This window comes from Gordonia sp. LUNF6, from assembly GCF_047041125.1.
Classification (GTDB): Bacteria; Actinomycetota; Actinomycetes; order Mycobacteriales; family Mycobacteriaceae; genus Gordonia; species Gordonia sihwensis.
This window is the reverse complement of record NZ_CP178181.1, coordinates 3,713,126-3,942,215: the sequence shown is the minus strand read 5'-3', so window position 1 is coordinate 3,942,215 and position 229,090 is coordinate 3,713,126. Positions and strand designations below refer to the sequence as shown.

Here is a 229,090-nt window from a genome sequence, read left to right as displayed (position 1 = left end):
CACGATGCCGAACACCGCGAACAGCAGGCCCCAGCCGCCGAAGGCGAGTCCGAGACCGCCGGTGACGGCGAGGATCAGAGCAGCCCCGAGGAAGCCGGGCGCCGCGACCTTGTTGGCGACGGCGAAGGTCTCCTCCGACCGCAGCGTCTCCGGAGAACGCACACCGAGCCAGCGGTTGCGGCGGAGCGCACCGGTCAGGCCGGCGACGCCGACTCCGAGCCATCCGGCCGCAAGCACCAGCGCGAGAACTGAGACGACGGTGGACGCGATAGACACACGGTCACTGTACGACGGGCTCGTCGTCCGGGCGAAATGGATAACGGCGAGCGGGCCGCGGCGGGTTCACCTCGCGGTGGGCACTGGTCGCTTTTGGGCACCGGGACGCGAGGATTTACGCTGGTCGGGTGACTTCTGCTGATTCGACGAATCGTCCGGCCGACAGCGCCGCCCACCGGTACACCGCGCAGACCGCCGGCGAGATCGAGGCGCGCTGGCAGGAGTTCTGGACGCGGAACCAGACCTTCGCCGCCCCGAACCCGGTCGGCCCGCTGGCGGGCGACTTCTCGCACTTCTCCGGCGACTCCCCCGATGCCGAGGACAAGCTGTTCGTTCAGGACATGTTCCCGTACCCGTCGGGCGCCGGTCTGCACGTCGGCCATCCGCTCGGCTTCATCGCCAGCGACGTCTTCGCCCGCTACCAGCGGATGACCGGCAAGAACGTCCTGCACACCATGGGCTTCGACTCGTTCGGCCTGCCGGCCGAGCAGTACGCCGTCCAGACGGGCACTCATCCGCGCACCACCACCGAGGCGAACATCGAGCGGTACCTGCAGCAGATCCGCCGCCTCGGTCTCGGGCACGACGAGCGCCGCCGCGTCGCCACCACCGACATCGACTTCTACCGGTGGACGCAGTGGATCTTCCTGCAGATCTACAACGCCTGGTTCGATCCGGAGGCGAAGAAGGCGCGTCACATCTCGGAGCTGATCGAGGAGTTCGAGAACGGTTCGCGCGAGCTCGAGGACGGACGCGACTGGGTGGCGCTCAGCGCCGCCGAGCGTCGCGAGGTGCTCGACGAGTACCGCCTGGTGTACCTCAGTGACTCATTGGTGAACTGGTGCCCCGGCCTGGGCACGGTGCTGGCGAACGAAGAGGTCACCGCCGACGGTCGCAGCGAACGCGGCAACTTCCCGGTGTTCCGGAAGAACCTGCGTCAGTGGATGATGCGGATCACCGCATACTCCGACCGCCTGCTCGACGATCTCGAGCTGCTGGACTGGCCGGAGAAGGTCAAGACGATGCAGCGGAACTGGATCGGCCGCTCGCGCGGTGCGCAGGTTCAGTTCCCGGTCCCGGGGACGGACGCCTCAATCGAGGTCTTCACCACCCGGCCCGACACCCTCTTCGGTGCCAGCTACATGGTCCTGGCGCCCGAACACGAGCTGGTCGACGAGATCGTCGCCGACCAGTGGCCCGACGAGGTGGACGAGCGATGGACCGGCGGCGCGGCAACGCCCGCCGAGGCCGTCGCGGCCTACCGCGCGTCGATCGCCGCCAAGAGCGATCTGGAGCGTCAGGAGAACAAGGAGAAGACCGGCGTCTTCACCGGTGCGTTCGCGACCAACCCCGTCAACGGTCGTCCGGTGCCGGTCTTCATCGCCGACTACGTGCTCATCGGGTACGGAACCGGCGCCATCATGGCCGTTCCGGCGCACGACACCCGCGACTACGAATTCGCGCGCACCTTCGGGCTGCCGCTGCTCGAGGTGATCGGTTCGGAGCAGGGCATCGAGGAGTCGGCGTTCACCGGCGACGGTCCGCTGATCAACTCCGGCTTCCTCGACGGGCTCGGTGTGGACGAGGCCAAGGCCGCGATGATCGAGCGGCTGGAGACCGACGGCACCGGCACCGGCACCGTGCAGTACAAACTGCGCGACTGGCTGTTCGCCCGGCAGCGGTACTGGGGCGAGCCCTTCCCGATCGTGTACGACGCCCAGGGCGCCCCGCACGCGCTGCCAGAGTCGATGCTGCCGATCGCGCTGCCTGAGGTGGCCGACTACCAGCCCGTCTCCTTCGATCCCGACGATGCGGACAGCGAGCCGTCTCCCCCGCTGGCCAAGGCCACCGACTGGGTCACCGTGGAACTCGATCTCGGCAACGGTCTGCAGACCTACACCCGCGACACCAACGTGATGCCGCAGTGGGCGGGCAGCTCGTGGTACCAGCTGCGCTACATCGACCCGACCAACGACGAGACCCTGTGCGCCAAGGAGAACGAGGCATACTGGATGGGTCCGCGACCGGCGATCCACGGGCCGGACGATCCCGGCGGCCTCGACCTGTACATCGGCGGCGTCGAGCACGCGGTCCTGCACCTGCTGTACTCGCGCTTCTGGCACAAGGTCCTGTTCGACCTCGGCTACGTCACCAGCAGCGAGCCCTACCGCCGGCTGTTCAACCAGGGCATGATCCAGGCCTACGCGTACACCGATTCGCGCGGCGTCTACGTTCCGGCGGAGGAGGTCTCCGAGCGGGACGGCAAGTACTTCTACCAGGGCCAGGAGGTCACGCAGGAGTACGGGAAGATGGGCAAGTCGCTCAAGAACTCCGTCGCTCCCGACGACATCTGCCGTGACTACGGCGCCGACACCCTGCGCGTCTACGAGATGTCGATGGGTCCGCTGGACCAGTCGCGCCCGTGGGCCACCAAGGACGTGGTCGGTGCGCAGCGCTTCCTGCAGCGCGTCTGGCGCCTGGTGGTGGACGAGGAGACCGGCGGAGTCCACGTCGTCGACGAGGCGCCGTCCGACGAGGCCAACAAGGCGCTGCACCGGACGATCGAGGGCGTGCGCGACGACTTCGCGAACCTGCGGACCAACACCGCCGGTGCGAAGCTGATCGAGCTGACCAACTTCCTCACCAAGAACTACCCCGGCGGCGCGCCGCGGGAGACGGTGGAGTCGCTGGTCCTGATGCTCGCTCCCCTCGCTCCCCATCTCGCCGAGGAACTGTGGAGCCGCTTGGGCCACGACGGTTCGCTGGCGCGGGGACCCTTCCCCGAGGTCGACGAGCAGTGGCTGGTGGAGGAGAGCATCGAGATCCCGGTGCAGGTCAAGGGCAAGGTCCGCAGCCGTATCCAGGTGGCCGCGGACGCCGACGAGCCGACGGTCGTCGGCGCCGCGCTGGCCGACCCGAAGATCGCCGCGCTGCTCGACGGCGAGCCGCGCAAGGTGATCTATGTGCCCGGCAAGATGGTGAACGTGGTTCCCTGACCGCGCTCGACGGTCACACCGAGATGCGCTTGGACTCCCCCACGCCGAACATGCCGTCGACCCTCAGCGTCGCATGCTGCGCGTGGATGGTGCCCTCGTACCACCCGTACGGCGCGTAGTATTCGGCGAGGATCTTGCGTGGTCCGACGTGCATCGTCGACTGCACGGTGGGTGTGAACGTCACGTCCACCGCGCCCCCCGAGTCGCGGATGTACCAGGTGCCCCATGGGCCGTCGGGGCGGTCGACGGTGACCGCGGGCAGGCGGTGCACCTGATCGCCGATCCAGATGGCGTTCTCGTTGTAGACACCCGGATTGCGGACCTGATTGTCGGTGAGGTTGAAGCCCTCGACCACGCCGGCGGGCGTGCGCCGGACACCGGTGACCCAGTCGTACTTCATCGGCCGGGGGTAGTCGCCGTGGTGGTCGTCGAGGATCAGGAAGCCGCGACCGTCGGCGAGACCCACGTCGGCTCCGCCGATCAGCAGCGAGCCCGACGCGGGCATCATCGCCTTGTGCGAGTACAGGGCCCGGTTCTCGTCGAAGGGATGCACGATCACCAGATGACCGGCCGCACCGGGCTCGCAGTCGCCCGTGATGTGCAGGTCGAGTTCGGGTGTCAGCGCGGTGCCGTGGTGCGTCGCGTCGACGGTGACCCGGCCGCCGGGGAGCTGGTTGCCGATCTCGATCTCCAGTCCCGCGAACTCCCCCTCGGAGACGGTGCCGTCGAGTCCGCGCGCGACCGTCAGCAGCGGCGACGGGAGTTTGGTCTCCCAGCGCCGGATGGTCGCCGCGTGCTTGTCCACCACCAGGACCTGGAGCAGACCGAGGGTCTTCGCGTTGTAGACCGCACCCAGGACGAAGAGGTCGTCGTCCCCCAGTTGAAAGGCCTCCCACTCCTTCAACCCGAGGTTGCGCACGGCGCGCCGGGTGCCGGCGAGCGGACCGGAGCCGGCGGCGTCGAGCGGGTTGATGTCGGCGATCGGGCCGTCGTAGGTGCCGAAGTTGTATCGGCCGCGGGTCACCAGGGACGCGGGCGGCTCGGTGGCGACGGGCGGAAACAGTGTCATGGTCACCGATGATCGCGCAGTCGCCGATTCGTGGCAAAAGCCGCGACCCGATGATGCGGCCGAGGCGTCAGTCGCGCTCCCGCAGTCGTTCGATGTTCGCCATGGTGATGCTCAGATTCGACAGCGCCAGCATGGCCCGATACTGCGGGGTGTGCGGTCGGCACGGAACCCGACGGACGGCGTCGAAGGTCTCGGACGCCTCGCTCTTGGCCGGATTGTCGCGTCTGCGGTGCAGCAACGAGCGGCATGCGGCGTCCGACTGGGCGACCACTGCGTCGATGCCGCGCCGCACCGCGTCGGCGGCGTCGCCGTGGAAGGCCGCGGTACCGCCCTCCTTTCCGAGGATCACCGATTCCTGGGCCAGCCGGTCGGCGTGAACACCGGCGTTCTTGAGCAGCGCGGTGGCCGATCGGCGGAGGGTGCGGCGTTGACCGCCTGCGAAGGAGACCGCCATCGACGAGACGAAGGTCTCCAGTTCGCGGTGATCGGTGTCGAGCCGATGCGCCGCGTCGAGCACCGCCGTGGTCGGCCCGTGGTCGATGAGGACGTCGCCGGATCGGGTGAGGACCTCCTCGAGCGAGGCGAAGTACGCGCGGATGCGGGTGATCAGCTCGGGACGGGAACTGCTGGAGAAGATCAGGAAGGCGCACGCGACGCCGATCACCGCTCCGGTGAGGGTCTCCTCGAGCCGCAGTTCGAGGATGTGCCGGTTGAGAATCCCGAGGAGGCCGTACATGGACGACAGCAGGACGGTGACGAAGAAGGCCATCACCGCGTAGTTGAGGGGCCCCAGGTACACCATGCAGAAGACGCTGACCGCGCACAGCAGCATGAGGGGCAGCTCCGCGCCGTCGACCGCGATGCCGAAGCCGAAGCCGACGAAGACTCCGCAGACGGTGCCGATCACTCGGCGGTAGGCCCTGGTCAGGATCGCGGCACGGGTGTTGACGCCCACGAACACCAGAAACGCCGTCAGCACCGACCAGTACCAGCGTGATGCCGAGATGGCCTCGCCGGCGACGGTGGCGAGGGTGGCCGCGAGCATCACCTGCACGGCCATCCGCGTGGTCGGAGTCCACTCGCGCCAGAAACGATGCGGACCGCCTCCGGCGTCTGGGGCCTCAGCGATCTCGGCATCGCGCGCGACCGCCGGTTCGGCGTCCGTCGGCTCGTCGCTCGAGACGTCCGTGTCGGGTTCGGCAGTCGCCGCCGGATGCGGTGACTCGAGCGCCTCGCGCAGAGCGACCTGCGATTCGACCGCGCGGGCGAGGAGCGCGACCGCGAATCGCCCGGGGACGTCGGGATCGACGGCCTCCAGCGTCCGGCGAGCGCGGGCGGACGCGGCCGACCGCTCGGACGCCGGCAGGTCCGTGTCCAGCACGCGATGCATGGCGTCCAGCAGTGCGGTCAGTTCCCGGTCGGCGTTCGGCTCTGGGACCTGCGCCAGATGCAGACACGCCTGCACCAGATCGGTGCGGGCGTCGAAGACCAACCGGGTCAGTTCGTGTGCTGTCAATCCGGTACGGGCGGCGGTGTCGTATCGGCTCTGCCAGTCGGTGATCGCCATGGCGACGTCGCCGAGGCGGTCGAGCCGGGCCTGCAGTGTCGCGCGGGGCCGGCCGACGGAGCCTTCCGCCGCGCGCACGGCCGCGTCCCCGGCGCCGCGGAACTGGCGCATCAGCAGTCGCAGCGACCGGTCTGGTGCGTGCAGCAGCATGGTCGACTTGACGATCAGACTCGCCGCCACAGCGCCGACGCCGATGAGCAGCAGCGGGCCGAGATCGTCGACCGTCGGCCGCAGGAACAACGCGAAGAAGCTGGAGAAGAACGCGATCATTCCCACCGCCGACCAGCGCGGACCGAAGCGTCGCATCCAGGTGGCGACGCCGCCGATCACGACGAAGGCGGCGATCTCGACGTACCTGTTGTGTGCGAGCAATGTGGTGCCGGCGAGGCCGCCGACCACGGGAATCACCAACAGGGCCGTGGTGACGACCCGGGCCGGCGCGGTGGCGTCGCGCACGCTCAGACCCGCTTGCATCGCGAGAAACGCTCCGACCGCCAGGTAGCCGCCGTCCGCGTGGGTCGCGTTCACGATCAGCCAGGCGCACCCGGTGCTGATCAGCACAGCCACCGCTACCCCGCTCGCGTTGAGCAGCCGGGTACGGCCGGGATCGGTCCCGGCGAGTGCACGCACGGGATTCGCCGTGAATCGGACCATTTCACGATTGTGCCGAAACGGGGAGCCTGCAGACGCTTGGCAACGAACTTACTCAGTAGTAAGGTAGCGCCATGGCTATCAACCTTGAGCTCCCGGAGAAGCTGAACTCCACGGTCGAGCGCGCCCGTCTCGCTGCCGAGCACATCTTCCGGCCGATCTCCCGCAAGTACGACAAGGCCGAGCACGAGTACCCCGTCGAACTCGACGAGCTCGGGAAGATCGCCAAACAGGCCCGCGGGGGCGATAAGGACGCCGACAAGGCGGACGAGTCCGCGGAGGAGACCGTCAACGGCGCCAACCTCCGGTCAGTGCTCAACGCCCGCGAACTCGGTTGGGGCGACGTCGGTCTGATGCTGTCGATTCCGTACCAGGGCCTCGGAAACGCGGCGATCGCCGCGGTGGCGAACGACGAGCAGCTCGAGCGTTTCGCCGATGTCTGGGCCGCCATGGCCATCACCGAGCCGGGCTTCGGATCGGATTCGGCCGCCGTCTCCACCACCGCCGTCCTGGACGGCGACGAGTACGTGATCAACGGCGAGAAGATCTTCGTGACCGCCGGAAGCCGCGCCGACCACGTCGTGGTGTGGGCGACGCTCGACAAGAGCGTCGGCCGCGCCGCCATCAAGAGCTTCGTGGTGCCGATGAACGCCGACGGCGTCACCGTCGCGCGGCTCGAGCACAAGCTCGGCATCAAGTCATCCGATACCGCGGTGGTCCGGTTCGAGGACGTTCGAGTGCCGGCCGAGAACCTGCTCGGCACGCCGGAGATCCAGGTGAAGACGGGTTTCGGTGGCGTCATGCAGACGTTCGACAACACCAGGCCGGTGGTGGCCGCGATGGCCGTCGGCCTCGGGCGGGCCGCTCTCGAGGAGTTGCGCCGGATGCTCGAAGAGTCCGGTCACCAGGTCGACTACGACCGTCCGGTCGCCGCTCAGCACGCTGCCGTCGCCGAGTTCATCCGGCTCGAGTCCGACTGGGAGTCGTCGTGGATGCTCACGCTGCGCGCGGCGTGGATGGCCGACAACAAGCAGCCCAACTCCACCGAGGCGTCGATGTCGAAGGCGAAGGCCGGCCGCACCGTCACCGAACTCACCAACAAGGCCGTCGAGATCGGTGCCACGGCCGCGTTCTCCGAGACCGAACTGCTCGAGAAGTGGGCTCGCGACTCCAAGATCCTCGACATCTTCGAGGGCACACAGCAGATTCAGCAGCTGATCATCGCCCGTCGGGTGCTCGGAAAGACCAGTGCCGAGCTGAAGTAGACCTGTTCCGGCTGTGCCCGGGGCTAACCGTCCACCGCGCGCGGCATGTACATGATCACGGCGACGCCCACGAGACAGATGAGCGCGCCGATGACGTCCCAGCGGTCGGGCCGGTAGCCGTCGGCAACCATCCCCCACAGCAGGGAGCCCGCGATGAAGACGCCGCCGTAGGCTGCGAGGATGCGGCCGAACTCGGCGTCGGGCTGCAATGTGGCGACGAATCCGTACACGCCGAGTGCGGCGACTCCGGCACCGATCCACAGCCAACCGCGGTGTTCGCGCACGCCCTGCCATACGAGCCAGGCCCCGCCGATCTCGGCGACGGCCGCTAGCGCGAACAGAATGAGCGAACGGGCGACGGTCATGGCAGTCGATCATGCCAGCGGACCGGAATCGGGGCTCGCGGACGCGGTCGCGGCAATCTTTCGCGGACCCTCGCGCCAGTGGGGCGCTCCTGTTAGCCTTCCCACTAGAACATGTTTCAATTCAGGGAGTGGAAATGACTGCTGAGCAGCAGGAAACCGGACTTTCCGACAAGATCGCGGCCACCGTCGAGGCCTACATCGACGGCCTCAACTCGGGGTCGGCGGAGGACATCGTGAACCTGTACGCCGACGGCGCGACGGTGGAGGACCCGATCGGCGCACCCGTGCGCAGCACGCGTGACGAGCTCGTCGAGTTCTACAGCATCATCACCGGCCTCGAGAGCCGCGAAGCGACGCTGAAGTGGACCAAGATCGCCGGCGACACCGCGGTCTTCGAGTTCACGCTCGTGACCGGCACCGCGGGGATGAAGTTCGAGATCACCCCGGTCGACATCATGGTCTTCGACGACGACGGCAAGATCGCCGGCATGCGGGCCGTGTGGGAGCAGTCGGACCTCAAGCAGCTGTAGGTCGGACGGTCGGCCGACGCCCGCTATCGGTTGCGTGAGCCGCGCGGCCGGAGCACCACTTCGGTGGGGTGGGCGTCGGCCGGTGCGTTCACCGCTGACGCCACCGCCGCGGCGACGGTCTCCGCGCGCAGGTACTTCGACGGGTCGTACTCGGCGCCCTCGAAGGCGACGATGTCGCGCTGCATATCGGTGTCTATGCGTCCGGGGAAGATGGACGTGACCCGGAGTGCGGGTTCTTCGGCGCGCAGCCCGTCGGCCAGGGCCCGGAGCGCGAATTTGCTTGCGGCATAGGGCGTCCAATTGGCCCGCACGTTCATTCCCGCGCCGGAGTTGAGGAAGACGACGTGCCCGTCGGCGGCCCGCAACGCCGGGAGCAGCAGTCGAGTGACCTCGGCGGCCGCGATCACGTTGACATCCATCACCTGCCGCCATTCCTCGACGGGCGTGTCGGCGACGGCCTCGAGGCTGCTCGCGACTCCCGCGCTGTGAATGAGCACATCGAGACGGGCGACGGTCTCCAGAGCGGTTTCCAGGGCGGCGTAATCGGTGAGGTCCACCGGAAGAGTCACGGCGCCGTCCAATTCCGTTGCTACACGGTCGAGTTCGGCCGACCCGCGGCCGCCCAGAATCAAGTCGTGGGTCGGTGCGAGCGCTTTCGCGATCTGCGCACCGACCCCACGACTGGCACCGGTGATCAAAGCGGTAGGCATACCGTCGATCCTATTGAATGCCGGCTCTGCATGACGTCTCTCGGCTCAGTACTCCTCGGCGCCGACCAGGACGGCCTCCGGGTCCACCGTGTGCTCGTCGGGCTTGCTGCCTCCCGCGAGCACCAGGGCGGCCACGGCCACCGCGCAGTAGCCTGCGGCGAACCAGAACGGGGCGGCCATGCCGAACCACTCGGCGAGGTAGGCGACCATCACCGCAGAGGCGGCGGCGCCCATCCAGCGCAGGAAGCTGTATCCGGCGCTGGCCACCGACCGCGGGGTGGAGTCGTCGGCGGCCGACATCGCGACGCCGGTGAACAGCGTGTTCAGCACACCGGAGGGAATGCCCGAGAGCACCACGGCCAGACCGATCAGCCACACGTGATGATCGACGACGCCGATCGCGGCGAGCACCATCGTCACCAGGTAGGCGCCGATGGCGGAGAGGACGCCGCCGCGAGCACCGATGGCCGAGGCGATGCGCGGCCCGACGAAGACGCCGGAGAGCGCGGTCAGCAGACCCCATCCGAAGAAGACCATTCCGGCGTAGATGGGGCGCAGGCCCATCGCGATCGGTGCCCAGGCGATGACGGTGAACAGTGCGCCGGTGTAGAAGGCCGAGCCGATCGAGTTGATGAGCAGGCTGCGGTTCTTCAGCGCCTTGATCGGATCGAGTAGTTTGACCGGTTGCCGCTGTTCACGAGGTCCGTCGGCGGGGAGCATGACGGCGCACAGGACGGCGCCCGCGAGCATGAGCAGTGCGGTGCCGGCGAACGGTGCGCGCCACGTCCACTCGCCGAGGACGGCGCCGAGCAGCGGACCGACGGCCAGTCCCGCTCCCAGTGCGGCCTCGTACAGCAGGATCGCTCCCTGCTGGCCGCCTGTGGCCTGTCCGACGATGAAGGCGAGCGCGGTGGCGATGAACAGTGCGTTGCCCAGACCCCAGATGACGCGCAGGGCGATGAGTTGGTCGATGTTTCCGGCGAAGGTCGACAGGCCGGCCGCGATGACGATGCACACCAGTCCGGTGGTCAGGGTCCGCTTGGGGCCGAACCGGTACGCGGACCATCCGGTCAGCAGCATGGCCACCACCTGGACGCCCATGTAGACGCCGAACAGCAGCGTGAGCTTGGTCTCGGGCGCGCCGAGCGCCTCGCGGATGGTGTTGAGGATGGGGTCGACGAGGCCGATCCCCATGAACGCGATGACCGCGGCGAACGCGGTCACCCAGACGGTCCGCGGTTGCCCTTTGAAGGCCGCGGTGAGGGAGTGGGAGTCAGTGCTCATGAAAGCTCCATTCGAGTCTGCAGTTCACGCAGGGCGGGCAGGGCGGCTGCCAGGGCTGCGCGGTGATCGTCGGACAGGGTCTGCAGTGCGCGCGTGACACTGTCGTCTCGACGGGTCCGGATGTCGCTGACGATCTCGGAGCCGGTGTCGGTGGCTGCGATGATCACTGCCCGGCGGTCGTCGGGATCGGGTTCGCGGGATACGTATCCGCCCCGGTGCAGGCCGTCGATCAGTGCGGTCGCGGTCGGCATCCGGATCGATTCGCGTTCGGCGAACTCGCCCATCCTCATCGGCCCGTAGTCCACGAGTGAGGCCAGTCCCGAGGCCTGGGCGGCGCTGAGCTCACTGATGGGCGAGTTGCGTCGCAGGGTCAGGTACAACCGCGTCACCGTGTGCCGCAGTCCTGAGGCGAGGTCGGGGGCGTTCTCATCGGTCATACTTCGTAAGCCTAATATTTCGTAAGCCTAAATAAAAGACCGCGGAGCCATCGATCGCCGTGTGAACAGGGAGTTCACGTCAGGAAAATGGGGAACGTCACACGTCCGGGATACCTCGACCACCGGAGTGAGACGGACCGACGCCGGTCAGAAGCGACCGCCGGTCCCGATGCGGCCCGAACTCGACGACCCGCCGTAGGAACCGGGACTGCGTCCGCCGGAGCTGTAGCCGCCGAACGATCCCGGACGCATCGTGCCGCGCAGAACGCTGTCGACGAGGATGCCGGTGAGGACGGCACCGGCGATCGGAGGACCGGTCCGGTCGGCCGCGCCGGCAGCCCGTTGCTGGTCCTGCCAGGCGACGACGTCGTTCTGTGCCGCCATCAGCGCCTCGTCGGCGTTCCGGGACGCCTGCCGCGCCTGCTCCAGAGCCCGGTCGGGGTCGGTGTCGGAGAGCCGAACCGCTTCGGCGCCGAGTTGCTGCGCCCTCGACAGGCGGGTCCGGGCGACGGAGCCGACGGCTCCGCGCCGGGTCTCGATGAAGTCGGCCGCGGCCTGCGTCTTGGCTTCGGCCGTCTCGAGCGCATTGGTTACCAGCTGGGTGCGCCGCGACGTCTCGTCGGCGGTCCGATGTGCGGCGGCCAGTGCGGCGTCGAGATCCGCGTCGGCCTCCGAGAGGGCAGCGAAGGCGCCCAGCGGGTCGGTGTCGGCCTCCGAGTCCGCGGTGGCGAGCGCAGTCTTCGCCTTCCCGATCGCAGCCGTGAGATCGGATGGGGGAGCCGGCAGTCCCTCGGCCTGCGCCACCGCGGCCGTGACATCGGCCGTCAGCGGCGACAGGCCGTGACGAGCGCGGGCCAGGGTCGCGTCGGCCGAGTCGATCGCGTCGAGCAGTTTGGCGGCGGTCTCCAGCGCTCCCTCGGCCGACCGGATGTCGGCCACGACGGGTCCTTGCTGTCCGGCGGGCAGGGCGATCGCCTCGCGGCCCTGATCGGTGCTGTCCTCGGCGAACCGGAGTTGCTCACGCGCCAGGGCGACGTTCTGGCTGATCGAGGAGACCACGGTTCCGCCGTGCCGCTCGGTCAGCTCGGCCAGGGTGGCTTCGGATCGGGGCAGGCGGGCCGTGGTCTCCACGATCCGCCGTGTCAGCTCGTCGAGCCGTTCCTCGGCGTTGATCAGCAGGTTGCGCATGGCGTCGAATTTCTCCACCTGCTCGTCCAGCAGCGCATCCGCGTCCGAGCACGAGGTGATGATCTGAACCAGCATCGACCGCTGCTCGTCGGCGGTCTCCGGGATGTGATCGTCCAATCTCTGACGGAGCGCGAACGACGACGCCAGCGCGCGCTGGGCGGCGCCGAGCGCCGCGGTGAACGGCGCGGCGTCCGCCTCACCGAACTCGTCGATCGCGAGGACGAGTTCGTCGGCGCTGGTCTTGACGGCATTGTCGGTGTCGGTGAGCACCTCCCGCGACCATGCATGGAGTACTTCGAGGGGCTGCTCGGACAACTGGTCGACGGTCAACGAGTCGCCGGCTTCACGCAGATCGTCCACGTGCGCGGCGTGAGCCCGGCGTCGCCGCCTGCGGAGGTAGAGGAAGCCGCCGCCCGCGACCACGGCCGCGCCGCCGACCACCCCCGCGGTGATCGCTCCGGCGTGGGACTCATCGCCGGCCGCCGCCGCGTCGATCTCGTCGACGGTGTCGAGCGCCGACGCCGCCCACCGTCCCCGCTTCAGATCCGGGACCAACGTGTCGGTGGCGATGCTGTTGATCTCGTCCTGGGTGAGACCGTCGATCGCGGCCGGCGCGGTGAGCCGGTAGCCGCGGTCCCCGGTGGCCACCGCCAGCAGTACGTCGCGGTCGCCGAAATCACTGAGGTCTTCGGTCTGGCGGGCCCAGTCGGCCGCCTTCATGCCGTCGAAGGAGTCGACGTAGACCACCCACATCTGGATCTTGTGGTCGTTATAGAGAGCGTCGATCGCGGAGGCGATCTTGTCGTGGTCGGCCTCACTGAAGACGCCGGCGGTGTCGACCACCTGATCGGCCATGCGCAGCGGCGCCTGAGCCCGAGCGCTGCCGGCCCCGGTGAAGAGCAGTGCCGCGAGGACCGCGAGAGCCGAGACCGTCACCATGAGTAGGCGGGCCCGGATCAGACGCTGGATGCTCGCGAAAACCATGGACTCAATCTAGCTTGTGAGTCTGACGGTTCTGGGTCGGTGAGCGGGGCACGGTGGGTAACGAATGGGACGCGATCGTGATCGGTTCCGGTCCGAACGGATTGACCGCGGGAGCGGTGATGGCGCGTGCGGGCCGATCGGTGCTGGTCATCGAATCGGAGGACACGATCGGCGGCGGTTCGCGGACTGACGAGGCGTTCGGAACCGGAATTCGGCGCGACGTCTGCGCGGCCGTCCATCCGACCGGGTACGCGTCGCCGGCGTTCGCCGAACTCGGCCTGGCGGACCGGGTCGAGTGGCTGGTGCCGGAAGTCTCTTTCGCCCACGTCTTCTCGCGAGGTGATGCCCTGGGCGTGTACCGCGATCCGGTGCGACGGGCGAGTGAGCTGGGCGACGATGCCCGGGCGTGGCGTCGGACGGTCGCGCTCGGCACCGGGGCGGCGCATGACGCGTTACGGATGCCCGCGTTTCCCCGGCATCTGCCGCGAATGGCGCGTTTCGGTCCGCAGGCCCTGATGCCCGTCGACGCGTTGGTCCGGTGGGCTTTCCGTACCGAACGGGTGCGCACCGCGTTCGCGGCGGTGGCCGCGCACGCCATCCGGCCCTCGGACGCGCTCGGTTCGGCCGCCCCCGGACTTCTGCTGGGAACGCTGACCGAGGCGGGTTGGCCCGTTGCCGCCGGCGGATCCCAGTCCGTCGTCGACGCGCTGGCCGCGATCATCCTCGGCAACGGCGGGCGGATCGAGACCGGCCGGCGAGTGCGCTCGGCTCGCGAATTGCCGACCGCCGGGCAGGTCTTCTTCGACGTCTCGCCCCGCGCGCTGGTGCAGATCATGGGGGAGCGGCTGCCGTCCCGGTATGTCCGGCGTCTCGAGCGTTTCGAGTACGGCGGCGGTGTCTGCAAGGTCGACTTCCTGCTGCGCGAGCCGATTCCCTGGTCGGGGGCGGGCGCCGAGGAATTGTTGTCGACGGCTACCTTTCACATCGCGCGCGACCGCGCGCAGATCAGCGGCGCGGAGGCCGACGTCGCGGCCGGCCGGGTGCCCGACCGACCGTGGGTGCTCGGCGGCGAACCCACGCGGGTCGATCCCTCGCGTGCGCCGGCGGGAACTCACCTGGCATGGGCGTACTGCCACGTCCCCGCGGGCTGCGGGAGCGACGTCTCCGACCGGATCGTCGCCGAGATCGAACGGTGCGCACCGGGTTTCACCGACACGATCGAGGGTCGGATCGTCACGACCGCGTCCGGCTACGAGGACTACAACGCCAACTGCGTCGGAGGCGACATCAATTGCGGCGCAGCCAATCTGCGGCAGCTGTTGGCACGACCGGTGCTGTCGGCGCGGCCGCATCGGACTCCGGTACCCGGCGTGTACCTGTGCTCGTCGGCGACGGCCCCGGGTGGCGGTGTCCACGGTATGTCCGGCTACCGCGCGGCGAAGACGGCGCTCCGGGACGGCTGATCCGGCGTCGCGGACCCGTGCGATGCCTCAGCGCACCACCAGGTCGGTGGTGGTGGCGCTCAGCGTGATCGGGGCGATCGACTTGCCTCGCATCCACGTGTCGACGAAGCGGCGCAGCTCCGGGTCCCGGTCGCGATTCGCGAAGGCCTCGCGGGGGATCTCCACGGCGCCGACCAGATGGCGCGGGGTGCGGGTGAGGCCGACGTGCCCGGGCGTCATCCGCATACCGTCGGCGGTGTGCAGGAGCACCGGAATCCGATGGCCGTCGGGAGTGGTGACGGTGGCCGGCCGAGTGGTGACCGCGGGATCGAAACTCGACACCGACAGTCGGTAGCCGGACGGCGCCGCGGTGAGTCCCACCTCGTCGAGCATCCGCGGGTCGATGACGCTGTACGGGATACCGATATCGATGAGTGTCTGCCCGTCGACGAGCGCGGAGCGGGAGGGGAGGGACGCCGACAGATTCCACGGCTTCTCGGGGGCGAGCGTCTCCGCGGACCGATCGCCGGGCGAGTTCTCCAGGAGCCGGCCCTGCAGCGTGCTGCCGGTCGGGGTGAACGTCCATGTCGAGGCGTGAAGGTCCTTGTGCCAGAAGCCCGTTCGGCCATTGCTCCGGCCTTCCACCCGGAGCTCGCGCTTCTCGGGGCCAGGACCGGTGGAGATCACGGTGATCGCGGAGGTGATCTCGCCGGGAATCTTGGGCTGGCGTGTCCAGTCGGGTGCGGGGAGCTGGACCGCGGCGGTCGACCGATCGAAGGCCTCGACCGTCAGGTTGGTGGCGCTGGGCTTCCCGGTCTGCGGGTCCCAGCTGTAGCGGAAGAACACCGAATCCGATCCGGAAGAGTCGAAATCAAAAGTGCGCGTGAACATGTCGCCGTACCGGTTGACGACGAAGGTGGTGGATCCGGCGGCCGAGAGGGCCACGGACTGAAACCGGCCGCCGAGCGGGCTGCCGATCTCGTAGCTGTCGTCGTTGGGCAGCCACGGATCGGCGTAGGTGATCCGGCTGCCGTCGCCGGTGAGCGCCGGGATCATCGTCATCTTCGCCTGACCGGAGGGGTGGACGCGGCCGGCGATATCCAGGTACGCCCGGTTGTCCGAAGGCGAGGTCACGCTGAGCGCCCAGCCGCCGCGGCGGTCGTCCGGCAGCTTGCGGCCGGGCCCCGTCCACAGCATGGCGCCCCACGCGGAGGTCCAGTTCCACAGCAGAGGGGACTGGGTCACGTTGTCCATGGTGTAGATCCAGCCTTCTCGATCCACGCCGACCAGTTCGTCGTCGTCCAGTGAGATCGCGACGAGCCGTCCGCGCAGGCAGGACGGCAGGGGGACCGTCCGCCAGCGGCTGTCCGCTGCTGACCGCGGGGGACGCGGCCGGGTCACCAGCGTGCCGGCGTCGGTGAGTGCGAACTCCCAGAATCGATTGAACTGAGTCTTCTCGGTCCGCAGGTCCACGCGTGACGGCGCCTGCTTGCCCGTGTACTCGGCGAAGGTCGTCAGTCCGGTGCGATCACCGGTGGACGGAACGCCCGGCGGAATCTGTGCGGTGCCGAAGGGAACACACGACGCCGGTCCGGCGTGCGCGGCCGGGGCGCCGGACAGTGGCAGAACGATCGTCATGACGATGCCGGAGAGCGCCGTCGCCAGACGGATTCGGGAGAGCCGGTTCCGGGGTCGGGTCATGAATCCGGACTATATCGGGCGCGTCCCGGGCGGTGTCCGCTTCGGCCCATCGGGCCGGCACCGATTATGCGGTGCGCGAATCCCGCCAGCGCACCAGTTCCCGGACCGCCGTCAGGTCGTAGTCGGGTCCGCCGGTGGCGACCGTGAGGAGGGTGACGCCCTCGGCCGTGATGTCGTCGGCGAACCGAAGCATGGCGCCGACGTCGCCGTCGAAGCGGACCTCCGCCGACCGCTCGATCTCGGCCGGATCGCGTCCCACGTCGGCGCAGTGCCGAGCCAGGACACCAGACTTGTGGCGATAGGACTCGACGTCGACGAACCCGTGCCAGAGATCGGCGTGTTCGGCGATGAGCCGCAGTGTCTTCTTCTCGCCGCTGCCGCCGATCAGCAGCGGAATATGGCGCGTGGGTGCGGGATTCAGCTTCGCGAGCCGTTCGGTGAGTCGCGGCAGGGAGGCACCGAGGGCGTCGAGTCGGCTGCCCTTGGTGCCGAAGTCGTATCCGTACTCGGTGTAGTCGCGCTGGAACCAGCCGCTGCCGATGCCGAGGATGAGACGACCGCCGCTGATGTGGTCGACGGTGCGCGCCATGTCGGCCAGCAGCTCCGGATTCCGGTAGCTGTTACAGGTGACGAGAGCGCCGAGCTCGACGCGGGAGGTCTGCTCGGCCCAGGCGCCGAGCATGGTCCAGCATTCGAAGTGGGCGCCGTCGGGGTCGCCCGACAGCGGGAAGAAGTGGTCCCAGTTGAAGACGATGTCGACTCCCGCGTCTTCGGCACGCATCACTGCGTCCCGGATGAGGGAGTACTCCGGTGAGTGCTGGGGCTGGAGCTGGACGCCGATTCGGATGGGGTGACTCATGGCTCCAGTGTGCCGTGCGGTCCGCCGCGGCGCCGGTTCTTGCCGCGCGCGCAAGCCGCGTCGCGGCGTGGCCGGTGATTGTGGGAGCGTCGAGGAGTGAGTGAACATCAGCACGACCACGATCAGCAGCAGGCTCCCCGTCATCCCGTCTCCGCGGCCGAGTGGGACGAACTCTACGAGTCGTCGGACCGGCTGTGGACCACCAACGTGAACCCCGCGCTCATCGCGGAAGTCGGTGATCTGCCTGCCGGTTCGGCATTCGACCTCGGGTGCGGCGAAGGCGCCGACGCCCGGTGGCTCGCCGACCACGGCTGGACGGTGGTGGGAGCAGACATCTCCACCGTGGCTCTCAAGCGTGCGGCCGCGACTGATTCACGTGAAACAATCACCTGGCTGCCGTTCGACGTCACCGCAGATCAGTTCGACCGCACGTACGACCTGGTGGCCCTGAGCTATTTCCACATCGCGAGCGACGACGTCGCGGTCCTGCAGAAGATCGCCGATGCCGTGGGGCCCGGCGGCACGCTGCTCGTGGTGATGCACGACCCCGAGGGGATACGCGCGCACGGGCGGAGCCCGGACGGGTTCCTCTGGCCCCGCGACATGGTACGTCTGCTGGGCGAGGGCTGGGAAGTGGTGACCGACGAGGCGCGCGACCGCGGCATCCCGGCGGGCGGCGGCCATCATGTGCGGGATGTGGTCCTCCGTATGCGCCGGGTCTGAGCTTTCCGCCGGTCGGTGGTGCCGCGGCTGGGAGATGTCGGACCCCGGTGAGACCCTCGCGGTATGAGAGTGGACGCGGGCACACGCAAGCAGGCATCGATCCTGCACGCCGACCTCGACTCCTTCTACGCGTCCGTGGAGCAGCGCGACGACCCGTCACTGCGCGGCCGTCCGGTGCTGGTCGGTGGCGGGGTGGTGGTGGCGGCGAGCTACGAGGCCAAGGCGATGGGTGTCCGCTCGCCGATGGCCGGTCGTGAAGCCCGAGCGCTCTGTCCTCGCGCGGTGATGGTGCACCCTCGGTTCGAGGCGTACACCGAGGCCAGCCGCGCGGTCTTCGCTATCTTCTCCGACTTCTCGCCGTTTATCGAGGGCATCTCCGTGGACGAGGCCTTCCTCGACGTCGGCGGCATGCACGCGATCGCCGGATCGCCCGTTCAGCTCGCGGCACGGCTGCGGGAGCGGGTGCGCCGCGAGGTGGGCCTGCCCATCACTGTCGGGGTCGCGAGCACCAAGTTCGTGGCCAAGGTGGCGAGCGCGGTGGGCAAGCCGGACGGTCTGCTCGAGGTCCCCGCGGGAGGCGAACTCGACTTCCTTCACCCGTTGCCCGTGCGACGGCTGTGGGGCGTGGGCGCCAAGACCGAGCAACGCCTGGCCGAGGCCGGGATCGAGACCGTGGGCCAGATCGCGTCGCTGGGCGAGGAACGGCTGTCGATGCTCCTGGGTCGCGGCCCGGGCAGGCACCTGTACGCACTGTCGATGGCTCGCGATCCACGGCGCGTTCAGACAGGCAGACGCAGACGTTCCATCGGGGCTCAACGGGCGCTGGGTCGTCGGTGGCGGTCGGAGGCGGATATAGAAGCAACACTCGTCGCGATCGTCGACGGCCTGGGCCGCCGTCTCCGGTCGGCGCAGCGGCTCGTGCGAACGGTGGTGCTGCGTCTGCGCTTCCACGACTTCGAGCGAGTGACGCGGTCGCGGACGCTATCCGAACCGACCGACCGCACCGATATCGTACTCGCGGTGGCGCGGGGTCTGCTCGACGAGGCGATGCCGCTGATTCGTGAGCGCGGCTGCACGCTGATCGGGCTGTCGCTGACCAACCTCGCCGATCACGGCGCCGTTCAGCTCGCGTTACCGCTCGACGGCGCCGACCACGCCGGCGACCTCGACCTGGCCATCGACTCGCTGCGGTCGAGATTCGGGAAGGGTGCGGTGACGCGGGGAGTGCTAGTGGGTCGTCCACATCTGCCCGAGAGCCCGATGCTGCCGGATTGACGGCGCCCCGGTCTGGGGGTCACGGTCTGATGGGTTCACGGAATCAAGACCACTTTGCCGCCGGCGTGCCCGGCGGCCACCAGCCGCAGCGCCTCGACCGCACGATCGAGCGGGAAGGTGCGCGCGATCGGCACCGTCAGCTCGCCGGCCGCGAGCAGATCGAGGAGTTCGCCGCGCACACCGTCCCGGAACGCCGCGCTGGCGGGGTCGGCGCCCGAGAGCGCGTCGAAGCCGTACTCGCGCGCGGCTTCGCGGTCGACGACGGTGAGGATCCGATCGCGATCGGCCACCAGTTCCAGTGACGCGGCCGTCGCCTCTGGGCCTCCGGCCGCGTCGAGCGCTGCGACCACCGGACCGGGTGCGGCGTCGCGGACGCGCCGAGGCAGTTCGGGACCGTAGGTCACCGGAATACCGCCGAACCGTGCGACCGCGTCCGACCGACCGGGACCGGCCGTGCCGACGACGGTGACCCCGGCTCGACGCGCCAATTGCAGGAAGACGGCGCCGACTGCGCCCGAGGCGCCGTGCAGGAGCACCGTCTCGCCGGACACCGCACCGGACCGCGACAGCAGCTCGGCCGCCGTGCACCCCGCGAGAAGCAGCCCCGCGGCCTGGTCGTCGGGCACCGCATCCGCCAGGACGAAGGCCTTCTCGGCGGGGATGGTGATCGCCGACGCGTAGCCGCCGTGCACGCGGAAGGCCGCGACGCGATCGCCCACCGACACCGCCCCGGACCCGGCGCGGGTCCGCGGTCCCATGGCGGTCACCACCCCCGCGATCTCGTAGCCGATCGGCAGCGGCAGGAGAGCGGGGTCGGAGGCCCTGAGCGTGTGCTTGAGGTCGGCGGGATTCACTCCGGCGGCCGTGACGCGGACGGTGAGCTGTCCGGGGCCGGGAGCTGCGGGTTCGCAGGCGACGGCCCGGAAGTCGTCGAGCCCGCCGAAGCCGTCCGCCACCCACCTGATGCCCGTCATGACGTGCAGCCTACTGCGCACATTATGGTGACCTGCATGACAAGCAATGTTGACGCGTCCAACCCCGATCTGGTCACCGTGGACGTGCCCACCCACTGGTACAACCTCGCCGCGGAGCTCGACGAGCCGATTCCGCCGCACCTGCACCCCGGAACCAAGGAACCGGTCGGGCCCGACGATCTGGCCGCGCTCTTCCCCGCCGGTCTGATCGCCCAGGAGGTCTCCACCGAGGCCTACATCGAGATCCCTGAGCCGGTTCGTGAGATCTACCAGATGTGGCGGCCGTCGCCGCTGTTCCGCGCCCGCAGATTCGAGGAGGCGCTGAACACGAAGGCGCGGATCTACGTCAAGTACGAGGGCGTCAGCCCGGTCGGCAGCCACAAGACGAACTCGGCTGTCGCGCAGGCGTATTACAACAGCATCGACGGGGTCAAGAAGCTCACCACCGAGACCGGCGCAGGTCAGTGGGGCAGCGCTCTCTCGTTCGCGGGCGCGCAGTTCGGTCTCGACGTGGAGGTGTGGCAGGTGCGGGCGTCGTACGACTCCAAGCCGTACCGGGGCTTTCTCATCCGCACCTACGGCGGCACGCTGCACCCGAGTCCCTCCGACCTCACCGAGGCCGGACGCGCGATGCTGGCGAAGGACCCCGACACCACCGGCAGCCTCGGCATGGCGGTGTCGGAGGCGGTGGAGGTGGCGGCCGCGAATGATGACACCCGCTACGCGCTCGGCAGCGTGCTGAACCACGTCGTGCTGCACCAGAGCGTGATCGGCCTCGAGGCCGTCGACCAGCTGAACGCGGTGGAGCCCGGCGGCGCCGACGTCGTCTTCGGTTGCGCGGGCGGCGGATCGAACCTCGCGGGCCTGTCCTTCCCGTTCCTGCGCGAGAAGCTGCACGGCCGTTCCGATCCGCGGATCGTCGCGGCCGAGCCGTCGGCCTGTCCGTCTCTGACTCAGGGTGAGTACCGCTACGACCACGGCGACGTCGCGGGCCTCACGCCGCTGCTGAAGATGCACACGCTCGGTATGGACTTCGTCCCGGACCCCATCCACGCCGGCGGTCTGCGCTATCACGGCATGGCGCCCGCGCTCAGCCACACGGTGGAGCTGGGTCTGGTGGAGGGCGTCGCGATCGACCAGCGCGCCGCCTTCAGCGCGGGCATCACGTTTGCGCGCACCCAGGGCATCGTGCCCGCCCCGGAGTCGACCCACGCCATCGCCGCGTGCGCCGAGCACGTGGCGAACAGCGACAAGGAGGAGGTCGTCGTGATCGGGCTCTCCGGGCACGGTCAGCTCGATCTGCCCGCCTACGCGGAGTTCTTGAACGGCTCCTTCTGACGGCTGTCGGGCCCGCCGGTTCCGGATCCGGACGGGCGGGCCCGATGCGGTCCGTGCGCGTCCCGACTCCTGCGGTTCGACGAATGCTGAGACAATCGGGACGGTAGTACTGAGAGTGGTGGAATTGCCGGGTCGCCGCACGGCGCGACCGGGAGACAGAGAAGGAACTTCATGGTCGAAACAGGACAGCGTCTGGCGCAGATCGGCGTCACCGGGCTCGCGGTGATGGGCTCCAACATCGCCCGCAACTTCGCGCGGCACGGGCACACCGTCGCGCTGCACAACCGCAGCATCGCGAAGACCGATGCGCTCATCGAGGCGCACGGCGACGAGGGCGATTTCATCCGCACGGAGACCATGGAGGAGTTCGTCGGCGCGCTCGAGCGGCCGCGCCGCGTCCTCATCATGGTCAAGGCCGGCGACCCGACCGACGCCGTGATCGAAGAACTCGCGAACCTGATGGAGCCCGGCGACATCATCATCGACGGTGGTAACTCGCTGTACACCGACACGATCCGCCGCGAGGCGGCGATGGCCGCGCGGAACCTGAACTTCGTCGGCGCGGGCATCTCCGGCGGCGAGGAGGGCGCTCTCAACGGTCCCTCGATCATGCCCGGCGGACCCGCCGAGTCGTACGAGTCGCTCGGTCCGCTGCTGGAATCGATCTCGGCGCACGTCGACGGCGTCCCGTGCTGCACGCACATCGGTCCCGACGGTTCGGGCCACTTCGTCAAGATGGTGCACAACGGCATCGAGTACGCCGACATGCAGCTCATCGGCGAGGCGTACGACCTCATGCGCAACGTGCTCGGCATGGAGGTCGCCGAGATCGCCGACGTGTTCCGCGAATGGAACACCGGCACCCTCGACAGCTACCTGATCGAGATCACCGCCGAGGTGCTGTCGCAGGTGGACGCCGAGACCGGCAAGCCGCTCGTCGACGTGATCGTCGACGCCGCGGGCCAGAAGGGCACCGGCCGCTGGACGGTGAAGTCGGCACTCGACCTCGGCATCCCGACCACCGGCATCGCCGAAGCCGTCTTCGCGCGCGCCCTCTCGAGTTCGACGTCCCAGCGCGAGAGCGCGCGAGGGCTCGTCGCGGGCACCACCGGCGCGCAGGCCCCGGCCGACAAGGCGGCTTTCGTCGAAGACATCCGGAAGGCGCTGTACGCGTCGAAGGTCGTGGCGTACTCGCAGGGCTTCGACCAGATCGCGGCGGGAAGCGCCGAGTACGGCTGGAGCGTGGATCCGGGCAAGCTCGCCACCATCTGGCGTGGAGGATGCATCATCCGGGCCAAGTTCCTGGACCGCATCCGGGAGGCCTACGCCGAGAATCCGGAGCTTCCCGCGCTGCTGCTGGCTCCGTACTTCCGCGACGCGGTCGAGGACTCGGTGGAGAGCTGGCGGCGGGTCATCGTCACCGCGACTGCGATGGGTGTCCCGGTGCCGGCCTTCGCGTCGTCGCTGTCGTACTACGACGCGCTGCGGGCCGAGCGGCTGCCGGCCGCTCTGACCCAGGGGCTGCGGGATTACTTCGGTGCGCACACCTACCTGCGCGTCGACAAGCCCGGCTCGTTCCACACGCTCTGGAGCGGTGATCGCAGCGAGGTCGAGGCGTAGCGCTTCCAAGATCAGTCACTAGACGGGCCTTCGAGGGCAATGTTCCCTCGAAGGCCCGTCTGCGTCCTGAACTTGGCACAGCGGTCTCGGTATGCGTGCTGCCGGTGCGCTATGCCCACATCCCGTTCGTTGTCTCAGACCGCCCACAAGCGATCCTGCGCATCAACGGTGGACAGGTCATCGCGACAGCTTCGCCTGCCGGCGGATCACCCGGGGCGCCGATCCCAGCTCGTTCTAGCGGTTTTCGAATCGCTGCGCTTGCCTCGACCACCGGAGGGGACCGGGTTGTGACTGCGGCCGAAGTACTGTTTAAGCTGGACATATGTCGAAAGTGCTGAGCTCGTTGCCGAAGGGAGAGCGCGTCGGAATCGCGTTCTCGGGTGGTCTGGACACCTCCGTCGCCGTTGCATGGATGCGCGAAAAGGGCGCTATCCCTTGCACTTACACCGCCGACCTCGGCCAGGCCGATGAGCCGGACATCGCTTCGGTGCCCGGCCGCGCGGGTCAGTACGGTGCGGAGATCTCGCGCCTGGTGGACTGCCGCGCCGCGCTCGTGGAGGAGGGCCTCGTCGCACTGCAGTGCGGTGCCTTCCACATCCGCACCTCCGGCAAGACGTACTTCAACACCACGCCGCTCGGCCGCGTGGTGACCGGAATGCTCCTGGTCCGCGCCATGAAGGAGGACGGCGTCGACATCTGGGGCGACGGCTCCACCTACAAGGGCAACGACATCGAGCGGTTCTACCGCTACGGACTGATGGCGAACCCGAACCTGCGGATCTACAAGCCGTGGCTCGACACCCAGTTCGTGGAGGAGCTCGGCGGCCGCCACGAGATGAGCCAGTGGCTGACCGAACGCGATCTGCCGTACCGCGACTCCCAGGAGAAGGCGTACTCCACCGACGCCAACATCTGGGGCGCCACCCACGAGGCCAAGACCCTCGAGCACCTCGACCACGGTCTCGACGTGGTGGAGCCGATCATGGGCGTCGCCGCATGGCGGGACGACGTCGAGGTCGCCACCGAGGACGTCTCCATCCGATACGAGCAGGGCCGCCCGGTCGCCATCAACGGCGAGGTCTTCGACGACGCCGTCGCTCTCGTCCTGAAGGCCAACGAGATCGGCGGCCGCCACGGGCTGGGCGTCTCGGATCAGATCGAGAACCGCATCATCGAGGCCAAGTCGCGCGGTATCTACGAGGCACCGGGCATGGCACTGCTGCACATCGGCTACGAGCGTTTGGTGAACGCGATCCACAACGAGGACACGGTCGCGAACTACCACAACGAGGGCCGTCGCCTGGGTCGCCTCATGTACGAGGGCCGGTGGATGGACTCGCAGGCGCTCATGCTGCGTGAGTCGCTGGTGCGCTGGGTGGGCTCGGCCATCACCGGCGAGGTGACCGTCCGACTGCGCCGCGGCGACGACTACCACTTCCTCAACACCACCGGACCCGGCCTTTCGTACCACCCGGACAAGCTGTCGATGGAGCGCGTCGGCGACGCCGCGTTCGGTCCGTCCGACCGCATCGGCCAGCTCACCATGCGCAACCTCGACATCGCCGATTCGCGTGCGCGCCTGGAGCAGTACGCGCAGCTCGGCATCGTCGGTGGCGCGACCGCAGACCTGGTCGGCGAGCTGTCCGCGGGCGGTGCGCAGGCGATCGCCGGCGGCCAGCCGGAGGACGCGGCATCCGAGTCGCTCGACCGCGCGGCGATCGATTCCGGCGTCGACTAGCGCTCATGGCCGCCAAACGGATCGGGATCGTCGAAGATCACGAGTCGATGGTGCTGGGGGTCCGGGCGATGCTCGACGGCCACGTCGGCCTGTCGCTGATGGCGTCGTCGGACACCGTCGAAGGGCTGCTCGCGCAGCAGGTCTGCCTGGACCTGGTGCTGCTGGATCTGCGGCTGGCCGACGGGTCGTCGCCGACGGCCAACATCGAGGCCTTGCACGACGCGGGTCTATCGGTCCTTGTCTACACCGGTGCGGAGAACCCGTACCTGGTCCGTCTGGCGGCGAAGGCGGGGGTGCTCGGCATCGTGCGTAAATCCGCCCGGGTGGAGCGGGTCGTCGAGGCGATCGCCACGGCTGCGGAGGGCAACCCGGTCATCACCACCGAGTGGGCGGCGGCCGTCGACGGCGACCCCGACCTCGATGCCACCGGCCTGAGTCCTCGGCAGCAGGAGGTGCTCTCGCTGTACGCCTCGGGGGAGAAGGCCGACCGGGTGGGGCGCATGCTGGGGTTGTCGACGGAGACGGTCAACGACTACGTCGCGCGGATCCGGGCGAAGTACGCCGCAGCCGGTCGGCCCGCAGGCACCAAGGTGGATCTCTATCAGCGGGCCGTCGAGGACGGACTGCTGCCGATCCCCGAGCGCGACCAGTGAGCGGCGCCGTCAGATACGCCGCTCCCGAGCGGCGGCACGACAACCTGGACCGGATCAGGCGGATGTTCGCGTTGTTCGCGGCGGTCGGTTACGTGGGGTACTTGATCCTCCTGTTGCCGGCGATCCTCCAGCTCGCACCGCTGATGAGCTCCTGGTGGACGCCGGCGATGTGCGCGATCGTCTTCGTCCCCGGCCTGACGCTGGGAGTGACCGCTCTGATCGGCGTGCCGCGCTGGACGCGGGCGACGGCGGCCGTCGCCGCCCTCAGCTTCTTCGTCGCGGTCCTCACCTGGCCGATCGCCTGGGACGGCACCACCGTCCCGGCCGGCGACGGCGTATGGCTGGCGGCGTTTCCCGGGCTCGCCAGCATCGCCGCGGTGCTGGCGTGGCCGGCCTGGGCGGCCTTTGCGCACATGGTGTTCGGCTGCGTCTGCGTGCAGCTCATCAACTTCGTGATCCGCGGCGAAGTGGATCCGGGACAGCTCGCTCCCGAGATCGCCTTCGCAATCATGTTCTGCAGCTTATTCGTCGGTGCGGCCGTGATGGCGCTGCGCACCGGGAGGATTCTGGACGAGACCACCGATCGTGCCCATGCGGCGGCCGCGACCGCCGCAGCCGAGCGGGCCCGCGACACCGAACGCGAACGCTTCGACGCGCTGATTCACGACAGCGTGATGTCCACCCTGCTGACCGCCTCCCGGGGCGGGGCGCAGGAGCACGTGCCGCGGCTGGCGGCCGCCACCCTCGCCGAACTCGACGAGATCCGTTCGGGACTGCCCACCGACCGTCCGTTCGGCCTCGAGGCCGCCGTGGTGCACCTGCGTGCGACCACTACCGAGGCAGACCCGAGGGCGGAGTTCGCCGTCGACGCACCCGCTGCCGATTCTGATGCCGCACAGGCGGAGCTGCCGAGCGAGGCGGTGCGTGCGGTGAGCGCGGCACTGGCCGAAGCCCTGCGCAACAGTCGCCGACACGCCGGGGCCGATGCGCGGTGCACCGTGCGTGGCCGAGTGGACGCCGATTCGATCAGGATCGCGGCGACCGACGACGGCGTCGGTTTCGACCCGGGTGCGGTATCGGCCCATCGACTCGGCATCGCGGTCAGCATCCGGGCCCGGATGGACCGGGTCCCGGGAGGTTCGACCGCCATCGAGTCGTCGCCCGGCGCCGGAACCACCGTCCGACTGGGATGGACACGCTGATGGAGCAACTTCCGGCCGGCGGTGATATCGGTGATCTGATGGGCCTGCGGACCGCCGCCGCGAAGGCGCTCGTGGCGGTCTTCATCGGAACGTTTGCGCTGGTGGGAGTGATGACGCGCCCCGCAGGGAGCGGGGTGGCCGGATGGCTGGCGGAGATCGTCGCCTGGGGGGTGACGAGCGCTGCGGCAGTCGCACTGATCCAGGTGCCGGGAGATCCGTTACGGCGGTCGGTGACGGCAGTCGTCGCCGCCGCCGGCCCGGTGGCCACGGTGTCGGTGCTGCTGGTGGTCGACGATCCAGGGGTGCGCATCCTGACCTTCTGGCCTTTGTCGGCGACAACGGCGCTGTGCACCTACCTCTGTGTACGCGGCCGCACAGGCGTCGCGTGGCTCTCGATGCTGGTGGCGATCGGCGCGACCGCACTGTGGGCCGTCGGCATCGGCGAAGGCGCCGGGTACGGGATCTCGATCTCGCTGATCAACCTGGCGCCGCTTGTGATGTCGTCCTTCTTCGCCATCACGATCCGGCCGGCGGCGCGCGAGATCTTTCTGATGCAGGGGGCCGGCACCGAGGCCGCGGCTGCGGAGGCCGCGCGGCGCGCGGTCCTCGACGAACGCGACCGGCAACTCGGCCGACTCGACGACCAAGCGCGCCCCTTGCTCGAGCGGCTCGTCGACGCGGCGCCGCTCTCGGCGGACGAACGCGATGAGTGCAGTCTGGTCGAGGCGCGGTTGCGTGATTCGCTGCGGGCGCCGACATTCGACGTCCGCAGTGTTGCCGACGCGGCGCGGCAGGCACGACGTCGAGGGGTGGAGGTGATCTTGCTCGACGATCACGGGCTCGTCGGTGCGGACGATGACGTCCGCGAGCGGGTGATCGGCGGTGCCGTCACCGCGCTCGCCGCGGCTCGTGCGGGGACCGTCACGATTCGCATCCTGCCGCCGCGGCGTCGCGTGGTGGCGACTGTTCTGCAGGTCGCCGGCGACGTCGTCGTCCGCGAGGAGTACGACGGCGAAGGTCGTCTGGTCGGCAGCGACTGACCCCGGGAGCAGGCCTGACCTCTGTCGCCTCTTAGGAGGACAGAGGAATTGGGGTCTTTCTCGTGCGCCGATGTCGCCATACCGTCCGAAGGGAAGGCATGGCGGCGGGACATCGGCGAGGAGGCGAGGAGAATGACGGGCTCCGGGGCAGTGGCGCGGCAGTCGGGGACAGGCCAGTCGGTCGGGGTGTGGAGTGAGAATCCGTGGCAGCGGGAAGTGCTCATGGTGTGGATGAATCGGTTCGGGTATCCGGTGGTCGCTGTCGACACGGCCGGACTCCTGGCGGGGGCGACGCGCGTCGTGGTGGTCGGAGCCGGCGATCGTCTCGCGCTGCGTCGGTTCGGCCGCTCAATGGCCGGACGCGTCATCGTCGTCGGCGGTACGGTCGAGAAGGCCGATATCCGCTCCGGCGTTCATCATGTCACTGAAGGCCCAGACATCGACCACCGTCTTAACCTCCTGCTGACCAGAGCGCTGGGCCCGACGTCCGGCCGGACTCCGATGTCGGCGCGGGAACGGGAGATCCTGACCACGTATGTGATGGGTGCGACCGTCGAGGAGACCGCGACCCGGCATTTCGTCGCCGCCAGCACGGTTCGCACTCACTATCGGCGCGTCTCGGCCAGGTACGACGACGCCGGGCTGCCGGTGGCGAACAAGACCCACCTGTTGTTGCGGATGGTCGCCGACGGTTGGATTCAGCTCGACGGCGTGCTTCCCGAATCGGAGCCGGCCGCGTCCGCGGTCGAGGTGGCGTGAGGGGCGGGCCTCGACTGGAGTGAAGAGCCGACGGGCTCGATGACCGACGGGCGGCGTCAGGCACCCCCGCGACTAGCGGCGTCTCACTCTTCGACCACCGACGCCGCCGGACTCCGTTCGACCGACCCCGGGCGCAGTGCGCTCGCGGCGAGCGGGAACAGGAGCACCGACAGCACGCCGGCGCCGACGAGGACCGCTGCCTGCGTGCCGGTCAAGACGTCTTGGCGGACACCGATGTCGGTGGCGACCGCGATGATCGGAAGGCCGGTGGCGCCGTAGAGCCCGGTGGCGATTCGCTCGCGGCGGCCGGCGCCCTCGGGTGCGGCGAGCATCGAGGGCAGCCCGCGGACCAGGAGCAGAGCCACCAGGACGACGGGGATCCAGGCGAAGGCGAGCGGATGATCGAGCAGCGACTGCAGATCGAACTTCACACCCGTGTAGACGAAGAAGATCGGGACGAGGAAGCCGAACGCGACGGCGTCGATCTTGGCCTCCACCGACCGCTGCGTCTGTTCGTCGGCATCTCGGATGAGGAGCTTCCAGACGATCCCCGCGGTGAATGCGCCCAGCAGCATGTCGATGCCGAGCTGGACGGTCAGGAAGATCATCACGGCCAGAATGGCCAGCACGGTGCGGACGGCGAACTGCGCCGACGTGTGCAGGGTCGATTCGACGAAGGCGTGCAGGCGGCGATGAGAGGTGCGGCGCGCCCGGATCACGGCGGCCGCCGCGATGACGCCGAAGACCAAGAGCACCACGCTCGCCGTACCGAACGAGCGGCCGCCGAGGAATAGCGAGATGGCGATGATCGGCCCGAACTCGCCCGCGGCGCCGATCGCTCCGACGGCGACGCCGAACGGTGTGGCGAGGTCACCGGAGTCGCGGAGGATCGGCAGCAGGGTTCCCAGAGCCGTCGACGCCAGACTGATCCCGATGATCACCGCGCCCAATCCGGGTGAGACAGCGAAGCCCGCCGCGATCCCGACCGCGATGCTGATCAGCCAGCCGAGCCAGGCGCGCCGAGCCGTGCGTCCGCGAACCGCCGACCGGGTGATCTCGGTTCCTGCGATGAAGAACAGCAGGTTGACACCGAAGTCGGAGAGCCGGCCGAACAGTTCCGATTCACCGACCCAGCCCAGCAGCGCGGGGCCGGCCACGATGCCGAGGCCGAGTTCGAAGACGACCACCGGAATCGCCGCCCATCGAGAGACCGATCTCGCCAGCAGCGGCGCTGCGAAGACCAGGAGGGGAACGACGAGCACGGTGGTCGCGGTGGGGCTCACCGGCTGATTCTAGAACGCGGTGACACGCGCCGGAGACGGTGCGGCGTCTGCGGTGGTCTCAGATGTGGACACCTTCGGTGTGGTTCCGTCGGCGGTACACGATGCTGGTCGCCAGGGAGGCGAGGATCAGCACCAGGCCGATGAGACCGGTCACCGTCTCGGGGACCTCGGTGCCGAGTGAGTACAGCAGAAGCAGCGCCAGCGCGCCGATCGCCCAGTGGGCGCCGTGTTCGAGGAAGACGTACTCAGTCAGGGTTCCCCGGTGAACGAGGTAGATCGTCAGCGACCGCACGAACATCGCGCCGATGAGGCCCAGACCCAGAGCGATGATGATCGGGTCCGCCGTGATGGCGAAGGCCCCGATCACGCCGTCGAACGAGAACGACGCGTCCAGCACCTCCAGATAGAGGAACAGGAAGAAGCCCGCGCGCCCCGTCGCCTTGGCGAGTGCGGTCGGGCCGTCCCCCGACTCGGTCTCGATGTGGAAGAGACGGCCGAGCCCGTTGACCACGATGTAGGTGATCACGCCGAGGACGCCGGCAACCATCACCGTCGACGTATCGTGATCCGGCGCGACGAGCGTGGCCGCCAGCACCAAGATCGTCAACGCCACCACCACCGGTGCCTCGCGGAGCCGGCCGATGCGCAGCAGGGGCCGCTCGATCCACGACAGCCAGGTGAGCTCCTTGTCCTCGAACAGGAACCCGAGGAACAGCATGAGGAGGAACATCCCGCCGAACGAGGCGATCTGCGGGTGCGCCGCGGTCACGATGCTCTCGTAGGTCGGCGAGCCGTCCGTCGGCGGGTTGAGCGCGAGGTGAAGCGCGTCGACCGGGTCGAGGCCCGCGGTGAGCCAGACGATCCCCAGCGGGAAGGCCAGGCGCATGCCGAACACGGCGATGATGACACCGATCGTGAGGAACATCCGCTGCCAGAAGTCGCTCATCCGCTGCAGGACCGTGGCATTGATGACGGCGTTGTCGAAGGAGAGCGAGACCTCCAGCACACCCAGGACCAGGGTGAGCAGTACGGCCGTCGAACCGCCGTACAGGAACGCGGCGACCAGCGCCGCGATCGAGACGACGAACGACATCCCGAAGATGCGAAGCGTCACGCGGGGATCCCAACCTTCATGACAGGCAACGGTACCCGGGCGAGGCGTCGCTGGCGCTTCCCGGAGGCGAGCCGGCCAGGCCGTGGGGAAACGGGAACTGACTGACAGTTCGAGTCAGGAGGCACTCATGAAACTTGCGGCACTCAGTCCAGCAATCGGGCTCGGACACGCGATGGCATGCATGGTAAGAAATTAATTGGCGGTGTCATACCGTCGTAGCAACACTGCAGGCCACGAGGGGTTGCGGGTAGCGCGGTAGGAGACCCTGGGTGGGGCTGGGACGGATGATGTTGACGGTGGCGGACCGGACGGAGATCGCGGTCGGACGGCGTGCGGGGATGACGGTCACGGCGATCGCCGAGCAGATCGGGCGCGACAAGTCGGTGGTGTCTCGCGAGATCAAACGCAATGCCACCAAGACGGGCGCGTATCAGGTGGTGCACGCCGACAAGCACGCCCGCGCACGGCGGGCCCGTCCGCAGACGAGGGCGATCGATGCTGACTCGGTGCTCGCCGACCGGGTACGGTCCGACCTGCGCAGGTCGCGGACGCCGCGCCAGATCGCGGGGAGGTTGAAGCTCGAGGCCCAAGACCCCACAGTGGATCCCATGACGGGTTCACCGAACGCGCAGGGCCGCCGCGTGTCACACGAGTCGATCTATCGGTGGATTTATGCTCTTCCGAAGGGAGAGTTGGCTGCTCAGGGCATCCTGTTGCAGTCCAAGCGCACCGCGCGTAAACCCCGCAAGTCAGTCGGTGAGCGGTCGGCGCGGATCGTGGGCATGGTCAGCATCGACGACCGCCCCGAGACCGCGGCCGATCGGCGGGTGCCGGGCTGGTGGGAAGGAGATCTGATCGTCGGGAAGGCCGGCCAGTCCGCGGCGGTGACCTTGGTCGAGCGCACCAGCCGGTACACGCTGATCCTGGGTCTGCCGGACGGGAAGAAAGCACCCGGCGTTGCTGATGTGCTGATCGATCACCTGCGAGGACTGCCGGAGTTCATGCGACAGGGCCTGACGTGGGATCAAGGCACCGAGATGGCCGAGCACGCCAGCGTCACCGTGGCCGCCGAGTTGCCGATCTACTTCGCTCATCCCCGCTCGCCATGGGAACGCCCGACGAATGAGAACACCAACGGCCTGATCCGCGAGTACCTGCCCAAGGGCACCGAAATCCCATCCGATCAGCTGTACCTCGAAGCGATCGCCCGCGAGCTCAACGAGCGGCCACGGCAGTGCCTGGGCTTCTACACTCCACGGGAAGTCTTCGAACGCCTACTGAAGGACAACGTTGCTTCCACGAGTTGACACCGCCATTGCTTTGGCCGACGCAATCTTCCGAGCTTTCAAAATATGCTTGTCTGACACCGAAGAAGGAGAATTGAGAATGGCTCAGTGCAACTGCAGTTGTGCATACTGCAAAGAGGCTAATGTGAACGACCGGAGCGTGCATCAGTGCAAGAACTTGCCGCGCTGTTCGGTTGCGTCCAAGAGCTGACGACCATGGCAGAGACTGGATCATCGTCGCGGTCAGGCGATTTCACGGAACCGCACAGATGCCGGAGTTGCAGCCGAGCTTTCTGGGGTAAGCGGTCGTGGAACCGGGTCACGGTGAACTGTCCGCACTGCGGCGCGGGGAACTGACGAATCGGAAGAATGGGCGGGTGTCGACCGAATGGTCTACACCCGCCCATTTTACCTGGCAGTTGGATTGAACGTCTGACCCCAGAAATGGGACACGCGGTTCGGTCCACCAGAAACGGTTACTCGCAATGGAGGGCGGTGTCATACCGTCGTAGCAACACTGCAGGCCACGAGGGGTTGCGGGTAGCGCGGTAGGAGACCCTGGGTGGGGCTGGGACGGATGATGTTGACGGTGGCGGACCGGACGGAGATCGCGGTCGGACGGCGTGCGGGGATGACGGTCACGGCGATCGCCGAGCAGATCGGGCGCGACAAGTCGGTGGTGTCTCGCGAGATCAAACGCAATGCCACCAAGACGGGCGCGTATCAGGTGGTGCACGCCGACAAGCACGCCCGCGCACGGCGGGCCCGTCCGCAGACGAGGGCGATCGATGCTGACTCGGTGCTCGCCGACCGGGTACGGTCCGACCTGCGCAGGTCGCGGACGCCGCGCCAGATCGCGGGGAGGTTGAAGCTCGAGGCCCAAGACCCCACAGTGGATCCCATGACGGGTTCACCGAACGCGCAGGGCCGCCGCGTGTCACACGAGTCGATCTATCGGTGGATTTATGCTCTTCCGAAGGGAGAGTTGGCTGCTCAGGGCATCCTGTTGCAGTCCAAGCGCACCGCGCGTAAACCCCGCAAGTCAGTCGGTGAGCGGTCGGCGCGGATCGTGGGCATGGTCAGCATCGACGACCGCCCCGAGACCGCGGCCGATCGGCGGGTGCCGGGCTGGTGGGAAGGAGATCTGATCGTCGGGAAGGCCGGCCAGTCCGCGGCGGTGACCTTGGTCGAGCGCACCAGCCGGTACACGCTGATCCTGGGTCTGCCGGACGGGAAGAAAGCACCCGGCGTTGCTGATGTGCTGATCGATCACCTGCGAGGACTGCCGGAGTTCATGCGACAGGGCCTGACGTGGGATCAAGGCACCGAGATGGCCGAGCACGCCAGCGTCACCGTGGCCGCCGAGTTGCCGATCTACTTCGCTCATCCCCGCTCGCCATGGGAACGCCCGACGAATGAGAACACCAACGGCCTGATCCGCGAGTACCTGCCCAAGGGCACCGAAATCCCATCCGATCAGCTGTACCTCGAAGCGATCGCCCGCGAGCTCAACGAGCGGCCACGGCAGTGCCTGGGCTTCTACACTCCACGGGAAGTCTTCGAACGCCTACTGAAGGACAACGTTGCTTCCACGAGTTGACACCGCCGACGACTGACACGGTCTGGGATGGCCGAATACCATCGACCGCGTATCTGATTTACCGGATTCTCCATGCGAACCGGAAGTCGTATCTCGAATTTGAGGAGAATTTCCTGATGGCAGTCAGTGTTGACTTCTATGCCGTGCTCGAGATCGCGCGCGATGCCGACGATGACACCATCAATGCGGCTTTGAAATCGAAACTGCGGTTGTGGCGCAAAGCGACGAACTCTCCGGACCTCAGTACTCGGCAGGAGGCGGAGACGTGGATGGCGCGGCTTCGTGAGGCCAGCGACACGCTGCTCGATCCGCAGCGCCGCGCGGCCTATGACCGCGAACTGCAGACCGCCGGCGTCGCGCAGCCGCAGACGCAGCAGGCGGCGGGCGAGGGCACGGACTGGGTGGCTCGGGCGCGGGAGGAGCTCGGCCGAGGCGATTACCACTCTGCGGCGTACTCGGCTCGCGAGGCCACTCACTCGATCGGCAACAGCGCGGAGTCGTGGGGTCTCCGCTCTCGCGCCAATGCCGGTCTGGGAAACCTTCAGGACGCTCTGTACGAGGCACGCCAGGCGACCACCATCGAGGCCAACAACCCGGAGTACCACTTCCAGCTGGGCATGATCTTCGAGAAGTTGGCGCAGTTCCAGGATGCGATCAACGCATACCAAGTGTCGATGCAGCTGGATCCTTCCGCGCCGCAGTACATGGTGGCGGTCGCCAACGTCATGTCCGACAACGGGCAGCTCGACGATGCGCTCGACTTCATCCGGCAGCACCTGCAGCGCTTCCAGGGCGCGCAGATCGTCTTCGACTACTACGCAACCCTCCTCGCACTCAAGGCGGAGAGCATCCCGCGATACAACGGGCGCGGTCAGTACATGATCACGTCGAAGTCCGAGATCGAGCAGATGCGACCGTTGATCGCCGAGGCGATGGCGCACAACCGAGATCCGGAGATGGCGAAGGAACTGGACAAGATCAGCCGCTTCCTCGATACCAGCGAGGAGCAGGTCTTCAGCGTCCCCGGCGACGGATGGGGTCAGAAGGCGCTGATCCTCGCCTCCCCGATCCTGTGCATCGTCATCGGCGCGATCATCGGCCTCACGGTGATCGGTGTGCTCCTCGCTGTCGCGGCCGGTGCGGGCATCTACTTCACCTGCTGGGTGCCGCGATACAAGGCCAACGACCGTGACGACCTGCGCAAGGGCTACCTGCAGGGATACATCGGCTGACCTGGCCGGCTGGGTACCGACTGCGACGAAAGGTTCATGGACATGGGTAGAGCCGTTGGAATCGACCTCGGGACGACGTACTCCGCGGTGGCAGCCATCGAGGCTGGGGCGCCGGAGGTGATCCGGAACGACGACGGCGACTACACGACGCCGTCGGTGCTGTACTTCGACGGCGAGGAGGTCTCCCTCGGCGTCTGCGCTGAGAACATGCGGGCGAAGGCGGAAGGCGATGTGGCGTCGCTCATAAAGCGCCAGATGGGCAACACCGACTTCGTCTTCGTTCCGGACAGCAACGACAACGAGTACCGCGCGGAGGACCTGTCCGCTCTGATCCTCACCAAGTTGGTCGCCAGCGCCGAGAACGTCCTGGGCGAGGAGATCACCGACGTGGTCATCACGGTGCCCGCGTACTTCGAGGACGAACACCGCAACGCGACGCGGACGGCCGCGGAGATCGCCGGCCTCACCGTGCTGCAGTTGATCAACGAGCCGACCGCAGCGGCTCTGAGCTTCGGAGTCGGTTCGGGATTCTCCGGAACCCTCCTCGTCTACGACCTCGGCGGCGGCACTTTCGACGTCACGGTGCTGCGCTGCCAGAACAATGACTTCACCGTCCTGGCCTCGCTCGGCGACCGCAACCTCGGTGGTTTCGACTTCAACAACGCCCTGTTCGGTGTGGTGAACGAGAAGTTCAAGGAGCAGACCGGTCAGCCGATTCCCACCGACCAGTATCTGCAGGTCATGGATGCCGTCGAAGACACCAAGCGCCGGTTGTCGCAGGCGGAGAAGGCGACCGTCTTCATCTCGGCCCTGGGTCAGAACGTGAAAGTTCAGGTGACACGGCAGGAGTTCGAGTCGGCGGCGTCGTTCCTGCTCAAGACGACGGAGTTCCTGGTCGACGAATCGGTCGAGACGGCGGGGGTCTCGTACTCGGCGATCGACAAGGTCCTTCTGGTCGGCGGATCCACTCGTATGCCGATGGTCCAGAATCTGGTGGAACGGTTGACCGGTCAGACTCCGGACAAGTCGGTCCACCCGGATCAGGCGGTGGCGCTCGGTGCGGCGATCGTCGCCGACAAGGTGTCGGCGGACAGGGCCGGAGCGGCGCCGGACATGCCGGCCGGTGGCAGCATCGACTTCTCAGATGTCATCTCGCAAGGTGTCGGGGTGCTGGCGCTCAACGCCGCCTCACAGCTTGCCTACACCCAGTTGATCCCGCCGCAGACGTCCATTCCGGCTCAGGCGGAGCATGATTTCGGCCTACCCGTCGAGAATCAGCAGGAGATCAGGCTGCAGATCGTGTCGCATGACGTCGACGGGGTGCTTGAAGCGCAGGTCAAGAGTCTCGGTGAGAGCATGCTGAAGGTTCCGCCGGGCCGTGCAGCGGGCAGTGGCGTGCGGGTGATCTTCTCGGCGGACATCGACGGGATCATTCACGTCCAGGTCATCGATCTGACCGAAGGGATCAACCTCGGCGAGATGGAAGTGAAGCGTCCCGGCGAGATGGATCCCAAGCGGATGGCGCAAGCGCGCGAGTTGGTCGCGTCCGCGCAGTTCACATGATCGGAGAACCGGTGGATCAGACGCTCGCCGATGTCTCGAAGCGGCTCGACGACCTCACGGAGCTCTTCCGGAGACGGCTCCTCAACGACAACCGTGGCCAGGAGTTGCTCGGGGAGCTGCGGGCCAAGTCGGCGCTCGACGAGACCCTGCTGGTAGGGCGAGTGCTCCGGCCCGTCGCCACCCGGCTGATGAATGTCATCGACCGTGTCGACAACTGGGACGGTGAGGCGGACCCGCTCGCAGAGTCCGTTCGAGACGAGGTGATCCAGATCCTGGAGGACTTCGGGGTCGAGCAGATCGGCGTCGACGGAGATGTCGACCCGCGGAGACATCGCATCGAGTCGGTCGTTGTCGCCGACGCCCCCGAAGGCGCTATCACCGGACGCACCGTCCGCGGTTTCGAACTGGACGGTCGCGTGCTGCGCCCGGCGGGCGTGGTCGTGGCCGCGGGACCGAGGGCTCCTGGACAGAACGGCGCGGCGGATGACTAGTGGCGGTACCGGCCGTGACGATCAGCAGGACGCTCGTCGCCGCCTCACCGACGCGATGGCCGCGACGATGGCCGAGGCCGGCGGCCTCACAGCCGAAGCCTGCAGGCTCCTCGGGGAGATCGACATCGCGCTGTCGATCACGCGGACAACGCTCGACGACGAGCTGGCGGCGCAGCGACGGCGACTCCGGCGCGAGAAGGAAGAGGCGGAGGCGAAGCTGCAGGCTGATGCCGTGCGGCGGACACGGGCTGTTGGGGCGGCGCTGCGCGCCGCAGCCGAGGAACTCGCGCCCGGTGCGGCCGGTGCCGGATGGGCTGCGCGGGCGCTGAGCGTGCCGCAGCCGGCGCGGGCGGTACCGTCGGCAGTCCGGGTCGGCACCCTCCCGGGTGGTGCGCCGGCGCTTCTTCCGTTGATCGGCGTCTCGGGGTGGGTCGTCGGTGGCAGCGGTGCCGAGCAGTTGATCGCGGACACCGTGCTCAGACTGGCGCTGTCGGCGCCGCCGGAGTCCCTGCGGGTCTCGGTGTTCGATCCCAGGCTCCGTGGGATCCTCGGCTTCACGTCGTTGTTCCGCGACACCGATCCGATCGGGTACCCGCCCGCGATCCAGACCGAGGACGGGTTGCGGAGGCTGTTGTCCGGGCTCATCGACAGAATCGGCCGGGCTGCGGAGACGATGAGCACGGCGGGTGCGGCCGATCATCGGGACCTGCCGCTGTCGCAGGCGGGGCGTCTCGAACTCGCGGTCCTGCTCGACGCACCGAGCGGAGTCACCGAGACCGCCGCTGACGATCTCAATAGGATCGTCGAATCGGCGGCCGGGCGCGGCGTGTTTCTGCTGATCGCGAGCCCGGGGTACGTCGATGGCCCGATCCGCGTGGGTGATCGGGCACAGGTCGACGTCGACCGCGGGCTGGTCCGGGTCGACGCGGCCGGCGAGATCCGGTCGGATTCGTTCGCGGCCGTGCCCGGATTGACGGTTCGGGCTGATCCGTCGCCCACCCCAGCGGCGCGGAACAACTTGATCCACGCGAGGGCCGAAGCGATCGAGGCCGCGGCGCAGGGGACGATGACCTTGGAGGCGGTCCTCGCCGAGATCGATGCCGGATGGTCCGATCGCGGCGACGACGGGCTATCGGGCATCTTCGCGAGAATGCCCGGCGGACTCGGCGGCCTGGAACTCCGGAGTGCGAATCCGCCCGCGCCGAACGCGCTCATCGGCGGCGCCGTCGGCACGGGAAAGTCGAACCTGCTGCTCTGCTTGATCTATGGTCTCGCGAGCCGGTACTCGCCGCGGGACGTTCGTTTTCACCTGTTGGATTTCAAAGAGGGCGTCGAGTTCGCGCGGCTCGCACCGACCGGCGACGAGACCTGGTTGCCGCACGTCGACTCCCTCGGCCTGGAGAGCGATCGAGCGTACGGAGTGGCAGTTTTGGAGCATCTCGCCTCCGAGTTCGACCGCAGGGCGGACGCTTTCAAGTCCGCGAGCGCGTCTTCGCTCGCGGACTATCGGGCGCTGACAGGTCGGGACATGCCGCGGCTGGTGTTGGTGGCCGACGAGTTTCAGGTGCTCTTCGAACCGGACGATGATGTCGCGCAACGAGCGGTGCAGCTGATCGAACACCTCGCTCGGAAGGGCCGCGCCTACGGGGTCCACCTGGTGCTCGCATCGCAGACGTTGTCTGGTATCCAAGCGCTCGCGCTCAAGCGTGACGCCATCTTCGGTCAGTTCCACAACCGGATCTCGCTGCGGAACACCGAACACGAGTCGGAGACGATCCTCGGCGCGGGGAACCTCGCCGCGGGAGATCTGCACGGGCGTGGTCAGGCGGTGTTCAACGATGATCTCGGACATCTGGCGGCCAATCGGATCGGTTCGGTGGTGTGGGCCGATCCCGCCTACCTGGACCGGCTGCAGACGGAACTGTTCAGCCGGGCGATGGCGGATGGCTTCACTCCCCGGCGTCCCAGCACCTTCGTGAGTTCCGCCTACGCCGAGTGATCCCAGCTGACGATCGAGATATCGCCACGGTCGGAGTCCCGATCAGCGTCGGTGGAACCGCGCAGGGATTCTCGCTGAAGCGCGGCCGACTCGGCAACGTCGCGCTGATCGGCGACGACCTCGACCGCACCAGGGCGGTGCTGTCGTCGATCCACGCATCCATTCGCGCGTCCGATCTCGCCTCCGCGCAGTGGACCGTCATCGACAGCTCGGGCGTTGGGCTCGATGACGTCGGTCCGTGGGCGAACGAAGCGGGAATCCAGCGGATCTCAGCGGAAGAGGCGGATAGCTTCCTGCGTACCCTGACAGCGCGGACGGCGGTGCCGAGCAGCCGCATCGAGCGGGTGATCATCCTCGACGACCCCGACGACATCGCGTCGCTGGTCGATTCAGACGAATACCCGCGTCCGATCGAGGCGGTGGAGCGCTTCATCAAGCGATCGATTGCCTGCGGCATGCTCTTCGTGATCAGGTTCCGCTCGATGAGCTCATACGACGCGAGGACGGCGGGCGAACTTCGCGACGGCTTCCGGACGATCGTCCTGACCGAACCGGGATCGCAGACCGACCTGCTGGCGCCGGGCACCGGGCGCATGGACTTCAGCGGACCGCGCGTCGTCGTCGTCGACAGGAGCAGCGGTCGGCAGGATCTGTTGGTTCCGTTCGATCCGGCTGCGTTGCCGCAGAACGGTATCGAGAAGACGGAGGTGAGCATCCCGATATGACGGACACGGCATGGGACCGGTATCTGGGGGCGGTGAACGATCTCGCGGCGATCGACGGAGAGCTGATCGACGAGCGGCGGAGGTCGGATCACCTCTTCCAGGAACGGGAACGGAACGTGGCGGTGGAGGCTGCAGACCGCGAACAGTGCCTTGCCGGGCTCGACGGGCGGCGCGACGCACTGTCCGAGCAGCTGGATGCGGCGGCGCGGACGATCGGGCTCGATCGGGTGCCGGCCGCGGCCGTTCCACAGCAGGCCAGACACGCGCACGTGGTGCTGGCCGACCTCGAACTCGTCGTCGGCCGCCTCCAGAAGCACGCGTCGGTCGTGGAGGGGTACGAGCGCGCGAAGAAGCGAATCGCGCGAGACGAGGCCGACCGGGCGGTGCGACGTGAAGAACTCACGGCGAAACAGGCCGAGCGCGAGCGAAAGCTCGCCGAGGCACGGGAACGTGCGGTCGACGAGCGTAGACGGCACGAGCCGACCCGCGTGGCGAAGCCGGTGGCCACCGATCCGCTGCCCGCACCGCCGGCACCGAGCCGTACGGGTGCGATCGTGGCGGGCGCGGTCGGGACGCTCATCGTTCTCATCATCGTGCTGGTCCTGATTCTTTAGAGACAATGGAGGCTTCATGAGTGAAGTACAGGCTGAACGACAGGCGGTCATGCAGGCGGTTTCGACGTTGCAGCAGTTAGAACGGCTGATTCGCAGCCAGCACGGGGAAGTCCGGAACCTGTCGAGCGAGGTCCGCAGGGTCGCCGGTTCGACCTCGACCAAGGCCGACGACCGGATGGTCAATGCTCTGCAGGCCAGTTCGGTGAGCCTGGATGCATTGCAGCAGCGCATCGCCGCTGCGATGCGGCAGGCCGAAGACATCGCCAGGAGGCTCTGAGGTCGAAACACGAGGAACTCACCCGCCAGGTGAAACAGCTGGCACGGAAGTCGGAGGACGCGAATCGGCAGGCCGCCGGTCTGAAGCAGTCCCTGAACCGCAACATCAGACAGGTTCAGGCGGTCCTCGGCCGCGGCGGTTCTGGGCCGATCGGACAACTCTCGTACGCGCTCGATCAGGCGAACCAGGACATCGACAGGCTGTCAGTGAACCTGCACAACACCAAGAAGGCCGCCGAAGAGTTTGCGCGGCACCTCGAATCGCTGAACTGAGGGGCGAGATTCACGTCGCGAAGCCATCTCCGCACGCCGCGGATCCGGGATCCTGTCCGCTCCTTCACGATCGCCGCAGTCCAGACCGGACAAGTCCGCGCAGGTCGCACATAGACCCCAGAGGAAGGAATCGAACACCGTCACCGTAGTACCCGACGGCCCGGAAGACGACGAAGGCCCGGCACTCCGAGGGGGAGTGCCGGGCCTTCGATTCGTCAGTACCGACGTCCTACTCGGCGCCGATGATGAACGCCTCGAGCTGCGCGCGCGCCTTGTCGTCGGCGATCTGCTCGGGCGGGCTCTTCATCAGGTAGGCCGAGGCCGGGAGGATCGGGCCGCCGAGGCCGCGGTCCTTGGCGATCTTGGCGGCGCGGACGGCGTCGATGATGATGCCTGCCGAGTTGGGGGAGTCCCAGACCTCGAGCTTGTACTCCAGGTTCAGCGGCACGTCGCCGAAGGCGCGGCCTTCGAGGCGGACGTAGGCCCACTTGCGGTCGTCGAGCCACTGGACGTAGTCCGACGGGCCGATGTGCACGTTCTTGTCGTAGACCTTGCCGGCGAGCGGGCCGTCGAGGATCGAGGTGACGGCCTGCGTCTTGCTGACCTTCTTCGACTCCAGACGCTCACGCTCGAGCATGTTCTTGAAGTCCATGTTGCCGCCGACGTTCAGCTGGTAGGTGCGGTCGAGCTCCACACCGCGATCCTCGAACAGCTTCGCCATGACGCGGTGGGTGATGGTCGCGCCGACCTGGCTCTTGATGTCGTCGCCGACGATCGGGACGCCCGCGGCGCGGAACTTCTCGGCCCACTCGGGGTCGGAGGCGATGAACACGGGCAGGGCGTTGACGAAGGCCACGCCGGCGTCGATGGCGCACTGAGCGTAGAACTTGTCGGCCTGCTCGGAACCGACCGGCAGGTAGCTGACCAGGACGTCGACGTCGTTGTCCTTGAGGGCCTTCACGATGTCGACGCCTTCGCCGTCGGCCTCGGTGATGGTCTCGCGGTAGTACTTGCCGAGACCGTCGAGGGTGTGGCCGCGCTGGACGGTCACGTTCAACGGCGGGACGTCGGCGATCTTGATGGTGTTGTTCTCGCTGTTGACGATCGCCTCGGAGAGGTCGAAGCCGACCTTCTTGGCGTCGACGTCGAAAGCGGCGACGAACTCGACGTCACGGACGTGGTAATCGCCGAACTTGACGTGCATCAGACCGGGGACGGTCGCGTTCTCATCGGCGTCGCGGTAGTACTGAACGCCCTGAACCAAGGATGAGGCGCAGTTACCCACGCCAACGATGGCCACGCGCACTTTGTTGGTTTCACCCATGGTCGGGATCTCCTTCTTGTTGCAGCGGTACGGCGGAATGCTGTGCCGCCGAGTTCTTTCCTACTTCGTCCTGCGTCGTCGTCTCCGACGACGAGGAACGAAAATCCGGGGTGCCGACAGACCCGGAGGCCTCGTCGGCGATCAATTTGTTGAGCCACTGGACCTCGCGCTCGGAGGTCTCCAGGCTGAGCTCGTGCATCTGGCGCGTGTAGTGATCGTTCGAGCGCGTCGCACGGCCGAGCAGATCGCGCAGACCCTCGCGGCGTTCCTCGACCTGCCTGCGGCGGCCCTCGAGGATGCGCATGCGAGCCACCGCGGGCGTCCTGCTGAAGAAGGCCAGGTGCACACCGAAGCCGTCGTCGGTGTAGTTCTGCGGGCCGGTGTCCGCGACCAACTCGGTGAAGCGCGACTCGCCCGCCGGAGTGAGCCGGTACACGCGGCGTGCCCGGCGGACCTTGGTTCCCGTGGAGGTCTCGGGCTCGTCTTCGGCGATCAGCCCGTCGGCCTGCATGCGGCGCAGGGTCGGATACAGCGAGCCGTACGAGAACGCGCGGAACGCGCCGAGCAGCCCGGTGAGCCGCTTGCGCAGTTCGTACCCGTGCATGGGCGATTCGAGCAGCAGGCCGAGAATCGCCATTTCGAGCATGACTCGGCCCCCTTTCGATGCGTTATCGCGCCTTGATGCAGCATCTAATGTATCGCATCGATATAACTCGCAGTGAAGTTGCGAGTACGGCAGCGGCTTGATCTGCATCACAGGGCAGTCGTGGCGGGCTCGCGTCTAGGCTTGGGAACGTGCACCGGCAGATCGTGGACTACGCACTCGCGCGACGCGAGTGCCTAGCGCGTGTGCGGACGGGCCGCACGGCTCTGTCCCAGGTGTGCGACGCCGACCCCTACCTCTTGCGGGCGGCCAAGTTCCACGGAAAGCCGACCGACGAGGTCTGTCCCGTGTGCCGGAAAGAGCAGGTCACGGTGGTGTCCTGGGTGTTCGGAGAGCACCTCGGACACATCCACGGCTCGGCTCGTTCGGCGGGCGAGATCGAGGCCCTCGACGGGAGCGCCGGCGCCTTCACGGTTCACGTCGTCGAAGTCTGCCGAACCTGCCGGTGGAACTATCTCGTGCAGTCGTACGTTGCCGGATTGCCCGAGGGCGCCGGTCGACGGCGTCGCCGGGTCGCCAAGTGATGTGACCGGAGTTGGCGCAGCCGCAGCCATACGTCACAGTTGAGAGTGTTAGTTTCGTCCGCGCAACAGCGCAGAGAAGTGGGTGAGCGATGACCAGCGGTAAAGGTGCTGCGACGTCGGAGAAATCGACGGCGGTGAAGGCCACGGCGTGGACGCTGGGCATTCTTGCCGGAGCAGTGCCGCTGGTCGCCGTCTTCCTGGTGGTGGCCTTCCTGTTCACCTACTTGACGGTGGACGTGCCGTCGCCGGGCGACATCAAGCAGAACCAGGTCGCCACCATCACCGACAGCAAGGGCGGGACGATCGCCAAGATCGTGCCACCCGAGGGCAACCGGACCGACGTCAAGTACGAGGACATCCCGCAGTCCATGGTCGACGCGGTGAAGGCCGCCGAGGACCGAGACTTCGACTCGAACGCTGGTTTCTCGACCTCCGGCTTCACCCGGGCCGTGCTGGGCAAGGCCTTCGGCAAGTCCGGTGCGGGCGGCGGCTCCACCATCACCCAGCAGTACGTGAAGAACGCGATCGTCGGTGACGAGGTCAGCTACAAGCGCAAGTTCAAAGAACTCGCGATCGCCACCAAGATGTCCCGCCAGTGGTCCAAGGAAGAGATCATGGCGGCGTATCTGAACACCATCTACTTCGGCCGCGGCGCCTACGGCGTCGACGCCGCCGCGCGCGCGTACTTCAACAAGCCGCTCAAGAAACTCACCCCGTCGGAGTCGGCGCTGCTCGCGGGCATCATCCGCGGTCCGTCGATCTACGATCCCGCGGTGAACCCGGATCTGGCGGTCAGCCGCTGGAACTACGTGCTCGACGGCATGGTCTCGATCGGCGCACTCAGCAAGTCTGACCGCGACGCGCAGAAGTTCCCGAAGGTCGCGAAGGTCAAGGACCAGACGGCCGAGGCCAACGAAGGACCCAACGGCCTGATCAAGCGGCAGGTGCTGGCCGAACTCGAGAAGCTCGGCATCACCGAGCAGCAGGTGCAGACCTCCGGTCTGAAGATCACCACCTCGATCGATCCGAAGGTGCAGAAGGCGCTGGTCTCCGCCGCGCGCAACAAGCTCGACGGCGAGCCGAAGAACCTGCGCACCGCGTCGGTGTCCATCGATCCCGCGACCGGCGGCATCCAGGGCTACTACGGCGGCGAGGACGGACAGGGCTGGGACTACGCCTCGGCCGGCCTGCAGACCGGTTCGATCTTCAAGGTCTTCGCGCTGGTCGCGGCCCTGGAGCAGGACATCCCGCTCTCGAAGTACTACAGCTCGGCGCCGTACGAGGCGCCCGGCGGCCTGGTGGTCCAGAACTCCGACGGCGAGAGCTGCGGCAGCTGCAACCTGGCCACCGCGCTGAAGATGTCGCTGAACACCGTCTACTACCGGCTCATGATGGACCTGAACGGTCAGGCCGACGCGGTCGCCGACACGGCGCACCGGCTCGGCATCGCCGAGAGCTTCGGCGACATCCAGCACACCCTGCAGGAGAAGAACGGCCACAGTGAAGGCGGCGTGGTCCTGGGCCAGTACCCGTCCCGCGTGCTCGACATGGCCTCGGCCTACGCGACGCTCGCCGCGTCGGGCATCCACCGCGACCCGTTCTTCGTCCAGAAGGTCGAGACCTCGACCGGCGACGTGCTCTTCGAACGCCAGAAGGACAAGGGCAAGCGCGTGGTCTCGGAGGCCGTCGCGGACAACGTGACCTCGGCGATGATGCCGATCGCGGCCTACTCCAACGGCAACTCGCTGTACGACTCGACCTACGGGCCGCGGCCGTCGGCGGCCAAGACCGGTACCGCCCAGCTCGGCGACACGGGATACAACAAGGACGCGTGGATGGCCGGCTACACGCCGCAGCTGTCGACGGCCACCTGGGTCGGCACGGACAAGGGCGCGCCGCTGCGCAACTACTCCGGATCGTCGATCTACGGCAGCGGACTGCCCGCTCAGATCTGGAAGGCCTCGATGGACGCCGCCCTGGAGGGCGAGCCGATCGAGCAGTTCCCGACCCCCGAGGCGGTCGGCGGACAGGCGGGCGTCCCGTATGAGCCGCCGCCCACCACCTACACCCCGACCGAGACTCAGACCACCCGCGAGCGTCCTCGACTTCCGCGTCTGCCCGGGCAGAACGAGAACGGCGACGTGGTGATCGCTCCGGGCGTCACGATCCCGATCGGCGGCGGTGACGATGAGTCGCCCACCCAGGAGCCGGGCACCGGCGGTGACGACGGAACCGGAACAGGTCCGGGCAACGGAACCGGCAACGGCAACGGGACCGCGAACAACAATCGCGGCCGCAATCCGACCGATCAGCAACTCGCTCCAGCAGCACCGGTGCCCGCGACGTAGTGACGCAGCAGCCGACGTGGGACTCGCCGGAACCGCTCGCAGATGATCTGCGGGTGGAGACCGAGCGTGTGGTGCCGTCGTGGTCGAGCCCCCAGTTGGCGGCGGCCAGCGACTCGATCGGCGGGCCTGTCGGACTGCACGCCGCCGTCGGTCGCAGTCGGACCTGGACGCCGGTGCGGGTGGTCCTCCTGCTCGCCCTGGTGGGGCTGTCGATCAGCTGGTTCGGCAAAGCCGGCTGCATCCAGCAGGCGCCCGTCCGGGACGCACCCGGTCAGGTGCGTCTGAACTGGGACAACCAGCGGCAGTTCGTCGGCCTGTGCTACTCCGATCTGGTCGCGTCGTACGAGCAGGACAAGCTGACTCCCGCCGACCTGGCCAAGGGCGCCTTCCCGTACCGCACCCACTGGACGCAGAGCGACGGCGACGGCGCCCAGACCAAGGCTTATCTCGCCGAGCCGGCGCTGACTGGGCTGTTCATGTACGTCAGCGCCCAGGCCGCGCGGGGCTGGGGCCTGTTGGCCGACACCCTGGGGCTGCCGAAGACGCTCGACGTGGTGAACTACTTCAACATCAGCGCTGTGCTGCTGTCGCTGTTCTGGCTGCTCGCGGTGTGGGCCACGATGATGACCGACCGCCGCCGACTGTGGCTCGGCGCGCTGATGGCGCTCTCGCCCCTGCTGTTCTTCCACGCCTTCACCTCGACCGACGTCATCGCCATCGCGATGGTCGCCGTGGCGATGCTGTGCTGGACGCGCGGCCGCCCCGGCTGTACGGGTGTCTTCGCCGGCCTCGGCGCGGCCGCGGCGGTGTATCCGCTTCTGCTTCTGCCCGCGATCGCGGTCCTGTGCGTCCGGCAGCGAGAGCTCCGCAGGCTGGCGGTCGTCGTCGGAGCGGCGGCGGCGAGTTGGCTGGCGATCAATCTGCCGCTGATGATCCTGTACCCGACGGGATGGAGCCAGGCTTTCCGTGTCTGGCGCGACCGCGGCGTGGAACCGGACACCCTGTACCGCCTGATATCGATGGCGACCGGATGGAACCCGTCGACGGCCCTGCTCAACGGCATCGTCCTGCTGCTGCTGATCGCCGTGGTCGCCGCCGTCGCATACATCGGGCTGCGCGCGAGCGGCGAACCGACCCTGGCGCAGCTGATGTTCCTGCTGGTGGCCGGCTTCCTGCTGTTCGGAAAGGAATGGACACCGCAGTCGTCGCTGTGGCTGGTCCCGCTCGCCGTGCTGGCGGTCCCGTACCCGAGCGCGGTGCTGGCGTGGATGACCTTCGACGCGCTCGTCTGGATTCCGCGGATGGGCCTGTTCCTGGACCCGAGCCGCAAATGGCTTCCGCCGGACGTCTTCTACGCCGTCAACACGCTTCGCGGTGCGGTTCTGGTCGGCTTGTGCGCGGTGGTCGTGTGGCAGCTGCTCCGCGTCGACGACGACGAACCCTCATCGTCCCGGCTGATGCGTTCGCCGGTCGCAGGCGAAGCCGCGACCGGGTCACCGAGCGTCTGATCGAGCTCCGAGCCGCGCCGCGAGCAGATCCCGCGAGGCCGGCCAGTCGTCGTCGACGATCGCGAACTGGGCGGTGGTCCGCCATCCGCCGCGGAATCGGCGGTGCTTTCCCAGCTCGCCCTCCGGAACCGCGCCGAGTCTGGTGATCGCGGCGCGCGAACGGGCGTTCTCGGCGTGGGTGTGCCACACGATCCGCACCGCGTCGCACACGGTGAACGCGTACTCGCAGAGCAGGAGTTTGGCCGCCGGATTGACCGCGGTTCCCATCGCCGCGGGGCCGTAATAGGTGTAGCCGATCGCGAGGGACCGGTTCGCGGAGTCGACGTCGTAGAAGCTCGTGGTGCCGACGAGCCGTCCCTGCGCGTCGAGGACGGCGAACGGTATGCGCCGCGGATCCGAGAGCGCCGCGGTGATCCAGGCCGCGGCAGCTGCCGTGTCGCGCGGCAGGTCGCCGGTCCATTTGTACAGTTCGGGATCGCCGGCAACCCTGCCGAGCGCTTCGGCGTCCGCGGGCACGAGCGGTCGAAGGGTCACGTGCCGGTTGGCCAGCGTCGGCGCGCCGAGCCAGCTGCGGGCGCCGGCCGCATCGGCGACGGCGAGTCGGGTGAGCGGTCCCTTCGGCGGCACACCGCCGGTCAGATACGAGGCGAGCGGCTCGCGGGGCCGGGCTCTGACGAACACGAAGATGAGCGCCACGAGCAGGACGGCGTGGGTCCAGACGCCGAAGTTGACTCCGGCGAGGACCCAGGCGCGTGTGGTCGCCGAGTAGTTCATCAGGAGGTGGAAGATCGTCAGATCGAGGGCCGCGTCGGCCACCAGGTACAGCGCGATCAGCCACCAGCGGACCCGCTGCAGCACGAAGAACGGGAGGATCCAGAGGGTGTACTGCGGCGAGTGAACCTTGTGGAAGACCATGAATCCGGCGAGCATCGCGGCGCTGACGCCCAGCCACGGGAACACGCCGTCGCGCCGATAGACGCGCCACCCGAGCCAGCAGGCGAGGGCGAACGAGCCGATGATCAGCAGGGGTGACGCGACGTCGACGATGCTGTTGTAGGTCGAGGTCTCACCGCCGGTCAGGAAACGCAGCCCCCAGTACCAGATCGAGTTGGTGGAGAGATTCGCCTCGCGCTTGCTCTGGAAGTCGATTGCGGCCTTCCATCCCTCGTAGCCGGCGATCATGAACGGGACCTGCGTCACCGCGACCGTCACCACGGCCGACAGCGCCACATAGGCCGCACCGGCCCAGTCGAGCCCCCGCGGCCTGCGATCGGTCTTCTCTCCACGGGTGAGGACGTAGAGCATCAACGGCAGAACGAAGAGTCCGGGATAGATCTTCAGGGAGAACCCCACCCCGAGCGGGATCGCCGCCACGATCGCTGTGGTCCGCACCGACCAGCGTCGCAGGCCGGTCGCGGGATCCGCGGAGCCGCCCCAGGCCATGACGGCCACACCGGCTACCGCGGCGCAGACCACCGGGAGTTCCCAGTTGTGCAGGGCGTAGAGCATCAGCGGCGGGGTCGCGGCCCAGAGCAGCACCCACCAGCGCGTCATCAGCGCCAGGAGGATCGTCGTGATGAAGGCGAAGGGCAACAGAATGACGAGGCTGTGCCAGAGGAACTCGCGGTCGGTGTGGGCGCCGAGCGAACTGAACCACATGATCAGTCCCGACAGCACCGGGTACTCGACGACGCCGCCGAACAGTTCGCCGCTCGGCGTGATCCCGCCGTGGATGTACGGGAAGACGTGGTCGGCCAGGCCGCGGCCGTGCCACATCGTCATCAGATCCGAGTAGCAGGGGACGACGTCGTACGGGCTGCCGTAGAGCCATTCGCGTTTGGCGCCCGACGTCGGGGTGGTGCAGCGCACCTTCGTCGCATAAGAGGCCGCGGCCGACGCGGCGGTGAACAGCATCGCGGTCACGAGGATCACGGCGGTCTCACCGAAGTGAAGCCGCTTGGCGGCGAAGGCATTGCGGGCCGATGGCATGCGATGAGCCTAGTGCAGCCCGGTGACGTCCGCCGGTGCGGCCCGGCGGTGATTTCGCAGGTCAGTCCGCTCTCATGTATCTTTGACAGGTTGCCGACGCAGGCGACCCTCCTGCCACGGACCGTCCGTGGCCGAAAGCCCATAGGAGGTGATGTGGTCTTATGCGTCATTACGAACTGATGGTGATCCTCGATCCGAGCCTGGACGAGCGCACCGTCGCCCCATCCCTGGATACCTTCCTCAACGTTGTTCGCAACGAAGGCGGCAAGGTGGACGACGTCGAGATCTGGGGCAAGCGCCGCCTGGCCTACGAGATCGCGAAGCACAACGAGGGCATCTACGCCGTCGTTCAGCTGAACGCGACTCCGGCGACCGTGAGCGAGCTCGATCGTCAGCTGAAGCTGAACGAGTCGGTGCTCCGCACCAAGGTCCTGCGCAAGTAATCCACAGCCTGCGGAGCACGCTGACATTGTCGGTGCCCGCCTCTAGGGTGGTGTCAACCACTTCACAGGGCGCGCCAGTCAGCGTTCTTCGACACGATTAGGGGAGTCTCATGACGGACACGGTCATCACGGTCGTCGGAAATCTGACCGCCGATCCGGAACTGCGGTTCACCGCTTCCGGTGCGCCGGTCGCCAATTTCACGGTGGCCTCCACTCCGCGGACGTTCGACCGTCAGACGAACGAGTGGAAAGACGGCGAAGCGCTGTTCCTCCGCTGCAGCATCTGGCGCGACGCCGCCGAGAACGTGACCGAGTCCCTCACCAAGGGCACCCGAGTGATCGTGCAGGGCAAGCTCAAGCAGCGGTCGTACGAGACCCGTGAAGGGGAACGTCGCACCGTCGTCGAGCTCGAAGTGGATGAGATCGGTCCCTCGCTCCGTTACGCGACCGCCAAGGTCAACCGCACCCAGCGTGGTGGCGGCAACTACGGCGGTGGCGGCGGATACGGCGGCAATCAGGGTGGCGGAAACGCAGGCGGTGGCTTCGGCGCACCGCAGGGCGGACGCCCCCAGCAGGCCGCGAGCCAGCCGGCCGACGACCCGTGGGGCAGTGCGCCCGCAGCGGGCGGCGGCTTCGGTGGCGGGGACGACGAACCACCTTTCTGATTCCGGGCCGCCACCCGGAGACCATTGACTGGAGCAATACATGGCAAAGCAAAAGGGCCGCAAGCCCCGCGTGGAGAAGGTCACGAAGGCCAAGGCCTGCACCTTCTGCAAGGACAAGAAGACCGTCATCGACTACAAGGACACCGCGCTGCTGCGTCGTTTCCTCTCTGACCGCGGCAAGATCCGTTCGCGTCGCGTCACCGGCAACTGCGTGCAGCACCAGCGCGATGTCGCTGTGGCCGTGAAGAACTCGCGTGAGGTGGCGTTGCTGCCGTTCACGTCGACCGGACGCTGAGCGGGAAAGGACAGAAGACAATGAAGCTGATCCTGACCGCATCGGTTGAGAATCTGGGCGAGGCCGGCGACACCGTCGAGGTGCGTGACGGCTACGGCCGCAACTACCTGCTGCCTCGCGGACTGGCGATCGTCGCCACCCGCGGTGCGCTGAAGCAGGTCGAGGGCATCCGCCGCTCGCAGGAGGCTCGCGCGGTGCGCGACCTCGACCACGCCAACGAGATCAAGCAGGCTCTCGAGGGCCTCGACAACGTCTCGCTGACCGTCAAGACCCACGACTCGGGCAAGCTGTTCGGCTCCGTCTCGGCGTCGGACGTCGCGGGCGCCATCCGCGCTGCGGGCGGCCCCGTCGTCGACAAGCGCAGCCTGGAGCTGCCGAAGGGCCACATCAAGGCTCTGGGCGAGTACCCCGTCGTCGTCAAGCTGCACCCGAAGGTGGAGGCCAAGCTGAGCCTCGCCGTCGTCAGCTGACGTAGAGCATCGAAGGAGGCCGGTCACCCCACGGGGTGGCCGGCCTCTGACGTCGGTCCGGTGCGCCGCTCGCATCCGACACCGTCGTCACCGACGTGCGGGTTGCGGGTGACGTTTCGGGTTCGCGGAGTGCGCGGTATCGCCGGCGGGGTACAGGAACCGATGGCCGGCGCGGCTGAGGAGGAATCCGCGATTCCAGTTCCGGCATGCGACGACCCCGGCACGAGGCGCCGCGCAGGTGACGTTCGCGACCGTGATCCGGCTGCCTACCGGGAGCACGCGGGGCCGGTAGCCGCTCACCGGGCCCAGCTGGAACGACGTTCCCTTGCGCACCCAGTACGGACCCTGGCTCTCGCCGCTGACCGCCACGCCGATCGTCCCGGGCGGCGCGGTGGCGGGGCGTCCCCGGCAGGCCATCGCATTCGCCTGCGGACCGATCTGGCAGCGCCAGCCGCCCGCGGTGAAGTAGTGGCGTCCGTTGTCGACGTAGGCCACCGAGCGGTAGTCGTCGGCGTTCACCGAGCGGTACGGCGAGAAGTCGAAGTCCGACGCCCGCGGTGCCGCGTGTGCGATCGCGGGGACCGACGCGGCCAGCAGCGCGATCACGGCGACGACAGTCGCCCGGATGCTCGCTCGCGCAGGATGGGACACACGCACGTTTCCCATTTGAGCACGACAGCCCGTCCGGCGCGCGGAATCGGGCGGATCGCACCGGGTGCGCGACCGCGGATTCGGGTGCACGGTGGATCACCTGAAGTGCTGCTGGACGGTGTTTCGGCGTGGCGCAAGCCGACACGCCGGTGATTCCGCAGCCGGGTTCTGTGGATTTCGTCAACAAGCTCTGACCTGGGGTTACGACGTGAATTCCACGACATTTCCCCACCTGCTCCACAGGGTTGTGCACATGTCTTCCTGCAACGTCCACAGTTGTCCACACGGGCTCCACAGCCCTGTCCACAGGGGGTGGTTGGCAGCATCGCGCCCCTGGCCCTAACCTTTCTGAAGTGTTCGGTTTCCCTTGCGGAAATCACCGGTTGTCGTTGCTGTACCAGGGGGTGTGTGAGTGGCTATTGAGGCCGACCTCGGGCGCGAGCCCGATCTCCCGCCAGAACCTCCGACGGAGGAGTTCGGACGACAGCCACCGCAGGATCAGCAGGCCGAGCAGTCGGTTCTGGGCGGCATGATGCTGTCGAAGGACGCGATCGCCGACGTGCTCGAACGGATCCGTCCCGGCGACTTCTACAAGCCCGCTCACCAGGCCGTGTACGACGCGATCCTCGAGTTGTACGGCCGCGGCGAACCCGCCGACGCCGTCACCGTCGCCGCCGAGTTGGAGCGCAAGGGCGAACTGCGCAAGGTCGGCGGCGCGCCGTACCTGCACACGCTGATCTCGACAGTCCCCACCGCGGCGAACGCCGGCTACTACGCCGAGATCGTCGGCGAGAAGTCGATTCTGCGCAGGCTCGTGGAGGCGGGTACCCGCATCGTGCAGTACGGCTACGCCGGGGCCGACGGCCAGGACGTGGCCGAGGTGGTCGACCGAGCGCAGGCGGAGATCTACGAGGTCACCGAGCGTCGCACCACCGAGGATTACGTGCCGCTGGAGGAACTGCTCCAGCCCACGCTCGACGAGCTCGATTCGATCGCGTCGCGGGGCGGACTGTCGTTGGGCGTGCCCACCGGTTTCGCCGACCTCGACAAGCTGACGAACGGTCTTCATCCCGGTCAGATGATCATCGTGGCGGCGCGTCCGGGCGTCGGCAAGGCGCTGGCGCTCGACACGCCGCTGCCGACTCCGAGCGGGTGGACCACGATGGGCCGGGTCGCGAAGGGTGACCTGCTCCTGGGGGCCGACGGTCGTCCGACCACCGTCGTCGCCGCGACAGAGGTGATGACCCGCCGGCCCTGCTATGCGGTGGAGTTCGACGACGGCGGTGTGATCGTCGCCGATGAACAGCATCAGTGGGCCGTGGAGGTCGACGGCGAGGACCGGCTGCTGACCACCGAACAGCTCCAGATCTACGGCGGCCGCGCCAGCATCGCCAACGCTGCGCCGCTCGAACTGCCGTACCGCCCGCTGGCCTACGGCCCGTACACCGTCGGCGCGCTGGCCGGAATGGCGTATGACGACCCGGAGATCGGCGCGCGGATCGAGGCCGAGGGTCCGGTCGACGTCATGACGTTGATGACGGATCTGGGCGGCCGCATCCCGCACGAGTACCTGCGCGGTTCGGTGCCGCAGCGGCGCGCGCTGCTGGCGGGCATCCTGGACTCCCGCGCGCGTGTGGACGACGACGGCTGGATCACCGTGCCCGCGGCCACCAACCACATGTCTTCCGTGGTCGGGGATCTCGCCGCCGGCCTCGGCTACACCTTCCGCCGGGCCAGCAGCGGCTGGATCCGGCTCAACGCGCCCGACGACGTGTTCACCGTCTTCGAGAAGGCCCAGCGACACAAGGAACTGCGCAGCAGCGTGCGGGCGCGGCGGGTGGTGTCGGTGCGCTCGGTGCCGAGTGTCCCGGTGCGGTGCGTCGAAGTCGACAACATGAGCCACCTGTACCTGGCGGGTGAGGCGATGGTGCCGACTCACAACTCCACCCTCGCCATGGACTGGCTCCGTTCGGCGTCGATTCATCACGGGCTCACCTCGGCCATGTTCTCGCTGGAGATGAGCAAGACGGAGATTGTCATGCGACTGCTGTCGGCCGAGGCGAAGGTGAAGCTCGGCGACATGCGGTCGGGCAACATGAGCGACGACGACTGGAGCCGGCTGGCGCGCCGCATGGGCGAGATCACCGAGGCGCCGCTGTTCATCGACGACTCGCCGAACCTCACCATGATGGAGATCCGGGCCAAGGCCCGACGGCTGAAGCAGAAGCACGATCTCAAGCTCGTCGTCATCGACTACATGCAGCTGATGACGTCGGGCAAGAAGGTCGAATCACGTCAGCAAGAGGTCTCGGAGTTCTCGCGATCGATCAAGCTGCTCGCCAAGGAGCTCGAGGTGCCGGTGGTGGCGATCAGCCAGCTGAACCGTGGCCCCGAACAGCGGACCGACAAGCGTCCCCAGGTCTCCGACCTGCGCGAATCGGGATCGCTGGAGCAGGATGCCGACATGGTCATCCTGCTGCACCGTCCCGACTCGACCGAACGCGACGACCCGCGCGCGGGTGAAGCGGACATCATCGTCGGTAAGCACCGCAACGGTCCCACTGCGACGATCACGGTGGCGCACCAGTTGCACCTGTCTCGGTTCGTCGACATGGCGCGGGGCTGAGCTGTCGAGATGCAGCGAAGATTAGCAAGGTGGTCCCGCTTGTTTAACAAGCCTGATCACGGCGTAAGAATCGCCCTGACTAGGGCAAACATGGTCAGGCGAGCGTTGCCCGTAGCCCGCGTTTCGGTATGATTTCCTGCTAATTTTGCCGGGGAATCTATTCCTGGAAATCGCCGAGTGCGCGGGTGAAACCGGGCGACGAAGGGGCTGAAGTGACCGGCGGCTGGCGGCAGGCTATCGGCGATTGGCTTGTGGGATGAGCTCGTCTAATTCGCAGATGACGTTGGTGCTGGTTTTGGGGATGTGCTCGGCGGATTCGACGCTTGCTCGGTGACTCCGTGACCGGGCTTGGTCAGCGGAAGGGTTGCGAGGTGCTTCTGGAGCCGCTTCGACATCGGCATGAACGTGACGAAGGTCAGGCTTCCCGAGACAACCGCGCCTACCAGCGGCACGACCTTGGCTGCGCTCTTGGCGAAGACCTGCTTGGTCATCTGAATGCCCAGGAGCCCTGCAACCTTCTTGACCACCGGATATATCGCACCCTTGGTGAGAGCCTTCTGCGGCAGCTTCCTGGCCACTTCACTTGCGATCAACTTCGAGACTTGCGCCACGCCGGCCTGGGCCGCGTTCACGCCAAACATCACGCCGATGAACAGCGTGAGCATGCTTTCGGTCGCGGAGTCCATTCCGTCGGCGCTGTCGTCGAAGAGCTCCGGCCAGCTGTAGATGTAGGCGAGCTTCTGGACGACGCGAAGAAGGTGCCCATAGTACTGCGCGATATCAGCCGGGACCGTGCCGATCGCTGCGAGGCCTCCAGGGATGCCGGCTGCCGTGGAAAGTGTCGTCACCTTGCCGGTCTCGAACTTGATCACGCTGTTGGCGATCTTGTCGATCACTTGAGGTGTTACGCCTGCTTCGGCCGGTGTTGTGGCGATAGCGAGTTTGATCTGCTCGTCGGTGCAGTATCGCTTCAGCTCTCTGCGGAGGAAGGCCTCCCGGTTGATCTGCACACCCGGCAGCTGAGCCGATGCCTGCAGCGTCTGCTCGAACTTCCTCGACGGAGCGACCTGATTGCCTTTGGCCATGGGAGCAACCTATCGCAGCCTTCCGACACGGACCGCTGATGGGGCGAAGGAGACGTCGGCCTATCACCCGAAATGCCTCGCTGACCGATTGTCGACTTGCTCCCTTAGTAGCCCTTCGACCTCGATTTCTTGCTAGATTTGGTGCTAATTCCTGCGGAAGCGGAGGTGTCACTTGACCGAGAGTTCCCGCGCGGCGGTGACGTGGCGGTTCCGATTCGCTGGCGACAAGGTGTCCCGCGTGTTGAACTGGCGGTCCGACGGTCCGCCGGATCTCGCACGTGTAGTTCCGATTCGCAAGCCTCGATCCTCGGAACGTCACCGGCACATACCTGTCACTGCGTATTCACTGACCATGCGCGACCACCTAGAACTCGAGTCGGGCCTCGAGCATGACCTCTTGCGACGCCTGGACCGGCTCAACGATATCGTCGCGCTGATACCGCAACCGTGTCAGCTGAAGCGGGGCGGATCGTCCTCGGCGAAAAACACGCCCGACTTACTCAGCCTTGACGACACCGGGGCGGTAACGCTCTGGAATGCACGCCTGCCGCACAAGATGGACGACAAATTCAAGCTTCAGGTCGCAATGGTCGAGGCCGCCTGCGCGAATGTGGGATGGCGTCACGAGGTATTCAACGGACTCGACCGCGTAGAACGCCTAAACCTTCTGTGGCTGCACGGCTACCGCCGAAGGCCTTCCTGGTATGACCAGGTGGCTGGCGAGATCGGGAAGGAAGCAAGTAACGACGCCGCGACTCTGGGCTCCCTATTTCGTCTGGATACCGGAAACGGGGAGGCCATCGCCGTGGTCTGGCACATGGTCTGGTCCGGTGAGCTGGATACCAACCTCTCGAAGCGATTGACGATGGAAACGCCAGTGCGCGCGGGACTGGTGGCGTAGTGGACACAAGTCGCACAGTGGTTGAGGTCGGTGGCCGACTTCTGACTGAGTGGGGAACCGGTCTGGTGACAGCGGTATCAGCGGCCGGCGTAGACCTCCGCACCAGCGTCGGCGATTCCTTGCACGTCGATTGGCCCGAACTCGCAGAGGTGCGAGTCGTGGTCGATGGCGATGTAGCGCCAATCAGACCGGCGCTCCGCCCGTACTGGGATGGCCTGTCTGAGGAAACGCGCCGAGCCGCCCTCGACAAACTTGAAATCGTGCATGAGATACTGACCGGCTACCGGGACGGTCACGCCGAACTCGCGCGCGATGGCGAACCGCGCCCACCCTTCGGCGAAGGCTTCGGCGTCTCCGAGGCGGCGCGCTGTCGCGCGATGGCGGTCGCGTTGCAGCAAGAAGCTGTGGGAGATCGTGCCCTACAACGCCGCATCGCGAACGGTGAGATCAAGCGATCGGCTCCGGTCGACAGCACCATCCGCAACTGGGTGCGTGCATGGAAACGCGACGGACTACTCGGGCTCCTCGATGCCAGATCCCTGCGTCGCGAACAGACGTGGGAGCGAATCGATGAGCGCTATCGGACTGTTGCTGAGTTGGTCTTCGCCACCCTGGACGGAGATCGGGCGGACGCCAACATCAGCGAGCTTGATCGGCGGATCAAGGTTGAGCTCAAGCGTGCAGGGCACGTGGATGTCTCCACGCCGCAGCGTCTGACGGCAGAGTATCTCGCGCACCTCAAACGGGGCGCGGGCGCAACAACCCGCACCCAGAGAAGCCGGTCGCTACAGCGCGTGTCGGGCAAAGAGCACTTCCCCGCAATCAGGCCTGGGCAAATAGTCGCCATCGACGCCACGAGGGCGGACAACCTCGTATACGACCCGCTTCTCGGGCGACCCTTCAGCGTCGAAATCCTCACTGCAATCGACGTCGCCACCAGAGTGGTCCTCGCACTGCGCGTGGTGCCGAAGAGCGCCGATGGAATCGATGCCGGGCTACTTCTCTACGACATCTGCCGCCCGTTCTCGATGATGGTGGAGGGCACCACCATCAGTCACTGGCGCTGGGCCGGTTTGCCCCAAGTCGTCGACGCTTCTGATGTCGCGGTCAACGTTGGGCGCAGAAGTGTTGCACCCGATTTCACTACGCTTCAAGGAGAGCACCACATCCCTGGCGTCATGCCGGACGCGATCCGCGCCGACCACGGTTCGATCTTCGTGTCCGATCACTTCCGCGCGATTCTGCGCGACTTCGGGATTGACTTGTTGCTCAGTCGCGGGAAGAAGCCAACGGACAACCCCCACGTTGAACGCTGGCACGAGACGCTACAACGGGCCGTTCAACAGCTCCCCGGCTACAAAGGTCGCAATACCTCGGAGCGCGGTCGATTGGTCGCCGAGGAGGCATTGGTCACGGCCGCCGAACTGGAAGAACACCTTCGGCGATTCGTCGCCTTGGACTACCACCGGTCGTGGCACACAGGCTTGGTTATCGGTGGTGAGCCCACCGCTCGCACCAGTCCTTTGGAGCTCTGGGACATCATGCTCGACGTCACCGGCCGTATCGACGTACCGCAGCGTGCAGACATGATCTATCAGATGCTTCCGGTCAAGTGGGGCACAGTCGGAGTCGCAGGTGTCGAGTTTGCTGAGATGGTCTACGACGGCAAGCTGCTCGATGATTTTCGGAATGTCGCACGGGGCCAGTTCAGGGACGACGACAACAAGGTTCCCTTTCTTGTCGACCCGCACGACTTGTCGAGCATCTGGTTCCCGCACCCCGAGACCGGCCGTGTACGCCCCGTTGCGTGGCGAGGATCTTTCTTCACTGACGCGCCGATGACCGATACGATCGTTCAGGCTGTTAGGCGGCGCGTCCGCGAACGCGGCGGCAACCACATTCTGAGTCGGGGCTCAGCGCAGCGGCAGATCCTCGACGAGCTCACGGAACTCACCTCTGGGCCCGTTCCAACTGACTGGACTGCCAAACTGTCAGCCGCGCACCGCAGAGTTGAACAATCGCGCAAAGACCACGAAGAAGCTCAGGCAGCCCAAGGTGCAACCCGCGACGAAGCCACTCAGTCGGGCGGCAACGAAGCACGCACCAAGACGCCCCATACCGATTCACCCCAGGACGACGTTCCCTTGGACATCCTCGACGTCCCGTGGCCGACGATGCGGGCCGACTCCTGATGGACTCTCTCGCTTGGCATTTGGCTTGCACCAAAACGGAGTTGCCAGAACCACCTCTGTACACGTCGGCTGGTTGGGACAGGATGACATCCGAGGACCGCTCGCGGGCGGTCGATGCGCTGCGTCAATGGATGAATGGACTCTACGTCGAAACGGCCGAGACCCGCGCAGTCGCAGACCGACTCACTGAGATCGTGCAGGAGAATTCTGAAACGGGCCCCGGTGCGAAGGCAATAGCGTCGGTCACAGGCGCAAGCACGCTCGGGAAGAGCACGGCGGTCCGCCGCTGGGCCACAAGGAAATACGTGGAATGGATCGTAGGCGCACCGAAAGGCCCTGCAGAACTGCCCACGTGGAACCCTCAGCCAACGATCGACGCAGACCTATGCCCCGTCGTTTGGGTCAACCTGCAATCTGGCTCGATGGTCAAAGGATTCAACTCCCAAGTCCTTGACTTCTTCCGCTTATCCGCCAGCGGCGCCGCCCACCAGACGTCAACCGCCGCGGTCAGGGCATTGGCACGCCACGGCGTGCGCACCCTTCTCATCGACGACTTCCATCTACTGCGTACCAACTGGAAGGGCGGCCGGGAGGTCCTCGATCACGTGAAGTACATGAACACCGAGCTCGGCGAATTCAACGCCAGCTTAATTCTGGTTGGGACAGACCTCGAATCCAGTGAAGCCATGAGCGATGCCCAGCTTATCGGCCGCCTCCAGCCAATGAGCTTCAGTCCTTACGGAATCGAGACTTCGGAGGAGCAACACGCGTGGCAGCAACTGCTCTACGGGCTGGAAGGTTATCTCCTTCCGCATCTCCCTCGGGCAAGCGAAGGGCTTCTCACTTCACAGCTCGCGGGGCCCATCTGGAAGCGATCTCAGGGCTACGTCGGTGACGCGACACGCCTCCTCCGCATTGCGACACTTGCAGCGATCGCCGACGGCACGCACACGATCAACCCAGAACACCTGAAGGAAGTCCGCCTCAGTAAACGAGCGCACGCAGCAGAGGCGGAAATCGATCTTCGGCGCCGCAGCAAGCAGAGCAGGGTGTGATGTCACCGGCAGACAACGGAAGGGGGCTATCCATGCGAGAGCCTCGTATCGGCTATCTGCCTGCTCGACCGATTCCAGCCGACGATGAATCGCTGGAGTCCTTCGTATTGCGCGCGGCGACGGCGAATTGCACCACCGTCACCAAGATCCTTGGTCGAAGTCAGTTATCGCGATCAGCGTCTGACTACGAGCCGATTCTGCGGCACCTGGCCACGCTGACGCGCCAGCCATTCTCGCGCATTTCGGCGATGACCCTTGATGACTGCCATAGTCGAGTGCTCGCGAAGGAAGGCTGGCTGGCAAGTGAGTGGGGTCAGCATTGCCGTTGCGCCCCAAACGGAGTGGCACGGCGAGAGTGGGCTTTGGCTCTGTCTCCGGTCTGCTTCTACTGCGGGCACCTCATCGGGATGCCCGGTAGTGGCACTGCGCAGTTGACCAGAGTTCCCAATCGGATTCTGTCGGTCTGCAAGGAGGTCTCGTCCGCTGCACACAGATCTACGACTGACTTCGATGCACTCGACCGACTTGAGTGTCTCCGTGCGGAACTACCCTCGGTGGCTCGTCGGCTCAGTCGAGGATCTGCACACTGGATCCCAGCTGATGCTCAGTTGGTGACCACTGCGACGGCAGATCTTGCGACGAGTCACGAGTCCGAGGAAGAGCTACCGCGATCTCCTGCCGTTCGTGCACTGGCCATCGCAATGGCCTGGGAAGAACAGCGAACGTGGCTGACACCACGAGTATCTCCACATCCACGTCCCACTCCTGTCCGACCAGAGAATTCTGAAATACCCGATTCGCAGGTCTTCACTCGACGGGTACTCCGCACAGGCGCGAAGACTGTCAAGACCATGCGGTTACCGAAGAGCTCAGTCCGCCATCCACGCGGCGAAGATCTGATGCGGCTGGCGCTTGGCCATACGCAATTGACGCTTGACCACATCCCAGGGATCTACCGGCAAGAAGGCGAACCGTTCGTGCTCGACCCCGCCCAGTGGTTGTGGCGTTCCAGAGTCGCGCTACTTCTCAGTCAATGTGTTCGGTTGCGCGATCATTGGAGCCTTGCCGACGAGCCGACCTACCGTCTGACGAAAGCTGGTAGCTACTCGATTTGCATAGGGGCGTGGCCGAAATGGACTCCGATCTTCCACCGCGAGAGCGACATTGCCCATGCGATGAATCTGGCGCGAGCTCTATGCCTCGACGAGCTCGTCAACTACCGTGAGCGCCGCGACGCGTTAAGACGGATTGAAGCCGCCCCGCCGGACCTGGTCGGCACCCTGCCCGCAGCCGCCCGGAACTTCGATGGCTGCGCCCGGCTCGCCGCATCTTGGATGTGGTTCGATGCAACCTGTGATAGCCCGCGTACATGGCCAGACGCCGAACACCTGAAAGCATTTGACGCTGCGCTCAACCCCGAAGGCCGTCTCATCCTCCGCAGTGCCGCCGAAGCGATCTGCGTCGCCGACGAAGATCTTGTGCGTCAGGTTGGGAGTGGAGACTTCGGTGTGGTGGATTCGGACCGAGTCTCAGAAGAGGACCGGACTCGTGTGGGCGCGTGACTTCCAGTCGCTCGCCCACTGCGGGCGCTACCAAACCGCGACGGCGATGGAGCCTCTGAGCTAATGCTCCCCGCTCGAGTTGCAATCGATCCACGCGAGTCGCTTGATTCGTACCTCGAGCGGATTGCACTTGTGAACGATCTGACGACCAAGAGTCTTGTCCGCATGCTCAAGGAGAACCGGGACGGATCGTCGGTCTCGACGGCTTTCATGCTGGTCCGGCCTAGCGATGAGCTCGTCGGCCGAATAGTGGATCTCACTGGGCTGGGGGCATCGGCCGTCGAGAATTCGACCTTGTTGCGTTACGACGGAGGCGCGCCACTCAACCTCGACGGCTTCGACCCGCTCGATCGGGCGAGCTACCGCGCCATCGTTTGCCAGGGGTGGTTCCCGCAGCATGGGACGCAACTATGCCCACTCTGCCTATCGCACGACGGAATCTGGCAGCTGTCGTGGAAGCTACCGGTGTCGACAGTGTGTCCCGACCACGGCGTCTACCTGGTCGCTGAGTGTTCAAGATGTAGCCGGCGCTTTCGAACGCGACACCACAGTCCGCTGCGTCCTCGGCTCGATGAACACCAGCCGTGCGGGAATCCGCTCGGATTCTCGGCTCCCTGCCGACACTCCATCCTGAGAGAGAAACCGACGGCTGCATCCGAAGGTGCAATTCGGACCGCAACACGGGTTACGGCCGCTATCCAAGGCGAAGAAACGAGCGTTCTCGATGGCGCTCTCGCGCCCCCCGCGTACCTCGCAGAAGTCCGAAACTTAACCACTCTTCTACTTCACCTCGCATCCCGGTCTCGCGCAAGGGGTTTCGTCGAATGGGCCGGAGATCTCCAAGCCGAAGCCGCTGGTCGCACAACTGAGCTTCGAGGGCCTCGGTGGGGTATTCAGCCGCCGACAAGTGCAGTCACCCGCGGTGAAGCACTGGCGGAGGCGGATGGGATTCTGTCCAGTCCGGAGAGTGCGGACGCCGTCGCACGGTTGGCCGAGTGGTTCGATCTGATCCCGGACGTCCCGGGCGGCCCGAGAGGATGGATCGTCAATCGCGCGGCAAAGAGTCCGGTGTTGAGCTGGCTGGTGGTCCAGGTGCTTTCAGCCCGCCGCCATGTCGGCCTGCAGATCGATCATCACGACGCGTTGATCGATCTGCCGCTGTCTGCGATCCCTCAACTCCTCGATGAGCACACCTACCGTCGTCATTTCGCTGGGATGCTGACAACGCAGGAAAGCACGGGGCGGCTGTACGCCTCCCTGTGTATTGCGCGCGCACAACGGCCAGGGTCGACGTGGTCCACTGCTGCAGCGAGTATCGAACTCGACCCGGACATTGGCAGACGGACATCGCGAGCGGCGAGCACGCGACTGGCCGCGAGTCCTTCAGAGATCGCGGCAGCCGCCAGCGCGGCAGCGAGGGAACTATCGCGTCGACGGGATTTTCGGGCGCTCGAGCGACGAGTCATCGAGCTCGCGAGTACGCCCGACACGTGGTTCACCGATTGGGCGCGGTCGGCGAGTCCGAGGAGGCGCGCGGCCGCACTCCCGTACGCGGTGACATGGATGTGGTGCGAGGTTGCTCAGGGGGGGTTGGACACCAGCCCGGCGTGGCCGCCGCCGGTGACCCGACAATCGAAGGCGGCTTATCGGGTGTTTCGTGACACGCTTCCGGAGGAGTTGGGGCGAGCATTGCGCGAACTCGCCGATGGGAACTCGAGGTGACGGGCGTCGGGCGGCACCTCAGCGAAGTCTTCGACAGCTTCTCAGCAAGCGTTCGAAGGCCTGGCAATGCCACTCGGCTTGGTCTCGTTGAATTCCTGGCGATGGCGAACTGGAGTGTTCCCGCTAAAGTGGCCACTGCAATTAAGCGGCGAGTCGTATATGTCTCTGAATCCTAGTTCAAACTCGGCTGGTGTCAAATAGCCCAGTGTGGAATGTCGTCGGGCCCTATTGTAGTACTCCTCAATCCAGGTGAATGTGCTCTTTTTGAGTGCTTTTAGAGTGGGCCACGGGCGCGTGTGAATGAGTTCCTTCTTGTAGCTCGCGAAGAATGATTCTGCGACCGCGTTGTCGAAACAAATGCCAGTGCGCCCCAATGATCGTCGGATATTGTTTTTCGTGCAGTACTTATCGAAGTCGGTGGACGTGTATTGAGTTCCGCGATCGCTGTGGAATATGACTTTTCCGGGTGGTCGACGACGAGCGATGGCCATGTCCAGTGCGTCGGTGACCAGCTCGGTTCGCATGTGGTCGGCCACGGCCCATCCGACGACCATCCGGGAGTGCAGATCGATGACGGTGGCCAGGTACGCCCAGCCGTTCCAGGTCCGTACGTAAGTAATATCGCCGCACCATTTGGTGTTCGCCTCGGCCGCCGTGAAGTCGCGGCCGATGAGGTCAGGTGCCCCAACGGGGCTGTCTCCGGCGACGGTGGTGCGTTTCCACGCCTTCGGGTGGCGGCCTTCCAGACCTGCGACCTTCATGAGCCGCCACACCCGCTTGTGCGAGACCCGGTGGCCGCCGGCGGCGAGTTCCGCACGCATGCGCCGAACGCCGGGACGGCCGTTGAGGTGCTCGTAGTGGTACTCGATCAGCGCTGTTAACTCGTCGTCTCGGAGGTCTCGAGCTGAGCGCGACTTGCCGCGCCACTTGTAGTAGCCAGAAGTCGATACGCCGAGTTGAGCACACATGAACGTGACCGTATATGAATCGGATTCAGCCCAGTCCGCGATAGCCGCGAATTTCACCGCGGGTCTTTCGCGAACCAGGTCGCTACTTTTTTTGCGAACTCCACCTCCATCCGGGCGTGCTTCACTTCTTCGCGAAGGCGCTCGAGTTCCGCCCGCTCGTCCTCATTCAACGGGCGGTCAGACTCACCGTTTCCCTCGTCTCGAGTCTTCTTCACCCATTTCCCCAACGTCATCTCGTGAACGCCGATACTGCGTGCAACTTCGGCGATCGCACGGCCATCATCGATGACCAAACTTACCGCGTTGGCCTTGTACTCGGCGGTGTCAACTCGTGGAAGCAACGTTGTCCTTCAGTAGGCGTTCGAAGACTTCCCGTGGAGTGTAGAAGCCCAGGCACTGCCGTGGCCGCTCGTTGAGCTCGCGGGCGATCGCTTCGAGGTACAGCTGATCGGATGGGATTTCGGTGCCCTTGGGCAGGTACTCGCGGATCAGGCCGTTGGTGTTCTCATTCGTCGGGCGTTCCCATGGCGAGCGGGGATGAGCGAAGTAGATCGGCAACTCGGCGGCCACGGTGACGCTGGCGTGCTCGGCCATCTCGGTGCCTTGATCCCACGTCAGGCCCTGTCGCATGAACTCCGGCAGTCCTCGCAGGTGATCGATCAGCACATCAGCAACGCCGGGTGCTTTCTTCCCGTCCGGCAGACCCAGGATCAGCGTGTACCGGCTGGTGCGCTCGACCAAGGTCACCGCCGCGGACTGGCCGGCCTTCCCGACGATCAGATCTCCTTCCCACCAGCCCGGCACCCGCCGATCGGCCGCGGTCTCGGGGCGGTCGTCGATGCTGACCATGCCCACGATCCGCGCCGACCGCTCACCGACTGACTTGCGGGGTTTACGCGCGGTGCGCTTGGACTGCAACAGGATGCCCTGAGCAGCCAACTCTCCCTTCGGAAGAGCATAAATCCACCGATAGATCGACTCGTGTGACACGCGGCGGCCCTGCGCGTTCGGTGAACCCGTCATGGGATCCACTGTGGGGTCTTGGGCCTCGAGCTTCAACCTCCCCGCGATCTGGCGCGGCGTCCGCGACCTGCGCAGGTCGGACCGTACCCGGTCGGCGAGCACCGAGTCAGCATCGATCGCCCTCGTCTGCGGACGGGCCCGCCGTGCGCGGGCGTGCTTGTCGGCGTGCACCACCTGATACGCGCCCGTCTTGGTGGCATTGCGTTTGATCTCGCGAGACACCACCGACTTGTCGCGCCCGATCTGCTCGGCGATCGCCGTGACCGTCATCCCCGCACGCCGTCCGACCGCGATCTCCGTCCGGTCCGCCACCGTCAACATCATCCGTCCCAGCCCCACCCAGGGTCTCCTACCGCGCTACCCGCAACCCCTCGTGGCCTGCAGTGTTGCTACGACGGTATGACACCGCCCTCGGCAGTGAAGCTCCGACGAGTAGATCCCATAATCCGCTCCCTCTATCTTGGGGGAACTCACCGCTCATCTCCGGGTGTCCACCAGAGCGGGAACGGTCCAAACCTGTCAGTATCGGCGGGTAGCGTTCGAGGGCTGGCAATGAGGAGGTCCACGCGTGCAGCTTGAAGAGTTGAAGCCCGGTCTGCGAGTCGAGGGTCTCATTCCCGCAGAGGTGATCACTGTCATCGCTGCTCAATGGCATGGCACGGACGCACTCGCACTCACTTACCAGAACGGCTCAGGTGGACTTGGCCAACAGGTTGTGTTCCGCAAGGACCAGGACAACCTCAGCGTCGCCACCAGCGGTAGCCGCGCGTTTGACGCCACCGCCAGCGACTTCAAGCTCGTCGCCGAGGCCCAACGTATCTCGCTGGCCGGCCTTTTCGATCCAATGCTGGCCGTCGCCACGAGCGACGTGCAGCCGCTGCCGCACCAGATTCGCGCGGTGTACGGCGAACTCCTACCGCGGACCCCGCTTCGGTTCCTTCTCGCCGACGACCCCGGTGCCGGCAAGACGATCATGGCCGGCCTCTACATCAAGGAGCTGCTGCTCCGCGACGACGTCAAGCAGTGCCTGATCATCGCTCCCGGTGGACTGGTCGAGCAGTGGCAGGACGAACTGTTCTTCAAGTTTGGGCTGCGGTTCGACCTGCTGACCAACCAGCTCATCGATGCCAACATCAACCTCAACGTCTTCGAAACGAACCCACTCGTGATCGCACGCATGGATCAGCTCTCCCGCAACGAGGCACTCCAGGCCCAACTGAAGGAGACGGAGTGGGATCTGATCATCGTCGACGAGGCACACAGAATGGGAGCGCACTACTTCGGCGGGAAGCTGGAGAAGACCAAACGCTTCCTGCTGGGGGAGCTGCTCGGCCAAATTACCCGCCACCTCCTGCTGATGACCGCGACTCCACACTCGGGCAAGGAAGAGGACTTTCAGCTCTTCCTCACTTTGCTCGACCGCGATCGGTTCGAGGGCAAGCAGAAGAAGTCTGTCGACGTCACCGGAATCATGCGGCGCATGGTCAAGGAAGACCTGCTGACGTTCGAAGGTAAGAAGCTCTTCCCTGAACGCATCGCCGAAACTGTGCCCTACGAGTTGACCGAGCGGGAGAAGGGCCTCTACGAGGACGTCACTCGCTACGTCCGCGAGGGCATGAACCGTGCCGACAGGCTTGGCGGCAAGCGTAAGAACACTGTCGGATTCGCCCTGACTGTCCTTCAGCGCAGACTCGCCTCCAGCCCTGAGGCGATCTACAAGAGCCTCGTCCGCCGCACCGAACGGCTGGAGCGCAAGAAGACCGAGATCCTCAACGGCACCTACAAGGAACCCGACGACGTCATCGGCTCGGGCGACTTCGACGAAGATGAATACAACGCCGAAGAACTGGAGCAGCTTGAGGAAGACGTGATGGACGCGGCCACCGCCGCCCAGACCGTCGAGGAGCTCAACGCAGAACTTGTCGAACTCGCCGATCTGATTGCGACCGCCAAGAAGGTCCGCGAGGCTGGCACCGACCGCAAGTGGACCGAACTCTCCACGATCCTCCAGGACAATGCGCTGGTCACCGATTCGAACGGTTGGCCACGGAAGTTCATCATCTTCACCGAGCACCGCGACACCCTTGACTATCTCCAGTCCAAGATCGGCTCTTTGCTCGGCAAGCCCGACTCGGTCAAGGCGATCCACGGTGGCGTCCGCAGAGGTGAGCGGCGCGTGATCACCGAGGAGTTCACCAAGAACCGCGACGTCCAAATCCTCATCGCAACCGACGCCGCTGGAGAGGGGCTTAACCTTCAGGCCGCGCACCTGATGGTCAACTACGACCTGCCGTGGAACCCCAACCGCATCGAGCAACGCTTCGGCCGCATCCACCGCATCGGCCAAGAAGAGGTCTGCCGACTCTGGAACCTCGTAGCCTCCAACACCCGCGAGGGTGAAGTCTTCACCCGCCTGCTGGAGAAGCTCGACCAGATGCGTCAGACATACGGTGGCAAAGTCTTCGACGTCCTCGGCGAGGCGTTCACCGAGACCCCGCTGCGCAACCTCCTGCTCGATGCCATCCAGCACGGCGAGCGCCCCGACGTCAAGGCTAAAATGCATGAGGTCATCGACGCGTCGGTCGGGGATGGACTCAAGGATCTCCTCGACGAACGGGCATTGGCGTCGGAGAACCTGGCCGAGGCCGACCTGCATGCACTGCGCGCGGCAATGGACGAAGCACGCGCCCGCCGCCTTCAACCGCACTACATCGAGATGGCATTCAAGGCCGCCTTCGCCCGCCTCGGCGGCCGCATCGTGAGGCGCGAACAGGGTCGCTACGAGATCGCGAACGTGCCCCAGCAAATACGCGCCGCAGGCACAGGGCCGATCGCAACCAAGTACGACCGAGTCACGTTCGATCTTGGCAAGGTCCACGCCGACGAACTCAGCCGCGCCGACCTTCTCGCCCCGGATCATCCGCTGCACGACGCGGTCATGGACGAGTCCGTGCGACAGTTCGGTGGTTCCCTCAACCGAGGCACGATCTTGGTTTCCTCGACGCTGGAGGAGACACACCTGCTCGTCGGCGTGATCGAAGAGGTCGCCGACGCGACCGGAGAGTCCGTCGCACGCCGCTTCGGCTACGCATACGTCGACAGCTTCGGCACCGTGACGCCTGCCGGCCCCGCGCCCTACCTGGACTGCGTGGCGGCACCCGAGAACGCTGTCACCGATACAGCCCGCACCCTCCCGTGGCTGGCAGGTGCTGAAGACAAAACCACGAGCTGGATTATCGCCAACCAACTCCCCGACTACCTCGACGACGTTCAGCCGAGGCGCCTCGCGGAGTTGAGTAAGGCACGTGACCTGGTCATCAAGCGGCTCGAAGGTGAACGCGACCGCCTCATCCTCGATGCCGCCGTCGCGGCGGAAAAGGAACGCGCCGGTGAGAAACCGAAAGAATCATCGGAGAGCCTGAATCGTAAAGCCGTCGAACTCGACGCCCGTCTACGCAAGAGGCTCGCACTGCTTGACCACCAGCAGCTTATGTCGACCAAGCCACCACGCATCGTCACCGCAGCACTGGTGCTCCCCGTCGGGATACTGGAGACCGACCTACCCGCGACCGCGCCCATCCACGCGAAGGAGACCAAAGAGGTCGAACGCCGCGGTGTCGACTTGGTGATGGCCCGTGAACGTGAACTCGGACGCAAGCCCGTCGAGCAGGCCTTCAACAATCCCGGTTTCGACATCCTCTCCACAGACGCCAAAGGCGACACCTACCGCATCGAGGTCAAAGCGCGTATCGAAGGAGCGACCGACTTCTTCGTCACCCACAACGAGGTGATGGTTGGTAAGAACGCCGCCCCGCGTTACCGCCTCGCTCTCGTCCGCGTCGACCCGCGTGGCGCCCAGCACGACGAGGTCCGCTACCTCGACAACCCATTCGCCACCACCGACCTCGGTGACTTCAACGCCACCGGCATCCGAGGCGATTGGTCCAAGCAGTGGGCAAAAGGGAAGGCGCCGTTTTGATGGCATCCAAGTCCTCCCGAAAACGGCGGAACAAGAAGCGCCGCCAGGACGCTACTAAAGCCGGGCACGCCGACCAACACGTTCAGGTAGTGCTGGAGCGCGCCTTCGATACTGCTGGGTTGCTTTCAGACGTCTCGAAAGCGACCGACCCTGCAGCGGAGGTTGAGCGGCGCATCGATGATGCGGCGACGCAGTTCGTCGAGGGGTTCGCTGGCTACGACCCTCTGGGAACGCTTGAGGCCATTCGCATGATGACGTTGCCGTTCGCCCCGGCGGGCGTCTCGCCGCCCGCCAGCGCGCAGAGCGGCCCCGCTGTCGCAGAGGTCTTGGCCGTTGTGCTCCGGTGTGCGGAGTCAGAGATGGATTCCGGTGTCGAACCCAAGCGGGTCGATCAAGACTGAATCGCCCCGGGTTTGTCAGAGGCTCGCAAGTGCCGCGTCGGCGGGTACCGGTGCGGGGTGGTTGTGATGATAGGTGTCCTCGAGCTCGATGGGCGGGATCATGCCGATCTCGCCGTGCAATCGCCGGTGATTGAACCAGTCGATGTATTCCGCGGTCGCGATCTCGAGGTCGTCGATATTCTTCCAGGGCCCGCGGTTGCGGACCAGCTCGGCCTTGAACAGCGAGTTGAAGGCCTCGGCCAGGGCATTGTCGTATGAGTCGCCGGTGGAACCGACCGAGGCGGCCGCGCCAGCCTCGGCAAGACGCTCGGTGTAGCGGATGGCGACGTATTGAACGCCCTTGTCGCTGTGGTGCGTGAGCCCGGTGACCGACTGGCCTGCGCGATCGCGGGTCCAGATGCCCATCTCCAACGCGTCCAGCGCAAGGTCGGTCCGTAGCGACTTCGAGAGCTGCCAGCCGACCACGCGGCGAGAGAACACGTCGATGACGAACGCGGCATACACCCAGCCGACGAAGGTGCGGCAGTAGGTGATGTCCGCGACCCACAACTGGTTCGGAGCGGTTGCAGTGAAGTCGCGATCGACCAGGTCAGGCCGACTATCCGGGCCGCGACCGGAGATCGTGGTGCGCGGGCCCTTGGCTCGGCTAATCCCTCGTAACCCCGCAACGCGCATGAGCCGCTCGACCGTGCAGCGCGCGACGACGACGCCCTCGCGACGCAGTTGGGCGTGGACCTTCTTCGCCCCGTAGACGCCAAAGTTCGCCGAGTGGACGCGGTGGATCTCGATCAGCAGTTCCTCGTCGCGCAGTGCTCGCTTCGAGGGTGGTCGGGTCTTGAACGCGTAGTACGTGCTCGGCGCGATCTGCGTGCCCGCTGCGGTCAGCGTCCGACAGATCGGCTCGACGCCGAACTCATGCTTGTACTGGTCGATGTATTCCACGATCAACGCTGTGGGCGGTCGAGCTCCGCCGCGAAAAAAGCCGAGGCCGACCTCAGGATCGAGTTCGCCCTGCGCAGCTCACGCACTTCCTTCTCCAGCTCGACCAGGCGCTGGGACTCGCTGGTCGTGGTCCCGGGACGGTGCCCCTCGTCGACCTCGGCCTGCACAACCCAGTTCCTCAAAGTCTCGGGATTGATCCCCAGTTGCTCGCCCACACGGCGGAACGTGCCCGACCTCGTCGATGGATCGCGCCGTGACTGAACAGCCATCCTCGTGACTCTCTCCCGAAGCTCGTCGGGGTACTTCCTCGGTGCTGCCATGCTCCTCATCCTCCCGTGGATTCAGAGCCTCCACCAGACCCGGGGCGATTCACCCTTCAGCAGTACCCACCCCAGCCCTGCCGCCAAGCCCCGAATTGATCTACCAACCCTTCGCCGAAGGTACCCCGGAGGCGGGCACCGTGGCGCCGACCTTCCTGCCGGGTCGGGGTGTCGAACAGGTGAATTGCACGACTAGCCCGGCGGACACTCCTCGACTTTCGCTATTATCAGTAGCACTTCGTGCGAACCAAGATCGCCAGGCGCCCGAGAGCAGTCTCGGGGATGGGAGTGTGGGTGCGGTGATGGCGGCCAGGCGCGGCGCGGGTCCTCGGTCCAAGGACGTGATGGATGACAAAGACCCGCGTTTGGTTCGTTCACGCAACCGGTTGGTTGATGCGGCATCTGCCCTGTTGAAGACCGGCGGGGTTGATGCGGTCACGGTCGGGGCGGTCTCCCGGATGTCGCGGGTGGCTCGAACGACGTTTTACCGGCATTTCGACGGCACCACCGATTTGTTGGCTGCGGCGTTCGAACGATTGTTGCCCCACGCCGACGTCCCTGACGCGCACGGACCAATCCGCGACAGTTTGGTGCGGTTGGTCCGTGCTCAGGCTGCGTTGATCGAGCAGGCGCCACTGCAATTGACCGCCTTGGCGTGGCTGGCGATGGTGCCGGAGGAGCCCGGGGAGCAGCAGAACACCCTCGCGCCGCTGCGCGCTCGTGTCATCGCGCAGTACCGGGAACCGTTCGATCAGGTGTTGCAGAGCGCCGCCGCCCAGAAGGAAATCGACGAGTTCGATCCCGGCGTGGCCATCACCCAGCTCGTGGGCCCGCTGGTCTTCGCGCGGCTGTCCGGCCTTCGCTCGATGAGTGGCGCGGACTGCGAACAGCTTGTCGACGACTTTCTCGCCGCCCACCGCCGCTGATCCGATAGTCCCGCGTCGCCGAACAATACATTCCTTTCGCTACATGCTGTAGCGTAGTGATACCGATTGATTCATTTGTCGAAGGGTGTGCGATGCCAACGCAGCGATGGATGCGTGAGCAGTGGTGAAGCTTCGGCGATCGACCGGTCGCGGTGAGTACAGCCGGTCGCTGGGGCAGGTGGGACGCTTCGTCTTGTCGCACAAAGCGCTGGTAGCGGGCGTCTGGGTGGCTGTTGCCGTGGTGTTGGCTGTGCTGTTTCCCCAGTTGGAAACAGTTGTGCGCCAGCAATCGGTGGACCCAATTCCTAAGGGCGTGCCGTCGTTTCAGGCGCTCGATCGCATGGGCGAGGCGTTCGACGAAAAGGGCGCGAAGACCACGGTGTTCGTGGCAATGGAAGATCCGGCCGGACTCACCGAGCCCGCCCGCCAACGCTATGACGACCTCGTGGTCCGGCTCCGCGCCGACCGCGATGATGTGCAGGCCGTACGCGACCTGCTCGCCGACCCGATCACTGCCCGACAAGCGCTCAGCGAAGACGGCAAAGCCTGGTACTTGCCCGTCGGGGTCAGCGGCAGCCTCGGCGGGCCGACGGCGGCCCACGCTGTGGAATCGATCCGCGAGACCGCAGCAGAGGTCTTTACCGGCACCAGCACGACAGTCCACGTGACCGGACCAACAGCGACCTTCAGCGACCAAATCGTCACCGCTGAAAAGGATCTGGTGGTCATCACCATCGCCACCGTCGTGCTGATCGCCATAATCTTGCTGATCGTCTATCGGTCGGTGTTCACTGCGTTGCTACCGCTTCTGGTCATCGGTATCAGTCTCGCCGTAGCCCGCGGAGTCATGTCTGCGTTAGGCGAACTGGGCATGCCAGTCTCGCAATTCACCGTTGCGTTCATGACCGTCATCTTGCTCGGCGCCGGTGTGGACTATTCGGTCTTTGTGATCAGCAGATACCACGAAAGGCTGCGCCAAGGCGCCGCCGCGTCCGACGCTCTCATCGATGCCACCGCCACCATCGGACGGGTGATCCTTGCGTCGGCAAGCACTGTTGCTCTCGCGTTCTTAGCCATGGTCTTCGGGCAGCTCAGCGTCTTCGCCACCCTCGGCCCCGCCTGCGCAGTGGCGATCCTCATCGGATTCCTCGCCACCGTCACGTTGTTGCCGCCAGTGCTGCTGTGGGCTGCGCGATGGGGGTGGGGTGCCCCGCGCAAAGACCTCACGCGGCGCTACTGGAACCGCATCGCGGTCCTCGTCGTACGCCGCCCGGCGCCGTTGCTGGCCGTCAGCCTCGTCGGATTGACGATCCTGAGCGTCACCGCGCTGGGCATTCAGATCACCTACGACGACCGAGACGGTCAACCCACAACCACCGACAGCAACGAAGGTTACGCACTGCTCAACCGGCACTTCCCGCAAGACATCACCATCGCGGAATTTGTCGTCGTGGATTCGCCCACCGATCTGAGAACAACCAACGGACTTGCCGACCTTGATCAGATGGCAGCTCGGATTGCGCAGATCCCCGGCGTCACCCGTGTGGTCGGTGTCACTCGCCCGACCGGAGCCAAACTCGAACAAGCCCAACTCTCCTGGCAGAACGGGCAGATCGGCGATCGGGTGGCCGGCTCAGTGGGTGAGGGCCAAGCCCGCAAAGGTGACCTCGAACAATTGCGTTCTGGTGCAGACCAACTCGCCGACGGCCTCGAACAACTCGACATACAGATCCGCACCAATCTCACCCCACTGGCTGGCATTCTTAACCAAGTCACCACCATCGGGGCCGAAATAGGTCAATACCAACCACTTCTACAAACACTGACCGCCGCCGCACCCCAACTCGACCAAGCCGCGCAGAACGCCCCTCAGCTAGCAGCCCTGGCCGAACAGTCATCAGCCGCCATAGCCACAATCACCTCAGTGCTCCCGTTACTGGATAACTCAGCGCTGTGCACTCAACTACCCCAATGCAGCACCCTGCGCCAACAAGCCCGCGATCTCGCCGCACTCCGCGACAGCGGGTTCTTCACCCAGATCACGACACTGTCCACCCAGCTCGCGCAGATGGACACCCCCCTCACCGCGGTCACCAACCAACTCAACGCCACCGTCGCCACCCTCGAGACCACGCTGGGAACCATCGGGGCCCAAGACCTGCCAACCAAACTCGCCCAACTGCAGACCGGGGTCTCCCAACTCGCCGCCGGCTCGCGAACACTCGCCGAAGGCGTATCTGCACTCGTCGACAGCAACCTTCAACAACTCGCCGGCATGGCCACGCTCGCCGCCCAACTACAGACCACCGCGCGCGAAACCCGCGGCTCGGACTCGGCCACCGGCTTCTACTTACCCAAAGATGCTTTCGCTGACCAGCAATTCGCCGACGTTGCGCGCCAATTCATCTCCCCGGACGGACACACCGTGCGCTACGCCGTCCAGACAAGCTTCGACCCCTACAGCGCGGACGCCATGCGCCTGGCCAGCACCATCGCCACCGTCGCCAACGACGCAAAACCCAACACCACCCTGACCGACTCCACCGTCTCCGTCGCCGGCTTCCCCGCTATCAACGCCGACCTGCAACGACTGCTCACCAACGACTTCCGCCTCCTGGCCCTGGCCACCCTGGCCATCGTCGGCATCATCCTGATCATCCTGCTGCGCTCACTGGTCGCACCCATCTACCTACTCGGCACCGTCGTACTCAACTACACCGCAGCATTGGGCATAGGCGTCCTGATCTTTCAGCACATACTCCACACCGACATCGCTTGGCCTGTGCCCCTATTAGCGTTCATCGTCCTGGTAGCCGTCGGCGCCGACTACAACATGCTGCTGGTCTCACGATTGCGCGAAGAATCACATCACAACGTCCGAGTCGGAGTGCTCCGCACCGTCACCAACACCGGCTCAGTTATCACCTCAGCAGGCCTCATCTTCGCCGCCAGCATGTTCGGCCTCATCGCCGGTTCCATCGGCATCATGACCCAAGTCGGACTCATCATCGGCGTAGGCCTTCTCATCGACACCTTCATCGTCCGCACCATCGTGGTACCAGCCATCGCCACACTCCTCGGCAACGCAAGCTGGTGGCCCCAAAAGCCAACGACCCCTCCCACCCAACGCCGCCACCGACCCCACCCCGCAAAGCAAACATAAAGCCGGGGGACTGCTGCACGACCAGGTGACAGTTTCGGTGTCATGCCGCTGAGGCGGCTGTGTTGATGATCGTCTCGTATTCGATCGGGGTCAACCGGCCGAGGCGGGCCTGACGACGGCGTCGGTGGTAGGTCCGTTCGATCCAGGTGACGATCGCGATCCGCAACTGCTCGCGGGTGCTCCAGCGGTGCCGGTCCAGGACGTCCTTCTGGAGGAGCGCGAAGAACGATTCCATCGCTGCGTTGTCGCCGGCGGCACCGACTCTGCCCATGGACCCAACCAGGCCGTGTCGGTTGAGCGCGGACACGAACTTCCGCGACCGGAATTGAGAGCCCCTGTCCGAATGGACAATACAACCCGAAACATCGTCCTCTCGGCGGGCAACAGCGTTGTCCAGAGCGGTCACGGCGAGACGGGACTTCATCCTGGAGTCGATGCTGTAGCCGACGATCCGCCCCGAGCAGGCGTCTTTGATCGCGCAGAGGTAGAGCTTGCCCTCGTCGGTCCAATGCTCGGTGATATCAGTGAGCCACACTTGGTCCGGTGTGTCGGCGGTGAAGTCGCGTTCGACCAGGTCGTCGTGCACAGGCGGGCCCGGCTTCTTACCGTTCTTCCCACGTTTCTTGCCGAAGCTCGACCACCACTGGTTGGCCGAGCAGATCCGCCATGCCGTCCGCCCGCTCATCGGCTGACCAGCAGCTTCGGCTTCATCGGCGAGGAAGCGGTACCCGAATTCCGGGTCATCACGATGCGCGTCGAACAGGGCGTTCGCCCGCTCCGCTTCGACCCAGTCTGCCGCGGTGACCGCGTCCCTGAGCCACCGGTAGTAGGGCTGTCTGGAGAGCTTGAGTACCCGGCACGTCACCGTGACGGGGATTCCGTCGGCGGCGAGCTCTTTCACGAGCGGGTAGAGCCTTTTCCCGGAAGGTTCGCCTGCGACAGATATGCCGCAGCCCGTCGCAGGACCTCGTTCTCCTGCTCCAACAACCGATTCCGCTTCCGAAGCTCTCTCAGTTCGGCAGATTCGGTCGACGTTGTTCCAGGCTTGTGTCCGTCGTCGATGGCGACGCGGCGCATCCACTTGGCCAGGGTCATCTCATGGATCCCGAAGTCTTTCGCGACCTGCGCGAGTGTCACGCCAGGTTCACGGTCTCGGGCTACCCGGACCACATCGTCGCGGAACTCCTGCGGATAAGGCTTAGGCACGATAGTCATCCTTCCAGGCCCACCCTCGGGCAAGCCAGATCAGATGTCACCTATACGTGCAGCAGTCCCGTTAGCCCGCTTCAATTCAGTGTTCTCGCGTCTGAGTCGCTTGAGTTCGGCCGATTCCTCAGTCGTTGTTCCCGGCCGCTGGCCAGCATCGACCTCGGCCCGACGACACCACTTGCGGACCGTTTCTGGCGTACCTATCCCGAGTAGCTCAGCGACCTTGCCCATCGCTGCCCACTCCGAGTCATCCTCAGCCCGAATCTCAGCGACCATCCGGATCGCCCGCTCACGCATCTCGGCCGGGTACCTCTTCGTCCCACTTCCTGACATGACTCCATCCTTCCCAACGAACAGAGTCTCCGGACACGCCGGGGCGATTCACGATGAGGATGGGCGCCGGCTGGTGGTGCGTAACGGCTACCACAACCCGCGGGAGGTGATGACCGCCGCCGGTGCGGTTCCGGTGCGGGCACCAAGGGTCAACGACAAACGGGTCGACCCTGAAACTGGTGAACGCCAACGGTTCTCGTCGGGGATCATCCCGGCCTGGGCACGTAAAAGCCCCGAGGTCAGCGCGGTGTTGCCGCTGCTGTACCTGCACGGGTTGTCGTCGGGAGATTTTGGGCCGGCGCTGGAGCAGTTTCTTGGCTCGGGTGCGGGGTTATCGGCGGCCACGATCACTCGACTGGCCAGCCAGTGGCAGAAGGAAGCGGCCGCCTTCGACGACCGCGACATCACCAGCGATTATGTCTACCTCTGGGTCGACGGCATCCACCTCAAAGTCCGGCTCGAGCAGGAGAAGCTGTGTCTGCTGGTGATGATCGGCGTGCGTGCCGACGGCCGTAAAGAGCTCGTCGCCCTGGCCGATGGGTACCGCGAATCCACCGAATCATGGGCCGATCTATTGCGGTCGTGCCGACGCCGCGGCATGGCGGCCCCGAACCTGGCCGTCGGGGACGGGGCGCTGGGGTTCTGGGCTGCGCTGCGCGAGGTGTTCCCGGACACCCGAGAGCAGCGGTGCTGGTTTCATAAACAGGGCAATGTGCTTGCCGCACTGCCCAAGTCGGCCCATCCGAATGCGATCAAAGCGATGCAGGAGATCTACAACGCCGAGGACATCGGCTACGCCCGTAAGGCCATCGCCGCCTTCGAGAAGACCTACGGGGCGAAGTATCCCAAAGCGGTCGCCAAGATCGTCGACGACGCTGATGTGCTGCTGGAGTTCTACCACTACCCGGCCGAGCACTGGACCCACCTGCGCACGACCAACCCGATCGAGTTGACCTTCGCCACCGTGCGGTTACGGACCAAGGTGACCAAGGGACCCGGCTCCCGAGCCGCGGGACTGGCGATGGCCTACAAGCTCATCGAAGCCGCACAAGTGAAATGGCGAGCCGTCAACGTGAAGCGCCCTGGGTTCCGTTCCGAGTCTCAGCAAGGAGAATCGGAGTATGCCCAAGAAGTTCAGTCCAGAGCTGCGTGAGCGTGCCGTGCGCATGGTCTACGACCGCCAAGCCCGCGAGGGCGGCCCTCGCGCAGCATCGATCCGTGCCGTCGCGCCGCAGCTCGGTGTCGGCACAGAGACGCTGCGGATCTGGTGCAATCGCTACGGCGCCACCGAGCCGGTCGGACCGGGAGAGCCGCTCGAGGAGGAGAATCGCCGTCTCCGGCGGGAGCTCGCCGAGGCGCGACGTGCGAACGAGATCCTGAAGGCCGCCTCAGCGTTTTTCGCAGCGGAACTCGACCGCCCCACGACGAAATGATCGCGTTCGTCGACATGCATCGCGAGAAGTTCGGGGTCGAGGCCATCTGCCGCATCCTCAGTGCGACAGAATGTGGGTTCATCACCTCCCGCGGATACCGCGCTGCCAAGAACAGGCCGGCCTCCGCTCGCAGCGTTCGGGACGAGATGCTGGCGGAGGAGGTGCAGCGGATTCATCAGGCGAACTACAGCGTCTATGGGGTCCGGAAGATGTGGCACGCAATGCGCCACGCAGGATGGAACGTCGGTCGCGACCAGGTCGCGAGGCTGATGAAGATCGCCGGCCTGCAGGGCGTTCGCCGAGGTCGAAAGCCCGTCACCACCTGCTCCGCAGACGGAGATGACCAGCGCCCGGACCTCGTTGAACGGCGGTTCGTCGCGGATCGACCGCAGCAGCTTTGGGTCGCCGACATCACCTACGTCCGGATGCTCTCCGGGTTCTGCTACGTCGCATTCGTTACCGATGTCTTCAGTCGCAGAATTGTCGGCTGGGCGGTCGCGCCCACGCTCCACACGGAGTCTCTGCCATTGCTCGCACTGGAGCATGCACTGCAGTCCACCGGGGTGAGCAGGAACGAAAGCGGATTGATCCACCATTCCGACAGGGGTAGTCAATACGTTTCGCTCGCCTATTCGGACGCTCTGCTCGCCGCGGGAGTTACGGCTTCAGTAGGTACCGTCGGCGATAGCTACGATAACGCGCTGGCCGAGACAGTGAACGGCCTATACAAGGCGGAGTTGATCTACTCCAAGCGGATCTGGGAGTCAGTCAGCGAGGTTGAGCTCGCCACGATGGGCTGGGTCCACTGGTGGAACACCTCCCGGCTCCACGAAGCTCTCGGCTACCGCACCCCGGCGAACGTCGAAGCGACCTACACTCACACCACGACGACCGCGCCCGCGACCGTGTAACCACGGAACGAAACCCAGGGCGCTTCAGGCTGGGGATCGCCGCAGTGCACGCCGGGCACAAAGTGCGGTACTTCACCGCCGCCGACCTCGTAGAGACCCTGTATCGCGGACTGGCTGACAACACCGTCGGCAAAACCATCGACACCCTGCTACGCCAAGACCTGCTCATCCTCGACGAGATCGGATTCGCCCCGCTCGACGACACCGGCACCCAACTGCTGTTCCGGCTCGTCGCCGGCGCCTACGAACGCCGCTCCCTCGCGATCGCCAGTCACTGGCCCTTCGAACAATGGGGACGATTCCTGCCCGAACACACCACCGCCGCCAGCATCCTCGACCGGCTCCTACACCACGCCACCATCGTCATCACCGACGGCGATTCCTACCGCATGACACACCGAACGGAGGTACCACCCACCTAGAACATCCCGCACAGGGTGGGGACTTTTACCTGGCCACCAGCGGGGACATCAAACTGGCCGTTGACAGAGGCCCAGGGCTACCGCTCGTGCCAGAACATCCTCGCCCTGGGGAAGAGCGACAAACAACTCCTCGAGCGGGCTTGCGGGCAACTTGTCTCCGAACAGACCCGACGGGCGATCTCCTACACCGCGGTCAAGCAACGCCTGGCGGCGCTGCGGGCCCAGGCCGCCGCACGACCGACCACCGCGGCGGAACCAGCGACTGCTGCGTCGGTAGCGCCACCGGCGGGACAGCGCGACACCACCGGGGCGCATCTGGCCGGGCCCGAGCAGTTCAGCCTTTCTGCCTTGACCGGAGCCACCGGAGCCGACTTGACGGATGAGGGAGGGGCCAAGTGATCGATCGTCACCTCACCGACGCGGACATGCCGTTGTTCACGCAGCTGCGTATGACCGCGTTCGGGCAGACCGTCATCGAGCTGGCCAACGATCCCGCCTGCGACGAGTGGACCTTCTCCCAGAAGATCTTCCACGCGCTGGATAAGGAGATCACGGCCAGACAGGAACGTCGGACCCAGAAACTACTCAAGGCCTCCAGAACGCCAAACCCTGATGCCTGCGTAGAAGAGATCCGTTATCTGGCTGACCGCAACCTCAATCGGGAGCTAATCGCACGGCTTTCCAGCTGTCAATGGATCGAGTCGACCCGCAATCTTGTCGTGCTCGGTCAGTCCAGCGTGGGCAAGACCTATGTGGCTCTGGCACTGCTCAATGCCGCGTGCCGAAAGTACTACAGCGCGAGGTTCTTCCGGCTCGACGATCTGGCCAACCGGCTCGCCGTGTTGGAACCGACCTCGCAGCGGCGGTTGGATTTCCTGACGGATCTGCACAACTGTGACCTGCTGGTCCTGGATGACTTCCTGACGACGCCGGTGGCTGCGCACACCGCGGCCGAGTTGCTCAACATCCTGGCCGCTCGTGAAGGTCGAGGTTCGACTCTGGTGACCTCGCAGTTCGATCCGCCGGACTGGTACAAGTCGCTCCAGGACGCGGTCATCGCCGAATCGATCCTCAACCGGATCGTCGCCGGCGCCGAGATCATCGCCCTGGACGGGCCGAACATGCGCCGACATCTGGCGGACAGCCGATAGTTGGGCGCCGCGGTCGGGCAAGCTAGTATTCTCAATATGACTCGCTGATCACTGTGCATGTTCGAGGCTGATCCGAAGTCCACCACTTCGCGCAGCCTTTTTTATACCAGCGGCGGGACGGGTAGGTTATTCGTGCCGAAATTCGCGTGGAGAGCGACCAGTCCACCGCTTGAAGGCGTGAGAGAAGTTGGCGAGGTCGCTGTATCCGAGATCCGCAGCGATCTCACTCACCGACATCGATCGGTCGAGCAGCCGCAGCATCGCACGATCACGCAGGAATGATTCGCGCAACTCGCGAAAGGTGGTCCCCTCCTCGGACAGGCGCCGCTTGAGTGTGCTACGGGATATCGAGAGCTCGTGTGCGACCCAGTCGTTACTTCGTTTGCCGGGATCCTCCTCCAGGAGCCGTCGCACCTTCTCCGAGAAAGACGTGGTTCTGCTTCGCTGTTCGAGGGTTTGCTGCAGATCAACGATGGCGAGGCGATAGGCGACGGGATCGGAGAACCTACATACCTCGTTGAGGGTATCCGCGGGGACACGAAGGAATGACGTCGGAGCGTCGAAGTACAGGCGCCCAGCTAGGGCGTCCTCATGATTGGCCAGAAAGTTCGGCGCCGACCAGCTCAGATGGAGGGTGACGGTCGGCACATCGCCAGCGAGCATGTCAAGCAGGCGCAGGAGCGCCGACCCGCTGTACGCGACGACCAGGCAGTTCAGGGCCGGATCGCCTGTATGTGCGCTGAGCCCCACAGTAAGCCCCTCGTCTCTTGGGTGGAACTGTGGGCTGAGGGCCGTCGAGATCAAAGGCAGATAGGTGAGCAGCTCGACGATCTCGGCTACCGAACCTGCACTGACCAGAGGAAAGCTCAACGGGCCAAAGGACGTCAACTGAGCCTGCTCGGCGAACGCGAAGCCGAGCGTAGTTGCCTGGTCGACATCGAGTGCGGGGTACACCTCGCGAAACCACCGTATCGGGGCCTGGATGTTCCGCTGGATCAACGTCGTCTCGTCGATTCCTTCGCGAGCCATGATGTTGCGAAGCCGCGCGACAGCGTCTGAGTCGAGTGCTTGGCTCTCGAGCAATTGCGCGAACATGAGTGGAGGCACACCCTCCTCGTTGAGGTTCACCCTGGTCCCCTTTGAGCCGAATTCACAAGTTTCTGACTCTGCCGAACATAGCCGCCGCGCTCGTCTTCGACAACACTTTGACCAAGTTCACATTGAAGACGACGTATCCAGGAGTTGGCTATGGCAGTTGTCACCTTTGTCTCCCACGATGGCCAGAAGCACGAGGCGCCCATCGAGGAAGGGCAGTCGCTGATGCAGGTCGCGACCAACAACGCGGTGCCCGGCATCGACGGCGACTGCGGAGGCGAAGCCGCGTGCGGTACCTGTCATGTGATCGTCGATCCGCAATGGTCCGAGCAGGTCGGCCTCTCGGGTCCCGAGGAGGAGGAGATGCTCGCGATGAACCCCGAGCGCCAGCCGACCTCCCGGCTGTCCTGCCAGATGGCGGCGTCGGCGGCGTGGGACGGCTTGATCGTCGAACTACCCGAATTCCAGATGTGACGGCGAGAAACGGTTAAGACCTGATGAAGATTCCTGAAGCAATCACCGCCAAGGTTCAGTCGACCATCCCGATGGATCTGCAGATCCAGGGCGCGCATCTGTATGACAAGACCCGGCGATGGGTGACCGGGACGAACGGAGAGAAGCTCTTCGTCGAGAGTCCTATCCCGCCGGTCGAGGACGTCGAGCTCGCCGACATCGACCTCAGCAACCCTTTTCTCTATCGCCAGGGGCGCTGGCAGTCCTACTTCGAGCGCTTGCGCAACGAGGCGCCGGTCCACTACCAGCCCAACAGTGCGTTCGGTCCGTTCTGGTCTGTCACGCGGCATGCCGACATCGTGGCCGTGGACAAGAACCACGAGCTCTTCTCCGCCGAGCCGTTCATTGTCATCGGGGCCCCGCCTCGTTTCCTTGATATCGCGATGTTCATCGCGATGGATCCGCCACGCCACGACGCGCAGCGGGCCGCTGTCCAAGGCGTTGTTGCGCCGAAGAACCTGCGTGAGATGGAGGGGCTGATTCGATCGCGTGTGCAGGAGGTGCTGGACGACCTGCCCGTGGATCAGCCGTTCGACTGGGTGCAGAACGTCTCGATCGAGTTGACCGCTCGGATGCTTGCCACCCTTCTGGACTTCCCGTACGAGCAGCGTCGCAAGCTCGTCTACTGGTCAGATCTCGCGACGTCGCTGGAGCAAGCCAACGGCGGGCCCTCGGACAACGACGAGGTGTTCCCCGGCATGCGCGACATGGCGCGAGGTCTCAGCGCTCTCTGGCACGACAAGGCAGCGCGGATGGCTGCCGGGGAGGAACCCGGCTTCGATCTGATCACCATGTTGCAGAGCAACGAGAACACCAAGGACCTGATCGACCGCCCGATGGAATTCTTGGGCAACCTCGTGCTGCTGATCGTCGGAGGCAACGACACGACCCGCAACTCGATGAGCGGCGGTGTTCTTGCGCTGAACCGCTTCCCCGATCAGTTCGAGAAGCTGAAGGCAAACCCCGACCTGATCCCCAACATGGGCTCGGAGATCATCCGGTGGCAAACCCCGCTGGCTTATATGCGCCGGGTCGCCAAGGCCGACACCATTCTGAACGGGCAGTTCATCCGCAAGGGCGACAAAGTAGTGATGTGGTACGCCTCGGGCAACCGCGACGAGCGCGTGTTCGAACGGCCCGATGAGTTCATCATCGACCGGGCCAACGCCCGCAACCACATCTCCTTCGGCTTCGGCGTCCATCGTTGTATGGGCAACCGGCTGGCCGAGCTCCAGCTGCGGATCCTGTGGGAGGAGTTGCTTCCCCGTTTCGACAATATCGAGGTCGTCGGCGAGCCAGAGTACGTGCAGTCCAATTTCGTGAGGGGCATCAGCAAGATGATGGTCCGCCTCACCCCGAAATCCAGCGCATGACCTCGCAGCGGGCCCTCATCGTCGGGGCCGGCCATGCCGGGGCCCAACTCGCGGCCAGTCTGCGCCAGGAAGGGTGGACCGGTGAGATCGTCCTCATCGGCGAGGAGTCGGCGCTGCCCTATCAACGCCCGCCGCTGTCGAAGGGTTACCTGGCGGGGAAGAGCACGCTCGACGAACTCGCGATCCGCAGCGCCAAATTCTACACCGAGCAGGGGATCCAACTCCTGAATGCGAAGGTGGAGGCGATCGACCGCTCGGCTGGTCATCTCGTGTTGAGCACCGGCGACGCGCTGCCCTACGACAAGCTCGCGCTGTGCACTGGGGCCCGCCCTCGACGGCTTTCCATCCCGGGGGCCGACCTGGTCGGCGTCTACTACCTACGCACCGCTGCGGACGTCGAGATGATCCGAGAGGCCACCAGCCCCGGGTGTCGGGCTGTGATCATCGGCGGCGGCTACATCGGACTGGAGACGGCCGCCTCATTGCGTGCGCTCGGTCTGGAGGTCACTGTACTCGAGGCGACCGAGCGCGTCCTCGAACGGGTCACCGCCCCCGCTGTATCGGCGTTCTTCGACCGGATCCACCGGGAGGAGGGCGTGAACATCCGGACGGGCGCGCTGGTCGAAGCTCTATCAGGTGACGGCAGGGTCCGCGAGGTGTTCCTGTCCAGTGGCGAATCAATTCCCACCGACCTCGTCATTGTCGGTATCGGCGTTGAGCCGAACACCGAGCTCGCCGCCGCCGCGGGTCTGGTCGTCGACAACGGCGTCGTGATCGACGACCAGACCCGGACCAGCGACCCCGACATCGTGGCGGCTGGGGACTGCGCCAGCCATGACATGGCCCGTTACGGCCGTCGCATACGCCTGGAGTCCGTGCCGAGTGCGGGTGAGCAGGCCAAGGTGGCGGCCGCGACCGTCTGCGGCAAGTCCAAGATGATCGCGGCGCTTCCATGGTTCTGGTCGGATCAATACGATCTCAAGCTCCAGATCGCCGGTCTCAACACCGGGTACGACGAAGTCGTCCTCAGCGGCGACCCGACCCGGGACCGCGACTTCACCTGCTTCTACCTGCGTGCGGGCGAGCTCATCGCCGCCGACTGCATCAACCGGCCCCGTCACTTCATGTTCAGCAAGCGGGTCATCACGCAGCGACTCCCCATTGGCCGGACCGAACTGGTGCTCGCAGGCTCTGTCTGAGGTGATCGGTCCCTTGGCGGCGATGGTACGACAACAGCGAGTACGGGCCCACATTTCGGAAAGGAACGTCAGTGACGAACATCATCCAGCTCCCGCTGGCGAAGGGTCGTGAGCGGCTCTCGTCGGTATTCCTGGCACCATTGCCGAGTCGGGCCGACGCGACCCTGCTAGGGGTCAGCGACCAGTGGCCTGTTCGTGAGCTCGCCCCGCCCCCGGCGGGGTCGGGGCTCGAGCCCGTCCGAGGGACCGCGGGCATGCCTCTGCTCGGTCACACCCTGGACTACATCAGGTTCGGCTCCAACTTCACCCGGGCCAGGTACCAACGCTTCGGACCGGTCTGGTGGATGGGCGCCTTCGGCACGAGAATCGTGATGGTGGCGGGCGCGGATGCCACACAGGAGGCGCTGACGACCAAGGCGAAGTCGTTCTCCCAGGACGGGTGGACCTATCTCATCGATGCTTTCTTTCACCGGGGCCTGATGCTGATGAGCTTCGACGAGCACAGGATGCATCGGCGGATCATGCAGGAGGCGTTCACCCGCGACCGGCTCGCCGGCTACGTCGACCAGCTCGGCCCGACGCTGGAGACCAGCATCCGCAGGTGGACAGCGGGCCGGTCCACGCGCATCTACCCACTGTTGAAGGCCCTGACTCTCGACGTCGCAACGGAGGTCTTCATGGCAGGTCGGGGAGGGAGCGAGGACACTGACGCCATCAACGACGCCTTCGTGGCCACCGTGCGCGCAGCCAGCTCGATCATCCGTTTCCCGCTGCCGGGGACTCGGTGGCGCGCCGGAGTCCATGGGCGCACGCTCCTGGAGGACTACTTCACCCGGCATCTGCCGACGGCTCGAAGTGCCCAGGGAGACGACCTCTTTGCGGGGCTGTGCCATGCGCGCACGGCCGACGGTGAGGCGTTCACTGATGAGGACGTCGTCAACCACATGATCTTCTTGATGATGGCGGCCCACGATACCTCGACCATCACCACCACCGCTGCCGCCTACTTCCTCGCCAAGCACCCAGCCTGGCAGGAACGGGCTCGGGCCGAGTCCGACCGACTCGGTGAACGCCGCCCCGACATCGACGACCTGGACTCGATGGCGACTCTCGACCTGGTGATCAAGGAGACGCTGCGCCTCGTGGCGCCCGTGCCGATCGTGATGCGCAAGACGATCGAGAACGTGGAGATTGCCGGACGCCACATCCCGGCGGACACCCTGGTGGCCGTGGCTCCTGCGGTGAACCACTTCGACGAGTCGTGCTGGACCGAGCCCGACACCTTCGACCCCGACCGTTTCAGCGAGCCGCGCCATGAGGACCAGAATCACCGTTTCGGGTGGATCCCCTTCGGCGGAGGAGTGCACAAGTGCATTGGTCTGCACTTCGGCACCCTCGAGGTCAAGGCGATCCTGCACCACATGCTGCGCACTTACACCTGGTCGGTCCCCGACCAGTATGAAGTGAGATGGGACAACACCTCGCTCCCCATTCCTGTCGACGGGTTGCCGATCACCCTGGAGCGCAGATGAATCCGGCACCGGTGGCGTTCTTGGGGGCGACCGACTTCCTCGACATCGAGCACGAGTCCGTCCGGGCATTCACCGCCGCCGCGGTTGGGGATGCGAGCACCGACCGGGACAAGGCCAATCGCCTCTTCACCGCCGTCCGTGACCAGATCTGGTACGACCCCTACACGGTGTCGGACAATCCCGCCCACTATCGAGCCAGCTTCGTCCTCGAGTCCGGGCGCGCCTATTGCGTCCCGAAGGCGGTGCTCTTGACCGCGGTGTGCCGAGCGGCAGGGATTCCGGCGCTGCTGGGTTTCGCTGACGTCCGCAATCACCTGCAGACCGAAGCGCTGCGAGCGCTCATGGGCGGCACAGACCTGTTCGTCTATCACGGCTACAGCCGTCTCTACATCGACGGCCGGTGGTTGAAGGCGACGCCTGCGTTCAACACCGAGTTGTGTGCGCGTTTCGGTGTGCCGCCGGTGGATTTCGACGGTGATCGCGACGCACTCCTGCACGCCTTCACCGCCGACGGAGCCCAGCATATGGAGTACGTCCGCGAGCGCGGCATCTTCGACGATCTGCCTTTGAACGCGATCCTGACCGAGCTTCGGCATACCTATGGACCGTTGATGTTCAAGCGCGCTGACGTGATCGCTGACGCTTTCACCGACACACCCACCAGCCGCACCCAGCCCGACGGGATCTCCGGTGGGTTCCACTCACCCCTGGAGGACCGATGAGCACGGCGACCGCAGCGGACGCCTTGGACGTGTGCAACCCAGCCGATGGCCGGCTGATCGCAACCGTCCCTGTGGATGATCGCGAGACCGTGAACGGTGTCGCGGCTGACCTCCGCTGCGCCCAGGTCGGGTGGGTCGAGGCTGGCCCGCGGCAACGCGCCAGATGGTTGCATCGCTGGCGGGACTGGATCCTGGCTCACACCGACGAGCTCACCGATCTGCTGCAAGCCGAAACGGGCAAGGTGCGCCCAGATGCCCTCGTGGAGACGACCGCGTCGTGCGAATTCATCACCTACTACGCTGACAACGCCGAGAGGTTTCTCGCTGGCGAGCAGGTCAGGTCCTCGAGTCTGTTGAGTCTGCCGAAGCGGCTGTCCAAGACCTACCACCCATATCCGGTTGTCGGGCTCATCACGCCCTGGAACTTCCCGATCACCCTCTTCCTCATGGATGCAGCGCCCGCGTTGGCTGCCGGATGCGCGGTCCTGGCGAAGTCCTCGGAGGAGACGCCACTGACGTGTGCGCGGGTCGTCGAGGGCTGGCACGAGATCGGCGCCCCTCCGGTCTTGGCCCATGTTGTGGGTGCCGGCGAAGCGGGTGCGTCGGTGGTGGACGCCGCTGACTTCGTGCAGTTCACCGGCTCGACAGCCACCGGGCGTGCGGTCGCGATCCGCTGCGCCGAGCACCTGAAGCCGGTGAGCCTGGAGCTGGGCGGTAAGGATCCGGCGATAGTGCTGGAGGACGCCGACCTTGCTCGTGCGGTGGAGGGGATCGCGTGGGGCGGTCTGTTCAACGCAGGGCAGGTCTGCATCTCCGTCGAGCGGGTATACGTGGTAGCTGAGATCTACGACGAGTTCGTGGCCCGGCTGACGCAGAGGGTGCGCTCCCTGGCCCAGGGTGCGGCGACAGGTGACGACGTGGGTGCGATGGTCACTGCGAGGCAGGTCGAGATCGCCGATCGCCACGTCAGCCAGGCGGTGGCGGCGGGTGCGCGGGTCCTGGCCGGCGGACCCGGAGTGCGGTCGGGAACTACTACGCTCCGACCGTCCTGGTCGGTGTCGACCACACGATGGCTTGCATGACCGAGGAGACCTTCGGCCCCACGATCCCGGTGATGCTGGTCGCGGATGAAGACGAGGCCATCCGTCTGGCCAACGACTCGGCGTACGGCCTGTCTGCGACGGTGTGGACCCGCGACCACGCTCGGGCACAGCGCATTGCGAAACGCCTGGACGCGGGTGCGGTCAACATCAACGACGTCTTCAGCAACCTCTTCGCCACCACACTGCCGCACAGTGGATGGAAGGCATCGGGTATCGGTGCGCGGCTCGGCGGTGCCTACGGGCTGCACAAGTACTGCCGGGTCCAGGCGGTGACCGAGCCGCGGATTCCTGTCCCGGCACGAGAACTCACGTGGTACCCGTACACCTCCCGGCGTGCGGCCATCGCCGAAAGAGTATTGCGCGCGGCAGCCGGCCGCGGCCTGTGGCAACGCCTCGGCCTGAACAAGGAGAACAGCAAGTGACGACGCACATCCCCCACACTGCCGCCAAGACTGTGGCGATCACCGGCGGAGCCCGCGGCATCGGCTACCAGACCGCGAAGGAGCTGATCCGACGAGGCCACCGCGTCGCCATCGGCGACGTCGACGAGGCACGTGCCAAAGAGGCCGCCGTCGAGCTCGGGGTGAAGGTCGTCACCCGCCTCGATGTCACCGATCCCGACTCGTTCCGCGAATTTCTCGACCTGGTCGAGGGGGGCCTCGGCCCCCTCGACGTGCTGATCAACAACGCGGGCATCATGCCCACCGGGCACGCCCACGAGGAAGCCGACGCGGTGACCCGGCGGCAGGTCGAGATCAACGTCCTGGGAGTCATCTTCGGGACCAAACTCGCCCTCCAACGGATGCTGCCGCGGCGTGCCGGGCACATCATCAACACCGCATCACTGGCCGGTGAGCTCGCCGTACCCGGTCTGGCGACCTATTGCGGCACCAAGTTCGCGGTCATCGGGTTCACTGAGGCAGCACGACAGGAATACCGCAAGTCCGGGGTCCAGCTGTCCACGGTCCGGCCTACGTTCACCAACACCGAGCTCGTCGCTGGGACGGCTGGGGCCAAGGGACTGCGCAACGCCGAGCCCGAGGAGATCGCTCGAGCGACAGCCGATCTGATCGAGAATCCGCGTTCTTTCGTGCGTGTCACCCGCCTCGCCGGCGGCATGGTCGCCGCGATGAAGTTCGTCCCCGGTCGGTTGGCTACCTGGCTCGGATCGGCCCTGGGCACGGACTCGGTGTTCCTCGACGACGTCGACATGAGGATACGCCAGGCCTACCTGGACAGAATCCGGAGCAACTGATCCAGTCTTCGAACCCCGTCGTGCGCCGATCCACCGAAGAGGAACTCCTATGCCCCGCAGAACCCTGATCAAGGACTACCCGCATCGGATGGCGGGGCATTGCGGCTCTGGCGCGATGCGCGATCTTCTGCACTGGCATGGTCTGGGGTGGGATGGACCGCCCGACGAAGGTCTGGTGTTCGCGCTCGGTGGCGCGGTGGGGCTATCCTACCTCCGGTCGAGCGACCTCGTCCCACCGCTGTACCTGGTGGGACGAGGTGCCGACTTCGAAGTCGATCTACCCCGCCGACTCGGCGGACAGGTCCACGTTCTCACGACCGACGATCCTCGCGAGGGATGGTCATGGGTTCTCGACGAGATCGAAGCAGGCAGACCCAGTCTGGTGTGGGGCGACATCGGTGAGTTGCCGTACCTGCGGGTCCAGTTGCGGATGAGTCGCCACGATATCGTCGTGATCGGTCACGACGAGGCCGAGGGGATCGCTTTTGTCGTGGACAATGACCGCGCCGAGGTGCAGGAGGTCCCGCTCGATGCGCTGGCTCGGGCGCGGTCCTCGAAGTCTTTCCCGGAACCGACGCGCCACTGCACCTACCGCATCATCTGGCCGGACGCGCTGCCAGACGTGGCGGAAGTAGCGGCAGAGGCATTTCGCCAGTCCGCGGCCAGTATGCGCCGCCCGTCGCAGCCCGGGATCGTCGATCTCACGACAGCGGCGGCCGGGGCCGAGGGCCTAGCTGCGGTCGTACAGCTGGCGGCCGACGTTCGGACCTGGGCCGATCTTCCGATAGACGACCTCGAGATCCTCCTGTTCAGCCTGAGCGCTTTTATCGAGAAGGCAGGTACCGGCGGCGGGCTGTTCCGCCGATTGCTCGCCGATGGCTGCGCGGATGTCGCACGCCTGACCGGCGACTTCGCCACCGCTCAACTCGCCGTCTCCGCCAGCCGTTGTGCGCAGGCATGGACCGAGACTGCACGTGCCGGTATCCGGCGCGACGTTGATGTGCGAGCGCGCGCGGCCGGGATGTCTTTGGCGGCTAGCCGGCTGCCAGAGCTGGAGTTGGACCTGGTCGAGTCCCTGGAGTCTGCTTCAAGCTCGCTTATGGCTGCAGATCGCTGACAGCCCCACTTTTCCCCGGACGCTCGGTCTCCGGATCGCTGTGTTCGAAGGCAACTCTCTCAACAAGGAATGCTATGCAGAGCACGATGATGAACGTCCCGTTGACAACTGCGGCGATTCTGCGCCACGGCTCGAGTGTGCATGGCTCGGCAACCGTGCGGACCTTGCAGCCCGACGGGAGCGTGAAGGTCGCCTCGTTCGCCGAGATCGGACGGCGGTCCGCCCAGTTGGCCAACGCGTTGCGCGGTTGCGGGATCACAGGCGATGAGCGCGTCGCAACCTTTATGTGGAACAACCAGGAACATGTGGAAGCCTACTGTGCGGTGCCCTCGATGGGCGCGGTACTGCACACTCTCAATCTACGCCTCGCCTCAGATCAACTCGTCTACATAGGCAACCACGCCGAGGACCGGGTCGTGATTCTCGACGGAAGCCTGGTCCCGCTGCTGGCCCCCGTGCTGCCGCACATCACCAGTGTGCACACCGTCGTCGTGACCGGGGGGGTGGACCTCACCCCGCTGCACCGTGACGGGCTCACAGTCGTGGGTTACGAGGAGTTCATCTCCGCTCAGCCCGAGACGTTCGACTGGCCTGACCTCGATGAGCAGTCAGCAGCCGCCATGTGTTACACCTCCGGTACCACCGGGACCCCCAAAGGCGTCGCCTACAGCCACCGGTCGACCTACCTGCATTCGATGGCGGCCTGCGCCGCCGACGGACTGCGAGTCGGCTGCGATGACCGGATCCTCGCTATTGTGCCGATGTTCCATGCCAACGCCTGGGGACTGGTCTATGCCGCCCTCATGGCAGGTGCCGACCTTCTCATGCCTGACCGGTTCCTGCAGGCCGAGCCGCTGGTACGGCTCATCGATGCCCAGAAGCCAACCGTCGCAGGCGCGGTCCCGACGATCTGGAACGACGTGCTGAACTTCGTGGAGGCCAACCCCAGCTACGACATCTCCTCTCTCGGCCTGGTTGCCTGCGGTGGCTCCGCCGTGCCCGTTCACCTGATGGAGATCTTCGAGGAGAAGTACGGCGTACAGGTTGTCCAGGCGTGGGGAATGACCGAGACCTCGCCGCTGGCCACCGTCGCGCGTCCGCCGGCATCGCTCGACACGCAGGAGCGGTGGCGCCTGCGAGCCACTCAAGGCCGTCCGGTTCCAGGTGTGGAATTGAGGATCGTCGGCGACGCGGGCAATGAGCTCCCGCACGACGGCGAAGCCGTCGGCGAGCTGCAGGTGCGCGGACCTTGGATCACCGGCTCGTACATCGGCGAAGAGGATGACGGGGAGAAGTTTCAGGACGGTTGGTTGCGCACCGGCGACGTCGGTCGGATCGATGAACGCAGTTTCGTCACGCTGACCGACCGCACAAAGGACGTGATCAAGTCTGGCGGGGAGTGGATCTCCTCGGTCGAGCTCGAACTGCTGCTCGCCGGACACCCCGATGTGCTCGAGGCATCTGTGATCGGGGTGCCGGACGAGAAGTGGCAGGAACGTCCCCTCGCGGTGATCGTCGTACGTGACGGGCGCGAGCCCACACCTGCCCATCTGCGTGACTTCCTCGTTGGCAAGGTCGCCAAATGGTGGCTGCCCGAGCGTTGGTGCTTCGTCTCCGAGGTGCCCAAGACCTCGGTCGGCAAGTTCGACAAGAAGCGCCTGCGCTCCCTGCATGCCGAAGGAGAGCTTGCCGTCGTCGAAATCTAGGAATCCTCTCTAGATCATCGAGCACGGGTCCCTGCTCACATCGTGGGGTTAGGATCCGCGGCGGACAGTCCGACTTCGAGTACCTTGCCCGGCCTTAGTGGTCACGCCTCTCTTCAGTCACGCCGCGAACGCAGACCGGGTGGTGCGACATACCCCACGCTGAGTCAGCCGAGAACCTCGCAGGCCAAACCTCGACTGCCGCGCGATCGCGGCCACTTGGCGGCCCTGGATACTTCCTGCTGGTACCTGCGAAAATTCCCACCTGCAGTGCTGGCGGCGGTCCGGTTCGACCATCGCAAGGTGTGGGCGATGTGCCGTTGCGACGGGCACCCGGTGTCGCAGGCGACCGTGCTGCGGTGCCTGCGAGACGAGGGTCTGCTGCCGCCAGCCGCAAGGCTGCGTTCGCCGCCGAGCCCACCGGCCCGAATCAGGTGTAGCGTTTGGACTTCAGTGAGTTCGAGACCACCGCTGGCGGGACGTGGCGTATCGCGGATTGCCGGGACTACTGGAGCAAATACGAGCATCCCTGGCATGTGTCGCCGACGGCGAACCAGCACGAACGCGATCACCGCGATCGAGCGCGCTTTGGCCGACTACGAGCAGTCGTACGACCACCCGCTGGCCGAAACGTGCCCACGCGAGCCCGGCCGTGGTCTCGAGCCCGCGGCGACGATCGTGACCTACAACGGCGGCCCGTTCCGGTCGTTCCGCTTCGAGGCGTTCGTCACCGCACACCCCGAACTGCGCCACGTCGGTACCCGAGTCAGGTCGCCGGGCCAGAACGGCTCGCGCGAACGCGGTTTCGGGTCGCTGAAGTACGAGCGACTGTTCCTCGAGGAGATCGATGACGTCTTGGCCGTGGTGAAGCACGCTGACGCCTACCGGGTCGAGCACAACACCGTCCGGCCGCACGAAGCCATCGCTTGGAACCGGCCGATCCAGATCCACCCTGGCCTGGTCGGCCCTCGGATCCCCAACTTTCCCCGAGACCGAAAACCTGCCAACTACTTGACACGGGACACGACGACGCAGCAGCGGCCTCGTCCAGGAGTGTTCGATCAACGGCTCTGGTATCCCTCACACCCGAATTGAGCCAGAGCCGTTGACCCGACCTCCGTACGTGCGGGCTTTTGTCGGTTTTACTTGCGGGTGTTGTGGTTGTGGTGGGCGGTGAGGAAATCGTCGACCAGGCGTGCGCAGTCGTGGTGGTCGATGCTGTGCAGCCCGGTGAGGCGAGCGAAGACGATCGGGCCCAGCAGCTGGATGATGACGAAGGTGGTGTCGAGGTCGCCGAGGTGGGCGCGGGCCTCAGGGCTGGTGAGGATGTGGTCGAACGGTTCGCGGTAGCGGCGGATGACCTGGGCGCGCAGGGAGGTGACCGCGCCCGAGTCAGGGGGTGCGCCGGGGTCGGGGGTAATGGATCCCATGGCCAGCCAGGACAGGGTGGTCAGCTGGAGGGGAGCGTTCTCGATCAGGTCGGCTTGGGCGGTGAGCAACGCGATCAACTGCTCGCGCACGGGCCCGTCGTCGGGTGGGGTGTCCACGCGTGGGAGTAGGCGTTCGAAGGTGGCCGCGAGCAGGTGGGTGCTGCTGCCGAAGTGCCGGTAGAGGGTGGTGCGCGCGACTTTCGAGGTGCGGGTGACCGCGTCGATGGTGACCGCGTCGATACCGCCGGTGGCCAGCAGATGGGTGGCCGCGTCGAGCAACCGTGCCCGCGAGCGCGCCAACCGCGGATCGGCCTGATCGAGATCCGCGTCCTGCTCGCCGGTGGCGGAGTGGGGCGCGGCGGGTCCGGTGCGGGTGTCGGCCTGGTCGCGGGTGGTCATGGTCGGGAAGACCTCCAAGGAAACGGGCGGCGGTGAATGTGTCCGATTTCGACTCTATCGCAACCACTCTCGCCTGTGATACTCATGGTAGCGAAGCGATACCGATGGTTTCGTCGGGTGGGAGGTGCCGGTGAACGCACCGGAAACGACTGACGGTCACAGTGTGCTGGCGCGGGCCGAATGGTGGATGCTGACGGTGTCGTGCCTGGCGGTGGCGCTGGTCGTCGCGGCGATGGCTGCACTGTATTCGGCGTTGCCGCTGATCGCGGTCGCGACCGGGGCGACCCAATCGCAGCTGACCTGGATCGTCGACGGCTACACCCTGATCCTGGCGTGTCTGGTCCTGCCCGCCGGCGCGGTGGGTGACCGCTACGGGCGCCGCGTCGTGCTGATCGCGGGCCTGGCGGTGTTCTCCGTGGCCTCGGCGCTGCCGCTGCTCATGTCGGGGCCGGTGTGGCTGATCGCGGCCCGCGCGGCGGCGGGCGCGGGCGCGGCACTGGTGATGCCCTCGACCCTGTCGATCCTGACCGCGGGGCTGCCCGAAGCGCATCGCGGGCGCGCGGTCGGGGTGTGGGCTGGGGTCGCCGGGTCCGGTGCGGTGCTCGGGATCCTCGGCTCGGGACTGCTGCTGGCGCGGTGGTCGTGGGAATCGGTGTTCGTGGGACTGACCGTGGCCGGGGTGGTGCTGGCCGCGCTGGCGTGCACCATCGCCGAATCCCGCGAGCGGGAACACCCGCCGGTGGACTGGGTGGGCGCGGTGGCGGTGGCGATCGCGATCGCGGCGATCGTGTTCGCCTGCGTCGAGATCCCCGCGCGCGGCTGGCTCGACCCGCTCGTGACCCCCACCCTCGCGCTCGGTGTCGCCGCGGCGGTGGTGTTCGTGATCATGGAGTTGCGGGTCGCCGCGCCGCTGCTGGATGTGCGGTTGTTCGCCCGGCGGGGGTTCGGGGCCGGGTCACTGTCGGTGACCATCCAGTTCCTGGTCACCTTCGGGGTGTTCCTGCTGCTGGTGCAATACCTGCAATTGATCCTCGGGTACGGGCCGCTCGGTTCGGCGCTGGGCCTGGTGCCGATGGCGGTGCCGCTGGTGGCGATCTCGGTGATCGCGCCGTGGCTGTCGAGCCGGGTCGGGCTGCGGGCGATGACCGTCACCGGGCTGCTCGCCATCGCGACCGGACTCTTCCTGGTGAGCCGGTTGACCCTGGCCGCCGACTACCCAGACCTGTTGTGGCCGTTGCTGATCCTGAGCGCCGGGCTGGGATTGTGCACCGCCCCGGCCACCTACGCCATCGTCGCCGACACCCCCGTGGCCAAACACGGTGTCGCCGCCGCCGTCAACGACGCCGCCCGCGAGATCGGCGCGGCCATCGGAATCGCCGTATCCGGCAGCGTGCTCGCCGCCGGATACACCCACCACATCCAACCCGCCCTGCCCCAGCTGCCCGAACCCGCTCGCGGCCCGGTCGCCGACTCCCTCGCCGCCGCCCTGCAGGTCGCCGACCGCGCCGGACCCGCCGCCCAGCCACTGGCCGAATTCGCCAAGACCGCGTTCGTACACGGCAGCACCCAGGCCGCGCTCGCGCTGGCGGCCATCACCGCGGCCGGAGCACTCGCGCTGGCCATCCTCGCCCCCGGACGCACACCCCGGCCCACCCCCACCACGACCTGAAGCGCCCTGGGTTTCGTTCCGTGGTTACACGGTCGCGGGCGCGGTCGTCGTGGTGTGAGTGTAGGTCGCTTCGACGTTCGCCGGGGTGCGGTAGCCGAGAGCTTCGTGGAGCCGGGAGGTGTTCCACCAGTGGACCCAGCCCATCGTGGCGAGCTCAACCTCGCTGACTGACTCCCAGATCCGCTTGGAGTAGATCAACTCCGCCTTGTATAGGCCGTTCACTGTCTCGGCCAGCGCGTTATCGTAGCTATCGCCGACGGTACCTACTGAAGCCGTAACTCCCGCGGCGAGCAGAGCGTCCGAATAGGCGAGCGAAACGTATTGACTACCCCTGTCGGAATGGTGGATCAATCCGCTTTCGTTCCTGCTCACCCCGGTGGACTGCAGTGCATGCTCCAGTGCGAGCAATGGCAGAGACTCCGTGTGGAGCGTGGGCGCGACCGCCCAGCCGACAATTCTGCGACTGAAGACATCGGTAACGAATGCGACGTAGCAGAACCCGGAGAGCATCCGGACGTAGGTGATGTCGGCGACCCAAAGCTGCTGCGGTCGATCCGCGACGAACCGCCGTTCAACGAGGTCCGGGCGCTGGTCATCTCCGTCTGCGGAGCAGGTGGTGACGGGCTTTCGACCTCGGCGAACGCCCTGCAGGCCGGCGATCTTCATCAGCCTCGCGACCTGGTCGCGACCGACGTTCCATCCTGCGTGGCGCATTGCGTGCCACATCTTCCGGACCCCATAGACGCTGTAGTTCGCCTGATGAATCCGCTGCACCTCCTCCGCCAGCATCTCGTCCCGAACGCTGCGAGCGGAGGCCGGCCTGTTCTTGGCAGCGCGGTATCCGCGGGAGGTGATGAACCCACATTCTGTCGCACTGAGGATGCGGCAGATGGCCTCGACCCCGAACTTCTCGCGATGCATGTCGACGAACGCGATCATTTCGTCGTGGGGCGGTCGAGTTCCGCTGCGAAAAACGCTGAGGCGGCCTTCAGGATCTCGTTCGCACGTCGCGCCTCGGCGAGCTCCCGCCGGAGACGGCGATTCTCCTCCTCGAGCGGCTCTCCCGGTCCGACCGGCTCGGTGGCGCCGTAGCGATTGCACCAGATCCGCAGCGTCTCTGTGCCGACACCGAGCTGCGGCGCGACGGCACGGATCGATGCTGAGCGAGGGCCGCCCTCGCGGGCTTGGCGGTCGTAGACCATGCGCACGGCACGCTCACGCAGCTCTGGACTGAACTTCTTGGGCATACTCCGATTCTCCTTGCTGAGACTCGGAACGGAACCCAGGGCGCTTCAACGCACCCCACGTCGTCGCCCTCGTCCGAGCCGGCAAGACCTTCGAGAAAGGCAAACTCGTCGAATCCGACACCCCATCAACATCGCAAGAGGAGGCCGCCTGAAACAACCTCATCCACAGGTCTTGACAATATCTCCGATACGAAGGCGCCATTTGCACTGACAATTGAGACCGCGCTCCTCGTGGGAGTTATCACGCTGTCGGGCGAGGGGCGGGTGCTCCATGACCTTGGGGGCTGGGCCGTAGTCTGGTACGTCGTTGGCATCCTCCTCTTAGTAGCTAGCGTCCTATGTGCGGCCTGGGTTGTGCGTCCCCGGCTACGGGCCTCCAACCTCGAGGTTGAGGCGCCGGACAACTTTGTCTATTTCGGACACCTGCGGCACCTGACGCCCGAAGCCGTTCAGGATCGGCTCGAGGGCCCGACTCTTCTTCCGGTACTGTCGAAACAGCTCGTGGAGATGAGCAAGATAGCGTGGACAAAGCACCGGCTTGTGCAGTTGTCTATGAGTCTTTCTCCGATTGGCGTTATGGCACTTGGCATATGTGCGACATGCTGACTTGTGTGAGGCGATGCTCGGTCGTCAGAGCAGAGGGGTTGCCGCTGCATGGGCGCCGCAAGAGATCGATCTACGCCAAATGTTCGCCGAAAGTGACTTGGATGGCCGACCACATGGAGAATCAAAATTGACACGACTCATCGAGGCACGCATGTTCTGTCAGACTTCCGGGGGTAGCGCTGCTAATCTCCGCTGCATCTCGACATGAGCGGCGCGGCGCGACGCGGGTTGTCGGGCTTGAGCCTCGCCCCAACCCCCTTCTCAGTTCAGCCACTCCCGGCTGTACACGTCCTGCCAACGGACATGCACCTGGGCGCCGGCCCGCCGTGCGCGGTCCGGGCCGAGGGTCTGGCCCAGAACCTGTTCGACGGCGTCGCGGACTCGGTCGGCCTCGGCGTGGAGGTCGTCGCGGTAGCGGGCGACGAGCCCGATCGTGAGGCCGGTGAGTTCATCGTCGTCGCCGTCCAGCCGGACGTGGACCACCAGGCGGCCGACGGCGTTCCGCACCCGCGTGGCCAAGAGTTGCTTGAGGACGCGGTCGTTGACGCGGACCCTCGGGTCGTCGGTGGCGAGGTCGCGGCCGGGCCGACGGAGCCGGGGCAGTCCGGACGCGATCGCCGAGACCAGGCGTGCGACGTCGCCGGTCGGCTCATCGAGGCGGCGGCTCGCGTCCACCAGCCAGGCGTCGGTCGGATCTCCGCCTACAGCCTCTGAATTCATGTCCGCGTCCTCCTCTCTCGACTCTGTCGCTGTGCTTCGGGTTCGCCGATGCGTTCCTCCGGGCTCGGCATCCCGCTACTCCCAGGCTTCCACGGCGCGAGGCGAGTGGTGAGGAAGGTCCGACTGCGCTGGAGGTGCCCACGCACCGAACCGTTGCTGATCTTCAGTACCGACTCGATCTCGCCGAGAGAGAGGCCCTCGACCTCCCGAAGCCACCACACCGCCCGCGGTACGGGCGGCAGGTGCGTCAGTTCGGTGCGGAGTGCTTCGACCAATTCGGCTCGCTCGGCGGCCTCGCTCGGCAGCGGCTGGGCCGACTCGAGGTCGGCGAATTGCTCGTTCTCAGTGGGCAGTTCCCGGCGGCGGCGATAGTGGTCGATCACCTTGCGATGAGCGATGCCGAGCACCCAGGTGCGGACCGCGCTGCGGAACTCGAAGTCCGGCAGTGCGCGCCACACCGCGATCATCGTCTCCTGCGCGACGTCCTCGGCGACCTGCGGATCGTCGATCATGCGCCGGACGAATCGCAGCAGGAGCGGCGCCGTTCGGCCGATCAGGACGTCGAAGGCCTCCGGATCACCGGCACCTGCGGCGGCGGCCAACTCCTCGTCGGAGAAGTCGTCCAGACCAGGGCTCGCCCGGTGACCGTTGGTGTGATTCAGATCATTCACCGATTCGCGTGCAACTTTCTGTTCGGCTGCGACTGACTATATACAACCCCGGAACCGACGGGGTCCCTTGGAAAGGACCAGCATGAGCGAACAGACCACCGCGAAGTCGACCGACGCAGGCACCGACACCGACGGTCCGCGCACCACCGGGCGCGACGTCCAACTGGCCCGGAACTCGACGACCGCGCTCAACGGCAGCCTCGGCACCACGTCGATCGCGGACGTCGTCGTCGCCAAGATCGCGGGAATCGCCACCCGCGAGATCGACGGTGTGTACGACCTCGGCGGTACCACGGAACGCGCTGTCGGCAAGGTCCGCGACGTGCTGCCGGGTACCAGCACCAGCGTGACTCAGGGAATCGACGTCGAGGTCGGGGAGCGGCAGGCCGCCATCGACATCTCGATCGTCGCCGAATTCGGCGTGGCCATCCACCAACTCGCCGGGGCCATCCGCCGCAACGTGATCAACGCGATCGAGCAGATGACCGGCCTGGAAGTGACCGAAGTGAACGTGACCGTGCACGACATCCACTTCGACGACGAGGACCAGGACTTCGGCGAACCGCGGGTCCAGTGATGGCGCCGCCTTCGGCCGACGACGCGCTGGTGAAGGACATCGCCGCCGCCGTGCTCGCGGTACCCGGAGTGGTGGAACTCGACGGCGGAATGTTCGGCGAGGTCGCCACGTATCTCCCGGGCGAACGGGTCAGCGGCATCCGGCTCTCCGACGAGGAGGGCTCGGTGCACATCGTGGTCGATCTGCGCCACGACCTGCGCGAGGTGGCGGCGCAGGTGGCGGACACGGCCAGTGAGATCAGCGGCCGCCGGTTCTCGGTGACCATCGAGGACGTCACCACCGGAGAACCCGCCGCCGCCGGGACCGCGACGACCGAATCTGAAGGAGAACTCGATGACTAAAGCTGCGACGATCGGCCTGTTCGCGGGCCTGCTGCTGGCGTTGGCGGCCACCACCGGCGGATTCGGCGGTCTGATCCTGGCGCTGATCCTCGGAGCCGTCGGGCTGATCGTGGGCCTGCAGGTCGACGGCACCATCGATGTGCGCGCGATCGCGCGCGGACGCAGCCGTGGCTGACGTCTCGGCCCCGTCGGCCAACGTGCCGGACACCACCGCGCCCGGTCGGCTGACGATGGCGGACAGCGTCTTCGAGAAGATCGCGTTGGCCGCCGCGTTGAGCGTCGACGGCGTGGTCCGTCACGACGGATCGATGGCGGGTCGGCTGGGCGCGTTCGTCGGCGGTGAGGCGACCGCGGGCTCCGACTATCCCCGGGTGCGGGTGGAGAGCGCGGGCGGCGCCGCCCACGTCGTGGACCTCACGTTGGCGCTCGCGTGGCCCTCACCGATCTCCGCCACCTGCTCACGGGTGCGGCAGAAGGTCGGCGACGAACTCGACCGGCTCACCGGGAACCGCCCGGTGCGCGTGAACGTCGCGGTGGAGGCGGTGGTGCCCGGAGCCGCCGCGAGATTCAGGAAGAACGGCTTCGTGCAACTGCCCGATCCCGACGACGGGCCCGCTGCAGGCGAAGCCGTTGACGAAGGGGGAAGACCATGACACCGTCGGCCGCCGAAGACCGTGACGACGAGTTGCGGGACATCAGCGATGAACCGATTCGCGATCCGGCGGGGTTCCCCGGAGCCGCCATCGCCGGCGGGCTGCTCGGGGTGGCGCTGCTCGTGCTGTGCGGGGCGATGATCCGGGACCTACTGGTGACCACCGGCGCCGTCTCCGGGGAGACCTGGACTCACCGTGCCGCCGACAATCTCGGGTCGTCCACCTGGAGCGGTTGGATGTGGGCGATCCCCGCCGTCTGCGCCGTGGTCGGCCTCGTCCTGCTCTGGCTCGCGGTGAAGCCCCGCCGGCGAACGCACCTCAACGTCGACGGCGTCCGCGTGGTGTGGACCCGCCCGGTCGACGTCGCGCGCCGCGCGAGCGCGGCGGTCTCCGAGGTGCCCAACGTCCGGCATGCGCTGACGACGGTGGGACGCCGCCGCATCAGGGTGACCGTCCGCACGTCCGGGCCCGTCGACCGCGATCGCATCGCGCAAGTGGCCGATGACGCGGTCGGGGCGGTGAGTTCCGGCAAGCACGTGGTGGTGAAGGTCCGGGGGCCGAGGAAAGAGTTCGTCGAATGAACCGCGGAGCCGCAGCCCTGCACCGACTGTCGATCGGTGTGATCGGGCTTCTGTGTCTGGTACTGGCCGCAGGGGTGATCCTGCACCAACTGTCGGTGCACCCGGTCGAGGGGTGGGTGGACCGAATCGACACCGGAGGCATCCGTGACGCGACCGCCGCCGGTTGGTTCGCCGCCGTCCTGGTCGCCGTCGCACTGCTCGCGTTGTATTGGGGCTGGAGGCTGATCCGGACCACGATCGCGCCGCGCCGACCCGAACTCCTGGTGCTGAACGGCAGCGGGCCCGAGGGGACGATGACGGTCTCGCTCAAGCAGGTGGCCTCGGCCGTCGAAGAACAACTCGCCACACAGACTGTCCTGCGCCAGGTGCGCGTGCAGGCGATCGACGACCGCGGCGAGGCGATCATCCGCATCACGGTCGACGTCGCACCCGAGCGCTCGTACGACGAGATCGTCGGCATTGTGACGCCGACGATCGAAGACCTCCGAATCGCGCTGGGGGATTCGGATGTGCACGTCCAGGTCTTCATTCACCTGGACGCGCTGCAATAACCGAAGTGAAATCCGAGAAGAGGAGTTGCCGCAATGGCGATGGAAGACAAGATGAGCAACAAGGCCGACGAGCTCAAGGGCAAGGCCAAGGAGGCCGGCGGCTCGCTGACCGGCGATGACGACCTCAAGAACGAGGGCAAGGCCGATCAGGCCGCGGCCGCGGTGAAGAAGGGCGTCGAAGAGGTCAAGGACGCGGCCGCCAAGGTGAAGGACAAGCTCACCGGCGACAAGTGATCGCACGCCGGCCCGTCGGGAACTCCCCGGCGGGCCGGCGCTTCTTTGTGTCCGCACTTTACCTTCTGGAAGGTAAAGTGGCCGGATGGAGTCCGAGACGCGGGTGCGCATCCTGCAGGCGGCCAAGGAACTGGCCCAAGAGAGCGAATCGGTGCAGGGGGTGACGATCTCCCTGGAGTCGGTCGCCGCTCGTGCCGGGATCACCAAACCCGGCCTGATGTACCACTTCCCGACCAAACGGGAACTCATGCTCGGTCTGGTGGAATACGCTGCGCGCCACTGGGACTCGCTGTTGCGCGCGCACGCCGGAGCCGGTCCCGCCGACCTGGCCGTCTTCGACCGCTACCGCGCGTACGTCACCGTCGCCACCACCGCCGACGTATCCCGGGCCGACTACTGGATCTTCACCGATGCGCTCTACCACCCCGAACTGACCGAACCCTGGGCTCGTGTCCTCGGACCGTGGTTCGCACTCGAGGACGTGCCCGTACCGGCGCGGGCACGGCTGACGGCCGCGCGTTTCTGCGCCGACGGGGCGTGGATGTCGGAGGCCACCGGCGTGTTCCCCGCCGACGATCTTCCCGCCGTCCGACGCCACGCGCTCGCGCTGATCGACGCCGCCGAGGGGGCGGAGCGGTGAAGTGGCTGCTGCTGGGCGGCGCCATCGCCGCCGAGGTGACCGGGACGCTCACCCTGCGCGCCACCGTCGACCATCCCGGCTGGATTCCCGTGGTGATCGTCGCCTACTGCGCGGCTTTCGCTCTGCTCGCGCAGACCCTGCGCGCCGGTATGCACATCGGCGTCGCCTACGGGATCTGGGGTGCTTCCGGCGTCGCACTCGTCGCAGTGCTCGGCGTGGTGATCTTCGGTGAGACGCTCGGGGCGCGGGCGATCATCGGAATCGCGCTGATCATCCTCGGTGTGGTCGTGGTGGAGACGGGGGCGAAGACCGTCGGCGCCGCGAGCGAGGAGCAGGTGCTGTGAGCTGGGTGTGGCTGCTGCTGTCGATCGCCTCGGAGGTCACCGGCACCTTGGGCTTGCGTGCGGCCGGTGCCGGTCGCCGTCGCTGGCTGATCCTGGTGGGGATCGGATACACCTGTGCCTTCGTCTTCCTCGGCTTCGCCCTCGACGCCGGCGTGCCGGTCAGTGTCGCGTACGGAATCTGGACCGCCGTCGGCATCGTGGCGATAGCGACGCTCGCCCGCGTGATCTGGAAGGACCCGTTGACCGGCCGGATGCTGCTGGGCATGGCCCTCATCATCGCCGGCGTGCTGCTGGTGGAACTCGGCTGACGCTCGTTTCGTCGACGTCCAGAATCTTGGACATTTCGCGTGCGGACTACGCGCGCATAGTGGGTTCACTCTCAATCAGCCAATCGAGGAGGACTCCTATGACCGCGTTATCCGACCATATCGTCGATGCCCACAACCGAGGACTTGCAGAGAAGGATATGGAATTGTTCGGCAGCATCTTCGCCGATGACGTCGCCGTGGAACTGCCGGGCGGGACGAGTTTCGAGGGCCGCGACGGGATCGTGCAGACAGCCGTCGCGTTCTACACCGCCTTTCCGACATCCGGCTCACGCCGCGCCAGATCTGGGCCGACGACAACGGCGTCGTGGTGGAGCAGGTCTTCACGGGGACGCACACCGGCCCGCTGGCCACGCCGAACGGGGAGGTGCCGCTGACCGGAAAGAAGGTGGAGTTCGGACTCATCGACACCTTTCTCGTCACCGACGGAAAGGTGAGCGCGCACCGCGTCTACTACGACAATCTCGCACTCCTGGGACAGCTCGGGCTGGCCTGACGGACAGACACGACGGCGGGGCGGATCACGGCGGTGTGCCGGGTCCGCCTTCCGCGTGTTCCGGAGCCCGTCACCGTTCGGAGTAGTTCTCCAGCAGCCGCCGGCCGATGATCATCCGCTGGATGTCGGCGGTTCCCTCGCCGATCAGGAGCATGGGGGCCTCGCGGTAGAGGCGTTCGATCTCGTACTCCTTGGCGAAACCGTATCCGCCGTGGATCCGGAAGGCGTCCTCGACCACGTCGCGGCAGTACTCGGAGGCCAGGTACTTCGCCATTCCGGCTTCGAGGTCGTTCCGTTCGCCCGCGTCCTTGACGCGGGCGGCGCGGACCACCATCTGATGCGCGGCTTCGACCTTCGTCCCCATCTCCGCGATGCGGAAGAGGACGGCCTGGTGCTCGGCGATCGGCTTGCCGAAGGTCTCGCGCTGCTGGGCGTACGAGGTGCCGAGCTCGAAGGCGCGGTGGGCGACGCCGACGGCGCGTGCGGCGACGTTGACGCGGCCGACTTCGACGCCGTCCATCATCTGGTAGAAGCCCCGGCCCGGCTCGCCGCCGAGGATCTCGGCGGCGTCGATCGAATAGTCGTCGAAGAGCAGTTCGGTGGTGTCGACGCCCTTGTACCCCATCTTCTCGATCTTTCCGGGGATCGTGAGGCCAGGTGCCGCCTCGCCGAATCCGGGCGTCTTCTCGATGAGGAAGGTCGTCAGGTTCTGATGCGGACGGTCGCGCCCCTCGGGAGTGCGGACCAGGACGGCCACGAGTGACGAGCTCGCGCCGTTGGTGACCCACATCTTCTGGCCGTTGACGGTGTACCGTCCTCGGCCGTCGGGGGTGGCGGACGTCGTGACGGCGGCGACGTCGGACCCCAGACCGGGCTCGGACATGGAGAAGGCGCCGGTGAGGTCGCCGGCTGCGAGGCGGGGAAGGTACTTCGCCCTCTGTTCCGGTGTGCCGTGCTGCTGCAGCAGGTAGGCGACGATGAAATGCGTGTTGATGATGCCGGAGACGCTCATCCAGCCACGGGCGATCTCTTCCACGACCAGCGCATAGGTGAGCAGCGACTCGCCGAGTCCGCCGTACTCCTCGTCGATGGTGAGGCCGAAGAGCCCCATCTGCTTCATCTGCGCGACGATCTCCGTCGGGTACTCGTCCGCGTGTTCCAGATGGGTGGCCATGGGCAGAATCTGCTGGTCGACGAAATCCCGGACCGTCGCGAGGATGTCTCGCTGTTCGGTGCTGAGGTTCTCGGTCGCACACAACTTGCCCATGGGTCCTCGTCTCTGTTCGCTGCCCCAACCATCGTGCATAATATGCGGTTCTGCCTCGGGGTGAGGCGGATCTGGTGACGTACGCCGCCCCGGAAGCTCTTCGACCTGCCGTGATGTCACTGGCAGAAGCGCCGGTGCACCCGCATCTCGTGGCACGTGAGACCTTCGTAGAAGTGGAGGGCGTACCGCAGCCGGCGCCCGCGCCGCGGTTCAGTCGGACGCCGGGCTCCATCTCGCGGCCTCCGGCCGAACCGGGTGAGCACACCGACGAGGTACTGACCGACTGGGGCTTCGACGCCGAGCGCCTCGCCGCACTGCACGCATCGGGTGCCATCAGCTGAACCCCGCGCACGGGTCAATCAAATTGCAACGCACGACGCGCCGGACACTCGAGTGCCCGGCGCGTCGTACGCATTGTGTGAAAGATATTATCCAGGTGACAGAACCGACACCAGTGAGGCGGCAGATCATCGTGAGTGCACCCGTGTCGAGCGGCCGTGGACGGCATAAGCAGTTGCCGGACGCGGTCACGAGCTACGTCCGTGAACAGATCATGTCGGGCAACCTCAAGCCGGGCGAGTTCTTGCGGATGGAGCCGATCGCGGAGACGGTCGGCGTCTCGATCACTCCGGTGCGCGAGGGTCTGCTGCGCCTGTCGAACGAAGGATTCGTCACGGCCGTGCCCCGCCGTGGTTTCGTGGTCGCCGAGTTCACGCGGCAGGACGTGCGCGATCTGTTCTGGGCGCAGGCACAGTTGTCGGGGGAACTCGCCGCGCGTGCGGCCGAGCGGATCACCGATGTCCAGCTCCAGCAGCTCGAAGAAGTGATGGCGCAGTGCGATGCCGCGGTGAGTTCGGGCAATACCGAGGCCATCGGGGACCTCGGACACCAGTTCCACCGGCTGATCAATCTCGCGGCCGACTCCGACCGGCTCGCTCGACTGCTGGCGTCCATCGTCAAGCACCTGCCCAACTCGTTCTACGCGTCGATCGAGTCGCATGTGCGCACGGTGACGCCCGAACACCATCAGATGCTCGACGCGCTGACCGCGCACGACGCCCAGCGCGCACGCGAGATCACCGAGAAGCACATCGTCAACAGCGCCGACTACGTGGTCCAGATGCTCGAGGAGCGCGGACTGTGGAAGGACGCGGAGTAGGCGTTGCCGGTCACGACGTCCGTCGAGGCGTCCGCGCCGGTTGACATTCAAGTAGGTCGAAGCCGGATGATGTCCGGGTGGCAGATTCCAGGTTGATGTCGATCGGATCGTTCGCGCGGCGGAGCGGTCTGACGGCGAGTGCGTTGCGTTTCTACGCTGATGCAGGTGTGCTTCTGCCTGCACAGATCGATCATTACGAAACCCGGCACCGCGACGCTCGAGTCGCCGGACGAGGACGGTCGCGTCCTCGAGGCGCTGCTCGACAGCCGCTGGAGCTGCCGCGGCTATCAGGAGGGCCGGCAGGTTCCGCGTGCGGACATCGAGCGGCTGCTGTCGATCGCTCAGCGGTCGCCGTCGTGGTGCAACACGCAGCCGTGGCAGGTCATCGTCACCCGAGGGCGAGGGAACGGAGCGATCCCGCGCGGCTCTGACCGAGTGGGATCGGCGAAGCAGGCGATGGAGAACTTCCGGCTCTTCGGTGCGCCGCACGTCGCGATCGTGACGACCGACGCGGTGCACGATGTGTACGGTGCCGTCGATTCCGGGCTCTACGTGAGCAACTTCCTGCTGGCGGCGCGGGCACTCGGTCTCGGCGCCATTCCGCAGGCGGCCCTCGCGATGGCGTCTCCGCTGATCCGGTCGCATTTCGCGATCGCCGACGATCGCAAGGTCCTGCTCGGCATCTCGTTCGGCTACGCCGACCCCGACCAACACCTACCGCACCTCGCGTGCGGAGCTGTCGGACGTGGTGCGCTGGGTCGACGCCTGAGAGAGGCCCGGACGCGGCCCGCTCACTGCGCGGCCGCGCCTGCGTCGCGCTCGACCGGTGCGACCTTGACGTGATCCGGCCGCTTCAGCGTGCCCTCGCCGATCAGCTCCACATCGGCCTTGATGTTGAGGGCCGAGCGGATCCGGTCCTCGATGGCGGCCTTCACCTCGGGGTGGCGTGCGGGGTCGACGGCGTCGGCGACTTCGGCCACCACAGGCAGTGGACGCTGGGTGGAATGACCCTCGAAGTCGGGGCGGATACGGATGTGCCCGGTGGTGAGCGGCGCCATCTCCTCCACGAGTTGCTTCACCGCTGACGGGAACACGTTGATGCCGCGGACGATGAGCATGTCGTCGGTGCGCCCGACACACCGAACCTTGTATCCGGTCCGACCGCAGGCGCAGTCGGTGGCGGTGACGACGACGTGATCGCGGGTGCGGAAGCGCAGCAGCGGCGACGCCCGACGCCCGACGCCCGAGGGCGGTGTACACCACTTCCCCCTCGACGCCGGCCGCGGGGGCGAGCACCTGCCCGTCGGCGGGATCGATGATCTCGGCGATGATCAGATCCGGCGAGTGGAAGTGCATGCCCTCCCCGGCTTCGCATTCGCCCCAGTAGATGCAGCCGAGGTCGGTGCCGCCGAGCATCTCGCGCGAGGTGGCGCCCCACAGCGACTGCAGCTTGTCGCGGATCGCGGGCAGTCCGCCGCCCGGCTCGCCGCCGACGCTGATGCTGCGGACGCCCAATTCGGCGGCGGGCACACCGACGATGTCCGGCGCCTGTTCGGCGAGGTAGGCGAGGAAGTTGGGCGTGCCGATGAGCGCCTCCGGACGCTGGTCGGCCTGTACGCGCAGCAGACGCTCGGCACCGGCCTCCGCGCCGATAGGGATGTCGACGATGCCCATGTGCCTGGCGATCTGGACCACCGGGAGCCCGCCCACGAAGCCTTTGCTCATGCCGAATCCGTGCAACATGCGGTCGCCCGGCCGGAAGCCGTTGGCGTACAGGGCCCGGGCGCCGAGTTCGCTCCAGATCGTGATGTCCGATTCGGTGAGGCCGACGTACGACGGGCTGCCGGTGGTGCCCGACGACGCCTGGATCTGGACGATCTCCGACATCGGCGCCGCCACGTGCGAGCCGAGCGGAGGATGCTCCGCCAGACTGTCCCGGAGCTCCTGCTTCTCGGTGAAGGGGAGATCGGCCAGGTGGTCGAGCGTCGTCACTCGGTCGATGTTCACCGAGTGCTCGGCGAATTTCGCCCGGTAGAACTCGCTGTTGGCGGCGAGGTACGCGAGCTGCTCGGCCAGCCGCGACTCCTGCATCGCCCGCGCCTGGTCGGGGCCGATCACCTCGACGGCGCTCCAGTAGTCGGCGGAGAACGGTCGGGTGCTCATGCTGTCTCGGCTCCTCTTCAACGCGATCCGGGTCGATGCGATCCGGCCGGCGCACCGGGGCTGCTGCTGTGTCCCGGGCCACTGGGTCACCGGTAGCATAATATATTATGCTACCGATGATGGACGTGATCCAGACGACGATCCCGGCTAGAAAGGCTTTCAGCTCATGGCACTGACCAAGGACGAACAAGAGATGGTGTCGTTGGTCCGCGACTTCATCGACCAGCGGGTGGCCTCGCGTGTTCGGGAGTTCGAAGCCGACGACATCTATCCCGAGGAATTCATCGAAGAGATGAAGGAACTCGGCTTCTTCGGTCTGCTCGCGCCCGCCGAGTACGGCGGCGTCGACGTCAGCATGGCGTGTTTCGCCCGGGTCTGCGAGGAACTGGCGCGCGGGTGGATGAGCCTCGCCGGCGCGATCGGCGGACACTCGGTGATCACGTATCTGATCAAGACCTTCGGCACCCAGGAGCAGAAGGATAAGTACCTGGCGGAGATGGCCGAGGGCAAGATCCGCGCGACGATGGCTCTCACCGAGCCCGGCGGCGGCAGCGATCTGCAGGCCATGCGCACCTACGCGGCGCCCGGCGAGGACGGCTTCACCATCAATGGATCCAAGACCTGGATCTCCAATGCGGCGCACTCCGGACTGTTCGGCCTGCTGTGCATCACCGACCGTGACGCCAGCCCGGCCCACAAGGGCATGAGCGTCATCCTCGTGGAGCCGGGCGACGGCTTCACCGTCTCCAAGAAGCTCCCGAAGCTCGGCTACCGCGGCGTCGAGGCCTGCGAGCTGGTCTTCGACGGCATGAAGGTGCCCGCCGACGCCGTCCTCGGCGGAGAGCCGAACAAGGGCTGGGGCCACATGATGCGCGGCCTCGAGGTCGGGCGCATCCAGGTGGCCTCCCGTGCGCTCGGCGTCGGTCAGGCGTCGCTCGAGGCGGCCACCAAGTATGCGCAGGAGCGCGAGTCGTTCGGCAAGCCGATCTGGAAGCACCAGAGCGTCGGCAACATGATCGCCGACATGGCGACCAAGCAGCAGGCCGCCCGCCTGCTCACCGTCGACGCCGCTGAGAAGCTCGACCGCGGCGAGCGCGCGGACCTCGAGGCCGGAATGGCCAAGCTGTTCGCGTCGGAGACGGCGATGCAGCTGGCTCTCGACTCGATCCGCGTCCACGGCGGCTACGGCTACTCCAAGGAGTACGACGTGGAGCGCTACTTCCGCGACGCACCGCTGATGATCGTCGGTGAGGGCACCAACGAGATCCAGCGCAACGTCATCGCCGCGCAGCACATCGCGCGCAACAAGATCTGATCGAGAAGGAACTGGACTTCACCATGACTCAGCAGACCCTTCGCCGCGCGGCCATCGTGAGTCCGCTGCGCACCCCCCGTCGGCACGTTCGGCGGTTCCCTCAAGGATGTGCCGGTCGAGGATCTCGGCGCCGGCATCATCAACGCGGTCGTCGAGCGTTCGGGCATCGACCCGGAGCGCCTCGACGACGTGGTGTTCGCGCAGTCGTACGCCAACTCCGAGGTGCCGTGCGTCGGCCGATGGCTGGCGCTGAACGCCGGCCTGCCGATCGCCCTGCCCGGAATGCAGCTGGACCGTCGATGCGGCGGCGGACTGCAGGCCATCGTCACCGCGGCGATGATGGTGCAGACCGGTGCCGCCGATGCCGTGCTCACCGGCGGCATCGAGTCGATGAGCCGGATCGAGTACTACTCCACCAGCAATCGCTGGGGTTCGCGCGCGGGCAACTCGGTGCTCTACGACCGCCTCGACCGCGGCCGCGAGCGCAGCCAGCCCGAGCATCGCTTCGGCAAGATCTCCGGAATGATCGAGACGGCCGAGAACCTCGCGAAGGACTACGGCGTCTCCCGCGAGGCCGCCGACGCCTACGCGGCCCGCAGTCATCAGCGTGCGCACGCGGCGTGGGAGGCCGGGAAGTTCGACGACGAGGTGGTCCCGGTGACCGTCCCGCAGCGCAAGGGCGATCCGATCGTCTTCGCCCGCGACGAGGGCATCCGTCCCGGTTCCACCGTCGAGACGCTGAGCAAGCTGCGCACCGTGAGCCCGGGCGGCACCGTCACCGCGGGCAACGCCAGCCAGCAGAACGACGCGGCGGCGGCCTGCATCATCGTGGCCGAGGACAAGCTCGACGAGCTGGGTCTGGAACCGCTCGGCTTCCTCACCGGCTGGGCCGCCGCGGGCTGCGATCCGGCGCGCATGGGCATCGGTCCGGTACCCGCGGTCCAGCGGCTCGCCGCCCGGACGGGCGTGTCCGTGCACGAACTGCTCGACGCGCTCGATGTGGTGGAGCTCAACGAGGCGTTCGCGGTCCAGGTCCTGGCGGTCCTGGAGGGCTGGGACTGGCGGGACGAGGAGCGCGTCAACGTCAACGGCTCGGGCATCTCGCTGGGGCACCCGATCGGTGCGACGGGCGTCCGGATGGTCACGACGATGCTGCACGAGTTGCATCGCCGCGGCGGAGGCAAGGGCCTCGCGACCATGTGCATCGGCGGAGGCCAGGGCATGGCGGCCACGTTCGAAGCGGTCTGACAGAGCGGTTCCCGGGATTTCGGTCCCGGGTTCCGTTCCTTATTGTATATAGTATTAGCAAGCTGTCATTGGGGATCGCCATGCAACACCCGCCCCTCGAAGGCATCCGGATCCTGGAGATCGGCGGATACAAGACTCCAGCCTCTTCGACGTCCGAGCCGCCCACGGACTCAAGATGGTCGGCTTCACGGCGGCGGCGGGATCGGAGGCGGCACGTCGGCTGCCGCTGAGCGGATTCGCCGATCAGCCGGTGACGACCACCAGGAACTCGGCGATGCACGAGGGTTTGGCGGCGCCCTCCGCGGTGATCACGTACTTCGCGGTCACCGTCGCACCGGCCGGTCCCTCGGCGATGTCGGTGAACGTCACCGTGGCGGTCAGCGAGCTGCCGACCGGGACCGGCGCCGGAAACCGGACCTTGTTCAGGCCGTAGTTGAGTCGGGCCGAGCCGAACTCGATCGAATACAGATCCCGCCCGAAGAGCGGGATCAGCGAGAGCGTCAGGAATCCGTGAGCGATGGTCGTGCCGTACGGGCCGTCGGCGGCGCGCTCGGTGTCGACGTGGATCCACTGGTGATCGCCGGTCGCATCGGCGAAGGCGTCGATGCGCTCCTGTTCCACGACGAGCGGCGCGCTCGGGCCGATCTCCTCGCCGAGGGCGTCGCGGAGCTGATCGAGCGACGAGAACACGCGGGTCATGACCAGGCTCCCTGGTCGGTGGTGGTTCCGGTGGCGAAGGCGAGGTCGATCGCGGTGTGGACGTCGCCACCGGCGCCGACGAGTTCCACGCGGGCGTCGATGCCCGTGCCCGAGTACACCAGCGCGGCGTCGTCTCCGCAGAACAGCGGCTTGGAGTTGCGATGCGAGACGGTGTCGACCACGGTGCCGTCGGCCAGCAGGCGATGAGTCTCCGCCAGCGACAGCGTCATCAACGGTCCGTGCACCACCAGTCCCGGATAGCCCTCCACACGGGTGGCGTACGGCCAGTCGTAGTGGATGCGATGGGCGTTCGCGGTGGCGGCGGAGAACCGCATCAGGAGCGTCGGGTCGGTCAGGAAATCCCACCGGCGGGTCTCCGACGGCACGATCGGGCTGCCGACCGGGACGAAGGCCGAGGCCGGAGCGGGGTCGGCCGCCGGCTGCGCGGAGACGGGTGCCGCTTCCCGGTAGATGAGGTTCTGCTTCTCGCGCACCGCGGCGGTGCCGTCCGGCGCGTACAGCGTGGTGGCGACCACCACGATCACCAGCCGGCCGCTGCGACCGGTCTTGTCGGTCACCGACTCGACGGTCGACTCGCGGGTGATGGTGTCGCCGACCCGGATGGTTCCGGGGAACGAGACCGTGCCGCCGGCGAACATGCGCCGGGGCAGACCGACCGGCGGCAGGAACGAACCGAGCCGCGGGTGTCCGTCGAGACCGAGGCTGCTCGAGACGGACCACTCCGGGAGCGCGACCCAATGCCACAGCGGGGGCAGCGGATCGCCGGTCTGCGGTACGGGCAGACCGTCGTCGAACAGATGCGCCAGGGCGCGGACCCGGCCGGCGTCGACCACTTCCTCGGTGGTGACGGTGTGAGCGGTCCAGCCCTCGAAGACGGGAGTGTCGGCGGTGCCGGTCATGGTCACATGAACCGCCCGCCGGTGACCTCCATGACCGTTCCGGTCATGTACGAGGACAGGTCGGAGGCGAGGAACAGCGCCACCTTGGCGATCTCGTCGACCTCGCCGGCGCGGCCCATAGGGATCTCGACCATCTTCTGATCCCAGACCTTCTGCGGCATGGCCTCGGTCATCGCCGTGCGGATGAGGCCCGGCTGAATCGCGTTGACGCGGATCCCCACGTGGGCGAGTTCCTTGGCGGCGGCCTTCGACAGACCGACGATGCCGGCCTTGGCGGCCGAGTAGTTGGTCTGGCCGGCCAGACCGATCTTGCCCGACAGCGAGGACATGTTCACGATCGCTCCGCTGCCCTGCTCGCGCATGATGGTGGCGGCCAGGCGGGTGCCGTTCCAGGTGCCCTTGAGATGCACGTTGATGACCTGGTCGAACATCTCCTCGGTCATCTTGCGCATGGTCGCATCGCGGGTGATGCCCGCGTTGTTGACCATGACGTCGAGGGAGCCGAAGGTGTCGACGGCCGTGCGCACGAGCGTCTGGACGTCGTCGGAGGAGGTGACGTCGCCCGCGACGCCCACGGCGACCTCGGGACCGCCGAGCGCCTCGGCGGCCTTGGCGACCTGCTCGGGGTTGATGTCACCGAGCACCACGCGGGCGCCTTCGGCGATGAAGCGCTGAGCGATCGAGTAGCCGATGCCCTGCGCGGCACCGGTGATGACGGCGGTCTTGCCTTCGAGAAGTGGTCCGGACATTTTGCGGTGCTCCTGTGGGTTGAGGTTTGTCGAGTTTCGAGTTCGAGGTCGGGCGCTACGCGCGGTCGAGGATGCTGCGCGCGCGATCGACGACGGGTTTGTCGACCATCTGGCCGTCGACCACGGCTACGCCGTCGGTTCCCAGCGCTTCGATGATCCGCCGCGCCCACGCGATGTCGTCTGCGCTGGGGGCGAACGCCGACGAAGTGGGGTCGAGCTGCTTCGGATGAATGACGAGCTTGCCCGCGAAGCCGAGACGTCGCGCGTACGCGACGTCGGCGCGGACCCGGTCGGGATCGTCCACCGATCCGGTGACGCCGTCGACGGGACCGGTGAGACCGGCGGCCGCCGAGGCCAGGACCAGCGCGCCACGGGAGGCCGCGAGGGCTTCGGTGTCGGTCGGGTCGACGCCGAGTTGCGCGGCGAGGTCGAAGGTACCGATCGCGAGACGGACCACGCCGGGAGCCGATGCGATCGACGCGGCCGCCAAGACGCCGCGCGCTGTCTCGATCAGGGCGATCACCGCGCTGCCGGTGGTCTCGGTGAGCCGCGCGGCCGCCGCGGGATCCTCGGCCTTGGGCAGCATGATCGCGGCACCGCTGCCCGCGAGGGCGGACACGTCCGCGTCGAAGTGCTCGGTGTCGGCGGCATTGATCCGCACCGCGCACGTGTGACCGGCGGCGATCCACGCCGCGGCGTCGGCACGAGCCTTCGCCTTATTGGCCGCGGGCACGGCGTCTTCGAGGTCGACGACCACGAGATCGGCACCCGCGGCGGCGGCCTTCTCGAACCGCTCCGGGCGGTCGCCGGGGACGAACAGGAGGGTGTGAGCGCCGCGGGCGAGGTCGCCGGCGGCGTGGTGCGCAGCTGTCGTCACTGCTTCGTCGCATCCTTCTTGGCCTGGCGGACCAGCCCGCCGCCGATGATGAGGCGCTGGATCTCGCTGGTGCCCTCGTACAGGCGCAGCAGTCGGACGTCACGGTAGATCCGCTCCACCGGCATCTCCCGCATATAGCCGCTGCCGCCGTGGACCTGGACGGCCTTGTCGGCCACCTGGCCGACCATCTCGGTGCAGAACACCTTGGCGACCGACGGCGAGATGCGGCGGTCCTCGCCGCTGACGTACTTCGCGGCGGCGTCGCGCACCAGCGCACGACCGGCGGAGATGCCGACCTGCATATCGGCGATGTGGGCCTGCACCAGCTGGAAGTCGCCGATCGGGGTGCCGCCCTGGGTGGTCACGGCGACATGGCGCAGGGACTCGTCCAGCGCGCGCTGCGCCGAGCCGACGGCGAGGGCAGCGATGTGCACGCGCCCGCGGGCGAGGGAGGTCATCGCGGCCTTGTAGCCGACGTCGACGTTGCCGCCGACGAGTGCCGACGCAGGGACGCGGACACCGTCGAAGTGGACGTCGGCGGTCCAGGCGCCCTCCTGGCCCATCTTGCGGTCGTGCTCGGCGACCGAGACGCCTGCCGTCTCGGCGGGCACCAGGAACACGGCGATGCCGGGACCGTTCTCGTCGGCGGGACGGACCCGCGCGAAGGTGACGAACAGATTCGCCAGCGGTGCGTTGGTGATGAAGCACTTGGCGCCGTCGATGACCCAGTCGCCGTTCTCCTGCTCGACGGCCTTGGCGCGCAGACCCGCGGGGTTCGACCCGGCGCCGGGCTCGGTGAGTGCGAACGAGGCGACCACCTCGCCCGAGGCGATGCGCTCGAGCCACGCGGCCTTCTGCTCGTCGGTGCCGAAGTTCACCAGTACCTGTCCGGCGATGCCGTTGTTGGTGCCGAACATCGACCGGAGCGAGAGTGCGGTGTACCCGAACTCCTGCGCCAGTTCGACGTCCTGCGTCAGGTCGAGGCCGAGGCCGCCCCACTCCTGAGGAATCGCGTAGCCGAACAGTCCGATCTCCTTGGCGGTCGCGACCAGATCAGCGGGAATCGCGTCGTTGTCGGCGATCTCCCGTTCCCGCGGTACCACCCTGGTCCGGATGAACTCGTGAACAGCGTCCTTGATCTGGGCGAAGTCCTCGGGACTGACCTGTGACATGAAATCTCCTCGCGCTCGTTCGTGGCGACTGCCACCTACGCATAATATATTATTGATGATCTGAGTGGTAGGGCCGACGCGGCGCAGTCGCCGCTCGATGGTCCCGCGTCAACGCATAATGCATAATCCATAATCATGGCTCCGAGCGCAGTTCCCGGACCCCTCACCTATAGCTGGAAGGTCGTCGGCCCATGCAGACGTATGACGATTTCGAATCCCTGACCATCGACCGCCCGTCGGAGGGCGTGCTCCGCATCGTGCTCGACGGGCCGGACATGCACGCGGTCGGCCCGCAGCGGCACAGCGACCTCGCCGACATCTGGACGCGTATCGCCCGCGACGAGTCGGTCAAGGCCGTGCTGATCCGCGGCGAGGGCGACCGGGTCTTCTCCGCCGGCGGCAGCTTCGACCTCGTCGAGGACATGGTCGGCGACTGGCACGACCGCACCCGCGTGCTCCGCGAAGCCCGCGACCTCGTCCGCAATCTCATCGACCTGCCGCAACCGTTGGTCTCGGCGATCAACGGTCCCGCGGTCGGCGCCGGCCTCGTGACCGCCATGCTGTCGGACATCTCGGTGGCGGGCCGTCGAGCCAAGATCATCGACGGTCACGTCCGCCTCGGGGTCGCTGCGGGCGACCACGCGGCGATCACCTGGCCGCTATTCGCGGGCATGCCGAAGGCCAAGTACCACCTGCTCCTCAACGAGGTGATGACGGGCGAGGAGGCCGAGCGACTCGGCATGGTCTCGCTGTGCGTCGACGACGACCAGGTGCAGGACAAGGCGATGGAGATCGCCGAGCGGCTGGCCGGCGGCTCGGCATCGTCGATCCAGTTCAGCAAGCACGCGCTGAACAACTGGTATCGACAGAACTGGGCGATCTTCGACGCTTCGCTCGGCTACGAGTTCTACGGATTCGGCGGACCCGACGTGCAGGAGGGCGTGGCATCGCACCGCGCCAAGCGCGATCCCGACTTCAACGCCCCCGGTCCGCTGTTCACCGGCAAGGTGGAGCGTCGATGACCGCGACTCGCTCGGAGGGGCCGCTCGCCGGGATCACCGTGGTGACGATGGAGCAGGCCATCTCCGCGCCGCTCGCCACCCGTCACCTGGCCGACCTGGGCGCGCGCGTCATCAAGGTCGAGAACCCCGGCTACGGCGACAGCACCCGGCACTACGACAGCGTCGTCAAGGGCACCTCGGCGCACTTCACCTGGCTGAACTACGGCAAGGAGTCGGCGGCGCTCAACCTCAAGGATCCCGCCGACGTGGAGATCCTCGTCGCCATGCTGGGCCGGGCGGACGTGCTCGTCAGCAACATGGCGCCGGGGGCCCTCGACCGGCTCGGCCTGGGCATCGACAGTCTCGCGGAGCGGTTTCCGCGGCTCATCATCGCCGACGTCTCCGGTTACGGCAAGGGCGGTCCCGCCGATCACAAACGCGCCTACGATCTGCTGATCCAGGCGGAGACCGGATCGTGCGCCATCACCGGCACCGAAGGCGCCCCGGCCAAGCCCGGCATCCCGATCGCCGACATCGGCACCGCGGTGTACGTCTACTCGACGGTCCTGGCGGCGCTCTACGATCGCGACCGCACCGGCGCCGGGGCGGTCATCGAGGTCTCGATGCTGGACGTGGTCTCGGAGTTCATGGGATTCGCGCTCAATCAGGTGATCCACACCGGCGTCGAACCGATCCCGGTCGGCATGGGATCGCCGATGATCGCGCCCTACGGCGCGTACCCCACCTCCGACGGTCAGACCGCGGTGCTCGGCACCACGAGTGATCGCGAATGGCAGCGGCTGTGCGAGATGATCGATCGGCCGGATCTGGCGGCGAACGAGACCTACGCGCACAACGACGACCGCGTGGTGCACCGGGCCGAGCTCGACGAGGCCGTGGCCGCGTGGACGCGGGAGCACACGCTGGACGAGATCGCCGCCGCGGGCGATGCCGCAGGCATCGGCAACGCGCGGTTCAACACCGTCGGCGATCTGGCGAAGCATCCCCAATTGTCCGAACGCGGACGCTGGCGCACCATCGGGACGCCGGGCGGCGAGGTTCCGGCGCTGCTGCCGCCGGCCGCCGCCCGCTCCTGGCCGCGACTGTCCGGGTCGGTGCCCGCGCTCGGCGAGCACACCGACGCCGTCCGCGGCGAGTTCAGCCAGGCCGCCGCGTCCGCGACCACTTCTGGGGAGGAAGCATGAGCACCGCTCTCGCACGTCCGCTCGACGGTATTCGAGTCGTCGAATTCGCGAGCTTCGTCGCCGGCCCCAGCGCCGGCATGGCACTGGCGCAGCTCGGCGCCGAGGTGATCCGCGTCGATCCGATCGGCGGAAACGCGGACTTCAAGCGCTGGCCGCTGTCGGTGCGGTCGGACGAGAGCCTGTACTGGAACTCGCTCAACCGCGGCAAGAAATCGGTCTCACTGAACCTGCGCGCCGATGCGGGCCGGGACCTGCTCCTGGCGCTCGCCACGGCCCCCGGTCCGGACGCGGGCATCGTCGTCGACAACGCCGTCGGACGCAGCTGGTTCTCGTACGAGGCGCTCGCCGCGCGTCGCGCCGACGTGATCGCGGTGCGGGTGGAGGGCCGGGCCGACGGCTCGGCCGCGGTCGATTACACGGTCAACGGCGGTTCGGGCGTGGCCTCACTGACCGGTCCGGCCGACACCGATCGGCCGGTCAACCACATCCTTCCCGCGTGGGATCTGCTGTGCGGGCAGGAAGTGGTGACCGCGGTACTCGCCTCGCTGCGCCGTCGTGACCGCACCGGTCAGGGCGCGCACGTGCAGATCGCACTCTCGGATGTCGCGATGGCGGCGGTCGCCAACCTCGGCTGGTTCTCCGAAGCGGCCGAGCGCGGCCCGCGCGCCCGCCACGGCAATCACCTGTACGGCAGTTTCGGCACCGACTTCGCCTCGTCCGAAGGCGACCGGGTGATGATCGTCGCGCTCACCCCGCGCCAGTGGAGCGCCATCGGGGCGGCGACCGGCACCACCGAAGTGCTGGCCGCCCTGGAGAAGTCGCTCGGCGCCGACTTCAACACCGACGAGGGCCGCTACGCCCATCGTGAGCTGATCGAAGCCGTCCTGCGGCCGTGGTTCGCGGCGCACACCACCGAGCAGGTGCACGCCGGCCTCTCGGCCGCCGGCGTCCTGTGGGGCCCGTACAAGACCACCGCCGACGTCGCCGCCGAATTCGCCGAGGACCCCTCGGCCGAGCCGGTCCTCACGGCGATCGACCAGCCGGGGATCGGTGAGGTCATCTCGGCGAACGCCCCGGCCCGCTGGGACTCCGAGTACTCGGGCACCGCGCCGGCGACCGACCTCGGACACGACACCGACGCGGTCCTCTCCGAGGTCCTCGGTCTCGACGCGCCCGCACTCGCCCGTCTGAGGGAGGACGGCGTCATCGCGTAGCCCTGGCCCGAGATCAGTGTGCGGTCAGCGGTCTTCGTGAACGACCATCACCGGGCATCCCGCCACCTGCAGGACCGCCTGACTCGTCGAGCCGAGGAGGAGACCGCGGAAGCCTCCGTGACCGCGGCTGCCGATCACCACCAGCTGAGCATCCGCTGCAATCCGGTTGATCTCATCGGCGGGGGTGCCGGCGGTGATCACGGTGGTGGTCTCGACGCCGGGGAAATCGTCGGCGTAGGCGGCCAGATGCTCTGCCAGCGTCTCGTCGGCTTCCGTACGGGCGCGCTCCAAGACGCTGGGGTCGTCGTAGAACTCCTCGCCGGTCAGTCCGCCGTAGGCATGCACTGCGGTCAGCGAGGTGCCCAGCGACGCGGCTTGATCGAAACCGTGCGCGATGACCGCCTCCGACAGTGGGGAGTCGTCGACGCCGACCACGACGGGCCCGGTGCCGGGGCGGTCGTCCACCGCGTCGTCCCTGCCGGGCACGACGACCACCGGGCAGTTCGCGTGCGCGGTGATGTCGGTGCTCACCGAGCCCATCAGCAGCCCTTGGACTCCGCCGAGGCCGCGGCGTCCGACGACCAGCAGGTGCGCCCGCGTCGAAGCATCGCGCAGGACCAGCGCGGCCCTGCCCTCGACGATGTGCCGATGAGCGGTGACGTCAGGCGCGACCTCCGCCGCGAGGTCGGTCGCGGTCTGCGTCGCGGTCTCGGCGAATGCCCGGGCGGCACGGATGGCGGCGTCTTCCGCGGAGAGGCCGGCGAAGCTGAACTGTGGGCTGAACGGGTGGACGGCACTGACGATGTGCAGGTCGCGGTGCAGGCGAGCGGCGGCCAGTGCGGCCCAACGTGCGGCGTTCAGGGCCTCGACGGAACCGTCGACGGCGACTACGACGGGGGCATCGGCTGACGACATCTCGACATCCTCTCCTCTATTCTCCACCTCCGCCGGGGGCTGCGGCGGTGCTCGGACGACTCAGCAGCTTGACGTCGTCTCGCTTCGACTCTACTGACGGCCGATTGGCTGGGGCGGTGCCGTCGCAGCGAACGTCGGGTCAGGAATCAGCTGGCGCGTGGAGACAGATCGTCCTGGTGTTCTACGCGGTGACCGCGCAGGCGCCGGCCGGCGACACGATGAAGGTCTTCCGAGGTCTGTCGAACTCGAGGTGAGCCGACCGGCCGGGCTTCGAGTGTCCGAGAAGTGTCCAATTTCTTGGACAATCCGGTGCGGTCGGTCTCTTGAAGAATGGTGCCGTATGCGCGGACGCACGACCAGCGGCGTTCCGGCGAAGATCTCATCCGATTGGGAGGATTACCAATGCTGAGATTCGACGGCAAAGTCGCACTGATCACGGGTGCCGGTCGCGGCCTCGGACGGTCGCACGCAGAACTGCTCGCCGAGCGGGGAGCCGCTGTGGTGATCAACGACCTCGATTCGGCTGCGGCGCAGGAGGCCGTCTCCGCGATCACCGCGGCGGGCGGACGCGCGGCAGTGGCGACGGGCGACATCACCAAGGACGCGGAGGCGGTCGTGAACGCGGCGGTCGACGCCTTCGGGCGGCTCGACATCGTGGTGAACAACGCAGGCGTGGACAGCCCGTCCCCGTTCGGCCCCACGGCGGTCGACTCGATCAGGCGGCACATGGAGATCAACTTCCTCGGAACCGTCGCCGTCACCGCGGCGGCATGGCCGCACCTGGTGGCGAACAGCGGTCGGGTGGTCAACACCTGCTCGCCGACGCTGTCGGGCTGGGAGGGCGAGAGCGCCTACGTGGCGTCGAAGGGGGCCGTGTACGTCTTCACCCGGACGGTGTCGATCGCGGCGCTCAAGTCCGGAGTCCGCGTCAACGCGATCGCCCCGACCGCGTACACCCGGATGGCGTCCGAGGCGGATCTGCCGGATGCGCTGAAAGAGAACCTCAAAGCCAACTACACGACAGCGATGGTGTCGCCGATAGTCGCCTACCTCGCGTACGAGGAGTGCAGCATCAGCGGAGAGACGATCCTTGCGCAGGGCGGACTGATCCAGCGCTTCTCGCTCGCGATGAACGACGGCTACACGAACACGGAGATCACTCCGGAGGACGTGAAGGATCATCTCGAGGAGATCCTCGACGACAGCTCGGCGAAGCCGCTCGGTGTGGTGGGGTCCGAGAGCGAGACCTCGCTGCTCGATCTGTTCGAGTGAGCTGTCCCCGTCACGACGTCGGCGGGGCAGTAGCGTCAGGCGGCGGTGAGGCGGGCCAGGTAGCCCTCGATGCGGGAGTCCTCCGGTCCGGGCGGGGCGTGTGGACCCTGATCGGGGAGCAGCTCCGCGTGGTGAATGTGGTTGACCCGCCACGCTTTCCGCCCGTGGCCAGTCGTGATCGGACGCCAGGCGACGCGTCCGGCGTGCGGGCCGTCGTTCAGGATCATGGTCTCCCAGTCGCCGAGCATCTTGCCGACCGACCGATTATGCCGTCCGCACGCGGCGCCGAGGTGATCGATGTTCGTCGGGCCGCCGTCGGCGGAATCCGGGAAATGATGGGCTTCTGTTCGCGCGAACGGCGCCGTGCAGCCGGGTGCGGTGCAGCCGCGGTCGCGGGCGAACAGCATCAGACGTTGAGCCTTCGAGGCGAGGCGCCGTCCCCGACCCAGGTAGAGCGGCTGACCCTGGCGGGGAGAACACCGCCAGATGCGGCGTCGCGCCGGATGCCGCCTCGACCAGCTCGGCCACCGGCAACCTTGTTCCGGTCGCGGTGAGTGCGATTCCGGCGTGTTCGCGGAGTTCTTTGTCGGTGACGGTGATGACCAGCTGCGACGACAGCCGCCCACCGCCGGTGGTGCCTGCGGCGGTGAACGCCCGCTCAGCATCCAGCAGGGCGACGAGCGCGTCGTGGCCGCGTTGCCCGGCGGTGCGATCATCGCGCTCGGCGGCCGCGGCGAGCGCTGCTGGGTCGGCTGCCTCGCGTGCGCCGCATGGGGAGTCGGGGTCGGCGGGGTTGTTCATGCCGGGCGCGGCCCAAGACTCGAGCGTTACCTCCAACTTGGCCCGCAGAGCCGGGGTCAGGGAGGCGGTGACTTTGCTCATCAGCTGCCGGTCCTGCGGCATGAGCGCGAACTTCCGCCGGCGTTTGCGGTCCCGCTCGTCAGTGAGTGACCCGTCCGGGTCGAGATGGGCCAGGAGTCGGTGTCCGGCGGTGCGGACTCCTTCCGGGGTCAGCTCCCGGGCCACCGAAGCCAACTGGACTTCGGCGAGTTTGCGGGTCTGAGTGTCGACGGCGGCGGGGATCTTGTCCATGATCGCGTCGATCTCCAGCACATGCGCGGTACCGATGGCTCCGGCATTGACCGCCTCGGCCGTGGCCGGACACGCCGGCGTGAGAGTTTGGCCTTGCATGCCGGTGAATCGGCCGATCGCCGCGACAGAGGTCCGCCGACGACGGGCTTCACCGTCGCCGAGGTGAAGCCCCGACGACAGGTATTGATGCAGTGACAGGAAGCCGTCTTTGCGGTAGGCGCCGCGGTCGGAGACTTCCACCAGCAGGGCCGCGTCTACCCCGTCCAGCCGGCGATGCACGTGCTCGAGGGCTTCGGCGGTCTCCAGCAACTCGCGTTCAGTCACGGCGGCGAAGCGAGCGGCGGCGAGCCGGGTCGTAGCGGCTTCGATGACCGCGGCTAGCGCGGCCGGGTCCTCCGGCAACACCAGCGACGACTGTGCATCCATCCTGCTCACCGCCTCCCCGTGGTGCTCGACGACTGTGTGATCGTCGGTATGGGTGAACACTATCCCGGCCCTACGACAAAACGGCCTGACCTGCGTATGCACGGACCACTGCATCGCGTGGCCCTCGCCACAGCACCATCTGATAACGTGTGTTTGCACACTCGCGTGAGTGTGGAGACCTGCGAAGTGCTGCCATCCGACTACGCTCCTGGTTCATGACTGACTACCCCGAGACGGCCGCCATGGCCGTCGTCGCGCGCGGAATCGCCCAGAAGGGCCCGTGGGGACAGGTGTACGGTCCCCTCGACCTCGACATCCCGATGGGCGGGCTCACCGTATTGCGCGCCGAGCCGGGTCCCGGACGCACGGCGCTGCAGATGACGATCGCCGGCCGGATGAAAGCCAAGACCGGGCGGCTCGACGTGCTCGGCCGCACGTCCGCGCGAGCGATCTTCAAGGTCGCCTCGCTCGCGGGGGTCGCCGCCCTCGACGACGTGTACGCCTCGGTCCGAGTGGTCGACCTGCTGACCGAGAAGATGCGGTGGGACGCGCCGTGGTACCGGCTGATCCGGAGATCGACCGAACAGGATCTGGAGCGGATCTGCCGTCCGGTGTTCGGCGACCTGCCGTTGCCGGATCTCACCGCATACGTCGAGGAGCTCTCCGAACTCGACGGCCTGCTGCTGCGCGTCGCCCTGGCCAACACCCGGCGGCTCCCGTTGCTGGTGGTCGGCAACATCGACCAGGTGTCCAGCGACGACGATCAGCGCATCCTGATCTCCCGTCTGGCCGAGCTGGGAACCGGACAGACGGTCGTCACGACCACGGTGAACCGCATCGATCCCGCACTCGGGTACCGGGCGTTGATCGACGTTCCGTCGATGCTGCCGAGAGAGACTTTCCACGCGCCCGCAGGCGCCGACTCCGAGGGGGAGATCTGATGCTGGCGGGAATGTCGCTGGGCACCGAGCTGAAGCGCTACTCGAAGGGGGCGATGCCGCGCATCGCCATCGTCACGATCATCCTCATGCCGCTGCTCTACGGTGCGATGTACCTGTGGGTGTTCTGGAATCCGTTCGACGAGGTCTCGAAGGTCCCGGTGGCACTGGTGAACGAGGACCAGGGCGTGAAATCGGGCGCGTTCGAGATCAACGCGGGCGATCAGGTCGCAGACCAGCTGCTGACCTCCGGACAGCTCGACCTGCACGAAGTGAACGCCGATGAGGCGGCCACGGGCCTGGCCCACGGAGACTACTACTTCACCATCACCATCCCGCACGATTTCACGTCGGCGATCACGTCGGCGACCACACCGAATCCGCACAAGGCGAAGATCGAGTTCACCTTCAACGACGCCAACAACTACCTGGCGGGCATCATCGGGCAGAACGCCGCGGCGCAGGTGACCCAGGCGATCAACGACAAGGTCGGCCAGCAGGCGGTGGACCAGGTGCTGGTCGGACTCACCACGGCGGGCAAGGGCATCGAGAAGGCGGCGGACGGATCGGCGCAACTCGCCGACGGACTGCACACGGCGAACTCCGGCGCACACGAACTGGCCTCGGGATCACGCGAACTCGCGACCAACATGGTCACCGCCCGGGACGGCTCCGCCGAACTCGCCGCGGGGACGGCACAACTCGCGAACGGGATCGACGCGGCCACCACACCACTGCTCGGATTGCTCAACAGCGTGCAGTCGTCGGGGGTGAAGCCCTCTGCGTACGCGAACGACGCCGCGAAACTGTCGTCGGACCTCTCCGGCGTGCTCGACCTGATCAGCGCTGCCGGTGCCGGACAATCGCAGGCGGAGAAAGCCGTCTCACAGGTCGCCACCGCTCTCCGCAACAGTTCCGACCCCAACATGCGCGCCCTCGCGAACGGGCTCGCGCCGGTTCAGGACTTCCTCCGAACCCAGGGTGTGACGCCGTCGACCACCGCGACCGTGAATCGGTTGGCGAAACAGTCCGACGCCCTGTCGGCCCAGCTCGGGGACGCGAACTCACCGTTGCGCAGCACCTTGGCGATGCTCGAGAACGGCGGTCTGGCGAGCAAGGTGGGCGAACTGCGTGACGGTGCCGGACAGCTGAAAACCGGTGCGGCGCAACTGCACAGCGGACTCATCCAGCTCACCGACGGCAGTGAACGCCTGGCGACCGGGGCCGGTCGACTGGCCGACGGCACCACCGAACTGTCCTCGGGTGCCGACGAACTGTCGAGCGGGCTCGCCGACGGGGTGAAGCAGATCCCGAACTTCGGCGGCACCGAGCAGCGGCTCAAGACCGCGTCGAATCTGTCGCAGCCGGTCGCGCTGAGCACGTTCACCGAGAATCGCGCGCCCACCTTCGGCACCGGCTTCGCGCCCTTCTTCCTGTCGTTGGCGATGTTCATCGGCGCCATCATCATCTGGATGATGCTGAAGCCGCTGCAGTCGCGGCCGGTGATCGGCGGCCTCGGCGGTCTGCGATCGGTCCTCGCGTCGTACTGGCCGGCAGTGCTGATCGCCGTCGCGCAGGTCGTGGTCATGTTCGTGGTCGCGCACTTCGCGGTCGGACTCGACGCCTTCCATCCGCTGGGCATGGTCGGTTTCATGCTTTTGGTGTCGGTCACCTTCCTGGCGATGATCCAGATGTTCAACGCGGTCCTGGGAGCGGCCGTCGGCCGGGTGGTGTCGCTGGCGTTCCTGATGGTGCAGATCGTCGCGTCGGGCGGCATCTATCCGGTTGAGACCACAGCGACACCGGCTCAATGGTTCCACCCCTACGACCCCATGGGCTACGCCGTCACCGGTCTCCGCCAGGTCGTCAGCGGCGGCATGGATCACCGGCTGTGGGTGTCCGTGGCGGTCCTGGCCGGGGTGACGGTGGTGTCGCTCGCGATCAGTTCCTGGGCGGCCAGACGCAACCGGCAGTACACCATGACGCAGTTGTATCCGCCCATCGAAGTGTGAGCCGGGCCAGATTCCCCGGTGAGACGCGGCGTAGCTCGTGTCGAGGTCGCCGGTCCTCATCGGGGAATCTGATCCGTGAAGTGGCTGCGAAGGTGCGCGCCGCGGCGGATTGCCGTCATGATCCGGGCGTTGGTCTCCGGCCAGCGGAAGACCACATCGTCATAGGTGAATCGCAGTGGGTAGTAACCCAGTTCGAGAGCAATGGCATCGCGGGTTCGGTCGTTCTGGAAGTGCCTTCGGTCGCTGTGGAACTCCCATCCGTCGATCTCGATGCTCATCCAGCGGCCCACTAAGAGGTCCACGCGCCCCAGACCGTCGATCGTCACCTGTATCCGGACCTTGACGTTCTGGCTGTGCAGCCGGAATCTCGTCATCGTCTCCGGTCCTGACTCGGCCCGGCCGTCGCAGCGGTCGATGAGTTTCGTGATGTGCCGGGGCGCGGCGCGGAACTGATACTCGATCTGTTCGGCGGTCATGAGACGCTTGTTGAGAATCGAATCGCAGACCACGACGAAGCCCTCGTCGTCGAGGCATCGCGCGGCATGCCGGAGGGCAGTGGGGACGTCGTCGACGAGTCCGCACTCGGGCTCGGGCCGACCGAACTGGCGGCAGAACGGTCCCTTTCGGTTCCGGACCGCCGAGCTGTTCCCGCGGACATGGAACCGATGGTCCTCGGGCGTCCAGACCCCGTGCCGATTCAGTGCGGTGACGCAACTGATGACGCCGCCTCGCCGCACTGCGGCGATATCGGCGGCAGCGGGCTCGCCGACCGCGTACCAGCCGTGCCGTACTCGCCGCGCGGTCTTCTCGCGGATGAGGATGTCGAGGTCGGCGCGCCCGAGCATCGCGAGGAGATCGCGGTGCGGATACACCCCGTCCGGAATGCGTTCCATGTCGCCACGATCATCCGAATACGGATGCGGTACATGGCTTTCGGCCGCTCAAATGCAGATTGTGGACCGATCGGGGCTTCTCCACAGCATCGTGCCGGGCGGATCAGGTTCCCCGCTCAGCGGCACCATGCCCCGTAGGGGAGGTGGTAGCGCTGAGCGGGGAAATCGGTCCGAGCCAACCCTGAACGGCGCGGGTTCAAACGAAGATGACGAAGCCCGCGGCGATCACGACCATGGCGACCGTGAGTGCCCACACCGCGGCGGGACCGGGCATCTGTCCGCCGTTGTCGAGGACGTGGTTGACCCGCTGCCACCGCCACGCACCGGTCAGGGCTGCCAGTGCGCCGAGGACGACGAGCGAGACGCCCAGGGCGGTCTTGGAACCGGTGACCCCGAAGTCGTCCACGATGTGCAGGACCGCGACGCCGGCCGCGATGAGTCCGAGCGCGGTACGGAGCCATGCGAGCATGGTCCGTTCCGCGGCGAGGGTGAAGCGTGCGTCGGTGGCGCCCGGGGGCGGCGGCGAGGGGGTTCGATCCTGCTCAGTCATAGCGGTGCCGGTTCATCATTCCGTGACGTCGTGGTCGTGATGTCACTGTCTTGACGTCTGCTGTGCGAGTTCGATCAGCTTCGCCGTCGTCCGAAGATTACGTCCGGTGCCGGTGACACCGAGCCCTTTGGCGATGCGCGCGGGCGTCAGCTTGGAATTGCCCACGCCGGCGGGCGCGGGATAGTCGATGTGAAGATCCCTGCCGATCACTCGCATGCGTTCGCCGTTCCCGAAGTCGCGGGCGCAGAACTCGGCGGCGGCGTCCGGATCGGGTACTCCGGTGAGGAAGTAGATGAGTCCGTGCGGCGGGTCGCCGAACGGATAGTCGGCCAGTGCTCGGGACATCTCGTCGGGGGTGCGGCCGATGGCTTCCCGGAAGTACCCGAATTCGTCGGAGATCGCCTGCTCCAGGGCGCGGTCGAACCCCTCGGGATCTCCCGGCGGTGTGCACAGGAGATTGCCGGAGGCGATGTACGTGCTGACGTCGTCGGCACCGAGTGCGGTGGCGATCTCGCGCAGGCGCGCCATCGGCAGCTTGGCGCCGCCGACGTTCACGGCGCGGATCAGAACGATGCGGCCAGCGGCCATTCGGATCTCCTCACCCGGTAGCGTTGGACGTCATGAGCGACGCCGGAACCACTTCGAAGATAGTGGAGATCTCGACTGATGGTGCGTGCCTCGGAAACCCGGGCCCCGGGGGCTGGGGAGCGATCCTGCGCTACGGCGACATCGAGAAGGAGATCTCCGGCGGCGAGGCCGACACCACCAACAACCGGATGGAGCTGACCGCGGCGATCGAGGCGCTCCGTGCGCTGAAGCGACCGTCGACCGTGATCCTTTACACCGACTCCAGCTACGTCCGGAACGGGATCACGAAGTGGGTCGCGGGCTGGCAGCGCAATGGCTGGAAGACGGCGAGCAAACAACCGGTCAAGAACGCCGACCTGTGGCAGGAGCTCATCGCCGCCGAGGACGTGCACACCGTCGAGTGGCGCTGGGTGAAGGGCCACGCCGGCGACAAGTACAACGAGATCGCCGACACCCTGGCCACGAGTGCGGCCCGAAGGCTGCGGGACGGCTAGGACAGGACCCCGCACCTCACCGCACCACACGAGGGAACGAAGAACGACGAGAGCGCTCACACGGGAGCGTCCACATCCTCGATCGGCGCCGAGAACTGGGCGTTGTACAGCCGGAAGTACGCGCCACGACGCTCCAGCAGCGACTCGTGGTCGCCCTGTTCGACGATCTGCCCGTTCTCCATCACCACGATCAGGTCCGCGTTGCGGATCGTCGAGAGCCGATGCGCGATCACGAAGCTCGTGCGGTCCTTGCGGAGATTCGCCATCGCCTTGCCGATGAGCAGTTCGGTGCGGGTGTCGACCGAACTGGTGGCCTCGTCGAGGATGAGGATCGTCGGCTTGGCGAGGAAGGCGCGCGCGATGGTGATCAGCTGACGCTCACCCGCGCTCACTCCGCCGCCCTCGTCGTCGATCACGGTGTCGTACCCGTCCGGCAGGGTGCGGACGAAGTGATCGACGTGGCTGATCCAGGCCGCCTCCATGACGTCCTCACGGCTGGCGGCGGGATCGCCGTAGGCGATGTTGTCGTAGATCGTGCCGCCGAACAGCCACGAGTCCTGTAGCACCATGCCGGTGCGCTCCCGCAGGTCATCGCGGGTCATCTCGGACGAGTCCACACCGTCGACGAAGATGGTTCCGCCGTCTATCTCGTAGAACCGCATGATGAGGTTCACCAGGGTCGTCTTGCCGGCACCGGTCGGTCCGACGATCGCGATCATGTCGCCCGGCTTGGCCTCGAGTGAGAGGTTCTCGATCAGCGGCTGGTCCGCGCGGTAGCGGAACGAGACGTCGTCGAAGACGATGTGTCCCTCGTCCACCGCGGGAGTCTTGGGCGCTGTCGGATCCGGCTGCTCCTCGTCCTCGTCGAGAACGTCGAAGATGCGTTCGGCGGAGGCGACGCCGCTCTGCATGAGGTTGAACATCGAGCCGATCTGGGTGAGCGGCTGGGTGAACTGGCGCGAGTACTGGATGAACGCCTGCACCTCGCCCAGGCTGAGCTGTCCGGAAGCGACGCGCAGACCGCCGACCACCGCCACCGCCACGTAGTTCAGGTTCCCGAGGAACATGATCGTCGGCATGACGATGCCGGAGATGAACTGAGCGCGCCACGACGAGGCGAAGAGCTTCTCGTTCCGGTCGTCGAAGACGCGTTCGACCTCGGCTCGCCTGCCGAAGGCGGTGACCAGTTCGTGGCCGGTGAAGGCCTCTTCGATCTGCGCGTTGAGGGCGCCGGTACTGGTCCATTGACCCACGAAGTGCGGCTTGGACCGCTTGGCGATCAGTGCGGTGGCGATCGCCGCGACCGGAACGGTCGCGATCGCGATCAGCGACAGCAGCGGCGAGATCGTCAGCATCATGATCAGAATCGCGACCACCATCAGCAGGGAGTTGAGCAGCTGGCTGATGGTCTGCTGCAACGACTGCGACAGGTTGTCGAGGTCGTTGGTGACGCGGCTGAGCAGATCGCCGCGCGCCGAGGCATCGTAGAACGACAGCGGAAGTCGGTGAATCTTGCTCTCCACCTCGGCTCGCAGCTTCGTCACGGTTCCGACGACGACCTTGTTCAGCAGATAGGCACCGAGCCAGCCGAGCACCGCCGAGGCCGCGTACAGGGCCAGCACGGTCGCCAGAATCCGGCCGACGGCGGTGAAATCGACTCCGTGGCCGGGGATCACGTCCATCGACGAGACCATGTCGGCGAAGGTGTTCTGGCCCTTGGCGCGCAGGCCTTCGACAGCCTGCTCCTTCGAGATGCCCGACGGCAGCCGCGCCCCCACCACACCGGCGAAGAGTTCGTCGGTGGCGTCGCCGAGCACCCGCGGGGCGTACGCGGTCAATGCGACGGATCCCACGATGGAGCCCAGGACCACGAGCATCTTTCCTCGATGATCACCGAGACGACGAACGAGGCGCTTCAGCGACGGTTTGAACGACTTGGCCTTCTCCAGCGTGGGAGCGGCTCCGGGAGGTCCGCCGCGGGTCATGCGCCTGCTCCGATCGACAGCTGAGACTCCGCGATCTCAGCGTAGGTGGGACACGACTGCAGCAACTCGGTGTGGGTGCCCAGACCGACGATCGTTCCGCGGTCGAGGACCACGATCTGGTCGGCGGCGGTGATCGTCGAGATGCGCTGTGCGACGACGACCAGCGCCGCATCGCGGGTGGCGGGCACCAGGGCCTCGCGCAGACGCGAGTCGGTGGTGAGATCGAGCGCCGAGAACGAGTCGTCGAACAGGTAGATCGACGGCTTCCGGATGAGTGCTCGCGCGATCGCCAGCCGCTGACGCTGACCGCCGGAGACCGTGGTGCCGCCCTGTGCGACCGGAGTGTCGAGACCGTCGGGCATGGCGCGGACGAAATCGGCGGCCTGCGCGATCGTCAGGGCCTCCCACATCTCGTCCTCGGTGGCATCCGGTTTGCCGTTCCGGAGGTTGCTCGCGATGGTGCCGGAGAAGAGGTAGGGGCGCTGGGGGACGAGACCGAAGTGCCTGCGCAGTGCGTCGGGGTCGGCGTCGCGCAGGTCGGTGCCGCCGATCGTGATGGATCCGCCGGTCACGTCCAGCATCCGCGGCAGGAGGTTGATCAAGGTGGTCTTGCCCGATCCCGTCGATCCGACGACGGCGGTGGTGGTGCCGGGCGCGGTCTGGAAGCTGATCCCGCTGAGCACGGGCTCGTCGGCGCCCGGGTAACGGAATTCGACGTCGTCGAGGCGCAGGACGGCCGGATCGCCGACGATCGGTTGCGGGGCGGCCGGCGCGGTCACGGTGGTCTCGGTGTCGAGGACCTCGCAGATGCGGTCGGCGCAGACGCCCGCCCGAGGCGCCATCATCGCGAGGAACGAGGCCATCATCACCGACATCATGATCTGCATGACGTAGCTGATCATGGCGGTGAGCGCGCCGATCTCCACCGATCCGTCGTTGACCGCGTGCGCGCCGAACCAGAGCACTGCGACCAGCGTCAGGTTGGTGATGAGCATGACGGACGGGAACATCAGCGCCATCATGCGGCCGACGCGGAGGGACGCCTCGGCGAGGTCGTCGTTCGCGCTGCCGAAGCGTTCGGTCTCGTGCTGTTCACGGACGAAGGCACGCACCACGCGAATGCCGGTGACCTGCTCGCGCATGATGCGGTTGACGTTGTCGATGCGCGTCTGCATCGCGCGGAACCCGGGGATCATGCGCGAGATGATGAGGCCCATCGTGATCCCGAGAACCGGGACGGCCACCACCAGCACCCATGAGATGGGCGCTGCCACCCGTACGCCCATCACGATGCCGCCGATGCCCATGATCGGAGCCGTCACCAGGATCGACATCGCCATGACCGCCAGCAGCTGTACCTGCTGCACATCGTTGGTGGTGCGGGTGATGAGCGAGGGGGCACCGAACCTGCCGACTTCTCGGGTGGAGAATCCGTTCACCCGGTGGAGCAGATCGTGCCGGATGTCGCGGCCGCCGCCGAGCGCGGCCCGCGAGCCGAAGTACATCGCGGCCACCGAACCCGCGATCTGCGCGAGCGACACCAGCAGCATCCAGCCTCCGGTGGAGAGGATGTAGCCGGTGTCGCCGTTGGCGACGCCGATGTCGATGATGTCGGCGTTCAGGGTGGGCAGATACAGCATCGCGGCGGTCGCCACCAGCTGGAGGCAGACCACCGCGACGACCGCGCCACGATAACGGAGGACATACGTCCGCAGTAGGCGAATGAGCACGGGTCCACATTACGTGCGGTGTGTGACACGCGCGATCGGGATTCGCGCGCCGCCCGTGCGGCGCTACGTGAGCGCGACCGCAGCCTCCGGGGTGTATGTCAGGTACGTGAAGGACTCGAAGAAATAGAGGTTCACCGTGTCGGCGTCGTGCGAGTCGTAGCCGATCGACACGTCCTGACCGATCGACAGTTCGAAGTCGCCACCCCGGGTGCTCAGCAGGAAGCCGCTGGAGATGGCCGGCGCCCAGACGATCTCGCCGTCGACCAGGATCCGGCGCAAGTGGTCGCGCACCGGGTTGCCGTGATCGGAGGTCTCGTTCACCTGCGTGTAGTGCTCCGCCGAGAGCGCGAGCGAGTACGGTCCGTCGACCGACTCCAGACGCAGCTTGCTGATCGCCTGGCTGATGGCCTCCGGGTAATCGCGGACGTCGTCGGGCAGCGCGATCGAGTTCACGCCGGACTCGTGGGCGATGCCGTTGATCTTGGCGGCCGCATAACCCTCGAAGATCGCGCGGTCCTCGGCCAGAGCCAGTTCGCGCGCGGCGCGAACCACGGGGTCCCAATCGGAATCGGAGGCGCCGCGGTCGACGTTGTCGATCGCCTCCCGGGTGACGGTGAACGGCACCTTGAACTCCACCAGCGGCTGAGTGTGGCGCAGGAAGGCGGTGATCCCGTCGGCCGGCGAGTCGATCTTGGTGCGGTGCCCGCGGGTGACGGAGTCGACGTCCAGTCCCAGCGGACCCTTCACGTCGACGAGACGACGACCGGCGATGTTCCGCTTGAACGAACGGGACGCCTCCTCCTCGATCTCGGCCCACGCAGCGGCGGAGATGGGAGCGAGTTCGCGGTGCAGATTGTTCATCGTGTTTCCTAACTCGGTGTGGTCGTGCGGTGGTCGGAGGGAACTGGGACTGTGGGAACTGTGACTGGGAACGCTCACCGGCCCGAGCGGCCGGTGATCGCCGGCTATCGGAGGGAGCCGATTCCGAGCGAGCCGTCCGACCGGGCGTCGGGCTGTTCCGGGGAGGTCTCGGGGACCGGGCCGGGGGCGGGCGGCTGTTCCTCGAGGAAGTCGCGGGTGGGCACGAAGAACTGCGCTCCGCTGACCGCGGTGGTGAAGTCGAGCAGACGATCGTAGTTGCCCTCGGGCTCGCCGATGAACATCCGGCGGAGCATCTCCTCGCTCACATCAGGCGCGCTCGAGTACGCGATGTAGAACGTGCCCTTCTCTCCGCTTCCGGAGATGTCACCGTACGGCATGTTGTCGCGCACCACGTCGATCTCGTTGCCCTCGTCGTCGGTCACGACGTTGAGCGCGATGTGCGAATTGGCCGGCTTCACATCGTCGTCCATCTCGATGTTCTCGAGTTTGGTGCGGCCGATCGCGTTCTCCTGCTCGGGCACCGGGAGACCGTTCCACGACTCGAAATCGGTGACGTACCGCTGCGTGACGACGTAGCTGCCGCCGGCGAAATCCGGATCCTCGTCGCCGACGGTGATGGCGTCGATCGCCTCCTGCCCGACCGGGTTCTCGGTGCCGTCGACGAAACCGATGAGGTCGCGCATGTCGAAGTAGCGGAAGCCGTGAACCTCCTCGACGGTGGTCACGGCGTCGCCGAGGCGTTCGGTCCAGCGCTGGCCCACTTCGAAGCAGAGGTCCATGCGGTCGGCCTTCACGTGCAGCAATAGGTCGCCCGGGGTGGCGGGCGCCGAGTGCACGGATCCGGCCAGCGCGGTGAACGGCCGCAGCGACTTCGGGCGCGGGCCGGCGAACAGCCGATCCCATGCCTGCGATCCGATTCCGACGATCGACGTCAGCGCCGACTCGGGGGCGCGGGAGCCGACCGCCGTCGACAGTCCGGGCAACTCGGCCAGCGCGTCGCGCACCGCGGCCTCGCCGCCGTCGTTGACGGTGAACACGAGAAAGGCAGCGGCGCCGGTCTTACGGGTGAGGATCGTCTGAGGCGTGGGCACGGAACCAGCCTAACGCGGCGATCGGACAGTTTCCGGCGCAGACTCACGATGGCCGGCACCCTGGCGGGTGCCGGCCATCGTGAGCGGTGTGTCCGATCAGAAGAACGCGGGGCGGAACGTGGTGGCCCACGACTGCTTGAAGCGGTCCTGCCAGTAGTCCCACCAGTGCGCGCCGTCCGGAGTGATGTGCGTGGTGAGGTGCACGCCGGGGACGGTGGCGACGCGGGCGATGTACAGCTGGGAGCTGGTCGACGCCGCGACCTCCAGCGGAACCATCTGGGCGAACTTGACGGGGTTGAAGCTGCCGCTGCCCGGAGTCAGGCTCGAGTCGTACTTGCTGCCGACGCCGGTCCCGGAGGACACGTACACGTAGTGCCCGGCCAGGTTGCCCGCCGACAGGAACGGGTCGTTGGCGAACCACTCGCCTGCGGGGTAGAAGCCCCACATATTGGTCGGGTTGCCGCCCATCTCGGCCACCGAGGCCTGGATGCCCTGGGTGAAGCCGGGCATGGTGACGGTCGGGTAGCCGCTGTAGGACGCGACCGCCTTGTAGAAGCTGGGGTGCCGCGAGGCCAGGTTCAGGGCCGCGGTCCCCGACATCGACAGGCCGGCGATGCCGTTGCGTCGGTTGTCGCTGTTGTGGTGCTTCTTCATGTACGCGGGCAGCTCACGCGTCAGGAAGGTCTCCCACTTGTTGACGCCGAGCTTCGGGTCGCGCTGCTCCCAGTCGGTGTAGAAGCTGCCGCCGCCGCCGAACGGGATCGCGACGTTGGTGCCCTTGCCGACCATCCAGCTGTCGACCTTGGTGTTCTGCAGCCAGCCGCTGGTGTTGTTCGGGGCGCGCAGGCCGTCGAGCAGGTAGAGCGTCGGCTTCGGGCCGCTCCCGCCGCCGTCGACGATGCGGACCGGGACTTTGCGGTGCATCGCGTTCGAGTACACGTACTCGGTGGTGCCTGCGGCCTGTGCCTGCGGCGTGACGGAGACTGCGGTGCCGACGAGGGTCGCCAGGGCGGCGACCGCGATCGTCAAGCGCTTGCCGACGCTCTTTCGCATATGAATCCTTCGGTCTGTTCGGTCGCGGGAGCGACTGTCGTGTCACCGGATCGGGGCCGGAGCGGTGCCCCGATCTCGATCCGTGAGCCGATCGGCCCGAGTCGCCGCGGGTCGATCGACCCGCAGCACCCCCGCACGAGTGGTGAGATTAACGGACTCCCGACGCTGCCGCAAAGGCAAGAGGGCGATTCGGTGCTGGTAGTAGCCGTTTCGGGACCCGTTTGCAGCGGTCAGGTCACAAATCGATAAACCTCGCGGGATTTGTCAGCGACGGCGCCGGATTCAGGCCATCCGGACGTAGCTGTCATCGCCGAGCTCGTACACGGGGTCCGCGCCGGTCTTCGCGTAGCCCTCCTCGCGGAGCGCAACGCGCTGATTCTTGAACGTCGACGTGCGGGCCAGCGCCGCCACCACCCGGAGGTACAGCGGCACCGCGTAGTGCGGTAGCCGGGCGCGCAGCTCGGTTGCGACCAGCCGGGGGTCGAAGTCGTCCTCGACGACCACCGCGGCCATCCCGGCGCGACCGTCGGCACCCGGCACCGCCACCCCGTAGACCACCGACTCGGCGACGCCGGGCACCGCGTTCAGTGCGGCCTCCACCTGGGTGGTCGCCACGTTCTCGCCCTTCCAGCGGAAGGTGTCGCCGAGGCGGTCGACGAAGGCGACGTGCCGGAACCCGACGTCGGCCACCAGATCGCCGGTGTTGAAGTAGGAGTCGCCGTCCTTGAGAGCGTCGCGGACGATCTTCTTCTCGGTGGCGGCGGGATCGGTGTATCCGTCGATCCGGGCCAGCCGGGTGATCTTCCCGAGCAGCAGTCCGGGTGTGCCCTTCGGGACCTCGATCACGCGGCCGTCGGGGCCGCGGACCGGCAGTCCGGTCGCTTCGTCCGCTTCGACCACGATGTACGGCAGCGGACAGAAGCCGACGGTCTTGCGCTGATCGAGGATGTTGACGAACCCGATGTTCGATTCGCTCGCGGCGTAGAACTCGACGATCCGGTCGATCCCGAACCGGTCGGCGAATTCGTCCCAGATCTCCGGGCGCAGGCCGTTGCCCGCGGCCAGCCGGATCGAATGCGCGCGGTCGGTGGGCCGGGGCGGCTGAGCCAGCAGGTAGCGGCAGAGTTCGCCGATGTAGCAGAAGGCCGTCGCCTCGTTCTCGATGGCCTCGTCCCAGAAGCGGCTCGCCGAGAACTTCGGACTGACGGCCAGGCAGGCGCCGGCCGCGAGCGCCGTCGCGACACAGACCGTCAGCGCGTTGTTGTGATAGAAGGGCAGCGTGACGAACAGGACGTCGTCGGACCGCAGCCGCAGGCCCATCGAGAATCCGTTCATCGCGGTCTGCCAGCGCCCGTGGCTCATCACGCTGGCCTTGGGCCAGCCGGTGGTACCCGAGGTGAAGATGTAATACGCGGGGTCGTCGGCTCGCACATCCGCGGTCGCACGCGGGTCCGCTTGCACCGCGGGATTCCGGGCCGCGAGCGCGGAGCCCCGCGCGTCCATCTCGGCCAGGGCGATCGGATCGGTGTCGACGCCGGTGAGGGCGCCGAGTTGCTCGCCGCATTCGTCGTCGTGGAGTACGACGAGCCGGGCGCCGCGGCGGTTCGCGTCGTCGAGCACGCCGAAGCTGTGATTCAGTGCGTCACCCGGCTGCGTGTGGTTCACCATTCCCGTCACCGCGCCGAGCTTGACGATCGCGAGCATCGCGATCACGCATTCCGGACTGTTGTGCGCCATCACCGCGACCACGTCGCCGCGGCGGACCCCGTGCTCGGCCAGCACGGCCGACCACCGGTTGGCGCGGCGGTTGCACTCGCCGTACGTGTGGACGGTGCCGCCGGTGCGGAGGAAGGGACGATCGGGATGGCGTGCCGCCGCCGCGGCGAAGGCCCGGCCCACACTCCATCTCCGGTGTTCGTCGAAATGGATGAGCGACGGCCGTTGCCGGGCCAGGACCGGAACGTCGCGCAGCAGCCCCAGGACGCCTCGCGCCATCGACGCCCAGGTGACGGGATCAGCTGCCTCGGAATGAACGGTCGGGGTCGGTGCGGCCACGGGTGCCTCCTCGTCAGACGAATCGTGCGTGTCGTCTCAGTATCGGGCCGTGCGCGCCGCAGCGTGGCGAGTTCGGTCACCGCGGTACGTCCCCGCTCTCGCCCGGTGCGCGTGGGACTTCCGCCCGTCGGCGGCCCAGGCCGGCGCGGGTAGTGTCGGTCCCGACGGCCTGTGCGATGGGCCACACATCTTTCGCGGAGAGGACGAGTCGGGTGTTGAAGCAGACGCAAGCGGCGGACGCCATTGTGGTGGGCGCGGGGTTGGCGGGACTTGTCGCCACCTACGAACTGACCAAGGCGGGGCGCACGGTGGTCGTCGTCGATCAGGAGAATCGACAGAATCTCGGCGGACAGGCGTTCTGGTCGCTGGGTGGACTCTTCCTCGTCGACAGTCCCGAACAGCGACGGCTCGGCATCAAGGACTCGCCCGATCTGGCGCTGCAGGACTGGATGGGATCGGCCGGTTTCGACCGCGACGACGAGGATTACTGGCCCCGCCAGTGGGCGCGGGCGTATGTCGAGTTCGCCTCGACGATCAAGCGGCAGTATCTGCACGATCTGGGTCTGCGCTTCACACCGGTGGTCGGATGGGCCGAGCGCGGTGGCGGTTTCGCCGACGGGCACGGTAATTCGGTCCCGCGGTTCCATCTCACGTGGGGCACCGGACCCGAGGTGGTGCGCATCTTCGCCGAGCCGGTCCTCGAAGCGGAGAAGCGCGGTCTGGTCACCTTCGCGTTCCGTCATCGGGTCGACGACCTGATCGTGGAGGACGGCGCAGCGGTCGGCGTGCGCGGCCGCGTCCTGGAGCCGACCGAAACAGCTCGCGGCGTGCCGAGTTCGCGTACCGAGATCAAGGATTTCGAGCTCCGCGGGGGCGCGGTGATCGTCACCTCCGGCGGCATCGGCCACAACCACGACCTGGTCCGCCGGAACTGGCCCACCGAGCGTCTCGGCCCGGCGCCGAAGTTCATGATCGCCGGCGTCCCCGACTACGTCGACGGCCGGATGCTGGAGATCACGGAGGCCGCAGGTGGGAACATCGTCAACCGCGATCGGATGTGGCACTACACCGAGGGCATCCAGAACTGGAATCCGATCTGGTCCGACCACGCCATCCGTATCATTCCCGGACCGTCGTCGCTCTGGCTCGACGCGAACGGCAATCGCCTTCCCGCGCCGAACTTCCCGGGTTTCGACACCAACGCCACGATGAAGGCGATCCTCGACACCGGCTACGACTACTCGTGGTTCGTGCTCACCAAGTCGATCATCGAGAAGGAGTTCGCGCTGTCGGGGTCCGAGCAGAATCCCGACATCACCGAGAAGTCACTGAAGACCGCCGCCAAGAGCAGGCTCGCGAAGGGGATGCCCGGACCGGTGGAGGCGTTCACCCGTCACGGCGTCGACTTCGTGGTCCGCGACAACCTCTCGGACCTGGTGGCCGGGATGAACGAGATCGGCCGCGGTGGCCACGTCGATCTCCAGTCCCTCGAACGGCTCATCTCCGCGCGAGATTCACAGGTAGAGAACTCCTACAGCAAAGACGCGCAGATGATGGCGGTGCACAATGCGCGGAACTACCTCGGGGACAAGGTGGTTCGCGTCGCTAAGCCGCACCGTCTACTCGATCCCGCACACGGTCCGCTGATCGCGGTGCGCCTCAACATCCTCACCAGGAAGACCCTCGGCGGTCTGGAGACCAATCTCGACTCGCAGGTGATGCGTCCCGACGGCAGCGCCTTCGACGGTCTGTACGCCGCGGGCGAGGTCGCCGGCTTCGGCGGCGGCGGCGTTCACGGCTACAACGCGCTGGAGGGCACCTTCCTCGGCGGCTGCATCTTCTCCGGGCGCGCCGCGGGACGGGCGGTGGCCCGCAATTGAGGTGACCCCGTCGGTCAGCGCTCGTGCCGGCCCGGCTGATCCTGGTCGGGGGTGCGGTAGCGCTCCACGTCGGGCATCGGGCGCGTCGGATCGGCGAACGGATACGGCGAACCGGACTGCCCGCCCTCGGATCCCGGGATCGGGGCGAATCCATCGGCGGGAGCCCCGAACGACTGGGTCTGGGCTTCATCCATCGGTGACGAGATCGCACCGTGGGCGCCGATGGCCTGGGTGGACGGCTCCTGTGGAGTCTGCGGCAGCACCGTCGTCGTCTCACCGGCGGAATACTCCTCGTACGGCCCGCCCTGCGGCGTCGGAATCACCGTGGTCTGGGCCTGACGGCTTGCGGCTTCGCCGGCACCACCGTCATCCGGCGTCGGTTCGTCGCCGCGGGTCTGGTCGGCGTCGTCCGGCCCGTCGCCGCGACGGCGCCCCAGCCACACCAGCACGGCCCAGGCGATCAGGAGCAGCGCACCGAGCACACCGAGGATGATCGGAGTGATCGTGCCGCCCCACTTGAGCTGGTCGAGGTAACCCTGGGCCCGCTGCGCCTGGTGCGAGACCGTCTCGTCGTTCCACTTGAACGTGCCCTTGAGCGCGTCCATGCGGAAGTCGCGGACCGCGCGCGGCGAGTCCTCGCTGTCGTCGGGTGACTTGAAGTACTGCGCCTGGTCCTCTTCGCCGTACACGATGGTTCCGGTCACCGGCTCCACGTACACATTGCGAGTGGCCTTGGCATAGCGGTGCATCGTGATGATGTCGTTCGGCTTGACGCCCTTGCCCTTGATGCCCCACCACTTGGCAGGCATGTCCAGGATGGTGCCGAGCGGTGCGTCGCCCTGCGGATTCGGGAGATTCGAGAGGTCGGTCTCGGGAACGTCGGCGACGAAATGGTAGGTCTTGACGCCGTCGATGGTCTTCTCGCCGACGTACTTGGCGATCGCGTCCTGACGCGTGGTGGTGTCGTAGTAGTAGTACTCGCGTTTGCCGACGTCGAATCCGAACTTGTACTGGAAGCCCTTGCGGTCCTCCAGTTTCACCGAGGCCTCCTCGACGTTGCCGCCCTCCGGCACAGCCTCCAACTGCAGCTCGCTCACGGCGCCGTTGGGCGCGGACGTCTTGCGATTCACCGACACTCGGTCGACTGTCGCGGTCAGCAGGCCGTCGTTGCACTTGCGGTCGCCGTCGCTCGACGCCATCGTCGGGTCGCTCTCCTTGCCCGCGGTGTCGCGGACGCGGTCGATCTGGACCGTCTGGCCGGACTGCAACGTGGCCTGGTCCTTGTTCGACGGGTCGACGATGACCGACCGGCGCTGCTGGGTCAGATGCGCCTCCAAGGTGGCGGCCTTCGACTTGCTGACGGAGCAGCGGTCGAAGATGGTCGCCGGGAACCGATTGCCGGCGTCCCCGTCGCTCGGAACGGTGGTCGCGACCGAGGTGATGTCGAGATCGAGCGGCACCACCTTCAGCTTCGGCACCAGATAGGTGGGGATGGCGATGGCCGCGACTATGCACGCGACGCCGAGGAAGGCAAGCAATGCCAGCGCGGCACGTTTCATATCCTTCTCGTCTCCTCTTGTTCGGTCGATCTGCGTGCTTCGGTCAGCTCTCGGCCGGTCGGGACGCCGGGCGGGGAGCTCGGCGATCGCGTTCGGCTTCCTTCATGATTCCCGCCATGTAGCCGTAGATCTCGCGATCGGAGATCGCCTTCCAGCGCGGAGCCAGCAGCTTCATGTACTTCTCTACATACAACAGTTGTTTGCCGACGAGCACCAACTCCCGCGGAAGCCGCGCGTCGTGGGCCCTGGCGACCGCTGCGAGCTGCCGTCCGAGGTCGGTGTACGACATCGAGGCCATGTCGGTGGCCGACAACGGTGCGGCCACCTTCTCGATGTCGGCGCCACCCTGGGCCGTCGACCCCGGATTGTGCACCGCGCCCAACAGGAAGATCGCGCGTCCGGCGGCGTCGTAGTCCTGTTTGACGATGAGGTCGACGACCAGTTGCCGGAGGATGCGGCGGGTGCGTGCGTCGAACCGGCCGACGATGCCGAAATCGAGCATCACCAGCTTCCCCTGGTCGTCGACGAGGACGTTCCCCGCGTGCAGATCGCCGTGGAACAGTCCGCCGTGGAATGCCGAATCGAGAAGTGAGAGAAGCAGATTGCGGCACAGTGCCACGCCGTCGTGCCCCGCGGCGCGGACCGCGCGGACGTCGTCGATGCGGGTGGCGTGGATCCGCTCCATCGTCAGCACCCGAGCGGTGGTCAGCTCGCCGTACACCCGCGGCACGCGGACCCGGTCACCGAACGGGCCCGGCTGCAGGCATTCGAACCACTCGGCCATGGTGGCGGCCTCGTTGCGGAAGTCGAGCTCGGAACCGAGTCCGTCGGCGAAGTCTTCGACCACGTGGCGGGCGCTGAGCATCCGGCCGTACTCGGAGATCTCCACGAGCCCGGCCAGACGTTCCAGAATCGCTACGTCGGGCGCCAGCCGGTCGGCGATGCCCGGCCGCTGGATCTTGACGACCACCTCGTCGCCCGATGCGAGCGTCGCGGTGTGGACCTGGGCGATCGAGGCCGACGCGATCGGCACCGGATCGAACTGTGCGAAGACCTCTTCGGGCTCGGCGCCGAGTTCTTCGACGAAGACCTGCCGCACCAGCGCGGGGTCGGCCGGTCGGACTCGGTCGAGCAGGGTCTCGAATTCGTCGGCCATGGTCTTGCCGAACACTCCCGGGCTGGACGCGATCAGCTGACCGAGTTTCACGTAGGTGGGACCGAGGTGCTCGAACGTCCGGCGCACCTCATGGGCGACGTCGGAGGTGCCCGGCGGGCGCCCGCGCAGCAGTCCGGTCACCGCGCCGAGCGTCAGCCGCCCGGCGCCGACCGCGGCGTGGCCCGCGGTGGTGGTGAAGCGGGTGACCTCGGTGACCGCCGAGACGCTGGGCAGGCCGGGGCGTGCCTGCGCGCTGGGGGATTCCTGATTGGCCATCACAGTTGCCCAAGTGTAGTGGGCGAATGCGCACCGACCACCGGGCCGACGCGGCGGTCGTCGTGTCGAGGTCGAGGCAGGGGGTCACTAGTGCTCCGCCTCACGGCGGCGTAGTCTCGACCGCATGTTTTCGATCGACAGTCGATAACCTGTCGATCGCCTCTGGTTGGGAGCTCAGCATGGTCGAGGAGAGTCGGGCCGACCTCGTGGTGGTCGGTGCGGGTGTGGCGGGGCTGACGGCGGCGCTGACGGCTGCGGCCCGCGGTCTGACGGTGACAGTGCTGACCAAGGGGCGCACCTGGGCGCAGCCGGGCGCGGAGCACTCCGCGTCCACCTTCTACGCGCAGGGCGGCATCGCGGTGGTGGAGCCCGGGAACTCCGGCGACTCGGTGGCCCTGCATCTGGCCGACACAGTGGCCGCCGGTGCCGGACTCACCGACCCGTTGGCGACGGAGCCGATCCTGGCCGGGGGTTGGCCTGCGGTGACCCAGTTGGTCGGCTGGGGTGCGGAGTTCGATACGGGAGCCGACGGCCGTTTTTTGCGGACCAGGGAGGGCGGCCACAGCGTCCGTCGCATCATCCACGCAGGCGGCGACGCCACCGGCGCACGGGTGCAACAGGCGCTCGCCTCCGCGGTCGCCGCGGCACCGATCCGAGTCATCGATCACGCCTCGGCCACCGCGATCCTCACCGGCGACGGTCGCGCCGCGGGGCTGGAGTTCGTCACCGCCGGCGGTCGCGGGGTGGTCCGGGCGCCGGCGGTGCTGCTCGCGACCGGCGGTCTCGGACACGTGTACTCGGCCACCACGAACCCCGCTGCGTCGACCGGTGACGGCGTGGCGCTGGCGCTTCGGGCCGGAGCGCAGGTCGCCGACCTCGAATTCGTCCAGTTCCATCCCACCATGCTGTACGTGCCCGGGGGGCGGGGCAGGCGCACGCTGGTCAGCGAGGCAGTGCGCGGGGAGGGCGGCGTGCTGGTGGACGACCACGGCGCCCCGGTGACCGCCGGCGTGCACCCGCAGGGCGATCTCGCCCCGCGCGGCGTGGTCGCACGGGCGGTCACCGCGGCGATGCGGCGGACCGGTCGGCCGCACGTCTGGCTCGACATCTCGGCGGTGGAGGACTTCGAGCGCCGGTTCCCGACTGTCACCGCCGGTGTGCGGGCCTCGGGGCTCGACCTCGCGGGCGCGCGGCTGCCGGTGGTCCCCGGCGCGCATTACCTCTGCGGAGGTGTGGTGACCGACAGCGACGGTCGTACCAGCGTGCCGGGTCTGCTCGCGGCCGGGGAGGTGGCGCGCACCGGGTTGCACGGCGCCAACCGGCTGGCGTCCAACAGCCTTCTCGAAGGTCTGGTCATGGGCCGGTCGGCGGCACTGGCGGCGGTCGAACTCGCGGGGGTCGAGCCGCCGCGCGTGCCGGCCTCCGCGCCGACCGCCCTGCCCGCATGCGACAGGACCGAGTTGCAGGACGCGATGTCGGTGGCGGCCGCGCTCGACCGGAACGCCGAGGGCTTGGCGACGGTCGGTGCGCTGCTCGAGGCCGCACCCCTTCGTCGCCTCGCGAGCGTGGCCGACATCGAGGACGCCAACCTCACCCTGGCGGCGCGTGCGGTGGTCGCAGCCGCGCTCGAGCGCCGGGAGTCGCGCGGCTGTCATTATCGTTCGGACTTCCCCGGGAGCGAGGAGGCGCCGCAGCCGCGATACTTCGCCCTCGTCGAAGGCCGGATGCGCAGCGTCCCGCGCCTCCGGCCGGTGACCTGTGCCGGATCTGCCGAGCCTATGGCCAGTGTCGGAGGGGCTCCGTAGACTCGATCGGGGAACTCACGGGAAGGTGATGTGCAATGCGCGGTGGTGGTTGCTGGTCGTCGATCGTCGCCACTCCCGATGAGCGCTGCGCACTGCATCTGACGCCCTCCCACGATTGGCTCGTGGCCTGCGTGCTGCCCGCCGGTCATGACGGCGCCCACGGATCCGACGGCGCGCAGAGCCATTCCGGTCGCCGTCGCTGGCTGATGTGGGACGACTACGCGCGCGGTGCGCAGACCCTCGCCGAGGAGTTCGAGTGTCCCTCGCAGGCTCTCGACGGTGCGCCGTGTCTGTTCTTCGCCGGTCACGGCGGTCCGCACCGGTACGCCGCGCCGGTGGGCCGCGACTTCCCGGCCGAGCCGGTCGTGGACAGCGCGCCCGCACCGGCGCCTGTGCCGGAGCCTCGGTCCGCCCCGGCATCACCGCCGCCGCTGCCGCCCGAGGACGAGTCGTTCAGCGTCTCGGCGCTCGACGATCTCTTCGCGGGGATGCCCAGCCTCCGGGATCTGCCGACCACGGATCTGCTGGTCTTTCCCGAGAGCAGTTTCCACCCGGCCGCACCCGCCTGGCCGCAGTCGCGCGGTGACTACGTCGCCGAGCACCGTCCGGACGGTCCGCGCGCGCCGGAGGCGGTGGTCTCCGGTCCCGCGCGCTTCGAACCGGCGGAGCAGGTGATCGATGCGGAGGTGGTGGAGGCGCCGGACGCCGAACCGAAGCGGGGGCGTCGGCGGCGGCTGCGTGAGGACGCGGATCCGGCACCTCGGCCGGCCGAGGCCGGCCGCAGCAGGCATCGGGCGGCGCACGATGCGGAGGACTCCGCCGGTGCGGCCACTGTGGACCCGAACATGCTCGAGGTCCGGCCCGGCGCGGCCTCGGTGCTCACCACCCCGATGGTCGAGGTGATCTCCTCCAGTTGGGATCCCGTGCGGATGGGCATCCCGGTCGCGCGCCGACCACTGCCGGGCGACTCCGACGTGTGGTCGGTGGCGGAAGTCGTCGAAGACGCGGCCGCGCACGTGCGGTCGCTTCCCGAGGCCGCTCAAGACGGCGAGGTGTCGGCGGCGCTCCTCGATGTCGCCGAATCGCTGGGCCGTCTCGCGGACGCGCTCAAACCCTCCCGCTGAATCGACTTCGGCCCGTCGCCGGATTTTTTGGCTCCCGCACCGTTCTGTCAGCCCGGTCCGGGAGCCAAAGTTTTCGTGTACCGCATGCCCTCCTGAAATTCGATACCCCTAGGGGGTAGACGTACGCCGAAATTCGGAGTAGAACTGTGACTGAGATACCCACAGGGGGTATCGAAGGGAGGCGGGATGACCACCGACGAGACGGCGACCGCCCGCGACCATGCAGGCGGCGGGCACACCGGCCACGGATACCTGCCCGAGAAGGACAAGTTCATCCGTCGACTCAAGCTGATCGAGGGTCAGGCCCGAGGTCTGCAGCGAATGGTCGAGCAGGAGGCGTACTGCATCGACATCCTCACGCAGGTGTCGGCGATGACCAAGGCGCTCGAGTCCGTGGGGCTCGGGCTGCTGCACGACCACATGAACCACTGTGTGGTCGAAGCCGCACGCGAAAGCGACGAGGCCGCCGCGGCCAAGGTCGATGAGGCCATGAAGGCCATCACCCGCCTGGTCAAGTCCTGACCGCGGGCGCGTCCGTTTCCCGACAGACGACATCAACCAGATCACACGAATGAGGAGAGAATCCATGAGCACCACCACCACTGTCACCGTCACTGGCATGACCTGCGGCCACTGCGCAGCTTCGGTCCGGGAGGAGATCTCCGAGATCGCAGGAGTGGAGAAGGTCGACGTCGATGTGGCCAGCGGTCGCGTCGACATCACCAGCGCCGCCCCGCTCGATCCGGCCGCCGTCGGCGCTGCTGTCGCCGAGGCCGGCTACCGGGTCCAGTGACCGCGTCGGCGAGACCGGGCGTGCGGATCGCCGCATTCGCCGCCGGTCTCGCGGTGGTCTTCGGGGCGATGTTCGGCGTCGGCCGGGCCGTCGGCCCCTGGGACACCGCGCCGCAGCCGTCCCACGGCACCCAGATGCAGCACGACCAGGAGGGAACGCACAGATGACGCAGCCGATCGCCGCCGACCGGGAACTCGATCTGGAACTGATCGGGATGACGTGCGCCTCGTGTGCCAACCGGATCGAACGCAAACTCAACAAACTCGACGGAGTCACCGCCACCGTCAACTACGCCACCGAGCAGGCGCACGTGGAATACGACGGCGACGTGACCTCCGACGACCTCATCGAGGCGGTCCGGGCAGCCGGATACGACGCCGAACCGGTGCGTCCGGTGGCCACGGACGCCGAGCAGGCCGACGAGGATCCGGCGCCGTCGCGGGCCGAGGCCGAGCTGACCGCTCTGCGCCAGCGGCTGGTCGTATCGGCGGTGCTGACGGTTCCGGTGATCGCGCTGGCGATGGTCCCCGCATGGCAGTTCACCTACTGGCAGTGGCTGTCGCTGACCCTCGCGGCACCCGTGGTCGTGTGGGGTGCGCTGCCCTTCCATCGGGCGGCGCTCGCCGGAGCCCGGCACGGCACCACCACCATGGACACCCTGGTCTCGGTCGGCACCCTCGCCGCTTTCGGGTGGTCGATCTACGCCCTGTTCTGGGGTGACGCCGGCGTGCCCGGCATGACCCACGGCTTCGACTTGATCGCCTCCCGCGGCGACGGATCGTCGAACATCTACCTGGAGGCCGCGGCGGGAGTCACCACCTTCCTGCTGGCGGGCCGCTATTTCGAGAAGCGCGCCAAGCTCCGCGCGGGTGACGCGCTGCGCGCGCTCGCCGAAGTCGGCGCCAAGGACGTGACCGTGCTGCGCGACGGTCGGGAGGTCACGGTTCCGATCGGTGACTTGCAGGTCGGAGAGCGATTCGTGGTCCGGCCGGGTGAGAAGATCGCGACCGACGGCCGGGTGGTCTCGGGAGCTTCAGCTGTCGATCAGTCGATGCTCACCGGCGAGTCGATCCCCGTCGAGGTGGCGGTGGGAGACAAGGTCGTCGGCGGCACGGTGAACGCGCACGGCCGCCTCGAAGTGGAGGCGTCGGCGGTCGGCGCCGATACCGCACTCGCCCACATGGCGAAGATGGTCGCTGACGCGCAGGCGGGAAAGGCGCAGGTGCAACGATTGGCCGACCGGATCTCGGCGTACTTCGTCCCGGTCGTGATCGCGATCGCGGCGGGCGTGCTCGGTTTCTGGCTCGGTGTCGGCGGCGGTGTGACGCTGGCGCTGACGGCCGCGGTGTCGGTCCTGGTCATCGCCTGCCCGTGCGCGCTCGGTCTCGCGACCCCCACCGCGCTGATGGTCGGGACCGGCCGGGGAGCCCAACTCGGCATCCTGCTGAAGGGGCCCGAGGTGCTCGAGTCGACTCGCCGAGTCGATACCGTGGCGCTGGACAAGACCGGCACCGTGACGACCGGCGAGATGGCCGTCCGCGACGTGATCACCGCCGACGGCGTGGATGCGGACGACCTGCTGGCGCGGGCCGCGGCGGTGGAGTCCGGGTCGGAGCACCCGATCGGCCGCGCGGTCTGCAAGCACGTCGCCGAACTCGGGCTCGAGGTTCCCGAGACGGCGGACTTCCGCAATCTCGCCGGTGCGGGCGTGACCGCGTTCATCGACGGACTGCGCGTCACCGTGACCGGTCCCCGTGACGTCCCCGTTCAGCTCGGTGAGCGGATGCGTGAACAGATCGCCACGGCCTCGGCGGAGGGGGCGACGCCCGTCGTGGTCACCTATCTCGACGCGGTGGCCGGCGTGATCGTGGTGGCGGACACCGTCAAGCCCACGTCGGCGGCGGCGATCGCCGAACTCAAGCGGATGGGGCTGCGTCCGGTACTCCTGACCGGCGACAACGACGGTGCCGCGCGGCATGTCGCGGCGCAGGTCGGCATCGACGAGGTGATCGCCGATGTGACGCCGGACGGGAAGGTGGACGCGGTCCGCCGCCTGCAGGAGTCCGGCCGCGTGGTCGCGATGGTCGGCGACGGTGTCAACGACGCCGCGGCACTGGCCTCGGCCGACTTGGGGTTGGCGATGGGAACCGGCACCGACGTCGCTATCGAGGCGGGCGATCTCACGTTGGTGAGCGGCGACCTGTGGGCGGTGGTGGACGCGATCGCGTTGTCGCGCAAGACACTCAGCACCATCAAGGGGAATCTGTTCTGGGCGTTCGCCTACAACGTGGCGGCGCTGCCGTTGGCCGCCGCGGCTCTGCTCAATCCGATGATGGCGGGTCTGGCGATGGCCTTCTCCTCCGTATTCGTCGTCGCCAACAGTCTGCGGCTGCGCGGATTCCGGTCTCGTCGCGTCTCCGCGTAAGCCGTAGCGGATGGCGGCGAAGTCTTAGGATTACCAAACCTCAGATCATTTCGGTAAACCTTTCCTCGCTGGTCAGAGACGGTTTACGGGCCTATTGTGAAATCATCGCGGCGAAGGTCTCGTCGAGGAATTCATATGCAGGGGAGCGGATATGAAAATGAATGAGGAACTCGAAGTCGAGTTCAGCAAGCAGATCACCCGGGAATTCGAATCGGCGATGCTCTACCGGCAGTTGGCAATCGAGTTGGAACTGCGCGACCTTCCCGGAATGGCCTCGTGGATGCGCAGCCATTCCTCGGAAGAACTCAGCCACGCCGACCGCCTCATCGAGCACATGACCAACCGCGACAACCGCCCGCTCATCGGCGACATCACGATTCCGTCGGTCAAGGCCGACACGGTCACCGAGATCTTCGAGGTGGCGCTCGACGCCGAGCGCGACGTCTCGGAAGCGATCCGCGCGCTGTACCGGCTCGCACAGGAGCAGGGCGACATCGACTCGCGGCCGACCATCGACTGGTTCGTCTCCGAGCAGGTCGAAGAGGAGGCGACGGTCGGCGAGATCGTCGGTCGCCTGCAACTGGTGAACGAGGACGGCTCCGGCCTCCTTCGGATGGATGCGGAGCTGGCGTCGTCGAACGTCTGACAGATCAACGAGCCGATGGCCCGGCGCCCCAACGGGGTGCCGGGCCATTCCTCTTATATAGGGGCCCGGAACCGGCCGGCCCAAGTCTCTAGAACACGTTCTATTTCTGGTCTAGGCTGTCTCCCATGAGTAGACTGGACCTCCCTGAAATCGTGAATGCCTCTGACGTCGCCGAGTACAGCGACACCGTCGACGTGCTGGTGATCGGCGCAGGCATCGGCGGCTGCTGCGCGGCGCTCGAAGCGGCGGAGGCCGGGGCGTCGGTGCTGGTGCTCGAGCGATCGGCCGCGGCCGGCGGCACCACCTGCATGGCGGGAGGACACTTCTACCTCGGCGGTGGCACCGCGGTGCAGACGGCCACCGGACACCAGGACAGCGCGGAGGAGATGGCCAAGTACATCACCGCCGTCTCGCGCGACCCGGAGCCGGACAAGATCAAGGCCTACTGCGACGACAGCGTGGAGCACTTCGGCTGGCTCGAGTCGCTCGGCTTCCAGTTCGAGCGTTCGTACTACCCGGAGAAGGCGGTCATCCAACCGCAGACCCAGGGACTGATGTACACCGGCAACGAGAAGGTGTGGCCGTTCTGCGAACAGGCCGTCCCGGCGCCGCGCGGTCACAAGGTGCCCGTGCCCGGCGACACCGGCGGCGCGGGCATGGTGATCGAGCTCCTGGTGAAGCGTCTCGGCGAGCGGGGCGTGCCGATCCGCTACGAGGTCGGGGCGCGCAGGCTCGTCGTCGACGACTCCGGTGCCGTGGTCGGCGCCTACTGGAAGGCCGGCGGCGAGGACGGTTTCATTCGCGCCTCCGCCGTGGTGATCGCCGCGGGCGGATTCGTCATGAACCCCGACATGGTCGCCGAGTACGTCCCGCAGCTCGCGGAGAAGCCGTTCACGCTCGGCAGCACCTACGACGACGGTCTCGGAATCCGAATGGGCGCCTCGGTGGGCGCCGGACTCAAGCACATGGACCAGGCGTTCATCACCGCGCCGGTGTACCCGCCGTCGATCCTCCTCACCGGCCTGATCGTGAATAAGGAGGGCAAGCGGTTCGTCGCGGAGGACTCCTATCACTCGCGGACGTCCGGATTCGTGATGGACCAGACCGACCGCGCCGCCTTCCTCATCGTCGACGAGGCGCACATGCAGCGGCCAGAGTTCCCGCTGGCGCCCTTCATCGACGGCTGGGAGACGGTCGACGAGATGGCCGACGGCCTCGGCCTCGATCGGGCCACGCTGCACGCGACCCTCGATCGGTACAACGAGTACGCCGCCAAGGGCGAGGATCCGGACTTCCACAAGAGCCCCGAGTTCCTGGCGCCGCAGGACACCGGGCCCTGGGCGGCGTTCGACATGAGTCTCGGGAAGGCGCTGTACGCCGGGTTCACCGTCGGCGGCATGGCCACTTCGCTGGACGGCCAGGTGCTGACCGAGGAGGGTTCCGTGATCGACGGACTGTACGCCGCCGGAGCCTGTGCGGCGAACCTCGCGCAGGACGGAAAGGGCTACGCCAGCGGCACCCAACTGGGGGAGGGCTCGTACTTCGGTCGCCGGGCGGGGCGTCACGCGGCACATGCAGCGACCGTGCGAAATCGGGTTACTGTCCGGTAAGTGACGTATCTAACCGGCCCCTGGTCCGCGTGGCAGGGCGTGCTAACGTCATGCCACGTTTTCCATCAGCAGGGTCGGTCACGTGGCCACCTGCGGCGTGTCGCGCGAGTTCGATGAAGCACTGGCCGACGCAGGCTTAGACGCCCGTACATCCCGTGGGGCTCCCGCCTGTCGTCTACAGCGTTGGCGTCGAATCATCGTGCGCCATGTTCTGTAAGACAAGGTGAAGCTGAATATGAGTGTGGGAGAGGCAGTGAAATGCTGATCGGTATCCCCCGGGAATCAAAGGCGGGCGAGACTCTCGTCGCCGCCACCGCTAAGACGGTGGCGCAGCTGCAGCAGCTCGGCTACGAGGTGATCGTCGAGGCCGGCGCCGGTGACCGCGCCGAGCAGCCGGATGCGGCATTCGCTGAGGCGGGCACCCGTGTCGGTTCGGCCGACGAGGTGTGGGCCGCTGACGTCGTGGTCAAGGTCAACGCCCCGACGGACGACGAGATCGCGCGTATGCGGCGCGGTGCGGTCCTCATCTCGATGATGGCTCCGGCCCGTAATCCGGAACTGCTGGAGAAGCTGCGCAGTGCGGGCATCACCGCGCTGGCGATGGACGCGGTACCTCGTATCTCGCGTGCGCAGTCCATGGACGTTCTCTCGTCGATGGCCAATGTCGCGGGTTACCGCGCAGTGGTCGAGGCCGCACATGAGTTCGGCCGGATGTTCACCGGTCAGGTGACCGCGGCGGGCAAGATTCCGCCCGCGCGTGTGTTCGTGGTCGGTGCCGGCGTGGCCGGTCTGGCGGCGATCGGTGCCGCTTCGGCGATGGGCGCCGTGGTGCGTGCCTTCGACGTGCGTCCCGAGGTGGCCGAGCAGGTCGAGTCGATGGGCGCCGAGTTCGTCAAGGTCGACTTCGAGGCGGAGAAGTCCGAGGACGGCTACGCCAAGGAGATGACGGCCGAGCAGGAGGCCGCGACCGCCTCGATGTACGACGAGGAGGCCCGCGCCGCCGACATCGTCATCACCACCGCGCTGATCCCGGGACGTCCGGCACCGAAACTGCTGAGCGCCGACACCGTCGCCGGAATGAAGAACGGTTCGGTGATCGTCGACATGGCGGCGGCCAACGGCGGCAACGCCGAGGGCACCGTGGCCGACGAGAAGGTCGTCACCCCCGGCGGTGTCACGATCCTCGGCTACACCGATCTCGCGGGCCGGCTGGCCGCGCAGACCTCGCAGCTGTACGGCACCAACATCGTCAACCTGCTGAAGCTCCTGACGCCGGAGAAGAACGGTGAGCTGACGCTGGACATGGACGACGTCGTCCAGCGCGGCATCACGGTGACGCGCGACGGCGAGGGCATGTGGCCGCCGCCCCCGGTGCAGGTGTCGGCGGCACCGAAGGCCGCCGCCGCGGAACCGGCCGAGGTCGCCCCGCCCAAGGAGCCGATGTCGCCCGCCAAGAAGGTCGCGCTCTCGCTGGTCGGGATCGTGATCTTCGGTCTGGTGGTGGCCTTTGCGCCGCCGCCGATCCCGCAGCACTTCACGGTGCTCATGCTGGCGATCGTGATCGGCTACTACGTCATCGGCAATGTGGCGCACGCGCTGCATACGCCGCTGATGTCGGTGACCAACGCCATCTCCGGTGTCGTCGTGGTCGGTGCGCTGTTGCAGATCGCGTCCGACAATGTGACCGTTCAGATCCTGTCGACGATCGCGATTCTGGTCGCATCGATCAACATCTTCGGTGGCTTCGCGGTCACCCGTCGCATGCTCGCCATGTTCAGCAAGGGGGCGTGATCACTCATGGGAATCACTGCAATCACCGTTGCGGCGTATGTCATCGCATCGCTGCTGTTCATCCTTTCGCTCGCCGGACTGTCGAAGCATGAGTCGGCCAAGAGCGGTCTGACCTACGGCATCGTCGGCATGGCGATCGCGCTGGTCGCCACCATCGTCCTGGTCCTGAAGAACATCGTCGACCTCGACTCGCTCGACATGAAGTGGGTGCCGATCGTCCTGATGTTCGGCGCCGTGGTCGTCGGCGCGCTGATCGGTCTGTGGCGCGCCAAGATCGTCGAGATGACCGGCATGCCCGAGCTCATCGCGCTGCTGCACTCGTTCGTCGGTCTGGCCGCCGTGCTCATCGGCTGGAACGGGGCGATCGAAGGCTTCGACGTCACAGGCGTCGATCCCGGAAACGTGCGGTCGCTGACCAACATCCACGAGGCGGAGATCGCGATCGGCATCTTCATCGGTGCGGTCACCCTCACCGGTTCGATCGTCGCCAACCTGAAGCTGTCGGCCAAGATGAAGTCGGCTCCGCTGATGCTTCCGGGCAAGAACTTCATCAACGTCGGTTCGCTGGTGGTGTTCGCGGTTCTGACCGGCGTGTACGTCGCGTCCGACACCCACGACAACACCACGTCGATGATCCTGCTCGCGGTGATCACCGCTCTGGCGCTGTTCCTCGGATGGCATCTGGTCGCCTCCATCGGCGGCGGCGACATGCCGGTGGTCATCTCGATGCTGAACTCGTACTCCGGTTGGGCCGCCGCGGCCTCGGGCTTCCTGCTCGGCAACGATCTGCTGATCGTCACCGGTGCGCTGGTCGGCTCGTCGGGTGCGTACCTGAGCTACATCATGTGCAAGGCGATGAACCGGTCGTTCATCTCGGTCATCGCCGGCGGTTTCGGCATCGAAGCCGGGCCGGCCGACGACACCGACTACGGCGAGCACCGCGAGATCAACGCGGAGGCTGCCGCAGAGCTTCTGTCCGGCGCCAAGTCGGTGATCATCACCCCGGGCTACGGCATGGCGGTGGCCCAGGCGCAGTACCCGGTCGCGGATCTGACGTCCCGGCTGCGCGCGAAGGGCATCGATGTCCGGTTCGGCATCCACCCGGTGGCCGGTCGTCTCCCCGGCCATATGAATGTGCTGCTGGCCGAGGCGAAGCTGCCGTACGACATCGTGCTCGAACTCGACGAGATCAACGACGATTTCCCCGAGACCGACGTCGTGCTGGTCATCGGCGCCAACGACACCGTGAACCCGGCTGCCGCGGAGGATCCGGGCTCGCCTATCGCGGGCATGCCGGTGCTGGAGGTCTGGAACGCCAAGGACGTGATCGTCTTCAAGCGTTCGATGGCGGCCGGCTACGCGGGCGTCCAGAACCCGCTGTTCTTCCGTGAGAACACGCAGATGCTCTTCGGCGACGCGAAGGACCGCGTCGAAGACATCATCGCTGCTCTGTAACCGGGCACCGAACCCGAGCACCCCGTCGATCCGTGCGGATCGGCGGGGTGCTCGTCGTCCCGGGGCGGTGCGGCCTCGGCTCGCCCGGGCGACTGGATTCGCCGATCCCGGGGCCCGGGAGTGTCACCGGCGACCCCTACCATCGACAGACATGGAGCAAACTGGGGTCTTCGATGTGGACCTGCGCGGACTCATCGATGTACTGGGGAACAATCTGTACACCAACCCGGGCGTATTCGTCCGGGAGCTGCTTCAGAACGCGATCGACGCCCAGACCGAGCGCCCGAGCGTCGATCAACCCATCGTCATCACGGCCGACGGGGCCGAGTTCGTCGTCTCCGACACCGGCGTCGGGATGCGGGCGGACCAGATCGCCGAGCTGCTGGGGACCATCGGCCGCAGCTCGAAACGGGACGAGCTCGGATTCTCCGAGCAGGCGACGATCGGCCAGTTCGGCGTCGGGCTGCTCAGCGGATTCCTGACCGGAGACCGGATCGAGGTCTCGTCGAAGGCCGAAGGACACGACCCGGTCCGGTGGGTGGGTGACGCGTCCGGAACCGTCGAGACCGGACCGGGAGACCGGAGCGAGACCGGCACCACCGTGCGGATCTGCGCACGTCCGGGTTTCGAGCAGTGGCTCGATCCCGACCGCGTGGCCTCGCTGGCCGCGCGATACACCGCCCTGCACCCGACCCCGGTCATGGTGAACGGGCGCCGAGTCAATCCACCGGTCGAGGTCTTCGCGGCGGAGGCGGGCCGCCGGATCGCCGCGCAGGTCGCCTACTGCCAGGACGAGTTCGGATTCACTCCGCTCGACACCTTTCAGGTCGACATCCCCGAAGCGGGTCTGCGCGGCGTCGCCTTCGTTCCGCCCAGCGGCGGAGACCTCGTGGCACGGTCGGAGCACCGCGTCCACGTGAAGGGACTCCTGGTCGGCGACCTCGCGGAGCTGCTCCCGGAGTGGGCGTTCTTCGTACGGGTCGTCGTCGATGCCACCGGACTGACTCCGACCGCGTCGAGGGAGAGCGTGGTGCGCGACGATCTGTTCCACGACGTCGTCGAGTCGCTCGGCGCGCAGGTTCTGGCCTGGCTCGCCGGGCTCGAGCAGCGGCCGGCCACACGAGCGAAGTTCCTCAGCGTCCACGAGCAGGGGATCAAGGCGCTCGCGGCCCACCGGCCGGAACTGCTGGGTTTCGTCGACCGGCACTGCGTCTTCGAGACCAATTACGGGCCGATGCCGCTCGCGACCTTCCGAGCGAGATTCGGCGACCTGCGGTACACCGGCAGCGTCGATGACTTCCGCGTCCTCGGCGACATCCTGGGCAGCCGGGGTTTCGGCCTGGTCAACGCCGGCTACGCCTTCGAGACAGGCGTGGTCCGCGCGTTGATCGCCGCCGACCCCGACATCACCGGCGAGTACGTGACGCAGGAGATGCTGCTGACCGCGCTGGGAGACGTCGGTGACGATGTGCGGACGCGGTTCGCCGGTGCCCTCGCCCTGGCGGGAACCGCGCTGGCGCCGTACGGCTGCGACGTGGATCTGACGGCCATCGAGCCCGGCGAACTCTCGGGTGTGCTGCTGACCGATGACTCGGCGAAACTCGCGGGCGACCGTCGCGAGATGCTGTCGGAGGTCGCCGGGGACCCCGACGCGTGGTTGGCCGCGGTCGCGGCGGTCGACGCGCACGACCATCAGGTGCCGAGCCGGCCGGTGCTGCTGCTGAACGTGGCGAACACGCTCGTGGGACGGTTGCCGTCGATCACCGATCCGACGGTGGCGGGCGCCCTGGTCCGGACGGTCTACAGCCAGGCGTTGGTGCGAGCGCACCGATCGTTGTCCTCGGATGCGGCCAGGGACGTGGACGAAGCCGTGATGCTGCTGGCGGATCTCGCTACGCGGGCGGGCGCCAGGTGACCGACCAACCGACGCACGATCCGCGTCTGGAGAGTTTCGTCAACGACCTCTGGCACGCGCGGTACGGGGATCCGCGGTTCGGCCATGAGGATTTCGGGGCCTTTCCCGCGCTGATCGCCCGGGCCGACGAACTGGGCGACGACTACTGGCGGTTCGTCGTCCGGCTCGAGGCCTCCTACGCCGCGCTGTGGTCGGGGACCGCGGCCGATGTGCTGACTCTGCTGGCGTGGATGCTCCGGGCCCACGACCGCCGGGCGGCGACGCTCGATTTGGAGCCGACACAGCTCGAACAGCTCAACACCACGCTCGTCGACTTCCTCGAATCGGTGCCCGACGTCCCCGAACTGTCGCTCGACCAAGTGCGAGATCTGCTCGACGACTGGATCCGGCGGACCCGCGGGACGGGCTACGAGTCGGATGCGCTGGTCGCGGTGGTGCGCGCGAAGATCGCACTGCACCGCGGCGACCCCGACGCGGCCCGCCGGTTCCTCGACGAGTGCCGGGACTTCGCTCCGCCGGCCGGCACCTGCCGGGAGGGTGCGCGAGCGATGGTCGCGGCGCTCTACAGCCGGTGCGGCGATCACGCGCGAGCGCTCGAGTTGTCGGAGCCGGATCTAGTGGACGACGGCGAGCGATGCGGGTTCTTCCCCGCCGAGACGCATGTCGCGCTGATCGGTGCTTACGCCGCCGCCGGCCGGCGCGACGACGTCGTACTGGCGGCCGAGCACATCGACCGGATCTACGGCGAGTTCCCGGGCTCCACCGGCCACGCCGAAGCCATTCCCGCGCTGTTGCGCGTCGGTGAGCTCGGGCGGGCACGGGATCTGGCGGTGAGCCGCCTGCCCCATCTGGACGCCTGCTTCACGCCGCTCGACCGGGCGCGGCTGGCGGCGGCGCTGTCGGCGGCGTTCGCTTCGGCGGCAGCGGTCGACGGGGACGCCGTGATCTCCCATCACACCGATCCGGGGCGTCCGGCCCGGTCCCGACCGGCGGCCGATCTGGCGGCCGAACTCGCCGATGTGGCGCACGACATCGCCCGCGGGTTCGACATCCGCAACGGCAACGGCGCGGTCTCGACGTGGGTCGAGCAGACCCTGGCGCTCCGCGCCGCGGGTCGGCCCGACGACCGGGTGAAGCCGGTCGCCGAACGGACGGCCCAGGAGTTGATGAGCGGTATGGCCGTGTTCTCCATGGTCTCGAGTCGCAGGGCGCAGGCGTGCGCCGAGGCACTCGCGGGCCGGATCGGCGAACTCACCGGCCGCAGCCTGGCGCGGGCCCGGATCATGCTGGCGTCCGACCTGCGCCGCAGCGATCGTCACGCCGCAGAGGCGGCACTGCGGGAGGCTGCGGCCGCGGCGCGCGCGGAGTATCCGGCCATGGCGGCGCAGGCCGAACTCATGGCCGATGTGGAGGCGGCGGCACAGGGCGTCCTCGATCCGCAGCGGCTCCTGTCGGCGCCGGACCCGGATCCGGCGTGGGCGGCGCTGTCTCAGGCGAACTACTGGCGTTTCGTCGCCGTGGCGAGCGAACCCGTGGACGGTGAGCGAGCCGGCCGTGCGGTGGACGCGGGGATCGAGACGCTGCGACGCGGCTTGGCGGGCGAGATCCGCCTCGTGGAGGACGAGACGGCGTCGCGCCCGGGCTCGGCGGAGGCCGATGCCTACTCGATCGCAGCGGCGCTGCACATCATGGCGGCGTCGATGCGGGCCGCCGCCGGATACTCTCCCGACGCCGAGATCGATGCGGCGCTCGTCGCAGCCCGCCGGATGGTCGCGGCCGCCTCGACGCCCGACCAACGCCTCGAAGCCCACGCCCAGCTGGCCGGCGTCCTGGGATTCGCCGCGCAACTGCAGTCGATGAGCGACGAGCAGGCGGCGTTGCGTCTGCTGGACGAGGCCGTCGAGAACTCCCGGTACGCGCAGCGTGCGCCGCTGCTCGCGCAGCGGGCCGAACTCCGGATCACGGCGGCCGAGGACTTCGACGGTGCGGTGACCGATCAGGAGCAGGCGATCGCCGTCTGGATGGTGGAGGGCCTCGATCATCAAGCCGATGCCGCGTTGATCGACTTGGCCCGGATGCAGCTCTCGCGAGGCGACGACGCGCGGCGGGTGATCGAGGCGGTACGGCCGGTGATCGACCGGATGTCCGAGCGCGGCGACGAGGATGCCGTCGCTGCCGGTCTCGCGGTGCTCGGCCGAGCGCAATCGTCGGCTCGGCTCCCGGACGACGCGGTGATCTCGTTCTCCCGAGTGCTCGACACGGTGGTGGGCGACGAACATCCCGGGTACCTCGCGCAGCTGTATCAGGCGCGTGCGGGCGAGCTGATGGATCTCGGACGGCACCCCGAGGCGATGGCCGACTTCGACCATGCAGCGGAGTTGTTCGCCGAGTTCGGCGCGCAGCACGATCTCGGCGAGGTACTCAGATCCGCCGCTCTGGCCGCTCACTTCGGGGGCGACGACGCCACGGCCGAGAGCCTGTTGGAGCGCGCCGAGCGCGTCTACGACGAGCTGAGCGTCGACGGTCCGGTCGATTTCGAGCGAACCCGGCTCGATCTCGCTCGCGCCGACATCCTCCGGTCCACGGACCCCGAGCGCGCCGAGTCGCTGCTGCAGTCGGTGGTGGAGCGGTCGTCGGCGGCCAACTGGCTTCCGCTGGCGTTGAGCGGACTGAATCTGCAGGCACTCATGGCCGTGGAGGCGGGCGGCGACGACGGGCGCGCACGGGCGTGGGACCTGGTGCTCGAAGGACTACGGCTCGACCCCGAGCATCCAGGGCTCAACCAGCTGGCGTTCGAGTTGAACGACGAGTGATCCGCGGTGGGCCGACGAGCTACACCGGCACTCCGCGGAAATGGGTCGTGAGCCGGTGGTCGTCGTCGATCAGGTGGAAGGCGACGCCGGGACGCTGAGCGATGTTGAGGACGTCGGTGCCCTCGAATGGAAGGTTCAGGGTCGAGGCGACGCCGGGTGCGATGACGTGCGGCCGCCCGGCGAAGGTGGTCACGGCCGGTGTGTGCGCGTGCCCCGCCACGCAGCCGACGATGTTCGGGTGCTCGCCGACGAACTCCGCGAGCAGGCCGGGATCGAGCTGTCTGCGGTCGTCGATGAACGGTATCCCGACCGGGACCGCCGGGTGGTGGAAGGCCACCAGCACATCGGTGCCCGGGCCGGCTTCGGCTATCTGCGCGCGCGCCCAGTCGAGGGTGCCGCGGGAGATGTAGCCGTCGGAGCGGCCGGGGATCGACGAGTCGAGCGCGAGCACCAGGAGTCCGGACAGACGGAGCGCCGAGTTCACCGGTTCACTGCACTCGGTCCCGGTCACCACCGAGTTGTACGCGGCGCGTTCGTCGTGGTTGCCGAGGGTCATCAGAGTCGGAATGTCGGTGACGAGCGCGTCGAGGGCCTCGCGGTATTCCTCGGGGAGCCCCTCGTCGGCGATATCGCCGGTCACCAGCAGTGCGTCCACGTTCCGCGGGCCGCCGCAGCGACCGTTGAGATAATCCATCAGCGCGGCCACCCGCCTGCGGTGGTCGGGGCTGCCGTCGAAGTGGAGATCGCTTATCTGTGCGATGACGAACATGCGTCTCCTTTGGGCATCGGCCGATACCTGATCCAGGCTAGACGACCGATGCACCTGAGTCAGATCACGCCGGCGCCGGTGACACTTCCACACTCACGATGTCGGCGAAACGGTACGGCGAGGCCACCAGCAGCCCGCCGAGCTTGCGCCGCAACCGGGACATCTCAGCGCGGACCGTGACGGTTCGATCCGCGGTTCCGAACAGGTGCGCCGACAGTTCGGCCGCGCTGAGTCCATCGGGATGAGTGGCGAGGAGCCGGAGGATCTGAAGATGCCGCGGTGACGGATGGAGAACCCATGCCGCATCCGAGGAGTCGACATGTACTGTCGCGGGCCTGTCGGTGCTTTCGACGAGGACGACATGCGTGACGGCGGCGGCCGTTTCGTCCGGATCGGTGACGCGCAGCAGCCACCCGCCGGGAAGGGGCTCGACGTCGCACGGTCCCAGATCCCCGATGTGTGCGCGCCCGGCGCTGAAGTCGCGCGGAAGCCAGACGCGGGTGCGGGGAGGCAGTCGGTCGACGGCGGCGACCCACCCGTGGGGGTCCACCGCGAGGGCCGGTGCTCCGGCGCGGGCCAGAATCGGTGCGGCGACGCTGCGGAGCAGGTCGAGGCGGGTGCGGTGGGCATCACGCAGTTGCGCTTGCGCGAGTCGTGCCACCGAGTCGACCAATGCGAGGGTCGCGGGATGAATCGACGGAGCAGGGCCGCTGACGTCGACGACGCCGATCACGTCGCCGGTCCGCGGATCGCGGATCGGCGCACCGGTGCACGTCCAGGTGTGGTGGGTGCGGACGAAGTGTTCGGCGGAGAACACCTGGACGGCTTGGCGTGAGACCAGCGCCGTTCCGATCGCGTTGGTCCCCACATTCCGCTCCGACCACGACGCTCCTTCGGTGAACCCGAGTCGGTCGGCGCGGCGCAGGACCTGCGGCCCGCCCGACCGCCAGAGAACGTGGCCGGAGGCGTCCGCGACCACGAGGAGATTCTCCCCGCCGGAGATCAGGACGTCGAGGTTGCCGGTGACCGATTCGAGGACGTCGGCCAGTCCGGATTCGGCGCGACGGCATTCCACCTCACCCGGATCGAGCGGGTCGTGTCCGGCTCCGCGATCGGGATCGACGCCCGCGGTGGTGACCCGGTCCCACGACTGCCCGATCACCGACCTCGGCCGGGCGGGCAGTCTGTCGCCCGATCGTGCGGCGTCGTACACCGCGCGGAGCACGGCCGCGAACTCGCGGGGATCGTCGCCGGAGGAGATCGCCGGTTCCGGCACCGGCCGGGTCGTCGCGTTCGACATCGGACTCCCTCATGCCGCTGTGGTGGTCGTCACATGACGGATTCAGCTTCGCCCCCACCCGCGCGGTCGTCAAGCCGGTTGCAACCCCCTGCAACGCTTGTCGGCCCCAACGGGAAGGAGTGTGCTGTGCATCACAACTTGGAATGACCGCAGTGAGAGGACACAGTCATGACGCAGACCATGGATCGGCCGGTGGACACCGGGCGGCGCACCCCGTCCGAACGCATCGACGCCTGGCTCGAGAAGTTCGATAGAGCCCTGGCCTCGGGGGATCCGGAGCAGGTCGCCTCGTTGTTCGTGACGGACTCGTTCTGGCGTGATCTGGTGGCGTTCACCTGGAACCTGAAGACGGTCGAAGGACACGACGAGATCGTCGCGATGCTCGCCGCGCGTCAAACGGATGCAGCGGCCGGCGGCTTCGCGCGCACGGACGAGGCGAATGAGGCCGACGGGGTTGTCGAGGCGTTCATCGAGTTCGAGACCCGGGTGGGTCGCGGTGACGGTCACTTGCGCATCAAGCAGGACGACGACGGCGTCGACCGAGCGTGGACCCTGCTCACCACCCTGCAGGAGTTGAAGGGCTTCGAAGAGCCCAGCGGCGTGCGCCGGCCGAGGGGCGCGGTGCACGGCAGTGACCCGGACCGCCGGTCGTGGGCGGAGAAGAAGGAGGACGAGGAGGCCGAACTCGGCCGAGCCGTCCAGCCCTATGTCCTCGTGATCGGCGGCGGTCAGGGCGGAATCGCGCTCGGTGCGAGGTTGCGGCAGCTCGGCGTTCCGTCGATCGTCGTCGACAAGCACGATCGGCCCGGCGACCAGTGGCGTGGCCGGTACAAGACGCTGTGCCTGCACGATCCGGTCTGGTACGACCACCTGCCGTATCTGCCGTTCCCGCCCAACTGGCCGGTGTTCGCGCCCAAGGACAAGATCGGCGACTGGCTGGAGTTCTACACCAAGGTGATGGAGGTGCCGTACTGGAGCAGGACCGAGTGCACATCCGCCGCCTACGACGAGGCGGCCGGACGCTGGACCGTCGAACTCGTCCGCGACGGTGAGCCGATGACACTGCACCCGACGCAGTTGGTGCTCGCGACCGGAATGTCGGGCAAGCCCAACGTCCCCGAGTTCCCGGGACAGGACGTGTTCGCCGGCGAGCAGCACCACTCCAGCAGACATCCGGGACCCGATGAGTATGTGGGCAAGAAGGTGGTGGTGATCGGCGCGAACAATTCCGCCCACGACATCTGCAAGGCGCTCGTGGAAGCGGGAGTCGACACCACGATGGTCCAGCGGTCGTCGACGCACATCGTGAAATCGGACTCGTTGATGGAGATCGGTCTCGGGGCGCTCTACAGCGAGCAGGCAGTGGCCGACGGGATGACGACCAAGAAGGCCGATATGACCTTCGCATCGTTGCCGTACCGGATCATGCATCAGTTCCAGATCCCGTTGTACGACCAGATCCGGGAGCGTGACAAGGACTTCTATGCGCGGCTTGAGGCCGCGGGATTCGACCTGGACTTCGGCGACGACGGCTCGGGTCTGTTCATGAAGTACCTGCGCCGCGGTTCGGGTTACTACATCGACGTCGGGGCGTGCGAGCTGGTGGCCGACGGGACCATCAAACTCGCCAAGGGCGGAGTGCAGGGTCTCACGGAGAACTCGGTGATTCTGGAGGATGGGACCGAACTTCCGGCCGACGTCGTGGTCTACGCCACCGGATACGGTTCGATGAACGGCTGGGCGGCGGATCTGATGGGCCAGGAAGTGGCCGATCGCGTCGGCAAGGTGTGGGGTCTGGGCTCGGACACCACCAAGGACCCCGGCCCTTGGGAGGGCGAGCAGCGGAACATGTGGAAGCCGACGCAGCAGCCGGGACTCTGGTTCCACGGAGGCAACCTGCATCAGTCGCGCCACTACTCGTTGTATCTGGCGCTGCAGTTGAAGGCACGGTTCGAGGGGCTGGACACACCGGTGTACGGACTGCAGGAAGTGCATCACCTGAGTTGAGCGGAACGACGGCGCCGGCGGCTCCGGGTCAGGCCGCACGATGCGGCGGGGCGCGGCGACCGGGTGCTGCCCGTGATGCGGGCGGTGGGTGCAGGTGGTGTGCCTGTCCGGCGTGGTGGGTGGGGTTCAGGCGCCACGGCTCGCTGCCTGTGGCCGGTCGCCAGGCCATGCGTCCGGTGTCGGGTCCGTCGGTGAGGACGGTGGTCTCCCACTGTCCGCGGCTGGTGCCGACGGCCCGATTGTGGCGTCCGCACGCGGCACCGAGAGCATCGATGTCGGTACGACCACCCGCGGTGATCCAGTCCGGCGAATGATGAGCCTGAGTCTGCGCGAACGGGCGGTCGCAACCCGGCGCCGTGCAGCCCCGATCACGCGCGAACAGGGCCAGTCGTTGCGCCTTGGCGGCGAAGCGTGCTCCGCGGCCTTGGTAGAGCACCTCGCTGGTGTGATTCCGGAACACGGCCAGGTGCGGCACCGCGTCGGCGGCGAGGCTCACGAGTTCACCGATCGGAACGCGGGTACCGGTCGCGGTCAGGGAGATCCCGGCGTGTGCGGCGAGTTCTTGATCGGTGACGGTGATGACCAACTCCGCCGGAATCCGGTCCGGCCGACCTAACCCCACGTGACCGAGTACCCAGTCGCACAACGCCAGCAATGCATCGTGGGTGCGCTGTGCGGCGCTGCGCAGGTCCCGGCTTCGTGCGCCAGCCAGAGCATCAGCGTCGATGTGGTTGCTGTCGATGGCTCCGGTGGGTGACTCCGGATCGGCGGGATTGTTCATCCCGGGCGCCGCCCACGCGGTCAAGATCACTTCGAACTTGGCCCGCAACTCCGGAGTCATCGCACCGCGAACCCGGCTCATCAACTGCCGATCCTGCGGAAGGATCGTCAACCCGCGCTGGCGTTGCCGGTCGACGTGATCGGACTCCTGCCCGTCCGGATCCAAATGCGCCAGCAGCCGGTCACCGACCTTCCCCAGATCATCCGGGTTCAACCCACTGGCGGCCGCGGCCAACTCCGCCTCAGCCCGCGCTTTGACCTCCGGCGAGATACAGCCCGGCACCTTCGCCAGCACCGCCGAGATCACCAGGGCATGCTCGGCACCGATGCAACCATCGGCGACCGCCGCGGCGGTCGCGGGTTTGCGTGGCGGCAGCGTTTCACCCTGAAAGTTCGAGAGGCTGCCGATGTTCTCGGTCAGGCGCACCCGACGTCCGGCTTCCCGCGTCCCCAACCGCAGGCCCTGCGACAGATACTGGTGCGGATTCAAGTAACCGGCGGTGCGATGCGCATTGCGGTCGGAGACCTCGACCAGCAGTCCGGTGGAGATGCCGTCCCAGCGTCGGCCAACAGTTCGGCGGGGGAATCCGGCAGCGTCAGCGAGTGGTCCATCACTGCCACCTCCCCCGAGTGTTTCAGCTGTTCACACCTTGTTTTGTTGATTGTCTGAAAGGTATCAGGCGCCTCTGACATCGAAGGTGGACATCAGACCGCAGACGGTGGAGCGGATCTGATCGACGGCGGCGCCGTGGTCGCCGCGGGGCTGCAGCAGGTGGCTCACGGTGAGACGAACGTACACCTCGACGAGTGTCGCCCGATCCTCGTCGCGCAGTCCGGGAGCCACTGCCCGCGACTGCTCCGCCACCGCTTCCATCGCTCGCCCCAGCACCGTCTCGGAGTCGACCGCTACCAACGACAGGAGTTCGTTCTCGCGAGCGCGGGAACCCTCGCTGACTACGGACAGCAGCAGGCGATTCTGTTCGCCGGTCGTGAGTGTCGCGGCTGCGGCGGCCGCGAGCCCCTCCACCAGGTCCGGGGCGTGCGCCGAGATCGCATCGGTGACGCCGGTGAGGAACCGATCGGCTTCGCGGGCGACCAGTGCCGCCGCGAGGTCCCGGCGAGTGCCCATCTCGTTGTAGAGGCCGGCCCGGCTGATCCCGACCTCGCGCGCCACCCGGGACATGTTGACCGAGGACCATCCCTGGTCGATCACGAGATCTCCGACGGTGTCGAGTATCCGGTTCCGAAGCAGGGTGCGGACCTCGCTGTGAAAGGTCCGACTCTCGCCCATGGCGTCAGTGTACGTGCGGACGCGCCTCCCACGATTCGGGCGAACGGCCCGATTCTCGATGACCCAATGCCGTTGACAACTATCGAACAACTGGCGATGTGATTGACATATGACGCTCGCATGTATAAACAATGTGCAGTACAAATCACAGTGTCTATGACCGATAGCGCAGATCACCTCATCCGATGAGGCCGCCAGCCCCGGCTTCGATCACCCCAGACGGAGACGCCCATGCCTGAACCGCGACAGTCCGCTCAGTCCGAACCGACCGCCGCCGTCGACCGGACCGATCACGCCAGTCGGACCGAATACGACGTGCTCGTCATCGGCTCCGGCTTCGGCGGAAGCGTGACCGCTCTGCGGCTGTCGGAGAAGGGCTACCGGGTCGGCGTGCTCGAGGCCGGACGGCGATTCGAAGACTCCGACTTCGCGAAGACGAGCTGGGATCTGCGGCGGTTCCTCTGGGCGCCGAAGCTGGGTGCATACGGCATCCAGCGGATTCACCTGCTCCGCGACTGCGTCATCCTCGCCGGTGCGGGCGTCGGCGGTGGCTCGCTGAACTACGCGAACACTCTCTACAAGCCCTCGGGCGCCTTCTTCGAAGATCCCCAGTGGGCTCACATCACCGATTGGGAGGACGAGCTCAGCCCGTACTACGACCAGGCGCGGCGGATGCTCGGCGTGGTCACCAATCCGCACATGACTCCGGCCGATGCGATCGTCAAGTCGGTGGCCGACGATATGGGCGCCGGCGACACCTTCATCCAGACACCGGTCGGCGTGTACTTCGGTGAGCCGGGCCGCACCGTGGCCGATCCCTACTTCGGAGGCGTCGGTCCGGACCGCACTGGATGCATCGAGTGCGGTGAGTGCATGACCGGGTGCCGGCACGGTGCGAAGAACACCCTTCTCAAGAACTATCTGGGGCTCGCGGAGAAGATCGGTGCGGTGGTCCATCCGCTCACCACCGTCACCGACCTTCGGCTGGCCGGGGACGGTACGTGGGAGGTGCACACCGTCCGGACCGGTGCGTGGATGCGCAAGCGCCGCCGGGTGTTCACCGCGCGCAACGTCGTCCTCGCAGCGGGCACGTGGGGCACGCAACGGCTGCTCCACGACCTGAAGGACTCCGGGCGCCTGCCCGAGTTGTCGTCGCGGCTGGGGGAACTGACCCGGACCAACTCCGAATCCATCCTCGGCGCCATTCGCTACAGCGTCGACGAATCGCTCGACCTGACGCGCGGGGTCGCGATTACCTCGTCGTTCTACCCTGCCGCGGACACTCACATCGAACCCGTCCGCTACGGAAAGGGATCGAATGCGATGGGCATGCTCCAGTCGCCGATGACCGACGGCGACCAGCGGCTGCCGCGCTGGCTGCGTTTTCTCGGCATCATGCTGCGGCACCCGATCGCCACGGCCCGGATTCTCGCGGTCAAGGGGTGGAGCGAGCGCACGATCATCGCGCTCGTGATGCAGAACCTCGACAACTCGATCACCACGTTCACCCGGCGCGGACTGTTCGGCCGGCGGCTGTCGAGCCGCCAGGGCCACGGCCGACCGAACCCGACGTGGATCCCGGCGGGTAACGAGGCCACCCGGCGCATCGCGGAGAAGATCGGCGGCGTTCCGGCCGGCACCTGGGGTGAGGTTTTCAATGTGCCGATGACCGCGCACTTCCTCGGTGGTTGCGTGATCGGCGAGAATGCGTCGACCGGGGTGATCGATCCCTATCACCGCGTGCACGGGTATCCGACGCTCAGTGTGGTCGACGGTTCGGCCGTCTCGGCCAACCTCGGCGTCAATCCCTCGCTGACGATCTCCGCGCAAGCCGAGCGCGCGGCGGCGCTGTGGCCGAACAAGGGCGAGACCGACAGCCGCCCGGCTCAGTACCTCGGCTACCGGCGGGTGGAACCGGTACAGCCGGCCGCACCGGCGGTACCGGAGTCGGCACCGGGTGCGCTGCGTCTGCCCATCACGCCCGTCGGGCGTCCGGTGAATCGATGACGACGGCTTTCGCTCCCGCAATCGGGAAGGCGCGCAACGGCGTTCAGACGGTCGGTTCCTTCTTCCTCACCTTCTGGGAGATTCTCAAGGCCCTGCCGCGCAGACCGTTCCAGTGGCGCGAACTCGTCGCCCAGGCATGGTTCATCGCCAGCGTCTCGATCGTCCCGACGATGCTGATGTCGATTCCGTTCTGCGTCATGGTGGTCTTCCAGATCAACGTGCTGCTCAACGAGATCGGCGCCATCGATCTGAGCGGAGCGGGCGCAGGCATCGCGGTCATCCGCGAGATCGGCCCGATCGTGACCGTGCTGGTCGTCGCGGGAGCGGGTGCCACCGCCATCTGCGCCGATCTCGGCTCCCGAACGATCCGGGAGGAGATCGACGCCATGCGGGTTCTCGGCATCGACCCGATCCAGCGTCTGGCCGTGCCCCGCGTCATCGCCTCCTGCGTGGTGGCGGTGTTCCTCAACGGGTTGGTCACTGCCATCGGTCTGACCGGCGGATATCTGTACGGAGTCTTTCTGCAGGGGGCGACGCCCGGTCAGTACATCACCGCCATTCCCATCCTGACCGGCACCTCGGATCTGCTCATCAGCGAACTGAAGGCGGGGATCTTCGGACTCCTCGCGGCCGTCGTCGCATGCCACCTCGGTTTCAAAGCGGGCGGCGGACCCAAGGGCGTCGGAGACGCCGTCAATCAAACGGTCGTGCTCAGCTTCGTGCTGCTGTTCCTGGCGAACGCCGTCATCACGACCCTGTCTCTGCACTAGGCGGGCACCGGTGAATCGGAGGACCACATCATCATGACGAGTGCACCAACGCGGGAACCCTCTCGCGCACGGTTCGAACGGCTGGCGCCGGGGCGGCTCCTGACGCCCGCCGACCGCTTGGGACGTCAACTGGCGTTCTACGGCGCGTCGTTGCGCGCGGTACCGCGCGCCTTCACCCACTACCGCCGGGAGACGATTCGTCTGCTGGCGGAGGTCTCGCTCGGCGCGGGCGCCCTCGCGGTGATCGGCGGCACCGTCGTCATCATCGGCTTCCTGACCGCGGCCGCGGGCTACGAGGTGGGCCAACAGGGCTCGAGTTCACTCGGACGCGTCGGTGTCGAGGCGATGTCCGGCTTCATCTCGGCCTTCTTCAACACCCGCGAAGCGATCCCGGTGATCGCCGGAGTCGCGTTGACGGCCACGGTCGGCTCGGGTTTCACCGCGCAGCTCGGGGCCATGCGGGTGAGCGAGGAGATCGACGCCCTCGAGGTCATGTCGGTCCAGTCCCTGCCGTACCTGGTCTCGACGCGAATCGCCGCCGGTCTGGTCGCGATCATTCCGCTCTACGCCATCGCACTGTTCACCGGATACGCGGCGACCAAGTTCGTCAGCGTCTTCCTCTCCGATCAGTCGCCCGGCACCTACGACCACTACTTCCAGTTGTTCCTGCAGCCCAGTGACGTGGCGATCTCGCTGCTGAAGGTCATCGTGATGGCGGTGGCGGTGATGGCCGTGCACTGCTACTACGGCTACAACGCGAGCGGCGGACCGGCCGGGGTCGGGGTGGCGGTCGGCCACGCCGTACGGACCTCGCTGATCATCATCATGGTCGTCGACTTCGTCGTCGGCATCGCGCTCTACGGCGGCGTTCACGCGACGGTGCGGGTGTCCGGATGATCGAACACTCCCGCGTCCGCCACCTGCTGTACGCCTTCACCGCGGCGGCCGTCGTCGTCGCTCTCGTCGTCCTCGCGCTGATGTCGTACCGCGGCGACTTCCAGAACACCAAGACCGTCTACCTCAATGCCCCGCGGGCCGGACTCCTGCTGCTCCCCGGATCGGACGTGAAACTCCACGGCGTGGTCGTCGGGCGAGTGTCCGAAGTCACCGTCGCCGACGAGAAGGCGCGGATCCGCATGGAGATCGACTCCGGCGTGACCGGCGAGCTGCCGACCAACGTGCTGGCCGAAATGGAGCCGACGACCCTCTTCGGGCGCAAGTACGTCGCGCTGTCGATCCCGTCCGCTCCGGCTGCCGGCAGGTTGACCGAGGGCTCGACGATCGACACGTCGAAGACTCCGGTCGAGGTCTTCGACACCTTCGACCTGCTGGTCAAGATCCTCAACCGAGTCGATCCGGCCCGAGTGAACGCGACGCTGGCCGCGGTGCAGACGGGTACCGTCGACCGCGGCGGAAAACTCGGCGCCGTCATCGATGATGTGAACCGCTACCTGGCCACGTTCAACGGATCGCTGCCGACCCTGCAGCGCGACCTCCGACTCGGCGCCGACAATCTCGAGACGTTCGCCGCGATGACACCCGACCTGATGACGACGGTGCGGAATCTGACCGTCACCTCGAAGACCGTCGTCGACGAGCAGACCGAGCTGACCGCGTTCCTGCTGAGCTTCACGCGGTTCGGGAACACCGGCGACCGGTTCCTGACCGGTGCGGGGACGCCGCTGGTGAAGGCGGCCGAAGCGCTCGCGCCGCCGACGCAGGTCCTCGGCGATTACGGCCCGATCCTCCCGTGCTTCCTCTCCGGACTCAACCTCGGGCGCAAGTACTTGGAGCGCGCCTTCGGCGGGGCCCGCGCGGGCCTGGACATCGTGGGCACGCTCATCATGGGCGATCCGCCCTACCGTCCGGGAGTCGACGCCCCGCGCACCAACGCCGGTGCCTCGGGCCCCAGTTGTTACGGGTATCCGCGCGGGCCCGGAGCAAAGGCCCCGGGACATGTGGACTTCGACGACGGCAGTCACGCCTACCGCGATGTGAAGACCCCGGAGGACGTCATCGGCAACCCGTTCGCCTCCATGATCTACGGAATGACTCGATGAACGTGACCGGGCCCGCGATCAAGCTGGGCATCTTCCTGCTCGTCAGCGCACTGATCACCGGAGTGCTGTTCGTCATCGTCGGCGACCTCCGGTTCGGTCCGACGAAGTCGTACCGGGCGGTGTTCACCTCAGCCTCCGGACTGCGCACCGGAGACGATGTGAAGCTCGCGGGAGTCGTCGTCGGCAAGGTGACCGATGTGACGGTGGTGCGCGAGGAGAGCACCGGACCGGGCCTCGGCGCCGAGATCGCCATGGACGTCGACTCCGACATCGCCGTCACCGAGGCGACCGACGTGAGCATCAAGTACAAGAACTTGATCGGCGATCGCTATGTGGAGCTGAAGACGCCGTCGACGCCCGTGGCGCCGGAGCGGCCGGAGGGGTCGGTCATCCCGGTGGCGCACACGCGACCGGCCCTGGACATGGACGCCCTGGTCAACGGCTTCAAGCCGCTGCTCACCGGCGTGGACCCGGACCAGACCAATCGCCTCTCGGCGGCCCTGGTGTCGGTCCTCAACGGCCGCACCGACGACATCGGCGAGGTCATCACCCAGCTCGGGCAACTCGGCAAGACCATCGCCGACCGCGACGCGACCATCGGTTCGGTGGTGACCGACCTCAACACCGTGCTCGGCACGGTCGACGAACGGAAGGCCGCGTTCAGCTCGATGATCGGCCAGATGCAGCGACTGGTCTCGGGGCTCGCCGCGGACCGCACGACCATCATGGACGGTCTCACGCACATCGACTCGGCGACCTCGCAGCTCGACAGCCTGCTGTCGCAGGTCCGGCCGGATCTGACCGCGGACATCGCGCACCTGCGCGGGCTGGCGGCGAACCTCAACAAGAACACCACGACGATCAACATGCTCCTGAACAAGCTGCCCGAGGCCTACCGATTGCTCGGCCGGTCCTCCGGCTACGGCAGCTTCGTCAACTTCTTCGTGTGCGGTCTGGCCATCCGGTACCCGACGCTCGACGGCGGGCACCAGGACACTCCGATGATCCAAGTCCCCGCTCAGAGGTGTAAATGATGAGACCTGACGACTCCTCCCGTGCCGTCCGGGCCGGGATCATCGGCACCGCGGCGATCCTGGTGGTCCTCGCGCTGGCCTTCAACTATCGGTCGCTGCCGTTCTGGCCGGGCACCACCACCGTCGTCGCCGAATTCGCCGACGCCAGCGGCCTCAACGTCGACGACGAGGTGCACGTGGCCGGCGTCGCCGCAGGCAGCGTCACGTCGATCTCCCTGGCGGACGACCACGTCGACGTCGGGCTCCGGCTCACACAGGGGTGGCGGGATCTCGGCTCGCAGACGCGTGCCGCGATCAAGGTGGAGACCGCGCTCGGCCGTCGCTACGTGGAACTGACGACCGGCGGGAGCGGTGAACTCGGCGACCGCATCCCGCGTTCGCGCACCACCTCGGGATTCGACCTGACCGATTCGCTGAACCAGCTCACCGAGCAGGTAGGCGACACCGACAAGAAGCAGGTGACCGATGCGGTGCAGAGCCTGAGCCAGGTGCTGAAGGGGCTCCCGGACGATCTCGGCGGTTCGCTGGAGAACGTCGCCGACGCCGCTCGGACCGTCTCGCGCCGCGACGCGGGGATCCGCACCCTGCTGCAGCACACCGATTCGCTCTCGGGCGTCCTCGCCGAGCGGAAGGGAAACCTGACCCGGCTGATCGACGACGGCGATGCGCTCTTCGCGGCACTGAACGACCGCGCCGCAGTCATCCGCCGGGTGCTCGTCAGCCTGCGCGGCGTCGCCGATGAGATCGAGCGGGTCACGGTCGAGAACCGCACTTCGACGCCGCCCATGCTCGAGGAGCTCCGGAAGGTCACCGACACGTTGAACGCGAACTACACCAACCTCGACAAGTCGATCGCCGGCATGCGTCCGTACGTCATGCAGTTCACCGACGTCCTCGGCAGCGGACCGTTCTTCGCCGTACTGCTCGAGAACATCACGCCGGCGAACCTGCGCGGACAGCAGCCGGGCAGCCCGGGAGGCGGACGATGAACGCAGTCAGAAGGCTGGGCGTCCCGGCGCTCATCGTGATCGGCATCGTCGTGACGGCGATGGTGGCTTTGACGGTGTCCGTGGTCTGGGAACGCACCCACACCGCGCGGGCCACACTGCACTTCACCGACGCCACCGGGCTGTTCCCCGGCGATCCGGTCAAGATGCGCGGCGTGGCGATCGGGACGGTCGAATCGGTGGCACCCGCGCCGAGCGATGTGACCGTCGAGGTCTCCTACGACGACTCGGTCTTCGTCTCGGCATCGGCCCGCGCGGCGATCGTCTCGCCGACCCTGGTGTCGGGACGGTACGTCCAGTTCGTCAATCCGGAACCGCTCGATCCGGAGGCCTCGCGCGGGGCCGCGCTGGCCGACGGCGCGGTCGTCGGTCTCACGCGGACCGCGGTGCCGGTCGGGTACGACGAGATCAAGAAGCAGGTGACCGATCTCGCCGCTCAGCTCGGCCCCACCGCGGACGATCAGAAGGGCACGCTCAGCCGGTTCGTGGACACCTCCGCGTCGGTCCTCGGCGACAACGGACAGTCGCTCCGGCATGCGGTCGATGCGCTCTCGGATGCGGCGAGCACCCTCGCGGCCGGCGGTCCGGACCTGTTCGGCACGGTGCGGAACCTGCAGAAGGTGGTGACCGCGCTGCGCGCCTCCGACGATCAGATCGTGTCCTTCTCGGCACAGCTCAACGACGCGTCGGCACTGCTGGACGACAATCGAACCCAGCTCGACGCCGCGGTCGGTGCGCTCAACGGCATGGTTCCGGATCTGCGCGAGTACCTGTCGGAGAACCGCGACGCGCTGAGCTCCGACGTCAAGGAGCTGACCCGGGTCTCGCGGTTGCTCGTCGACCGCGAGGACGATCTGGCCCAGATCCTCCACACGGCGCCGACTGCCCTGTCGAATCTCTACAACATCTACGACCCGGACTCGAACTCGCTGACCGCCGGGCTGGCGATCGCGGACTTCCCGGACCCCGTCTCGCTGATCTGTGCGCTGCTGACCACGGTCGACGCACCCAAGAAGGAGTGCCAGAAGGTGAACACCACACTGACTCGCGTCCTCACCTCTGAGCTCGCGCGCGCGTCGACCCAGACGGGAGGCCGGTGATGAGGCGCACCCGGATCACGGCAGTGCTGGCCGCACTCCTGGCGGTGGTGTCGACGGCACTCACCGGCTGCCGGTTCGACGGCGCGAACTCGCTGTCCCTGCCCGGTGACGCGATCACCGGCGACCCGTACCGCGTCACGGTGCACCTGGCCGATGTGCAGAACCTCGTGTCGAACTCGCTGGTGAAGTACGACAACGTGACGGTCGGACAGATCGGATCGATCTCGGTGGTCCGATCGGTCGCCGCCGTGGAGGTCGATCTGTCCGAAGGCGTCGAGATCCCTTCGAACGCCACGGTGAAGCTGGCCCAGACCTCGGTTCTCGGTGCCCAGTACCTCGAATTCGTTCGCCCGGAGCGGCCGGCCGCGGGCCACCTGCTGCCCGGCGACACGATCGACGTGAACTCGTCGTCGGCCTACCCGTCAACCGAGTCGGTGCTCGCGGCGCTGTCTCTCGTCCTCAACGGGAGCGGACTCGAACAACTCAGGTCGATCATGACCGAACTCAACACCGCTACCGACGGCCGGACGGCCACGGCGAACGAGGCGATCGGCCGACTCAAGACGCTCGTGACCCGGCTCAACGAGCAGCGTGACGACATCGGTCGGGCGATCGACGCGCTCGGTCGGCTCAGCGGTTCGCTCGCCGATCAGAACTCGACGATCGCCGCGGGAATCGACGGACTCGAGCCGGCGCTCACCGTCCTCGCCGACCAGCGGGAGAACCTCACGACGATGCTGGGCCGCGTCGGAACCTTCGGTGAGAAGGTGTCCTCGGTGCTCTCCCGGAGCCATGACGATCTGACCGCGATCGTCTCCGAACTGCGGCCCGCCCTGAACGGACTCGAGCAGTCCGGCGACGACCTGGTCGGTTCGCTGCTCGTCGGTCTGACGATTCCCTTTCCGGTCACCACGATCGACAAGGGAATGAAGGGCGACTTCCAGAATCTGTTCCTCACGCTCGACCTGTCGGTCGGCGCCATCCGGGACAAGGTGATCGGCAGCCTGCCGAAGATCGATGTGGAGAAGATGATGCTGTCCCGACAGGCGGCCGACCCGCTGCGTGCGCCGTTCGCGGCGCCGAAGGGAGGCCGGCGATGAGACTCACGCGCCTGGTCAAATGGCAGCTGATCGTGTTCGCTCTGCTCACCGTGGTGAGCGTGGTCTACGGAGCGATCACCTACATCGGCATCGGGCGGGTCACCGGTCTCGGCACCTATCGGGTGGTCGCCGAGTTCGGTGCCGCGGGCGGGGTGTACGAGAGCGGACTGGTCACCTATCGCGGCGTCACCGTGGGACGAGTCGACAGCGTCGACCTGGATCTGGCGAACCCGTCGGCTCCGGTGCGGGTCACCTTGCGCATCGACTCCGACCGCAAGGTCCCGCGCGACAGTTCCGCGCACATCAGGAGTCAGTCGGCGGTCGGCGAGCAGTACGTCGACCTCATTCCGCGCTCCGCAGACGGTCCGTCGCTCGAGGACGGCGACGTCCTGCCGGCCGCCGGCAATGTGACGCCGACCCCGACCAAGGACGTGCTGGGCCGGACGATGAATCTGGTGGCGGCGCTGTCACCGCAGAATCTGGAGACCACGATCGACGCGGTCTCCGACGGCTTCGGGCAGTCCGGGGACCGGCTGGCCCGCCTGATCGACTCGTCGCAGCAACTGCTGCGGCTCGCCCAGATCGACCTCGTGCCGACGACCACGCTGATCGGCGACGCGGATCCGCTGCTGCGCACCGGCAACAAGGTGGCCGCCGACCTGCGGTCGTCGGTGGCCGACCTGGCCTCGTTCACCGACCAGCTCGCCATGAGCGACGGCCGGATCCGGACCCTGCTCGAAGACGCCCCCGCAGCCGCCGACGAGGTGTCGACCACCCTGGGCGAACTCACGCCGACGCTGCCGACCCTGCTCGCGAACCTGCAGACGGTGGGACAGGTGCTGCGGGTCAATGTGCCGGGCCTGCGCCACATCCTGACCGTGTACCCGGCGTTCACGTCGGGAACGCTGTACTCGGTCAAGGACTTCGCGCTGGGGGAGAGCCCGCAGGCACCGCTCGACGTGAAGCTGGGCAACACGCTGAACCCGCCGCCGTGCACGGAGGGCTACGGCCGCACGCAGCGCCGCGATCCGTCGGATATGCGCGAGGTCCCGGTGGTCCCGGACCAGTACTGCGACGTCCTCGCCGCCAACCCCAAGGTGGCGCGCGGCGCCCGGAACGTGCCGTGTGCGACCGACCTCTCGGTGCGGACCGCACTCGTCGCCGACTGTCCGCGCGGGCTGCCCTCGACGTGGCCCGAGATGCTCGCGCGGCCGCATTCGGCGAGCGCAGGCGACCCGCCGAGCCCGCGCCGGCGCACGTCCGCGGCGGCGAGCAGGCCGATTCCCTACTCGGAGAAGACGGGCGGATTCCGAGGACCCGACGGGGTGACCTACTTCGTCGGCACGCCCACCAGCACAGCATCCGGAAAGGGGAACGCGACATGGCAGTCGTTGCTGATCAAGTGGTAGACGCCGACCACGAGGAGGATGACGGGCAGTCCGATGGCGGGCAGCCGGCGCCCGGGGCTCAGTCGCGGCGTTCGGCGGTGGTCGTGGTGTGGTCGCTGGTGATCGCCGCCGCGGTCGTGCTGACGATGCTGGGAGTCAAGGGCGTCGATCTGTACCACGCGAGACGGGACCAGAGCCGCGATGCCCAGGTCCTCGATGTGACACGCGAGGTGGTCGCGGGGTTGGTGAGTCTGGACTACAAGCGGTCCAAGGCCGATCTGGACCGGATCTCAGCGGTGGCGACCGGCTCGTTCCAGAAGCAGTTCGGCCAGCTGGCCACGTCCTTCGAACAGGTGCTGGCGTCCGGCGAGGTCCGCTCCACGGGCGCGGTGAAGGAGGCCGGGATCGTCGAAGCCGACGACGACTCGGCGAAGGTCCTGGCGGCGGTCAGCTCGGTGGTGAAGAACACCGAGGCGCCCGACGGGCAGCAACGCGTCTACCGGATGCTGGTGGACCTCGAACGGCAGGGCGACGACTGGAAAGTCGGGAATGTGGAGTTCGTGTCATGACGACGACTGAAGCGGCGACCGAAGCGGCGACCGAGCCGGCCGGTCGGGAACCGGACGTCGCCGAGACGGGTACGCGCCGACGACTGCTGCACCGCGTGCTGTTGTGGCCCGCGGGCCTGACGGTGCGCATGCGCCGGATCGTCGTCGGCGTCCTGGCCGCGGTGACGATCGCCGGCACCGGGACGCTCGGCTACGTGTGGTGGGCCGCGGCGAGTGCCGACGCCGACGTCGCGGCCGGCCAGTCGGCGCTCGCGTCGGCCCGTCGCGACGTCCCGCAACTGCTCAGCTACGACTACCGCACGATCGATCAGGCGTTTCCCGAGGCGGCCAAGACCCTGCTGACCGGCAAGTTCCTCACCGAGTACACCGAGTTGGGCGCCTCGGTCATCCAGCCGGCGGCCAAACGCGATGACATCGTCACCAAGGCCGAGGTCGTCGAAGCATCGGTGGTGTCCGCGAAGGCCGATGCGGTGACCGTCCTGCTCTTCGTCAATCAGACCACCACCAGCAAGGGGATGGAGGGTCCGCGCCTGGACGGCAGCCGCGTCCGGGTGGACCTGACGAAGGACGGCGACTCCTGGAAGATCTCCGAGTTCGTCCCGGTCTGATCGTCGAGGCGCGTGGTCGATGACACCGTCACTCGGCCGCGCGCTTCGACGGCAGGACGCCGTAGCCGACCAGTCCGACGTATCCGCCGATCCGGAATCGGTTCACCTTCACGTGTCCGCCCCACTCATTGCCTCCGACGGTGGTGACCTCCCCGTCGGAGTAGTCGAGCACGATGTTGGTGTGCTGACGGAAGAAGCTCTTCGTGGAGTAGAGCATCACGTCGCCCAGAACGGGACGGTAACCCGAGTCTGCGGCGCGGAAACGTCCCTGCGACTGGAAGTACTCGGTCAGGGTGTACACCCCCGGGATCCGCCAGTGCCCGGAGAACGGATTCTCGAAGGGCACGCCCGACTCGCGCATCACCCAGCTGACGAAGTCGGCGCACCACTCCTCGTCGACCCCTTCGGAGTACTTGGTGCCCGGCGGCTGGGCGTCGAACTCCGCGCGGGTGACGGTGACGATGCGCTTCTGCGTGGGGCCGAGAGCAGTGGTGTCCAGGTCCGGATAGGCGCGGTCGCGGTTGTTCCACCAGGTCCGGACGAAACCCACTGCGCCTTCGTGGACGGCCACGGCGGTCGCGCCGCCCAGGAGCACGACGACGACTGCGAGCCAGATTGTGAGCCTTCGGCGGCGGGGTGACATTCGGCCAGCGTATCCGCCGCCCGGGCCCATGTTTCGGGGCCTCGGCGATCGGGAACCCGATCGATGTCCGGAACGGAGTTCGCTTCCGGACGGACGAATACCGACTATGTGAAGGGAGGACGCGGCATGTCTGCAAGCACCGAGTCCGGGGAAGTGACCGGAACACGCGACAAGACGTACAACTTGATCTGGTACGTGGAGAAGTGCCTGTCGAACGCGCTTCGGATGGACACTTTCATCGCCGACGCCGAGCGCGACGGCGACCACGAGACGGTGGAGTTGTTCACGAAGGCGCAGAGCGACAGCCTCAAGGGCGCAGAGATGGGCAAGAAGTTGCTGCGCGCGAGGCTCGTCTGAGGTCACTGGACGCGTTTCGCCAGATCGCAGTCCGGCTTCCGGAACCAGCGAGATGAACCAGCGAAATCGGCGGCGCTGCCCGAGCAGCGCCGCCGATTCATGTGCCTCTGTCTCGTTTCTACCGAGCTGCTGAGCGAGCGACCTCCTCAGCGAGCTGCGTCGGCGGCGCCGAGTTCGGTATGCGACCCCGCGTGTGCCAGTTCGCCGGAACGGTCTTCCAGATGGGCGCGCAGGAACCACTGGAACTGCTCGAGTTCGCGCGTCTGGCCGATGAGGACGTCCTCGGTGATCGGATCGATCATCCCCGCCTCGGCGATGGCGTCGCGATGGGACTTGACGACCCCGGTGTAGACGAGGTCGAGGGCCGCGAGATGCGCCTGGACGGTGTCGCGGCCGAGATCGTAATCGTCCCAGTCGCGATTCTTCGTGATACCCGCCGATGTCCCGCTCGGCGAGCCGCCCAGCGTCGCGATGCGTTCAGCGAGCACGTCGGCGAATCCGCGGACCGTGGCGGTCTGCGGGTCGAGCATCTCGTGGACTCCGATGAAGTTGGGGCCCACCACGTTCCAGTGAACATGCTTGAGCGTGAGATGCAGATCGATCAGGGAACTGAGCCGGTGCTGCAGGATCGAGATCAGTGCATCGGACTCGGTGTGCGAGAGACCGCCGATCTCCGGCTGATGGGTGTTGATGAGTGACATGGTGCCTCCTCGTCTGTCGGGTCGGCCGTCGCACGGGCGGGTGATCGCTCGGCGATCATGCCCTCCTGCGGCGGCCGCGTGGATGATGCAGGTGCTCGTACTCGTCGGCCTCCTCGGCCGTCGTCTCCGGGATGAGCGGGTCGTGCTGGGGACGGTCGAGCGCGCGATGGGACCGCAACCTCACCCGCGACCAACCGAGGCATCCGACCGCGGCCACAGCGCAGACCACCGTCGCCACGATCCACGGTGCGAGCGCGTCGTCGGCCGCCGCGGTGGTCAAGGTCACGGCGATCAGCACCAGGGCGATCAGGAGCAGCCCGTAGCCGATCAGCCCGAGCGCCTTCAGTGGACGAACGGTCGCGGCGCTCAGATGGTCTCCGGTCATGGGCGGGCCTCCTCCCGGCGTGGATTCGCTGCGTCTCATGTGAACCTCCTTGAACGAAAGGCATCAGGGCCGGCCCGTGGCCGCGACCGAGAACCGGTGCAGCAGAGCCTCGTCGAAGGCGGGCAGATCGTCCGGCGCCCGGCTGGTGATCAACGGACCCGGGCCCGAGTCGCACACCACCACCGGCCCGTCCTCCCACGTGGCGCCCGCGTTGCGCACGTCGGTTCGGAGGCTGGGCCAGGCGGTGAGCCGGCGACCCCCGATCAGACCCGTCTCGATGAGCAGCCACGGCGCGTGGCAGATCGCGGCGACGGGGCGGCCCGACTCCAGGAACCGCGCCGCGAACTCGACAGCGCCGGGAACGGTCCGCAGATAATCCGGATTCGCGACACCGCCGGGAAGCACCAGCGCATCGAAATCCGTGGAGTCGAGATTCTCGACCACCTCGTCGACCGGGTATGAGGCGGCGCGGTCCAGGTGGCGGAAAGTCTGTACCGTTCCGCCGACGGTCGACACGAGAGTCGGAGTGCCACCGGCCTCGCGCACGGCCTGCCACGGGTCGGTGAGTTCGCGCTCCTCGGCGCCCTCCGGCGCGACCAGGAACGCGACGGCCCGTCCGCTCAGGTCGGGGTCGTGATGGTGCACTGTCATGGCGAACTCCCTCCAGCTGTGCTGCGGCGGACATGCAGTGCCGGGATACCCCGTCCATGCGGCTCTCAAACGTCGAGTCGGTCGAACCTGCCGATGTCGACGCCCTGCCGCGGGCGATCGCCCTACCATCGGGACCATGAGTGATTCCCCCGAACTGAGCCCCACCGACTGGGTGCGCGATCAGACCGAGAAGATCCTGGCCGCGGGCACGACCGACGTCGCGGACATCAACGGCATGAGAGTGGTGCTGTTCACCACGCTCGGCGCCAAGTCCGGCAAGCAGCGGTATGTCCCGCTCATGCGGGTCGAGGAGAACGGCAAGTACGCGATGGTGGCGTCCAAGGGCGGCGCGCCGTCGAACCCGTCCTGGTACTACAACGTGAAGGCACACCCCGAGGTCACCGTGCAGGACGGCACGGAGGTCTTCCACCTCACTGCGCGCGAGGTCTCCGGCGAGGAGCGCGAGCACTGGTGGAAGCTGGCGGTCGAGGCATTCCCGCCGTACGGCGAGTACCAGCAGAACACCGACCGTCAGATTCCGGTTTTCGTCCTGGAGTGACCCGCCGTCACAGCACCAGTCGCAGTGCCGCGGTGGTCGCTGCCGCGACGACGATCACGACGGCCAGCGGCGCGCGCAGCAGGGCCGCCACCGCACCGGCTGCGACTCCGATCGGACGGGCGGGATCGCTCAATTCGGTGCCGGCGAACAGGGCGCCGGTGAGACCGACGGCGATCAACAGGATCATCGTCGACCGTTCCAGCAGGGTCTCCACCGCCGGTGAGACGGTGATCCGGCTGCGCAGCCGCACGCCGGCGACCCGGATCAGATAGGTCCCTCCGGCGAGGATCGCGACGCCGCAGGCGAACTCCCAGCCGGTCACGACGGCACGCTCTCCGGCTCGCGACTCCGGTCAACGCGCGGGCGGCCGGTCACCATCAGCCCGAGCGGAATTCCGAACAACGCCAGCACAATCGGCAGTCCGGCGGCCACGAAGCCCGCCGTCGCCAGCGCGATGGTCCCGCCGAACAGGGCCGCCCAACGCGTCTCCCGGTCGCGCAGTGCGGGAAGCGCCAGGGCGATGAGCAGAGCGGGGAAGGCGGCGTCCAGCCCGAGCGTCTCGGGCGAGGCGATCACCTGCCCGACCATCGCACCGGTGAGCGCGCCGAGTGGCCATGCGATGACGACCGCGGTTCCGCAGATCACGAAGGCCGACCGTGCGGCCGTCACATCGCGGTGACCGGCCGAGTAGACGGCGGTCTCGTCGTTCACCATGTGGGCTGCGGCGTATGCCGATCGGTCGTCCCGGAGGAATCGGCCGGCGGAGAGCCCGTACGAGAAATTGCGCAGGTTCACCAGCAGGCCGGCCAGTGCGCCGACCACGGGCAGCCCGCCGCCGGCCACCACCGACACGAAGACGAACTCGGACGATCCGGCGAGTACGACGCAGGCCATCAGCAGGACCTGCCACCATGCCATGCCGATCCCGTGTGCGGCGGCGCCGTACGAGACGCCGACGATCCAGAGGGAGAACGCGATGGCGATGATCTCGCGGGGCGCGCGCCGCACGAGTGTTCTCCATGATGAACGCATGTCCACTATGATGAACCTATGGAAGAGGTTCGTCAAAATGAACGTTCGTCCGCTCTGTCGAACGATGTGAGTCCGCAGAAACTCGTCGCGGCGGCACTGAAGAGAGAGCGGGCGCGGGCGGGCATCTCCTTGGCCGAACTCGCGCGCCGTGCCGGAATCGGGAAGTCGACTCTGTCACAGCTGGAGTCCGGGGAGGGAAACCCCAGCGTGGAGACGCTGTGGGCACTCAGCGTCGCACTCGGAATCCAGTTCTCGGCGTTGGTCGACGCGCCTCGTCCGACCGTCGAAGTGATCCGGCTGGGCGAGGGTGCGACGATCTCCGCCGGCGAGGCCGATCACTACAGCGCCACCCTGCTGTCAGCGGCGCGGCACGGCACGCGCCGCGACGCCTATCTGATCCGCGCCGAGCCCGGCCGTCCCCGAGTCTCCGAACCGCACGCCAGAGGAGTCGTCGAACACGTCGTGCTCTGCTCGGGCCGGGCGTCGGTGGGGCCGACGGAGGCGCCCGTGGAACTGTCGCCCGGCGACTACGTGAACTATCCCGGCGACATCGAGCACATCTTCGACGCTCTCGAGGAGGGGACGATCGCGGTTCTGCTCAGCGAGTCCTGAGAGCGCTCACAGGTCGCCCGGCAGCTTGTCACGGCGGATTCCGCGCCAACTCGGATGGCGCAGGTGCCCCGTCGACGTCCAGTCCATGAACTGCACGTCCGCCACGATCTTCGGCAGCACCCACGTCGCGCTGCCCGCGACGGGCTTGTCGATGTCGTCGATGAACGGGCACATGCTGATCCGCAGGGGCCGGAGTTCTTCGAGCAGTGCGTCGAGTTCGGCGTCGCTGAAACCGGTGCCCACCCGGCCGAGGTAGCGCAGGCCGCGCTCGGCGGGCAGGCCGACCAGCAGTGATCCGATCTTCGACTCGGAGCCGCGACCGGGCCGGTAGCCGCCGATCACCACTTCGATGTCGTTCCAGTTCTTCTGTTTGCGCCAGTCGGGGCTGCGGCGTCCGCTCGCGTAGGTCGAAGCCCGCCGTTTCGCGATGACCCCTTCCCACCCCCGGTCCCGTGCGGTGCGGATCGCGGTGTCCGCCGGCCCGGGAAGCAGCGGCGGCACGTCGATCAGCGGTTCGCCGTCGAAGTAGTCGAGGGACTCCAGGATCTCGCGCCGCACCTCCCACGGCTGCTCCCACACTCGGACGCCGTCCAGATACAGGACGTCGAAGAGGTGCACCCGGAGCTCGTGCGGCTCGGCTCTGCGCCTCCGCGATGCGAGCAGCGAGAAGTCGGTGAGCCCGGCGTCGTTGATCGCGACGATCTCACCGTCGAGCACGGCGTCGACCGGTCGGCCGCCGGAGACCAGGAGGTCACCGAACACGGACAGTTCCGGGAAGTCGCCGGTGAGGTCGTTGCCCGACCTCGAGATCAACCGGACCCGGCCGCCCACCACCCTGATCAGTGCCCGGAAACCGTCCCACTTGCCCTCGTACGCCCAGTCGTCGGTCAGGGACTCGATCGGGTCGTCGGTGGCGAGCATCGGGCGGAGTCCGACGAGACCGGGCAGCGGATCGTCGACCTCGCTGTCGCGGGCGGGCGCACTCTCTCGCGGAGGCGGCGCGACGCTCTCCCTCCGAGAGCGTGAGGACCGTTTCTTCCGATACTCGCCGAGGTCGACGACCGCGTCGCCGGGAACGGTGGTCGTCTGGACCGGCTGGCTCGCCTCCGACAGTCCGGCGAGCAGATCGCCGTCGTTCTCGTAGCGGTCGAGGACCTCGGTGCAGAGCAGATGGGCGAGTCCGGACTCGGACAGTTCGTCCCACGACCGCGGCGCCGCGACCCACGGCCGTTCGCGTCCACGCAGCGAGTACGGCGCGAGCGTCGTCTTGGCGGCGGTGTTCTGGCTCCAGTCGATGAAGACCCGGCGCTCGCGCTCGGCTTTCGCCATGGTCGCGGTGACGGTGCGGGGGTGCGCCTGCGCCAGGGCGGTCGCGATCTGGCGGGCCACGGTGCGCGCCGATTCGGACCGCACGGGCGATGCGAGGCGCCCGTAGACGTGAATCCCCTTGGAACCACTGGTGACCGGGAACGACTCGAGACCGGCGTCGGTCAGCATGGCGCGGATGTCGAGCGCCACGGCGGCGCAGTCGTCCAGTGTCACGCCGGGCCCGGGATCGAGGTCGAGCACGATGCGGTCGGTGCGGCGCTCCTCGTCGTCGGACAGGTCGATGCGCCACTGCGGCACGTGGAGCTCCAGCGCGGCCACCTGGGCCAGCCACACCAGATCGGCAGCCGACCGGACCACCGGGTACACCGTCCGGCGCTCGGAGTGCTCGATCGTGAAGCGGGCCACCCAGTCGGGTGCGCCTGCGGGGAGGGTCTTCTCGAAGAACGGCGCCGACTCGACTCCGCCCGGCCAGCGTTTGCGGGTCACCGGGCGCGAGGCCATGTGCGGCACCATCGCGTCAGCGATCCGGATGTAGTAGTCGACGACGTCGAACTTGCGAGTCCCGGTCTCCGGATACAACACCTTCTCGAGGTTGGTCAGCACAATCCTGCGCCCGTCCACGTCGAGATGCGATCGCGTCATAGGAGACCATTGTCCACGCGCACACCTGCCTCTAGGCTCTCTTTCCTGGCACAATGACGGACATGCGCTCGATCTGGAGAGGTGATCTGAGCTTTGGTCTGGTGAACGTGCCGGTCAAGGTGTACTCCGCCACGGAGAGCCACGACCGCAGTTCGCATCAGGTCGATTCCGCCGACGGAGCCCGGATCCGGTATCGGCGGGTGCGGGAGGGCACCGATACCGAGGTCGAGTTCTCCAAGATCGCCAACGCCTACGAGTCCGAGAGCGGCGAGCAGGTGGTGCTGACCAAGGAGGACCTCGCGACCCTGCCGGTCAACAAGAGCCCGGAGATCTCGATCCTCGAGTTCGTGCCGATCGACCAGGTGGACCCGATCTACTTCGACAAGCCGTACTACCTGGAGCCGGCGTCCAAGTCGCCGAAGGCGTATGTGCTGCTCGCGAAGGCGCTGGAGACCACCGAGCGTCTCGCCATTGCGAATTTCACGCTCCGGAACCGGACACGGCTGGCAGCGCTGCGGGTCATCGACGGCGTGATGACTCTGCAGACGCTGCTGTGGCCGGACGAGGTCCGGGTACCGGACTTCGACTTCCTGAACGCCGACGTCGAGATCCGCGATCAGGAACTGGACATGGCGTCCTCGCTCATCGAGACGATGGCCTCGGACTTCGACCCCAGCCAGTTCGAGGACACCTATCAGGTGGAGCTCGGAAAGCTCATCGAGGCGCGAGCCGACGGTGGCCAGGCATTCTCGGAGACCGAAGAGGAAGCGCCCGACGACGACTCGGAGGTCGCGGACCTTCTCGCGGCGCTGCGGGCGTCGGTCAAGAGCCGCGGCCGGGAGGTCGAGGACGAGAAACCGCCCGCGAAGAAGGCGGCGAAGAAGGCTCCGGCCAAGAAGGCCGCCAAGAAGAAGTCGGCCTGAAAACTTTGGCTCCCGGAACGGTCTCTCAGGCCGTTCCGGGAGCCGAAATCTCTGCGGGACACCGATCTGTACAGTGATGCACATCATAGATGTCGCTCGGGTGATGGAGGATGGCGGAAATGGCTGATGCGCAGCGTGGGGGGTCGACTGACCAGCCGCTCGACGTGCTGATCGTCGGAGCGGGACTGTCCGGAATCGATGCCGCCTACCGGCTCCGGGATCGGAATCCGGGGCTGGACTACCGGATCGTGGAGCGTCGGTCGCGGATCGGCGGCACGTGGGATCTGTTCCGGTACCCGGGCGTGCGTTCGGACTCCGACATCTTCACCCTCAGCTTTCCCTGGAACCCGTGGCGAGGCTCGCGGACGATCGCCGAAGGCGACCAGATCCGCGACTACCTCGAGCAGACCGCCCGCGACTTCGGCATCTACGACCACATCACCTTCGACGTCGACGTGACCGGCGCCGACTTCGACACCTCGACCGATCTGTGGACCGTGGACGCGCTGATCGGCGGGGTGCCGCAGACGATCGTCACCCGCTTCCTCTACATGTGCACCGGTTACTACAAGTACGACGCCCCGTATCGGCCCGACTTCCCCGCCGAGGAGACGTTCACCGGGACCTTCGTGCATCCGCAGTTCTGGCCCGAGGATCTGGACTACGCGGGCAAGAAGGTGGTCGTCATCGGTTCCGGAGCCACCGCGGTCACGCTCATTCCGGCGATGGCGCCGACCGCAGGCAGCGTGACCATGCTGCAACGCTCGCCGACCTACATGTTCCCGTACCCGTGGGAGGACGGGATGACGAAGCTGCTGCAGCGGGTGCTGACGCCGCAGCTCGCGCACGATGTGATCCGGTGGCGGAACGCCTTCATCACCCTCGGCCTGTACCTGTTCTGCCGGAGCTTCCCCAAGCTCTCGCGGCGGCTCATGCGGCGGATCGCGAAGTCGATGCTGCCCAAGGGATTCGACGTCGACACTCATTTCCGGCCCAAGTACGAGCCGTGGGACCAGCGACTGTGTGTGATCCCCGACGGCGATCTGTACCGCGCCGTCAAGGCCGGCGACGCCGACGTCGTCACCGACACCATCAAGCAGATCACTCCCACCGGCATCGACCTCGACTCGGGCCGTCATCTGGAGGCCGACATCATCGTCACCGCGACCGGCCTGGACCTGGTGACCTTCGGCGGCGCCTCACTGTCGGTGGACGGCGAGCACTTCGAGGCGGGCGACAAGTACGCCTACCGCGGATACATGCTGAACGACGTTCCCAACCTCGCGTGGTCGGTCGGGTACACCAACGCCTCGTGGACGCTGCGGGTGGACCTCACCAGTCAGGCGGTCGCCGAACTGCTGGCGTACATGCGCCGGCACGGGTACACCCGCGCGGTGCCGTCCCTGCACGGCGCGAAGCCTCAGACGCACCCGTTGCTCGAACTCGACTCGGGCTATGTGCGGCGCGCCGGGGCCCGACTGCCGAAGGCGGGCGACCGTGCACCCTGGCAGGTGCGCCACAACCTGGTTCTGGACGCGATCGACGCGCGCAAGTACGACGTGACCGAGGAGATGACCTTCGCCTGAACGACGGTCGACGGGTTCCGTAGCAGGAGTTTGAGACGTACAGTGCAGTCATGTCTCAGCTGACGCGCGACGAAGCCGTCGCCGATTTCTTCCGTCGTGCCGAATCTCAGGAGGTGAGCGACCCGGCCGACCTCGACCGGATCTGGGCCGCTCTTCCGGTGGTGCAGGTGGACGAGCTGATCGGCTCGTGGCGGGGTGGGGAACTGCCCTCGGGGCACCCGATGGACGGCCGGTTGGCCGCGGTGAGGTGGCACGGGAAGACCTTCCACTCGTGGCACGACGTGAAGCCGATGGTGTGCGTGGCCGACGACGGCTCGCTGTACTCCGACACCGAGATCGGCAAGGGCGAGGCGAGCGCGTGGATGGTCGGTTTCCGAGGCGAGTCGACGGCCTCGATGGTCTACGACGGTCAGCCGGTCATCGACCATTTCAAGCGCGTCGACGAGCGGACGCTGATGGGGATCATGAACGGGAAGACGTCGCTGGTCCGCGACCGGCACTTCTACTTCTTCCTCGTCCGGGGGTGACGCCGCACAGCCGCCGATCCGGCCTGCCCGGTGTGCGGGAGCCGTCTGTGGGGAACAATGGCCGCATGGTTTCGATCGGCTTCGGCAGGGCTCGGCAGAACGACATCTACACCGCGGGGGTACACGGGCGGAAACCCACGGTCCCAGCGGATTTCGCGGAACTGGAGCGTCGCGCCAAGGCCGTGATGAGCCGGCGCGGCTGGGCGTACATCGCCGGAGGTGCGGGCGAGGGCCGAACGATGGAGGCCAACCGGGACGCGCTCGACCGCTGGGCGATCGTGCCGCGCATGCTGCGCGACACCTCGCAGCGCAACCTCGAGATCGAACTCTTCGGGCAGAAGCTCAGCGCACCGGTCCTGTTCTCCCCGGTCGGCGCGGGCGCCCTCGCCCACCCGAACGCCGACGTGCACATCGGCGAGGCCGCCGCTGAACTCGGTGTCCCGTACATCTTCTCCAATCAGGGCTGCGCGCCGATGGAAGACGTCGCGGCAGCGATGGAATCGGTGCGACCCGGCGCGCCGCGGTGGTTTCAGCTGTACTGGTCGACCGACGACCGCCTGGTCACCAGCCTGATCGACCGCGCCGAGCGGATGGGCGCCGCGGCTCTGGTCGTCACCCTCGACACCACGATGCTCGGATGGCGGCCCCAGGACCTCAACCTCGGTTCGCTGCCCTTCGCCCGCGCCGAGGGCATCAGCCAGTACACCTCGGATCCGTCGTTCTGGGAGATCGTCGCCGAGCGGATCAAGGCTGCCACCGCGGAGAAGCCGGAGATCTCGGTGGGCGCGATCAAGACCCTGTTCTCGATCGCCCGCAACGTACCCGGCGACCTCCGCACCAACCTGACCGCACCCGAACCGCGCGCGGCGGTGCAGACCTTCCTCGACATCTACTCCCGCCCGTCACTGAACTGGGACGACATCGCGACCCTGCGCGACCGCACCTCGCTGCCGATCGTCCTCAAGGGGATCCTTCATCCGGACGACGCTCGCCAGGCGGTCGACTCCGGAATCGACGGCCTCATCGTCTCCAATCACGGCGGTCGGCAGGTCGACGGCTCCATCTCCTCGACCGACGCGCTGGTGGACGTGGTCGACGCCGTCGACGGCCGCGCGAAGGTCCTCGTCGACTCCGGCTTCTACACCGGGTCGGACGTGTTCAAGGGGCTGGCGCTGGGAGCGGACGCGGTGTGCATCGGGCGGCCGCACATGTACGGACTCGCACTCGACGGCACGGCCGGAGCCCGCGACGCGGTGGCGAACATCATCGGCGAACTCGATCTGACGCTGGGACTGTCGGGCCACCGGGACGTCGCCGACCTGGACCGCAGCGCTCTCAAGCACCTCGGCTGACGCGGACCGGCCGGCGGGTCAGACCAGCGGCCGGCCGGTCCGCATCCGCCACCGGACGTCGGCGAGCAGCAGGTTGAACGGGAAGGCGGTCAGCGGGCGGGGCAGGATCCGGAGGACGCGCCGGGCGATCGCGTTGTGGGTGTTGAAGAGCAGTTCCTGCCGTCGCGACATCCGCACGCCCATCTTCTTGCGGAACTCGGGCGGCAGGAAGCCGAGGGTCATGGCCTCCGACCACCAGCCCGCCATCAGCGAAACCGGACGCGGAAGAAACTCCATCCGCACAATCTTCAACAGGTAGTCGCGGATGGTGTCGTCGATCTCGATGCCCTCGACCGTCTCGTTCCAGTAGGCCTCGAAGTCGGCTCGGGTGGCGGGCCACATCTCCGGCGGCATCTGCAGGGTGGTTCCCATCACCGCGCCCTGGCGGTAGGCGTCCTCGGTGATCTTCGACGGATCGCCGAAGAATCGCTGGGTGTCCTCCCACCCGCGATACAGACATGCCGCCACCCACAGCTGCAATTCGGGATCGAAGGCGTTGTACTTCACCGGGCTGTCGTCGGTGGAGCGCACCTGGACGTGCGCCTTGTTCACCGCCTGCCGGTACCGACGGCGGTCGTCCGCGGTGCCCATCGCCGCGACGGCGAGGTAGGTGAGTGTGGTCCGGGTTCGCTTCACCGGGACCTTGAAGAGGTTGCCCGACTCCACCTTGCTCTCGTAGACGCCGTATCCGACCGCGGGGACGGCCAACTGCATGATGACGTTCGCCGGGCCCGCGAGCAGAGCCAGGCCGAGCATGTCGAGGTCGTCGACGGTCTGCGCATCGAGTTCACTCCGCTTCGAATGACGTTCCGCGACTGAAGGATCGAGTGCTTCCGCGGTCATGTTCGCCTCCCGGGCGGATAAACTGATAACGACTGTTTCCCCTTTGATTCAACGCCCGCGTGGCCGAGGTGTCAAGATGTGTGTCGTGACTGAATCCGACGACGCTCCGGGAGGGCTGCGCGATTACGGCGGCGAATCCGGCGACGCCCGGGTGGCCCGCCGTCGTGCCGCCCTCATCGACGCCGCACTCGACATGCTCGCCGAGTCCGAGCCGGGCGCCGTCACCGTCCGCGGCATCTGTGCCCGCGCGTCGCTCACGCCGCGCTACTTCTACGAGAGCTTCGAGAACGCGGACGCGCTGGTCGGCGCCGCGTTCGACATGATCATCGAGCAGATCGCCGACCGCGCCCTGGCCGGTTTCAATGCCGGCTCGAGTGCGCGGGGGAAGGTCGTCGGTGCCGTCGAGGCGATCGTCGACGTCATCGAGGGCGACCCGCGGAAGGGGAGGGTGATCTTCTCCGACACCCTGCGCAGTCCGGTGCTGGTGCGCAAACGCCTCGAGATGCTGAAGATCTTCACCGAACTCACCTTCCAGAGTGCGCCCGCGGTCGCGAACGTCAGCGGAGGTCAGCAGACTCTCGCCGCGGCGCATTTCCAGGTGGGCGGCCTCGGCCGGCTGCTCGCGTCGTGGACGGAGGGGCTGATCGATCTCGACCGCCCGGCGCTCGTCGACATCTGCGTCCGGATGCTGCTTCCCGAGAGTCGCGCCGCGGATGCGTCTGGGGCCCGGCTAAGTTGAGTGCATGACGAACTGGCGTGACTACGGCGAGCCCGACCTTCCGGCGCCGTTGGCCGCGGCGCTCGACGCGTTCGTCGAGCACGGCTATCACGGCACCTCGGTCCGCGACATCGCCGCGCGTGCGGGGTTGTCGGTCCCGGGGCTCTACCACCACTATCCGTCCAAGCAGTCGCTGCTCCAGGGGCTGCTCGAATTGACGATGTCCGACCTCCTTCGCCGGTCGGAGGAGGCGCTGGCCGCCGCGGGCGACGATCCGCTGGCGCGCTTCGACGCCGTGGTGGAGTCGCTCCTGCGATTCCACATGTACCGGCGTGAGCAGGCGTTCGTCGGATCCACCGAGCTTCGCAGTCTCGATCCCGAGTACCACCGCGTCTACATCGGTCACCGGATCCGGCAGCAGCGGATGGTCGACGAGGTGGTCGAGGACGGCGTGGCGTCCGGCGCGTTCACGACGGATGCGCCGAAGGGTGCGGCCCGGGCGGTCGCGACGATGTGCGTCGGTGTCTCCACGTGGTATCGAGTCGACGGGCCGATGAGCGCCGACGAGTTGATCGCTCAGAACCTGGTGTTCGCCCGGTCGATCGTCGGACATGTGGCGGGCTGAGGGGCGATCGCCGAATGCTTGACGTCGTGCGGGGCCGCATGACAACCTAGCCCTGACCGAACGTTCGCTCGGTATGAACACGGAGGCTCAGATGGCTGTCGATCTCGCATACAGCGCGCAGGTGCGCGACCTCGTCGAACGGACCTCGGCGTTCATCGCCGAGGAAGTTCTCCCCATCGAGAACCGTTTCGCGGGCGACGTCGCCGCGGCCGGCGGCGACGACCTGCGCCGGGAACTGAACGCGAAAGCCAAGGCCGCGGGCGTCTTCGCGCCGCACGCGCCGGTGGAGTTCGGCGGACTGGGCCTCAACATGAGCGACCGCGCACCGGTGTTCGAGGCCGCGGGAGCTTCGACGTTCGGGCCCGTCGCACTGCACATCGGTGCACCGGATGAGGGCAACGTGCACATGCTCGCGCACATCGCCACGTCGGAACAGAAGGACAAGTACCTGGCGCCGCTCGCCACTGGGGAGGTGCGCAGCGCGTTCGCGATGACCGAACCCGCCCCCGGCGCAGGCTCCGACCCGAACGCCCTGTCGACGACGGCGGAGAGGGTCGCCGGCGGATGGAAGATCAACGGCCGCAAGCAGTTCATCACTGGAGCCGACGGTGCCGGATTCTTCATCATCATGGCCCGCACCGTCGGGCAACGGGGCGATCGCGGTGGTGCGACCATGTTCCTCGCACCCGCGCACACCGAGGGCATCGAGGTGGAGCGGCACATCCACACCACTGACAAGTCGATGATCGGCGGGCACTGCGTGGTCGGTTTCACCGATGTCTTCGTACCCGACGAGGACGTCCTCGGCGCCCCGCACGAGGGTTACCGGTACGCGCAGGTGCGGCTCGGCCCGGCGCGCATGACTCACGTGATGCGCTGGATGGGCACCGCGGTGCGCGCGCACCGGATCGCCGTCGACTACGTCGAGCAGCGCGAAGGCTTCGGCGGGCGACTCGCCGACCTCGGCATGATTCAGCAGATGATCGCCGATAACGAGATCGACCTCGCCGCGGCGCGGGCGCTGCTGGTCCGGGCCTGCTACGAACTCGATCTCGGCGAGCACGCCTCGGACTCGACGTCGATCGCGAAGACCTTCGGTGCGGAGGCGTTCTCGCGCGTCGCCGACCGGGCCGTGCAGATGTGCGGAGGCCTCGGAGTCTCAGAAGACCTTCCGCTGGCGCGGCTCGCCGCGGAGCTACGACCGTTCCGGATCTACGACGGTCCCAGCGAAGTCCACCGGTGGGCCATCGCGAGGCGGGCGGTCGGACGCGCACGCAGGGCTCGTGAGGCGACGAGGTGACGGCGGATCATCCCGGTCTGGGCGCTGATAGCCTGCGAAAGCTATTGGCGGCGAACGGTATCGATGTCGCGGGTGAGTTGCGGATCGACTTGATCGGCGGTGGCCGGTCGAACCTGACGTTCGACGTCCGCGACGACGGCAGCCACTGGGTGGTCCGACGGCCCCCGATGGGCGGGCTCACACCGTCGGCGCACGACATGAATCGCGAATGGAACGTGACCTCGGCGCTGGCGGCGACTGATGTGCCGGTGCCGCGGGCCGTCGCGATCGACCGTGACGGCGAGTTCATCGGTGCTCCGTGCACCGTCGTAGAGTTCGTCGACGGCGCCGTGATCCGCTCGGTGGACGACCTCGCGACACTCTCCGACGCCGAGGTGACCGCGAGCGCCGACGCACTGGTGCGGACGCTCGCGGCTCTGCATTCCGTCGACTACGAAGCAGTGGGCCTGGGCGATTTCGGCAGGCCGGACGGATTCGCCGGCCGGCAGGTCAAGCTGTGGGCTCGTCAATGGGCGCTGGTCAAGACGCGTGAGCTCGACGACGTGGAGCGCCTGGCGACGGCGCTCTCTGAGCGGGTGCCGGCGCGGACCCGGAACTCGATCGTCCACGGCGATTTCCGGATCGACAACACCATCCTGGCTCCCGGTGACCCGGGCACCGTCGCCGCGGTCGTCGACTGGGAACTGTCCGCGCTCGGCGATCCGATCACCGACATCGCGCTGATGTGCGTGTACCGCGAGCCGGTGTTCTCGTCGGTTCTCGGATTCGATGCGGCGTGGACGAGTGACCGGTACCCCGATGCGGACGGACTGGCCGAGCGCTACGTCGCCGCGACCGGTGCCGACCTGGGCGACTGGGCCTTCTACCTCGCCCTGGCGAATCTGAAACTCGGCGTCATCGCGGAGGGGATCACGCACCGAGCACTCTCCGGAGGCTCGTCCGGATCAGCGGGCGCCGAACGCGCCGCCGAAGCCACCGCCGAGTTCATCGCCGCGGGTCTGCGCGCGCTGAGGTAGAGGTCGGCCCTGCCTGCCGGTTGAGCCGTCCGGAACGTAGTGGGGGTGTCGGGTGGTTTCGACTCGCTGCGCTCGCTCAACCAGCCTTTGGGGGGCTGCTCGACGAGCCTGCGGGGGCCTCGCTCGACGGGCCTGGGGTGGTTTCGCTCGGTGGGCTTTGTCGCTGGGTCGGCTCTTGTCGGCTGGTTGAGCCGTCCGGAACGTAGTGGAGGGCGTGTCGAAACGTGGTGGGGTTTGGTTTCGACTCGCTGCGCTCGCTCAACGAGCCTTGTGGGGGCCGCTCAACGAGCCTTTTGGGGGGCTGCTCGACGAGCCTGCGGAGGTCTCGCTCGACGGGCCTGGGGTGGTCTCGTTCGGTGGGCTTTGTCGCTGGGTCGGCTCTTGTCGGCTGGTTGAGCCGTCCGGAACGTAGTGGAGGGCGTGTCGAAACTTGGCGGGGTTTGGTTTCGACTCGCTGCGCTCGCTCAACCAGCCTTGTGGGGGCCGCTCGACGAGCCTTTTGGGGGCTGCTCGACGAGCCTGCGGGGGCCTCGCTCGACGAGCCTGGGGTGGTCTCGCTCGGTGGGCTTTGTCGCTGGGTCGGCTCTTGTCGGCTGGTTGAGCCGTCCGGAACGTAGTGGAGGGCGTGTCGAAACTTGGTGGGGTTTGGTTTCGACTCGCTGCGCTCGCTCAACCAGCCTTGTGGGGGCCGCTCGACGAGCCTGGGGAGGGCGCGCTCGCTCAACAAGCGTGTGGGGGCCGCTCAACGAGCCAGGGGACGAGCATCGGGCGGCGCTAGCGGTAGGTCAGGAGGCCGGAGTCGAGGGCGGCGAGGTGTTCGTGGGCGTTGAAGGAGACGAGGGTCAATCCGCTGCGGCCGGCGAGGATCTTGGTGATCGAGGTGTTGACGAAGGTGCGCGACATCTGTGGCCACGACTGCGGCGGGATGTCCCACAACTGTGCCACCAACTGGGTGATGGAACCGGCCGACGACACCACGAGCACGTTCTTTCCCGACCCGGCCGCATCAGCGGCACGGTCGGCTGCGGCGCGGGTCCGCTTGGCGTACATCGCGTACGTCTCGGGGCCGATGTCGGCGCCGTCGACCCATTCGTGCAGGGCGCTGGTGATGGCGTCCTGGAAGGGTCTGCCGCCGTCACGGTAGATGTCGTCTCCCTCCGGGAGGGGCGGCGTGACGTACTCGTTCCAGTCGGGATCGATCGTCGGCGCTGCGGCGTCGGGAAAGGCTTCGAGGACGCCGGCCATCGTCGCGCGCTGTCGGGGGAGATCGCCGCAGAACATGGCATCGAATCCGGTCACCTGTCGGGCGAGCGCTCGGCCGGCGGCGCTAGCCTGAGCGAAGCCGAGCTCCGTGAGGCCGGGGCCGCTCACGGCGTCGGCGTCGGGTCCGTAGGCGTGCGCCGGAGCCTGACCGTGCCGGACGATGTACAGAACTCCCACGCCATTCCTCGCTGCCGAGCCGTGGCCCGCGAACCGCGAGCCGGAACCGATCACACCGTCTCGCGCCCGGGGCGACTGAGGCGGCTGCCACATTCTCAACCTATCGGGTGCTCCTCACTTGCACGCGGACAGGGTGCTTGCTACTTTTGGCGATCATGACCAGTCAGCTCGCCGCCATCGGGGAGGTCACGTATGTGACCACCGCTCTCGGATGCCGTCTGCCGCTGGCCCGGGTCCTTTGTTGTTGCCGAATGCGCTGACCCAGCTCCGCCTCGCGCTGATCTGCGCGAGACCACTCGCGGCGTGACCGCCTCTGCCGGTCCGCCCAGGCAACAGGACTCCAAAGAAACATGACTTCTGCTCTCGACCGTCCGATCCTGTCGAAATCCGCTCCCGTCGGCGTCGTGGTTCGCCCCGTCGCGGGCGCCGCCTCCCGACCCGTTGCGAAACCGTCCGCCCCGCACGTCACCACGGCGAAGCTGCAACTCTCCACCAAGGCCGCCGCGCTGGTGCTGCGCACGGCGCGGGTGTCCGGACCGGTGTTCCGCGACGACGCCGCCGCCCTGACGGGGCTGTCCATCTCCACCGTCAACCGTCAGGTGAGCGCATTGCTCAAGGCCGGCCTCATCCGTGAGCGCGCCGATCTGACCCCGCCCGGTGCGGTCGGGCGTCCGCGAGTTCCGTTCGAGATCAACACCGACGGATACCTCACGGTCGGCATCCACATCGGTTACAAGGTCACCTCGATCACGACCCACGATCTCCAGCATCGGGTGGCCGGTGCGATCGCGATTCCCACTCCCCAGGCCGAGGACCCCGAGGCGGTCGTAGCTCAGATCGGTGCCAGCGCCCGCCGGTTCGCCGACCGCTGGGTGGGCAAGCGCCTGTTGTGGGCCGGCGTGGCCATCGGTGGTCGCGTGGCCGACGGCGGCTTCGTCGACCATCCCCGTCTGGGCTGGGAGGGCGTCCCGGTCGGCAGGCTGATCGCCGAGTCGCTCGGACTGCCGGTATCGGTCGCATCGCACGTCGAGGCCATGGCCGCAGCCGAACAGGTCGTCAATCCCGCCGACCAGAGCCAGAACTTCCTCTACTTCTACGCTCGCGAAATGGTGGGCATCGCGTTCAGCGTCGACGGTGCCGTGCACACGCCGGCCGCAGGCCCGCCCACCATCGGGCACTTCCCGACCGGTCCGACCACCCTGCTCGATCCCGACCGCACCGGACGCCTCGAGCCGACGGTCAGCGATTCGGGCATCCTCTACGCGGCCCAGCGAGCCGGACTCGAGGTCGATTCCCTCGACGAGCTGCGGACGCTGGCACGGACCGGGAACACGGTCGCCAACGACGTCCTGACCGAACGCGGCGAGGTGCTCGGCCGCACGGTGGCGCTGATCTCGGACATCTTCAATCCCGACCACGTCATCCTCGGCGGACAGGGCTTCACCGACTACCCGGAGGCGCTGCCGGCCGTGAGCAAGGCGCTGCGCGCCACCACGGTCATCACCCAGCGCGACGTCCGCGTGGCACGTTCGGCCATCACGGTGCAGCAGAAGGCGGCGGGTGCGGTCGCACTCGACGCGATCTACGCCGACCCGCTCGACGCACTGTCGTACACCGCGTAGCCACACGACGCCGCGGCGCGCGGCCTACCCGGACGGCGGACCGAAGCCCTCACGGGAGAGGACTTCGCCGCCGGTGGGACCGATGACCGTCTTCACGAAGTCTTCGGCCAGCGACTTGTCGTCACTGGACCGGACGACGGCGATCGGATATCTGTTGATCGCCTTGGCGAACACCGGATCGTCCACCGTGGAGACGCTCACGCCGAGGCCGGGGCGAGCCTGCGTCTGGTAGGCGAGAGCGGCGTCGGCGCGCCCGGACGCCACGTACGCGACCGCGGCCTCGCCGGAGTCGACGTGGATCGGATCGGTGAGCGCGGCCGACTCGATCCGTTCGACGTCCACCACGGCCGCACCGCACGGCAACCGGTCGGAGCACACCGCCACCCGGAGACCGGAGCGCGCGAGGTCGGCGAACCCCGTGACATGGCCGGGGTTTCCCGGCGGAACCACGATGACCAGCGAGTTGGAGGCGAAGCGCCGGGGGCCGATCACCCGCCGGCCGAGCCTGTCCATCGACGCCTCGTCGTCGGTCGCGATGACATCGGCCGACGCAGCCGAGGGGCCGGCGACGGTGACCCGGGCGCCGGGGTGCTGTTCCTCGAACTCGGTCGCGATCGCCGCCATCACGGCCTGCAGCGACGACGGAGCCGACACCGTGATGGAGGAGTCCTCCGTGCCTGGCGAGCATGCGGTCGTCACGCCCGTGAGCAGGAGCGCGGCGGCCCCCGCCAGTGCGCTGCGGCGCGGGGTGGAACTCCTGGTCCTCATGCCTTCAGACCTTAGAAGGTGCGGTGCCGGCGGTCCGGCGCACCCGGCCCATCCGGCCGCCTCACGCCGTCCAGTTGCGGTCGCGCACGAGCTTGTACGCGCGCAGCTTGCGGTAGCCGCGTACCGAGAGCGACGGGATCGGCCCGACGTGTGTCGCGGCGTTGTCGCGGAGTGCGGTGGCGAGGGCCTCGTCGATCAATGTGGTGCCCGACCGCGCCGCGCTCGCCAGCCGGGAGGCGATGTTCACCGGCTCGCCGAAGACATCGCCCATCCGCATCAGCACGTCGCCGCGGGCCATGCCGATGCGCAGGCTCGGCAACTCGCCGTCGGTGCTGAGACGGTGCAGTTCGACGGCGATCTCCGCGGCCGCGCCGACGTCGATGACGGTGAACAGCACCGCGTCGCCGATCGTCTTCACGATCTGACCACCGTGGTCGGTGATGATCGTGTGCGCCGCGGACTCGAAGGTCTCCAGCAGCGTCTCGAGTTCGGCCATCCCGAGACGCCGGGACAGTGAGGTGTAGCCGACGATGTCGGCGAATCCGACGACCACCTCGGTGTGCTCGGCTGCCCGGCCGGCGTCGGTGAGTCCCACCGCCAGATGCCGCCGCCAGACGAGATCCTGCACTCGTGCGAGCGCCTCAACCATCTCCTCGGCCGTGGCGTCGACGGTGGGGTCGGCCGCCAACCGAGTGATCTCCTCGGCCTGCCACTGCGCCAGTCGCGCGGTGGCCTGTCCGATCGCCCGCGCCGCGGCGAGTTGGGCGGTGGAGTCCATGGCCTGATCGTTGCCGGCGAAGACGCCGAGCGCGGCCAGGTCCTCCTCGGAGAAGCGCTGACCCGAGCCGCCCTCGCCGCGGGCGAAACCGAAGGCGTTCCAGAACCGCTGCGCGTACTCCGGATCGAGCCGCAGGGCGGTGATCAGTTCGTCCCGCGAGTACTCGAGCGGAGGGTCAGACACCCATCACACCTTTCATGAGGTAGGCCATGCGGGCGGCGAACTCGGGGCGCGGCGTGCTGCGCGGCAGCCGGACCGCGTCGTTGACGATCGCCAGCGCTGCATGCACAGCCAGGACCGCCGATCCGGGCGGCCGGTCGGCGTCGATGCCGGTGAGCAGCTGCACCCAGCGTGCCACGTAGCGGCGCTGCACCGCCAGCAGTTCGGCGGCCTGCGGTTCGCCCGCGAGGACATAGGAGCTGACGAAGCCGACGAGCAGGTCGGGAGAGGAGGTGACGGCGTCGACGTAGTGGTCGACCAGTGCGTTCAGCCGCCCCGCCGGATCGGGTGTGATCGCGTACGCGGCCATCACGCCGGCCTCCAGTCGCATGGCGCTGCGCTGGCTGATCCCGACGAGGATCGCCAGCTTCGACGGGAAGTGCTTGTAGACGCTCGGCCCGGTGATTCCGACCGCCGCGCCGATCTCGTCCATTCCCGTTCCGGCGAAGCCGTTCTCGGCGAACAGGCGGGCGGCGGCGTCGAGGATCTCGTCGCGGCGGGTGGGGGCGTCGTCGCCCGGCCCGGCGGTCTGGCGCAGGGGGACGGCGTGGCTCGGCGTGAGCCGGATGGTCTGGCGGACCAGTGCGAGGACCATCTCCTCCATCTCGTGCGCACCGCTGCGAACGGCACGCCCGGCGCCGCTGCCGACCACGCTGAGCACGGCGCCGGCCAGATACATCGACTCGCGTTCGGTGAGCTCGGGTCTGTCGGCGCGGATGGCCGAGGCCCACTGTCGGAGCACGGCGCGGGTGCGGCGGACCACATCGGCGTTCTCGTCGGCCGACAGGTGCTGTCCCGACCAGCGCCACAGCGACGTGGCATGCGGGTTGGAGATGCTCAGCTCGGTGACGCTGGCGGCGAGGGCGTCGGCCGGATGGTCGCTGCTCGCGAGGTCGGCGCCCGCGGTGCTCTCCTCGAGCTCGTCGACGCGGGTCTGGACCGCCGCCAGCAGCAGCGCCTGCTTGTCGGCGAAGTGCCGGTACACCGTCGGCGCGCTGACGCCCGCCCGGCGGGCGATGTCGGTGACCGACACATGCGGGTAGCCGCGCTCGGCGAACAGCACTGTCGCTGCATCGATGAGCTGGCGGCGCCGATCCGTCGACCGCGTGCGCCGGGTCGCCTTGGTGGTTGTCATGATGAACCGACCATAGCCGATGGATGGCTGTATATGAACCACTTGACCACTGGGTATAGCCAAATACGTTATTGCGGGTTAGCCTACGAGGGAAACCATTCTCGGTTCGTGTGAAAGGAACACCTGTGTCCGACGAAGCATTCATCTACGAGGCGGTCCGTACGCCCCGTGGCAAGCAGCGCGGAGGCTCGCTGCACAGCGTCAAGCCGATCGACCTGGTCTCGGGTCTGATCGACGGACTGCTGACCCGCCACAGCGATCTCGATCCGAAGGACATCAACGACGTGGTCCTCGGCGTCGTGTCGCCGGTCGGGGAGCAGGGTGCGGTCATCGCGCGTACCGCCGCCCTCACCTCGGGTCTCGGCGAGAGCGTTCCGGGCACCCAGATCAACCGCTTCTGCGCCTCGGGCCTGGAGGCCGTGAACCTGGCCGCGGCCAAGGTCCGTTCGGGCTTCGACGATCTGGTCCTGGCCGGCGGCGTGGAGTCGATGTCGCGTGTGCCGATGGGCAGCGACGGCGGTGCGCTCTTCATGGACCCCGCCACCGCGTACGACAACTACATCGCTCCGCAGGGCATCGGCGCCGACCTGATCGCCACCATCGAGGGCTTCTCGCGTGAGGACGTCGACGCCTACGCCGCCGAGTCGCAGCGTCGCGCCGCCCAGGCATGGGACGAGGGCCGCTTCGCGAAGTCGATCATCCCCGTCAAGGACATCAACGGCGTCACGCTGCTCGACAACGACGAGCACCGCCGTCCCGGCACCACCGTCGAGAGCCTCGGCAAGCTGAAGCCGGCGTTCGCGGGCCTGGCGGCCATGGCCGGATTCGACGACGTCGTGATGCAGAAGTACCCGAACGTCGAGCAGGTCAACCACGTCCACACCGGCGGCAACAGCTCCGGCATCGTCGACGGCTCGGGTCTGGTCCTGGTCGGTTCGGAGGAGGCGGGCAAGCGCAACGGCCTCACCCCGCGCGCCCGCATCGTGTCGTACGGCGAGGTCGGCAGCGAGCCGTCGATCATGCTCACCGGTCCCACACCGGCCACCGAGCTCGCGCTCAAGCGCGCCGGCCTGACCGTCGACGACATCGACGTCTTCGAGCTCAACGAGGCGTTCGCGTCGGTCGTCATGAAGTGGATGAAGGACCTCAAGGTTCCGCACGAGAAGGTCAACATCAACGGCGGCGCCATCGCGCTCGGCCACCCGCTCGGCGCCACCGGCGCGATGATCATGGGCAGCACCCTCGACGAGCTCGAGCGCGTCGGCGGCCGCTACGGCCTGGTCACCCTCTGCATCGGCGGCGGCATGGGCGTCGCGACCGTCATCGAGCGTCTCTGATCGCCCCGGAACTAGAAGGAAAAAGACTCATCTCATGACTGCGAACATGATCACGTGGGAGAAGGACGCCGACGGCGTCGTCATCCTCACCATGGACGACCCGAACCAGGGCGCCAACACCATGAACGACCTCTACATGGAGTCGATGGCGGCGACCGTCGATCGCCTGGAGGCGGAGAAGGACGACATCACCGGTGTCGTCCTGACCTCGGCGAAGAAGACCTTCTTCGCCGGCGGCGACCTCAAGGACATGACCGCGGGACGCGGCGACAAGTCCAAGGAGGAGATCGCCACCGAGATCACCGAGCGCACCAACGCCATGAAGGCCGTGCTGCGTCGCCTGGAGACCCTCGGCAAGCCGGTCGTCGCCGCTATCAACGGCGCCGCACTCGGCGGTGGCCTGGAGATCGCGCTGCACTGCCACTACCGCGTCGCCGCGGATGTGAAGGGCAACCAGCTCGGCCTGCCCGAGGTGACCCTCGGTCTGCTCCCGGGCGGCGGCGGCGTGGTCCGCACCGTGCGCCTGCTCGGCTTCCAGCAGGCGCTCATGGGCGTTCTGCTCCAGGGCCCGCGTCTGAAGCCGGCCAAGGCCAAGGAGATCGGCCTGGTCAACGAGGTCGTCGGCTCGGTCGAGGAACTGATCCCCGCCGCCAAGGCCTGGATCGCCGCCAACCCGGAGGCCCAGCAGCCGTTCGACGTCAAGGGCTACAAGATGCCCGGTGGCGCTCCGACGAACCCGTCGGTGGCCGCCAACCTGCCGGCGTTCCCGGCTCTCCTGCGCAAGCAGATCAAGGGCGCCAACATGCCGGCTCCGCGCGCCATCCTGGCCGCTGCCATCGAGGGCGCGTACGTCGACGTCGACACCGCCGATCTGGTCGAGACCCGCTACTTCGTGTCGCTGGTCACCGGCCAGGTGGCGCAGAACATGATCAAGGCGTTCTTCTTCGACCTCCAGCACATCAACGGCGGCGGTTCGCGGCCGAAGGGCTTCGACAAGTACCAGGCCAAGAAGGTCGGCGTCATCGGTGCGGGCATGATGGGCGCGGCGATCGCCTATGTCTCGGCCAAGGCAGGCATCGAGGTGGTCCTCAAGGACATCGACATCGAGGCGGCCAAGCGCGGCAAGGGCTACTCGGAGAAGCTCGAGGAGAAGGCTCTCTCGCGCGGCAAGACCACCGAGGAGAAGAGCAAGGCTCTGCTCGACCGCATCACCCCGACCGTGGACGCCGCCGACTTCAAGGGCGTCGACCTGGTGATCGAGGCCGCGTTCGAGTCGGTCGAGGTCAAGAACAAGGTGTTCCAGGAGATCCAGGACATCGTCGAGCCGGACGCCGTCCTCGGCTCCAACACCTCGACCCTGCCGATCACCATCCTGGCCGAGGGCGTCAACCGTCCCGAGGACTTCATCGGCATCCACTTCTTCTCGCCCGTCGACAAGATGCCGCTGGTGGAGATCATCTGCGGTGAGAAGACCAAGGACGAGGTCCTCGCCAAGGTCATCGACTACACCCTGCAGATCCGCAAGACGCCGATCGTCGTCAACGACAGCCGCGGCTTCTTCACCTCGCGCGTCATCGGCACCTTCATCAACGAGGCCATCGCGGCCGTCGGTGAGGGCATCGAGCCCGCGTTCATCGAGCAGGCCGGCAGCCAGGCGGGCTACCCGGCTCCGCCGCTGCAGCTGTCGGACGAGCTGACGCTCACCCTGATGCAGAAGATCCGCAAGGAGACCGAGGCCGGAGCCAAGGCCGCGGGTCAGGAGTTCCCGTCGCACGGCTCGTACGCCGTCATCGACAAGATGGTCGACCTGGGCCGCACCTCGAAGAAGGACGGCGCGGGCTTCTACGACTACGCCGACGGCAAGCGCGGCCTCATCTGGCCGGGCGTGCGCGAGAACTTCGCCTCGGGCACCAATGAGATCCCGCTCGAGGACATGAAGGAGCGCATGCTCTTCGCCGAGGCCCTCGAGACCGTGAAGTGCTTCGACGAGGGTGTGCTCACCTCCGTCGAGGACGCGAACATCGGCTCGATCTTCGGCATCGGCTTCCCGGCGTGGACCGGTGGCGTGGTGCAGTACATCAACCAGTACGAGGGCGGCCTCAAGGGCTTCGTCGACCGCGCTCGCGACCTGGCGTCGAAGTACGGCAGCCACTTCGAGCCGCCGGCCTCGCTCGTCGAGAAGGCGGACGCCGGCGTCGAGAAGCTGACGAACGAGAACCTCGTCAAGAAGTGACGCGCTAGCGGCACACGACGCGAGAAAGCCCCGGTGAACCGGCGTTCACCGGGGCTTTCGGCGTGTATCGGCAGATACGCTCAGTCCGCCGTGCGGCGCCGGAACGCGCGCAGCGCGAAGGGTGCGAAGACGGCGGTCAGCGCGACCGACCACAGGATGGTCGCCAGTATCGGGTGCTGAAGCGGCAGCGCGGAGGCGTCGGTGGCGTGCGGCCCGTTCCCCCACAGCTGACGCATCGCCTGGACCAGGGAGGACACCGGATTCCACTCGGCGATGGTGCGGAGCCAGGTCGCCATGGGGGCGGTGGGGACGAAGGCGTTCGACAGGAAGGTCAGCGGGAACAGCACGGTGAACATGAAACCGTTGACGGCTTCGACGGACTTGAGCCACGATCCGATGAGGATGCCGAACCAGATCATCCCGAAACCGAACACCAGGACGAGGACGAATCCCAGCACTCCTTCGAGCAACGAGGTGTGAATGCGCCAGCCGATCGCCAGGCCGGTCAGCGCCATCACGACGATCCCGATCGACGAGTGCATCAGCGACGCGATCGCCCGGCCGAGCAGATACGACGTCCGGTTGATGGGGAGAGAACGGAAGCGGTCGACGATCCCCTTGTCGACGTCGGCGGTGATGCCGTTGGAGACGATGAAGGCGGTGAAGACGATGGTCTGGCCCATGATGCCGGGCAGCAGGTACTCGCGATAGCTTCCGCCGCCCGGCACCGGCATGGCGGGGCCGAAGACGAACGCGAACAGCACCACGAACATGATCGGCTGGACGGTGACGTCCGACAGCATCTCCGGCATGCGCTTGGTGTGGATCAAGCTGCGCTGCACCATGATCGACGTCTGACGCCAGAGAGACGGCGGCCGGGCCGCGATGGTTCGGTCGAGGGCGGGGGCGCTCATGCGTCGGCTCCTTCGGAGTCGGCCTCCGGAACGGACTCCGCGCGGTGTCCGGTGAGGCTGAGGAATACGTCGTCGAGGCTGGGCCGCGACAGGCCGAGATCGTCGATGGCGATGCCGGAGTCGTCGAGAACCCGCGCGACATGCGTCAGGTCCGCGAGGCCGCCCGCGGGCAGGGTGAGGGTGCGCGCGTGCCGGTCGACGAACAGGTCGTCGGAGATCGGCGCGAGCAGTGCCTGCGCGGCCGCGAGGTCGGCGGAATGGGTGACGGTGGCCACCAGACTCGCCGCTCCGGCCTGCTGCTTGAGCTCGAGCGGGGTGCCCTCGGCGATGATCTTGCCCGCGTCGATCACGACGATCCGATCGGCGAGCTGATCGGCCTCTTCCAGATACTGCGTGGTCAGCACCAGGGTGGTTCCGTCGTCCACGAGACCGCGCAGCACCTCCCACAACTCGTTGCGGCTGTGCGGGTCGAGGCCGGTGGTCGGTTCGTCCAGGAAGAGCACGGGCGGTGACGCCAGGAGGCTCACCGCGAGGTCGATGCGCCGGCGCATGCCGCCGGAGTATTCGCGGACGGTCTTGTCGCCCGCGTCGGTGAGCGAGAACTGTGCGAGGAGCTGCTCGGTCCGTTCCTTGAGCACGCGGCGGCCGATACCGTACAGCCCGCCGATCATGCGCATGTTCTCCCGGCCGGTGAGCAGTTCGTCGACGGTGGCGGCCTGGCCGGTGAGGCCCATGCTGCGGCGGACGCCGTCCGGCTCGTCGAGGACGTCGAAGCCGTTGATGCGCGCGGTGCCCGAGGTGGGTGCACTCAAGGTGGTCATCATGCGGACGGTGGTGGTCTTGCCCGCGCCGTTGGGCCCGAGCATGCCGAGAACGGTTCCGGTGGGAACGGCGAAGCTGATCCCGTCGACCGCGGTGAAGTCACCGAACTTCTTCACCAGGTCCACGGCTTCGACGGCGATCGAGTCGGTCAGTCGTCTGTTCACTCGATCACCGTACGACGAGATGCCTCACGCCTCCATCGGGTTTTCCGAGGCGACGTCCGCGTTCGGGACCACGCGGATGCTGAGTGCGTCCGCCGCGGCGGCCGGAGGCGCGACCGGCGTCAGTTCCGGCCGCTTCGGCAGTCGGCCGTCGCCGAGGGAGCGTCCGCGGACCTTGCGGATGATCCACGGCGTGAAGAACTCGACGAACCAGCGCGCGTCGCCGAGGGTGCGCAGCACCCGGTTCGGATCGCCGGCCGGAGGCAGCGGCCGTCCCCAATCGGGTGAGCTGTCGGGCAGACCGAGCGCGTGCGCGGCTCCGGCGGCGAAGCGGTCGTGGCCGAGGGGCGAGGCGTGGAGGCGGTCGGGCGACCACGACCGGAGGTCGGAGAGGACCGGCGCCGCATGCAGGTCCACCAGGACGAAGCCGTAGGCGTCGGCGAAGTCGCGCATCATCTGGTTGATCGCTGCGAGCCGCGTTTCGATGCGGCCGGAGAACGGGATGGTCTCCGCGATGTTGGGAAAGGTCGAGACCACCACGTCGGCTCCGGTACCGGCCAGCCGCCGGTAGATGTAGTCGAGGTCGGTGTGCACCTCGCCGAGATCGATCCGGCCGATCACGTCGTTCATGCCGAGTGGTGCGGCGATCAGATCCGGCTCCAGCGCGAGGGCCGGTTCCAGCTGCTCGTCGCGGGTGTTCCGGGTGTTCTTGCCGCGGACCGCGAGGTTGGCGTACCGCAGGTCGGGGTTGTGCCGGGCGAGGTGCTCCGCCAGACGGTCGGCCCAGCCTCGGTAGCCGCTCGCGGGGTCGCCGTCGCACATTCCTTCGGTCTGGGAGTCGCCGATCGCGACGAACCGTGAGTAGTGCATGCGGACGATCTTATTCCGGCGACGGAGGCGGGGTGCCCTGGGTGACTTTACAAAATTATTGTGAATGTCTAGACATCGTACGTAACAACATCTAATGTCAACGTCACTAGTTCGCTGGACGAGGAGGAACACATGGCGAACCCGACGATCGACCGGAGCACCGCCGAGGTGGTGGAATGGCGCGACAAGAAGCGATACCTGTGGTTGCTGGGCCTGGTCCCGCCGACCGCGGTGTTCATGGCCACCGGTCTGGTGGCACTGTTCAACTGGGCATCGGACGCACTCGGCTGGAGCTGGGTGTCGACGGTGTCGCCCGTCTGGTGGTGGATCGGCCCGCTGCTGCTGTACGTGCTGCTGCCGATCCTCGACATCTTCTTCGGTCCGGACGGCCAGAATCCGCCGGACGAGTTGATGGAGCAGCTGGAGAACGACAAGTACTACCGGTACTGCACCTACGCGTACATTCCGTTCCAGCTCGCGAGCGTGGTCCTGGCCTGCTACCTGTGGACGGCTGACGACCTGAGCTGGCTCGGCGTCGACGGAGGCCTCGGGCTCGTCTCCAAGATCGGTCTGGCGCTGTCGATCGGCGTCATGGGCGGCATCGGCATCAACACCGCCCACGAGATGGGACACAAGAAGGTCTCGCTGGAGCGCTGGCTGTCGAAGGTGACGTTGGCGCAGACCTGCTACGGACACTTCTACATCGAGCACAATCGCGGCCACCACGTCCGCGTCGCGACCCCGGAGGACCCGGCCACCTCCCGATTCGGTGAGAGCTTCTGGCGATTCCTGCCGCGCAGTGTGTTCGGCAGCCTCAAGTCCGCGTGGGAGCTGGAGGCGACCCGTCTCAAGCGTCTCGGGCGTCCGGTCCTGCATCCGAGCAACGACGTCCTGAACGCCTGGGCGATGTCGATCGTGCTGTGGGGCGTGCTGACCGCGATCTTCGGATGGCAGATCCTGCCCTTCGCGGCACTGCAGGCCGTCTACGGTTTCTCGCTGCTCGAATCGGTGAACTTCCTGGAACACTACGGACTGCTGCGGCAGAAGAACGAGCGCGGCCGCTACGAGCGCTGCACGCCGGAACACAGCTGGAACAGCGACCACATCTGCACCAACATATTCCTGTACCACCTTCAGCGGCACAGCGATCACCACGCCAATCCGACGCGGCGGTACCAGACGCTGCGGAGTTTCGACGGTGCGCCGAACCTCCCGAGCGGATACGCCAGCATGATCGCGCTGACCTACTTCCCGCCGGTGTGGCGCGGAGTCATGGACCATCGGGTGCTCGAGCACTACGACGGCGACCTCTCGAAGATCAACATCCAGCCCGGCAAGGAACGGAGGGTCCAGGCCCGATACGGAAAGGCATCGGCATGAGCGCCTACCGCTGCGAAGTGTGCGAGTACGTCTACGACGAAGCCGAAGGCGCTCCGCGCGAAGGCTTCCCGCCCGGTACCGCGTGGTCGGACGTCCCCGATGACTGGGCCTGCCCTGACTGCGGCGTCCGCGAGAAGATCGATTTCGAACTGATTGGACAGTGACATGAGCACCACCGACTACAAACTCTTCCGTTGCATGCAGTGCGGCTTCGAATACGACGAGGCCGAGGGCTGGCCGGAGGACGGCATCGCCCCCGGCACCCGCTGGGACGACATCCCGGACGACTGGAGCTGCCCCGACTGCGGGGCGGCCAAGGCCGACTTCGAGATGGTCGAGGTCGCCCGCCCATGACCGGGCAGACCGCATCCGATGCGGGCGTCGTCGTGGTGGGAGCCGGCACCGCCGGCGTCACCGCGGCGGCGACGCTGCGGGCCGAGGGGTACGACGGACCGGTCACGCTGATCGGCGCCGAGCCCGGCACGCCGTACCGGCGGACCGCGCTGTCGAAGGATCTGCTCGGCGCGGACCTCTCCGAGTCCCGGATCGCCCTGCAGAAGCCCGACTTCTGGGCCTCGCGCGGCATCGACATCCGCACGCGGGTCAGCGTCACCGCGATCGACACCGCGGCGCGGACGGTCGCACTCGACGACGGCACCCGGCTCGACTACCGGGCCCTCGTCCTGGCGACCGGCGGCCGGCCGATCCGCCCGTCATGGCTCGCCGCCGACGTGCCGGCCCTGCGCACGCGCGACGATGCGATCGCGATCCGCGACGGTCTGAACGACTCGCAGCGGCTCGTCGTGATCGGCGGCGGGCTGATCGGCCTGGAACTGGCGGCCTCGGCCGCGGCTCACGGCATGTCGGCGACGGTCGTGGAGGCGGGCGGGCGCGTGGCATCGCGAGTGATGCCCGCCGTGGTCTCCGACTACCTGCAGCGGCTCCACGAGGGCAACGGGGTGCGACTGCACCTCGGGTCTGCGGCGCATTCGGCGACCTCCGAGCGGGTGCAGTTGTCAGGCGGGGCCGAGCTGGCGGGCACCGTCGTCGCGGCGATCGGCGCCTCGCCGGAAGTGGCGCTGGCCGCCGCCGCCGGCGTGCCGACCGGCCCGGCCGGGATCGTCGTCGACTCGACGCTGGCCACCGAGGTGCCGGGCGTGTTCGCGGCGGGTGACGCCGCCGGACCGCCGGACCTGCGGACCGGACGGCCCGCTCGCGGCGAGCACTGGTTCGGCGCCACCGATCAGGGCAGGGCGGTCGCGCAGTCGGTGCTCGCCGGACTGCGCGGCGAGCCGGCGGCACCGTTCGTCGAGGTGCCCCGGGCGTGGACCGTGCAGTACGGAGTCAACGTCCAGATGGTGGGGTGGCCCACCGCGGAGGGCGAGGTGGAGCTCGACGGCTCCATCGACGACGCCGACGCCACCGTCCGCACGGTGGTCGACGGAGAACTGGTGGGCGCGGTCACCATCGGTCGGGCGGCGGCGGCCCGCGCGTGCCGCTCGGAGATCGCGGCGGCGCTAGTCTCGAAGGTGTGAGTGCCCCAGCCCAGTCCTCGTCCAGCTTCGCGGTCGCGAGCAAGCAGCTGCTGCGTACGACGCTGCTGGACGGTCTCCGCACTCTGCTGCGAGAGAAGGACTGGGCTCGGGTGACGATGGCCGACGTCGCCCGGCAGGCCGGTGTCAGCAGGCAGACCGTGTACAACGAGTTCGCCTCCCGCGCCGGCCTGTCGCAGGCCTACGCGCTGCGATTGGCGGACGAGTTCACCGGCGAGATCGGCGCGGCCGTGGCCGCGAACGTCGGAGACGTGACCGGTGCGCTGCGATCGGGTTTCGCCCGCTTCCTGGCCAGTGCCGCCGACGACCCGATGATCCAGTCGCTGCTGTCGGGCGAGGCCAAACCGGACCTGCTGAAGCTGATCACCACCGACGCCGCGCCGATCATCGCCGCGGCGAGTGACCGCCTCGAGGTGATCCTCGTGGAGTCGTGGATCGCCATCGACGCGGAGACGGCCGGCCGGATCGCGCGGATGATCGCGCGCACGGCACTGAGCTACGTGGCCATGCCGCCCGCCCCGGACGCCGACAGCGACGTCGCCGACGACCTCGCGTCGGTGCTCGCACCGGCCGTGATCGCGGCCCGCGCGTCCGAGCGCGACGGCGCGTCCTGAGCCGCCGCGCCCGGCGTCAGCGGGCCAGGAAGGCCCGAACGGTCGACTCGAAGGCGTCCTTGGCTTCGATCATCACCCAGTGGCCGCACTGGGGGAAGACGTGCAGTTCGGCTTCCGGAATCAGCCGCATCGGCGCCATCGACATGTCGGGCGGGCTGACGCGGTCGTCGCGGCCCCAGGTCAGCAGGGTGGGGCACTTCACCTTGTGCATCATCGCCCAGTAGGGCGGAGTGTCGGCGTTCGCCTGGTACTGCTGCATCATCTCGAAGGCCTTCGACCCGTACATCATCGCGGCGGTCTTCTGTGCGGCCGGATCGTTGGCGGCGGCCCACCGCTCGTCGATCAGGTCGTCGGTCACCAGTGCGCGGTCGTAGACCATGGAGTTGAGCCACCGGACCAACTTGTCGCGGTCGGGTGCGTCGGTGAACTCCTGGAGCAGACGGATTCCCTCCGACGGGCTGGGGCTGAAGATGTTCGGCCCCACGCCGCCGATGGTGATCAGCTTCTCTACCCGGTCCGGATACTTGATCGCGAGGTTGATGCCGACGACGCCGCCCATCGAATTGCCGATCATCGCCGCCGAGGCGATGCCGAGGGCGTCCATGAACCGGATGACGGATGCGCCCGCGGTCAGGACGGGATGGCCGTCGACGGGATCGGAGACGCCGAACCCCGGGAACTCGATGATGTAGCAGTGGTGCGTCTCGGCGAAGAAGCCGAGATTGCCGCGGTAGTTGCGCCAGCCGTTGACGCCGGGGCCGGATCCGTGAAGCAGGATGAGCACGTCGTCGTTGTGCTCACCGGCCTCGTGATACCGGATTACTCCCTCGTCGGTGCTGATCTCGCGTCTGGTTCCCTCGTAGGTCACGTCCATTCCGCCATAATAGAACGTGTTCTAGTTGCTGGTTGGACGTATCCTGGAGCGCGTGAAGATCGATGTCTCAGTTCCGCTCGTCGCCGCAGGTCTGATCGGCGGGTTCGCCGCCGCCCGATACTCCGGGATCCGTCCCCTCGGCGGTGCCGTGCTCGCCGCCGCCGGCGTCGGCGCCGGCCGCAGCTGGCTCCATCGCGGCGCAGCCGTTACGGGAGCTTTGTCGGCAACGTACCTCGGTGCGTTCGGAATCTCACACCCGCTGGCGAAGAAGCTGGGCGCATGGCCGTCCGTGCTGGTCGTGACGGGCGCGGCCACAGGTGTGACGGCGGTCGCCTTGACGCTCGCTGACAGATCGGCTCAGTGATTCACAGGAAGTCGGGGGAGAATCGTCGAGTGGTGCACGGCACCGCTCTTTGCTCTCGAGGGGATAGATGGTGATTCGACGTAATTCCGCCGCGCTGGTGTCATGCCTGGTGGGCGTGGCGATGGTGCTCGCCGCGTGCAGCGGTGGCACTTCGGCCCCGCCTCCGGCTCCCGCGGCGATCGGCGTGCCCGTGGCGAACGGCAAGCCGATCAATCCGACGACGCCGATCGTCGTCGACGCGACCGGAGGAGAACTCACCGCTGTGACGGTGACCAACGCGGCGGGTAAGAAGGTCGACGGAAAGCTCGACGCCACCGCGACGCATTGGACCACCTCCGAGGACCTCGGGTACGGCGGGACCTACACCGTGGACGCCACAGCGGTCAACAGCGACAAGAAGCCGACTACGAAGTCGTTCACCGTCACCACCATCACCCCCGACGACACCGCGTACGCCAACGTCGTCCCGGCGCCGGACGTGGTCTCCGACGTCGGCATCGGCGTCGGTCAGCCGATGGTCTTCCAGTTCACCAAGCCGGTGAAGGACAAGGCCGAAGTGACCAAACACCTCAAAGTGACGACCACACCCGCTCAGCCGGGTGCCTGGTACTGGATCGACGACCAGAACGTCCACTACCGCGGCCCCGAATACTGGAAGCCGGGCACCAAGATCCACATCGAAGCCGACGTCTACGGCGTCGATCTCGGCGGCGGCGTCTACGGCGCCGAGGACAACGCCGTCGACTACACCGTCCACGACTCCTGGGTGGCGAAGGCCGACGGCGCCACCGAACTGCTCACCGTCTTCCACAACGGCGAGCAGGTCAAACAGATGCCGATGAGCCTCGGCGAGCCGAACAATCCGTCGCACACCGGTCCGCACGTCGTGTCCGAGAAGGCCGCGCAGACCGTCATGGACTCGTGCACCTTCGGTGTCTGCCAGGGCGATCCCGGCTACTACCGCGAGACCGTCTACAACGATCTGCGGATCTCGAACGACGGTGAGTTCGTGCACTCCGCGCCGTGGTCGGTGGGTCAGCAGGGCGCCTCGAACGTCTCGCACGGCTGCGTGAATCTGAGTCCGGCCGACTCGCAGTGGATGTTCGACCACTTCGGTCTCGGCGACGTCGTCGAGATCACCAACTCGGGCGGCCCGCCGCTGCCCGTCTGGGACACCTACGGCGACTGGGAACTCAGCTGGGATCAGTGGAAGGCGGGCAACGCCTGACGAGCTGACGCGGGCGCTCAAGCCTCGGTGTCGCCACCGAGCGAGGCCTCGTCCTCCGCGTTGAACGTCTCCTCCAGCGTCGCCGGACTGTAATCGACGTCGATGTCTTCGACGTTCCTTCCGCGCGCGGACTCGATCGCGTGCAGCCTGCGCTGCGCGCGATCTGCCGCGTACTCGAGGAAGTCGTCGTTGTCGATGCCGAACGGCGGTTCGTCGAACTGATCGTCGACCCAGGCGATCATGCCCATCGCGAGGGGGATCAGTTCGCCGAACCTGTCGGTGACCACCTGCCAGAGCGAGTCGTCGGCCGCCACGTGCCTGCGGCAGGTGAACGTGCCCCAGGCCATATGCCTGGTCTCGTCCTCGGCGATTCGGCCGATCAACTGCTGCATTCCCGGCAGGATCTCGGTTTCGACGCAGATGCGCCGCCACGCGTAGTAGCCGGTGAGTGCCAGGCTTCCCTCGATCACGTGGTTGTAGGTGACGCTGGCGCGGACCTGGTTGACCGGCGACGGGTCGGCGGAGAGCACCCGTAGCGACTGCGGCAGCTGTTCGTAGAAGAGCTGCCGGTAGTAGGGGTTCTCGGCGACGTACGGGTGCAGATCGCCGGTGAGGCCCACGGCGTCCATCCAGAGTCGGAAACCCTGGGCGTGCTTGGCCTCCTCGAGGCAGAACTGCGACAGGTACATCTCGTCACCGAACCGGTCCTCGGACGCCATCGCGTCCATGAAGGGCCGGATGTCCTGGGTCACCGCCTCCTCTCCCGCGACGAACTGCGAGACGAGGTAGGTGGCGCTCCGGCGTTGCTCGTCGCCGAGCGCGGCCCAGTCCCGCGCATCTCGGGAGAAATCGATCGCCGCGGGATTCCAGGTCTTGGCGTTGCCCTTGGTGAACAGTCGGAGCGGGAACGACTGCCAGTTCATCCCGCCCGCTCGCAGTGAGGTGAAGTCATGGCGCACATCGGATTCTGGGGAGGCAGTGGTCACGGGAATCACTTCCGGAGGTCGTATCGGCTGGGTGCTGCCGACGCTAGTGCGTTCCGCACGGGATCGAAGCGGATTCGGTGTCCGATCGGTCGGGATCGTTAGTCTGGGAGCATGTGGCCTCGTCCCGAGACGATGACGCGCACCCTGGTGGTGTCGGTGAGCGCCGCCCTGTGGTGCTCGGTGTGGTGCGCGATCTTCGCCGCGGGGATCCGGGGATCGGAGAGTCTCACGCTGGCGACGGTGGCACTGCTCGCCGCGATCGCCGGCGGGTTCGCGATCCCGACGGCGTGGATGTCGTTGACCGTCGGCGCGCTGGGCGTCGGTGCGGCGATCGGCGCGGCGGCCGGCGGCGTGCCGTGGGTCGCCGTCCCCGCCGCCTTGGTCGGAGTGATCTGCGTCGTGATCTGGCTGTTTCGGGTGGTTCCGCGGATCTGGCTCTATCGGCAGGGGACGCGGGTCCGCGGAACAGTGGTCGAGTCCGACGGCGACCGTGCCGAGGCGATCGAGAGCACCCACGCCACCGTCCACTACCGGATCGAGTATCGGGACGCGGAGGGCCGAACCCATCAGTTGACCGGCAGAGACGAGTTCCCCCTCGGCGCTCGGCCGTTGGTCGGCGATACGGCCGAGGTGTACTACGCCGAGGCCAAGCCCGAGCGGGCCGTGGCGGTCTTCGGGACGACGCCGCGCGACTGACCCGGCGCCGGGCGGTTCGCGCGAGGAGCGCGTCAGTCTGCCGCGCGCGCGTCCTGGGACGTGTCGGCGGCGATGGCGCCCGGCCACCAGATCCGCGGTCCGATGTCGAGGGTGAGCGCCGGAACCAGCAGCGATCGCACGATCAGCGTGTCGACGAGGACGCCGAACGCGACGAGGAAGGCCACCTGGGCCAGGAACAGCAGCGGGATCACCGCGAGGGCGCTGAACGTGGCGGCGAGCACCAGACCGGCTGCGCTGATGACGCCGCCGGTGCCGGTGAGGGCTCTGATCATCCCGTCGCGGGTGCCGTGTGCCTGCGCCTCCTCCCGGGCCCGGGTCATCAGGAAGATGTTGTAGTCGATGCCGAGCGCCACGAGGAACACGAACGCGAACAGCGGGACGACGGGATCGGCGCCGGGAAAGCCGAACGGGCCGTTGAACATCAGTGCCGCGACGCCCAGCGCGGTCCCGAACGACAGAACCGTGGTCGCGAGCAGGATCAGCGGTGCGAGAAGGCTCCGCAGCAGGACGACGAGGACGGCGAGGACCACAGCCAACACGATGGGGATGATGACGTTGCGGTCGCGTTCGGCGGTGGTCCGGGTGTCCAGGTCGACAGCCGTGGCGCCGCCGACCTCCGCGTCGGCACCGGGGACGGACGAGACGGCGTTCCGGATCCGCACCACGGTGTCCTGTGCGGCGAGGGAGTTCGGGTCATCGCTCAGCGTCACCTGAATCGCCTGCCTCCCATCGTGGGTGACGGGACCCGATGCGGCGGCGAGGATCTCGGCGGCTGCGACGCCGTCGACCGCACGAACCCGTTCCGCGGTTCGGACCGCGGCCGCATCGTCGGTGATCACCCAGGTGGGGGTGCCCGACCCGGCGTCGAAGTGCCTGCCGTGCATCTGCGCGCCGGTCACCGATTCGGTCTCACCGAGGAAGAAGTCGTCGGTGGAGACGCCGCCGGCGCGGAACGCGGGGGCGAATGCGGCGCCGATGACGAGCACCAGGAGGGTGAGCGCCCAGATCTTGCGCGGCGAACGGGCGACGAATGCGGCGACCCGTTGCCAGATCCGGTGCGTCGAACCTGTGGCCGGCCCGGGCCGGCGCGGCCAGAACGCGGTGCGTCCGATGAGCGCGAGGGCGGCCGGGAGGAAGGTGATCGAGACGAGCAACGAGGCGGCGATGCCGATCGCCGCGATCGGGCCGAGGCTGCGATTCGAGTTCAGGTCGGACAGCAGCAGACAGAGGACGCCCAGGATCACGGTGGCAGCCGACGCGCAGATCGGCGGGAGGGTGGCGCGCCACGCGGTGCGCAGGGCCGCGCGTGCGTCCGGTTCCGCCGACAGCGCCTCGCGGTAGCGAGCCACCAGAAGCAGGGCGTAGTCGGTGGCGGCGCCGAAGACCAGGATGAACAGGATTCCCTGGCTCTGCCCGTTGAGTTCCAGGGTGCCCGCGGACGCGAGCCAGTAGACCACGCCCGACGCCAGTGCGAGGGCGAAGACTGCGGAGAGCAGCACCACCAGCGGCAGGATCGGCGAGCGGTACACGACGATCAGGATCGCCAGCACCACCGCCCCGGCCACCAGCAACAGGACGCCGTCGATGCCCGCGAAGGCGTTCGAGAGGTCGGCGGCCTGGGCGGCGGGGCCGGTCACGGCCACTGCCACTCCGGGCGGTGGATTCGCCAGCGCATCGCGCAGCTTCCCGATCTGCTCCTTCGGTTTCCCGTCAGTGGAGACCGGGACGAACAGTTGGACGGCCGCACCGTCCGCCGCCCCGATCGCGGGAGAGAACTGCGGTGCGAAGCCCGGTGTTCCGGCCAGTGGAGTCACGGCGTCGGAGACGAAGGCGGTGTCGGCCGCAGTCATCGGCCCGCCGTCCTGCTTCTCCGCGACGACGATCGCCGGGAAGTAGCCGGTGTCGGTGAACGCGGGCAGCTGCTCGGCCACGCGGGTCGACTCGGCCGACGAGGGCAGGAACGCGCTCGCGTCGTCGGTGGTGACCGTGCTGAGCTTTCCGGCCAGCGGTCCGGTGGCCCCGGCCACCCCAAGCCAGATCAGCACGAGCACGGCGGGCACCAGCGTGCGGGCGAGCCGCGAGGAGGTCATGGCCTCCATGTCTACCGGCTATGCGGTGTTCGCACCATCGAGAGCGCCGGTCGGCTGCCTCACCAGATGCGGACGCGATCGGCGGGCGGCAGATACAGCGCATCGCCGGGGACGACGTCGAACGCGTCGTAGAAGGCGTCGACGTTGCGGACCACACCGTTGCAGCGGAACTCCGGCGGCGAGTGCGGGTCGATGGCCAGACGCCGGATGGCTTCCTCGTCCCGGGTCTTGGTACGCCAGATCTGGGCCCAGCTGTAGAAGACCCGTTGCCGTCCGGTCAGTCCGTCGATCACCGGCGGCGTGGCGCCGGACTTCTCCTGCGCGATCTCGTACGCCACCAGGGCGATCGACAGCCCACCCAGATCGCCGATGTTCTCACCGAGGGTGAACTCGCCGTTCACCTTGTACTTCTCGTCCAGCCCGTGAGGCGTGAACTCGCCGTACTGCGCTGCCAGTGCCGAAGTGCGCTTGCCGAACTCGGCCCGGTCGTCGTCGGTCCACCAGTCCACCAGGTTGCCGTCGCCGTCGTACTTCGCGCCCTGGTCGTCGAAGCCGTGGCCGATCTCGTGGCCGATCACCGCGCCGATGCCGCCGTAGTTGGCCGCGTCGTCGGCGTTCGGATCGAAGAACGGGGGCTGCAGGATCGCCGCCGGGAAGACGATCTCGTTCATCCCCGGGTTGTAGTAGGCGTTCACCGTCTGCGGCGTCATGAACCACTCGTCGCGATCGACGGGGCGGCCGATCTTGCGGAGCTCGCGTGCGGTCTCGAAAGCCGCGGCGCGGCGGGAGTTGCCGACGAGGTCGGTGCGGTCGACCTCCAGCGTCGAGTAGTCGATCCACTTGGCCGGGTAGCCGATCTTGGGGGTGAACTTGTCGAGTTTCGCCAGGGCCCGGGCGCGCGTCGCCTCGGTCATCCAGGGCAGATCGCCGATGTTGCGGCGATACGCCTCGACGAGATTGGCGATCAGTTCGTCCATCCGGGCCTTCGCCTCGGGCGGGAAGTGTCGCTCCACGTATAGTTCGCCGACCGCGAAGCCTGCCGCCTGCTCGACGAAACCGACACCGCGCTTCCATCGGTCGCGGATCACCTCGGCACCGGTGAGGGTCTTGCCGTAGAACGCGAAGTTCTCGTCGACGAAGTCGCTGGAGAGATACGGTGCGACGGTGCGCAGCAGCCGCCAGGCGAGCCAGCTCTTCCATGAATCGAGCGGCTGCGAGGTGAGCAGTCCGGCGCTCGACTCGATGAACGACGGCTGACCGATCACCACCTCCGCGAACGTCTCGCCCGCGTCGAGACCAGTCAGCCAGCCGGCGAGATCGAAACCGGCGGCGAGATCGCCGAACTCCGCGAGGGTCCGCAGGTTGTAGGCGGCCTCGGCGTCGCGTCGCCGCACCACGTCCCAGTGATGCGATGCGATCGCGGTCTCGAGGTCGAAGATCGCCGTCGCCTGCCGTTGTGCGTCGGCGACACCGGCCAGTCCGAGCATCGCGGCGATGTGAGCGCGATAGGCCTCGCGCACGGCGGCGTGATTGTCTTCGCGATAGTAGGACTCGTCGGGCAGTCCGAGACCGCTCTGGGTGATGTGCACCAGGTAGCGGTCGGACCGTCGCGCATCGGTGTCGACGTAGAAGCCGAACAGGCCGCCCACCCCCTCGCGCTGCAGACGCCCCATCAGAGCGGCCAGTTCGGAGGTGTCGGAGACGCCGGCGATCTCCTGGAGCTGATCGGCGATCGGTGCGACCCCGAGTTCCTCGACCCGATCGACGTCCATGAACGACGCGTAGAGGTCGCCGATCCTGGCTGCGGGCGTGCCCGACTCGGGGGAGCCCTCGGCGCACTCCTCGACGATCGCGCGGACGTCCTCCTCAGCGTTGTCGCGCAGCACGTGGAACGCTCCGTCGATGCTGCGATCGTCCGGAATCCGGTGGCTGGCAAGCCATTTCCCGTTGACGTGGGTGAAGAGGTCGTCTGCGGCGCGTACGGATGGTTCGACCCACTCGAGGTCGAGCCCGGAGGTCTGCTCGATAGTCACGCCCTCCATAGTGACATCACGCCGGGGTTTATTCCCCGAGCCGCGCATCCATCGACCAGACGAGCAGTTCGCAATCGGTGGCCGCCCGGACGACGGTTCCGCCGAAGTCGGTGGCGCGCAGGGCGTCGGAGGCCTCCAGCGTCTCGCCCTCCACCTGCGCGGTGCCGCGGGTGACGAACAGGTGTGTGAAGCGGGACGACGGCACCGCGACGGTCTGTCCGGGAGTGAGTCTGGCCGCGGAGAGGGTGGCCCCGCGGTTGGCGATTCGGATCGCGGAGTCGTGGCGGGGGGAACCGGAGGCGACGGTGACGAGGCGTCCCGGTCGCAGTTCGCCCGAGATGTCGAGTTGCTCGTAGCCGGGTGTGATGCCGTACTCGTCGGGCATCACCCACATCTGGATGAAGTGCACCGACTCGTCCGCCGACTCGGCGTCGTCGTTGCGTTCGGAGTGCAGGATGCCGGTGCCTGCGCTCATCCGCTGTGCGAGGCCGGGATAGATGACGCCGCTGTGTCCTTCGGAGTCCTGGTGGACCAGCGATCCCGACAGCACCCAGGTGACGATCTCGGTGTCAGCGTGCGGATGTGTGTCGAAGCCCTCACCGGGTGAGATCACGTCCTCGTTCTGCACCAGGAGCACGCCGTGGTGGGTGTTCGCCGGGTCGTAATGGTCGCCGAACGAGAAGGAGTGGGCCGAGTCGAGCCAGCCGGTGGTGGTGCGCGCGCGGTCCGTGGAACGCAGGATGGACGTGCTCATGGAGTCCATTGTCCTCCGTCGCCCGGAACGGATGCCGTGAGCGGCGCGTTGTGCGATTGTGACCACATAGTTCCCGGAATGCGAGCTTGTGGCCAGAGAAACGGGTGGGAATGAAGTGATAATTGGGACTATGGTTTCGCGGGTTGGAAGAGCGGTGTTCGCTGTCGTCGCTGCGCTGGCCGTGGTTCTCGCCATGGTCTCGTGCTCTTCCGACGACGATTCGGATGCTTCGCGTGCGGTCTCGGCATTCGCGGACGCGATCAGCAGGCAGGACACGCAGGGAGCGGCCGACCTGACGACGTCGCCGAGTCAGGCGGCCGAGCTGCTCGGCGTCACGTTCGCGGGAATGCATCCGCGTGAGGTGTCCGTCGACACCGGGCGGCTCGTGGAGTACAGCGACGGCAGCGCCTCGTTCACCCTGACCATCACGTGGAACTGGGCGGGCGACCGGAGTTTCCAGACCAAGACCTCGGGGTCGGCACGCCGGCTCTCCTCCGGCTGGAAGGTCCAGTGGGATCCGGGGCTGCTGTACACCGGCCTCACCCCGGACGGCCGACTGCAGGAGGTCCGCACCGACGCCACTCCGGCGCCGGTGGTGCGCAGCGCGTCGGGCAAGCCGTTCATGCAGATGGAGCCGGTCAACGAGATCACCATCGACCCGGCCGCGACCAAGGATCTCGACAAGTCGGTGCGAGCGCTGGCGAACGCGGTGGCTCCGGTGGCCCCGATGGTGACGGTGAAATCGATCGACGACAAGCTCGCCGCTTCCCAGGGACGGCAGGTGGTCGCGGTGACGCTGCGCGACTCCGACATGCAGATTCTCACTTCCGATCCGGCTCGGATCGCGGGAGTCAACGTCAACAAGTCGGGCATGCTCGTGATGACCGACCGCCGGCTGTCGACCCCGCTGAGCGCCGGTCTGACGAACTACTGGAACGCGATCCGCGACGCCACCGCCGGCTGGCAGGTGCAGCTCGTGGCGCCCGGGGCGCCGCCGCAGAAACTCGCCGGGCATCAGGGCGGGGCGGGCCCGGACATCGTGACGACGATCGACCCGAACGAACAGCTCACCCTGGGCGACGCCGCCGTCGAGGTGGCGCAGCCGGCGACGATCATGACCCTCGACGCCGCCACCGGAGCGATCCGCGGGATGGCGCAGAACGACGCCGCGGCCGCCAAGAACATCGAGGCGGGCATCGCCTATCCCGTCGGCAGCACCCTCGACCCGGTGTTCGACGCGATCGCGGCGGAGGGCAAGGGCGCCGATCAGCACAGCGCGGAGTCGGTGCTGCACTCACTCGGGTTGGGCCTGCAGTTCACGGTTCCGGGAATGAGCCTGCCGAGCGGCACCGCGCCCAAGGTGTCCGCCGCCGCTTACCACCCGAAGGATTACACGGCGTCGATGATCAACATGGCGGCCCTGGGAGTCGCCCTGGAACGAGCCGGCGGTGACCGGACCGCGGCTCCGCCGTTCGTCATCAAAGGGTCGAAGACCAAGGTCACCGGGGGCCAGTTGGGCAAACTCGACGACGGCGTGGTCCGGCGGATCCAGGCGTCCATGACGACCACGGCGAAGACCGGCGACGCCAGCGATCTGACCCGTGCTCCCGGCCTCAAGGCGCTGGTCGGCACCAACGGGCCACAGGGACCCGGTTGGTTCGTCGGCTCTCAGGGCGGCAAGATCATCGTCATCTACTGCGAGGGCGACAAGTCCGGTACCGCGGCCCTTCAGGTGGCGCAGAAGTACTTCACGCTGAAGTGACGCGGCGCCGCGTCACCAGACCGGCGACGGCGCGCCAGCCCAGCAGCAGGACACCGGTCGCGATGGTGGCGACGATGCAGAACGAGAGGGCCGTGCCCTGCCCGGAGACCACGCGCAGCAGCATCCCGACGACGACGGTCGAGACCCAGACCGCGACGCCGGCGGGCCAGAGTGCGGCGGGCGCGAGGTCTCGGCCCCGGGTGGTCGCGGCGGCGATCGCCCAGCCGGCGATCGCTCCGACGAGGAACGGCCACAGGGTCGTCAGGAATCCGGTGAACGAGCCGGCCTCTTCGTGGCTGCTGCGGCCGACGGCGACGAACACGCAGATCGCCGCGAAGTCGGCGACGGCGGGGAGGACGAGACGTCGCTGAACCGGCGCGACGGATACGGGTGCGGTCATGTCCCCACCGTATCCCCGGACCGGCCGGCCTTCCCTACCCTGTGTTCGGCGTCTCGCCGGCACCGGGATCGCGACCGTCGTCGGACCGTCGATCCAGCTGTCCGGGGTCGATGACCGGATACTTCTGCGTCGTGTCTTCGGCGATCTCGTCGTCCAGACTGCGCCGGGACTTGAACGCACCCCGGTACCGCACCGCGATGACGACCCAACCGATCAGTGCGATCAGGATGTAGCTGATGATGCGGTAGATCAGGACGGCGGTGAGCGCATCCGCGGCGCCCATGCCCGCGGAGGCGAGGGCCGCCACCAGGACGCCGTCGACGACGCCGATGCCGGCGGGCAGCAGCGGAACCGCGGTGCCGACCGCCTTGCCCGCGGCATAGGCGACCATCAGACCCGAGATCGAGGGATGCGCGCCGATCGCATAGCAGGCGGCGGCGAGACAGAGAACGTCAGCGACCCAGTTGAACAGGCTCCAACTGAACGCCTCGACGGCGTTGCGCCGGTCGAGCTTCACCGCCTGCAGCTGGGTGATGATCTGGTGGAGTCGGTCTGTCCCGTAGTCGGCGGGCTTGTCGCGCAACTCGTTGAACCAGCCGAGCAGCCGGGCGGCGATGGTCTCGAGCACCTGGGGATGACTGGCCATGTACTGCACGACCGCCACGAACACGACGAACAGCGAGACGCTGAAGATCACCGAGAACGGACTGGTCTTGGCGCCGGCGAGCAGGGCTCCGCCGAGGCCGAGCAGCGCCAGTCCAGCGCCCGCCAGCAGCCCGGACATCACCAGCTGCCAGGAGGCGACCACCGGTGTCGCGCCCCAGCGCCGGCTCTCGCGGTAGATGAACGCCGGAGCGAGGACCTGTCCGCCGGGCAGGGTCTGGGACACCGAGTTCGAGGCCAGGATCACCGCCAGTGATTCGCGCTGCCGGACCCGGACGCCTGCCGAACGCATCAGGACGCGCTGCACCTGGCCGTAGCTGTCCATCGACAGCAGAGCAGCCACGATGGAGACGAAGACCCACTGCCACCGGAGCTCGCCGATGCGCGCCCAGGTCTGTGTGAGCTTGGGCCAGACGATCACGCCCTCGGTGACCAGAATGGCGACGACGAGGACGATCAGACCCCATCGGAGCCAACGGCGCCACGGTCGCGAGGACCCGCCCTCGGGCGTCGGGTCCGCGGCGACGTGGTCGGCGTCGTCGTTGGGCATGCGCTACAGCGTAACTGCCCGGTAGCGAGGGACCTATTCCCCGTCCTGCTGTGCCCGACGGCTCCGGCGCAGCAGATCCTGCACGCTGATCTGGGTTCCCTCCTCGCCGCGGTCGGCGCGGAGCTCGCGCGAAGGGGCCTGCGGCTCGGGTGCCGCGGGCTCACGGGCCGGGGCCTCCGGTGCCGGTGCGGTCGGGCGCGGGGGCGGTGTCGGTGCCGGGGGAGTGGCCCGGGCGCGGCGCGGCGCGGGAGCCTGCGGCTGGTCGGTCGCCGGGCGAGGAGCCACGGGCTGCGGGCCGCTCTGACCCGGTACCACCGGGCGCGGCGGAACCCGGCGCGGCGGTACCGGCGGTGCACCGATCGGGCGGCGCGCGGTCGCCGGGGCGGTGGGAGCGGGTCCCTGTGGCCGTGCAGCGGGCGTCGCACCGCCCGTCGTCGGTGCGATCGGCGTCCGCACCGGACGCGGCTGCGGTGCAGGCGGTGCGGTCTGCGGTCTTGCCGACGGGGCTGCCTGCGGTCGTGGGCGCTGATCCGGGCTCACCTGGCGGACGCCGCCGAGTCCGAGCTTCCACGAGCCGGTGTCGGGGCCGGAGCCGCGGCGGTCGGTGCGCGCGGCGGACGGCGCGACCACCTCGTCGTCGACGAGTTCGTCGAGCGTGCTGTCGGCGGTGGGCTGGGGTCCGCTGTCGGACTCACCCGGCGTCTCGTGCCGCGAGAGCGCGCGGCGGGGCCCCGTCGGCTCGGCCCGTCCGGCCACTGGACGTTCGGCCACTCCGGCCGGTACCCGCATCGCGGTGGTCGGTGCCTCCGCCGCGGCCACGACGCCGCCCGAGGTGCCCGCGGGCACCGCGTCGAAGTAGTCGGGGCGCTTCTGGCTCGGGTCGTCCTCGAGGATGGTCTCGCCGAGGCCGATCTTCTGCTGCAGTCGTTGCATCCAGCGCGGCGACCACCAGCAGTCGTCGCCGAGCAACTTCATGATCGACGGCACCAGCAGCATGCGGATCACCGTCGCGTCGAGGATCAGCGCTGCGATCATGCCGTAGGCGATGTACTTCATCATGACGATGTCCGACAGGCCGAACGCGCCGGTGACCACCACCAGGATGGCCGCGGCCGCGGTGATGATGCGGCCGGTGTGCGCGGTGCCCACCCGGATCGCCTCGGTGGTCGACGCACCCTGCTGCCGGGCCTCGACCATGCGGGAGAGCAGGAAGATCTCGTAGTCGGTCGACAGGCCGTAGATGATCGCGATGATCAGAACCAGCACCGGCGCGAAGAGCGGCCCGGGAGTGAAGTTCGCGATCGACGAGCCGTGACCGTCGATGAAGATCCACGTCAGGATCCCGAGCGTGGAGCCCAGACCCAGCGCGGTCATCAGTGCCGCCTTGATCGGCAGGATGACCGAACCGAACGCCAGGAACATCAGCAGGCCGGTGACCAGGACCAGCAGGATGGCCATCCACGGGAGCAGCTTGATCAGCGCGTCGATGGAGTCCTGGGTCAGGGTCGGGGTGCCGGCGACGTAGACGGTCATGCCCTGGTCGTCGATCTCGCGGAGCTTCTTGATCGCCTCGGGTGCGGTGTTGCGGTCCACCAGACCGGCCGACATCTGCGTCACGCCGAGCCCGGTCTCGTCGTCGCCGTACACGCCTTCGAGGGCTCCGCCGTCGGCCGTGGGCGAGAACTGCTTGGTGAACCCGGGAATCTGGTTGGCCTCGTCGGCGATCCGCTGAATCTTGCCCGCCGCGTCGTCGGTGTTCTGGTCGTAGGTGACGATCAGCTTGAGGTCTTCGGTGCGCTCGGTCGGGAAGTACTTGTCGAAGTCCTCCTGCGCGACGCGGTTCGCGTTGTCGGGCGGGAGATAGGCCTCGGTCATGCCGCCGAATTGGATGTTGCCGAACGGGATGATCAGCGCCAGCAGCAGCAGGACCGTGGGTGCCGCGGTCTTGACCGGGTGCTGCATCACCCATCCGGACAGGCGGCCCCAGAATCCGGCCTCGATCTCTTCGCGCGTCTTGGTCCGACGCAGGAAGGGCAGACTCAGCGCGTCGATCCGGCGGCCCAGGATCGCCAGGATCGCCGGGAGGACGGTGATCGACAGGATGGCGGCCAGACCGACCGACGCGATCGCCCCGTACGCCACGGATTTCAGGAAGGCCTGCGGGAACATCAGGAGACAGGCCAGCGCAGCGACGATGATGGTCGCCGAGAACACCACGGTCTGGCCCGCGGTCATCACGGTTCTTCGGACCGCGGCTTTGACCGTGTATCCCTCGGCCAGTTCCTCTCTGAATCTGCTGACGATGAACAGGCCGTAGTCGATCGCGATGCCCAGACCGATCAGCGTGACCACCGACTGGGCGAAGATGTTCAACTCGGTGAGCTGCGCCAGCACCTTCATGATGCCGAGGGAGCCGGCGATCGTCAGACCACCGATGAAGACCGGCAGCACGGCCGCCACCACGCCGCCGAAGACGAACAGGAGCATGATCGCCACCACCGGTAGCGCGATCACCTCGGCACGCGAGATGTCGTCTTCCATACCCTTGCTCATCGCGGCCGCGATCGGTTGCAGACCGGCCAGCTGAAACTTGGTTCCCGGTAGGTCGTACCGGTCGGCGAGCCCGTCGAAGAACGGCTCGATGGTCTTGTAGTTGTTCAGGATCGTGGTGTCGTCGTCACCCGCGACGCCGATGGACACGAAACCGTGTTTTCGGTCGGCCGTCCACATCCGGGACTGCTTGATCTCGGCAGCGGTCTGACCGGCGCCCGCGTCGGCCTTCTCGAACGGATCGATGATGCCCGCGTGCCCGTCGCCGGACTCCCGGCTGACGATGTCCGGATGCTCCTTGACCAGGTCGTCGACGATGTTCTCGATCTTGGCGCTGAACGCCGGATCGTCGACCTTGGTCCCCGCAGGCGGCGTGATCAGCAGGATCACGTCGGACTTGTGGTCTCGCCCGAGGGCGGTGTCGGCGATGACGGATCCCTGGGCCGACTCCGAGCCCGGGTCGAACCATCCGCTCTGGGACAGGTACTGCGGCAGGTTGATGCCGTAGAGCCCCAGACCGCCCATCAATGCGACGAGGACGGCGATGACGGTATAGCGCATTCGGTAGACGAATGAGCCGATGGATCCGAACACGCCGGTGTCCTTCCTACTTGCGGGTACCGAAAGTGCGATTCTCGCAGCCTAAACTGAGAAAACCTGCGCACGGCTTCAGGTCTCTGAAGACCTGTCTACTTGAGCAACGCCGTGAGGGGACGGAACGGGGTGAGCCAGGCACCCTCGTCCGGCAGCGAGTCGAGACTGATCCGCGGCAGCGGTTCGCGGAACACGCCGGGGATCTCCTCGAGATCGATGAACTCGATCTCTTGGCAGGTCAACGCCCAGCTCGCATGCTCCCGGAAACCGATGACGGTGACCGGCACGCCTTCGGCCGCGATCTCCAGCAGCGGTTCCCGGAAGGCCTGGCCGTCGGCTGAGGCGACGATCACACCGGCGAGGCCGGGTGTATGACGTCGCACCTGGATGTGGTCGAGCATGTCGGCGTCGACGTCGCTGTCCTCGGTCAGCTTCGGCTTGGCGAACACCGCGTAACCGACGTTCCGCAGCGCCTCCACCCACGGGCGCACCACGTCGGCGCTGCCGGGCACGATGTTGGTGAAGACGGTGGCTTCGGGCTCGACCTCGGCGTGCAGACTCGCCGCCAGAGCGGCGTTCCGCTTGAGAATCCAGCGGCCCAGGGCGTCGAACCGCGGCCGGTGCGCGGCGGTCGGGCGGCCGCCGAGGATTCCTCCGAGACCCATGTCCATATTCGGGGCGTCCCACACCAGCAGCAGTCGGCGAGCACTGCTCGCGCCGGAGATCGTCTCCGCGAACTCGGGGCTCATGCGTCGTCCTCCCTGGTCTCCGTGCGCGTGGGTTTGGGATGCGGCTTCACGTAGACGAACTCGTTGACCTCTCGGCCCTCCTCCTGGGCGCGGCCCTCGAACTTGGTGGTCGGGCGGTCGAGCAGAATCGGCGAGTCGAAGGTCAGCGGCACCACATGCGGCCGGTCCGGACGCTGCGTCGCCAGCAGTTCGGCGATCCACAGCGCGTAATCGGCGTGATCGGTCGCGATGTGCAGGACGCCGCCGGGCTTGAGTCGATCGGCGATCAGTTCGATGGTGCCCGACTGCAGGAAACGCCGCTTGTGATGGCGCGACTTGGGCCACGGGTCGGGGAAGAACACGCGGACGCCGGTGAGGGTGTCGGGACCGATGAGCTCGGAGAGGACGACGGTCGCATCGCCGCGGACCATGCGGACGTTGGTCAGTCCGGCTCGGTCGACGAGGCCGACCAACTGCGCGAGCCCGGGCTGATACACCTCCACGGCCACGACGTCGGCGTCCGGCTCGGCCTCGGCCATCGCCGCGGTGGAGATGCCCGTGCCGCTGCCGACCTCGACGATGAGGGGAGCCTGCCGTCCGAACCACTCCGCCGCCTCGAGCGGTGGCTCGTCCGCGCGGTCGGGTCCGGTGCGCAGGTCGCGACCCAGCCGGGGCCACAGAGTCTCCCAATTGCGCTGCTGTCCGGGGGTCAGAGTCCCGCGCCGGAACCGGAAGCTGGTGACTCTCGGGTAGAGGCGGGAGCGGTCGGTGTCGGGCGCCGATCCATCGGCGGCGTCGGTGTTCACCGTTCCATGGTGTCCTATTTACGGTGCTCGCTCACAACGGACACCCCGATCAGCCGCCTCGGGCCGCCCGATTCCGGCGACCGCCGCACAATGTCGGACCTGCGGGGTAGGTTCAGTGCACGCAGACACCTTGGGGGAGGTGGACGGGGTGGAACCCATTCTCAGCGGCCTCGCATTCGACGGGCCGGACTTCGCACGCACACCATTGGTGGTCGACGTCTCCGGGGCGCCCGGCGCGGGCAGTTCGACGATGGTCGCCGCGCTCGCCGCGCGCTTCGGCGTGGTCGCCAGACCGGTCGGTCAGGACCGGGGAGACGGTCCGGATCACGACCGGCGCCTCGACGACCCCGCGGATCTGCTGATCCGGGTCATCGGCGCACAGGCGCGCGCCTGTGATCGCGCCGCGATCCGGGCAGCGGAGGTGCCGGTGGTCGTCGTCGCCACGAAGGCCGACACCCGGCCCGACGCCGACCGGCTCGCCGCGAACGCGAGCGAGGATCTCGCCTGTCCGGTGCATCCGGTGTCCGCACTGCCGGCCGCGGCGCGGATCACTTCAGCTGACGTGGACGTTCTGCGGTCGTGGGCGGCCGCCGGGGTCCGCGTTCCCGAGTCCGCGGCGGCGTTCGCCGCAGCCGCGCCCGACCAGGGCTCCGCAGCGCGGCTCCTCGCATTGCTCGGTCGCGCCGGCCTCGTGGAGTCGCTGGCCGCCGTATCGACCGACCCCGACCTGGACGCGCAGGCGCTGGCGGTGCGGCTGCGGCAGGCGAGCGGTCTGGACGCGCTGGTCGCGCCGATCGCCGCCGCATCCGCGGAGATCGCGCGCGGCCGCCGGGTGCGCAGACTCTCGGGACTGCGCCTGCATGCGGCCCGCGGCTTCGACCGCGTCGCGGTCGAACGGCGTCTGGCGGGGGAGCGGGTCCGATGACTCTGCTGATCGCCGGAACCGCCGGAGCCGATCCGGCGGGACTCGCCGCCGCACTGGCGGCCGCCGGGCTGTGGGAGGAGGAGATCCTCGTCGCGGGCAGCCCCGCCGACGCCGCGTCGCAGGCCGCGCGGGCGCGGACGGCCGTGCTGGCGATCGACTCGTCGATGCCGGCGTGCGAAGAAGAAGACCTGCTGCTGGCCGAACTCGCCGCGGCGGGCCTGCCGACGGCACTCGTGGCATGTCGCGTCGACGCCTTCCCGGCATGGCCGAAAGCGCTGGCCGAGACGCGGCGCCGCCTGGATCCGCAGCGCGGACTTCCGGTGTTCGCGACCTCCGCGGCGCTCGCGAGCGCGTCCGGTTCCGCGTCGGGTGTCCCGGAACTGGCACGCTGGTGCCGCGATCGGGCCGACGGTGAAGCCGTTCCCCGGGCTCCCGCGCGGGCCGAGAACGGACAGGCCGAGAGCGGACAGAGGGCGCAGCCGCCCTCGGAGTCGGTCGCGCTGATCCGTGCCGATCGGCTCGCCGGACTGCGAGCGGGCATCGTCGCCTCCAGGGCGGAGGCGATCGAATCGTTGCGGGCCGCGACGTCCGATGTGCATCGCTGCGTGCCGGACGCCAGCGCCGCTCCCGGTTTCACCGACTGGCTGCCGTCGTTGCTCGACGCGCTCGAACACCGGGTGATGGACCACTTCGCGCAGCGGCTCGATCAGGTACGGGCAGCGGCCGTCGGCGGACTGGCCGGCGGCTCGTCTCCGCCGTCTCCGCCCGAGCCGTTCGGGAACGGCACGCGGGTGGTGCCTCGACCGCAGGGCGGTCGCCGCACCGAGGACGTCATGGTGCTGCTCCTCGGCGCATCGATGGGTTTCGGAATCGGCCGGATGGTGATCGCGCCGACCCTGCAGTGGGCCGGACTGGGCATCGCCGGGACCGTGCTCACCCTCCTGGGCGGCGTCGCGCTCGCCGCATGGGTGGTGTCCGTCCGCCGCGCATCCGCCGATCGCGCGCGGCTGGAACGGTGGGCCGCTGAGGTGATCGCGTCGAGGCGGCTCGGCATGGAACACCGCATCGGCACCAGGGCCGGCGCGGCCGAAGCTCAGTTCACGAGAGAGGTATGGAACCGGACGCGACCCGCTCGCGTCTGATGGAACCGATGGACGAATTGACCGGAGGACTCGCCGGAGACAGTGAGGATGGTCTCATCTCCCCGGAGGGAGGGGTGCACCACCCGTCCGGCTTCGGTGTGATGTCCGACGCTGAGAACTCGCCGGGTGTCGATGTTCACGACCACCTGTGGTGGTACTCGGACGGTGCCCTGTGGGACCTCGGGCCCGCGGAGTTCGATGCGAACGGAGACGGTGTCCGTGACTCGCTGACCTGCGAGGTCGATGGTTCCCCGGCGATCGTCGCCGATACCGACGGGGACGGGCGAGTGGACCGGGTGTCCGTTCTGCGAACAGATTGCCGAGTCGACGCGGGGGCGTTGGGCGAGCATGACGCCGAGTGGAGTCCGACGACGCTGGGCCGACTCGAATAGCCGCTGGTCGCGATGCCCGGGGGTTCGGTCCACGGCGTATGGGGCGTATCCTGGGGCCAGTATGCGTTCGCACAGCCACTGCGCGCAGGCACCCGTGAGTTTTCGATGAGGAGATCCGCATGACCGCTGCGACAATTCCGGGCGTCGAGCCCGGGAGCGCCCCTACCAAGCACGCCGGGCTCATCGCCTGGGTGGCCGAGGTTGCCGAATTGACGCAGCCCGACCGAGTTGTCTGGTCGGATGGCAGCGACGAGGAGTGGGATCGCCTCACTGCGCAACTCGTCGAGTCCGGCACCATCACCAAGCTGAACGACGAGCGCAAGCCCAACTCGTACCTGGCGCTCTCGGACCCCGCGGACGTCGCCCGCGTCGAATCTCGCACCTTCATCTGCAGCAAGACCGAAGAAGCCGCAGGCCCCACCAACAACTGGGTGGAGCCCTCCGAGATGCGTGCGACCATGACGGAGCTGTACCGCGGCTGCATGCGCGGACGCACCATGTACGTCATCCCGTTCTGCATGGGTCCCCTCGGATCGGACGATCCCAAGCTCGGCATCGAGATCACCGACTCCGAATACGTCGTGCTGTCGATGCGCGTGATGACCCGCGTCGGCCCCAAGGTGCTCGAGGCGCTCGGTGAGGACGGCTTCTTCGTCCAGGGCCTGCACTCGGTGGGCGCCCCGCTGGAGCCGGGACAGACCGACGTGCCGTGGCCCTGCAACACCGAGAAGTACATCGTCCACTTCCCCGAGGACCGGGTGATCTGGTCCTACGGCTCGGGCTACGGCGGCAACGCGCTGCTGGGCAAGAAGTGCTACGCGCTGCGCATCGCCTCGGCGATGGCGCACGACGAGGGCTGGCTGGCCGAGCACATGCTGATCCTGAAGCTGATCAGCCCCGAGGACAAGGTCTACTACGTCGCCGCGGCGTTCCCGTCGGCGTGCGGCAAGACCAACCTCGCGATGATCCACCCCACTCTCGACGGATGGCGTGCGGAGACCGTGGGCGACGACATCGCCTGGATGCGCTTCGGCGAGGACGGCCGGCTGTACGCGGTGAATCCGGAGTTCGGCTTCTTCGGCGTCGCACCGGGCACCAGCTACGATTCGAACCCGACGGCGATGAAGACCGTCGAGGCAGGCAACACGATCTACACCAACGTCGCGCGCACCGACGACGGCGACGTGTGGTGGGAGGGCATCGGCGGCGAGACCCCGGCGCACCTGATCGACTGGAAGGGCAACGACTGGACCCCCGAGTCCGGGACCAACGCCGCCCACCCGAACTCGCGCTACTGCACCCCGATGTCGCAGTGCCCGACGCTGGCTCCCGAGTGGGACGATCCGCAGGGCGTGCCGATCTCGGCGATCCTCTTCGGCGGTCGCCGGAAGACCACCGTGCCGCTGGTCACCCAGGCCCGCGACTGGGAGCACGCGGTCTTCATGGGCGCGACCGTCGGTTCCGAGCAGACCGCCGCGGCCGAGGGCAAGGTGGGCACCGTCCGCCGCGATCCGATGGCGATGCTGCCGTTCCTCGGCTACCACGTCGGTGACTACTTCAAGCACTGGCTGAACATCGGCCGCAAGGAGGGCGCGCAGCTCCCCGCGGTGTTCTACGTCAACTGGTTCCGCCGCGGCGAGGACGGCCGCTTCCTGTGGCCGGGCTTCGGCGAGAACAGCCGCGTCCTGAAGTGGATGGTCGATCGCATCGAGGGCAACGTCGAGGGCGTCGAGACCCCGATCGGCATCGTCGCGGCGCCGGGCGAGCTCGATCTCACCGGACTGGACGTCTCCGAGGCCGATCTCGCCGAGGCACTCGCGGTGAACGCCGACGAATGGCGCGACGAACTGCCGACCATCGAGGAGTGGTTCGAGTTCGTCGAGGACGGCAAGGACAAGCTCCCCGCCGAGCTCGCCGACCAGCTCAAGCACCTGCGCGATCGCCTGGGCTGACGCTCAGAGTCCGCTGACGAGAGGCCCGACCGGTTCGCCCGGTCGGGCCTCTCGTCGCAGCGGTCGGCCCCGGGAAACGCGGCCGGGACCGCCGTTCACTCCGGCGGGACGAACACCCAGGGTGTGCGAACCAGCGTGGACGGGTCGAATCGCTCCGCCAGAACGCTCAACGTGACCGGTTCACCGGCGGCGGCCAGTCCCAGCGACTCCGCCATCATCGACAGCGCCGATGCCGCGTCCACCCCGTGGCCGGCGAGATCGGTCAGGGTGACGGCGCCGTCGCGCTTCGCGAGGCGGGCACCGGAGCGGTTGAGGACCATCGGCACGTGGGCGTATTCGGGCGGGCGGTGACCGAGCAGAGTCGCGAGGAAGGCCTGCCGGGGTGCGGAGCTGAGCAGATCGTCGCCGCGGACCACCTGGTCGACACCCGTGGCCGCGTCGTCGACCACCACCGCCAGGTTGTACGCCGGGGTTCCGTCGTTCCGGA

At 67.3% G+C, this 229,090-nt stretch carries 201 protein-coding genes, 12 pseudogenes and 3 other annotated features (2 of these 216 cut by a window edge); of the genes and pseudogenes, 134 read left to right on the top strand and 79 right to left on the bottom strand.

Features of this window, described 5'->3' with window-relative positions; genetic code table 11:
• A protein-coding gene (locus ACK8HH_RS18510) for an SdpI family protein (RefSeq protein ID WP_006896739.1) crosses the window boundary here: on the bottom strand, positions 1-276 show its 5' portion. The gene continues 243 nt to the left of window position 1, outside the view; 276 of the gene's 519 nt are visible here — the first part of the coding sequence; the start codon lies at positions 274-276; its stop codon lies off the left edge, out of view.
• A 128-nt stretch (positions 277-404) separates the two neighbouring features.
• Between ACK8HH_RS18510 and leuS the strand changes: the two genes are divergently transcribed.
• Complete coding sequence (gene leuS / locus ACK8HH_RS18505) at positions 405-3,272, top strand: leucine--tRNA ligase (RefSeq protein WP_412475445.1); 2,868 nt, start codon at positions 405-407, stop codon at positions 3,270-3,272.
• A 13-nt stretch (positions 3,273-3,285) separates the two neighbouring features.
• On the opposite strand, the gene ACK8HH_RS18500 is transcribed toward leuS, so the two are convergent.
• The gene (locus tag ACK8HH_RS18500) at positions 3,286-4,341 is read right to left on the bottom strand and encodes a DUF2804 family protein (RefSeq protein ID WP_412475444.1); all 1,056 of its coding nucleotides are present in this window, start codon (positions 4,339-4,341) and stop codon (positions 3,286-3,288) included.
• Positions 4,342-4,408: 67 nt separating this feature from the next.
• Positions 4,409-6,562: an FUSC family protein gene (locus ACK8HH_RS18495; RefSeq protein ID WP_412475443.1), complete on the bottom strand. Its 2,154-nt coding sequence runs from the start codon at positions 6,560-6,562 to the stop codon at positions 4,409-4,411.
• Positions 6,563-6,633: 71 nt separating this feature from the next.
• Between ACK8HH_RS18495 and ACK8HH_RS18490 the strand changes: the two genes are divergently transcribed.
• Positions 6,634-7,824, top strand: a complete 1,191-nt coding sequence (locus ACK8HH_RS18490; protein WP_006896735.1) for an acyl-CoA dehydrogenase family protein — start codon at positions 6,634-6,636, stop codon at positions 7,822-7,824.
• 23 nt (positions 7,825-7,847) lie between these two features.
• Here the strand turns inward: ACK8HH_RS18490 and ACK8HH_RS18485 are convergent, their stop codons facing one another.
• Positions 7,848-8,189, bottom strand: a complete 342-nt coding sequence (locus ACK8HH_RS18485; RefSeq protein WP_006896734.1) for a YnfA family protein — start codon at positions 8,187-8,189, stop codon at positions 7,848-7,850.
• Between the two features lie 134 nt (positions 8,190-8,323).
• Between ACK8HH_RS18485 and ACK8HH_RS18480 the strand changes: the two genes are divergently transcribed.
• Entirely contained in the window at positions 8,324-8,719 is a 396-nt protein-coding gene (locus tag ACK8HH_RS18480) for a nuclear transport factor 2 family protein (protein WP_006896733.1), read from the top strand.
• A gap of 23 nt (positions 8,720-8,742) precedes the next feature.
• Here the strand turns inward: ACK8HH_RS18480 and ACK8HH_RS18475 are convergent, their stop codons facing one another.
• The 4 genes from ACK8HH_RS18475 to ACK8HH_RS18460 form a co-directional block, all read right to left on the bottom strand.
• On the bottom strand, positions 8,743-9,429 hold the full coding sequence (locus tag ACK8HH_RS18475; RefSeq protein WP_006896732.1) for an SDR family oxidoreductase: 687 nt from the start codon (positions 9,427-9,429) through the stop codon (positions 8,743-8,745).
• Positions 9,430-9,474: 45 nt separating this feature from the next.
• Positions 9,475-10,713 (bottom strand): MFS transporter, encoded by a 1,239-nt coding sequence (locus ACK8HH_RS18470; protein ID WP_006896731.1) that lies wholly within the window; start codon positions 10,711-10,713, stop codon positions 9,475-9,477.
• Positions 10,710-11,150 (bottom strand): MarR family winged helix-turn-helix transcriptional regulator, encoded by a 441-nt coding sequence (locus tag ACK8HH_RS18465; protein ID WP_045538193.1) that lies wholly within the window; start codon positions 11,148-11,150, stop codon positions 10,710-10,712. Before ACK8HH_RS18465 ends, ACK8HH_RS18470 begins: the two co-directional genes overlap by 4 nt.
• Before the next feature lie 147 nt (positions 11,151-11,297).
• Positions 11,298-13,322 (bottom strand): TPM domain-containing protein, encoded by a 2,025-nt coding sequence (locus tag ACK8HH_RS18460; RefSeq protein WP_045538194.1) that lies wholly within the window; start codon positions 13,320-13,322, stop codon positions 11,298-11,300.
• A gap of 53 nt (positions 13,323-13,375) precedes the next feature.
• Here ACK8HH_RS18460 and ACK8HH_RS18455 point away from each other — a divergent pair, with 53 nt between their 5' ends.
• Positions 13,376-14,785, top strand: coding sequence for a phytoene desaturase family protein (locus ACK8HH_RS18455; RefSeq protein WP_045538195.1), 1,410 nt, complete (start codon positions 13,376-13,378; stop codon positions 14,783-14,785).
• A 27-nt stretch (positions 14,786-14,812) separates the two neighbouring features.
• Here ACK8HH_RS18455 and ACK8HH_RS18450 read toward each other — a convergent pair whose 3' ends face one another.
• The gene (locus ACK8HH_RS18450) at positions 14,813-16,465 is read right to left on the bottom strand and encodes a hypothetical protein (RefSeq protein ID WP_006896727.1); all 1,653 of its coding nucleotides are present in this window, start codon (positions 16,463-16,465) and stop codon (positions 14,813-14,815) included.
• A gap of 64 nt (positions 16,466-16,529) precedes the next feature.
• Positions 16,530-17,324 (bottom strand): LLM class F420-dependent oxidoreductase, encoded by a 795-nt coding sequence (locus tag ACK8HH_RS18445; RefSeq protein WP_006896726.1) that lies wholly within the window; start codon positions 17,322-17,324, stop codon positions 16,530-16,532.
• A gap of 96 nt (positions 17,325-17,420) precedes the next feature.
• Here ACK8HH_RS18445 and ACK8HH_RS18440 point away from each other — a divergent pair, with 96 nt between their 5' ends.
• Together ACK8HH_RS18440 and dinB are read left to right on the top strand one after the other, a co-directional pair.
• Complete coding sequence (locus ACK8HH_RS18440) at positions 17,421-18,047, top strand: class I SAM-dependent methyltransferase (RefSeq protein ID WP_412475442.1); 627 nt, start codon at positions 17,421-17,423, stop codon at positions 18,045-18,047.
• A 63-nt stretch (positions 18,048-18,110) separates the two neighbouring features.
• Positions 18,111-19,322, top strand: a complete 1,212-nt coding sequence (gene dinB / locus ACK8HH_RS18435; RefSeq protein WP_006896724.1) for a DNA polymerase IV — start codon at positions 18,111-18,113, stop codon at positions 19,320-19,322.
• A 35-nt stretch (positions 19,323-19,357) separates the two neighbouring features.
• On the opposite strand, the gene ACK8HH_RS18430 is transcribed toward dinB, so the two are convergent.
• Positions 19,358-20,296, bottom strand: coding sequence for a quinone oxidoreductase family protein (locus ACK8HH_RS18430; RefSeq protein ID WP_045538196.1), 939 nt, complete (start codon positions 20,294-20,296; stop codon positions 19,358-19,360).
• A gap of 36 nt (positions 20,297-20,332) precedes the next feature.
• On the opposite strand from ACK8HH_RS18430, the gene ACK8HH_RS18425 reads away from it, so the two are divergent.
• The 7 genes from ACK8HH_RS18425 to ACK8HH_RS18395 all read left to right on the top strand — a co-directional run bounded on the left by ACK8HH_RS18425 (position 20,333) and on the right by ACK8HH_RS18395 (position 28,646).
• Positions 20,333-21,634: a TrpB-like pyridoxal phosphate-dependent enzyme gene (locus tag ACK8HH_RS18425; protein WP_006896722.1), complete on the top strand. Its 1,302-nt coding sequence runs from the start codon at positions 20,333-20,335 to the stop codon at positions 21,632-21,634.
• A gap of 171 nt (positions 21,635-21,805) precedes the next feature.
• Complete coding sequence (gndA, locus tag ACK8HH_RS18420) at positions 21,806-23,254, top strand: NADP-dependent phosphogluconate dehydrogenase (protein WP_006896721.1); 1,449 nt, start codon at positions 21,806-21,808, stop codon at positions 23,252-23,254.
• 322 nt (positions 23,255-23,576) lie between these two features.
• The gene (gene argG, locus ACK8HH_RS18415) at positions 23,577-24,992 is read left to right on the top strand and encodes an argininosuccinate synthase (protein WP_006896720.1); all 1,416 of its coding nucleotides are present in this window, start codon (positions 23,577-23,579) and stop codon (positions 24,990-24,992) included.
• A 5-nt stretch (positions 24,993-24,997) separates the two neighbouring features.
• Complete coding sequence (locus tag ACK8HH_RS18410; protein ID WP_006896719.1) at positions 24,998-25,645, top strand: response regulator transcription factor; 648 nt, start codon at positions 24,998-25,000, stop codon at positions 25,643-25,645.
• Complete coding sequence (locus tag ACK8HH_RS18405) at positions 25,642-26,847, top strand: sensor histidine kinase (RefSeq protein ID WP_006896718.1); 1,206 nt, start codon at positions 25,642-25,644, stop codon at positions 26,845-26,847. Before ACK8HH_RS18410 ends, ACK8HH_RS18405 begins: the two co-directional genes overlap by 4 nt.
• Entirely contained in the window at positions 26,847-27,887 is a 1,041-nt protein-coding gene (locus tag ACK8HH_RS18400) for a hypothetical protein (RefSeq protein WP_006896717.1), read from the top strand. Before ACK8HH_RS18405 ends, ACK8HH_RS18400 begins: the two co-directional genes overlap by 1 nt.
• A gap of 132 nt (positions 27,888-28,019) precedes the next feature.
• Positions 28,020-28,646, top strand: coding sequence for a helix-turn-helix transcriptional regulator (locus ACK8HH_RS18395; RefSeq protein ID WP_375003304.1), 627 nt, complete (start codon positions 28,020-28,022; stop codon positions 28,644-28,646).
• 83 nt (positions 28,647-28,729) lie between these two features.
• On the opposite strand, the gene ACK8HH_RS18390 is transcribed toward ACK8HH_RS18395, so the two are convergent.
• Together ACK8HH_RS18390 and ACK8HH_RS18385 are read right to left on the bottom strand one after the other, a co-directional pair.
• Positions 28,730-29,929: a cation:proton antiporter gene (locus ACK8HH_RS18390; protein WP_412475441.1), complete on the bottom strand. Its 1,200-nt coding sequence runs from the start codon at positions 29,927-29,929 to the stop codon at positions 28,730-28,732.
• Positions 29,930-29,987: 58 nt separating this feature from the next.
• Positions 29,988-31,043 carry a DUF475 domain-containing protein gene (locus ACK8HH_RS18385; protein ID WP_346074762.1) on the bottom strand — a complete coding sequence of 352 codons (1,056 nt, stop codon included), beginning with the start codon at positions 31,041-31,043 and terminating at the stop codon, positions 29,988-29,990.
• A gap of 284 nt (positions 31,044-31,327) precedes the next feature.
• Between ACK8HH_RS18385 and ACK8HH_RS18380 the strand changes: the two genes are divergently transcribed.
• From ACK8HH_RS18380 to ACK8HH_RS18335, 10 genes are all read left to right on the top strand, one after another.
• Positions 31,328-32,350, top strand: coding sequence for an IS30 family transposase (locus ACK8HH_RS18380; protein WP_412475205.1), 1,023 nt, complete (start codon positions 31,328-31,330; stop codon positions 32,348-32,350).
• 556 nt (positions 32,351-32,906) lie between these two features.
• Complete coding sequence (locus ACK8HH_RS18375; protein ID WP_412475205.1) at positions 32,907-33,929, top strand: IS30 family transposase; 1,023 nt, start codon at positions 32,907-32,909, stop codon at positions 33,927-33,929.
• 116 nt (positions 33,930-34,045) lie between these two features.
• A complete protein-coding gene (locus ACK8HH_RS18370) occupies positions 34,046-35,161 on the top strand; it encodes a DnaJ domain-containing protein (RefSeq protein WP_006896713.1) in 1,116 nt (371 codons plus the stop codon).
• 42 nt (positions 35,162-35,203) lie between these two features.
• On the top strand, positions 35,204-36,724 hold the full coding sequence (locus ACK8HH_RS18365) for an Hsp70 family protein (RefSeq protein WP_039867584.1): 1,521 nt from the start codon (positions 35,204-35,206) through the stop codon (positions 36,722-36,724).
• Between the two features lie 11 nt (positions 36,725-36,735).
• Positions 36,736-37,215, top strand: a complete 480-nt coding sequence (locus tag ACK8HH_RS18360) for a nucleotide exchange factor GrpE (RefSeq protein WP_006896711.1) — start codon at positions 36,736-36,738, stop codon at positions 37,213-37,215.
• Positions 37,208-39,214, top strand: coding sequence for an FtsK/SpoIIIE domain-containing protein (locus tag ACK8HH_RS18355; protein WP_412475440.1), 2,007 nt, complete (start codon positions 37,208-37,210; stop codon positions 39,212-39,214). The genes ACK8HH_RS18360 and ACK8HH_RS18355 overlap by 8 nt, the downstream gene beginning before the upstream one ends.
• Positions 39,211-39,939, top strand: coding sequence for a hypothetical protein (locus ACK8HH_RS18350; RefSeq protein WP_412475439.1), 729 nt, complete (start codon positions 39,211-39,213; stop codon positions 39,937-39,939). The genes ACK8HH_RS18355 and ACK8HH_RS18350 overlap by 4 nt, the downstream gene beginning before the upstream one ends.
• Positions 39,936-40,553: a hypothetical protein gene (locus tag ACK8HH_RS18345; protein ID WP_412475438.1), complete on the top strand. Its 618-nt coding sequence runs from the start codon at positions 39,936-39,938 to the stop codon at positions 40,551-40,553. The genes ACK8HH_RS18350 and ACK8HH_RS18345 overlap by 4 nt, the downstream gene beginning before the upstream one ends.
• A gap of 16 nt (positions 40,554-40,569) precedes the next feature.
• On the top strand, positions 40,570-40,830 hold the full coding sequence (locus tag ACK8HH_RS18340; protein ID WP_006896708.1) for a hypothetical protein: 261 nt from the start codon (positions 40,570-40,572) through the stop codon (positions 40,828-40,830).
• Positions 40,831-40,859: 29 nt separating this feature from the next.
• Complete coding sequence (locus ACK8HH_RS18335) at positions 40,860-41,102, top strand: hypothetical protein (RefSeq protein ID WP_412475437.1); 243 nt, start codon at positions 40,860-40,862, stop codon at positions 41,100-41,102.
• A 229-nt stretch (positions 41,103-41,331) separates the two neighbouring features.
• Here the strand turns inward: ACK8HH_RS18335 and ACK8HH_RS18330 are convergent, their stop codons facing one another.
• The gene (locus ACK8HH_RS18330; RefSeq protein ID WP_006896706.1) at positions 41,332-42,426 is read right to left on the bottom strand and encodes an inositol-3-phosphate synthase; all 1,095 of its coding nucleotides are present in this window, start codon (positions 42,424-42,426) and stop codon (positions 41,332-41,334) included.
• Entirely contained in the window at positions 42,419-43,072 is a 654-nt protein-coding gene (locus tag ACK8HH_RS18325) for a PadR family transcriptional regulator (protein ID WP_006896705.1), read from the bottom strand. The genes ACK8HH_RS18330 and ACK8HH_RS18325 overlap by 8 nt, the downstream gene beginning before the upstream one ends.
• A 149-nt stretch (positions 43,073-43,221) precedes the next feature.
• Here ACK8HH_RS18325 and ACK8HH_RS18320 point away from each other — a divergent pair, with 149 nt between their 5' ends.
• The 3 genes from ACK8HH_RS18320 to ACK8HH_RS18310 all read left to right on the top strand — a co-directional run bounded on the left by ACK8HH_RS18320 (position 43,222) and on the right by ACK8HH_RS18310 (position 47,470).
• Positions 43,222-43,614, top strand: coding sequence for a DUF5318 family protein (locus ACK8HH_RS18320; protein ID WP_006896704.1), 393 nt, complete (start codon positions 43,222-43,224; stop codon positions 43,612-43,614).
• 89 nt (positions 43,615-43,703) lie between these two features.
• A complete protein-coding gene (locus ACK8HH_RS18315; protein WP_006896703.1) occupies positions 43,704-45,962 on the top strand; it encodes a transglycosylase domain-containing protein in 2,259 nt (752 codons plus the stop codon).
• A complete protein-coding gene (locus ACK8HH_RS18310; protein WP_006896702.1) occupies positions 45,962-47,470 on the top strand; it encodes a glycosyltransferase family 87 protein in 1,509 nt (502 codons plus the stop codon). Before ACK8HH_RS18315 ends, ACK8HH_RS18310 begins: the two co-directional genes overlap by 1 nt.
• Here the strand turns inward: ACK8HH_RS18310 and ACK8HH_RS18305 are convergent.
• Positions 47,456-49,459 carry a GNAT family N-acetyltransferase gene (locus ACK8HH_RS18305; protein WP_006896701.1) on the bottom strand — a complete coding sequence of 668 codons (2,004 nt, stop codon included), beginning with the start codon at positions 49,457-49,459 and terminating at the stop codon, positions 47,456-47,458. The two genes, ACK8HH_RS18310 and ACK8HH_RS18305, sit on opposite strands and share 15 nt — an antisense overlap.
• 161 nt (positions 49,460-49,620) lie before the next feature.
• Here ACK8HH_RS18305 and rpsF point away from each other — a divergent pair, with 161 nt between their 5' ends.
• From rpsF to rplI, 4 genes are all read left to right on the top strand, one after another.
• Positions 49,621-49,902 (top strand): 30S ribosomal protein S6, encoded by a 282-nt coding sequence (gene rpsF, locus ACK8HH_RS18300; protein ID WP_006896700.1) that lies wholly within the window; start codon positions 49,621-49,623, stop codon positions 49,900-49,902.
• A 110-nt stretch (positions 49,903-50,012) separates the two neighbouring features.
• A complete protein-coding gene (locus ACK8HH_RS18295) occupies positions 50,013-50,567 on the top strand; it encodes a single-stranded DNA-binding protein (RefSeq protein ID WP_006896699.1) in 555 nt (184 codons plus the stop codon).
• Between the two features lie 40 nt (positions 50,568-50,607).
• A complete protein-coding gene (gene rpsR, locus ACK8HH_RS18290) occupies positions 50,608-50,862 on the top strand; it encodes a 30S ribosomal protein S18 (protein ID WP_006896698.1) in 255 nt (84 codons plus the stop codon).
• A gap of 20 nt (positions 50,863-50,882) precedes the next feature.
• Positions 50,883-51,332, top strand: coding sequence for a 50S ribosomal protein L9 (gene rplI, locus ACK8HH_RS18285; protein WP_006896697.1), 450 nt, complete (start codon positions 50,883-50,885; stop codon positions 51,330-51,332).
• Between the two features lie 87 nt (positions 51,333-51,419).
• Here the strand turns inward: rplI and ACK8HH_RS18280 are convergent, their stop codons facing one another.
• Complete coding sequence (locus tag ACK8HH_RS18280; protein ID WP_051999650.1) at positions 51,420-51,998, bottom strand: hypothetical protein; 579 nt, start codon at positions 51,996-51,998, stop codon at positions 51,420-51,422.
• A gap of 397 nt (positions 51,999-52,395) precedes the next feature.
• On the opposite strand from ACK8HH_RS18280, the gene dnaB reads away from it, so the two are divergent.
• Positions 52,396-54,609: a replicative DNA helicase gene (dnaB, locus tag ACK8HH_RS18275; RefSeq protein ID WP_006896695.1), complete on the top strand. Its 2,214-nt coding sequence runs from the start codon at positions 52,396-52,398 to the stop codon at positions 54,607-54,609.
• Positions 54,610-54,875: 266 nt separating this feature from the next.
• On the opposite strand, the gene ACK8HH_RS18270 is transcribed toward dnaB, so the two are convergent.
• Positions 54,876-55,694 carry a hypothetical protein gene (locus tag ACK8HH_RS18270; protein ID WP_412475436.1) on the bottom strand — a complete coding sequence of 273 codons (819 nt, stop codon included), beginning with the start codon at positions 55,692-55,694 and terminating at the stop codon, positions 54,876-54,878.
• Positions 55,695-55,890: 196 nt separating this feature from the next.
• Between ACK8HH_RS18270 and ACK8HH_RS18265 the strand changes: the two genes are divergently transcribed.
• From ACK8HH_RS18265 to ACK8HH_RS18240, 6 genes and pseudogenes are all read left to right on the top strand, one after another.
• The gene (locus ACK8HH_RS18265; protein ID WP_306302654.1) at positions 55,891-56,595 is read left to right on the top strand and encodes a TnsA-like heteromeric transposase endonuclease subunit; all 705 of its coding nucleotides are present in this window, start codon (positions 55,891-55,893) and stop codon (positions 56,593-56,595) included.
• A 377-nt stretch (positions 56,596-56,972) separates the two neighbouring features.
• Complete coding sequence (locus ACK8HH_RS18260) at positions 56,973-58,787, top strand: DDE-type integrase/transposase/recombinase (RefSeq protein WP_020173033.1); 1,815 nt, start codon at positions 56,973-56,975, stop codon at positions 58,785-58,787.
• Between the two features lie 83 nt (positions 58,788-58,870).
• The gene (locus tag ACK8HH_RS18255) at positions 58,871-59,842 is read left to right on the top strand and encodes a TniB family NTP-binding protein (protein WP_223259049.1); all 972 of its coding nucleotides are present in this window, start codon (positions 58,871-58,873) and stop codon (positions 59,840-59,842) included.
• Positions 59,842-60,213: pseudogene (locus ACK8HH_RS18250) on the top strand (TniQ family protein); the annotation flags it as partial. The gene ACK8HH_RS18255 and the pseudogene ACK8HH_RS18250, both read left to right, overlap by 1 nt.
• Before the next feature lie 480 nt (positions 60,214-60,693).
• The gene (locus ACK8HH_RS18245; protein WP_223291355.1) at positions 60,694-61,404 is read left to right on the top strand and encodes a hypothetical protein; all 711 of its coding nucleotides are present in this window, start codon (positions 60,694-60,696) and stop codon (positions 61,402-61,404) included.
• Positions 61,405-61,467: 63 nt separating this feature from the next.
• A pseudogene (locus tag ACK8HH_RS18240) lies at positions 61,468-61,845 on the top strand (TniQ family protein); the annotation flags it as partial.
• A gap of 1,322 nt (positions 61,846-63,167) precedes the next feature.
• Here the strand turns inward: ACK8HH_RS18240 and ACK8HH_RS18235 are convergent.
• From ACK8HH_RS18235 to ACK8HH_RS18225, 3 genes are read right to left on the bottom strand one after another with little or no spacing between them, the layout of a single operon-like run.
• Positions 63,168-64,151 (bottom strand): IS3 family transposase, encoded by a 984-nt coding sequence (locus tag ACK8HH_RS18235; RefSeq protein ID WP_412475435.1) that lies wholly within the window; start codon positions 64,149-64,151, stop codon positions 63,168-63,170.
• Positions 64,148-64,435 (bottom strand): transposase, encoded by a 288-nt coding sequence (locus tag ACK8HH_RS18230; RefSeq protein ID WP_412475434.1) that lies wholly within the window; start codon positions 64,433-64,435, stop codon positions 64,148-64,150. Before ACK8HH_RS18230 ends, ACK8HH_RS18235 begins: the two co-directional genes overlap by 4 nt.
• Positions 64,419-65,441, bottom strand: a complete 1,023-nt coding sequence (locus ACK8HH_RS18225) for an IS30 family transposase (protein ID WP_412475205.1) — start codon at positions 65,439-65,441, stop codon at positions 64,419-64,421. Before ACK8HH_RS18225 ends, ACK8HH_RS18230 begins: the two co-directional genes overlap by 17 nt.
• Positions 65,442-65,685: 244 nt before the next feature.
• Between ACK8HH_RS18225 and ACK8HH_RS18220 the strand changes: the two genes are divergently transcribed.
• Together ACK8HH_RS18220 and ACK8HH_RS18215 are read left to right on the top strand one after the other, a co-directional pair.
• On the top strand, positions 65,686-69,096 hold the full coding sequence (locus ACK8HH_RS18220) for a helicase-related protein (protein ID WP_006896687.1): 3,411 nt from the start codon (positions 65,686-65,688) through the stop codon (positions 69,094-69,096).
• Positions 69,096-69,497, top strand: coding sequence for a hypothetical protein (locus tag ACK8HH_RS18215; protein WP_006896686.1), 402 nt, complete (start codon positions 69,096-69,098; stop codon positions 69,495-69,497). Before ACK8HH_RS18220 ends, ACK8HH_RS18215 begins: the two co-directional genes overlap by 1 nt.
• A gap of 15 nt (positions 69,498-69,512) precedes the next feature.
• On the opposite strand, the gene ACK8HH_RS18210 is transcribed toward ACK8HH_RS18215, so the two are convergent.
• Positions 69,513-70,759 (bottom strand): IS3 family transposase gene (locus ACK8HH_RS18210; RefSeq protein ID WP_223291304.1). Its coding sequence is split into 2 segments (ribosomal slippage): positions 69,513-70,474 and positions 70,474-70,759, totalling 1,248 coding nucleotides; the frame shifts between segments, so codons are not numbered across the junction.
• Positions 70,353-70,481 (bottom strand) — a sequence feature (AL1L pseudoknot). Its footprint overlaps the gene before it by 129 nt.
• 344 nt (positions 70,760-71,103) lie before the next feature.
• On the opposite strand from ACK8HH_RS18210, the gene ACK8HH_RS18205 reads away from it, so the two are divergent.
• On the top strand, positions 71,104-71,685 hold the full coding sequence (locus ACK8HH_RS18205; RefSeq protein ID WP_412475433.1) for a TetR/AcrR family transcriptional regulator: 582 nt from the start codon (positions 71,104-71,106) through the stop codon (positions 71,683-71,685).
• Positions 71,686-71,806: 121 nt separating this feature from the next.
• A complete protein-coding gene (locus ACK8HH_RS18200) occupies positions 71,807-74,848 on the top strand; it encodes an RND family transporter (protein ID WP_006896682.1) in 3,042 nt (1,013 codons plus the stop codon).
• Between the two features lie 40 nt (positions 74,849-74,888).
• Here ACK8HH_RS18200 and ACK8HH_RS18195 read toward each other — a convergent pair.
• A protein-coding gene (locus ACK8HH_RS18195; protein ID WP_371308121.1) for an IS3 family transposase occupies positions 74,889-76,054 on the bottom strand; the annotation gives its coding sequence in 2 pieces (ribosomal slippage) (positions 74,889-75,767 and positions 75,770-76,054; 1,164 coding nt in all).
• 69 nt (positions 76,055-76,123) lie between these two features.
• Positions 76,124-76,390 (bottom strand): annotated as a pseudogene (locus ACK8HH_RS18190) (transposase); the annotation flags it as partial.
• Here ACK8HH_RS18190 and ACK8HH_RS18185 point away from each other — a divergent pair.
• The 4 genes and pseudogenes from ACK8HH_RS18185 to ACK8HH_RS18170 form a co-directional block, all read left to right on the top strand.
• Positions 76,389-77,462, top strand: a pseudogene (locus ACK8HH_RS18185) (IS256 family transposase); the annotation flags it as partial. The pseudogenes ACK8HH_RS18190 and ACK8HH_RS18185 sit on opposite strands and share 2 nt — an antisense overlap.
• Positions 77,463-77,511: 49 nt before the next feature.
• A protein-coding gene (locus ACK8HH_RS18180; RefSeq protein WP_085948520.1) for an IS3 family transposase occupies positions 77,512-78,734 on the top strand; the annotation gives its coding sequence in 2 pieces (ribosomal slippage) (positions 77,512-77,791 and positions 77,791-78,734; 1,224 coding nt in all).
• Positions 77,781-77,914 (top strand) — a sequence feature (AL1L pseudoknot). Its footprint overlaps the gene before it by 134 nt.
• A gap of 32 nt (positions 78,735-78,766) precedes the next feature.
• Positions 78,767-79,156, top strand: a pseudogene (locus ACK8HH_RS18175) (ATP-binding protein); the annotation flags it as partial.
• A gap of 395 nt (positions 79,157-79,551) precedes the next feature.
• Positions 79,552-80,307: an ATP-binding protein gene (locus tag ACK8HH_RS18170; RefSeq protein WP_003937311.1), complete on the top strand. Its 756-nt coding sequence runs from the start codon at positions 79,552-79,554 to the stop codon at positions 80,305-80,307.
• 126 nt (positions 80,308-80,433) lie between these two features.
• Here ACK8HH_RS18170 and ACK8HH_RS18165 read toward each other — a convergent pair whose 3' ends face one another.
• On the bottom strand, positions 80,434-81,435 hold the full coding sequence (locus tag ACK8HH_RS18165) for a helix-turn-helix domain-containing protein (RefSeq protein WP_008382041.1): 1,002 nt from the start codon (positions 81,433-81,435) through the stop codon (positions 80,434-80,436).
• A gap of 120 nt (positions 81,436-81,555) precedes the next feature.
• Between ACK8HH_RS18165 and ACK8HH_RS18160 the strand changes: the two genes are divergently transcribed.
• The 10 genes and pseudogenes from ACK8HH_RS18160 (at position 81,556) to ACK8HH_RS18115 (ending at position 93,014) form a co-directional block, all read left to right on the top strand.
• Positions 81,556-81,876, top strand: coding sequence for a 2Fe-2S iron-sulfur cluster-binding protein (locus tag ACK8HH_RS18160; RefSeq protein ID WP_003937313.1), 321 nt, complete (start codon positions 81,556-81,558; stop codon positions 81,874-81,876).
• A 23-nt stretch (positions 81,877-81,899) separates the two neighbouring features.
• On the top strand, positions 81,900-83,288 hold the full coding sequence (locus ACK8HH_RS18155; protein ID WP_003937314.1) for a cytochrome P450: 1,389 nt from the start codon (positions 81,900-81,902) through the stop codon (positions 83,286-83,288).
• Positions 83,285-84,487 (top strand): NAD(P)/FAD-dependent oxidoreductase, encoded by a 1,203-nt coding sequence (locus ACK8HH_RS18150; protein ID WP_003937315.1) that lies wholly within the window; start codon positions 83,285-83,287, stop codon positions 84,485-84,487. Before ACK8HH_RS18155 ends, ACK8HH_RS18150 begins: the two co-directional genes overlap by 4 nt.
• Before the next feature lie 71 nt (positions 84,488-84,558).
• Positions 84,559-86,019 carry a cytochrome P450 gene (locus ACK8HH_RS18145; protein WP_003937316.1) on the top strand — a complete coding sequence of 487 codons (1,461 nt, stop codon included), beginning with the start codon at positions 84,559-84,561 and terminating at the stop codon, positions 86,017-86,019.
• Positions 86,016-86,741: a transglutaminase-like domain-containing protein gene (locus ACK8HH_RS18140; RefSeq protein ID WP_003937317.1), complete on the top strand. Its 726-nt coding sequence runs from the start codon at positions 86,016-86,018 to the stop codon at positions 86,739-86,741. The genes ACK8HH_RS18145 and ACK8HH_RS18140 overlap by 4 nt, the downstream gene beginning before the upstream one ends.
• A pseudogene (locus tag ACK8HH_RS18135) lies at positions 86,738-88,266 on the top strand (aldehyde dehydrogenase family protein). The gene ACK8HH_RS18140 and the pseudogene ACK8HH_RS18135 overlap by 4 nt, the downstream one beginning before the upstream one ends.
• A complete protein-coding gene (locus ACK8HH_RS18130) occupies positions 88,263-89,099 on the top strand; it encodes an SDR family oxidoreductase (RefSeq protein ID WP_003937319.1) in 837 nt (278 codons plus the stop codon). The pseudogene ACK8HH_RS18135 and the gene ACK8HH_RS18130 overlap by 4 nt, the downstream one beginning before the upstream one ends.
• Positions 89,100-89,148: 49 nt before the next feature.
• Positions 89,149-90,216 (top strand): BtrH N-terminal domain-containing protein, encoded by a 1,068-nt coding sequence (locus tag ACK8HH_RS18125; protein WP_003937320.1) that lies wholly within the window; start codon positions 89,149-89,151, stop codon positions 90,214-90,216.
• Positions 90,217-90,290: 74 nt separating this feature from the next.
• Entirely contained in the window at positions 90,291-91,922 is a 1,632-nt protein-coding gene (locus tag ACK8HH_RS18120; RefSeq protein ID WP_003937321.1) for a long-chain fatty acid--CoA ligase, read from the top strand.
• Positions 91,923-92,453: 531 nt separating this feature from the next.
• Positions 92,454-93,014, top strand: a complete 561-nt coding sequence (locus tag ACK8HH_RS18115; protein WP_003937322.1) for an integrase core domain-containing protein — start codon at positions 92,454-92,456, stop codon at positions 93,012-93,014.
• 47 nt (positions 93,015-93,061) lie between these two features.
• On the opposite strand, the gene ACK8HH_RS18110 is transcribed toward ACK8HH_RS18115, so the two are convergent.
• A complete protein-coding gene (locus tag ACK8HH_RS18110) occupies positions 93,062-93,748 on the bottom strand; it encodes a TetR/AcrR family transcriptional regulator (RefSeq protein ID WP_008382024.1) in 687 nt (228 codons plus the stop codon).
• Positions 93,749-93,935: 187 nt separating this feature from the next.
• Here ACK8HH_RS18110 and ACK8HH_RS18105 point away from each other — a divergent pair, with 187 nt between their 5' ends.
• Positions 93,936-95,417, top strand: a complete 1,482-nt coding sequence (locus tag ACK8HH_RS18105; RefSeq protein ID WP_050792883.1) for an MFS transporter — start codon at positions 93,936-93,938, stop codon at positions 95,415-95,417.
• 24 nt (positions 95,418-95,441) lie between these two features.
• Here ACK8HH_RS18105 and ACK8HH_RS18100 read toward each other — a convergent pair.
• Positions 95,442-96,664 (bottom strand): IS3 family transposase gene (locus tag ACK8HH_RS18100; protein ID WP_412475432.1). Its coding sequence is split into 2 segments (ribosomal slippage): positions 95,442-96,385 and positions 96,385-96,664, totalling 1,224 coding nucleotides; the frame shifts between segments, so codons are not numbered across the junction.
• Positions 96,262-96,395: a sequence feature (AL1L pseudoknot), on the bottom strand. It overlaps the preceding gene by 134 nt.
• 231 nt (positions 96,665-96,895) lie before the next feature.
• Between ACK8HH_RS18100 and ACK8HH_RS18095 the strand changes: the two genes are divergently transcribed.
• The gene (locus ACK8HH_RS18095; RefSeq protein ID WP_006896938.1) at positions 96,896-97,270 is read left to right on the top strand and encodes a Pycsar system effector family protein; all 375 of its coding nucleotides are present in this window, start codon (positions 96,896-96,898) and stop codon (positions 97,268-97,270) included.
• A gap of 261 nt (positions 97,271-97,531) precedes the next feature.
• Here the strand turns inward: ACK8HH_RS18095 and ACK8HH_RS18090 are convergent, their stop codons facing one another.
• The gene (locus ACK8HH_RS18090) at positions 97,532-97,990 is read right to left on the bottom strand and encodes a hypothetical protein (RefSeq protein ID WP_006896937.1); all 459 of its coding nucleotides are present in this window, start codon (positions 97,988-97,990) and stop codon (positions 97,532-97,534) included.
• A complete protein-coding gene (locus ACK8HH_RS18085) occupies positions 97,987-98,661 on the bottom strand; it encodes an RNA polymerase sigma factor (RefSeq protein WP_006896936.1) in 675 nt (224 codons plus the stop codon). The genes ACK8HH_RS18090 and ACK8HH_RS18085 overlap by 4 nt, the downstream gene beginning before the upstream one ends.
• A gap of 82 nt (positions 98,662-98,743) precedes the next feature.
• Here ACK8HH_RS18085 and ACK8HH_RS18080 point away from each other — a divergent pair, with 82 nt between their 5' ends.
• The 11 genes and pseudogenes from ACK8HH_RS18080 to ACK8HH_RS18030 all read left to right on the top strand — a co-directional run.
• A complete protein-coding gene (locus ACK8HH_RS18080; protein ID WP_006896935.1) occupies positions 98,744-99,238 on the top strand; it encodes an Asp23/Gls24 family envelope stress response protein in 495 nt (164 codons plus the stop codon).
• Positions 99,238-99,579 carry an Asp23/Gls24 family envelope stress response protein gene (locus ACK8HH_RS18075; RefSeq protein ID WP_006896934.1) on the top strand — a complete coding sequence of 114 codons (342 nt, stop codon included), beginning with the start codon at positions 99,238-99,240 and terminating at the stop codon, positions 99,577-99,579. Before ACK8HH_RS18080 ends, ACK8HH_RS18075 begins: the two co-directional genes overlap by 1 nt.
• A complete protein-coding gene (locus tag ACK8HH_RS18070; protein WP_006896933.1) occupies positions 99,572-99,754 on the top strand; it encodes a hypothetical protein in 183 nt (60 codons plus the stop codon). Before ACK8HH_RS18075 ends, ACK8HH_RS18070 begins: the two co-directional genes overlap by 8 nt.
• Entirely contained in the window at positions 99,747-100,232 is a 486-nt protein-coding gene (locus tag ACK8HH_RS18065; protein ID WP_006896932.1) for an Asp23/Gls24 family envelope stress response protein, read from the top strand. The genes ACK8HH_RS18070 and ACK8HH_RS18065 overlap by 8 nt, the downstream gene beginning before the upstream one ends.
• Positions 100,229-100,813 (top strand): DUF6286 domain-containing protein, encoded by a 585-nt coding sequence (locus ACK8HH_RS18060; RefSeq protein ID WP_006896931.1) that lies wholly within the window; start codon positions 100,229-100,231, stop codon positions 100,811-100,813. Before ACK8HH_RS18065 ends, ACK8HH_RS18060 begins: the two co-directional genes overlap by 4 nt.
• Complete coding sequence (locus tag ACK8HH_RS18055) at positions 100,810-101,364, top strand: hypothetical protein (RefSeq protein ID WP_006896930.1); 555 nt, start codon at positions 100,810-100,812, stop codon at positions 101,362-101,364. The genes ACK8HH_RS18060 and ACK8HH_RS18055 overlap by 4 nt, the downstream gene beginning before the upstream one ends.
• A gap of 33 nt (positions 101,365-101,397) precedes the next feature.
• Positions 101,398-101,598 carry a CsbD family protein gene (locus ACK8HH_RS18050; RefSeq protein WP_006896929.1) on the top strand — a complete coding sequence of 67 codons (201 nt, stop codon included), beginning with the start codon at positions 101,398-101,400 and terminating at the stop codon, positions 101,596-101,598.
• Between the two features lie 85 nt (positions 101,599-101,683).
• Positions 101,684-102,238, top strand: coding sequence for a TetR/AcrR family transcriptional regulator (locus tag ACK8HH_RS18045; RefSeq protein ID WP_006896928.1), 555 nt, complete (start codon positions 101,684-101,686; stop codon positions 102,236-102,238).
• Complete coding sequence (locus ACK8HH_RS18040; protein ID WP_006896927.1) at positions 102,235-102,582, top strand: DMT family transporter; 348 nt, start codon at positions 102,235-102,237, stop codon at positions 102,580-102,582. Before ACK8HH_RS18045 ends, ACK8HH_RS18040 begins: the two co-directional genes overlap by 4 nt.
• Positions 102,579-102,890, top strand: coding sequence for a DMT family transporter (locus tag ACK8HH_RS18035; RefSeq protein WP_006896926.1), 312 nt, complete (start codon positions 102,579-102,581; stop codon positions 102,888-102,890). Before ACK8HH_RS18040 ends, ACK8HH_RS18035 begins: the two co-directional genes overlap by 4 nt.
• A gap of 226 nt (positions 102,891-103,116) precedes the next feature.
• Positions 103,117-103,404: pseudogene (locus tag ACK8HH_RS18030) on the top strand (ester cyclase); the annotation flags it as partial.
• 70 nt (positions 103,405-103,474) lie between these two features.
• Here the strand turns inward: ACK8HH_RS18030 and ACK8HH_RS18025 are convergent.
• Positions 103,475-104,671, bottom strand: a complete 1,197-nt coding sequence (locus ACK8HH_RS18025; RefSeq protein ID WP_006896924.1) for an acyl-CoA dehydrogenase family protein — start codon at positions 104,669-104,671, stop codon at positions 103,475-103,477.
• Between the two features lie 113 nt (positions 104,672-104,784).
• Here ACK8HH_RS18025 and ACK8HH_RS18020 point away from each other — a divergent pair, with 113 nt between their 5' ends.
• The 4 genes and pseudogenes from ACK8HH_RS18020 to ACK8HH_RS18005 all read left to right on the top strand — a co-directional run bounded on the left by ACK8HH_RS18020 (position 104,785) and on the right by ACK8HH_RS18005 (position 106,599).
• Positions 104,785-105,012, top strand: a complete 228-nt coding sequence (locus ACK8HH_RS18020) for a hypothetical protein (RefSeq protein WP_039867638.1) — start codon at positions 104,785-104,787, stop codon at positions 105,010-105,012.
• Between the two features lie 125 nt (positions 105,013-105,137).
• Positions 105,138-105,830 (top strand): GntR family transcriptional regulator, encoded by a 693-nt coding sequence (locus ACK8HH_RS18015; protein ID WP_372452473.1) that lies wholly within the window; start codon positions 105,138-105,140, stop codon positions 105,828-105,830.
• 95 nt (positions 105,831-105,925) lie between these two features.
• Positions 105,926-105,976 (top strand): annotated as a pseudogene (locus tag ACK8HH_RS18010) (hypothetical protein); the annotation flags it as partial.
• Between the two features lie 13 nt (positions 105,977-105,989).
• Positions 105,990-106,599, top strand: a pseudogene (locus ACK8HH_RS18005) (nitroreductase).
• Between the two features lie 22 nt (positions 106,600-106,621).
• Here ACK8HH_RS18005 and ACK8HH_RS18000 read toward each other — a convergent pair.
• Positions 106,622-106,888, bottom strand: a complete 267-nt coding sequence (locus tag ACK8HH_RS18000; protein WP_233500179.1) for a hypothetical protein — start codon at positions 106,886-106,888, stop codon at positions 106,622-106,624.
• Positions 106,889-107,033: 145 nt separating this feature from the next.
• Here ACK8HH_RS18000 and ACK8HH_RS17995 point away from each other — a divergent pair, with 145 nt between their 5' ends.
• The 3 genes and pseudogenes from ACK8HH_RS17995 to ACK8HH_RS17985 all read left to right on the top strand — a co-directional run bounded on the left by ACK8HH_RS17995 (position 107,034) and on the right by ACK8HH_RS17985 (position 110,556).
• Positions 107,034-108,089, top strand: a complete 1,056-nt coding sequence (locus ACK8HH_RS17995) for a hypothetical protein (RefSeq protein ID WP_375003327.1) — start codon at positions 107,034-107,036, stop codon at positions 108,087-108,089.
• Between the two features lie 70 nt (positions 108,090-108,159).
• Positions 108,160-109,308 (top strand): acyl-CoA dehydrogenase family protein, encoded by a 1,149-nt coding sequence (locus tag ACK8HH_RS17990; protein WP_006896918.1) that lies wholly within the window; start codon positions 108,160-108,162, stop codon positions 109,306-109,308.
• A gap of 23 nt (positions 109,309-109,331) precedes the next feature.
• A pseudogene (locus tag ACK8HH_RS17985) lies at positions 109,332-110,556 on the top strand (acetyl-CoA C-acetyltransferase).
• A gap of 243 nt (positions 110,557-110,799) precedes the next feature.
• Here the strand turns inward: ACK8HH_RS17985 and ACK8HH_RS17980 are convergent.
• From ACK8HH_RS17980 to ACK8HH_RS17960, 5 genes are read right to left on the bottom strand one after another with little or no spacing between them, the layout of a single operon-like run.
• Positions 110,800-111,255, bottom strand: a complete 456-nt coding sequence (locus tag ACK8HH_RS17980; protein WP_006896916.1) for a MaoC family dehydratase — start codon at positions 111,253-111,255, stop codon at positions 110,800-110,802.
• On the bottom strand, positions 111,252-112,175 hold the full coding sequence (locus tag ACK8HH_RS17975) for a MaoC family dehydratase N-terminal domain-containing protein (RefSeq protein ID WP_412475431.1): 924 nt from the start codon (positions 112,173-112,175) through the stop codon (positions 111,252-111,254). Before ACK8HH_RS17975 ends, ACK8HH_RS17980 begins: the two co-directional genes overlap by 4 nt.
• Before the next feature lie 2 nt (positions 112,176-112,177).
• On the bottom strand, positions 112,178-112,924 hold the full coding sequence (fabG, locus tag ACK8HH_RS17970; RefSeq protein ID WP_006896914.1) for a 3-oxoacyl-ACP reductase FabG: 747 nt from the start codon (positions 112,922-112,924) through the stop codon (positions 112,178-112,180).
• Between the two features lie 55 nt (positions 112,925-112,979).
• Positions 112,980-113,801, bottom strand: a complete 822-nt coding sequence (locus ACK8HH_RS17965) for an HpcH/HpaI aldolase/citrate lyase family protein (protein ID WP_006896913.1) — start codon at positions 113,799-113,801, stop codon at positions 112,980-112,982.
• Positions 113,798-114,973 (bottom strand): acyl-CoA dehydrogenase family protein, encoded by a 1,176-nt coding sequence (locus ACK8HH_RS17960; RefSeq protein WP_006896912.1) that lies wholly within the window; start codon positions 114,971-114,973, stop codon positions 113,798-113,800. The genes ACK8HH_RS17965 and ACK8HH_RS17960 overlap by 4 nt, the downstream gene beginning before the upstream one ends.
• Positions 114,974-115,164: 191 nt before the next feature.
• Between ACK8HH_RS17960 and ACK8HH_RS17955 the strand changes: the two genes are divergently transcribed.
• The 3 genes from ACK8HH_RS17955 to ACK8HH_RS17945 are packed head-to-tail and all read left to right on the top strand — an operon-like array spanning position 115,165 to position 118,393.
• Positions 115,165-115,995 carry an enoyl-CoA hydratase/isomerase family protein gene (locus ACK8HH_RS17955; protein ID WP_006896911.1) on the top strand — a complete coding sequence of 277 codons (831 nt, stop codon included), beginning with the start codon at positions 115,165-115,167 and terminating at the stop codon, positions 115,993-115,995.
• Complete coding sequence (locus tag ACK8HH_RS17950) at positions 115,992-117,179, top strand: CaiB/BaiF CoA transferase family protein (protein ID WP_006896910.1); 1,188 nt, start codon at positions 115,992-115,994, stop codon at positions 117,177-117,179. The genes ACK8HH_RS17955 and ACK8HH_RS17950 overlap by 4 nt, the downstream gene beginning before the upstream one ends.
• Positions 117,176-118,393 (top strand): CoA transferase, encoded by a 1,218-nt coding sequence (locus tag ACK8HH_RS17945; protein WP_006896909.1) that lies wholly within the window; start codon positions 117,176-117,178, stop codon positions 118,391-118,393. Before ACK8HH_RS17950 ends, ACK8HH_RS17945 begins: the two co-directional genes overlap by 4 nt.
• A 24-nt stretch (positions 118,394-118,417) precedes the next feature.
• Here the strand turns inward: ACK8HH_RS17945 and ACK8HH_RS17940 are convergent, their stop codons facing one another.
• On the bottom strand, positions 118,418-119,308 hold the full coding sequence (locus ACK8HH_RS17940) for a universal stress protein (RefSeq protein WP_006896908.1): 891 nt from the start codon (positions 119,306-119,308) through the stop codon (positions 118,418-118,420).
• 402 nt (positions 119,309-119,710) lie between these two features.
• On the opposite strand from ACK8HH_RS17940, the gene ACK8HH_RS17935 reads away from it, so the two are divergent.
• A complete protein-coding gene (locus ACK8HH_RS17935; protein ID WP_006896907.1) occupies positions 119,711-120,580 on the top strand; it encodes an SDR family NAD(P)-dependent oxidoreductase in 870 nt (289 codons plus the stop codon).
• 35 nt (positions 120,581-120,615) lie between these two features.
• Here the strand turns inward: ACK8HH_RS17935 and ACK8HH_RS17930 are convergent.
• Positions 120,616-122,098 (bottom strand): annotated as a pseudogene (locus ACK8HH_RS17930) (DUF222 domain-containing protein).
• Between the two features lie 215 nt (positions 122,099-122,313).
• On the opposite strand from ACK8HH_RS17930, the gene ACK8HH_RS17925 reads away from it, so the two are divergent.
• The gene (locus ACK8HH_RS17925; RefSeq protein ID WP_006896904.1) at positions 122,314-123,039 is read left to right on the top strand and encodes a hypothetical protein; all 726 of its coding nucleotides are present in this window, start codon (positions 122,314-122,316) and stop codon (positions 123,037-123,039) included.
• Positions 123,039-125,048, top strand: a complete 2,010-nt coding sequence (locus ACK8HH_RS17920) for a YhgE/Pip domain-containing protein (RefSeq protein ID WP_006896903.1) — start codon at positions 123,039-123,041, stop codon at positions 125,046-125,048. The genes ACK8HH_RS17925 and ACK8HH_RS17920 overlap by 1 nt, the downstream gene beginning before the upstream one ends.
• A 56-nt stretch (positions 125,049-125,104) precedes the next feature.
• On the opposite strand, the gene ACK8HH_RS17915 is transcribed toward ACK8HH_RS17920, so the two are convergent.
• From ACK8HH_RS17915 to ACK8HH_RS17905, 3 genes are all read right to left on the bottom strand, one after another.
• Positions 125,105-125,941, bottom strand: a complete 837-nt coding sequence (locus ACK8HH_RS17915; protein WP_062367215.1) for an endonuclease domain-containing protein — start codon at positions 125,939-125,941, stop codon at positions 125,105-125,107.
• Positions 125,942-126,137: 196 nt separating this feature from the next.
• On the bottom strand, positions 126,138-126,491 hold the full coding sequence (locus ACK8HH_RS17910; RefSeq protein WP_062367218.1) for a YidH family protein: 354 nt from the start codon (positions 126,489-126,491) through the stop codon (positions 126,138-126,140).
• A gap of 42 nt (positions 126,492-126,533) precedes the next feature.
• Positions 126,534-127,079, bottom strand: a complete 546-nt coding sequence (locus ACK8HH_RS17905; RefSeq protein WP_062367221.1) for a DUF1697 domain-containing protein — start codon at positions 127,077-127,079, stop codon at positions 126,534-126,536.
• A gap of 32 nt (positions 127,080-127,111) precedes the next feature.
• On the opposite strand from ACK8HH_RS17905, the gene rnhA reads away from it, so the two are divergent.
• On the top strand, positions 127,112-127,573 hold the full coding sequence (gene rnhA, locus ACK8HH_RS17900) for a ribonuclease HI (protein WP_062367223.1): 462 nt from the start codon (positions 127,112-127,114) through the stop codon (positions 127,571-127,573).
• A 56-nt stretch (positions 127,574-127,629) separates the two neighbouring features.
• On the opposite strand, the gene ACK8HH_RS17895 is transcribed toward rnhA, so the two are convergent.
• The 6 genes from ACK8HH_RS17895 to ACK8HH_RS17870 all read right to left on the bottom strand — a co-directional run bounded on the left by ACK8HH_RS17895 (position 127,630) and on the right by ACK8HH_RS17870 (position 136,369).
• Positions 127,630-129,558 (bottom strand): ABC transporter ATP-binding protein, encoded by a 1,929-nt coding sequence (locus ACK8HH_RS17895; RefSeq protein WP_062367225.1) that lies wholly within the window; start codon positions 129,556-129,558, stop codon positions 127,630-127,632.
• Positions 129,555-131,288 carry an ABC transporter ATP-binding protein gene (locus ACK8HH_RS17890; RefSeq protein WP_006896897.1) on the bottom strand — a complete coding sequence of 578 codons (1,734 nt, stop codon included), beginning with the start codon at positions 131,286-131,288 and terminating at the stop codon, positions 129,555-129,557. Before ACK8HH_RS17890 ends, ACK8HH_RS17895 begins: the two co-directional genes overlap by 4 nt.
• Before the next feature lie 63 nt (positions 131,289-131,351).
• On the bottom strand, positions 131,352-132,149 hold the full coding sequence (locus tag ACK8HH_RS17885; protein WP_006896896.1) for a family 1 encapsulin nanocompartment shell protein: 798 nt from the start codon (positions 132,147-132,149) through the stop codon (positions 131,352-131,354).
• A gap of 104 nt (positions 132,150-132,253) precedes the next feature.
• Positions 132,254-133,261, bottom strand: coding sequence for a Dyp-type peroxidase (locus tag ACK8HH_RS17880; RefSeq protein ID WP_346074769.1), 1,008 nt, complete (start codon positions 133,259-133,261; stop codon positions 132,254-132,256).
• A gap of 96 nt (positions 133,262-133,357) precedes the next feature.
• Entirely contained in the window at positions 133,358-134,314 is a 957-nt protein-coding gene (locus tag ACK8HH_RS17875) for an alpha/beta hydrolase family protein (RefSeq protein WP_346074770.1), read from the bottom strand.
• Between the two features lie 282 nt (positions 134,315-134,596).
• The gene (locus tag ACK8HH_RS17870; protein ID WP_346074771.1) at positions 134,597-136,369 is read right to left on the bottom strand and encodes a long-chain-acyl-CoA synthetase; all 1,773 of its coding nucleotides are present in this window, start codon (positions 136,367-136,369) and stop codon (positions 134,597-134,599) included.
• Between the two features lie 212 nt (positions 136,370-136,581).
• Here ACK8HH_RS17870 and ACK8HH_RS17865 point away from each other — a divergent pair, with 212 nt between their 5' ends.
• Positions 136,582-138,249, top strand: coding sequence for an FAD-binding dehydrogenase (locus ACK8HH_RS17865; RefSeq protein ID WP_231650219.1), 1,668 nt, complete (start codon positions 136,582-136,584; stop codon positions 138,247-138,249).
• Positions 138,250-138,263: 14 nt separating this feature from the next.
• On the opposite strand, the gene ACK8HH_RS17860 is transcribed toward ACK8HH_RS17865, so the two are convergent.
• On the bottom strand, positions 138,264-139,808 hold the full coding sequence (locus tag ACK8HH_RS17860) for a DUF3068 domain-containing protein (RefSeq protein ID WP_045538575.1): 1,545 nt from the start codon (positions 139,806-139,808) through the stop codon (positions 138,264-138,266).
• Positions 139,809-139,851: 43 nt separating this feature from the next.
• Positions 139,852-141,240 (bottom strand): ABC1 kinase family protein, encoded by a 1,389-nt coding sequence (locus tag ACK8HH_RS17855; protein ID WP_346074772.1) that lies wholly within the window; start codon positions 141,238-141,240, stop codon positions 139,852-139,854.
• Positions 141,241-141,419: 179 nt separating this feature from the next.
• Between ACK8HH_RS17855 and nadB the strand changes: the two genes are divergently transcribed.
• From nadB to ACK8HH_RS17795, 12 genes are all read left to right on the top strand, one after another.
• Positions 141,420-143,045: an L-aspartate oxidase gene (gene nadB, locus ACK8HH_RS17850; RefSeq protein WP_412475430.1), complete on the top strand. Its 1,626-nt coding sequence runs from the start codon at positions 141,420-141,422 to the stop codon at positions 143,043-143,045.
• A 35-nt stretch (positions 143,046-143,080) separates the two neighbouring features.
• Positions 143,081-144,169: a hypothetical protein gene (locus tag ACK8HH_RS17845; RefSeq protein WP_412475429.1), complete on the top strand. Its 1,089-nt coding sequence runs from the start codon at positions 143,081-143,083 to the stop codon at positions 144,167-144,169.
• A 186-nt stretch (positions 144,170-144,355) separates the two neighbouring features.
• Entirely contained in the window at positions 144,356-144,691 is a 336-nt protein-coding gene (locus ACK8HH_RS17840; RefSeq protein ID WP_006896887.1) for a metal-sensitive transcriptional regulator, read from the top strand.
• Positions 144,692-144,755: 64 nt separating this feature from the next.
• Entirely contained in the window at positions 144,756-144,962 is a 207-nt protein-coding gene (locus ACK8HH_RS17835) for a heavy-metal-associated domain-containing protein (protein ID WP_006896886.1), read from the top strand.
• A gap of 20 nt (positions 144,963-144,982) precedes the next feature.
• Positions 144,983-145,129: a hypothetical protein gene (locus ACK8HH_RS17830; RefSeq protein ID WP_169317718.1), complete on the top strand. Its 147-nt coding sequence runs from the start codon at positions 144,983-144,985 to the stop codon at positions 145,127-145,129.
• Positions 145,126-147,387 (top strand): heavy metal translocating P-type ATPase, encoded by a 2,262-nt coding sequence (locus ACK8HH_RS17825; RefSeq protein ID WP_278125451.1) that lies wholly within the window; start codon positions 145,126-145,128, stop codon positions 147,385-147,387. Before ACK8HH_RS17830 ends, ACK8HH_RS17825 begins: the two co-directional genes overlap by 4 nt.
• 157 nt (positions 147,388-147,544) lie before the next feature.
• Complete coding sequence (locus tag ACK8HH_RS17820) at positions 147,545-148,033, top strand: ferritin (protein WP_082083933.1); 489 nt, start codon at positions 147,545-147,547, stop codon at positions 148,031-148,033.
• 125 nt (positions 148,034-148,158) lie between these two features.
• Complete coding sequence (locus ACK8HH_RS17815; RefSeq protein ID WP_412475428.1) at positions 148,159-149,643, top strand: FAD-binding protein; 1,485 nt, start codon at positions 148,159-148,161, stop codon at positions 149,641-149,643.
• 258 nt (positions 149,644-149,901) lie between these two features.
• Positions 149,902-151,434, top strand: a complete 1,533-nt coding sequence (locus ACK8HH_RS17810; protein ID WP_045538109.1) for a Re/Si-specific NAD(P)(+) transhydrogenase subunit alpha — start codon at positions 149,902-149,904, stop codon at positions 151,432-151,434.
• 6 nt (positions 151,435-151,440) lie between these two features.
• Positions 151,441-152,889 carry a Re/Si-specific NAD(P)(+) transhydrogenase subunit beta gene (pntB, locus tag ACK8HH_RS17805; RefSeq protein WP_006896880.1) on the top strand — a complete coding sequence of 483 codons (1,449 nt, stop codon included), beginning with the start codon at positions 151,441-151,443 and terminating at the stop codon, positions 152,887-152,889.
• A gap of 151 nt (positions 152,890-153,040) precedes the next feature.
• Positions 153,041-154,804 carry an HSP90 family protein gene (locus ACK8HH_RS17800; protein ID WP_045538107.1) on the top strand — a complete coding sequence of 588 codons (1,764 nt, stop codon included), beginning with the start codon at positions 153,041-153,043 and terminating at the stop codon, positions 154,802-154,804.
• Positions 154,801-157,617, top strand: coding sequence for a hypothetical protein (locus ACK8HH_RS17795; RefSeq protein WP_412475427.1), 2,817 nt, complete (start codon positions 154,801-154,803; stop codon positions 157,615-157,617). The genes ACK8HH_RS17800 and ACK8HH_RS17795 overlap by 4 nt, the downstream gene beginning before the upstream one ends.
• Before the next feature lie 19 nt (positions 157,618-157,636).
• Here ACK8HH_RS17795 and ACK8HH_RS17790 read toward each other — a convergent pair whose 3' ends face one another.
• Positions 157,637-158,386 (bottom strand): metallophosphoesterase family protein, encoded by a 750-nt coding sequence (locus ACK8HH_RS17790; RefSeq protein ID WP_045538103.1) that lies wholly within the window; start codon positions 158,384-158,386, stop codon positions 157,637-157,639.
• Positions 158,387-158,450: 64 nt separating this feature from the next.
• Positions 158,451-159,686: a helix-turn-helix domain-containing protein gene (locus ACK8HH_RS17785; protein WP_045538101.1), complete on the bottom strand. Its 1,236-nt coding sequence runs from the start codon at positions 159,684-159,686 to the stop codon at positions 158,451-158,453.
• Between the two features lie 168 nt (positions 159,687-159,854).
• Between ACK8HH_RS17785 and ACK8HH_RS17780 the strand changes: the two genes are divergently transcribed.
• Entirely contained in the window at positions 159,855-161,693 is a 1,839-nt protein-coding gene (locus tag ACK8HH_RS17780; protein WP_006896875.1) for a flavin-containing monooxygenase, read from the top strand.
• Between the two features lie 28 nt (positions 161,694-161,721).
• Here ACK8HH_RS17780 and ACK8HH_RS17775 read toward each other — a convergent pair.
• Both ACK8HH_RS17775 and ACK8HH_RS17770 read right to left on the bottom strand, forming a co-directional pair.
• Positions 161,722-163,035 (bottom strand): annotated as a pseudogene (locus ACK8HH_RS17775) (DUF222 domain-containing protein); the annotation flags it as partial.
• A gap of 114 nt (positions 163,036-163,149) precedes the next feature.
• Positions 163,150-163,764 (bottom strand): TetR family transcriptional regulator, encoded by a 615-nt coding sequence (locus ACK8HH_RS17770; protein ID WP_006896873.1) that lies wholly within the window; start codon positions 163,762-163,764, stop codon positions 163,150-163,152.
• A 231-nt stretch (positions 163,765-163,995) separates the two neighbouring features.
• Between ACK8HH_RS17770 and ACK8HH_RS17765 the strand changes: the two genes are divergently transcribed.
• From ACK8HH_RS17765 to ACK8HH_RS17715, 11 genes are read left to right on the top strand one after another with little or no spacing between them, the layout of a single operon-like run.
• Positions 163,996-165,771, top strand: coding sequence for a GMC oxidoreductase (locus tag ACK8HH_RS17765; RefSeq protein WP_006896872.1), 1,776 nt, complete (start codon positions 163,996-163,998; stop codon positions 165,769-165,771).
• Complete coding sequence (locus ACK8HH_RS17760; RefSeq protein WP_006896871.1) at positions 165,768-166,541, top strand: MlaE family ABC transporter permease; 774 nt, start codon at positions 165,768-165,770, stop codon at positions 166,539-166,541. Before ACK8HH_RS17765 ends, ACK8HH_RS17760 begins: the two co-directional genes overlap by 4 nt.
• A gap of 33 nt (positions 166,542-166,574) precedes the next feature.
• Complete coding sequence (locus ACK8HH_RS17755) at positions 166,575-167,438, top strand: MlaE family ABC transporter permease (protein ID WP_006896870.1); 864 nt, start codon at positions 166,575-166,577, stop codon at positions 167,436-167,438.
• Positions 167,435-168,601, top strand: a complete 1,167-nt coding sequence (locus ACK8HH_RS17750) for an MCE family protein (protein ID WP_006896869.1) — start codon at positions 167,435-167,437, stop codon at positions 168,599-168,601. The genes ACK8HH_RS17755 and ACK8HH_RS17750 overlap by 4 nt, the downstream gene beginning before the upstream one ends.
• Entirely contained in the window at positions 168,598-169,635 is a 1,038-nt protein-coding gene (locus ACK8HH_RS17745; protein ID WP_006896868.1) for an MCE family protein, read from the top strand. Before ACK8HH_RS17750 ends, ACK8HH_RS17745 begins: the two co-directional genes overlap by 4 nt.
• Positions 169,632-170,624, top strand: coding sequence for an MCE family protein (locus ACK8HH_RS17740; protein WP_006896867.1), 993 nt, complete (start codon positions 169,632-169,634; stop codon positions 170,622-170,624). The genes ACK8HH_RS17745 and ACK8HH_RS17740 overlap by 4 nt, the downstream gene beginning before the upstream one ends.
• A complete protein-coding gene (locus tag ACK8HH_RS17735; RefSeq protein ID WP_006896866.1) occupies positions 170,621-171,742 on the top strand; it encodes an MCE family protein in 1,122 nt (373 codons plus the stop codon). Before ACK8HH_RS17740 ends, ACK8HH_RS17735 begins: the two co-directional genes overlap by 4 nt.
• Positions 171,742-172,842 (top strand): MCE family protein, encoded by a 1,101-nt coding sequence (locus ACK8HH_RS17730; RefSeq protein ID WP_006896865.1) that lies wholly within the window; start codon positions 171,742-171,744, stop codon positions 172,840-172,842. The genes ACK8HH_RS17735 and ACK8HH_RS17730 overlap by 1 nt, the downstream gene beginning before the upstream one ends.
• Entirely contained in the window at positions 172,839-174,251 is a 1,413-nt protein-coding gene (locus ACK8HH_RS17725; RefSeq protein WP_006896864.1) for an MlaD family protein, read from the top strand. Before ACK8HH_RS17730 ends, ACK8HH_RS17725 begins: the two co-directional genes overlap by 4 nt.
• Positions 174,224-174,799, top strand: coding sequence for a hypothetical protein (locus ACK8HH_RS17720; RefSeq protein WP_039867627.1), 576 nt, complete (start codon positions 174,224-174,226; stop codon positions 174,797-174,799). The genes ACK8HH_RS17725 and ACK8HH_RS17720 overlap by 28 nt, the downstream gene beginning before the upstream one ends.
• Positions 174,796-175,407, top strand: coding sequence for a hypothetical protein (locus ACK8HH_RS17715; RefSeq protein ID WP_006896862.1), 612 nt, complete (start codon positions 174,796-174,798; stop codon positions 175,405-175,407). The genes ACK8HH_RS17720 and ACK8HH_RS17715 overlap by 4 nt, the downstream gene beginning before the upstream one ends.
• 28 nt (positions 175,408-175,435) lie before the next feature.
• Here ACK8HH_RS17715 and ACK8HH_RS17710 read toward each other — a convergent pair whose 3' ends face one another.
• Complete coding sequence (locus ACK8HH_RS17710) at positions 175,436-176,050, bottom strand: CHAP domain-containing protein (RefSeq protein WP_006896861.1); 615 nt, start codon at positions 176,048-176,050, stop codon at positions 175,436-175,438.
• A gap of 126 nt (positions 176,051-176,176) precedes the next feature.
• On the opposite strand from ACK8HH_RS17710, the gene ACK8HH_RS17705 reads away from it, so the two are divergent.
• Positions 176,177-176,407, top strand: a complete 231-nt coding sequence (locus ACK8HH_RS17705; RefSeq protein WP_006896860.1) for a hypothetical protein — start codon at positions 176,177-176,179, stop codon at positions 176,405-176,407.
• A gap of 146 nt (positions 176,408-176,553) precedes the next feature.
• Here ACK8HH_RS17705 and dps read toward each other — a convergent pair whose 3' ends face one another.
• The 3 genes from dps to ACK8HH_RS17690 all read right to left on the bottom strand — a co-directional run bounded on the left by dps (position 176,554) and on the right by ACK8HH_RS17690 (position 178,144).
• A complete protein-coding gene (gene dps, locus ACK8HH_RS17700) occupies positions 176,554-177,108 on the bottom strand; it encodes a DNA starvation/stationary phase protection protein Dps (RefSeq protein WP_006896859.1) in 555 nt (184 codons plus the stop codon).
• Positions 177,109-177,163: 55 nt separating this feature from the next.
• The gene (locus tag ACK8HH_RS17695) at positions 177,164-177,493 is read right to left on the bottom strand and encodes a hypothetical protein (RefSeq protein ID WP_006896858.1); all 330 of its coding nucleotides are present in this window, start codon (positions 177,491-177,493) and stop codon (positions 177,164-177,166) included.
• Positions 177,494-177,556: 63 nt separating this feature from the next.
• Entirely contained in the window at positions 177,557-178,144 is a 588-nt protein-coding gene (locus ACK8HH_RS17690) for a type 1 glutamine amidotransferase domain-containing protein (protein WP_006896857.1), read from the bottom strand.
• Between the two features lie 136 nt (positions 178,145-178,280).
• On the opposite strand from ACK8HH_RS17690, the gene ACK8HH_RS17685 reads away from it, so the two are divergent.
• On the top strand, positions 178,281-178,703 hold the full coding sequence (locus tag ACK8HH_RS17685; protein WP_006896856.1) for a nitroreductase family deazaflavin-dependent oxidoreductase: 423 nt from the start codon (positions 178,281-178,283) through the stop codon (positions 178,701-178,703).
• A 7-nt stretch (positions 178,704-178,710) separates the two neighbouring features.
• Here the strand turns inward: ACK8HH_RS17685 and ACK8HH_RS17680 are convergent, their stop codons facing one another.
• Together ACK8HH_RS17680 and ACK8HH_RS17675 are read right to left on the bottom strand one after the other, a co-directional pair.
• Positions 178,711-179,025 (bottom strand): AzlD domain-containing protein, encoded by a 315-nt coding sequence (locus tag ACK8HH_RS17680; protein ID WP_006896855.1) that lies wholly within the window; start codon positions 179,023-179,025, stop codon positions 178,711-178,713.
• Positions 179,022-179,735 (bottom strand): AzlC family ABC transporter permease, encoded by a 714-nt coding sequence (locus tag ACK8HH_RS17675; RefSeq protein WP_039867626.1) that lies wholly within the window; start codon positions 179,733-179,735, stop codon positions 179,022-179,024. The genes ACK8HH_RS17680 and ACK8HH_RS17675 overlap by 4 nt, the downstream gene beginning before the upstream one ends.
• A gap of 18 nt (positions 179,736-179,753) precedes the next feature.
• On the opposite strand from ACK8HH_RS17675, the gene ACK8HH_RS17670 reads away from it, so the two are divergent.
• Positions 179,754-180,347, top strand: coding sequence for a helix-turn-helix domain-containing protein (locus ACK8HH_RS17670; protein ID WP_006896853.1), 594 nt, complete (start codon positions 179,754-179,756; stop codon positions 180,345-180,347).
• Between the two features lie 6 nt (positions 180,348-180,353).
• Here ACK8HH_RS17670 and ligD read toward each other — a convergent pair whose 3' ends face one another.
• Positions 180,354-182,318, bottom strand: a complete 1,965-nt coding sequence (gene ligD / locus ACK8HH_RS17665; RefSeq protein WP_412475426.1) for a non-homologous end-joining DNA ligase — start codon at positions 182,316-182,318, stop codon at positions 180,354-180,356.
• Between the two features lie 62 nt (positions 182,319-182,380).
• Between ligD and ACK8HH_RS17660 the strand changes: the two genes are divergently transcribed.
• The 4 genes from ACK8HH_RS17660 (at position 182,381) to ACK8HH_RS17645 (ending at position 186,706) form a co-directional block, all read left to right on the top strand.
• A complete protein-coding gene (locus ACK8HH_RS17660; RefSeq protein WP_006896851.1) occupies positions 182,381-183,241 on the top strand; it encodes a Ku protein in 861 nt (286 codons plus the stop codon).
• Positions 183,242-183,360: 119 nt separating this feature from the next.
• The gene (locus ACK8HH_RS17655; protein WP_412475425.1) at positions 183,361-184,827 is read left to right on the top strand and encodes a flavin-containing monooxygenase; all 1,467 of its coding nucleotides are present in this window, start codon (positions 183,361-183,363) and stop codon (positions 184,825-184,827) included.
• Positions 184,828-184,877: 50 nt separating this feature from the next.
• Positions 184,878-185,354 carry a DUF4334 domain-containing protein gene (locus ACK8HH_RS17650; RefSeq protein ID WP_006896849.1) on the top strand — a complete coding sequence of 159 codons (477 nt, stop codon included), beginning with the start codon at positions 184,878-184,880 and terminating at the stop codon, positions 185,352-185,354.
• Positions 185,355-185,419: 65 nt separating this feature from the next.
• Positions 185,420-186,706: an alpha-hydroxy-acid oxidizing protein gene (locus ACK8HH_RS17645; RefSeq protein ID WP_045538083.1), complete on the top strand. Its 1,287-nt coding sequence runs from the start codon at positions 185,420-185,422 to the stop codon at positions 186,704-186,706.
• Positions 186,707-186,724: 18 nt separating this feature from the next.
• Here the strand turns inward: ACK8HH_RS17645 and ACK8HH_RS17640 are convergent, their stop codons facing one another.
• Positions 186,725-187,588 carry an oxygenase MpaB family protein gene (locus ACK8HH_RS17640; RefSeq protein WP_006896847.1) on the bottom strand — a complete coding sequence of 288 codons (864 nt, stop codon included), beginning with the start codon at positions 187,586-187,588 and terminating at the stop codon, positions 186,725-186,727.
• A 76-nt stretch (positions 187,589-187,664) separates the two neighbouring features.
• On the opposite strand from ACK8HH_RS17640, the gene ACK8HH_RS17635 reads away from it, so the two are divergent.
• The 4 genes from ACK8HH_RS17635 (at position 187,665) to ACK8HH_RS17620 (ending at position 191,247) form a co-directional block, all read left to right on the top strand.
• Positions 187,665-188,327: a TetR/AcrR family transcriptional regulator gene (locus tag ACK8HH_RS17635; RefSeq protein WP_045538079.1), complete on the top strand. Its 663-nt coding sequence runs from the start codon at positions 187,665-187,667 to the stop codon at positions 188,325-188,327.
• Positions 188,328-188,331: 4 nt separating this feature from the next.
• Positions 188,332-188,931: a TetR/AcrR family transcriptional regulator gene (locus ACK8HH_RS17630; RefSeq protein ID WP_045538076.1), complete on the top strand. Its 600-nt coding sequence runs from the start codon at positions 188,332-188,334 to the stop codon at positions 188,929-188,931.
• A 91-nt stretch (positions 188,932-189,022) separates the two neighbouring features.
• Positions 189,023-190,231 (top strand): acyl-CoA dehydrogenase family protein, encoded by a 1,209-nt coding sequence (locus ACK8HH_RS17625; protein ID WP_222110829.1) that lies wholly within the window; start codon positions 189,023-189,025, stop codon positions 190,229-190,231.
• Positions 190,232-190,275: 44 nt separating this feature from the next.
• Positions 190,276-191,247: a phosphotransferase family protein gene (locus tag ACK8HH_RS17620; RefSeq protein ID WP_412475424.1), complete on the top strand. Its 972-nt coding sequence runs from the start codon at positions 190,276-190,278 to the stop codon at positions 191,245-191,247.
• A 774-nt stretch (positions 191,248-192,021) separates the two neighbouring features.
• Here the strand turns inward: ACK8HH_RS17620 and ACK8HH_RS17615 are convergent.
• Positions 192,022-192,687 carry a histidine phosphatase family protein gene (locus tag ACK8HH_RS17615; protein WP_412475423.1) on the bottom strand — a complete coding sequence of 222 codons (666 nt, stop codon included), beginning with the start codon at positions 192,685-192,687 and terminating at the stop codon, positions 192,022-192,024.
• Between the two features lie 350 nt (positions 192,688-193,037).
• Here ACK8HH_RS17615 and ACK8HH_RS17610 point away from each other — a divergent pair, with 350 nt between their 5' ends.
• A complete protein-coding gene (locus ACK8HH_RS17610; protein WP_412475422.1) occupies positions 193,038-194,309 on the top strand; it encodes an ROK family protein in 1,272 nt (423 codons plus the stop codon).
• Positions 194,310-194,333: 24 nt separating this feature from the next.
• Here ACK8HH_RS17610 and ACK8HH_RS17605 read toward each other — a convergent pair whose 3' ends face one another.
• From ACK8HH_RS17605 to ACK8HH_RS17595, 3 genes are all read right to left on the bottom strand, one after another.
• Positions 194,334-195,077, bottom strand: a complete 744-nt coding sequence (locus ACK8HH_RS17605) for a substrate-binding domain-containing protein (RefSeq protein WP_006896840.1) — start codon at positions 195,075-195,077, stop codon at positions 194,334-194,336.
• A 61-nt stretch (positions 195,078-195,138) separates the two neighbouring features.
• Positions 195,139-196,038 (bottom strand): adenylate/guanylate cyclase domain-containing protein, encoded by a 900-nt coding sequence (locus tag ACK8HH_RS17600; protein WP_412475421.1) that lies wholly within the window; start codon positions 196,036-196,038, stop codon positions 195,139-195,141.
• Complete coding sequence (locus ACK8HH_RS17595) at positions 196,031-197,209, bottom strand: TetR/AcrR family transcriptional regulator (protein ID WP_278125413.1); 1,179 nt, start codon at positions 197,207-197,209, stop codon at positions 196,031-196,033. Before ACK8HH_RS17595 ends, ACK8HH_RS17600 begins: the two co-directional genes overlap by 8 nt.
• 125 nt (positions 197,210-197,334) lie before the next feature.
• Here ACK8HH_RS17595 and ACK8HH_RS17590 point away from each other — a divergent pair, with 125 nt between their 5' ends.
• Positions 197,335-198,546, top strand: coding sequence for an acetyl-CoA C-acetyltransferase (locus ACK8HH_RS17590; protein ID WP_006896837.1), 1,212 nt, complete (start codon positions 197,335-197,337; stop codon positions 198,544-198,546).
• Between the two features lie 34 nt (positions 198,547-198,580).
• Positions 198,581-200,779: a 3-hydroxyacyl-CoA dehydrogenase NAD-binding domain-containing protein gene (locus ACK8HH_RS17585; RefSeq protein WP_006896836.1), complete on the top strand. Its 2,199-nt coding sequence runs from the start codon at positions 198,581-198,583 to the stop codon at positions 200,777-200,779.
• A gap of 80 nt (positions 200,780-200,859) precedes the next feature.
• Here the strand turns inward: ACK8HH_RS17585 and ACK8HH_RS17580 are convergent, their stop codons facing one another.
• From ACK8HH_RS17580 to ACK8HH_RS17570, 3 genes are read right to left on the bottom strand one after another with little or no spacing between them, the layout of a single operon-like run.
• Complete coding sequence (locus tag ACK8HH_RS17580; protein WP_006896835.1) at positions 200,860-201,693, bottom strand: ABC transporter permease; 834 nt, start codon at positions 201,691-201,693, stop codon at positions 200,860-200,862.
• Positions 201,690-202,679, bottom strand: a complete 990-nt coding sequence (locus ACK8HH_RS17575) for an ATP-binding cassette domain-containing protein (RefSeq protein ID WP_006896834.1) — start codon at positions 202,677-202,679, stop codon at positions 201,690-201,692. Before ACK8HH_RS17575 ends, ACK8HH_RS17580 begins: the two co-directional genes overlap by 4 nt.
• Before the next feature lie 24 nt (positions 202,680-202,703).
• Entirely contained in the window at positions 202,704-203,546 is an 843-nt protein-coding gene (locus ACK8HH_RS17570; RefSeq protein WP_278125408.1) for an SGNH/GDSL hydrolase family protein, read from the bottom strand.
• A 132-nt stretch (positions 203,547-203,678) separates the two neighbouring features.
• On the opposite strand from ACK8HH_RS17570, the gene ACK8HH_RS17565 reads away from it, so the two are divergent.
• The 5 genes from ACK8HH_RS17565 to ACK8HH_RS17545 are packed head-to-tail and all read left to right on the top strand — an operon-like array spanning position 203,679 to position 207,093.
• The gene (locus tag ACK8HH_RS17565; RefSeq protein ID WP_006896832.1) at positions 203,679-204,926 is read left to right on the top strand and encodes an alkane 1-monooxygenase; all 1,248 of its coding nucleotides are present in this window, start codon (positions 203,679-203,681) and stop codon (positions 204,924-204,926) included.
• Positions 204,923-205,090, top strand: a complete 168-nt coding sequence (locus ACK8HH_RS17560) for a rubredoxin (protein WP_006896831.1) — start codon at positions 204,923-204,925, stop codon at positions 205,088-205,090. Before ACK8HH_RS17565 ends, ACK8HH_RS17560 begins: the two co-directional genes overlap by 4 nt.
• Position 205,091: 1 nt before the next feature.
• Positions 205,092-205,280, top strand: coding sequence for a rubredoxin (locus ACK8HH_RS17555; protein ID WP_006896830.1), 189 nt, complete (start codon positions 205,092-205,094; stop codon positions 205,278-205,280).
• Positions 205,277-206,461 (top strand): NAD(P)/FAD-dependent oxidoreductase, encoded by a 1,185-nt coding sequence (locus ACK8HH_RS17550; RefSeq protein ID WP_062367269.1) that lies wholly within the window; start codon positions 205,277-205,279, stop codon positions 206,459-206,461. The genes ACK8HH_RS17555 and ACK8HH_RS17550 overlap by 4 nt, the downstream gene beginning before the upstream one ends.
• Complete coding sequence (locus tag ACK8HH_RS17545) at positions 206,458-207,093, top strand: TetR family transcriptional regulator (protein ID WP_006896828.1); 636 nt, start codon at positions 206,458-206,460, stop codon at positions 207,091-207,093. Before ACK8HH_RS17550 ends, ACK8HH_RS17545 begins: the two co-directional genes overlap by 4 nt.
• A 16-nt stretch (positions 207,094-207,109) precedes the next feature.
• On the opposite strand, the gene ACK8HH_RS17540 is transcribed toward ACK8HH_RS17545, so the two are convergent.
• On the bottom strand, positions 207,110-207,967 hold the full coding sequence (locus ACK8HH_RS17540; protein WP_045540643.1) for an alpha/beta fold hydrolase: 858 nt from the start codon (positions 207,965-207,967) through the stop codon (positions 207,110-207,112).
• A gap of 52 nt (positions 207,968-208,019) precedes the next feature.
• On the opposite strand from ACK8HH_RS17540, the gene ACK8HH_RS17535 reads away from it, so the two are divergent.
• Both ACK8HH_RS17535 and ACK8HH_RS17530 read left to right on the top strand, forming a co-directional pair.
• Positions 208,020-208,331, top strand: coding sequence for a hypothetical protein (locus tag ACK8HH_RS17535; protein ID WP_039867616.1), 312 nt, complete (start codon positions 208,020-208,022; stop codon positions 208,329-208,331).
• 121 nt (positions 208,332-208,452) lie between these two features.
• Entirely contained in the window at positions 208,453-209,559 is a 1,107-nt protein-coding gene (locus ACK8HH_RS17530; RefSeq protein ID WP_231650334.1) for a L,D-transpeptidase, read from the top strand.
• A 17-nt stretch (positions 209,560-209,576) separates the two neighbouring features.
• Here ACK8HH_RS17530 and ACK8HH_RS17525 read toward each other — a convergent pair whose 3' ends face one another.
• A complete protein-coding gene (locus ACK8HH_RS17525; RefSeq protein WP_412475420.1) occupies positions 209,577-210,545 on the bottom strand; it encodes a R2-like ligand-binding oxidase in 969 nt (322 codons plus the stop codon).
• A 111-nt stretch (positions 210,546-210,656) separates the two neighbouring features.
• Here ACK8HH_RS17525 and ACK8HH_RS17520 point away from each other — a divergent pair, with 111 nt between their 5' ends.
• Positions 210,657-211,241: a DUF3592 domain-containing protein gene (locus ACK8HH_RS17520; RefSeq protein ID WP_412475419.1), complete on the top strand. Its 585-nt coding sequence runs from the start codon at positions 210,657-210,659 to the stop codon at positions 211,239-211,241.
• A 32-nt stretch (positions 211,242-211,273) separates the two neighbouring features.
• Here the strand turns inward: ACK8HH_RS17520 and ACK8HH_RS17515 are convergent, their stop codons facing one another.
• Genes ACK8HH_RS17515 through ACK8HH_RS17505 form a run of 3 tightly spaced genes read right to left on the bottom strand, consistent with a single transcriptional unit; the run spans position 211,274 to position 216,139 of the window.
• A complete protein-coding gene (locus ACK8HH_RS17515) occupies positions 211,274-213,352 on the bottom strand; it encodes an MMPL family transporter (RefSeq protein WP_412475418.1) in 2,079 nt (692 codons plus the stop codon).
• Positions 213,353-213,411: 59 nt separating this feature from the next.
• A complete protein-coding gene (locus ACK8HH_RS17510) occupies positions 213,412-215,394 on the bottom strand; it encodes a M13 family metallopeptidase (RefSeq protein WP_412475417.1) in 1,983 nt (660 codons plus the stop codon).
• A gap of 19 nt (positions 215,395-215,413) precedes the next feature.
• Complete coding sequence (locus ACK8HH_RS17505) at positions 215,414-216,139, bottom strand: pirin family protein (RefSeq protein ID WP_412475416.1); 726 nt, start codon at positions 216,137-216,139, stop codon at positions 215,414-215,416.
• A 130-nt stretch (positions 216,140-216,269) separates the two neighbouring features.
• Between ACK8HH_RS17505 and ACK8HH_RS17500 the strand changes: the two genes are divergently transcribed.
• Positions 216,270-217,901, top strand: coding sequence for an NTF2-like N-terminal transpeptidase domain-containing protein (locus ACK8HH_RS17500; protein WP_045540028.1), 1,632 nt, complete (start codon positions 216,270-216,272; stop codon positions 217,899-217,901).
• Here the strand turns inward: ACK8HH_RS17500 and ACK8HH_RS17495 are convergent.
• The 5 genes from ACK8HH_RS17495 to trmB form a co-directional block, all read right to left on the bottom strand.
• A complete protein-coding gene (locus ACK8HH_RS17495; RefSeq protein ID WP_412475415.1) occupies positions 217,888-218,301 on the bottom strand; it encodes a DUF3054 domain-containing protein in 414 nt (137 codons plus the stop codon). The genes ACK8HH_RS17500 and ACK8HH_RS17495 overlap by 14 nt on opposite strands.
• A 34-nt stretch (positions 218,302-218,335) precedes the next feature.
• Complete coding sequence (locus ACK8HH_RS17490; RefSeq protein ID WP_006896817.1) at positions 218,336-219,514, bottom strand: lysylphosphatidylglycerol synthase transmembrane domain-containing protein; 1,179 nt, start codon at positions 219,512-219,514, stop codon at positions 218,336-218,338.
• Positions 219,515-219,547: 33 nt separating this feature from the next.
• The gene (locus ACK8HH_RS17485; RefSeq protein WP_412475414.1) at positions 219,548-222,658 is read right to left on the bottom strand and encodes an MMPL family transporter; all 3,111 of its coding nucleotides are present in this window, start codon (positions 222,656-222,658) and stop codon (positions 219,548-219,550) included.
• 95 nt (positions 222,659-222,753) lie between these two features.
• Complete coding sequence (locus ACK8HH_RS17480; protein ID WP_045540559.1) at positions 222,754-223,407, bottom strand: NYN domain-containing protein; 654 nt, start codon at positions 223,405-223,407, stop codon at positions 222,754-222,756.
• The gene (gene trmB, locus ACK8HH_RS17475) at positions 223,404-224,192 is read right to left on the bottom strand and encodes a tRNA (guanosine(46)-N7)-methyltransferase TrmB (protein ID WP_062367287.1); all 789 of its coding nucleotides are present in this window, start codon (positions 224,190-224,192) and stop codon (positions 223,404-223,406) included. The genes ACK8HH_RS17480 and trmB overlap by 4 nt, the downstream gene beginning before the upstream one ends.
• A gap of 148 nt (positions 224,193-224,340) precedes the next feature.
• On the opposite strand from trmB, the gene ACK8HH_RS17470 reads away from it, so the two are divergent.
• From ACK8HH_RS17470 to ACK8HH_RS17455, 4 genes are all read left to right on the top strand, one after another.
• Positions 224,341-225,117, top strand: coding sequence for a hypothetical protein (locus ACK8HH_RS17470; protein WP_412475413.1), 777 nt, complete (start codon positions 224,341-224,343; stop codon positions 225,115-225,117).
• Positions 225,114-226,259: a hypothetical protein gene (locus ACK8HH_RS17465; protein WP_412475412.1), complete on the top strand. Its 1,146-nt coding sequence runs from the start codon at positions 225,114-225,116 to the stop codon at positions 226,257-226,259. The genes ACK8HH_RS17470 and ACK8HH_RS17465 overlap by 4 nt, the downstream gene beginning before the upstream one ends.
• An 8-nt stretch (positions 226,260-226,267) precedes the next feature.
• Positions 226,268-226,651: a DUF6802 family protein gene (locus ACK8HH_RS17460; protein WP_233500140.1), complete on the top strand. Its 384-nt coding sequence runs from the start codon at positions 226,268-226,270 to the stop codon at positions 226,649-226,651.
• 119 nt (positions 226,652-226,770) lie between these two features.
• Positions 226,771-228,603, top strand: a complete 1,833-nt coding sequence (locus ACK8HH_RS17455) for a phosphoenolpyruvate carboxykinase (GTP) (protein WP_006897427.1) — start codon at positions 226,771-226,773, stop codon at positions 228,601-228,603.
• Positions 228,604-228,698: 95 nt separating this feature from the next.
• Here ACK8HH_RS17455 and gluQRS read toward each other — a convergent pair whose 3' ends face one another.
• A protein-coding gene (gluQRS, locus tag ACK8HH_RS17450; RefSeq protein ID WP_006897426.1) for a tRNA glutamyl-Q(34) synthetase GluQRS crosses the window boundary here: on the bottom strand, positions 228,699-229,090 show its final stretch. It continues 514 nt past the right edge of the window; only the last 392 of its 906 coding nucleotides appear in the window; its start codon lies off the right edge, out of view; it ends in the stop codon at positions 228,699-228,701.

Bases quoted from the DNA above. Each gene is read 5' to 3' on its own strand.
- ACK8HH_RS18500 (WP_412475444.1), bottom strand. From the start codon at position 4,341: ATGACACTGTTTCCGCCCGTCGCCACCGAGCCGCCCGCGTCCCTGGTG.
- ACK8HH_RS18495 (WP_412475443.1), bottom strand. From the start codon at position 6,562: ATGGTCCGATTCACGGCGAATCCCGTGCGTGCACTCGCCGGGACCGAT.
- ACK8HH_RS18490 (WP_006896735.1), top strand. From the start codon at position 6,634: ATGGCTATCAACCTTGAGCTCCCGGAGAAGCTGAACTCCACGGTCGAG.
- ACK8HH_RS18485 (WP_006896734.1), bottom strand. From the start codon at position 8,189: ATGACCGTCGCCCGTTCGCTCATTCTGTTCGCGCTAGCGGCCGTCGCC.
- ACK8HH_RS18480 (WP_006896733.1), top strand. From the start codon at position 8,324: ATGACTGCTGAGCAGCAGGAAACCGGACTTTCCGACAAGATCGCGGCC.
- ACK8HH_RS18475 (WP_006896732.1), bottom strand. From the start codon at position 9,429: ATGCCTACCGCTTTGATCACCGGTGCCAGTCGTGGGGTCGGTGCGCAG.
- ACK8HH_RS18470 (WP_006896731.1), bottom strand. From the start codon at position 10,713: ATGAGCACTGACTCCCACTCCCTCACCGCGGCCTTCAAAGGGCAACCG.
- ACK8HH_RS18465 (WP_045538193.1), bottom strand. From the start codon at position 11,150: ATGACCGATGAGAACGCCCCCGACCTCGCCTCAGGACTGCGGCACACG.
- ACK8HH_RS18460 (WP_045538194.1), bottom strand. From the start codon at position 13,322: ATGGTTTTCGCGAGCATCCAGCGTCTGATCCGGGCCCGCCTACTCATG.
- ACK8HH_RS18450 (WP_006896727.1), bottom strand. From the start codon at position 16,465: ATGACCCGACCCCGGAACCGGCTCTCCCGAATCCGTCTGGCGACGGCG.
- ACK8HH_RS18445 (WP_006896726.1), bottom strand. From the start codon at position 17,324: ATGAGTCACCCCATCCGAATCGGCGTCCAGCTCCAGCCCCAGCACTCA.
- dinB (WP_006896724.1), top strand. From the start codon at position 18,111: ATGAGAGTGGACGCGGGCACACGCAAGCAGGCATCGATCCTGCACGCC.
- ACK8HH_RS18430 (WP_045538196.1), bottom strand. From the start codon at position 20,296: ATGACGGGCATCAGGTGGGTGGCGGACGGCTTCGGCGGGCTCGACGAC.
- ACK8HH_RS18425 (WP_006896722.1), top strand. From the start codon at position 20,333: ATGACAAGCAATGTTGACGCGTCCAACCCCGATCTGGTCACCGTGGAC.
- gndA (WP_006896721.1), top strand. From the start codon at position 21,806: ATGGTCGAAACAGGACAGCGTCTGGCGCAGATCGGCGTCACCGGGCTC.
- argG (WP_006896720.1), top strand. From the start codon at position 23,577: ATGTCGAAAGTGCTGAGCTCGTTGCCGAAGGGAGAGCGCGTCGGAATC.
- ACK8HH_RS18410 (WP_006896719.1), top strand. From the start codon at position 24,998: ATGGCCGCCAAACGGATCGGGATCGTCGAAGATCACGAGTCGATGGTG.
- ACK8HH_RS18400 (WP_006896717.1), top strand. From the start codon at position 26,847: ATGGAGCAACTTCCGGCCGGCGGTGATATCGGTGATCTGATGGGCCTG.
- ACK8HH_RS18395 (WP_375003304.1), top strand. From the start codon at position 28,020: ATGACGGGCTCCGGGGCAGTGGCGCGGCAGTCGGGGACAGGCCAGTCG.
- ACK8HH_RS18380 (WP_412475205.1), top strand. From the start codon at position 31,328: ATGATGTTGACGGTGGCGGACCGGACGGAGATCGCGGTCGGACGGCGT.
- ACK8HH_RS18375 (WP_412475205.1), top strand. From the start codon at position 32,907: ATGATGTTGACGGTGGCGGACCGGACGGAGATCGCGGTCGGACGGCGT.
- ACK8HH_RS18370 (WP_006896713.1), top strand. From the start codon at position 34,046: ATGGCAGTCAGTGTTGACTTCTATGCCGTGCTCGAGATCGCGCGCGAT.
- ACK8HH_RS18365 (WP_039867584.1), top strand. From the start codon at position 35,204: ATGGGTAGAGCCGTTGGAATCGACCTCGGGACGACGTACTCCGCGGTG.
- ACK8HH_RS18355 (WP_412475440.1), top strand. From the start codon at position 37,208: ATGACTAGTGGCGGTACCGGCCGTGACGATCAGCAGGACGCTCGTCGC.
- ACK8HH_RS18345 (WP_412475438.1), top strand. From the start codon at position 39,936: ATGACGGACACGGCATGGGACCGGTATCTGGGGGCGGTGAACGATCTC.
- ACK8HH_RS18340 (WP_006896708.1), top strand. From the start codon at position 40,570: ATGAGTGAAGTACAGGCTGAACGACAGGCGGTCATGCAGGCGGTTTCG.
- ACK8HH_RS18330 (WP_006896706.1), bottom strand. From the start codon at position 42,426: ATGGGTGAAACCAACAAAGTGCGCGTGGCCATCGTTGGCGTGGGTAAC.
- ACK8HH_RS18325 (WP_006896705.1), bottom strand. From the start codon at position 43,072: ATGCTCGAAATGGCGATTCTCGGCCTGCTGCTCGAATCGCCCATGCAC.
- ACK8HH_RS18315 (WP_006896703.1), top strand. From the start codon at position 43,704: ATGACCAGCGGTAAAGGTGCTGCGACGTCGGAGAAATCGACGGCGGTG.
- ACK8HH_RS18305 (WP_006896701.1), bottom strand. From the start codon at position 49,459: ATGCCATCGGCCCGCAATGCCTTCGCCGCCAAGCGGCTTCACTTCGGT.
- rpsF (WP_006896700.1), top strand. From the start codon at position 49,621: ATGCGTCATTACGAACTGATGGTGATCCTCGATCCGAGCCTGGACGAG.
- ACK8HH_RS18295 (WP_006896699.1), top strand. From the start codon at position 50,013: ATGACGGACACGGTCATCACGGTCGTCGGAAATCTGACCGCCGATCCG.
- rpsR (WP_006896698.1), top strand. From the start codon at position 50,608: ATGGCAAAGCAAAAGGGCCGCAAGCCCCGCGTGGAGAAGGTCACGAAG.
- rplI (WP_006896697.1), top strand. From the start codon at position 50,883: ATGAAGCTGATCCTGACCGCATCGGTTGAGAATCTGGGCGAGGCCGGC.
- ACK8HH_RS18280 (WP_051999650.1), bottom strand. From the start codon at position 51,998: ATGGGAAACGTGCGTGTGTCCCATCCTGCGCGAGCGAGCATCCGGGCG.
- ACK8HH_RS18270 (WP_412475436.1), bottom strand. From the start codon at position 55,694: ATGGCCAAAGGCAATCAGGTCGCTCCGTCGAGGAAGTTCGAGCAGACG.
- ACK8HH_RS18260 (WP_020173033.1), top strand. From the start codon at position 56,973: ATGGCGGTCGCGTTGCAGCAAGAAGCTGTGGGAGATCGTGCCCTACAA.
- ACK8HH_RS18255 (WP_223259049.1), top strand. From the start codon at position 58,871: ATGACATCCGAGGACCGCTCGCGGGCGGTCGATGCGCTGCGTCAATGG.
- ACK8HH_RS18245 (WP_223291355.1), top strand. From the start codon at position 60,694: ATGCGGTTACCGAAGAGCTCAGTCCGCCATCCACGCGGCGAAGATCTG.
- ACK8HH_RS18225 (WP_412475205.1), bottom strand. From the start codon at position 65,441: ATGATGTTGACGGTGGCGGACCGGACGGAGATCGCGGTCGGACGGCGT.
- ACK8HH_RS18215 (WP_006896686.1), top strand. From the start codon at position 69,096: ATGGCATCCAAGTCCTCCCGAAAACGGCGGAACAAGAAGCGCCGCCAG.
- ACK8HH_RS18205 (WP_412475433.1), top strand. From the start codon at position 71,104: ATGGATGACAAAGACCCGCGTTTGGTTCGTTCACGCAACCGGTTGGTT.
- ACK8HH_RS18160 (WP_003937313.1), top strand. From the start codon at position 81,556: ATGGCAGTTGTCACCTTTGTCTCCCACGATGGCCAGAAGCACGAGGCG.
- ACK8HH_RS18155 (WP_003937314.1), top strand. From the start codon at position 81,900: ATGAAGATTCCTGAAGCAATCACCGCCAAGGTTCAGTCGACCATCCCG.
- ACK8HH_RS18150 (WP_003937315.1), top strand. From the start codon at position 83,285: ATGACCTCGCAGCGGGCCCTCATCGTCGGGGCCGGCCATGCCGGGGCC.
- ACK8HH_RS18140 (WP_003937317.1), top strand. From the start codon at position 86,016: ATGAATCCGGCACCGGTGGCGTTCTTGGGGGCGACCGACTTCCTCGAC.
- ACK8HH_RS18125 (WP_003937320.1), top strand. From the start codon at position 89,149: ATGCCCCGCAGAACCCTGATCAAGGACTACCCGCATCGGATGGCGGGG.
- ACK8HH_RS18120 (WP_003937321.1), top strand. From the start codon at position 90,291: ATGCAGAGCACGATGATGAACGTCCCGTTGACAACTGCGGCGATTCTG.
- ACK8HH_RS18115 (WP_003937322.1), top strand. From the start codon at position 92,454: ATGTGTCGCCGACGGCGAACCAGCACGAACGCGATCACCGCGATCGAG.
- ACK8HH_RS18110 (WP_008382024.1), bottom strand. From the start codon at position 93,748: ATGACCACCCGCGACCAGGCCGACACCCGCACCGGACCCGCCGCGCCC.
- ACK8HH_RS18105 (WP_050792883.1), top strand. From the start codon at position 93,936: ATGCTGACGGTGTCGTGCCTGGCGGTGGCGCTGGTCGTCGCGGCGATG.
- ACK8HH_RS18090 (WP_006896937.1), bottom strand. From the start codon at position 97,990: ATGAATTCAGAGGCTGTAGGCGGAGATCCGACCGACGCCTGGCTGGTG.
- ACK8HH_RS18080 (WP_006896935.1), top strand. From the start codon at position 98,744: ATGAGCGAACAGACCACCGCGAAGTCGACCGACGCAGGCACCGACACC.
- ACK8HH_RS18075 (WP_006896934.1), top strand. From the start codon at position 99,238: ATGGCGCCGCCTTCGGCCGACGACGCGCTGGTGAAGGACATCGCCGCC.
- ACK8HH_RS18070 (WP_006896933.1), top strand. From the start codon at position 99,572: ATGACTAAAGCTGCGACGATCGGCCTGTTCGCGGGCCTGCTGCTGGCG.
- ACK8HH_RS18060 (WP_006896931.1), top strand. From the start codon at position 100,229: ATGACACCGTCGGCCGCCGAAGACCGTGACGACGAGTTGCGGGACATC.
- ACK8HH_RS18055 (WP_006896930.1), top strand. From the start codon at position 100,810: ATGAACCGCGGAGCCGCAGCCCTGCACCGACTGTCGATCGGTGTGATC.
- ACK8HH_RS18050 (WP_006896929.1), top strand. From the start codon at position 101,398: ATGGCGATGGAAGACAAGATGAGCAACAAGGCCGACGAGCTCAAGGGC.
- ACK8HH_RS18045 (WP_006896928.1), top strand. From the start codon at position 101,684: ATGGAGTCCGAGACGCGGGTGCGCATCCTGCAGGCGGCCAAGGAACTG.
- ACK8HH_RS18025 (WP_006896924.1), bottom strand. From the start codon at position 104,671: ATGGGCAAGTTGTGTGCGACCGAGAACCTCAGCACCGAACAGCGAGAC.
- ACK8HH_RS18020 (WP_039867638.1), top strand. From the start codon at position 104,785: ATGTCACTGGCAGAAGCGCCGGTGCACCCGCATCTCGTGGCACGTGAG.
- ACK8HH_RS18000 (WP_233500179.1), bottom strand. From the start codon at position 106,888: ATGGCGCCGCTCACCACCGGGCACATCCGTATCCGCCCCGACTTCGAG.
- ACK8HH_RS17990 (WP_006896918.1), top strand. From the start codon at position 108,160: ATGGCACTGACCAAGGACGAACAAGAGATGGTGTCGTTGGTCCGCGAC.
- ACK8HH_RS17980 (WP_006896916.1), bottom strand. From the start codon at position 111,255: ATGACCCGCGTGTTCTCGTCGCTCGATCAGCTCCGCGACGCCCTCGGC.
- ACK8HH_RS17975 (WP_412475431.1), bottom strand. From the start codon at position 112,175: ATGACCGGCACCGCCGACACTCCCGTCTTCGAGGGCTGGACCGCTCAC.
- fabG (WP_006896914.1), bottom strand. From the start codon at position 112,924: ATGTCCGGACCACTTCTCGAAGGCAAGACCGCCGTCATCACCGGTGCC.
- ACK8HH_RS17960 (WP_006896912.1), bottom strand. From the start codon at position 114,973: ATGTCACAGGTCAGTCCCGAGGACTTCGCCCAGATCAAGGACGCTGTT.
- ACK8HH_RS17955 (WP_006896911.1), top strand. From the start codon at position 115,165: ATGCAGACGTATGACGATTTCGAATCCCTGACCATCGACCGCCCGTCG.
- ACK8HH_RS17950 (WP_006896910.1), top strand. From the start codon at position 115,992: ATGACCGCGACTCGCTCGGAGGGGCCGCTCGCCGGGATCACCGTGGTG.
- ACK8HH_RS17945 (WP_006896909.1), top strand. From the start codon at position 117,176: ATGAGCACCGCTCTCGCACGTCCGCTCGACGGTATTCGAGTCGTCGAA.
- ACK8HH_RS17940 (WP_006896908.1), bottom strand. From the start codon at position 119,308: ATGTCGTCAGCCGATGCCCCCGTCGTAGTCGCCGTCGACGGTTCCGTC.
- ACK8HH_RS17935 (WP_006896907.1), top strand. From the start codon at position 119,711: ATGCTGAGATTCGACGGCAAAGTCGCACTGATCACGGGTGCCGGTCGC.
- ACK8HH_RS17925 (WP_006896904.1), top strand. From the start codon at position 122,314: ATGACTGACTACCCCGAGACGGCCGCCATGGCCGTCGTCGCGCGCGGA.
- ACK8HH_RS17920 (WP_006896903.1), top strand. From the start codon at position 123,039: ATGCTGGCGGGAATGTCGCTGGGCACCGAGCTGAAGCGCTACTCGAAG.
- ACK8HH_RS17915 (WP_062367215.1), bottom strand. From the start codon at position 125,941: ATGGAACGCATTCCGGACGGGGTGTATCCGCACCGCGATCTCCTCGCG.
- ACK8HH_RS17910 (WP_062367218.1), bottom strand. From the start codon at position 126,491: ATGACTGAGCAGGATCGAACCCCCTCGCCGCCGCCCCCGGGCGCCACC.
- ACK8HH_RS17905 (WP_062367221.1), bottom strand. From the start codon at position 127,079: ATGGCCGCTGGCCGCATCGTTCTGATCCGCGCCGTGAACGTCGGCGGC.
- rnhA (WP_062367223.1), top strand. From the start codon at position 127,112: ATGAGCGACGCCGGAACCACTTCGAAGATAGTGGAGATCTCGACTGAT.
- ACK8HH_RS17895 (WP_062367225.1), bottom strand. From the start codon at position 129,558: ATGACCCGCGGCGGACCTCCCGGAGCCGCTCCCACGCTGGAGAAGGCC.
- ACK8HH_RS17885 (WP_006896896.1), bottom strand. From the start codon at position 132,149: ATGAACAATCTGCACCGCGAACTCGCTCCCATCTCCGCCGCTGCGTGG.
- ACK8HH_RS17875 (WP_346074770.1), bottom strand. From the start codon at position 134,314: ATGCGAAAGAGCGTCGGCAAGCGCTTGACGATCGCGGTCGCCGCCCTG.
- ACK8HH_RS17860 (WP_045538575.1), bottom strand. From the start codon at position 139,808: ATGAAACGTGCCGCGCTGGCATTGCTTGCCTTCCTCGGCGTCGCGTGC.
- ACK8HH_RS17855 (WP_346074772.1), bottom strand. From the start codon at position 141,240: ATGGCCAATCAGGAATCCCCCAGCGCGCAGGCACGCCCCGGCCTGCCC.
- nadB (WP_412475430.1), top strand. From the start codon at position 141,420: ATGGTCGAGGAGAGTCGGGCCGACCTCGTGGTGGTCGGTGCGGGTGTG.
- ACK8HH_RS17845 (WP_412475429.1), top strand. From the start codon at position 143,081: ATGCGCGGTGGTGGTTGCTGGTCGTCGATCGTCGCCACTCCCGATGAG.
- ACK8HH_RS17840 (WP_006896887.1), top strand. From the start codon at position 144,356: ATGACCACCGACGAGACGGCGACCGCCCGCGACCATGCAGGCGGCGGG.
- ACK8HH_RS17835 (WP_006896886.1), top strand. From the start codon at position 144,756: ATGAGCACCACCACCACTGTCACCGTCACTGGCATGACCTGCGGCCAC.
- ACK8HH_RS17825 (WP_278125451.1), top strand. From the start codon at position 145,126: ATGACGCAGCCGATCGCCGCCGACCGGGAACTCGATCTGGAACTGATC.
- ACK8HH_RS17820 (WP_082083933.1), top strand. From the start codon at position 147,545: ATGAATGAGGAACTCGAAGTCGAGTTCAGCAAGCAGATCACCCGGGAA.
- ACK8HH_RS17815 (WP_412475428.1), top strand. From the start codon at position 148,159: ATGAGTAGACTGGACCTCCCTGAAATCGTGAATGCCTCTGACGTCGCC.
- ACK8HH_RS17810 (WP_045538109.1), top strand. From the start codon at position 149,902: ATGCTGATCGGTATCCCCCGGGAATCAAAGGCGGGCGAGACTCTCGTC.
- pntB (WP_006896880.1), top strand. From the start codon at position 151,441: ATGGGAATCACTGCAATCACCGTTGCGGCGTATGTCATCGCATCGCTG.
- ACK8HH_RS17800 (WP_045538107.1), top strand. From the start codon at position 153,041: ATGGAGCAAACTGGGGTCTTCGATGTGGACCTGCGCGGACTCATCGAT.
- ACK8HH_RS17790 (WP_045538103.1), bottom strand. From the start codon at position 158,386: ATGTTCGTCATCGCACAGATAAGCGATCTCCACTTCGACGGCAGCCCC.
- ACK8HH_RS17785 (WP_045538101.1), bottom strand. From the start codon at position 159,686: ATGTCGAACGCGACGACCCGGCCGGTGCCGGAACCGGCGATCTCCTCC.
- ACK8HH_RS17780 (WP_006896875.1), top strand. From the start codon at position 159,855: ATGACGCAGACCATGGATCGGCCGGTGGACACCGGGCGGCGCACCCCG.
- ACK8HH_RS17770 (WP_006896873.1), bottom strand. From the start codon at position 163,764: ATGGGCGAGAGTCGGACCTTTCACAGCGAGGTCCGCACCCTGCTTCGG.
- ACK8HH_RS17765 (WP_006896872.1), top strand. From the start codon at position 163,996: ATGCCTGAACCGCGACAGTCCGCTCAGTCCGAACCGACCGCCGCCGTC.
- ACK8HH_RS17760 (WP_006896871.1), top strand. From the start codon at position 165,768: ATGACGACGGCTTTCGCTCCCGCAATCGGGAAGGCGCGCAACGGCGTT.
- ACK8HH_RS17755 (WP_006896870.1), top strand. From the start codon at position 166,575: ATGACGAGTGCACCAACGCGGGAACCCTCTCGCGCACGGTTCGAACGG.
- ACK8HH_RS17750 (WP_006896869.1), top strand. From the start codon at position 167,435: ATGATCGAACACTCCCGCGTCCGCCACCTGCTGTACGCCTTCACCGCG.
- ACK8HH_RS17745 (WP_006896868.1), top strand. From the start codon at position 168,598: ATGAACGTGACCGGGCCCGCGATCAAGCTGGGCATCTTCCTGCTCGTC.
- ACK8HH_RS17740 (WP_006896867.1), top strand. From the start codon at position 169,632: ATGATGAGACCTGACGACTCCTCCCGTGCCGTCCGGGCCGGGATCATC.
- ACK8HH_RS17735 (WP_006896866.1), top strand. From the start codon at position 170,621: ATGAACGCAGTCAGAAGGCTGGGCGTCCCGGCGCTCATCGTGATCGGC.
- ACK8HH_RS17730 (WP_006896865.1), top strand. From the start codon at position 171,742: ATGAGGCGCACCCGGATCACGGCAGTGCTGGCCGCACTCCTGGCGGTG.
- ACK8HH_RS17725 (WP_006896864.1), top strand. From the start codon at position 172,839: ATGAGACTCACGCGCCTGGTCAAATGGCAGCTGATCGTGTTCGCTCTG.
- ACK8HH_RS17720 (WP_039867627.1), top strand. From the start codon at position 174,224: ATGGCAGTCGTTGCTGATCAAGTGGTAGACGCCGACCACGAGGAGGAT.
- ACK8HH_RS17715 (WP_006896862.1), top strand. From the start codon at position 174,796: ATGACGACGACTGAAGCGGCGACCGAAGCGGCGACCGAGCCGGCCGGT.
- ACK8HH_RS17710 (WP_006896861.1), bottom strand. From the start codon at position 176,050: ATGTCACCCCGCCGCCGAAGGCTCACAATCTGGCTCGCAGTCGTCGTC.
- ACK8HH_RS17705 (WP_006896860.1), top strand. From the start codon at position 176,177: ATGTCTGCAAGCACCGAGTCCGGGGAAGTGACCGGAACACGCGACAAG.
- dps (WP_006896859.1), bottom strand. From the start codon at position 177,108: ATGTCACTCATCAACACCCATCAGCCGGAGATCGGCGGTCTCTCGCAC.
- ACK8HH_RS17695 (WP_006896858.1), bottom strand. From the start codon at position 177,493: ATGACCGGAGACCATCTGAGCGCCGCGACCGTTCGTCCACTGAAGGCG.
- ACK8HH_RS17690 (WP_006896857.1), bottom strand. From the start codon at position 178,144: ATGACAGTGCACCATCACGACCCCGACCTGAGCGGACGGGCCGTCGCG.
- ACK8HH_RS17685 (WP_006896856.1), top strand. From the start codon at position 178,281: ATGAGTGATTCCCCCGAACTGAGCCCCACCGACTGGGTGCGCGATCAG.
- ACK8HH_RS17675 (WP_039867626.1), bottom strand. From the start codon at position 179,735: ATGCGTTCATCATGGAGAACACTCGTGCGGCGCGCGCCCCGCGAGATC.
- ACK8HH_RS17670 (WP_006896853.1), top strand. From the start codon at position 179,754: ATGGAAGAGGTTCGTCAAAATGAACGTTCGTCCGCTCTGTCGAACGAT.
- ligD (WP_412475426.1), bottom strand. From the start codon at position 182,318: ATGACGCGATCGCATCTCGACGTGGACGGGCGCAGGATTGTGCTGACC.
- ACK8HH_RS17660 (WP_006896851.1), top strand. From the start codon at position 182,381: ATGCGCTCGATCTGGAGAGGTGATCTGAGCTTTGGTCTGGTGAACGTG.
- ACK8HH_RS17655 (WP_412475425.1), top strand. From the start codon at position 183,361: ATGGCTGATGCGCAGCGTGGGGGGTCGACTGACCAGCCGCTCGACGTG.
- ACK8HH_RS17650 (WP_006896849.1), top strand. From the start codon at position 184,878: ATGTCTCAGCTGACGCGCGACGAAGCCGTCGCCGATTTCTTCCGTCGT.
- ACK8HH_RS17645 (WP_045538083.1), top strand. From the start codon at position 185,420: ATGGTTTCGATCGGCTTCGGCAGGGCTCGGCAGAACGACATCTACACC.
- ACK8HH_RS17640 (WP_006896847.1), bottom strand. From the start codon at position 187,588: ATGACCGCGGAAGCACTCGATCCTTCAGTCGCGGAACGTCATTCGAAG.
- ACK8HH_RS17635 (WP_045538079.1), top strand. From the start codon at position 187,665: ATGTGTGTCGTGACTGAATCCGACGACGCTCCGGGAGGGCTGCGCGAT.
- ACK8HH_RS17630 (WP_045538076.1), top strand. From the start codon at position 188,332: ATGACGAACTGGCGTGACTACGGCGAGCCCGACCTTCCGGCGCCGTTG.
- ACK8HH_RS17625 (WP_222110829.1), top strand. From the start codon at position 189,023: ATGGCTGTCGATCTCGCATACAGCGCGCAGGTGCGCGACCTCGTCGAA.
- ACK8HH_RS17610 (WP_412475422.1), top strand. From the start codon at position 193,038: ATGACTTCTGCTCTCGACCGTCCGATCCTGTCGAAATCCGCTCCCGTC.
- ACK8HH_RS17605 (WP_006896840.1), bottom strand. From the start codon at position 195,077: ATGAGGACCAGGAGTTCCACCCCGCGCCGCAGCGCACTGGCGGGGGCC.
- ACK8HH_RS17595 (WP_278125413.1), bottom strand. From the start codon at position 197,209: ATGACAACCACCAAGGCGACCCGGCGCACGCGGTCGACGGATCGGCGC.
- ACK8HH_RS17585 (WP_006896836.1), top strand. From the start codon at position 198,581: ATGACTGCGAACATGATCACGTGGGAGAAGGACGCCGACGGCGTCGTC.
- ACK8HH_RS17580 (WP_006896835.1), bottom strand. From the start codon at position 201,693: ATGAGCGCCCCCGCCCTCGACCGAACCATCGCGGCCCGGCCGCCGTCT.
- ACK8HH_RS17570 (WP_278125408.1), bottom strand. From the start codon at position 203,546: ATGCACTACTCACGGTTCGTCGCGATCGGCGACTCCCAGACCGAAGGA.
- ACK8HH_RS17565 (WP_006896832.1), top strand. From the start codon at position 203,679: ATGGCGAACCCGACGATCGACCGGAGCACCGCCGAGGTGGTGGAATGG.
- ACK8HH_RS17560 (WP_006896831.1), top strand. From the start codon at position 204,923: ATGAGCGCCTACCGCTGCGAAGTGTGCGAGTACGTCTACGACGAAGCC.
- ACK8HH_RS17555 (WP_006896830.1), top strand. From the start codon at position 205,092: ATGAGCACCACCGACTACAAACTCTTCCGTTGCATGCAGTGCGGCTTC.
- ACK8HH_RS17550 (WP_062367269.1), top strand. From the start codon at position 205,277: ATGACCGGGCAGACCGCATCCGATGCGGGCGTCGTCGTGGTGGGAGCC.
- ACK8HH_RS17540 (WP_045540643.1), bottom strand. From the start codon at position 207,967: ATGGACGTGACCTACGAGGGAACCAGACGCGAGATCAGCACCGACGAG.
- ACK8HH_RS17530 (WP_231650334.1), top strand. From the start codon at position 208,453: ATGGTGCTCGCCGCGTGCAGCGGTGGCACTTCGGCCCCGCCTCCGGCT.
- ACK8HH_RS17520 (WP_412475419.1), top strand. From the start codon at position 210,657: ATGTGGCCTCGTCCCGAGACGATGACGCGCACCCTGGTGGTGTCGGTG.
- ACK8HH_RS17515 (WP_412475418.1), bottom strand. From the start codon at position 213,352: ATGACCTCCTCGCGGCTCGCCCGCACGCTGGTGCCCGCCGTGCTCGTG.
- ACK8HH_RS17510 (WP_412475417.1), bottom strand. From the start codon at position 215,394: ATGGAGGGCGTGACTATCGAGCAGACCTCCGGGCTCGACCTCGAGTGG.
- ACK8HH_RS17505 (WP_412475416.1), bottom strand. From the start codon at position 216,139: ATGAGCACGTCCATCCTGCGTTCCACGGACCGCGCGCGCACCACCACC.
- ACK8HH_RS17500 (WP_045540028.1), top strand. From the start codon at position 216,270: ATGGTTTCGCGGGTTGGAAGAGCGGTGTTCGCTGTCGTCGCTGCGCTG.
- ACK8HH_RS17495 (WP_412475415.1), bottom strand. From the start codon at position 218,301: ATGACCGCACCCGTATCCGTCGCGCCGGTTCAGCGACGTCTCGTCCTC.
- ACK8HH_RS17490 (WP_006896817.1), bottom strand. From the start codon at position 219,514: ATGCCCAACGACGACGCCGACCACGTCGCCGCGGACCCGACGCCCGAG.
- ACK8HH_RS17480 (WP_045540559.1), bottom strand. From the start codon at position 223,407: ATGAGCCCCGAGTTCGCGGAGACGATCTCCGGCGCGAGCAGTGCTCGC.
- ACK8HH_RS17465 (WP_412475412.1), top strand. From the start codon at position 225,114: ATGACTCTGCTGATCGCCGGAACCGCCGGAGCCGATCCGGCGGGACTC.
- ACK8HH_RS17460 (WP_233500140.1), top strand. From the start codon at position 226,268: ATGGACGAATTGACCGGAGGACTCGCCGGAGACAGTGAGGATGGTCTC.
- ACK8HH_RS17455 (WP_006897427.1), top strand. From the start codon at position 226,771: ATGACCGCTGCGACAATTCCGGGCGTCGAGCCCGGGAGCGCCCCTACC.